This is a genomic window from Arenibacter sp. 6A1 (genome assembly GCF_012272855.1).
GTDB lineage: Bacteria > Bacteroidota > Bacteroidia > Flavobacteriales > Flavobacteriaceae > Arenibacter.
In genome coordinates this window covers 57,672-288,357 of sequence record NZ_JAAXCQ010000003.1, presented here as the reverse complement: position 1 = coordinate 288,357, position 230,686 = coordinate 57,672, and the positions used below count along the sequence as shown (strand labels likewise).

At 39.4% G+C, this 230,686-nt stretch carries 187 protein-coding genes, 7 tRNA genes and 2 riboswitches (2 of these 196 only partly in view); of the genes, 53 read left to right on the top strand and 141 right to left on the bottom strand.

Translation table 11 applies throughout. The annotated features are described in order from the left end of the window. The 4 genes in view from HCG49_RS04035 to HCG49_RS04020 are tightly spaced (at most 57 nt apart) and all read right to left on the bottom strand, a layout consistent with a single transcriptional unit that may run on beyond the window. Positions 1-1,842 carry the 5' portion of a GH92 family glycosyl hydrolase gene (locus HCG49_RS04035; protein WP_240938628.1) on the bottom strand. Its footprint begins 465 nt before the window's first position, so only the first 1,842 of its 2,307 coding nucleotides appear in the window; its start codon is at positions 1,840-1,842; the stop codon falls past the left edge of the window. A gap of 10 nt (positions 1,843-1,852) precedes the next feature. Then, complete coding sequence (locus HCG49_RS04030) at positions 1,853-2,920, bottom strand: carbohydrate-binding family 9-like protein (RefSeq protein WP_168468267.1); 1,068 nt, start codon at positions 2,918-2,920, stop codon at positions 1,853-1,855. A gap of 57 nt (positions 2,921-2,977) precedes the next feature. Then, positions 2,978-3,943: a glycoside hydrolase family 130 protein gene (locus tag HCG49_RS04025; RefSeq protein WP_168468266.1), complete on the bottom strand. Its 966-nt coding sequence runs from the start codon at positions 3,941-3,943 to the stop codon at positions 2,978-2,980. A gap of 49 nt (positions 3,944-3,992) precedes the next feature. Further along, complete coding sequence (locus HCG49_RS04020) at positions 3,993-5,870, bottom strand: sodium:solute symporter family protein (protein ID WP_168468265.1); 1,878 nt, start codon at positions 5,868-5,870, stop codon at positions 3,993-3,995. A 317-nt stretch (positions 5,871-6,187) separates the two neighbouring features. Between HCG49_RS04020 and HCG49_RS04015 the strand changes: the two genes are divergently transcribed. The 6 genes from HCG49_RS04015 (at position 6,188) to HCG49_RS03990 (ending at position 11,406) form a co-directional block, all read left to right on the top strand. After that, positions 6,188-7,264 carry a sensor histidine kinase gene (locus HCG49_RS04015; protein ID WP_317167447.1) on the top strand — a complete coding sequence of 359 codons (1,077 nt, stop codon included), beginning with the start codon at positions 6,188-6,190 and terminating at the stop codon, positions 7,262-7,264. After that, the gene (locus HCG49_RS04010) at positions 7,264-7,980 is read left to right on the top strand and encodes a LytR/AlgR family response regulator transcription factor (protein WP_168468263.1); all 717 of its coding nucleotides are present in this window, start codon (positions 7,264-7,266) and stop codon (positions 7,978-7,980) included. Before HCG49_RS04015 ends, HCG49_RS04010 begins: the two co-directional genes overlap by 1 nt. A gap of 130 nt (positions 7,981-8,110) precedes the next feature. After that, the gene (locus HCG49_RS04005; protein ID WP_168468262.1) at positions 8,111-9,145 is read left to right on the top strand and encodes a 6-bladed beta-propeller; all 1,035 of its coding nucleotides are present in this window, start codon (positions 8,111-8,113) and stop codon (positions 9,143-9,145) included. Between the two features lie 3 nt (positions 9,146-9,148). Further along, positions 9,149-9,952, top strand: a complete 804-nt coding sequence (locus HCG49_RS04000) for a chitobiase/beta-hexosaminidase C-terminal domain-containing protein (protein ID WP_168468261.1) — start codon at positions 9,149-9,151, stop codon at positions 9,950-9,952. 480 nt (positions 9,953-10,432) lie between these two features. Beyond that, positions 10,433-10,990 carry a YeeE/YedE family protein gene (locus HCG49_RS03995; RefSeq protein WP_168468260.1) on the top strand — a complete coding sequence of 186 codons (558 nt, stop codon included), beginning with the start codon at positions 10,433-10,435 and terminating at the stop codon, positions 10,988-10,990. Positions 10,991-10,992: 2 nt separating this feature from the next. Further along, positions 10,993-11,406, top strand: coding sequence for a DUF6691 family protein (locus tag HCG49_RS03990; RefSeq protein WP_168468259.1), 414 nt, complete (start codon positions 10,993-10,995; stop codon positions 11,404-11,406). A gap of 425 nt (positions 11,407-11,831) precedes the next feature. Here HCG49_RS03990 and HCG49_RS03985 read toward each other — a convergent pair whose 3' ends face one another. The 5 genes from HCG49_RS03985 to HCG49_RS03965 form a co-directional block, all read right to left on the bottom strand. Continuing rightward, positions 11,832-12,107, bottom strand: coding sequence for an ATP-dependent Clp protease adaptor ClpS (locus tag HCG49_RS03985; RefSeq protein ID WP_168468258.1), 276 nt, complete (start codon positions 12,105-12,107; stop codon positions 11,832-11,834). A 20-nt stretch (positions 12,108-12,127) separates the two neighbouring features. Next, entirely contained in the window at positions 12,128-12,964 is an 837-nt protein-coding gene (gene prmA / locus HCG49_RS03980; protein ID WP_168468257.1) for a 50S ribosomal protein L11 methyltransferase, read from the bottom strand. An 85-nt stretch (positions 12,965-13,049) separates the two neighbouring features. Further along, entirely contained in the window at positions 13,050-13,799 is a 750-nt protein-coding gene (gene tpiA, locus HCG49_RS03975) for a triose-phosphate isomerase (RefSeq protein ID WP_072765759.1), read from the bottom strand. 131 nt (positions 13,800-13,930) lie between these two features. Beyond that, on the bottom strand, positions 13,931-15,025 hold the full coding sequence (locus tag HCG49_RS03970) for a BT_3928 family protein (protein WP_168468256.1): 1,095 nt from the start codon (positions 15,023-15,025) through the stop codon (positions 13,931-13,933). A 96-nt stretch (positions 15,026-15,121) separates the two neighbouring features. Then, positions 15,122-15,664, bottom strand: coding sequence for a DUF1599 domain-containing protein (locus tag HCG49_RS03965; protein ID WP_168468255.1), 543 nt, complete (start codon positions 15,662-15,664; stop codon positions 15,122-15,124). 111 nt (positions 15,665-15,775) lie between these two features. Here HCG49_RS03965 and folP point away from each other — a divergent pair, with 111 nt between their 5' ends. Next, a complete protein-coding gene (gene folP / locus HCG49_RS03960; protein ID WP_168468254.1) occupies positions 15,776-16,609 on the top strand; it encodes a dihydropteroate synthase in 834 nt (277 codons plus the stop codon). 107 nt (positions 16,610-16,716) lie between these two features. After that, complete coding sequence (cdaA, locus tag HCG49_RS03955) at positions 16,717-17,502, top strand: diadenylate cyclase CdaA (RefSeq protein ID WP_168468253.1); 786 nt, start codon at positions 16,717-16,719, stop codon at positions 17,500-17,502. Positions 17,503-17,586: 84 nt separating this feature from the next. On the opposite strand, the gene HCG49_RS03950 is transcribed toward cdaA, so the two are convergent. Together HCG49_RS03950 and truA are read right to left on the bottom strand one after the other, a co-directional pair. Next, positions 17,587-19,353 carry an ABC transporter ATP-binding protein gene (locus tag HCG49_RS03950; RefSeq protein WP_168468252.1) on the bottom strand — a complete coding sequence of 589 codons (1,767 nt, stop codon included), beginning with the start codon at positions 19,351-19,353 and terminating at the stop codon, positions 17,587-17,589. Position 19,354: 1 nt separating this feature from the next. Continuing rightward, a complete protein-coding gene (gene truA / locus HCG49_RS03945; protein ID WP_168468251.1) occupies positions 19,355-20,098 on the bottom strand; it encodes a tRNA pseudouridine(38-40) synthase TruA in 744 nt (247 codons plus the stop codon). 263 nt (positions 20,099-20,361) lie between these two features. Here truA and HCG49_RS03940 point away from each other — a divergent pair, with 263 nt between their 5' ends. Continuing rightward, positions 20,362-20,862, top strand: coding sequence for a metallophosphoesterase family protein (locus HCG49_RS03940; protein WP_168468250.1), 501 nt, complete (start codon positions 20,362-20,364; stop codon positions 20,860-20,862). A 369-nt stretch (positions 20,863-21,231) separates the two neighbouring features. Here HCG49_RS03940 and HCG49_RS03935 read toward each other — a convergent pair whose 3' ends face one another. Next, a complete protein-coding gene (locus HCG49_RS03935; RefSeq protein WP_168468249.1) occupies positions 21,232-21,642 on the bottom strand; it encodes a DUF4293 domain-containing protein in 411 nt (136 codons plus the stop codon). 198 nt (positions 21,643-21,840) lie between these two features. Here HCG49_RS03935 and rho point away from each other — a divergent pair, with 198 nt between their 5' ends. Beyond that, positions 21,841-23,526, top strand: a complete 1,686-nt coding sequence (rho, locus tag HCG49_RS03930; protein WP_168468248.1) for a transcription termination factor Rho — start codon at positions 21,841-21,843, stop codon at positions 23,524-23,526. A 906-nt stretch (positions 23,527-24,432) separates the two neighbouring features. On the opposite strand, the gene HCG49_RS03925 is transcribed toward rho, so the two are convergent. The 16 genes from HCG49_RS03925 to mraZ all read right to left on the bottom strand — a co-directional run bounded on the left by HCG49_RS03925 (position 24,433) and on the right by mraZ (position 41,018). Beyond that, complete coding sequence (locus HCG49_RS03925; protein WP_168468247.1) at positions 24,433-24,747, bottom strand: hypothetical protein; 315 nt, start codon at positions 24,745-24,747, stop codon at positions 24,433-24,435. A 27-nt stretch (positions 24,748-24,774) separates the two neighbouring features. Then, positions 24,775-24,848 (bottom strand) — tRNA-Arg (locus HCG49_RS03920). Between the two features lie 44 nt (positions 24,849-24,892). Then, on the bottom strand, positions 24,893-25,342 hold the full coding sequence (locus tag HCG49_RS03915; RefSeq protein WP_168468246.1) for a GatB/YqeY domain-containing protein: 450 nt from the start codon (positions 25,340-25,342) through the stop codon (positions 24,893-24,895). Between the two features lie 97 nt (positions 25,343-25,439). After that, positions 25,440-27,371, bottom strand: a complete 1,932-nt coding sequence (gene ftsZ / locus HCG49_RS03910) for a cell division protein FtsZ (RefSeq protein WP_168468245.1) — start codon at positions 27,369-27,371, stop codon at positions 25,440-25,442. Positions 27,372-27,417: 46 nt separating this feature from the next. After that, on the bottom strand, positions 27,418-28,749 hold the full coding sequence (gene ftsA / locus HCG49_RS03905; RefSeq protein WP_168468244.1) for a cell division protein FtsA: 1,332 nt from the start codon (positions 28,747-28,749) through the stop codon (positions 27,418-27,420). Positions 28,750-28,752: 3 nt separating this feature from the next. Beyond that, positions 28,753-29,472, bottom strand: coding sequence for a cell division protein FtsQ/DivIB (locus HCG49_RS03900; RefSeq protein ID WP_168468243.1), 720 nt, complete (start codon positions 29,470-29,472; stop codon positions 28,753-28,755). Then, positions 29,469-30,812: a UDP-N-acetylmuramate--L-alanine ligase gene (gene murC, locus HCG49_RS03895; protein WP_168468242.1), complete on the bottom strand. Its 1,344-nt coding sequence runs from the start codon at positions 30,810-30,812 to the stop codon at positions 29,469-29,471. Before murC ends, HCG49_RS03900 begins: the two co-directional genes overlap by 4 nt. A gap of 137 nt (positions 30,813-30,949) precedes the next feature. Further along, on the bottom strand, positions 30,950-32,044 hold the full coding sequence (murG, locus tag HCG49_RS03890) for an undecaprenyldiphospho-muramoylpentapeptide beta-N-acetylglucosaminyltransferase (RefSeq protein ID WP_168468241.1): 1,095 nt from the start codon (positions 32,042-32,044) through the stop codon (positions 30,950-30,952). Continuing rightward, positions 32,031-33,224, bottom strand: a complete 1,194-nt coding sequence (locus HCG49_RS03885; protein ID WP_168468240.1) for an FtsW/RodA/SpoVE family cell cycle protein — start codon at positions 33,222-33,224, stop codon at positions 32,031-32,033. Before HCG49_RS03885 ends, murG begins: the two co-directional genes overlap by 14 nt. 3 nt (positions 33,225-33,227) lie before the next feature. Continuing rightward, positions 33,228-34,562: a UDP-N-acetylmuramoyl-L-alanine--D-glutamate ligase gene (gene murD / locus HCG49_RS03880; RefSeq protein WP_168468239.1), complete on the bottom strand. Its 1,335-nt coding sequence runs from the start codon at positions 34,560-34,562 to the stop codon at positions 33,228-33,230. Position 34,563: 1 nt separating this feature from the next. Continuing rightward, complete coding sequence (mraY, locus tag HCG49_RS03875; RefSeq protein WP_168468238.1) at positions 34,564-35,784, bottom strand: phospho-N-acetylmuramoyl-pentapeptide-transferase; 1,221 nt, start codon at positions 35,782-35,784, stop codon at positions 34,564-34,566. 34 nt (positions 35,785-35,818) lie between these two features. Then, positions 35,819-37,282, bottom strand: coding sequence for a UDP-N-acetylmuramoyl-L-alanyl-D-glutamate--2,6-diaminopimelate ligase (locus HCG49_RS03870; RefSeq protein WP_168468237.1), 1,464 nt, complete (start codon positions 37,280-37,282; stop codon positions 35,819-35,821). Beyond that, positions 37,279-39,285 (bottom strand): penicillin-binding protein, encoded by a 2,007-nt coding sequence (locus HCG49_RS03865; protein ID WP_168468236.1) that lies wholly within the window; start codon positions 39,283-39,285, stop codon positions 37,279-37,281. Before HCG49_RS03865 ends, HCG49_RS03870 begins: the two co-directional genes overlap by 4 nt. Continuing rightward, positions 39,285-39,608 carry an FtsL-like putative cell division protein gene (locus HCG49_RS03860; RefSeq protein ID WP_168468285.1) on the bottom strand — a complete coding sequence of 108 codons (324 nt, stop codon included), beginning with the start codon at positions 39,606-39,608 and terminating at the stop codon, positions 39,285-39,287. Before HCG49_RS03860 ends, HCG49_RS03865 begins: the two co-directional genes overlap by 1 nt. Before the next feature lie 62 nt (positions 39,609-39,670). Beyond that, positions 39,671-40,567, bottom strand: coding sequence for a 16S rRNA (cytosine(1402)-N(4))-methyltransferase RsmH (gene rsmH / locus HCG49_RS03855; RefSeq protein WP_168468235.1), 897 nt, complete (start codon positions 40,565-40,567; stop codon positions 39,671-39,673). Further along, positions 40,554-41,018, bottom strand: coding sequence for a division/cell wall cluster transcriptional repressor MraZ (gene mraZ, locus HCG49_RS03850; RefSeq protein WP_168468234.1), 465 nt, complete (start codon positions 41,016-41,018; stop codon positions 40,554-40,556). Before mraZ ends, rsmH begins: the two co-directional genes overlap by 14 nt. A gap of 263 nt (positions 41,019-41,281) precedes the next feature. Here mraZ and HCG49_RS03845 point away from each other — a divergent pair, with 263 nt between their 5' ends. Then, complete coding sequence (locus HCG49_RS03845; protein ID WP_168468233.1) at positions 41,282-42,046, top strand: alpha/beta fold hydrolase; 765 nt, start codon at positions 41,282-41,284, stop codon at positions 42,044-42,046. Between the two features lie 53 nt (positions 42,047-42,099). Continuing rightward, on the top strand, positions 42,100-42,714 hold the full coding sequence (gene yihA, locus HCG49_RS03840; protein ID WP_168468232.1) for a ribosome biogenesis GTP-binding protein YihA/YsxC: 615 nt from the start codon (positions 42,100-42,102) through the stop codon (positions 42,712-42,714). A 64-nt stretch (positions 42,715-42,778) separates the two neighbouring features. Here yihA and HCG49_RS03835 read toward each other — a convergent pair whose 3' ends face one another. The 3 genes from HCG49_RS03835 to gldB form a co-directional block, all read right to left on the bottom strand. Then, positions 42,779-43,171 carry a GTPase gene (locus tag HCG49_RS03835; RefSeq protein ID WP_168468231.1) on the bottom strand — a complete coding sequence of 131 codons (393 nt, stop codon included), beginning with the start codon at positions 43,169-43,171 and terminating at the stop codon, positions 42,779-42,781. Between the two features lie 90 nt (positions 43,172-43,261). Continuing rightward, positions 43,262-43,597 carry a gliding motility protein GldC gene (gene gldC, locus HCG49_RS03830; protein ID WP_168468230.1) on the bottom strand — a complete coding sequence of 112 codons (336 nt, stop codon included), beginning with the start codon at positions 43,595-43,597 and terminating at the stop codon, positions 43,262-43,264. 32 nt (positions 43,598-43,629) lie between these two features. Next, positions 43,630-44,619 (bottom strand): gliding motility lipoprotein GldB, encoded by a 990-nt coding sequence (gene gldB, locus HCG49_RS03825; RefSeq protein ID WP_240938623.1) that lies wholly within the window; start codon positions 44,617-44,619, stop codon positions 43,630-43,632. A gap of 65 nt (positions 44,620-44,684) precedes the next feature. Here gldB and nadE point away from each other — a divergent pair, with 65 nt between their 5' ends. Both nadE and HCG49_RS03815 read left to right on the top strand, forming a co-directional pair. Then, positions 44,685-45,482 carry an NAD(+) synthase gene (nadE, locus tag HCG49_RS03820; protein WP_168468229.1) on the top strand — a complete coding sequence of 266 codons (798 nt, stop codon included), beginning with the start codon at positions 44,685-44,687 and terminating at the stop codon, positions 45,480-45,482. A gap of 171 nt (positions 45,483-45,653) precedes the next feature. Then, positions 45,654-46,283 carry a response regulator transcription factor gene (locus HCG49_RS03815; RefSeq protein ID WP_168468228.1) on the top strand — a complete coding sequence of 210 codons (630 nt, stop codon included), beginning with the start codon at positions 45,654-45,656 and terminating at the stop codon, positions 46,281-46,283. Positions 46,284-46,366: 83 nt separating this feature from the next. On the opposite strand, the gene dnaG is transcribed toward HCG49_RS03815, so the two are convergent. Continuing rightward, positions 46,367-48,346: a DNA primase gene (gene dnaG, locus HCG49_RS03810; RefSeq protein ID WP_168468227.1), complete on the bottom strand. Its 1,980-nt coding sequence runs from the start codon at positions 48,344-48,346 to the stop codon at positions 46,367-46,369. A 117-nt stretch (positions 48,347-48,463) separates the two neighbouring features. Here dnaG and HCG49_RS03805 point away from each other — a divergent pair, with 117 nt between their 5' ends. Then, positions 48,464-48,724, top strand: a complete 261-nt coding sequence (locus tag HCG49_RS03805) for a zinc-ribbon domain-containing protein (RefSeq protein WP_168468226.1) — start codon at positions 48,464-48,466, stop codon at positions 48,722-48,724. 641 nt (positions 48,725-49,365) lie between these two features. Here HCG49_RS03805 and HCG49_RS03800 read toward each other — a convergent pair. The 12 genes from HCG49_RS03800 to HCG49_RS03745 all read right to left on the bottom strand — a co-directional run bounded on the left by HCG49_RS03800 (position 49,366) and on the right by HCG49_RS03745 (position 61,031). After that, positions 49,366-50,343 carry a polyprenyl synthetase family protein gene (locus HCG49_RS03800; RefSeq protein WP_168468225.1) on the bottom strand — a complete coding sequence of 326 codons (978 nt, stop codon included), beginning with the start codon at positions 50,341-50,343 and terminating at the stop codon, positions 49,366-49,368. Between the two features lie 97 nt (positions 50,344-50,440). Further along, the gene (gene rlmN, locus HCG49_RS03795) at positions 50,441-51,481 is read right to left on the bottom strand and encodes a 23S rRNA (adenine(2503)-C(2))-methyltransferase RlmN (protein ID WP_410488982.1); all 1,041 of its coding nucleotides are present in this window, start codon (positions 51,479-51,481) and stop codon (positions 50,441-50,443) included. A 94-nt stretch (positions 51,482-51,575) separates the two neighbouring features. Continuing rightward, on the bottom strand, positions 51,576-52,625 hold the full coding sequence (queA, locus tag HCG49_RS03790) for a tRNA preQ1(34) S-adenosylmethionine ribosyltransferase-isomerase QueA (protein ID WP_168468223.1): 1,050 nt from the start codon (positions 52,623-52,625) through the stop codon (positions 51,576-51,578). Positions 52,626-52,725: 100 nt separating this feature from the next. Then, a complete protein-coding gene (locus HCG49_RS03785) occupies positions 52,726-53,952 on the bottom strand; it encodes a 3-phosphoshikimate 1-carboxyvinyltransferase (protein WP_168468222.1) in 1,227 nt (408 codons plus the stop codon). A gap of 82 nt (positions 53,953-54,034) precedes the next feature. Beyond that, positions 54,035-54,361 (bottom strand): nucleotide pyrophosphohydrolase, encoded by a 327-nt coding sequence (locus HCG49_RS03780; RefSeq protein WP_168468221.1) that lies wholly within the window; start codon positions 54,359-54,361, stop codon positions 54,035-54,037. After that, positions 54,361-54,813 (bottom strand): D-aminoacyl-tRNA deacylase, encoded by a 453-nt coding sequence (dtd, locus tag HCG49_RS03775; protein WP_168468220.1) that lies wholly within the window; start codon positions 54,811-54,813, stop codon positions 54,361-54,363. Before dtd ends, HCG49_RS03780 begins: the two co-directional genes overlap by 1 nt. Next, a complete protein-coding gene (rsgA, locus tag HCG49_RS03770; protein ID WP_168468219.1) occupies positions 54,813-55,763 on the bottom strand; it encodes a ribosome small subunit-dependent GTPase A in 951 nt (316 codons plus the stop codon). The genes dtd and rsgA overlap by 1 nt, the downstream gene beginning before the upstream one ends. Positions 55,764-56,083: 320 nt before the next feature. Beyond that, positions 56,084-56,758 carry a head GIN domain-containing protein gene (locus HCG49_RS03765; protein ID WP_168468218.1) on the bottom strand — a complete coding sequence of 225 codons (675 nt, stop codon included), beginning with the start codon at positions 56,756-56,758 and terminating at the stop codon, positions 56,084-56,086. Between the two features lie 223 nt (positions 56,759-56,981). Continuing rightward, positions 56,982-58,064 (bottom strand): bifunctional 3-deoxy-7-phosphoheptulonate synthase/chorismate mutase type II, encoded by a 1,083-nt coding sequence (locus HCG49_RS03760; protein WP_168468217.1) that lies wholly within the window; start codon positions 58,062-58,064, stop codon positions 56,982-56,984. Positions 58,065-58,066: 2 nt separating this feature from the next. Further along, complete coding sequence (locus HCG49_RS03755) at positions 58,067-58,933, bottom strand: prephenate dehydrogenase (protein WP_168468216.1); 867 nt, start codon at positions 58,931-58,933, stop codon at positions 58,067-58,069. 128 nt (positions 58,934-59,061) lie between these two features. Next, positions 59,062-60,204, bottom strand: coding sequence for a pyridoxal phosphate-dependent aminotransferase (locus HCG49_RS03750; RefSeq protein ID WP_168468215.1), 1,143 nt, complete (start codon positions 60,202-60,204; stop codon positions 59,062-59,064). After that, a complete protein-coding gene (locus HCG49_RS03745; protein WP_168468214.1) occupies positions 60,201-61,031 on the bottom strand; it encodes a prephenate dehydratase in 831 nt (276 codons plus the stop codon). The genes HCG49_RS03750 and HCG49_RS03745 overlap by 4 nt, the downstream gene beginning before the upstream one ends. A gap of 445 nt (positions 61,032-61,476) precedes the next feature. Here HCG49_RS03745 and gldA point away from each other — a divergent pair, with 445 nt between their 5' ends. Further along, on the top strand, positions 61,477-62,382 hold the full coding sequence (gene gldA / locus HCG49_RS03740) for a gliding motility-associated ABC transporter ATP-binding subunit GldA (protein WP_168468213.1): 906 nt from the start codon (positions 61,477-61,479) through the stop codon (positions 62,380-62,382). A 31-nt stretch (positions 62,383-62,413) separates the two neighbouring features. Here gldA and HCG49_RS03735 read toward each other — a convergent pair whose 3' ends face one another. The 26 genes from HCG49_RS03735 to HCG49_RS03610 all read right to left on the bottom strand — a co-directional run bounded on the left by HCG49_RS03735 (position 62,414) and on the right by HCG49_RS03610 (position 95,363). Further along, the gene (locus HCG49_RS03735) at positions 62,414-63,286 is read right to left on the bottom strand and encodes an ABC transporter ATP-binding protein (RefSeq protein ID WP_168468212.1); all 873 of its coding nucleotides are present in this window, start codon (positions 63,284-63,286) and stop codon (positions 62,414-62,416) included. Further along, complete coding sequence (modB, locus tag HCG49_RS03730) at positions 63,283-63,954, bottom strand: molybdate ABC transporter permease subunit (RefSeq protein WP_168468211.1); 672 nt, start codon at positions 63,952-63,954, stop codon at positions 63,283-63,285. Before modB ends, HCG49_RS03735 begins: the two co-directional genes overlap by 4 nt. Further along, positions 63,954-64,352, bottom strand: coding sequence for a molybdopterin-binding protein (locus HCG49_RS03725; protein ID WP_168468210.1), 399 nt, complete (start codon positions 64,350-64,352; stop codon positions 63,954-63,956). The genes modB and HCG49_RS03725 overlap by 1 nt, the downstream gene beginning before the upstream one ends. Next, positions 64,345-65,106, bottom strand: coding sequence for a molybdate ABC transporter substrate-binding protein (modA, locus tag HCG49_RS03720; protein ID WP_168468209.1), 762 nt, complete (start codon positions 65,104-65,106; stop codon positions 64,345-64,347). The genes HCG49_RS03725 and modA overlap by 8 nt, the downstream gene beginning before the upstream one ends. Positions 65,107-65,463: 357 nt before the next feature. Further along, positions 65,464-67,323 carry a Xaa-Pro dipeptidyl-peptidase gene (locus HCG49_RS03715; protein WP_410488980.1) on the bottom strand — a complete coding sequence of 620 codons (1,860 nt, stop codon included), beginning with the start codon at positions 67,321-67,323 and terminating at the stop codon, positions 65,464-65,466. A gap of 375 nt (positions 67,324-67,698) precedes the next feature. Continuing rightward, positions 67,699-68,118 carry an OsmC family protein gene (locus tag HCG49_RS03710; RefSeq protein ID WP_168468208.1) on the bottom strand — a complete coding sequence of 140 codons (420 nt, stop codon included), beginning with the start codon at positions 68,116-68,118 and terminating at the stop codon, positions 67,699-67,701. 367 nt (positions 68,119-68,485) lie between these two features. Next, positions 68,486-69,487: a serine hydrolase domain-containing protein gene (locus tag HCG49_RS03705; RefSeq protein WP_168468207.1), complete on the bottom strand. Its 1,002-nt coding sequence runs from the start codon at positions 69,485-69,487 to the stop codon at positions 68,486-68,488. Between the two features lie 99 nt (positions 69,488-69,586). Continuing rightward, on the bottom strand, positions 69,587-70,384 hold the full coding sequence (locus HCG49_RS03700; protein ID WP_168468206.1) for a head GIN domain-containing protein: 798 nt from the start codon (positions 70,382-70,384) through the stop codon (positions 69,587-69,589). A 124-nt stretch (positions 70,385-70,508) separates the two neighbouring features. Then, positions 70,509-71,609 (bottom strand): acyloxyacyl hydrolase, encoded by a 1,101-nt coding sequence (locus HCG49_RS03695; RefSeq protein ID WP_168468205.1) that lies wholly within the window; start codon positions 71,607-71,609, stop codon positions 70,509-70,511. 214 nt (positions 71,610-71,823) lie between these two features. Further along, on the bottom strand, positions 71,824-72,777 hold the full coding sequence (metF, locus tag HCG49_RS03690; protein WP_168468204.1) for a methylenetetrahydrofolate reductase [NAD(P)H]: 954 nt from the start codon (positions 72,775-72,777) through the stop codon (positions 71,824-71,826). A gap of 196 nt (positions 72,778-72,973) precedes the next feature. After that, the gene (metH, locus tag HCG49_RS03685) at positions 72,974-75,688 is read right to left on the bottom strand and encodes a methionine synthase (protein WP_168468203.1); all 2,715 of its coding nucleotides are present in this window, start codon (positions 75,686-75,688) and stop codon (positions 72,974-72,976) included. A gap of 34 nt (positions 75,689-75,722) precedes the next feature. Further along, entirely contained in the window at positions 75,723-76,664 is a 942-nt protein-coding gene (locus HCG49_RS03680; RefSeq protein WP_168468202.1) for a pyridoxal-phosphate dependent enzyme, read from the bottom strand. Next, on the bottom strand, positions 76,661-77,674 hold the full coding sequence (locus tag HCG49_RS03675) for a homocysteine S-methyltransferase family protein (RefSeq protein WP_168468201.1): 1,014 nt from the start codon (positions 77,672-77,674) through the stop codon (positions 76,661-76,663). The genes HCG49_RS03680 and HCG49_RS03675 overlap by 4 nt, the downstream gene beginning before the upstream one ends. 167 nt (positions 77,675-77,841) lie before the next feature. Next, a riboswitch (SAM riboswitch) is annotated at positions 77,842-77,996 on the bottom strand. 180 nt (positions 77,997-78,176) lie between these two features. Beyond that, positions 78,177-79,241, bottom strand: coding sequence for an NAD(P)/FAD-dependent oxidoreductase (locus HCG49_RS03670; protein ID WP_168468200.1), 1,065 nt, complete (start codon positions 79,239-79,241; stop codon positions 78,177-78,179). Positions 79,242-79,281: 40 nt separating this feature from the next. Next, entirely contained in the window at positions 79,282-80,097 is an 816-nt protein-coding gene (cobA, locus tag HCG49_RS03665; protein ID WP_168468199.1) for a uroporphyrinogen-III C-methyltransferase, read from the bottom strand. 4 nt (positions 80,098-80,101) lie between these two features. Continuing rightward, positions 80,102-82,195, bottom strand: coding sequence for a HEPN domain-containing protein (locus tag HCG49_RS03660; RefSeq protein ID WP_168468198.1), 2,094 nt, complete (start codon positions 82,193-82,195; stop codon positions 80,102-80,104). Positions 82,196-82,305: 110 nt separating this feature from the next. After that, entirely contained in the window at positions 82,306-83,553 is a 1,248-nt protein-coding gene (locus tag HCG49_RS03655; RefSeq protein ID WP_168468197.1) for a sulfate adenylyltransferase subunit 1, read from the bottom strand. Between the two features lie 76 nt (positions 83,554-83,629). Then, a complete protein-coding gene (gene cysD, locus HCG49_RS03650) occupies positions 83,630-84,577 on the bottom strand; it encodes a sulfate adenylyltransferase subunit CysD (protein WP_168468196.1) in 948 nt (315 codons plus the stop codon). A gap of 51 nt (positions 84,578-84,628) precedes the next feature. Further along, the gene (locus HCG49_RS03645) at positions 84,629-85,252 is read right to left on the bottom strand and encodes a phosphoadenosine phosphosulfate reductase family protein (RefSeq protein WP_168468195.1); all 624 of its coding nucleotides are present in this window, start codon (positions 85,250-85,252) and stop codon (positions 84,629-84,631) included. A gap of 36 nt (positions 85,253-85,288) precedes the next feature. Beyond that, complete coding sequence (locus tag HCG49_RS03640) at positions 85,289-85,552, bottom strand: DUF2061 domain-containing protein (RefSeq protein ID WP_168468194.1); 264 nt, start codon at positions 85,550-85,552, stop codon at positions 85,289-85,291. Positions 85,553-85,777: 225 nt separating this feature from the next. After that, the gene (locus tag HCG49_RS03635) at positions 85,778-86,188 is read right to left on the bottom strand and encodes an RrF2 family transcriptional regulator (RefSeq protein WP_072764649.1); all 411 of its coding nucleotides are present in this window, start codon (positions 86,186-86,188) and stop codon (positions 85,778-85,780) included. A 142-nt stretch (positions 86,189-86,330) separates the two neighbouring features. Further along, positions 86,331-87,503, bottom strand: a complete 1,173-nt coding sequence (locus HCG49_RS03630) for a trans-sulfuration enzyme family protein (protein WP_168468193.1) — start codon at positions 87,501-87,503, stop codon at positions 86,331-86,333. Between the two features lie 81 nt (positions 87,504-87,584). After that, positions 87,585-90,971, bottom strand: a complete 3,387-nt coding sequence (gene thrA / locus HCG49_RS03625; protein ID WP_168468192.1) for a bifunctional aspartate kinase/homoserine dehydrogenase I — start codon at positions 90,969-90,971, stop codon at positions 87,585-87,587. Positions 90,972-91,118: 147 nt separating this feature from the next. Next, on the bottom strand, positions 91,119-92,414 hold the full coding sequence (locus tag HCG49_RS03620) for an O-acetylhomoserine aminocarboxypropyltransferase/cysteine synthase family protein (RefSeq protein WP_168468191.1): 1,296 nt from the start codon (positions 92,412-92,414) through the stop codon (positions 91,119-91,121). Positions 92,415-92,542: 128 nt separating this feature from the next. Further along, positions 92,543-92,684: riboswitch (SAM riboswitch) on the bottom strand. Positions 92,685-92,759: 75 nt separating this feature from the next. After that, positions 92,760-94,013, bottom strand: coding sequence for a methionine adenosyltransferase (metK, locus tag HCG49_RS03615; protein ID WP_168468190.1), 1,254 nt, complete (start codon positions 94,011-94,013; stop codon positions 92,760-92,762). Between the two features lie 519 nt (positions 94,014-94,532). After that, the gene (locus HCG49_RS03610; protein ID WP_168468189.1) at positions 94,533-95,363 is read right to left on the bottom strand and encodes a GLPGLI family protein; all 831 of its coding nucleotides are present in this window, start codon (positions 95,361-95,363) and stop codon (positions 94,533-94,535) included. 198 nt (positions 95,364-95,561) lie between these two features. Between HCG49_RS03610 and HCG49_RS03605 the strand changes: the two genes are divergently transcribed. Further along, positions 95,562-96,176 carry a deoxynucleoside kinase gene (locus HCG49_RS03605; RefSeq protein ID WP_072764594.1) on the top strand — a complete coding sequence of 205 codons (615 nt, stop codon included), beginning with the start codon at positions 95,562-95,564 and terminating at the stop codon, positions 96,174-96,176. 6 nt (positions 96,177-96,182) lie between these two features. Here HCG49_RS03605 and HCG49_RS03600 read toward each other — a convergent pair whose 3' ends face one another. The 6 genes from HCG49_RS03600 to HCG49_RS03575 form a co-directional block, all read right to left on the bottom strand. Further along, a complete protein-coding gene (locus HCG49_RS03600) occupies positions 96,183-97,190 on the bottom strand; it encodes an App1 family protein (protein WP_168468188.1) in 1,008 nt (335 codons plus the stop codon). Continuing rightward, positions 97,191-98,459, bottom strand: a complete 1,269-nt coding sequence (locus HCG49_RS03595; RefSeq protein ID WP_168468187.1) for an MgtC/SapB family protein — start codon at positions 98,457-98,459, stop codon at positions 97,191-97,193. A gap of 126 nt (positions 98,460-98,585) precedes the next feature. Continuing rightward, on the bottom strand, positions 98,586-101,003 hold the full coding sequence (locus tag HCG49_RS03590; RefSeq protein WP_168468186.1) for a sodium-translocating pyrophosphatase: 2,418 nt from the start codon (positions 101,001-101,003) through the stop codon (positions 98,586-98,588). A 111-nt stretch (positions 101,004-101,114) separates the two neighbouring features. Beyond that, positions 101,115-101,642, bottom strand: coding sequence for an inorganic diphosphatase (locus HCG49_RS03585; RefSeq protein WP_072764590.1), 528 nt, complete (start codon positions 101,640-101,642; stop codon positions 101,115-101,117). Positions 101,643-101,709: 67 nt separating this feature from the next. Further along, positions 101,710-104,205, bottom strand: coding sequence for a DUF5686 and carboxypeptidase-like regulatory domain-containing protein (locus HCG49_RS03580; RefSeq protein ID WP_168468185.1), 2,496 nt, complete (start codon positions 104,203-104,205; stop codon positions 101,710-101,712). A gap of 166 nt (positions 104,206-104,371) precedes the next feature. Further along, positions 104,372-105,352, bottom strand: a complete 981-nt coding sequence (locus HCG49_RS03575; protein ID WP_168468184.1) for a pyruvate dehydrogenase complex E1 component subunit beta — start codon at positions 105,350-105,352, stop codon at positions 104,372-104,374. Positions 105,353-105,535: 183 nt separating this feature from the next. On the opposite strand from HCG49_RS03575, the gene HCG49_RS03570 reads away from it, so the two are divergent. The 7 genes from HCG49_RS03570 (at position 105,536) to egtD (ending at position 112,838) form a co-directional block, all read left to right on the top strand. Then, positions 105,536-106,282, top strand: a complete 747-nt coding sequence (locus HCG49_RS03570; RefSeq protein WP_168468183.1) for an electron transfer flavoprotein subunit beta/FixA family protein — start codon at positions 105,536-105,538, stop codon at positions 106,280-106,282. Between the two features lie 116 nt (positions 106,283-106,398). Then, positions 106,399-107,367 carry an electron transfer flavoprotein subunit alpha/FixB family protein gene (locus HCG49_RS03565; RefSeq protein ID WP_168468182.1) on the top strand — a complete coding sequence of 323 codons (969 nt, stop codon included), beginning with the start codon at positions 106,399-106,401 and terminating at the stop codon, positions 107,365-107,367. An 84-nt stretch (positions 107,368-107,451) separates the two neighbouring features. Continuing rightward, a complete protein-coding gene (locus HCG49_RS03560; RefSeq protein WP_168468181.1) occupies positions 107,452-108,081 on the top strand; it encodes a bifunctional nuclease family protein in 630 nt (209 codons plus the stop codon). 24 nt (positions 108,082-108,105) lie between these two features. Then, a complete protein-coding gene (locus HCG49_RS03555; RefSeq protein WP_168468180.1) occupies positions 108,106-109,563 on the top strand; it encodes a NupC/NupG family nucleoside CNT transporter in 1,458 nt (485 codons plus the stop codon). Between the two features lie 173 nt (positions 109,564-109,736). Then, positions 109,737-110,561, top strand: a complete 825-nt coding sequence (locus HCG49_RS03550) for a thymidylate synthase (protein WP_168468179.1) — start codon at positions 109,737-109,739, stop codon at positions 110,559-110,561. Between the two features lie 128 nt (positions 110,562-110,689). After that, entirely contained in the window at positions 110,690-111,850 is a 1,161-nt protein-coding gene (gene egtB, locus HCG49_RS03545) for an ergothioneine biosynthesis protein EgtB (protein ID WP_168468178.1), read from the top strand. A 16-nt stretch (positions 111,851-111,866) separates the two neighbouring features. Then, complete coding sequence (gene egtD, locus HCG49_RS03540) at positions 111,867-112,838, top strand: L-histidine N(alpha)-methyltransferase (RefSeq protein WP_168468177.1); 972 nt, start codon at positions 111,867-111,869, stop codon at positions 112,836-112,838. A 92-nt stretch (positions 112,839-112,930) separates the two neighbouring features. Here egtD and HCG49_RS03535 read toward each other — a convergent pair whose 3' ends face one another. Both HCG49_RS03535 and HCG49_RS03530 read right to left on the bottom strand, forming a co-directional pair. Next, complete coding sequence (locus HCG49_RS03535) at positions 112,931-113,227, bottom strand: isoamylase early set domain-containing protein (protein WP_168468176.1); 297 nt, start codon at positions 113,225-113,227, stop codon at positions 112,931-112,933. 151 nt (positions 113,228-113,378) lie between these two features. Next, a complete protein-coding gene (locus tag HCG49_RS03530; protein ID WP_168468175.1) occupies positions 113,379-114,461 on the bottom strand; it encodes an aminotransferase class V-fold PLP-dependent enzyme in 1,083 nt (360 codons plus the stop codon). 59 nt (positions 114,462-114,520) lie between these two features. Between HCG49_RS03530 and HCG49_RS03525 the strand changes: the two genes are divergently transcribed. Both HCG49_RS03525 and HCG49_RS03520 read left to right on the top strand, forming a co-directional pair. Then, positions 114,521-114,907 (top strand): 2TM domain-containing protein, encoded by a 387-nt coding sequence (locus HCG49_RS03525; protein ID WP_168468174.1) that lies wholly within the window; start codon positions 114,521-114,523, stop codon positions 114,905-114,907. Between the two features lie 14 nt (positions 114,908-114,921). Beyond that, positions 114,922-115,401 (top strand): dihydrofolate reductase, encoded by a 480-nt coding sequence (locus HCG49_RS03520; RefSeq protein WP_168468282.1) that lies wholly within the window; start codon positions 114,922-114,924, stop codon positions 115,399-115,401. Between the two features lie 361 nt (positions 115,402-115,762). On the opposite strand, the gene murI is transcribed toward HCG49_RS03520, so the two are convergent. The 8 genes from murI to HCG49_RS03480 form a co-directional block, all read right to left on the bottom strand. Next, positions 115,763-116,554: a glutamate racemase gene (murI, locus tag HCG49_RS03515; protein ID WP_168468173.1), complete on the bottom strand. Its 792-nt coding sequence runs from the start codon at positions 116,552-116,554 to the stop codon at positions 115,763-115,765. A gap of 162 nt (positions 116,555-116,716) precedes the next feature. Next, positions 116,717-117,226 carry an OmpH family outer membrane protein gene (locus HCG49_RS03510; RefSeq protein WP_168468172.1) on the bottom strand — a complete coding sequence of 170 codons (510 nt, stop codon included), beginning with the start codon at positions 117,224-117,226 and terminating at the stop codon, positions 116,717-116,719. Between the two features lie 100 nt (positions 117,227-117,326). Further along, positions 117,327-118,130 (bottom strand): OmpH family outer membrane protein, encoded by an 804-nt coding sequence (locus tag HCG49_RS03505; RefSeq protein ID WP_168468281.1) that lies wholly within the window; start codon positions 118,128-118,130, stop codon positions 117,327-117,329. 101 nt (positions 118,131-118,231) lie between these two features. After that, positions 118,232-120,799, bottom strand: coding sequence for an outer membrane protein assembly factor (locus HCG49_RS03500; protein ID WP_240938622.1), 2,568 nt, complete (start codon positions 120,797-120,799; stop codon positions 118,232-118,234). A gap of 16 nt (positions 120,800-120,815) precedes the next feature. After that, the gene (locus tag HCG49_RS03495; protein ID WP_168468170.1) at positions 120,816-121,556 is read right to left on the bottom strand and encodes an isoprenyl transferase; all 741 of its coding nucleotides are present in this window, start codon (positions 121,554-121,556) and stop codon (positions 120,816-120,818) included. A 7-nt stretch (positions 121,557-121,563) separates the two neighbouring features. Continuing rightward, positions 121,564-122,250 carry a DUF6089 family protein gene (locus HCG49_RS03490; protein WP_168468169.1) on the bottom strand — a complete coding sequence of 229 codons (687 nt, stop codon included), beginning with the start codon at positions 122,248-122,250 and terminating at the stop codon, positions 121,564-121,566. Between the two features lie 115 nt (positions 122,251-122,365). Further along, complete coding sequence (locus HCG49_RS03485; protein WP_168468168.1) at positions 122,366-123,247, bottom strand: NAD kinase; 882 nt, start codon at positions 123,245-123,247, stop codon at positions 122,366-122,368. 5 nt (positions 123,248-123,252) lie between these two features. Further along, a complete protein-coding gene (locus HCG49_RS03480; protein WP_168468167.1) occupies positions 123,253-123,909 on the bottom strand; it encodes a CBS domain-containing protein in 657 nt (218 codons plus the stop codon). Positions 123,910-124,001: 92 nt separating this feature from the next. On the opposite strand from HCG49_RS03480, the gene HCG49_RS03475 reads away from it, so the two are divergent. The 6 genes from HCG49_RS03475 to clpX all read left to right on the top strand — a co-directional run bounded on the left by HCG49_RS03475 (position 124,002) and on the right by clpX (position 129,557). Next, positions 124,002-124,715, top strand: coding sequence for a pyridoxine 5'-phosphate synthase (locus tag HCG49_RS03475; RefSeq protein WP_168468166.1), 714 nt, complete (start codon positions 124,002-124,004; stop codon positions 124,713-124,715). Beyond that, positions 124,715-125,488, top strand: a complete 774-nt coding sequence (locus HCG49_RS03470; RefSeq protein WP_168468165.1) for an alpha/beta fold hydrolase — start codon at positions 124,715-124,717, stop codon at positions 125,486-125,488. The genes HCG49_RS03475 and HCG49_RS03470 overlap by 1 nt, the downstream gene beginning before the upstream one ends. A 197-nt stretch (positions 125,489-125,685) precedes the next feature. Continuing rightward, the gene (locus tag HCG49_RS03465) at positions 125,686-126,036 is read left to right on the top strand and encodes a phage holin family protein (RefSeq protein WP_072765794.1); all 351 of its coding nucleotides are present in this window, start codon (positions 125,686-125,688) and stop codon (positions 126,034-126,036) included. A 98-nt stretch (positions 126,037-126,134) separates the two neighbouring features. Then, positions 126,135-127,457: a trigger factor gene (tig, locus tag HCG49_RS03460; protein ID WP_168468164.1), complete on the top strand. Its 1,323-nt coding sequence runs from the start codon at positions 126,135-126,137 to the stop codon at positions 127,455-127,457. An 87-nt stretch (positions 127,458-127,544) separates the two neighbouring features. Continuing rightward, positions 127,545-128,225, top strand: a complete 681-nt coding sequence (gene clpP / locus HCG49_RS03455) for an ATP-dependent Clp endopeptidase proteolytic subunit ClpP (RefSeq protein ID WP_072765777.1) — start codon at positions 127,545-127,547, stop codon at positions 128,223-128,225. Between the two features lie 96 nt (positions 128,226-128,321). Then, a complete protein-coding gene (gene clpX, locus HCG49_RS03450; RefSeq protein ID WP_168468163.1) occupies positions 128,322-129,557 on the top strand; it encodes an ATP-dependent Clp protease ATP-binding subunit ClpX in 1,236 nt (411 codons plus the stop codon). A 99-nt stretch (positions 129,558-129,656) separates the two neighbouring features. Here clpX and HCG49_RS03445 read toward each other — a convergent pair whose 3' ends face one another. Both HCG49_RS03445 and HCG49_RS03440 read right to left on the bottom strand, forming a co-directional pair. Continuing rightward, positions 129,657-130,202, bottom strand: a complete 546-nt coding sequence (locus HCG49_RS03445; protein ID WP_168468162.1) for a hypothetical protein — start codon at positions 130,200-130,202, stop codon at positions 129,657-129,659. Positions 130,203-130,290: 88 nt separating this feature from the next. Then, a complete protein-coding gene (locus HCG49_RS03440) occupies positions 130,291-131,805 on the bottom strand; it encodes a GH3 auxin-responsive promoter family protein (RefSeq protein ID WP_168468161.1) in 1,515 nt (504 codons plus the stop codon). Between the two features lie 165 nt (positions 131,806-131,970). Here HCG49_RS03440 and HCG49_RS03435 point away from each other — a divergent pair, with 165 nt between their 5' ends. Beyond that, positions 131,971-132,765 carry a DUF2797 domain-containing protein gene (locus HCG49_RS03435; RefSeq protein WP_168468160.1) on the top strand — a complete coding sequence of 265 codons (795 nt, stop codon included), beginning with the start codon at positions 131,971-131,973 and terminating at the stop codon, positions 132,763-132,765. Here HCG49_RS03435 and HCG49_RS03430 read toward each other — a convergent pair. From HCG49_RS03430 to sppA, 3 genes are all read right to left on the bottom strand, one after another. After that, on the bottom strand, positions 132,758-135,532 hold the full coding sequence (locus HCG49_RS03430; protein ID WP_168468159.1) for an AsmA-like C-terminal region-containing protein: 2,775 nt from the start codon (positions 135,530-135,532) through the stop codon (positions 132,758-132,760). The genes HCG49_RS03435 and HCG49_RS03430 overlap by 8 nt on opposite strands. A gap of 74 nt (positions 135,533-135,606) precedes the next feature. Continuing rightward, on the bottom strand, positions 135,607-136,317 hold the full coding sequence (locus tag HCG49_RS03425; protein ID WP_168468158.1) for a queuosine precursor transporter: 711 nt from the start codon (positions 136,315-136,317) through the stop codon (positions 135,607-135,609). Positions 136,318-136,320: 3 nt separating this feature from the next. Then, positions 136,321-138,081, bottom strand: coding sequence for a signal peptide peptidase SppA (gene sppA / locus HCG49_RS03420; RefSeq protein WP_168468157.1), 1,761 nt, complete (start codon positions 138,079-138,081; stop codon positions 136,321-136,323). A 194-nt stretch (positions 138,082-138,275) separates the two neighbouring features. On the opposite strand from sppA, the gene folK reads away from it, so the two are divergent. Beyond that, on the top strand, positions 138,276-139,421 hold the full coding sequence (gene folK, locus HCG49_RS03415; RefSeq protein WP_168468156.1) for a 2-amino-4-hydroxy-6-hydroxymethyldihydropteridine diphosphokinase: 1,146 nt from the start codon (positions 138,276-138,278) through the stop codon (positions 139,419-139,421). A 171-nt stretch (positions 139,422-139,592) separates the two neighbouring features. On the opposite strand, the gene HCG49_RS03410 is transcribed toward folK, so the two are convergent. Continuing rightward, the gene (locus HCG49_RS03410) at positions 139,593-140,123 is read right to left on the bottom strand and encodes an RNA methyltransferase (protein WP_168468155.1); all 531 of its coding nucleotides are present in this window, start codon (positions 140,121-140,123) and stop codon (positions 139,593-139,595) included. Positions 140,124-140,434: 311 nt separating this feature from the next. On the opposite strand from HCG49_RS03410, the gene mutS reads away from it, so the two are divergent. The 11 genes from mutS to HCG49_RS03355 all read left to right on the top strand — a co-directional run bounded on the left by mutS (position 140,435) and on the right by HCG49_RS03355 (position 149,258). Then, on the top strand, positions 140,435-143,011 hold the full coding sequence (mutS, locus tag HCG49_RS03405; protein WP_168468154.1) for a DNA mismatch repair protein MutS: 2,577 nt from the start codon (positions 140,435-140,437) through the stop codon (positions 143,009-143,011). Positions 143,012-143,175: 164 nt separating this feature from the next. Further along, positions 143,176-143,251 (top strand) — tRNA-Gly (locus tag HCG49_RS03400). Positions 143,252-143,279: 28 nt separating this feature from the next. Further along, positions 143,280-143,363: transfer RNA gene (locus tag HCG49_RS03395), tRNA-Leu, on the top strand. A 269-nt stretch (positions 143,364-143,632) separates the two neighbouring features. After that, a tRNA-Gly gene (locus HCG49_RS03390) sits at positions 143,633-143,708 on the top strand. Between the two features lie 28 nt (positions 143,709-143,736). After that, positions 143,737-143,820, top strand: a tRNA-Leu gene (locus tag HCG49_RS03385). Between the two features lie 382 nt (positions 143,821-144,202). Next, positions 144,203-145,336, top strand: coding sequence for a sensor histidine kinase (locus HCG49_RS03380; protein ID WP_168468153.1), 1,134 nt, complete (start codon positions 144,203-144,205; stop codon positions 145,334-145,336). A gap of 12 nt (positions 145,337-145,348) precedes the next feature. Further along, positions 145,349-145,753 (top strand): response regulator, encoded by a 405-nt coding sequence (locus HCG49_RS03375; protein WP_168468152.1) that lies wholly within the window; start codon positions 145,349-145,351, stop codon positions 145,751-145,753. A gap of 493 nt (positions 145,754-146,246) precedes the next feature. Further along, the gene (locus HCG49_RS03370; protein ID WP_168468151.1) at positions 146,247-146,699 is read left to right on the top strand and encodes a hypothetical protein; all 453 of its coding nucleotides are present in this window, start codon (positions 146,247-146,249) and stop codon (positions 146,697-146,699) included. A 208-nt stretch (positions 146,700-146,907) separates the two neighbouring features. Beyond that, on the top strand, positions 146,908-147,543 hold the full coding sequence (locus HCG49_RS03365; protein ID WP_168468150.1) for a vancomycin high temperature exclusion protein: 636 nt from the start codon (positions 146,908-146,910) through the stop codon (positions 147,541-147,543). 115 nt (positions 147,544-147,658) lie between these two features. Then, on the top strand, positions 147,659-148,852 hold the full coding sequence (locus HCG49_RS03360) for an NRAMP family divalent metal transporter (protein WP_240938621.1): 1,194 nt from the start codon (positions 147,659-147,661) through the stop codon (positions 148,850-148,852). Positions 148,853-149,066: 214 nt separating this feature from the next. Beyond that, positions 149,067-149,258: a hypothetical protein gene (locus tag HCG49_RS03355; protein ID WP_072765796.1), complete on the top strand. Its 192-nt coding sequence runs from the start codon at positions 149,067-149,069 to the stop codon at positions 149,256-149,258. 90 nt (positions 149,259-149,348) lie between these two features. On the opposite strand, the gene HCG49_RS03350 is transcribed toward HCG49_RS03355, so the two are convergent. From HCG49_RS03350 to HCG49_RS03320, 7 genes are all read right to left on the bottom strand, one after another. Next, entirely contained in the window at positions 149,349-151,274 is a 1,926-nt protein-coding gene (locus HCG49_RS03350; protein ID WP_168468149.1) for an OmpA family protein, read from the bottom strand. A gap of 12 nt (positions 151,275-151,286) precedes the next feature. Continuing rightward, positions 151,287-152,273 (bottom strand): type IX secretion system membrane protein PorP/SprF, encoded by a 987-nt coding sequence (locus HCG49_RS03345; RefSeq protein ID WP_168468148.1) that lies wholly within the window; start codon positions 152,271-152,273, stop codon positions 151,287-151,289. A 13-nt stretch (positions 152,274-152,286) separates the two neighbouring features. Beyond that, positions 152,287-162,294 carry a Calx-beta domain-containing protein gene (locus tag HCG49_RS03340; RefSeq protein ID WP_168468147.1) on the bottom strand — a complete coding sequence of 3,336 codons (10,008 nt, stop codon included), beginning with the start codon at positions 162,292-162,294 and terminating at the stop codon, positions 152,287-152,289. A gap of 258 nt (positions 162,295-162,552) precedes the next feature. Further along, on the bottom strand, positions 162,553-166,179 hold the full coding sequence (locus HCG49_RS03335) for a gliding motility-associated C-terminal domain-containing protein (RefSeq protein WP_168468146.1): 3,627 nt from the start codon (positions 166,177-166,179) through the stop codon (positions 162,553-162,555). A 156-nt stretch (positions 166,180-166,335) separates the two neighbouring features. Further along, positions 166,336-167,220 (bottom strand): ACP S-malonyltransferase, encoded by an 885-nt coding sequence (gene fabD, locus HCG49_RS03330; RefSeq protein ID WP_168468145.1) that lies wholly within the window; start codon positions 167,218-167,220, stop codon positions 166,336-166,338. Positions 167,221-167,338: 118 nt separating this feature from the next. After that, positions 167,339-167,848, bottom strand: a complete 510-nt coding sequence (locus HCG49_RS03325) for a gamma carbonic anhydrase family protein (protein ID WP_072764402.1) — start codon at positions 167,846-167,848, stop codon at positions 167,339-167,341. A gap of 243 nt (positions 167,849-168,091) precedes the next feature. Further along, a complete protein-coding gene (locus HCG49_RS03320) occupies positions 168,092-169,084 on the bottom strand; it encodes a type IX secretion system membrane protein PorP/SprF (RefSeq protein WP_168468144.1) in 993 nt (330 codons plus the stop codon). A gap of 117 nt (positions 169,085-169,201) precedes the next feature. On the opposite strand from HCG49_RS03320, the gene HCG49_RS03315 reads away from it, so the two are divergent. From HCG49_RS03315 to HCG49_RS03305, 3 genes are all read left to right on the top strand, one after another. Next, positions 169,202-170,104, top strand: coding sequence for a NifU family protein (locus HCG49_RS03315; RefSeq protein ID WP_168468143.1), 903 nt, complete (start codon positions 169,202-169,204; stop codon positions 170,102-170,104). 69 nt (positions 170,105-170,173) lie between these two features. Further along, on the top strand, positions 170,174-170,374 hold the full coding sequence (locus HCG49_RS03310; protein ID WP_168468142.1) for a dodecin family protein: 201 nt from the start codon (positions 170,174-170,176) through the stop codon (positions 170,372-170,374). Between the two features lie 161 nt (positions 170,375-170,535). Beyond that, positions 170,536-171,369 (top strand): mechanosensitive ion channel family protein, encoded by an 834-nt coding sequence (locus HCG49_RS03305; RefSeq protein WP_168468141.1) that lies wholly within the window; start codon positions 170,536-170,538, stop codon positions 171,367-171,369. Here HCG49_RS03305 and tsaB read toward each other — a convergent pair. From tsaB to HCG49_RS03135, 34 genes are all read right to left on the bottom strand, one after another. Further along, a complete protein-coding gene (gene tsaB / locus HCG49_RS03300) occupies positions 171,366-172,037 on the bottom strand; it encodes a tRNA (adenosine(37)-N6)-threonylcarbamoyltransferase complex dimerization subunit type 1 TsaB (protein ID WP_168468140.1) in 672 nt (223 codons plus the stop codon). The two genes, HCG49_RS03305 and tsaB, sit on opposite strands and share 4 nt — an antisense overlap. Before the next feature lie 19 nt (positions 172,038-172,056). Next, positions 172,057-173,487, bottom strand: coding sequence for a TolC family protein (locus HCG49_RS03295; RefSeq protein WP_168468139.1), 1,431 nt, complete (start codon positions 173,485-173,487; stop codon positions 172,057-172,059). A 45-nt stretch (positions 173,488-173,532) separates the two neighbouring features. Continuing rightward, entirely contained in the window at positions 173,533-174,663 is a 1,131-nt protein-coding gene (locus tag HCG49_RS03290) for an efflux RND transporter periplasmic adaptor subunit (RefSeq protein ID WP_168468138.1), read from the bottom strand. 33 nt (positions 174,664-174,696) lie between these two features. Then, positions 174,697-175,959: an ABC transporter permease gene (locus HCG49_RS03285; protein WP_168468137.1), complete on the bottom strand. Its 1,263-nt coding sequence runs from the start codon at positions 175,957-175,959 to the stop codon at positions 174,697-174,699. Between the two features lies 1 nt (position 175,960). Further along, entirely contained in the window at positions 175,961-177,190 is a 1,230-nt protein-coding gene (locus HCG49_RS03280; RefSeq protein WP_168468136.1) for an ABC transporter permease, read from the bottom strand. Beyond that, on the bottom strand, positions 177,180-177,884 hold the full coding sequence (locus HCG49_RS03275) for an ABC transporter ATP-binding protein (RefSeq protein ID WP_168468135.1): 705 nt from the start codon (positions 177,882-177,884) through the stop codon (positions 177,180-177,182). Before HCG49_RS03275 ends, HCG49_RS03280 begins: the two co-directional genes overlap by 11 nt. A gap of 757 nt (positions 177,885-178,641) precedes the next feature. Continuing rightward, positions 178,642-178,854 carry a hypothetical protein gene (locus HCG49_RS03270; protein WP_168468134.1) on the bottom strand — a complete coding sequence of 71 codons (213 nt, stop codon included), beginning with the start codon at positions 178,852-178,854 and terminating at the stop codon, positions 178,642-178,644. Between the two features lie 33 nt (positions 178,855-178,887). Beyond that, the gene (locus tag HCG49_RS03265; protein ID WP_168468133.1) at positions 178,888-179,421 is read right to left on the bottom strand and encodes a DUF420 domain-containing protein; all 534 of its coding nucleotides are present in this window, start codon (positions 179,419-179,421) and stop codon (positions 178,888-178,890) included. A gap of 1 nt (position 179,422) precedes the next feature. Further along, positions 179,423-180,151: an SCO family protein gene (locus tag HCG49_RS03260; RefSeq protein WP_168468132.1), complete on the bottom strand. Its 729-nt coding sequence runs from the start codon at positions 180,149-180,151 to the stop codon at positions 179,423-179,425. Further along, on the bottom strand, positions 180,151-180,792 hold the full coding sequence (locus tag HCG49_RS03255; RefSeq protein WP_205764331.1) for a hypothetical protein: 642 nt from the start codon (positions 180,790-180,792) through the stop codon (positions 180,151-180,153). Before HCG49_RS03255 ends, HCG49_RS03260 begins: the two co-directional genes overlap by 1 nt. 120 nt (positions 180,793-180,912) lie before the next feature. Next, the gene (locus HCG49_RS03250) at positions 180,913-181,296 is read right to left on the bottom strand and encodes a cytochrome C oxidase subunit IV family protein (RefSeq protein ID WP_168468131.1); all 384 of its coding nucleotides are present in this window, start codon (positions 181,294-181,296) and stop codon (positions 180,913-180,915) included. 51 nt (positions 181,297-181,347) lie between these two features. Next, positions 181,348-182,322: a cytochrome c oxidase subunit 3 gene (locus HCG49_RS03245; protein WP_168468130.1), complete on the bottom strand. Its 975-nt coding sequence runs from the start codon at positions 182,320-182,322 to the stop codon at positions 181,348-181,350. Positions 182,323-182,468: 146 nt separating this feature from the next. Further along, entirely contained in the window at positions 182,469-183,050 is a 582-nt protein-coding gene (locus HCG49_RS03240; protein ID WP_168468129.1) for a heme-copper oxidase subunit III, read from the bottom strand. A 5-nt stretch (positions 183,051-183,055) separates the two neighbouring features. After that, a complete protein-coding gene (gene cyoE, locus HCG49_RS03235) occupies positions 183,056-183,955 on the bottom strand; it encodes a heme o synthase (protein WP_168468128.1) in 900 nt (299 codons plus the stop codon). Between the two features lie 188 nt (positions 183,956-184,143). Beyond that, positions 184,144-184,845, bottom strand: coding sequence for an energy transducer TonB (locus HCG49_RS03230; protein WP_168468127.1), 702 nt, complete (start codon positions 184,843-184,845; stop codon positions 184,144-184,146). Between the two features lie 268 nt (positions 184,846-185,113). Next, complete coding sequence (locus tag HCG49_RS03225) at positions 185,114-185,539, bottom strand: VanZ family protein (protein WP_168468126.1); 426 nt, start codon at positions 185,537-185,539, stop codon at positions 185,114-185,116. Next, a complete protein-coding gene (gene gcvH, locus HCG49_RS03220; protein ID WP_072764382.1) occupies positions 185,508-185,888 on the bottom strand; it encodes a glycine cleavage system protein GcvH in 381 nt (126 codons plus the stop codon). The genes HCG49_RS03225 and gcvH overlap by 32 nt, the downstream gene beginning before the upstream one ends. A gap of 226 nt (positions 185,889-186,114) precedes the next feature. Continuing rightward, complete coding sequence (gene sprA / locus HCG49_RS03215) at positions 186,115-193,281, bottom strand: cell surface protein SprA (protein WP_240938619.1); 7,167 nt, start codon at positions 193,279-193,281, stop codon at positions 186,115-186,117. A gap of 5 nt (positions 193,282-193,286) precedes the next feature. Further along, positions 193,287-193,868, bottom strand: coding sequence for a Holliday junction branch migration protein RuvA (gene ruvA, locus HCG49_RS03210; protein ID WP_168468125.1), 582 nt, complete (start codon positions 193,866-193,868; stop codon positions 193,287-193,289). 102 nt (positions 193,869-193,970) lie between these two features. Then, positions 193,971-196,268, bottom strand: a complete 2,298-nt coding sequence (locus tag HCG49_RS03205; protein WP_168468124.1) for an NADP-dependent malic enzyme — start codon at positions 196,266-196,268, stop codon at positions 193,971-193,973. A gap of 166 nt (positions 196,269-196,434) precedes the next feature. Further along, positions 196,435-197,355, bottom strand: coding sequence for a tRNA epoxyqueuosine(34) reductase QueG (queG, locus tag HCG49_RS03200; protein ID WP_168468123.1), 921 nt, complete (start codon positions 197,353-197,355; stop codon positions 196,435-196,437). A gap of 201 nt (positions 197,356-197,556) precedes the next feature. After that, entirely contained in the window at positions 197,557-198,063 is a 507-nt protein-coding gene (locus tag HCG49_RS03195; protein WP_168468122.1) for a hypothetical protein, read from the bottom strand. Between the two features lie 220 nt (positions 198,064-198,283). Beyond that, the gene (locus HCG49_RS03190; RefSeq protein WP_168468121.1) at positions 198,284-200,230 is read right to left on the bottom strand and encodes a helix-turn-helix domain-containing protein; all 1,947 of its coding nucleotides are present in this window, start codon (positions 200,228-200,230) and stop codon (positions 198,284-198,286) included. Between the two features lie 241 nt (positions 200,231-200,471). Beyond that, a complete protein-coding gene (locus tag HCG49_RS03185; RefSeq protein ID WP_168468120.1) occupies positions 200,472-201,578 on the bottom strand; it encodes a nickel-binding protein in 1,107 nt (368 codons plus the stop codon). A 668-nt stretch (positions 201,579-202,246) separates the two neighbouring features. Then, positions 202,247-203,269: a Holliday junction branch migration DNA helicase RuvB gene (ruvB, locus tag HCG49_RS03180; protein WP_168468119.1), complete on the bottom strand. Its 1,023-nt coding sequence runs from the start codon at positions 203,267-203,269 to the stop codon at positions 202,247-202,249. 111 nt (positions 203,270-203,380) lie between these two features. Beyond that, complete coding sequence (locus tag HCG49_RS03175) at positions 203,381-204,205, bottom strand: GIN domain-containing protein (protein WP_168468118.1); 825 nt, start codon at positions 204,203-204,205, stop codon at positions 203,381-203,383. 214 nt (positions 204,206-204,419) lie between these two features. After that, entirely contained in the window at positions 204,420-206,240 is a 1,821-nt protein-coding gene (locus HCG49_RS03170) for a cbb3-type cytochrome c oxidase subunit I (protein WP_168468117.1), read from the bottom strand. Between the two features lie 48 nt (positions 206,241-206,288). Then, positions 206,289-207,347 carry a cytochrome c oxidase subunit II gene (locus HCG49_RS03165; RefSeq protein WP_168468116.1) on the bottom strand — a complete coding sequence of 353 codons (1,059 nt, stop codon included), beginning with the start codon at positions 207,345-207,347 and terminating at the stop codon, positions 206,289-206,291. 31 nt (positions 207,348-207,378) lie between these two features. Then, positions 207,379-208,695: a quinol:cytochrome C oxidoreductase gene (locus HCG49_RS03160; protein ID WP_168468115.1), complete on the bottom strand. Its 1,317-nt coding sequence runs from the start codon at positions 208,693-208,695 to the stop codon at positions 207,379-207,381. An 18-nt stretch (positions 208,696-208,713) separates the two neighbouring features. Further along, complete coding sequence (locus HCG49_RS03155; RefSeq protein ID WP_168468114.1) at positions 208,714-209,274, bottom strand: c-type cytochrome; 561 nt, start codon at positions 209,272-209,274, stop codon at positions 208,714-208,716. Positions 209,275-209,285: 11 nt separating this feature from the next. Then, complete coding sequence (locus HCG49_RS03150) at positions 209,286-209,807, bottom strand: DUF3341 domain-containing protein (protein ID WP_168468113.1); 522 nt, start codon at positions 209,805-209,807, stop codon at positions 209,286-209,288. Between the two features lie 2 nt (positions 209,808-209,809). Further along, positions 209,810-211,537, bottom strand: a complete 1,728-nt coding sequence (nrfD, locus tag HCG49_RS03145) for an NrfD/PsrC family molybdoenzyme membrane anchor subunit (RefSeq protein ID WP_168468112.1) — start codon at positions 211,535-211,537, stop codon at positions 209,810-209,812. Positions 211,538-211,572: 35 nt separating this feature from the next. Further along, positions 211,573-214,662 (bottom strand): TAT-variant-translocated molybdopterin oxidoreductase, encoded by a 3,090-nt coding sequence (locus tag HCG49_RS03140; RefSeq protein WP_168468111.1) that lies wholly within the window; start codon positions 214,660-214,662, stop codon positions 211,573-211,575. A 35-nt stretch (positions 214,663-214,697) separates the two neighbouring features. Further along, on the bottom strand, positions 214,698-216,047 hold the full coding sequence (locus HCG49_RS03135; RefSeq protein ID WP_168468110.1) for a c-type cytochrome: 1,350 nt from the start codon (positions 216,045-216,047) through the stop codon (positions 214,698-214,700). 231 nt (positions 216,048-216,278) lie between these two features. Here HCG49_RS03135 and HCG49_RS03130 point away from each other — a divergent pair, with 231 nt between their 5' ends. Beyond that, positions 216,279-216,650, top strand: coding sequence for an SPOR domain-containing protein (locus HCG49_RS03130; protein ID WP_168468109.1), 372 nt, complete (start codon positions 216,279-216,281; stop codon positions 216,648-216,650). A gap of 43 nt (positions 216,651-216,693) precedes the next feature. Here HCG49_RS03130 and infB read toward each other — a convergent pair whose 3' ends face one another. Beyond that, positions 216,694-218,820, bottom strand: a complete 2,127-nt coding sequence (gene infB, locus HCG49_RS03125) for a translation initiation factor IF-2 (RefSeq protein ID WP_410488979.1) — start codon at positions 218,818-218,820, stop codon at positions 216,694-216,696. A 31-nt stretch (positions 218,821-218,851) separates the two neighbouring features. Between infB and HCG49_RS18800 the strand changes: the two genes are divergently transcribed. Next, positions 218,852-219,142: a pentapeptide repeat-containing protein gene (locus tag HCG49_RS18800; RefSeq protein WP_410488981.1), complete on the top strand. Its 291-nt coding sequence runs from the start codon at positions 218,852-218,854 to the stop codon at positions 219,140-219,142. 595 nt (positions 219,143-219,737) lie between these two features. Here the strand turns inward: HCG49_RS18800 and nusA are convergent. The 4 genes from nusA to HCG49_RS03105 all read right to left on the bottom strand — a co-directional run bounded on the left by nusA (position 219,738) and on the right by HCG49_RS03105 (position 222,122). Then, positions 219,738-220,970, bottom strand: a complete 1,233-nt coding sequence (nusA, locus tag HCG49_RS03120; protein WP_168468107.1) for a transcription termination factor NusA — start codon at positions 220,968-220,970, stop codon at positions 219,738-219,740. 13 nt (positions 220,971-220,983) lie between these two features. Next, positions 220,984-221,451, bottom strand: a complete 468-nt coding sequence (gene rimP, locus HCG49_RS03115; RefSeq protein WP_168468106.1) for a ribosome assembly cofactor RimP — start codon at positions 221,449-221,451, stop codon at positions 220,984-220,986. 393 nt (positions 221,452-221,844) lie between these two features. Further along, positions 221,845-221,916, bottom strand: a tRNA-Gln gene (locus HCG49_RS03110). Between the two features lie 134 nt (positions 221,917-222,050). Continuing rightward, positions 222,051-222,122 (bottom strand) — tRNA-Gln (locus HCG49_RS03105). A gap of 166 nt (positions 222,123-222,288) precedes the next feature. On the opposite strand from HCG49_RS03105, the gene HCG49_RS03100 reads away from it, so the two are divergent. Continuing rightward, positions 222,289-225,600: a DUF2723 domain-containing protein gene (locus tag HCG49_RS03100; protein WP_168468105.1), complete on the top strand. Its 3,312-nt coding sequence runs from the start codon at positions 222,289-222,291 to the stop codon at positions 225,598-225,600. Between the two features lie 667 nt (positions 225,601-226,267). Here HCG49_RS03100 and HCG49_RS03095 read toward each other — a convergent pair. The 3 genes from HCG49_RS03095 to HCG49_RS03085 all read right to left on the bottom strand — a co-directional run bounded on the left by HCG49_RS03095 (position 226,268) and on the right by HCG49_RS03085 (position 228,658). Next, on the bottom strand, positions 226,268-226,564 hold the full coding sequence (locus HCG49_RS03095; protein ID WP_168468104.1) for a thioredoxin family protein: 297 nt from the start codon (positions 226,562-226,564) through the stop codon (positions 226,268-226,270). 89 nt (positions 226,565-226,653) lie between these two features. Beyond that, on the bottom strand, positions 226,654-227,883 hold the full coding sequence (locus HCG49_RS03090) for a metallophosphoesterase (RefSeq protein ID WP_168468103.1): 1,230 nt from the start codon (positions 227,881-227,883) through the stop codon (positions 226,654-226,656). Positions 227,884-227,932: 49 nt separating this feature from the next. Then, complete coding sequence (locus HCG49_RS03085) at positions 227,933-228,658, bottom strand: copper homeostasis protein CutC (protein ID WP_168468102.1); 726 nt, start codon at positions 228,656-228,658, stop codon at positions 227,933-227,935. A 42-nt stretch (positions 228,659-228,700) separates the two neighbouring features. Here HCG49_RS03085 and HCG49_RS03080 point away from each other — a divergent pair, with 42 nt between their 5' ends. Together HCG49_RS03080 and polA are read left to right on the top strand one after the other, a co-directional pair. Further along, on the top strand, positions 228,701-229,693 hold the full coding sequence (locus tag HCG49_RS03080) for an isoaspartyl peptidase/L-asparaginase family protein (RefSeq protein WP_168468101.1): 993 nt from the start codon (positions 228,701-228,703) through the stop codon (positions 229,691-229,693). A gap of 51 nt (positions 229,694-229,744) precedes the next feature. Then, positions 229,745-230,686 carry the 5' end (the start) of a DNA polymerase I gene (polA, locus tag HCG49_RS03075; RefSeq protein ID WP_168468100.1) on the top strand. It continues 1,896 nt past the right edge of the window, so 942 of the gene's 2,838 nt are visible here — the first part of the coding sequence; it begins with the start codon at positions 229,745-229,747; the stop codon falls past the right edge of the window.

The window sequence follows — 230,686 nt, the reverse complement described above, 5'->3', positions numbered from 1 at the left end:
GATGGGCTGATTTCCATGCGCATAGTTCCCCATATTCATAATTTGCATTTCACGTATTTCATGAATGGTAAATCCGTAATAAGAAGCATCGAATTCTGGAGGCATACTAAATACCCCATCTAGCATCCCAACAAAGGCATCGTCTCCCCCCATAAGATCTATTAGTCCGTTTACATCATGAAATACAGACCAAGTATAATGAAGGCTGTTTCCTTCTGTAAAGGCATCTCCCCATTTTACGGGATTAAAAGGCGATTGAAAACTTCCATCCTTATTTTTTCCTCGCATTAATTTAGTGCTAGGATCAAATAGGTTTTTATAATTCATGGATTTCTTGTAATAGGTATCGGCAATATCGTTTTTACCCAAGGATTTTGCCATTTGAGCAATCGTAAAATCAGCATAGGCATATTCCAAGGTACGAGCGGCATTTTCGTGAATCCCTACATCATAAGGTACATACCCCAATTCGTTATAGTAATCCAATCCTGCACGCCCTACGCTATTTACCGGTCTTCCATCAGCCACGGTAGCATTTTTTAGTACCGCATTCAATAACAGTTCTGCATCTGGACCATCAACACCGTTCAAATGTGCATCTGCAATAATAGGAGCAGAATTAGAACCTATCATACAATCTCTATGACCAGGACTGGCCCACTCTGGCAACCATCCAGATTCTTTGTAAGTATTGGCAAGGCCTTCCATAATCTGTGTATTCAACTCGGGATACATCATATTAAAAAATGGAAATACCGCTCTAAAAGTATCCCAAAAACCATTATCGGTAAACATATAGCCTTTTTCGACCTTCCCGTTGTAGGGGCTATAGTGTACTATTTCATTATCCGCATTATACTCATAGAATTTCCTTGGAAACAACAACACTCTGTATAAACAAGAATAAAAAGTCTTTAACTGGTCGGTATTATCACTACTTACCTGAATACGCTGTAATTCTTTCTCCCAAGCTACTGTTGCAGCATTTTTGGTTTCTTCAAATGTTTTATCCCCTATTTCCCTATCTAAGTTTAATTGAGCCTGGGCAGGACTAATAAAAGAAGAAGCTACTTTAACATGTACCGCTTTTCCTTTGGAAGTCTTAAAACCAACAATAGCCCCAACATGCTCGCCTTCGTTTTCTTTGGTGTTTTCCAATAAGGTCCAATTATCGCCCCAAGTATGGGTCAACTCAAAATCGGTATCGAACTCGGCTACAAAATAGTTATGGAAATTATCGGGAACCCCGCCACTATTATTTCGGCAATACCCAATAATTTTCCGTTCTTCCGGAATAATTTTTACCATAGATCCTTGAAAAAAGGCATCTAATAAAATATAGGCCTGGTCTGTCTCCGGAAAGGTAAATTTAAAATGAGCTGCTCTTTCCGTTGGTGTTACCTCGGCAACCACATCATAATCGGCTAAATATACACTATAGTGATCGGGTCTAACAGTTTCGGCCTTGTGTGAAAACCAAGAGCCCCGTTCTTCTTCCTTATATTTTAATTCACCTGTTACCGGCATTAAGGAAAAAGCTGCATAATCGTTAATCCATGGACTAGGTTGATGGGTTTGCTTGATACCCCTTATTTTGGTGTCCCTGTATTTATAGGTCCAACCATCGCCCATTTTAGAGGTCATAGGTGTCCAAAAATTCATCCCCCAGGGGGTAGCAATGGCCGGATAGGTATTTCCGTTAGAAAGACTGAAATCTGAATCCGATCCCATCAAAGGGTTTACGTATTGTATAAGACTCCTTTCTGACGGTTTGATGTCGGCAGACGCTTCTTTTCCATTCTCACAAGAGATACCTATAATTGCTCCGAATGCGATGAGCATTCCTATTACCTTATTTTTTCTCAATACTTTCAAATTTACCATCCTCCTTAATAACTAATACATTTTCTGTAAAAGGGCTTTTAACCCATATATTCCACCCAAAACTGTGTTTTTCCAATGTTGGTTTTATAGTACTTCCTAAAATTTGTTTTGGTTTTGACACAGATTTCTCTGCCCCTTTCTTTCCGTGTAAAAGCCCTCGGTACAGTTCGTACATATACCATTTGATATGATCGTCTTTTGGAATTGTAAAATCGGCCTTACCTCCTGGGTTTTCGGAAGAAAAATACACATATCCCCAATGTTCTGGTTCGTGCATATTAATAACCCCTTGTGGAGACCATACCCAGTTGTACTCTGGCAAAAATTTGCCACTCTCATCTTTCTTTCTAGAATACCTTCCATCGGTAAGATCAAAATCCCAGTTTACCCGTGAAAAATTAAGGCGCCAAAAATCATTTTCTGGTACTTTGCTACTATTACTTGCTTCGGTAATCACGGCCCATGGTATGGCTATTTCTACCACCCATTCCTCGTCCAAATCTGACGAATCGTTTAAGGTTCCTTGAATACTTACAGCAGATTTCACCCCTTGAATATCCCAACTATCTATAACCTTGCCGTTGTTGCGGTATGGCTTGGTCAAAAACAAATCCCACAACGTATTATGGGCGTTCATTTCGTACTCGTAGTAATTATGGGTATCCCCGTCCGGATCTATAAAAATCTCAAAATCATTGTTATAAAAGATAACCGTATCGCGCTGTTTTAGCGTTGCCCAAACGTGTGGCTCTTCCATTTTGGCCATAAAATACAAGTACTCGTTATCCCACAACATTTTCATTCGTGTTTTATAGGTAGGCTCCTTTTTCCCTTCTATATCAATATAATCTTGTGACCATTCCGAATTTTTCCATGCTGCTTCGTCGGCCTTACCGTCTATAACCAATGGCTCAGTTGCTTTAAAGGCAACATAGCTTCTAGGTACTACTTGTGAGGTAGCTACGACGCAGCCAACATACATTAAAAGAACAATTAGAAGTGATAACTTCTTGTATTTCAAAGGGGGTAATTTCATGAGATTATATTTTTACTACTTAAATGATGAGTTATTTAAGGGGTGAAACAATACTTTTTATAAACTATTTTCCTTAATGAATTTTAATATTTCCGAGATACGACCAAATGCTACGCCAGTAACCGTATCTGCTGCGCCGTAATAAATGGCTACTTTATCTTCTTCTATAGAATGTAAGGCTGCACACGGGAAAACAACATTAGGAACGTCGCCCATACACTCGTAAGGCGTTTGAGGTGATAATAAATAAGGTTTACTTCTGTACAATACCTTGTCTGGACGGTCTTTATCTAAGATGGCCGCTCCCATAGAATATCTAAACCCGTTACAGGTATTGATAACACCATGATAGAATGTCAACCAACCTTCCTCGGTAAGAATTGGTATTGGTCCAGCCCCGATTTTTGTACATTGCCATGCACTTTCAGTAAACGGAGTCACTTTCATTACGCAACGGTGCTCTCCCCAATATTTCATATCTGGGCTATAGCTAATATAGATATCGCCAAAAGGAGTATGTCCGTTATCACTAGGGCGACTTAACATGGCGTATTTGCCATCAATCTTTTCCGGAAACAATACACCGTTCCTATTAAAAGGCAAGAAGGCGTTTTCACATTGAAAAAATTCTTTGAAATCAAAGGTATACCCTATTCCAATAGTAGGACCATTATACCCATTACACCAAGTTATCCAGTACCTATCTTCTATAAAGACAACCCTAGGGTCGTACTTATAATCAGATTCGATCATATCTGTATTACCTGCCTGAAAAGAAATAGGATCATGGTTGATTTCCCAATTGATTCCATCCTTACTAAAACCAGCAAATATATTCATCTGCACGGCCTTGTTGTCACATCTAAAAACACCGGCATACCCACCGTCAAATTCAACAACAGCACTATTAAAAATACTATTGGAAGATGGTATCGCATCTCTCTTTACTACCGGATTTGCATCATATCGCCAAATAACATCTGTGCTATCTGCCGGTCTCTCTTGCCATGGAATATTGCTCACTTTATACGATTTATTTAATTATTAACTATTTTAAAATATTTATATCAATCTAATTTGGAATTTTCCTCACCCTATCCAACCATGTAAATTTAAGGATGGCACATGTTACCAAAAAGACTACTAAACTAACGATAGCCTTTGGATAATCCCTTACCATGAAATATATAGGCATCACAATCATACTAGACTGCCAAATAATGCCCACCGCACAATTCATCATATCTAACCAAAACTCCTTGTTTTTTTCAAAGGTAGGATCTTCTTTCTTTATATCAAGGTATATTGGTTGCCACCAACCCCAAGGCTTCACATTTTTATAAAAGGAAACCAAAACCTCCCTGTCTGTTGGCGCACTTAAATAGGTACCCAAAATAGATCCTAAAAAGGATACCCCGAAAATTATAGGAAACAAATAAATGGCATGCATATGTGACAATTCATACAGAATACTCCCCTCGGAAAAATTACCTTTATTCTGATCCAAAATAAATTGCAAGGAAGCTATCACCAATCCCGCCAACATACCCCAAAAATATCCCCAACCATTAAAACGCCACCAGATCCACTTCAAAAAGTTAGCAGCCACGTATCCACCAAAAAGGGCACTGGTAATCCATAGTGTCAGGGAATTGATAGAATCGGCAAAGAATCCCATAAACACCCCTAGGGCCACGACCAAAAACGAGGCTATATGGCTCACTTTTATATAGTGTGTATCGGAGGCCGTTGGTTTATAATACTTCTTATAAATATCATTGACCAAATAAGCTGGACCTGCATTTACAAAAGCCGAGAAAGTAGACATAAAAGCCGCCAATAGCCCTGCCAATAACAATCCTTTTATCCCTACTGGAACATGAAAATTAATCACTTTAGGCAATAACACCTCCAATTCCGCACCCGAAAGTGATGGATTGGCAAGCATTTCCGGGGTTAGTACAACCAATGCGATCACCACGATCCCAGAAATAAGCAAGTACCTTGGAATAAATAACACCAAGTTTGTAAATCCGCTCATATAAGCGGCATCCTTAACAGATTTGGTAGACAAGATACGTTGTAAATCATAGCTAGGCGTAGGACCGGCTATACTGGCGAAAAAACCTTTAAAAAGCGTCATCCCAATAAGGGCCCCGAACATTTTATACCCCTCCGAATCGATTAAATTGTTAAAAGCCTGATATTCTTCATCCCAATGAGTTCCTAATTCCCAACCAAAAAATACATTACGCCACTCTTGGCCGATCACGGCATTTATTTCAACATCGGTAAATGCAAAAAAGGCATATCCCGCAACAAGTACCCCTGCAATTACCATTATAAGATACTGTAAAACTTCGGTTGCCACTACAGAGAACATCCCCCCTTTAATAGTATATATAGTGGTTAGGAAAATGATGATCATCGCATATGATTGTTCGGAAGTAAGCAATACCGTTTGTCCCATATGCAATGCCACGTCCCATGGTAAAATAATGGTCATAAATTTACCAACTCCCTCAAAAAAATAGGCTATAAACCCAACAGCGGCAACAATTGCAAAGACTGCCACAATACTATGTGATGCCCTACCGGCCCTATCATCACCAAAACGTGTCAATATCCATTCGGAACCAGTCATTATGTTAGACCTCCTGATCCAAACAGCCAAAAACATCATCACAAAAATCTGGTTCCATATGGGCCACAGCCACATGAACATAAAACTTTTTACACCGTATAAAAATAGTATCCCGACCATCCATGCCGTACCAGAGACATCGAACATTCCGGAACCGTTACTTAATCCTAAGTAATACCATTTAATATCATTTCCACCTAAAAAATAAGACTTCAATCCCTTAGAGGCCTTTTTCGAAACCCAAATCCCGACAAAAAGGGTCAATACCACATAGATTACAATTATGGCCAAATCAATTACATCCATTTCTTCTTCTTCTTTTTTAAATCAAACAACATTGTATTAATACACCTACAAGACACTAGTGTTAATTGTGTCAAAAACAACATTTAACAGCTTAATTTTTATAATTATCTCCTGCAGTCCTATTATTTTTTATAATTTCCCCGATTATTTGGCGGTTCATCGCCTTAAAACCTATTTAGATTTTCATAAAATGGGGCAACCCAATCTAAATATTTGGTATTTTTTTTTAAATCGCATAATTAAATTAGACCAACAACCATACAGTAAAGCTAAACGCCAACATTATAGACAATAGACTTCCCTAGCCCCCGATGCAAATGCCCGATCAGATAAATAATGTTTTCTCCCATCGTAAACTCGGAGACTATAATATTAACTATAAGCACCATATTGTTTTTTGGCTAGCTTATATGTCCTTCAATATTCTTCGTTGGGGAAGCCTGCATCATGATTTTCTATACTCTCTAAAAACAAATTTATTAGGGTTTCCCATCCATATGGCATTGGCCTATTTCAACATCTATTTTTTGATGCCTAAATTTGTGTATAAGCGAAAATATTTCACTTATACTATTTTAATATTGTCTTCCCTATTCATAATGCTTTTGGTTAAATTTAACCTCACCTATTATTTTATAGACACCAATGTAATGCCCGAAGCGGGCGAGGTACAAAACCTAACCCTAGATTATGCCATAGCCACCATGCTTGGAGAACTTTATGTGGTTTCCTTTGTTACCGCTATCAAAATCACCATTGATTGGCTTCAGGAAAAAAGTAAACTGCACGAATTGGAAAAAAGGCAGTTAACCACCGAACTAAAATTCCTTCGATCACAGGTGTCTCCCCATTTTTTCTTTAACACCTTAAACAATATATATTCCTTAACTTTAGAAAAATCGGATAAGGCTCCTCAAATTGTTCTTAAATTATCGGAATTAATGCGTTATTTAATTTACAATTCTGATGCACCACATCAGGATTTGACAAAGGAAATTGAATTTATAAGGAGCTATATAGAATTGGAACGGATCAGGTTTGATGAATCACTAAAAATTGATCTCCAATTTTCAGGAGATATGAAGGGCAAGACCATCCCTCCCATGTTACTTATACCGCTCGTTGAGAATTGCTTTAAACATGGAGCCAATAAAACTATAGGTCCTAAGGAAATAATTATCAAGATCAATGTAATTGACGATAACCTAAACGTTCAGGTTGTCAATAATATTCCCAAACAAACAGCACAATCTGCTTCTATGGAAACCCAAGGCGGGATTGGACTACTAAACGTAAAAAAACGCTTAGAATTGGGATACAAGAAGAATGATTACAATTTGTCTATCTATAAAAAAGAAAACATGTTCAATGTAAACCTTAAATTAAAAGTGTAATGAAGTTAAAGGTCATAATTGTAGATGATGAACCACTTGCTATCAATGTATTAAAAAATTATGTTGAACAAATTAAGGAATTAGAATTAGTCCAGACATTTTCGAACGCAATTGAAGCGTCTTCCTTTCTTAAAGAAAACGAAATAGACATCATCTTTTTGGACATTAATATGCCTATGTTCAACGGTTTAGATTTCTTAAGCGAACTCAGTGGAAACTCCATGGTTGTAATGACTACTGCCCATGAAGAATACGCCCTTAAAAGTTTTGAGTTGGAAGCCATTGATTACCTGGTGAAACCTATAGGTTTCCCTAGATTCTTAAAGGCAGTGAATCGTATTTCCAAACTTCGAAAAACATCTTTCTCTACGGAACCCGTTGAAAAAAATGACCCTCAAAGCATATTCGTAAAAGTAGATAAGAAAAAATTACAAAAGATTTTTTTAGACGACATTATCGTGGTTGAAAGTCTCAAAGATTACATAAGGATCAAAACAACCGCTAATAAATTTATCATTCATAAAACCCTAAGCAGTTTTACCGAAGAACTTCCCGCAGATAAATTTATACGCATTCATAGATCTTTTACCATTGCCATTGATAAAATTGACGCCATAGAAGGTAATAGTATTGAAGTTAAAGGCACGAGATATACCATAGGACGCAGTTACTTAAATGAAGTGAAAAGTAAAATTTTAAACGACAACAGCATATAACAACCCCCTGTCCCAATATCTATTTAATGGATCGGCCATAGAATTTTATCATAGAGCCAAAGAACAATCACTCATTGTAGGGCTAAATTTATATTGAGTTAATTTAGCGACCTATTTAAAAGCGAAAGCTATGAAACGCAGAAATTTTATTCAAAATACAAGTATAGCCACCATGGGCCTTATTACTGGGACTCCCGTTTTAAATGCCATGACTTCTTACAAGGATGCTATTATAGGCCATGGCACCCATAAGTATAAAATAGATCTCAACTGGGGCGCTTTAAATGCTAATTATTACCCGGTCAATGATTGCCATGAGATGGTACAGGACTCCAAGGGTAGAATACTCTTACTTACTAATAACACCAAGAATAATGTTATCATTTACGATAAGAAAGGAAACTTGATAGAAACCTGGGGAACCGATTACCCCGGTGCTCATGGCCTTACCCTGAAAAACGAAAATGGTACAGACATGCTATATATTGCCGACAATGTCAGGAACGAAGTCATTAAAACGACGATTGACGGCAAGGTCGCACAGATATTCTCCTATCCAAAGGAATCGGGAAAATACCCTTCCAAAAACCAATATATCCCCACAGAAACCGCCGTTGCCGACAATGGCGATGTCTATATAGCCGATGGCTACGGAGAACAATATATCATGCACTACAATGCCCAAGGAAAGCTACTTAACACCTTCGGAGGCAAGGGAGATGCAGACCACCAATTTTATAATGCCCATGGTATTTGTATTGACAACCGAGATGCGGCCAACCCCACCCTTTTAATAACCGCACGCCAACAAAATAAGCTAAAACGCTTTACTATGGATGGAAAATACATCAATAGTATAGACCTTCCTGGAGCCTTTATATGCAGACCCGTTATCGCAGGCAACCATATTTACTTAGCTACTATTTGGTCTGGAGATGGGGATGAAGGATCTGGGTTTGTTTCTATACTGGACGAAAACAACACCTTAATTTCCGCCCCTGGTGGATCGGCACCTAGTTATGAAAATGGAAAACTAAATAAAATGCATCAGGCCATAAAAATTTTTCACCATCCACATGATGTCTGTGTAGATGATGATGAAAACTTATATGTAGCCCAATGGAATTCGGGTAAAACCTACCCCATAAAACTCTCTCGTGTTTAAAATATGAAATTAATAGTTGCTTATTTATTCGTTTGTTTGCTCTTCGCCTGCCAAGATTCTCCAAAGACAAATAATTTTGCGAGTACCGAAACCTTTCAATTAGCCTCGCCCATTCTTGAAGTGGACTCTGCATTGTTTAAAAATTCTGCCACCGTAGCACTTCTTTTTAACGTTCCTAATACTGTCTTGCGCTATACCACAGATGGAAAGGAGGTATCCATGGATTCCGAAGTTTATAAAAAGCCAATAACCGTGAAAAAGTCCGCCCTCATAAAAGCAAAGGCCTTTCATATAGATTATTGGCCTAGTGATGAATCGGTTATCCAAATAGCCAAAATAAAAAACAATATTTCCCATGCCGCCATTAAGGTATCACCCTCACCTCATCCCAATTATAGCGGCATGGGACCCGAAAGCTTAATAGACATGCAAAAAGGAAGCATACAGTTTAGGAAAGGCGATAAATGGCTGGGGTTTCAATCCGATATCATTACCATCGACTTAAAATTGGACAAGGAAATACCTGCTTCCAAAGTATACATAAGCACACTGATAGATCAGATGTCATGGATATTTTCTCCTGATTACATCAGCATTTATGCCAACAATAAACAGATAGGAAGTAAATATCTGAAAGATTCAGAAACTCAAATAGGGCAAAAACTTCAATATATAGAGGTTCCCGTAACGGAAAGCAACTATAACCAGCTTAGGATATTAGTGCATAGCTTGGAAAAAATCCCTTCTTGGCATCAAGCCACCGGTATGCAGCCATGGATATTTATAGATGAAATTTTAATAGAATAAAATATTTTGCCCTTATTGTCATTGGTTAGCATTTGTACCCCAAAACCTTTCCGTACCCAACAATTTAAGTAAGCAAGCACCATATTCTCCGTATCGGCAAAAGTATATCATCCCCAGAGATTTAGACCCTTAACCTTAGTGCTTTAAAGTTTGGGTATCCGAGAATGAACGGCATTTTAAACGGCTACACACCACTAAACTCAACCCAAAAAACCACGTTGTGATACCAAGATTAAGTGTTTAGACCTAAGCATCCCCACTACCATAGCCAATTACGGCAAGGTAAATACCATAAACCAACGAAAGACCCCATCTTGGCATCTGAATCCTAGAGGGGCATGCCGTCTGTTTCTCGATGATATAGTTCTTAAACAAAGGTCTTTTTAATTTACTGCCACCCCCACCCCCTATTGGTAGTTTGTAACAATTATTACACACCACCTACAAGGAACCCCCTATATTTGCCTAAAAATATTTTATATGGAATCGATTTTGCAACCTTGGCCTTGGTATGTAGCTGGCCCCCTAATTGCAACGGTAATGTTGTTACTGATGTATTTTGGCAAGACCTTTGGAATGTCTTCGAACTTACGAACCCTTTGTACTATCGGTGGTGCCGGTAAATTTTCTGATTTTTTCAATTTCGATTGGAAAGCACAACGGTGGAATCTTGTAGTAGTATTAGGAGCCGTCATTGGTGGATTTATAGCCACCCAGTTTCTTTCGGACGGTTCTACAATGGCTTTGAGTACCGATACCATTGCAGATTTAAGCGCCTTAGGCTTTAACGATGCGGGCGAAACCCTATTGCCACCAGAGATTTATAGTTGGGAGAATGTCCTAACCCTTAAAGGAATGTCCATATTAATTATTGGTGGGTTCCTTGTAGGTTTTGGTACCCGTTACGCAGGCGGTTGTTCTTCTGGTCATGCCATTACAGGCCTAAGCAACCTTCAATTACCTTCCTTAATCGCCGTTATCGGATTTTTTATTGGAGGTCTTATCATGACACATTTTATTTTACCCTTAATATTCTAAAAATGAAATTTTTAAAATTCTTATTCGTCGGTATATTCTTCGGAATTATTTTAGTAAAATCTGAAGCCGTTTCTTGGTACCGTATTTTCGAAATGTTCAAGTTTCAGTCTTTCCATATGTATGGCATTATAGGTACAGCCGTTTTTCTTGGGGTCCTTTTTGTAGCTGCCCTTAAGCGCTTTAAAGTAAAAAGCATAGAAGGCGAAGAACTTAAATTTATACCCAAAGATAAAAGCGTTAGCAGATATATTTTGGGAGGTACCATCTTTGGATTAGGATGGGCTTTGGCCGGTGCTTGTCCTGGCCCCATGTATGTTTTAGTGGGAACGGGGGTATTCTCCATGTTCATTGTGATCGCCGCTGCACTTTTAGGAACTTTTGTCTATGGCCTTTTACGGAGTAAACTACCACATTAAGCCATGCCAATCACTATTAACCCTTTAGTTGTTTTAGGAAAAAAAGTTCAGGAAACAGCCTCGAAGTAGCTTATAGTCCTGTCAAAAATAACAGGGCGGCTTAAAAAGTGGCCGATTTTAATAAATACACCCAAACAGTCCTTCATTTTTATAGATAGAAGCATATTATTTTGGGCGTTCCCTCCTGCGTCGGGCGGGCACTTGGCTATATCCCTTGCTACGCTGCGGGGATGCCGCCGCGGTCCCTAACGCATAAAAGACTCGCCATGATGTGCTTTTCCGGATTGGAGAGAAATGAAATCCCTGTTGTAAACAACAATAAAAAAGGCGGCAACATTCTTGTTACCGCCTTTTTTACTTTAAACATCTGACCCTTCATCGAATAACGGTCAAACACCATCTAAACGATAGCGCCCTGCTATTGATTAAATTATCTCTGCGCTTAATCCCGCTTGTAAAAGCATACTACAACGCGATTTTAGGTCATTGTACTCACCAGTTTTAACGGTACACTTTCCATTGTAATGTACAATTAAAGAACACTGTTCTGCCTGTTCCGGAGTATGGTCACAGGCCATGATCAAAGTTTCAATAACAAAATCAAAGGTATTGACTTCATCATTAAACAATACAAGTTCGTTTTGTGCTGTAATCTTCTCCTCTAAAAGAATTTCTTCGAGGATTTTTTCCTTAGTACTCATGAATGTTATTTTATTCCTCTCTAAAATACGTATTTTACTGCAACCCAGTTGTTTTTTTCAAAATTATTTTCGAATCTCAACCCTACCGATTCACATTTTTCGCTAATCATAGCAATATCTTCCTTATAAAAACCGCTCAACAATAATACTCCATTAGGCGCAAGACATTTTACATAGGTTGGGATATCTTCCAAAAGAATATTTCTATTAATATTAGCAATGATGACATCGTATTTTTGATCGACCAGTAAACTGGCATCGCCTTCATAGACTTTAATATGTTCGCAGTTATTGCGCTCAATATTTTCCATAGCATTCAGATAACACCAGTTGTCAATGTCAATGGCATCTATTTCCGAAGCACCTTTCATAGCGGCTAGAATAGCCAACACCCCAGTACCACTTCCCATATCTAAAACGGATTTCCCTTTAAAATCGAGCTCTAGAATATGTTGCATCATCATATGGGTAGTTTCATGATGTCCGGTACCAAAACTCATTTTTGGTTCTATAACGATATCAAATTCTACCACTGGCTTATCGTGAAAAGGGGCACGCACCACACATTTATCACCTACCTGAATAGCATTAAAGTTTTTTTCCCAGGTAGCATTCCAGTTTTCTTGTTCAATTTCTACGAACTCATATTCAATTGCAAACAAAGAGTTCTCTAAAATTGGTAATCCTTCCAAAATATTCGGATTCCAATCTTCTTTTTTAATATAGGCCTGTACCCCATCCTCGGTTTCTACAAAACTTTCGAATTGAACTTCTCCTAATTCAGCGATCAATATATCTGATGCAGGTTGAACAGGACTAACCTTAAAATTATATTCTATGTAAATGCTATTTGCCATCTTCTGTCTTTATTGAACATCTAAGGGGCATTAAAAAAATGCCCCTTAGAATTCCCCTTGGGGATATTATTTTTCCGGATATAGATTAAATTGCTTTCACAATAGCCAAAAAGTCTTCGGCTACTAAAGAAGCACCTCCAATTAGTCCACCGTCAACATCTGGTTTAGAGAATATCTCCACTGCATTAGATGGTTTTACACTCCCTCCGTACAGTATAGAAACATTATCTGCTATGGTAGCGTCATATGCTTCAGTGATTGTTTTACGAATAAAAGCGTGCATTTCCTGAGCTTGTTCTGGAGAAGCAGTTTCTCCGGTCCCTATGGCCCATACAGGCTCATAAGCCAATACAATATTGCTCCAGTCTGCTGCTTTAAGAGTAAATAAGGCATTCTTTAATTGTGCTGCAACTACCGCAAAATGATTTCCAGATTTACGATCTTCCAATTCCTCGCCAAAACAAAACATAACTCTTAAATTCTTTGCCAAGGCCGCGCTTACCTTTTTAGCCAAGATTTCATCCGTTTCACCAAAATAGGCTCTTCTTTCAGAATGACCAATGATCACCGTTTTAATACCAACTCCTATTAACATATCGGCAGAAACCTCACCGGTAAAAGCACCATTTTCAGCAAAATGCATGTTCTGTGCAATTACTTCTATGGAAGAGGACTCTAAAGTACGAACCGCTCCAGCTAAATTTACGAAGGAAGGGGCTACCATAACCTCGGCCGAAGTATTTGGCAATTTCGAGGAAAGCTCAGTTACCAAGGCTTCTGTTTCAGCCAAATTTTTATTCAGTTTCCAATTCCCTGCAACTATTTTACTTCTCATTCCTTATCTTTTTTTGTTCTATTTATTAAATTCTATCTATTGTAATATCTTGTCTGCAAACCTTTTTCTATTCCTTTATCCGTAAATCCATAGCAATAATGGAAAGAAACAAGAATTCGTTTGCAAAGTTCTTAAAATTTTATATCTCCTAGGTCATTATAATGTACTTTTTGCACTATAGTACCTTTCTCTAACATTAATACCCCTGGATTTGATCGTACAATGGTTTTTAAAGTAGTTTCGTCGGTAAAATAAAAGTCGAATCCAAAACGAAATTCCTTCTTTTTTCTGGCGGTATATTCCGAATCTGAGGCCGACATTCCTATTACCTTATAACCATTCTTCATGGCCTTATCTGTTATTTCCTTGATCTCTTTAAAAGCCCCATAATTACTTTTTCTTAAATCATAGGCAATCACCATCATCAATTTAGGCTCTTCCAATAAAACACTGGCAAAATCTTCCCCATCCTGTTCTATAGTAAAATCGTGAATAGGAGGCTCATACCCTTTCACTACTTCCGTAGTTTCTACCCCTAACAATTCACCATCCACAGTTGGATAGTCTCCTTGGGTAACGATTACCTTCTCCTCCCCGTTAACCTCAAAGGTCCACGCATAGTCAAAAACGGCTTTCGGAGCATCTTCAGGAACACTCATTCCTTCGGTGATATTAGCCCCTACTTTATAAGGTCTAAAATCTATGGCTGGCAAATGGTGAAGCACGTAATAGGCAAAAATAACAGAGACCATTAAACTTATTCCAACCACTAACCTTTTGGCCCTATCCCCAAAAAGCGGATTTAGGTGCTTCATCCCTACAAACAAAACAATTATTAGCGCTAATAAAATTATATCCTTCGTAAAGGATTCCCAAGGGGTAAGTTTTATAGCGTCACCAAAACAACCACAATCCGTCACTTTATTAAAGTAAGCCGAATAAAAGGTTAGAAAGGTAAAAAACACAATCATCACAAGTAAACTCCATACCGTTAGTTTCACTTTAAACCCTAACAATAGCATAATCCCCAATAAGACCTCAAAAACAACCAAAATTAAGGCCAGTTCTAAGGCATAGGGTTCTAAAAAAGCGATATCCAATACCCCTGGACTAAAATATTCCTCTAATTTAAAGGAAAAACCCACCGGGTCATTCAGTTTTATAAATCCGCTAATAATAAATAATACCCCAACAATGAGTCTGCTAAACCCTACTAAGTATTTCATTAAAACTATTTTATTTTATGGTTAGTTACTATATTTCGAAAGTCAAGCCCCCCTTGGAGCTTGCATAATTTTTTAAACCTTTTCTAATCTGGCTACTTACTCACCGGCATTCAGATGAATCATGGCAAAAACAGCATAATTGATCATATCCTGATAATTGGCATCTATTCCTTCGCTGACCAAGGTTTTCCCTTTATTATCTTCTATTTGTTTTACCCTCAATAATTTCTGCAAAATCAGATCTGTCAAAGAACTCACGCGCATATCTCGCCATGCTTCGCCGTAATCGTGATTTTTATTTTCCATTAGGTTTTTTGTGATCCCTATATGCTTGTCGAATAAGCTTACTGCCTCTGCAGCCGAAAGATCGGGTTGGGTAACGACACCTTTTTCCAATTGTACCAATGCCATTACGGAATAATTTATAATTCCAATAAATTCGGATTCGGCATCTTCAGCTACTTTTTGCGCTACATTTTCTTGTAAACTTCTAATTCGCTGAGCCTTGATATAAATTTGATCGGTAAGTGAGGGAAGTCTTAAAATTCGCCATGCACTCCCATAATCTTGCATTTTTTTAAGGAATAAATCCCGACAAATTTTAATGATAGCATCGTACTGCTCGGATGTATTGTGCATGTAATCTTTCTATATTTGTGTAATTTTCAATTAAAATCTAAAACTAATCAAAATTCGAGGTTTAAACTTAATTTAGCAAAGTTTTATACCCATTTATCTTCTAAAATTAACATGACCATAAATTGCAAAGGAAATTTAATCGATTTAAGTACTCCCAAAGTCATGGGGATCTTAAATGTCACCCCCGATTCATTTTTTGATGGAGGAAAATACAAGGATGAATCGGCCATTTTAGAACAGGTTTCAACCATGCTACAAGAAGGCGCTACCTTTATAGATGTAGGCGCCTACAGTACCAGGCCCGGTGCCGAATATGTCAGTGAAGAAGAAGAATTGACCCGTATCGTTCCCATTGTTCAGCTATTGGTGAAAAATTTCCCCGACATTTTAATTTCTATAGATACCTTTAGGAGTAAGGTCGCTAATAGTTGCTTGTTTCACGGTGCGGCAATGATCAATGATATAGCGGCAGGGAATTTAGATGCCAGAATGTTCACTACCGTAGCAAAATACCGCGCTCCTTACATTATGATGCATATGAAAGGAACTCCCCAGACCATGCAAAAACTCACCGATTATGAGCACCTACTTAAGGACATCCTTTATTATTTTTCAGAAAAAGTAAGCCTTGCCAGAGCTGCTGGTGTACACGACATTATTATAGATCCAGGATTCGGGTTTTCAAAATCCCTGGAACAGAACTATGAGATTTTTAAAAAGTTTCAACTTTTGCACCATTTAAAGCTGCCTATATTGACCGGGGTAAGCAGAAAATCCATGATATATAAATTACTCAACACCCAGCCTTCAGAAGCATTAAACGGCACTACCGCCTTAAATATGATTGCCCTACAACAAGGAACACATATTTTAAGGGTACATGATGTAAAACAAGCCATGGAATGCGTTAAGATTTTTGAAGCCATAGGGAAAGGGACCGATTAAATTTAAGTTTTTCGTATGCCGATACCATAAACTTCCCGTCTGAACTTTTTGTTTGAATTTAAATTGTAGTGTGAGCCTTTTTTATATTTTTACACAAACACCCGAGCTTGGATTTTTTAAATTTTCTTGATTTTAGTATTACCGACATTATAGACATCATATTGGTGGCCATATTGCTGTATTATGTATATAAATTAGTACGTGGAACGGTCGCCATTAATATTTTTATAGGGATCGTAATCGTTTGGGCCATTTGGAAACTCACCGCCTTGCTCCAAATGCAGATGATCAGTGGTATTGTCGGTGGTTTTATGAACATAGGGCTAATTGCCCTGATCATTGTTTTTCAACAAGAAATACGGAAGTTCTTATTACTGATCGGTTCTACCAATTTCGCTTCCAAACGCAACTTCCTAAAACATTTTAAATTTCTTAAACAAGAAGGACTATCTATTGGCACCAATGTCGATGCCATAGTAACGGCATGCGAGCGAATGAGCAATACCAAAACCGGTGCACTTTTGGTGATTGAAAGAAGTAATTCCCTAGATTTTATAAAGTCTACCGGTGATAAGATGAATATTGAGATTTCCTCGCCCATCATTGAAAGTATCTTTTATAAAAACAGTCCTTTACATGACGGTGCAGCCATTATTCAAGATAACTATATTGTTGCTACCAGAACCATTCTTCCGGTTTCCAATGAACGCAGCATACCCTTGCGTTTTGGTCTAAGACATAGGGCTGCGGTTGGGATCACCGAAAAAACAGATGCCCTGGCGATTATTGTAAGTGAAGAAACAGGTCTTATTTCCTATATTAAAAATGGTGAGTTTGTATTATTCAACGATTTGACAGAATTGACCAGCCTTATTACGGAAGACCTTCTTTAAACAAACATCTATTAGAACAACGACACCAAGATCTTTGTAATCTACAGGCTACTCCGGCCAAATTCCTTTATAGCCGCCAACGTTCTATACCACTTCCTCGGACAAGAACTGTGCTTCGTACAATTTCTTGTAATACCCGTCCTTTTGTAGTAATTCCGAATGGCTACCCGACTCTACGATCTTACCGGCATCCATCACCAAAATTCTATCCGCTTTTTTTATGGTTGCCAATCTATGGGCTATGATAATGGAAGTTCTACCCTCGGTAATTTTTTCCGTGGCACGCTGAATCAATTGTTCCGAATAGGTATCTACAGAAGACGTCGCTTCGTCTAACACCAAGATACTAGGATTGCTTACATAAGCCCTTAAAAAAGCAATAAGCTGGCGCTGACCGCTAGAAAGCATACTTCCCCTTTCCTTAATATTATACTCATAACCACCGGGAAGACTTGCAATAAATTCGTGAACCCCTATTTGTTTGGCCGCCTGCTCCATGTGCTCTATGGTTATCTCTTGGTCTTTTAAGGAAATGTTGTTGGCTATCGTGTCCGCGAACAAGAAAACATCCTGTAATACCACCGCAATTTTAGATCTTAGGGAACTTAGTTTATAATCCTTAATATCTACCTGATCGACCTTAATGGAACCAGAGTTTATTTCGTAAAACCTGTTCAACAAATTTACAATGGTCGATTTTCCTGCCCCTGTGGCTCCAACAATAGCAATCGTGTCTCCGGCTTTTACCTTAAAGGATATTCCGTGAAGCACCTCCTCATTTTCTAGGTAACCAAATCGAACCTCTGAAAATTCGATATCCCCCCTGATACTTTCCTTTTCTACATTGCCCAAATCTTCAATATTGCTATTGGTATCTAAAATCTTGAACACCCTGTTGGCAGCGACCATTCCCATTTGCAAAGTGTTAAATTTATCTGCGATCTGACGTAAAGGCCTAAACAGCATACTAGACAACAATATGAACATAAAAATAGTTCCGTATTCTTCCTTGTTAATATCGGCTACATTTTGAAGCCCGCCATACCATACAATTAAACCAACGGTTATAGAAGATACTATCTCTGCAACAGGAAAAAAGATAGAGTTGTACCAGACAGTTTTTAGCCATGCATTTTGATGCTTTTCATTTATTTCCCTAAACTTTTCCTTTTCTATTTCTTCTCTGGTAAAGAGCTGTACTATCTTCATACCGGTAAGACGTTCTTGTACAAAAGAATTAAGATTGGACACCTGGGACCTAACTTCTATAAAAGCCACTTTCATGGCTTTTTGAAACAGCCTGGTAGCATATAAAATAATAGGCAACAAGGCAAATACGATCAGTGATAATTTCCAGTTAACAAAAATCATAACAGAGGCCACGACCAGCATTTTTAGCAAATCGGCCACAATAACAAAAAAACCTTCACTAAAAATCTCCCCGATCCTTTGCATATCGGTTACGGCACGGGTCACCAACAGCCCTATGGAAGAGTTATCGTAATATTTCATTTTAAACCCCATTAGGTGGTTAAAAAGTTTTATACGGATATCTTTGATCACGGATTCCCCCAACAGATTGGCGTAATAATTAAAAGAAAGCTGACTTAAGACTTCACCGATCAGCACCCCTAGCATGGCTAGGATAAGTACCAATAATTTATCGGCATCTTTATTGGTAATGGCATTATCTACAATTTCGCCCACCAAAACAGGGGTCAATACGGCAAATAATGATAATAACACCGCCACAAGGGCTACCCCATAAAAAGTAACCTTATAAGGCCTTACATGCCTTAACAAGCGTTTAAACAATCTAAAATCAAAAGCTTTTCCTGTCTCCTTATCCATTTTATCTTATGATATGATTGGGGTATTTTACTTCCGTTAAATATAATCCTTTCGCAGGTACCGATACCCCTGCCCTGCTTCGATCTTTACTCTCTAAAACCAACTTCACCTCGTCTAGGGACCATTTTCCCAAACCGACTTCCAACAAGGTTCCTACCACGGCCCTGACCATATTACGCAAAAAACGATCTGCCGTAATGGTGAAGACCAATAGCCCTTCTTTTTGTTGCCACGATGCCTTTTTAACATCGCATAAATAAGTTTTGACGTCCGTATTCGATTTTGAAAAACATTCAAAATCCGTATGCTCCAATAAAATTGTACCAGCTTCGTTCATAGCCTCCACATTTAAGGGATACTTTACGTAATGGGCAGCATCGGTCAAAAAAGGGTCTTTATTCTGTACGATCCAATATTCATAGGTACGCTCTATAGCATCGAACCTGGCATGAGCATCCTCAGGAACCTCGATAATATCTTTTACCGCTATATCTTTTGGCAAAAAAGCATTTAAGCGGTACCGCATTTCTTCCCTATTAAAAACCACCTCGGTATTAAAATGGGCGTACATTTCCCTGGCATGCACCCCGGCATCTGTTCTCCCGGCCGCAGTTAATTGCACCGTTTCCCTAAAAAGCAAGGACATAGCCTGTTCTAAAACCTCTTGTACTGTAATGGCATTAGGTTGAATCTGCCAACCGTGATATGCCTTCCCATAATATGAAAAAACTAAAAAATATCTCAAATGAATCCGCTCTTGTTGAAGTTTACAAAGATAAACCTATTCTTTTGGATATAAATATTTTGGATCTAAAATTGAAATCTCGGCCATAATTAATGCTAGCTTTCCTCACTAGCTATCTTTTAAACCAACACTCCCAACATCCTCTCCAACAATAAACTTCTCCTCCTACGACCTACTTTCTTATCACTGATTCTCCTAATTTAATACAAGCTTCCCTAAATTACATTAGTACCTTTGCCTTCTTACTTTTTAATTTATAAAAAATGACCCGAATATTACTGCTCTCCGATACTCACAGCCATATTGATGCCAAAATCTTAAAATACGTAAAAGATGCGGATGAAGTTTGGCATGCTGGAGATATTGGCAGTTTGACTGTTACGGATGAAATACAAAAATTTAAACCTTTGCGCGCCGTTCACGGTAATATCGACGACTACAAATGTCAATTAGAATTTCCGCTGGACCTTAAATTTACCTGTGAAGGGGTCGATGTTTGGATCACCCATATAGGAGGGTATCCTAATAAATACAATGTGCGTATCCGCGAAGAAATTAAAAAGAACCCTCCCAAGTTATTTATATCGGGACATTCGCATATTTTAAAGGTTATGTGGGACAAGAAACTAAACTTATTACATATGAACCCAGGAGCTTGCGGCACCCATGGCTTCCATCAAATTAGAACTATGCTCAGATTTGTGATCGATGGCGAAAACATTAAAGACCTAGAAATCATAGAACTCGGAAAAAGAGGGGGATAAACTCCATGTAACGCAAGTGGCAGTTTGGATCCTTTCAATAAACACTTCCATTAACACCAAACCCACATTACTCCATTACTCATGGAACCATAATGTCAATTGCACCTTTATTTGCGTTAGGGATCGCAGCGGCATCCCCGCAGCATAGCAAGGGATATAGCGGAGCGCCCGACCGACGAAGGAGGGAACGCCCAAAGCACTATCCTACAATATACCAGAAATTTAAACAGAGAGGATTTACCACGCAAATCGCACAACATTATCCTGCCTTCTGATAAATTCCTAGCGATAAACCCTTGACGTATGACCATAAAAAAACCCGGAAACAACCCCGGGTTTTAACGCACTAATACTACTAAGATGTTAGGCTTAACGCAAGCGATCAACAGATTTTACAAGATCTTCATCCTTTTTTATTGCCCTGTTGGCCAGGACTAAAAAAACGATAGAAAATACAGGAATCAGCATCCCAATACCCTTCTCAGAAATATTCATTTCTCCGGATAAGTTTAGTGATCGGTACACGAAAAATCCTAGTAAAAAAAGATTTAATATCATATTCAACCTGTTTAGCACAAATTGATTTTTTCTGTTTTTGTACCTCGTTATTGCTAAAAGGGCCAAAACGGCCGTCGCATAAAAAGAGATAGAAAATAGCACTTCGCTTTCCGCATATATCTCATTACCAGCAGCATCTGACCATAGATTCACAAAAAAAGGAACGACCGCCCCCATTAATATCACTACGAATAAATAAACTGTCTGTATTCTTTGGATCATACTTTTTTGAACTATTTATAAAGCAAAAATAAGCGCATTTTTAAAATTTATCGACTAAATATTGAAAATTATTTGTAATATTGCTTTGTTAATAAGTCAAATCACTTACCAACAGGGGATTTCGTTCCCAAATTATTACCCAATAATAATAGAATACACTTCATGTTTTCGAAATAAGTATAATTTATTCAAGACTTAATGTTTGAGATTTCAGAATTAAAATTAAAAAAGCTTCCTGAGCTTCAGGAAATAGCCAAGGAACTAAATGTAGCTAAGTTTAAAACTTTAAAAAAGCTCGATTTGGTCTACCAAATACTTGATGTACAGGCGTCAAACCCTAAGATCGTTCAAGAAAGCGTAGCTGCAGCCCCTTCAGAAGACTCCGCTCCGAAACTTAGGCGCTCTAGAATACAAAAAGAGACCTCCAATGAGGTAAGACCAAAAACGCCAGTTCACCAGAAAAGGGAAGAAAACATCGACAAACCAGATACTACGGTTGAAAAAACAGCTCCGGCAGCGACTCCTAAGACGACTGCCGAAATAAAAAAAGGATTAAATAAACCCGAAAGGAAATCTAGTCCAACTCCAAAACCTGTACAGGGAAGAAAGGAGCATCAAAAAAATACTCCGCCCCAGAACAGCCCTCAGCAAAACAAACCGCAACACAAGAAAACGCCCAACCATCCAAAAACTACCGTTGACAAAAACAACAGTAATTTTGATAAGGATTTGAAAAATAAATACAAAGAACCAGAATTTGAGTTCGACAGTATTATTGAGAGCGAAGGTGTTTTGGATATCATGCAAGACGGCTATGGTTTTTTAAGGTCCTCGGATTACAATTACCTTTCATCTCCCGATGATATTTACGTTTCTCAGTCACAAATTCGTTTGTTCGGATTAAAGACAGGAGATACGGTCCTAGGAAATGTTCGTCCACCAAAAGAAGGCGAAAAATATTTTCCACTTATCAAGGTAAACAAGATTAATGGTATCGATCCTCAGATCGTAAGAGACAGAGTTTCTTTTGAGCATTTAACACCATTATTCCCTCAAGAAAAATTTAATTTGGCCGAACGCCAAAGCCAAAGCACCATTTCTACCCGTATCATTGATTTGTTCTCTCCTATCGGAAAGGGACAAAGAGGGATGATCGTTGCCCAGCCAAAAACGGGTAAGACCATGCTTTTAAAGGATATTGCCAACGGAATAGCGGCCAACCATCCAGAAGTATACCAGATTATCTTGCTTATCGATGAACGTCCAGAGGAAGTTACCGATATGCAACGTAACGTACGAGGAGAAGTAGTTGCCTCTACCTTTGACAAAGAGGCCACCGAGCACGTAAGAGTAGCCAATATTGTTTTGGAAAAAGCAAAACGTTTGGTAGAATGCGGACACGATGTTGTTATTCTTTTAGATTCTATCACTAGACTTGCCCGTGCCTATAACACGGTTCAACCAGCTTCCGGTAAAGTATTGAGTGGTGGTGTAGATGCCAATGCCCTTCACAAACCTAAGCGTTTCTTTGGTGCTGCCCGTAACATTGAAAACGGAGGTTCGTTAACCATTATTGCTACGGCATTAACGGAAACCGGTTCTAAAATGGACGAGGTGATCTTTGAGGAATTCAAAGGTACAGGAAACATGGAATTGCAATTGGATCGAAAAATATCGAACCGAAGAATTTTCCCTGCCATCGACCTTACTTCGTCAAGCACAAGAAGAGACGACCTTTTATTGGACGAGAATACCATTCAACGTATGTGGATCATGCGAAAGTATTTGGCCGATATGAACCCGGTAGAAGCTATGGAATTCATAGAACAACGCTTTAAGCAAACAAAGAACAACGAAGAGTTTTTAATGACTATGAACCAATAAGTAGTTCAGATATATTCCCCTAAAGTTTAGGGAACACCTTTTTAATCCCATTTGATCTTAGATTGAATGGGATTCTTTTTTAGAGATCACATTACAATGCATATCATTTATGGGTCGAGTGTATTTTATATCCATGTAGATTTTCCCGGAATAATTTGGGCGTTCCCTCCTGCGTCGGTCGGGCGCTCCGCTATATCCCTTGCTATGCTGCGGGGATGCCGCTGCGATCCCTAACGCAAGTGTCGACACCTGAAATACGGTGATCACTTCAAGTTGGAATTATAAGCACGATAGTTATCCATCTCGGGTATACCCCTCAATTAAACCTATGGCCCAAGCGCCGTACCTACAATATTGTTTTTGGGCTTCCCTGATTAGTATTGACAACATACTGCACACTGAAACTTAATTACCGATCATTTCTTAACTACCAAAAACAAGACCTAAATACCATCTTTATTTACGGTTTCTTTATTTACGGAAAGGCCGTACATGAAATTTGACCCATTAAAATTCCCTGCTTGCATTTTTCATAGGCCTATTGTGGACAAGAACCAACCTAGAGCCATTAACCCCTAGTTACTAAACTATTTGCCGTCACAGAAGAAAACACCCCTAATATCCACTCAAAAACACCACTGCAGCGTATTGCAGATCCTTACCTTTAAATTTATAAACAGTAGCACAGCGACTAAAAGGAATCATTACTGCAATAAGTAAGTAATGGAATGAAACTAAAGAACAAGATTCCCTTGCGCCTTTCCCTGAGCGATCCCCTATGAATATACAAAGCCAGTATTGCAAGGGAATTTTGATAAAGTCATGACGCAGGGATTGGCAGCGCCTTTCCCTGAGCAATCCCCTTTGCAAATACAAAGCCAGTATTGCCAGGCAATTTTGATAAAATCATGACGCAGGGATTGGCTCCGCCTTTCCCTGAACGGCCCCCTTTGCAAATACAAGCCTGCATTGCAAGGCAATTTTAGTAAAATCATGAAGCGGGATTGGCTGCGCCTTTCCCTGAGCGATCCCCTTTGCAAATACAAAGCCGGTATTGCAAGGGAATTTTGATAAAATCATGATAAAGGGATTGGCTGCGCCTTTCCCTGAACGGCCCCCTTTGCAAATACAAAGCCGGTATTGCCAGGCAATATGCTTTGTTGTTTTTAAAAAATGCTGAAGCAGGGCTTCGTATTTTTTATAAAACAACAAAGCCTGCAACTTTCGTTGCAGGCTTTGTGCTTGTAGTGACCGCGAAGGGATTCAAACCCCCAACCCTCAGAGCCGAAATCTGATGCGCTATTCAGTTGCGCCACGCGGCCAATAATAAGTGGTGATCAGTCCGTAAGGACCGATCTATTTTTTGCTAAGATAATTTATTTTTAACAATATTAGAAATGGTTTTCCCGTCGGCTTTTCCTGCCAATTCCTTTGATACCAATCCCATTACTTTTCCCATATCCTTCATTCCAGAAGCCCCGGTACTTTCTATAGTTTGCAGAACTACTTTTTCTACCTCTTCCTCGCTCAATTGTTCTGGTAAAAACTTCTCAATAACTGCGGCCTGCGCAATTTCTGGTGCTGCCAAGTCCTCACGTCCTTGCTCTATATAAATAGCGGCACTGTCTTTTCTTTGCTTCACCAATTTTTGAACCAGTTTTACTTCCTCTTCTTCAGAAAGTTCTTCGCCAGATCCAGTTTCTGTTTTTGCCAATAATAAAGCTGATTTTATCGCTCGTAAAGATTCCAAGGCTACTGTATCCTTGGCCCTCATCGCAGCCTTCATATCTTCCATTATCCTTTGCTGTAAACTCATCTCTTTATATTTTTAGCGCTGCGAAGATAAAAAATAAACCCGAAAATAAACGTAATTTTCGGGTTTAAACTTTATAAAAAAGACAGCTATTTATTTCCTAGTCCACATTGTCGTGTAAAAATGAATTGTTAGACCTTAATCTAATCTCATCATTCCCATCTTCACCCAAAGTTGTTCTAGAAATCTTGTTCTCTCTTGGCGTTTCATTTAAATCTATTCCCTGCCTTTTATACGCAGGTTGCTTAGAGATCTCTTCCAAGTTATTAAGACTGTTCTGAAACTTATAATTGTAGTCTTTTAGTTTTCTTCTTCGTTCGTCTGCCCTTTCTTTTAGCAATAAATGAATTGGAGTATTCATTGGATCTTCCACCTCCTCGACAATTTCGGTAGGTTTTGTTTCCTGCTTTACCACGGTACGCTTTTCTATTCTAAGCTCCTCCTCTACAATGGTTGGCTTGGTCGTCTCTTTGGACTTAGATTGAGCACCATTTAGTTTGCTCTCCAAATCCATATAATCGTCCAGACTATATCGCTTTTCTCCTCCTTTATTATAATCTACCGATGGGGTTACCTCAATAGGATCTTTTACGTCCATATCCTTAACATCATCATCAAAATCCAAGGTGACAATTTGCTCCTCTTCCACCTCATCAGCTTCCGATTTTTTAGTTAAAGGCATATCGAAACTAATTTCGAATTGGTCTTCACCTGGCACCTCGTTCGTTATTTCCTGGGCATCTACGACTTCCATCTCTTTTACTTTGTTGGAAGTGTCAATAATAATGAAATCGTCTTGCGCACTTTTTGACGCTACTTCCTCATGAAAAACGGTAAGGTTTTTTATATATTCACTTGTAGGCACTAAATCTCCTTCCGAAGCCCTATCGTCTAATGTATGTTTAATAGGCGCCGTTTTAACTTCCTTTTTTTCCTCGACCAACTGATGAACCACATTTTTCGAAACCAATACTTGTTCCGCTTTTTGTTCATCTTCTAACGTATGAATGATTTTTTTTGTTTCGGTATTTACAATATCATCCTGTTGGTCTATATTAAAACCCGTGGCAATAACCGTAACTGCGATTGCTTCGCCCAGTCCCTCATCTTCTCCAACACCCATAATGATGTTTGCTCCAAATCCGGCCTCATTCTGGATATGGTCGTTAATCTCTCCTATTTCATCAATGGTAATCTCCTGAGATCCCGAAACAATAAGCAATAGTACATTCTTAGCACCCGTAATTTTATTATCGTTCAACAAGGGCGAGTCCAAAGCCTTCATAATAGCCTCATGGGCCCTGGCCGAACCTGAAGAAATAGAAGACCCCATAATGGCAGTACCACTATTGGAAAGCACCGTTTTGGCATCACGTAAATCTATGTTTTGTGTATAGTGATGCGTAATTACTTCTGCGATACCACGAGCAGCAGTAGCCAAGACTTCATCTGCTTTAGAGAATCCGGCTTTAAACCCAAGGTTGCCATACACTTCTCTTAGTTTATTATTGTTGATGACAATTAAAGAATCTACATTGGCACGAAGTTTTTCGATTCCCAACTGAGCTTGTTGGCAACGCATTTTACCTTCAAAAAGAAAAGGCATAGTAACGATCCCAACCGTAAGCACATCCATTTCCTTAGCCATCTTGGCAATAACAGGCGCAGCACCAGTTCCTGTTCCACCGCCCATTCCAGCCGTAATGAAGATCATTTTCGTAGTGGTATCCAACATGTTCTTAATTTCTTCCATGCTTTCAATCGCAGCTTGTTCCCCAACCTCTGGGTTGGCACCAGCCCCCAATCCTTCGGTCAATGAAACCCCTAACTGTATTTTATGGGGCACAGGGCTATTTTCTAAGGCCTGTGAATCGGTGTTGCAAATAATAAAATCTACCCCATTGATTCCGGCCTGGAACATGTGATTGATCGCGTTGCTACCTCCTCCACCGACACCGATGACTTTGATTACGTTACTTTGATTCTTGGGTAAATCAAAAGATATATTTTCGAATTCTGTGCTTTTGCTCATCTTTTCTTGTTTACTGGTTGCTTTCCTACGTTCTTTCTTAATTGTCTTACTCTGCGCTATCTAAAAAATTCTTAAATCTTTCAGTAAATCTTTCAAAAATAGATTTTTCAGCTTTTACTTTTTCTTTTTTAGCCTCTATTTTTGAATCTTCCGCCACGATTTCTTTTTCCGTGGTCTCCTCTAGAGGAATTTCCTCTTCTTCGGAAACACCTTTTGGCTTATTTTGAACGGCATTCATTAATAAACCAACCGCTGTAGCATACAAGGGGCTTGCTATTTCCTCATCGGAATCCCCGGCCAAATGCTCGTTAGGATACCCTATTCTCGTATCCATTCCCGTGATATATTCTACTAATTGCTTTAAATGCTTTAACTGGCTTCCGCCACCAGTTAGCACTATACCGGCAATCAATTTTTTCTTTTGCTCTTCATGCCCGTAGTTCTTTATCTCTACATATACCTGCTCTACAATTTCCACCACTCTGGCATGAATAATTTTGGAGAGATTCTTTAAGGTAATTTCCTTGGGCTCCCTTCCTCTTAATCCGGGGATGGAAACAATTTCATTATCCTTATTTTCTCCGGGCCAAGCCGACCCAAATTTTATTTTTAATAGCTCTGCCTGTTTTTCTATAATAGAACATCCCTCTTTGATATCTTCTGTAATTACATTTCCACCAAAAGGAATTACGGCCGTATGGCGAATTATCCCATCTTTAAATATGGCTAAGTCGGTAGTACCGCCACCGATATCTACCAAAGCCACACCAGCTTCTTTTTCTTCTTGACTAAGTACTGCATTTGCCGAAGCCAAAGGCTCCAAAGTAATATTTCCCAAGCCCAAGCCTGCACTTTTTATACAACGACCAACATTACGGATAGACGATACCTGCCCTACTACCACATGAAAATTGGCTTCGAGTCTACCTCCGTACATCCCCATAGGCTGCTTGATCTCTCCTTGCCCATCTATTTTAAATTCTTGAGGCAATACATGGATAATTTCTTCGCCAGGAAGCATAACCAATTTATAGACTTGATTACATAACTTTTCTACATCTTCCTCATTGATGACATCCTCAGAATTAGTCCTCGTTATATAATCACTATGCTGCAAACTTCTTATATGCTGCCCAGCAATACCAACCACCACATTTTCAATTTTCAAACCAGAATTTGCTTCTGCTTCCGCTACGGCTGTTTGTATAGATTTAATGGTCTGGGTAATGTTGTTGACCACGCCTCGGTGCACCCCAAGACTTTTAGACCTCCCAATACCCAAAACTTCAATTTTTCCGTACTCATTTTCCTTGCCAACAATAGCTACAATCTTGGTGGTACCAATGTCTAAACCAACTGAATATTTACCTTGTTCCATAACTTATATTTTGGTGCAAACTACCTGGTTATTAAATTCTAAACTAACTCTACTATATTGACTCAATGTTTTGTCTTTATGTGCCTTTAAATAAAAGGCCTTAAAATTGTTAAATTTCCTGGGCATCTCTTCTGTTCTCCCCAAATCGACCACAAAATTATCCATTCTAAACTTTAAAAGATAATTTAGATGTTCCGTTACGTGTATTCCTATCACGTTTTTCCTTAAAAAATCATCCTGGTTTACAAATGTTATAATATCATGTACATCACCAAGGCTTTGCTCTGTGACTTTTCCCGTAACCAAAGGAACTCGCGCCGAATGGTTATTAGATAAAGGCATGCGTTTTCCGTCTTCATCCACATAATATTTCGCAACCCCCTCTACTCGCCCAATAGGCTTGCGCTGTTCTATTTTAGCCCTTAACTCACCCTTTATCGTCAAATAAACATGAGCTTTTTTCACCATCTCATTAGATTCTATTAGTTTTTCTACAGCATTCAAAACTAATTTTTCTTTCGGCAAATTTTCTAGATTCCCTAATTTTTGCATCAATAATTTATGAACGGCCTCATGGCTAAGATAAAAATTTTGATCACCTGTAAAAGAAATGTTCACCTTTTCTATATGTCGTCGATTATTGCGATGGTTGGCAAATATATAAAGACCTATTACAGCAAATAACAGGACTCCCATCGCAAAGAAATTCCAATTTATTTTCATAATAATTCTTTTTTAATATTAGCTACCTCTAAACCTATATCGCCAGCCCCCATCATCACTAAAACTTCGGGCTTCTGTGTCTTTATTTCTGCTAAAAGCGTAGACTTTTCTACTAATTTTTTATTAGGATTACTAATTTTTTCCAATAACCATTGTGAACTTACCCCTTCAATAGGCATCTCCCTTGCCGGATATATATCTAACAATACTACACTGGTAAACTTAGCCAAACTTTCCGCAAAGTCATCTACAAAGTCCTTTGTTCTGGAGAATAAATGTGGCTGAAATACGGCCAACACTTTTTTTCCCGGATGCATTTGAGAAACCGCTTGGTACACCGCGTTAATTTCTGTTGGGTGATGCGCATAATCATCTATAAAAACAAATTCGTCCGTATTTATCTGATACGAGAATCTTCTTTGAACTCCCTTAAAAGTCGCCAATGCTTTTGCAAGGCGATGTGGCGGGGCACCAGCTTGTATCGCCATTGCAAAGGCAACTAAGCCATTAAGCAAATTATGCTCCCCAGGCTTATGGAACTTTACTCCGTTGAGGGTAGTCTCCGGAGTTACCAAATCAAATATGTAGGCTCCATTTTCTATTTTTATATTTCGGATACAAAAATCCGAGTCGTCTTCTATCCCGTAAGTTATCCCTTCTAATGGCAAGCCATTGCGTACAAAAAGTTTCCCGTTGGGCTTCAACCTTTTTGTAAACTCAACAAAGGAATCTTTTAGTCCCTCACTATTGCCATAAATATCCAAATGATCGGCATCCATGGAAGTTACACAAGCAATATCTGGAGAAAGCTGTAAAAATGAGCGGTCGAACTCATCTGCCTCCACCACTGAATATTTTGTGCCTTCCAATAAAAAGTTACTATTAAAATCTTCCGATATACCTCCTAAAAAGGCGGTCATAGCAACACCTGACTCTTTTAACAAATGAGCCAAAATACAAGTAGTGGTCGTTTTACCATGAGTACCAGCCACTGCCAGACAGTACGTATCCCTGGTGATCAGTCCCAATACTTCGGAACGTTTTTTTACCGCAAATCCTCGATCGATAAAATAACGGTATTCCGAATGGTCCTTAGGTACAGCCGGAGTGTACACAATCAATGTGTTTTCTCTATTTAAACATCCTTGCGGTACTAATGCTAAATTATCCTCGTAATGAATATCAATCCCCATACTTTCCAAATCCTTGGTCAGTGGAGATGCCGTCTTATCATAACCGGCTACCGTCTTTTTTATAAACTTAAAGTATCTGGCAAGAGCAGACATACCAATGCCTCCTATACCGATAAAGTAGACGTTATGTATATCTTTTATATTCATTTCTATGCTTTAATTCTTAAGGCTGTTATGCCGTACATTTAATTTTATTCTTTTTAGGGTCTACTATACCAAAATATCCCCTAATCTTTTCACTCCCATCAACAGGATCTCTGTTTCCTGCTTATATAACATGTAAACTACCCTTTGTTCAACATTTTTTCGATCTCATCTACAATCTTCTTAGTGGCATCGGGCAAGGCCATTTTTTTTATATTGATACTCAATTCTTGTTGTCTATTTTTTGTCAGCATTAAATCCATAAAGTCCTCTTCAAACTGAGTATCCAAATCCCTTTCAGTGATCATAACGGCAGCATTCTTTGCCACCAAAGCCTTTGCATTTTTGGTTTGGTGATCTTCCGCCACATTAGGCGAGGGTATAAAAATCACCGGCTTCCCCACAATACTCAATTCCGAAACCGCCCCTGCCCCAGCACGCGAAATAATCATATCTGCGGCCGTATAGGCAAAATCCATTCTGTTTACAAATGGGAAGACCTTTACCTCTTCGCTATCGTACTTTTTGTATTCTTCATAATACAGCTTACCACATTGCCAAATCAGTTGCAACCCAAATGTTTTAAAAAAAGATAGTTTATCCTCTATCAATTCATTGATGCGCCTAGCTCCTAAACTCCCTCCCAACACCAATAATGTTGGTTTATTCTTATCCAGGTTAAAGAACTGCATTGCCTGCTCCCTGTTTTCTGATAGGGAAATCAGATCTGACCGAACAGGATTTCCGGTCTTCACTATCTTTTCTTTCGGAAAAAACGTATCCATCCCTTCATAAGCCACACAAATCTTTTTAACCTTATCGGCTAATAACTTATTAGTAATTCCTGCATAAGAATTTTGTTCTTGGATCAGACATGGAATACCCTTTACCGAGGCTACCTTTAAAAGGGGGCCGCTAGCAAACCCTCCTGTACCAATTACGGCATGGGGTTTAAACTTTTTAAGGATGTTCGCCGATCTCACCAAACTACTTATTACTTTAAAGGGAAACATTAAATTTTTAGGGGTCAGTTTCCGTTGAACCCCACTTATCCACAAGCCCTCTATTTTGTAACCTGCCTGTGGTACTTTTTCCATTTCCATTCTGTCTTTTGCCCCTACGAACAAAATTTCAGCATCGGGAAACCTTTCCTTTAACTCATTTGCGATCGCAATGGCCGGATAAATATGTCCGCCTGTACCACCTCCCGAAAGTATAAACCTATAATTGTCCACTTAATACTTCTAAAGGGTTATTCTCATCTATTTCTTCCGATTCGGTCTGACTTTTTTTGTTACTGGCACTAAGAATAATCCCTATTGCCAAACAAGTCATCCAACTCGATGTTCCACCACTACTAATCAGAGGCAATGTTTGTCCGGTAACGGGAAACAACTCTACCGCCACGGCCATATTTATCAATGCCTGAAAGACTATCGGGAGTCCGACCCCCAATACCAATAACTTTCCAAATATTGTGGGATGGCTATTAGCAACCACCACAATTCTAAAAAGCAACAACAAATAAAAGAACATGAGTGTAAATCCACCGATCAAACCATATTCTTCCACAATGATGGCATATATAAAATCTGAAGAACTCTGTGGTAAAAAATTCTTCATAACACTTTTCCCTGCACCATTACCCATAATACCTCCTGTAGCAATAGCAATTTTAGCTTTTTCTATTTGGTAATTGCCTTCAGTATCTTCCGGATTAGAATAACTTTCTATTCTATTCATCCAGGTATCTACTCGGTTCGGAAATAAATCTGGAACCGCCTTGGCGGTAAGAATGAACATGGTAAGCGATAACACTCCAGCCCCTATAATCCCCAGTAAATAACGTATAGGGTAACCTCCTAAAAAACACAAAAGCAGCACCATGCTAAACATAATCCCGGCAGTAGAAAAATTTGCTGGCAATATGAGCATGATTACCAAAAATACCGGCGTCCATAAAGGCAAAATACTTTCTTTAAAAGTAACGGTGTTATCCTTTATTTTAGTCAAGTATCTGGCCACATATATCATGAGCACAACCGAGGCTAAACTAGACGTCTGAAAGGTAATTCCAACCACTGGTATCCGTATCCAACGGCTAGCATTTGCACCGTCAATTACGTCTCCTTGTGCCAAGGTATACGCCAACAATAGCAATACTACCGGCATAGCAATTAAAGATAAGCCCTTAAAGAAATGGGTCGGTATACGGTGAACCCCATAAATAATCCCAAAGCCTAGAAGTAAAAGGAAGGCATGCTTTACCAAGTAGCCGATAGAGGTTCCGCTACCGACCACATACACCAAGTTACTACTGGCACTGTACACTGGTAAAAATGAAAATAACGCCAAAAGGGCTACTACTGCCCAAATCGCCTTATCACCACTAATATTTTTAAATATCCCAGCCACCTATTATAATTTATGTATTGCTCTTTTAAACTGATTCCCTCTATCCTCATAGTTATCGAAAAGGTCAAAACTAGCACAAGCAGGAGACAATAAAACCGTATCGCCACGTTCGGCCAGTTTATAGGCCATTGCCACAGCTTCTTTCATAGTTGTCGTTTCCTGTATACTATCTATCACGTTTCCAAAGGCATCCTTAATTTTAGAATTATCAACTCCCAAACAAATAATCGCCTTTACCTTTTCCCTTACCAAGGGCATTAATTCTTTATACTCATTCCCCTTATCTACTCCACCAACAATCCAAATCGTTGGCGTTTTCATACTTTCCAATGCGTAATACGTTGCATTGACATTGGTAGCTTTGGAATCATTAATATATTGTACGTGATGAATCTTCAACACTTTCTCTAACCTGTGCTCTACCCCCTGAAAACTCTCCACACTACGACGGATGGAATCCTTTCCTATACTTACTAGCTTGGCCGCAGTTGTTGCTGCCATAGTATTCTTAAGGTTGTGTTTCCCTTCCAAGGCCAAATTATCAGTATTCATCTCCATGATATTATTTTTTATAATCAAAATAATTTTATCACCTTCTAAATACGCCCCTTCATTTAATTTTTTCTCTAATGAAAAAGGCAATAACTTCGATTTTACCGGGTTTTTTGATAACCACTCTACAATTACTTCATCGTCGGCATCGTAAATTAAATAGTCCTCATTGGTCTGATTTTTTGCAATCCTGAATTTTGAGGCTATATAATTCTCAAAATTATAGTTGTACCGATCCAGATGATCTGGTGTAATATTCGTTAAGATGGCAATATTTGGCCTAAAATCGACCACCCCGTCTAACTGAAAACTACTGATTTCCAAAACATAGTAATCTACATCGGTATTAGCCACCATTTTCGCGAAACTATCGCCAATATTCCCAGCCATTCCCACTTTTAAACCGCCTTCTTTTAAGAGATGGTTTACTAGGGCCGTAGTGGTTGTTTTCCCATTGCTCCCCGTAATCCCAATAATTGTTGCTTTGGTATAGTTAAAAGCAAATTCTATTTCGGAAACCACAGGAATATCCTTTTCCTTTAATAATTTAATTAACGGCACATTGTCTGGTATGCCAGGACTTTTCATCACCAAATCGGCATTTAGGATCTTAGCCTCTGTATGCTGATTTTCTTCCCATACAATTTTATGGTCCTTAAGAACCTTTTTATACGCTTCCTTTATAGCGCCTTTATCCGACACAAAAACATCGTAGCCTTTTTGCAATCCCAATATAGCGGTACCAACCCCACTTTCTCCTCCTCCTAAAACCACTAATCTTTTCATACTAACGAACCTTTAATGTAACAATGGTTATAACTGCCAAAAGAATCCCTACTACCCAAAATCGGGTAACAATCTTGCTCTCATGATACCCTTTTTTCTGATAATGATGATGTAAGGGTGCCATTAAAAAAATCCGTTTCCCCTCACCAAATTTCTTCTTCGTATATTTAAAATACCCCACTTGCAGCATTACAGAAATAGATTCCGCAAAGAATATTCCACATAAAATTGGGATCAACAATTCTTTTCTAATGATGATAGCGATCACCGCAATAATACCTCCGATGGTCAAACTTCCTGTATCTCCCATAAAAACTGTAGCAGGATAGGCATTGTACCATAAAAATCCTACCAAAGCCCCCACAAAGGCAGCTAAAAAGACAACTAATTCTCCAACCCTAGGTATGAACATTATATCTAAATAGTTAGAAAATATATAGTTCCCCGATATCCAGGTAAAGATCATCAAGGTCAATACTATAATGGCCGAGGTACCCGCGGCAAGCCCGTCAATTCCATCGGTGAGGTTCGCACCATTAGATACCGCCGTTACTATAATGATAATGATAGGGATAAAAATCAACCAAGCGTAGTCTGCTGCTCCTTCTCCCATCCAAGAAATAAAACTCGTATAATCCAACTCATTATTCTTAAAAAAAGGAACGGTCGTTTTGATCGATTTTATTTCTACACTGGCCTGTTGCGCTATTTCAGTACCTTGGGTCATTCCTTTATGGGTACTTTCCTTCATGGTAACCCCTGGATGAAAGTATAGCGTAGTTCCAACGATAAGTCCCAAAACAACTTGACCCAAAATTTTGAATCTTCCTTTTAATCCTTCTTTATCCTTTTTAAATATTTTAATATAATCGTCCAAAAACCCAATAGCCCCCATCCATAAAGTGGTAATAATCAAAAGAATCACATAAATATTGCTCAGTTTAGCAAACAATAGCACTGGAATAAGGGTTGCCATTATTATGATAAGTCCACCCATGGTAGGAGTACCAGCTTTTTGGCTTTGTCCTTGAAGACCAAGATCTCTTACTGTTTCTCCTATTTGTTTTTTCTGAAGGAATACTATAACCTTCTTACCGTAAACGGTAGCGATAAATAAGGACAACAACACCGCCAAAGAAGCACGAAATGTTAAGAACTCAAACAGTCCTGCGCCTGGCAATTGGTATTCTTTTTCCAAATATTCGAACAAATAGTATAGCATAAATTAATTTTCCTTGGCTTTTGTTAATTATATCTTATTTATTTAGACCGTTCAGCAGGTCTTTCACTATTTTAAAATCATCAAAATCTATCCTTGTCCCCATAGTCTCCTGATAGGTTTCGTGTCCTTTTCCGGCGATTAAAATAATATCATTGGGTGCCGCCATCATACAGGCCGTTTTAATTGCCTGTCCCCGATTCTCTATCGACACTATTTTTTGTACATTTTGAGGCTCCACACCTGCTTCCATTTCTGCCATGATAGCTGTTGGCGACTCCGATCTTGGATTATCGGATGTCAAAACCACCTTATTACTTAAGGACGATGCTATATGCCCCATTAAAGGACGTTTGCTTTTATCTCTATCGCCACCACAGCCTACCACTGTGATAACATTTTCATTTCCTGTCCTTAATGAGTTGATGGTCTCCAATACATTTTTCAAGGCATCGGGAGTATGCGCATAATCTACTATTGCCGTAACTTTTTGTTTGGAGATATAATACTGAAACCGTCCATCTACATTCTCCAACTCACTCAGAAGCCGTAAAATCTCTAATTTCTCGAGACCCAAAATATCTGCTGTAGCATAAATAGCCAGCATATTATAGGCATTAAAATCTCCAATCAGCCTAGACCAAACTTCGTTTTCTTCAATTTTAAGCAACTGCCCATGAAATTGATTTTCCAAAATTTGAGCCCTGTAATTGGCGTATGATTTTAAGGCGTAGGTATGTTTTTTAGCCTTGGTATTTTGCAACATGAACAGACCGTTCTTGTCGTCTATATTAGTAAGGGCAAAGGCCTTTTTTGGTAAATTATCGAACAGTTCTTTTTTAATATTTCTATACTCTGCAAAACTATGATGATAATCTAAATGATCATGTGATAAATTGGTAAAAATAGCCCCTTCAAAAACCAAACCATCGGTTCTTCTTTGATGAATACCGTGAGAACTTACCTCCATAAAACAATATTCTACCCCGGCATCGTTCATCAACTTTAAATAACTATTAATCGTCAAAGCATCTGGCGTAGTATGACTCGTAGGGTATACTTTATCATCTACCAATATTTTTATAGTAGACAACAGCCCTACCTTAAAGCCTGCTTTCTTAAACAACTGGTACAACAGACTACTTACAGTCGTTTTTCCGTTAGTACCGGTAACTCCGACCAGTTTTAAATTTTTTGATGGGTTGCCATAAAAGTTTGAAGCCATTATAGCCATGGCTTTATTTCCGCTATCTACTTGAACATAGGTAATTTCATTGATCATTTTTTCAGGCAGCTCTTCACACACAATAGCTTTTGCTCCAGCTGCTATAGCGATATCTATAAACTGATGTCCATCTGTCAGTGTTCCCTTAATGGCTACAAAAATATCGTCCATACCTATTTTACGCGAATCGAAACAAATATTGTTCACCATCACGGCAGTACTACCGCTTACCGCAGAAATACCAACCCCATACAATATATCTTTCAATGTCCTCATAATAACTCCAAAACAATTTTTGCATCCTTTCCTAAATCTGTCCCTTGGGAAATAGACTGCCTTTTAACCTTTCCATTTCCTTTAACCTCTACCTGCACCCCTAAGTTCTCCAAAATAGAAACAGCGTCCATTCCGCTCATTCCTTCTACATTTGGCATCTGATGATACTTCTTATTAGCGGTGTCATAATATTTTTGATAAGCTGCATCTAACTTAGCATCTGCCAACAGAGTTACGTCTACCTCATCTACCAAGGGAGAAGTAGCATATATTTTTTGCGCCACAGACTTAAAAACCGGACCCGATACATCGGCACCATAATACCCAACACTCTTGTCTGGCTCATGAATAACTACGATACAAGAATATTCCGGATCATCGGCTGGAAAATAACCTGCAAAAGTCGAAATATATTTTAACTTATCAGGGTCTTTAGACTCATAATGTTTCTGAGCAGTCCCAGTTTTTCCGGCCATGGAAAAATTCGGGGAATACAATTTATGTCCTGTCCCGTGTTTTTTCTCTACGGCATTTTTCAATAACTGCCTAACCTTTAGCACGGTCTCCATAGAACAAATAGAAGGGTTAATGACTTCCTTCTCAAATTTAAGAATCGTCTTATCCCATTCCTTTACTTCCTTAATAAGTCTAGGCTTTACCATTTCCCCATTATTGGCAATGGCATTATAAAAGGTAAGCGTCTGCAAAGGGGTCAATGACACTTCATAACCGTAAGACATCCAAGCCAACGAAATACCGGACCACCCTTTATCGCCAGGGTATCTAATGACAGGTTTCCCCTCTCCTTTTACCGGCAGACCCAATTCTTGATGAAGATTCATATTCATAAGACGGTTCACAAATTTCTCGGGCTTATCCTTATAATTATTGTGAATAATTTTGGCCATTGCGGTATTCGAGGAAACTTCAAAAGCACGTCCTGCGGAGATCTTTCCATACCCCCCATACTTAGAATCCCTAACCGTACGATCGTACACCTTAAACCGTCCGTTCTCTGTATCTATAACAGTACTGGTATCAATCACCTTATCTTCCAAGGCCACCACCATGGATACCAACTTAAAGGTAGAACCAGGCTCGTGAGATTCTCCTATCGCATAATTTAATCTTTCATAATAATGACCATCATTGGTACGCCCCAGGTTAGAAATAGCTTTAACCTCTCCTGTTTTTGTCTCCATCACTATTACTGTACCGTGATCTGCCTTATACTTTTCTAATTGACCTAATAAAGCATGATGCGCAATATCCTGTATATTGATATCAATAGTAGAAATTACATCATACCCGTCTTTTGGCTCTACCTCATTATCCCATCCTATAGGTTTCCACTGCCCCTTGGCTATTTTTTGCTTCAATCGCTTACCTTCCTGCCCTCTTAGGTAATCCCCAAAGGCGCCTTCTAACCCCACACGCGTATAGTACCCGTTCTCATCTACTCTTTCATAACCTACACTGCGTTCTGCAATTTTCCCCAAAGGATGCTCTCGAACCGTTTTTTGCTCAATAATCAGTCCGCCTTTATAGGGCCCTTTTTTAAACAAAGGCATTTTCTTTACCGCCATATACTCCGAATAGTCCAAATTCCTAGCGACTAAAGCATATCGGTTTTTATTGGCCCTTGCCTTTCTCAACAATTGTTGATAGTAAGAAGATGTTCTTCCAAACAATTTCCCCAAGGCGTCGGATAACGGTTTTATATTTTCTTCAAAATCTTTACTACTAACGGTTTCGGCATCGAATCTAATAGTGTACCTAGACACAGAGGTTGCCAACAAACTACCATCGTCCGAATATAGATTTCCCCTGTTGGGAGCTATAGTAAACAATTTGGAAGTGCTCTCCATGGCCAACTTCCTATATTTGTCCCCGTCTACCATCTGAATACTGACCAATTTGACCAAAACAGCAATTGCGAACAAGAATAGACATCCTGCCACAATATATAACCTAGTCAATATGCTCTTTTCTGTTATCGGCACTATTCTTTTGTTAGTCTTTTTACTTTTATTTTTTTAGGGGGAGTTTCGGAAGGAAACAAGCCTCGATTTTCTACCTTTTGCAATATGGACGACTCTAGTTTTAATTCCTGCACATCGGATCGCACATCTACAAATTCACTTCTAAGCTCTTTCACCTCCTCGTTCAAGGCTGCTATTTTATGAACCAATCCATCGGCCTTATGCGAACTCGCTATCATTATAGTTGCTAAAAACGAAACAAAAACAATAAACATCCAGTTTTTAGGAGCACCTCCGTCTACCAGAAACTTTCCTTTTAATATGCCTATGATTCCATCCTTCATATTCGACATGCAGCATAAGGTTTTAACTATTCCAAAAACACCATCAAGAATCTAAAGAAAAGTTATAGTTTTTCGGCTATTCTTAATTTTGCACTTCTGGCTCTATTATTTATTTTTATCTCTTCTCTAGTCGGCACAATTAACCCACCTACTTTCTTAAAAGGCACATTGATATTTCCGTAAAAATCTTTCTCTGGCTCTCCTTCAAACTGACCAGATCTTATATACCGTTTCACCAAACGATCTTCTAAAGAATGATAACTAATCATACTTAACCTTCCTCCCTTTTCCATTAACTCTGAAGACTGCTCCAAGAATTCTTTGATCACTTGAATCTCTTGATTCACTTCAATACGTATCGCCTGATAAATTTGAGCCAATATTTTATGCTCCCTAAACTTTGGCAAGTATTGCTGCAAGACTTCTTTTAATTGCTCGGTAGTTTTTATAGGTGTTGTTTCCCTGTAAGCTATAATTGTTTTAGCCATGGCATTGGCATTTCGCAAATCGCCATATTGAAACAAAACTCTTCTAAGCTCATCGTAATCGTACACATTTACCACCTCAAAGGCCGACACCGTATTTTTTTTGCTCATCCTCATGTCCAGGTCTGCATCAAAGCGAGTCGAAAACCCTCTTTCTGCCTTATCGAACTGATGGGAAGAAACCCCAAAATCGGCCAAGATACCATCTACCTTCCGCACCCCATAGAACTTCAAAAACTGCTTTATATATCTAAAATTTTCATTTATCAATTGAAAACGACTATCATCAATAGCATTTTCCAAAGCATCTTCATCCTGATCAAAGGCCAACAGCCTTCCATTTTCTCCCAATCGTTTTAATATTTCCCTAGAATGCCCACCTCCACCGAAGGTAACATCAACGTAAATACCGTCAGGCTTAATATTTAGTCCATCTACGGACTCCTTTAACAATACCGGATTATGATAATTCATCTGTGTCATCTCCCATTATTTCTTCTGCCTGACCTGCAAAGTCGTCAGTTGTTTCTTCCAATACCTTCTCATAACTATCCTTGTCCCAAATTTCTAATATTTTAATCGAAGAACTCAAAACTACCTCCTTCGTTATCCCAGCCACTTCGACTAAATTTTTAGGAATTAACAATCTCCCAGTAGCATCTATCTCGACAATTTTCACTCCTGCCGAAAACCTTCTTATAAAATCGTTATTCTTTTTTATAAATCTATTTTTCTTACTCAACTTCTGCATCAACAAATTCCATTCTGCCATCGGATACAACTCTAAACAAGGCGAAAAAACAGAGCGCTTTATCACAAAGCCCTCATTTAGAACAGGTGCCAATTGACTCTTCAAGGCCATAGGTAGCATCACCCTTCCTTTGGAGTCTGCTTTACAATCATATGTCCCTATGAAATTTATCACTTAAAATGGCTGGTTTTTAATTGATAACTCAAATATATAGAAATTATTACCACTATTTACCACTTAATACCACATTGTTGATAAATAATGTTTATTTTCGACAAATAGACAGATTTTTACGGCTTAAAAACAGATCAAAAAAGCTGGCAAAAATCTCGATTTTTACAAAAAAATATTCGAAAGTTACGGTTCACAAAAGTTAGCTGTGCTTGCATAATTAGGAAATGCCTATATTTGCGCATCAAGATTAGAAGCTGTCCTTAATGGAAGAAAAAATAATTAGCGAAGGAAAATACCGATACATAGAAATAGGAGATGGTACCCCCATTATAATTCTACACGGGCTTATGGGAGGACTAAGTAACTTCCATGGGGTCATGAGTCATTTCCCCGCCAAGGGATATAAGGTTTTAGTACCAGAACTACCAATATACAACATGCCTTTATTAAAAACCAATGTAAAAAGCTTTGCTAAGTTTTTAGATGGTTTTATAAAGCACAAAGGCCTTAAAGACGTCATATTGCTGGGAAATTCCTTAGGGGGACATATAGGATTATTATACACCAAATTGTACCCCGACACCACAAAAGCCCTTATCATTACCGGAAGCTCGGGACTTTATGAAAGTGCCATGGGCGACGGTTACCCAAAAAGAGGGGATTACGAATTTATTAAAAAGAAGGCTCAGGATGTTTTTTACGATCCTGCAGTTGCTACCAAGGAGATCGTAGATGAAGTTTTTGCTACGGTGAATGACCGGATTAAACTGGTAAAAACTTTAGCTATTGCCAAAAGCGCCATTCGCCACAACATGTCTAAAGACTTACCACACATGCACACTCCTACCTGCATTATTTGGGGCAAGAACGACGCGGTTACCCCTCCTAATGTAGCAGAAGAATTTCAATTATTACTACCGGATTCTGAATTATTTTGGATAGACAAATGTGGTCATGCCCCCATGATGGAGCACCCGTTAGAATTCAACTCAATTTTGGACCAGTGGTTAACCAAACGTAATTTTTAAGTAAATTACACACAAGGAGCCAATCCTTATAATATCATAATTAAAAAAAACAGATGAAAATAAAGTCGGCTGACTTTGTCATGAGCAACTCCAAGGTTGCCCATTGCCCAAAGGACCCTATACCCGAATATGCATTTATTGGTCGCTCTAACGTAGGTAAATCGTCCCTGATTAACATGCTAACGCAGCGAAAAAATCTAGCAAAAACTTCGGGAAGGCCTGGTAAGACCCAATTGATAAATCACTTTAAAATTAATGAAAATTGGTTTTTAGTAGATTTACCAGGGTACGGTTATGCCCGCGTTTCTAAGAAAGACAAGAAAACATTCCAAAAATACATTACCGATTATTTTCTAGAGCGCGAACAGTTAGTATGCGCCTTTGTACTGATCGATATTAGACACGAGCCCCAAAAGGTTGACATGGATTTTTTGGAATGGATGGGAGAAAACCAGATTCCGTTTTGCATCATATTTACCAAAGCCGATAAGTTAAAACCTAAAGCCATTGAGAACCATGTAAATTCTTATATCGAAAAATTACTGGAAGGTGTTTGGGAAGAGGCCCCTCAATATTTTATAACCTCCTCCTCTTCCGGTATAGGACAAGAAGAGGTTCTTAATTTTATTGAACCTATCAATGAACAATATTACAAAAAAGGCCTCTAGGCCTTTTTTTGTGCTTCAAGCCTAACAAAGAAGCTAATACCCCCGTCCAGGAAAGCTAAAATGCTTATCGCTTTTCTTCTTTTCCCAAAATCAACCTTATTAAATCCTCTGGACTTTCCAACGCATTGATTTCTATACTACTAAGATAAACGCGGAGATTATTCATAGGACCACATAAAATAACAGGAAAAGAAAAGTTATATCCGTATTTTTCTCCATAGTGTTCTTGGAATTCATCTCTATGAAGCACATTTAATTGAACAGCCGTTTTTTTCCTGAATTCTTTCCAAACTTTCCGCTCCACAAATACCCCATGTGTCAATTCACATAATTTACATTGATACGTATTTGGACTCCAAATTTTATGTACACTATCTAGGATGGCATTTCCAATACCAGAATCTGCCTTGTACACCAGCATAAGGGTTTTTACCGTCTGCAGTTCTTTGTCTTCCATAACTATCTATCCTTAACTTTACCGCAAAAAGCACCTGGTCATTAATAGAGCAACCAAAAAAAAGGGCGTTTTGACCGCCCTTTTAAACTCTTATTTCTTCAATTCAAGTTTTTCTGCAAAATAGTCGCAAAAATCCTTCATTGTTGCCGTCATTTTTTCGTCTTGGGTAGCCTTAAAAAAGGTATCGGACAAAGACACTAAAGTCTGATGAAAGAACACCTTCATCTCATCGACAGGCATATCTTTCGTCCATAAATCTATTTTCAATGATTCCTGGTTTTGACTATCCCAAACAGACAATAGCATTGCCTTTGCTTTTTCATTTTTTATACCGCCGTCTTCAGCAGACCAACTCAGCTCTTCCGGTACCCTATTTTCGTCCAATTCAACTTTTAAAGTAATTTCGGATGTATGCGTTTTTGCCATGTATTTTTATTTTATTAAAATTATAACCTCTTTTATTTTTTTGGTTTATAGCCCGATTTCTTGAACAACTCTTCTTCTGGCAGGGACAACATTTCATCCAATCCCACCTTGTTATTTTCCATAAAGGCTCTAACGATCTGCCAACCTACAAACCGACCAATTCTTCCTGGCGTTTCATTATCTAAGGTCAAACGGAATTTAGAAAACGGTGCTGGGTCTAAAAAACGTGCCCTTAAACCATAGTCTGTACTGTACAACAATTCTCGTTCTATAAAATATCGCCAAATATAATCTTCATTTTCTACCGCCCAATCTAATTGTTGCGGGGCATATCCTATTTTATTAAAATCGCTTTTAAACGGCATTATTTTATCCTTGAGATATAATTCCTTGCCGTAATAAATAAGCTGCGACAAAAAACTACGGTCTTTAGGAGCCGGAATCACTGTTTTTGCCCAAGCACTACAGACATCACTAACCAATAAACCCTTATCTAAACCAGCTGCGATATAGCTAGATATTCCTTGATAAAATTTATGGGAAGGCCCTAGGTAATTATCCAAGCCTAACAACAATAAGCTATCTGCAAAAATAACACGATTATGATAATCGACATCAGAAATTAAAGTGATTACTTTAGGAGCCTTTGCCTTAGGAAAATAATACTTTATATGTTTAAACAGCCTCTCCAGCTCCTCCTGTTCGGTATTAAAATCGGGAAAAACCTGCCCCACTTGTTCTAAAATCTCTACTTGTAGGCTATCATTCAATTTTTGGACCCAAACACTATCTGGGTATTGTTCAGGAAATAGATATGGATATTTTTGTTTTAGTACAGGAATGTCCTTGGCCTCGGCCTGAGCAAATTCCCGTTCGAACCTAGAAATATCAATTTCTACCTTAACCCTCGAAATTTCCTCGGCAATTTTATCGTCTTTCTTACAACCGACAAACATTAAAACTAAAATCCCAAAAAACAGTGTGAAGTAATTCATTATAAAGTAATTCTCTTTTAGTTTCATTAATTAAACCAGAGGTTTTATTTTTACCGACAAAGTTAAGTTTTTAAACCTAATTAAATGTTCTAATGCAAACTGAAAAAGTTATAGACCACATAGTAACCTGGCTACAAGAGTATGCCAACAAGGCCAATATGAAAGGTTTTGTCATTGGTATTTCCGGGGGAATAGACTCCGCCGTAACTTCTGCCTTATGTGCCAAAACCGGACTAAGCCTTCTATGTATAGAGATGCCTATACACCAGGCCAAAAACCAAGTAACCCGAGCCTCAAACCATATCGATTGGCTACAGGACAACTTTCCCAATGTAGACAGAAAACAAATAAACTTAACTCCAGTTTTCGACAGTTTAATAGCAGCGCTTCCCACCGTTGAAAATGAAGAAGAGCGATTTATGTCCCTTGCAAATACCAGGGCTCGACTACGAATGACTACCTTGTATTACTTTGCTGCCTTAGACAGGTTACTAGTTGCAGGAACAGGGAACAAGGTAGAGGATTTTGGGATCGGATTTTACACAAAATACGGAGATGGCGGAGTAGATTTAAGTCCGATTGCCGATTTATTAAAAAGCGAAGTCTACGAAATTGCCAAAGTATTGGGAATCCAAAACGACATTATCCAAGCTGCTCCTACAGATGGACTTTGGGGAGATGATAGAACGGACGAAGATCAGATCGGAGCTTCCTATCCAGAATTGGAATGGGCGATGGAAATGGTGGAAGACGGAAAAACCGAGGATGATTTTAAAGACAGGAAAAAGGAAGTTTTTAAAATCTATAAACGCCTTAACACTATTAACTTACACAAAATGAATCCAATTCCAATTTGTGAGATCCCTAGTACGTTAAAACTTACTCTTTAGCAGTAATTATACCACTTAAGTCGAAAAAAAGGCCAAATATTTCTTAATGTAAATAAAAAAAAGGAATTTTACCCTGAAATTAAGCCAAATTAACCTTACATTGCATATCATATTTTGAACGTTTTTATTGTTGCGGAATATTGATGGTGAAATAAAGAAAAATAATTCAAGATGATCAAAATTTTAGTTGCAGACAATCACCCTATCATTCGGATGGGTGTAAGACAAGTTTTAGAACCAGTTTCCGATATTGAAGTCATTGCTGATGCCTCAACAACAACAGAATTATTTCAACAACTTGAAACTTTAACTCCAGACATTGTTCTTTTGGAGATGGATATTCCTGAAATTAACGGAATTGCTACCCTTAGAAAACTAAAAAAAGAACACCCTTCTATTAAGGTTATTATATACAGCGGTCAATCGGAAGATGTATATGCTCTTAGTACTATTCGCGCAGGAGCTTTCGGATATCTTTCCAAAGCATCGGATGTAGATTATATCCTAAGCGCTATCAGAAAAGTAAGCGCAGGTAGTATGTTTATTACCAATGAATTGGCACAACGTTTAGCCTTTGATGAAAGCACCCAAAAACCTAGAAGATTTTTCAGAAAACTTTCTACTAGGGAAGTCGAGGTACTTAAGCTATTGGCCAGCGGAAAACGAAACAAGGAAGTAGCTTTAGGCCTAGATTTAAACGAAAAAACAGTCAGTACCTACAAGGCACGATTGATGCGTAAATTAAATGTAGACAATATCGTAGATTTACTACAACAAGCTAAAGCGCTGGAATTGTATTAAAAACACAAGAAACTCCTTAACAGCAACAAAGCTCCTTATTTTAAAAATAGGGAGCTTTTTTTATTGACAACCTTATTTCTTCTTTAGGAAATCACTCTATTTAATTTTTTGTTCAACAACATGTTGAGCTGAATATAGTTCATGATCTCTTCCAAAACCTCATTATGACTATCAAAGCTGTCTTGGGTATTCGTTTGCAGGCTACTAATCCGTTTTTTAATAAGGAAGCACCTCAGGGTTAAAATAGTCTCACTGACCAATTGGGCAATACCTTTCTCTTTTTCCTTTGGAAAAATATCTTTTCGCTCCCAATCGTGCAGTACATATTTCTCTTCTTCCATTAAAATGGAGGAGATTTCAGAAACCAATTGTTGGTCCAAATCTGCCAAGAATTTATTGACAGAGAAATTCTCGTCCTTATTTAATTCTTCGATCAGCTTATAATAGATATTTCTAAACTGCTCATTGGCCAGTTCAATTTCGTCATCCTGAAGATCTAAGAATATTTTTTCGTACACACGCGCATCCAATGACTCTGGCTCTAGCACAAGATCGCCGCTTTCATTTTCCTTTAACACCAAATCCTCGAACTCCTGACGCATCCCTCCGTATAACAACAGTACTTCTATAATTTTCCTTTCTAACTCGTACTGCACATCTACTTTTTGTTGGGCAGGTTCATTTTTAACAACCTGAAAAGCCTCCTGTTGCGCTTGGACATTTTTAGCACTTTCAGAAGTTTCCTTTTTCCCCAATTGAGCCAAGGTATTAAACAATACTGCCTCGGAAATATTCATTATTTTGGCACACTCCTGAATATATACTTCCTTTTGGATCTTATCGGGAATTTTAGAAATACTGTTCATAATATCCCTGACAGTATCGGCTCTTTTAATAGGGTCATTGGCAGCTTCCTTTACCAACAAAGAAGCTTTAAACTGTATAAAGTCCTTGGAGTTTTCTGCCAGATATTCCTTTACCGCTTCCAAGCTGTTGTTTTTAGCGAAACTATCTGGATCTTCTCCTTGTGGAAAAGTGCAAATCTTTACATTCATTCCTTGTTCTAGGATCAGATCTATCCCTCTTAAGGATGCCCTTAACCCCGCTGCATCCCCATCAAACAGAACAGTTATGTTTTTTGTCAGCCTATTGATCAATCTAATTTGATCTGGAGTCAATGCAGTTCCACTTGAGGCTACCACATTATGGATACCTCTTTGATACAATTGAATTACATCGGTATATCCTTCCACCAAATAACAATTGTCTTCCTTGGCTATAGCTTGTTTGGCATAATATATTCCGTATAAAACCTTGCTTTTATGATAGATATCGCTCTCGGGAGAATTTAAATATTTTGCCGCTTTTTTATCATTGGACAAAATACGTCCACCAAAACCTAACACCCTACCGCTCATACTATGAATAGGAAACATCACCCTACCCTTAAACCTATCAAAAGTCCGGCTATTAGTGGGATCTTTAGCATCTGACTTCACTATAGAAAGTCCGGTTTTCTCCAAATACTCTAACTGATAGCCTTTATTCAAGGCTGTTTTACTAAAGCTATCCCATTGATCTAAACAATACCCTAGTTCGAATTTTTTAATAGTATCATCGGTAAATCCTCGTTCTTTAAAATAACTCAACCCAATAGCCTTTCCCAGTTCTCGTTCCCACAGTACCTCCGAAAAATATTTTTGGGCATATCCAGACACCAGGTACATGCTTTCCCTTTCATCGGCCTGTTCTTTTTGCTCATTGCTCTGTTCTGTTTCCTCTACTTCAATATTGTATTTTTTAGCGAGGTATTTTATAGCTTCGGGATAGGTAAAATGCTCGTGTTCCATTAAGAAGGCAACCACGTTACCCCCTTTTCCACTACTAAAGTCTTTCCAAATCTGTTTTACCGGTGAGACCATAAAACTAGGGGAACGCTCGTCACTAAATGGACTAAGGCCTTTGAAATTGGAACCCGATTTTTTCAATTGTACAAAATCTCCGATCACCTCTTCTAAACGAGCGGTTTCGTATACTTTGTCGATAGTAGTTTTTGAAATCAAAATATTTGTTTTTACAACTTCAAAGGTACTATTTTTGTAAGCGTCAGAAAACCTAAGACTGCAGCATTTTTTAAAGGATTTAAGCTCCTAAATAAGTTTTAAAAGCACCCTACAACTATGATATTATTCCTTGGCACCAAACCCGGCAAAACATCGTCCCAAGTCCTAAGCGGAATACCTTGCCCCTACTGCCAAATAAACAATACCCTGACAGCTACTTCTCATTCCTCCTATTTTCATATATTTTGGATCTCCCTTTTTAAAATCAGCACCTCTACAGAAATACAGTGCTCTCACTGCAAGAAAGTATATTTCGAAAAAGAATTCACCCCAGCGATGCAGCAACATCTCGAGGACCAAAAAAAGCTTCCTAAATAGGCTTTACACTCAAACCACCCAGACACCTCGCAATTCTACCAACACTGCTTAAACAATCGCAAACCTGCTTTAGACCCTACCTCTTGTTTGCCTGCAATAACACCTTGCCCCGATTAGCACATAAATTTTAGTAAAGCGATGCTATTTTATCTGAAAAAGGAACCTATCTTAAACTATTGTAGCTTTCCCAAATTCCTTCCTTTGTGTCTTGTAACGGTGTTATATTTAAAATTCTTGCTCTATAGACTTCTTAAAAGGCACACCGCATACCGTATGGTCTCCCCTATTTATTCCTTACTCATTTTTTGCGTTAGGGATCGCAGCGGCATCCCCGCAGCAAAGCAAGGGATATAGCGTAGCGCCCGACCGACGAAGGAGGGAACGCCCAAATTATTTTAATAAAGATGAATGAATTTAGATATTGATTAGGCTTCTACACGCTTTTATCTGGAGCCTTTTACTTTCATCTTAAGCCGTGAAATTCTGAAAGACAAACAGAGCTTTAGCAAAATGAAGAAAAATTAAATTCTAGCCGTTAAGCTGCCCTACTTACCCCCTTTGGCATTCCCTAATAAAGTGCCAAGTAGTAAAACAGAGGTGATTAAATTGTCGTTCGTATAGATTTTTAAATGTAAAGGATTCTATTTTTTCCTATCTACAACATAATTCACCATAAGCTCTAGTGAATTTTTATAATCGGAATCAGGGTAGGCCGCCAATAAGTTTAAAGCCTCTTGCTTATACGCAAGCATCTTTTTTACCGCATACTCCAAACCGCCATTTTCTTTTACAAAACCGATGACTTCCTTCACCCGTTTTTTATCCTTGTTGTGGTTTTTAATAGAATTAATCAACCATTTTTTCTCACTTTTAGTACAATTGTTCAGAACATGTATTAAAGGCAAGGTCATTTTCTGTTCCTTGATATCTATCCCGGTCGGTTTTCCTATTTGCTCTTCCCCATAGTCGAACAAATCGTCTTTTATCTGAAAAGCCATTCCTATGAGCTCGCCAAATTTCCGAAAGGTCTCTACGTCTGTAGATCCCGGTTTTACCGAGCAAGCCCCCAAACTACAACAGGCCGCGATAAGGGTAGCAGTTTTTTGACGGATGATATCGTAATACACATCCTCGGTGATATCTAATCGTCTTGCTTTTTCAATTTGCAACAATTCTCCCTCACTCATTTCGCGAACGGCGACAGAAATTATTTTCAACAAATCAAAATCCTCATTATCTATGGACAACAACAGCCCTTTAGACAATAAGTAATCGCCTACCAGAACAGCGATCTTATTTTTCCACAGCGCATTTACCGAGAAAAACCCGCGACGTTTATTGCTATCGTCTACCACATCATCATGGACCAATGTAGCGGTATGGATTAACTCTATCACGGAAGCCCCCCTATAAGTTCTTTCGTTGACCTCGCCGTTATTTAGAAGTTTGGCGGCCAAAAAAACGAACATAGGACGCATTTGCTTCCCTTTTCTATTGACAATATAATAGGTGATTCTATTGAGCAAGGCCACCTTTGAAGACATGGATTCATAGAACTTTTTTTCAAATAGTTCCATTTCATGATTTACCGGTTCCTTTATTTGTGATACTATTTTCAAGCTAATAATACAGGTATTAGAGGTTGCCTTTTCGGAAGTTCAAAATTAGGAAAAATAAAATACTAATATCAGCCATAAGATCATTAAAATCCCTCTATTAAGACTTATTAGCCAATTGACCACAAGCGGCATCAATATCCTTACCCCTAGAACGCCTTACGGTAACCGTTATGCCGTTTCTTTCCAATGTAGCCACATATCTTTCTATAGCCTTATTGCTGGCTTGTTGAAATTCGCCATCGTCAATAGGGTTGTATTCGATCAAATTTACTTTGGAAGGTGCAAAGCGACAAAACTCTACCAAGGCATCCACATCTTTTTGAGAATCGTTGATACCATCCCAAACCACATATTCGTAAGTAATCCTACTTTTTGTTTTTTGATACCAATACTCTAGTGCCTCCCTTAAATCTTTTAATGTAAAAGTGGCATTAAAAGGCATTATGGAAGTCCTTATTTCATCGATAGCCGAATGTAGGGATACTGCGAGCTTAAATTTAACTTCTTCATCGGCCATTTTACGAATCATCTTAGGCACCCCCGAGGTAGAAACGGTAATTCGTTTTGGAGACATGCCCAAGCCCTCTGGAGAGGTAATCTTATCAATAGCTTTTAAGACATTGTTATAATTCATCAGAGGCTCTCCCATCCCCATAAAAACGATATTGCTCAACGGCCTATCAAAATACAACCTACTTTCGTTGTCTATAGCAACTACTTGGTCATAAATTTCATCTGGATTTAAATTCCGCATTCGTTTAAGCCGTGATGTTGCACAAAACTTACAATCCAAACTACAACCAACCTGACTAGAGACACAAGCAGTAGTTCTGGTTTTAGTAGGAATTAAAACAGACTCTACGATAAGATCATCGTGCAAGCGGACCGCATTTTTGATGGTACCGTCCGAACTGCGCTGCATTTGATCGACTTTAATGTGGTTGATCACAAAGTTATCATGGAGCATTTCCCTGGTTTTTTTAGAAAGATTGGTCATGTCTTCAAAGGTATGGGCAGACTTTTGCCACAACCATTCATAGACTTGATTCCCTCTAAAAGGTTGATCCCCGTTGGTCTCAAAGAACGTCCTAAGTTGTTCTTTGGTAAATGCCCTAATATCTCTTTTCTTTTTTGCGATTTCCACTTTATAAAGATAATTGTTTCTATAAAAAAATCCCGTCAATCCTGATTTAACTTATAGACTGACGGGATTTGATCTGAAATTTATAAGCTTATATGATTAACATAGCATCTCCGTAAGAATAAAACTTATATTCTTCCAAGATTGCTTCTTTGTACGCCTTCTTCATTAAATCGTGTCCCATAAAGGCCGAAACCATCATTAAAAGGGTCGATTTTGGTAAATGAAAGTTGGTTATCATCGCATTGGCGATGCTAAAATCGTACGGAGGGAACACAAATTTATTGGTCCATCCTTCGAAAGTATTTAATGTTTGTTTCGATGAAACAGCACTTTCCAAAGCTCGCATAGCGGTAGTACCTACAGCACAAACCCTACGTTTCTTAAGTTTTGCGTTGTTTACGATTTCCGTAGCCTTTTCCTCTATGATCAGTTCTTCACTGTCCATCTTATGCTTGGATAGATCCTCTACCTCTACCGGATTAAAAGTTCCCAATCCTACGTGTAGGGTTACCTCTGCGAAATCTACACCTTTAATTTCTAGCCTTTTTAATAAATGTTTAGAAAAATGCAAACCGGCCGTTGGTGCTGCTACCGCTCCTTCATGCTTGGCATAAATAGTCTGATAACGTTTTTCATCTTCTGGCTCAACATCTCTTTTAATATATTTCGGCAAAGGAGTTTCTCCTAACTCTTTCAATTTCCTTCTAAAATCGGTATAAGACCCATCGTATAAGAAACGTAAAGTTCTACCCCTAGAGGTGGTATTGTCTATTACCTCGGCAACCAAGGTATCATCATCTCCAAAATACAATTTGTTTCCTATTCGAATCTTACGTGCCGGATCTACCAATACATCCCAAAGACGTTGTTCTTCATTTAATTCTCTCAATAAAAAAACCTCGATTCTAGCGCCGGTCTTTTCCTTGTTTCCATATAATCTGGCAGGAAAAACTTTGGTATTATTAAGTACCATCACATCTCCCTCATCAAAATAGTTAATAAGATCTTTAAACATCTTATGTTCTATTTTCCCTGTTTCCCTATGAACGACCATTAATTTGGATTCGTCCCTGTTTTCTGAAGGGTATTCTGCTAATAAGCCGTCTGGAAGTTCAAAATTGAAGTGTGATAATTTCATTTATTAAATACCTTATTTTTAATTAATGTTTTTAGAGAATGCAAATATACGATGCTAATGGTAGCGTTGTCAAGTAAATACCGATTTAAATAAAATTGGCCTACTTTCCTACTTTAATTTTTAGCGCTTCCATATCATTCCAAAAGTCGGGATAGGACTTGGATACCACTTCCGCATCGTTGACAAACAAGCTTGTTTTTAATGCAAGGGGAGCAAAAGCCATGGCCATTCTATGGTCGTTATAGGTATCTATAGCAATTTCGCTGTTGATAGTTTCCGAAGCCGACAAGCTTAGGCATTTATCTGTAACGCTTATCGTTGCCCCAAGTTTTGTCAGTTCTGTTTTTAAGGCTTCTAGCCTATCTGTTTCCTTAATTTTAAGGGTATGCAATCCTGTAAGATGGCAACCAACGCCCAAACCAAAACAAGTAACTGCTATAGTCTGCGCTATATCCGGAGCATTGCTTAAATCGATCTCTATAGGTTCTGAAATTTCACTACGGACCTTTTTTAAAACAACTTGGTTCTCCTTAAATTCGCTTTCTACTCCAAAAGATTTATAAATTTCTGATAAAACACTATCTCCTTGCAAACTATCCTTTTTGTAAGCCGATAGTTCTATTTCACTACCTACCTCTGACAGTGCAGCGATACTATAAAAGTATGAAGCCGAACTCCAGTCCGATTCTACTACCAAAGTTTTAGGAGTTATGGCATCTTTTGGAAATACCCTAATAGTGTTCCCTTCAAAGGAGCTTTCTACTCCTATCTGAGACAATAATCCTAGGGTCATTTTTATATAGGGCACTGAAGTAATCTTACCTACCAACTCCAATTCCAATCCGTTTTCTAATCCAGGCGCTATCAATAACAAGGCAGAAATATATTGGCTACTGATATCAGCAGGCAAACTCACCTTGTGTTCCACTAATTTTTGACCTTTTATTTTAATAGGCGGATATCCATCATTTTTAACATAAGTAATATCGGCGCCCAATGCCTTTAAGGCCTCTACCAAAACTTTAATAGGCCTTTCTGTCATTCGTTGCGATCCTGTAAGGGTCACTTCCTTCCCTGGTTGGGAAGCGAAATAGGCCGTTAAAAAGCGCATGGCAGTACCTGCATGGTGAATATCGACAACACCGTTGCTTATTTGCAAGCCTTTTTGCATTACCTCGGCATCGTCGGAATTAGAAAGGTTTTTTATGGTTATACTTGGGAACAATGCCTGTAAAAGCAATAATCTATTAGATTCACTTTTAGAACCTGTTATTTTTATGTTCGATGTAAAAAGAGTGTTCGAAGGGGCAGATAAATGTAGTTTCAATGTATTTATGTATTTTAAAACTTTAGTATTGGCAATTTATATTTAGGTCTTGTGCTCAAAGAGCATAACAACAAATATACTACTATTTCAGCTTTTTATTGTTGTGATGCCTATCATGATCGCGACGTGTCTTTAGATCCAACTTTTTATCAAAGGCTCGCTGCAAGTCAACTCCTGTTTGATTGGCCAAACACAATACTACAAACACCACATCGGCAAGTTCTTCACCTAGGTCCTTATTTTTATCAGATTCTTTTTCACTTTGCTCACCATAACGTCTGGCAATAATACGGGCTACTTCCCCCACTTCTTCGGTGAGCTGTGCCATATTGGTTAGTTCATTAAAATAGCGAACCCCATGTTCTTTTATCCATTCATCTACAGCGAGCTGTGCATTTTCTATATTCATTATTCCTTATTTTTAGTATCTATCTGTATGGTTACCGGTCCGTCGTTTAGGAGGGCTACCTTCATATCGGCCCCAAAAACGCCTGTACCCACTTTTTTGTCTAGATCTAACTCCAATCGTTCTACAAATTTCTCATATACCGGAATAGCTATATCTGGCCTTGCTGCCTTGATATAACTAGGCCTATTGCCTTTTTTGGTTGCAGCATGAAGGGTAAACTGACTTACGACAATAGCATCGCCATTGACCTGTAATAGGGATTGGTTCATAACCCCTTCCTCATCATTAAAAACTCTTAGATTGGCAACTTTTTTAGACAACCAAATAATATCTTCTTCTGTGTCTTCACTTTCTATTCCTAAAAGCACCAAAAGACCGGAGCCGATTTCAGAAATAATTTCTTCATTAACGGTAACACTAGCTTGGGTTACCCTTTGAATAACTGCCCTCATTACTTTTCTCCGTAAATATCTACTCTATAATTTTCTTGCTCCCCATTAACCATCTGTACATAGCTTCTATACCTACTCCAAGCTATCTCATTCTCGTCTAAAGCTTTTTTTACTGCACAATGTGGCTCATCGATATGCAAGCAGTTGTTAAACTTACATTCGTTTTTTAATTTAAAGAATTCCGGAAAATACCCACCAATCTCTTCCTTTTCCATATCTACAATCCCGAACCCTTTAATCCCTGGCGTATCAATAATTTGCGCCCCAAACTCTAAGTCGAACATTTCTGCAAAGGTGGTAGTGTGCTTTCCTTGTAAATGTTGCTCAGAAATTTGCTTGGTTTTAAGATCTAAATTAGGTTCTATAGCGTTTACCAACGTAGATTTCCCAACACCAGAATGCCCCGAAAACATACTTGTTTTCCCCTTCATCAATTCCTTCACCTTATCGACATTCTTTCCACTTACCGCTGATATACCTAGGCATTTATACCCAATTTCTCGATACATCGCTGCCAAATACTTTACTTCGTCCAATTCTTCGTCCTTATAGCTATCTATTTTATTGAACAACAGAATAGCTGGAATCCCATAGGCTTCAGAAGTCACCAAAAACCGGTCTATAAAGCTAGTAGAGGTAGGCGGATTATTAAGTGTCACCAGCAAAAACACCTCATCTAAATTAGCTGCTATTATATGGGTCTGTTTAGAAAGGTTTACGGATTTCCTAATGATATAGTTTTTCCGTTCCTCTATATCCGTGATAACACCCCTTACCTCATCGCCCTGATCTTCTATATCAAAGGTTACCAGGTCTCCTACGGAAACTGGATTTGTACTTTTAATACCTTTAAGACGGAATTTACCCTTTATTCGGCATTCGTAAAATGTTCCGTCTTCGGCTTTTACGCTATACCAACTCCCGGTAGATTTATATACGGTTCCTTTCATTAAAAATTACTAACAGATTTTATACAAAGAAACAACTTTAGTTTTATACTACCTTTTAAAAAGGCAGCTTCCTAAAGCTATTTAAGGTAATCACTCTTATAAAACACTTAAAAACACACCGGCATTTTTAGGCAAAATCCCCGTCCCAATGCCTCTAATAATATTTTCTTCAAGAGCGGACTATTAACAGAAGGCGAATTCAAAGTAGTAAGGTATTGTACATACTTTGTAAATTGTAGTCGAAACGAAATTACGATGAGGCCTAAAAAACCAAAAGCCCAATGGAATCCATTGGGCTTTTAACATTGCAACAACAGGGCTTACTTGATAATTTTCACCCTACCTCCTGCAAAGGTATTTTGATTAATTTCTTTAGGATTCCCATAAACTTTTACATCTCCACCGATTCTAATATTAATATCTACTTTTTCAGAAGTATTGATATTGGCCTCCCCGGCTGCGGTAATTTTTATGTTCGCCATTTCACTTTTTAAATCCTTCCCTAAGAAAACACCTCCGGTATTGAGTACTACCTCCTCAAATTTGGTTTTTCCCGTCACTTCCACGATTCCACCCGTAACTGCACGTACCACAACATTTTCGACATCTAATTTTGCCGTAATCTTGGCGCCTTCCTGAGTTTTTAATTCTATTTTAGATTGTTCCAGGGTTTCTGCAAGGTTAATTTTTGCACCTTCATTCCCATCAATCAAATCGAGATCGGTAAAGTGTACTTCTACAAAAGTGTCTTCTCCACTAAATTTCTTATCTAACTGCATCCTTATTTTAAGCACGCCATTTTTATTGATAACCTGTAAATCATCGGCCTTATTACCTTTGACCACCACCCTGTTTTCATCAGATTTAATCAGCTTTACTTCGATTAGATCATAGACTTTTATTTCATTAAAATCACCTACTGCCTTATCTACAACACGTTGAGAAAAAGCATTAAAAGTCAAGAACAGTATCCCGATTGCTACAATATTTTTCATATAGTTTTTGTTTAATATACACTCTACATCGACATGCCCTTAATGACGCATGGCAGTGCGGAGCTTAGTGTTTTTCATTATTTAAGGTAAAGATGAAAAAAAAGTTAATTCGCTACATCTAATTAAGGAAACAATTAACTTTTTGCAACGCTCTAACACTAAAAAACCCGCTCTAAAAGCGGGTTTTTATATTTAAGAATCAAGAGAAACTTTGGTCAACTACTTAAGAGTTGATAATTTTCTCTTGGTGGTTGATCGATTCTTGGTGAATTGCTTTGAACATTTTAAGAATGAATTCTTCGCTCAATCCTTTAGATTCTCCTTCCAAGATCATATTGCCTAAAATAGCGTTCCATCTATTGCTTTGTAATACGGCAACGTTCTTTTGTTTTTTAAGAGCTCCAATACCATCAGCTATCTTCATTCTTTTCCCAAGAGTATCGATTAATTGATTGTCAATAACATCAATCTGTGCTCTTAGATTTGTTAGCTTGCTATTGTATTCCATTTCTTCGTTGGTCTCTTTTCTGATTTTCAAATCTTTCATGATTTGCACCAATTTCGCTGGAGTTACTTGTTGTGCAGCATCACTCCATGCATTATCAGGATCGAAATGCGTTTCGATCATTAATCCGTCGAAATTTAGATCCAATGCTGTTTGCGATACATCAAAGATCATATCTCTGTTACCAGTAATATGTGATGGGTCGTTAATGATTGGCAAATCAGGGAATTTTGTCTGTAACTCAATAGCCATTTGCCACTCTGGAATATTTCTGTATTTTGTTTTCTCATAAGTAGAGAATCCTCTATGAATAACCCCTAGGTTTTTGATATCGGCCGTATGCAAACGCTCCACAGCTCCTAACCACAAGGCTAAATCCGGGTTTACCGGGTTTTTCACCAAAACTATTTTATCGGTCCCTTTTAAGGCATCGGCAATTTCTTGAATTATAAACGGACTAACCGTAGAACGTGCACCAATCCAAAGCAGATCTACATCGTGCTCCAAAGCCAATTCTACATGGGCTTTGTTAGCAACTTCCGTAGCCGTTTTCATACCCGTTTCTTCCTTTACTTTTTGTAACCACTTTAAACCTAAAGATCCTACTCCTTCAAACATTCCTGGACGCGTTCTTGGTTTCCAAATACCAGCACGGAAATAATTGACGTCTGTATCTTTTAACTCGTGGGCAATCCTTAGTACTTGCTCCTCTGTTTCCGCACTACATGGTCCGGCAATTACTAATGGATGGTCCAATTTCATATCGTCCAACCATGTTCTCATTTGTTTTGAATTTTCCATTTCTATACTCTTTTTTTGTTAAGTGGTATTCCGTTTAATATTTCTTTAATCTTATTGGTACTGGTCATTTCTTTATAAATGCCTTCGTAATCATCTGCGATCAGCATTTTTTCGAAAGCTTGGAGGTTTTGGATATACTCCCCTAAGGTTTCTACCACGTTCTCCTTATTTTGTCGAAAAATAGGCGTCCACATGGCAGGGGAACTTTTTGCCAAGCGCACCGTGCTTTCAAATCCACTTCCCGCCATGTCAAAAATATCACGTTCATTCTTCTCTTTTTCAATAACCGTCTTTCCTAACATAAATGAACTAATGTGTGATAAATGAGAAACATAAGCAATATGCTTGTCATGTGCCTTAGGATTCATATAACGGATGCGCATTCCTAATTCCTGAAAGAGCTCCAATGCTCTTTCCTGTAGTTTAAAGGCCGTTTTTTCTACCTCACAAATAATATTTGTTTTTCCATAATACAAACCTTCAATCGCTGCCGAAGGACCAGAAAATTCTGTTCCCGAGATCGGGTGGCAGGCCAAAAAGTTTCTTCTTTTAGGATGATCTTCCAAAACACTGCAAATTAAGGCTTTGGTAGACCCCGCATCGATGACCACGGCATCGTCGTTTACCGCATCCAATATTTTGGGCAATTCCTGTACCATTACGTCTACAGGAATACTGACCATTACCATATCGGCCTTATGAAGCTCGCTATAATCCGACTTCTCATCGATCAGGGACAAAGACAAGGCCTCTTCCAGATGCGCTTCAATGGCATCTATTCCAAAAATTTTGGTATTGGGACGCAGACGTTTTACGTCTTTTGCCATAGACCCCCCAATGAGCCCAATTCCGATTACAAATAAATTCATATTTCTTTTAGCTTTTAGGGTAAAGACTGACCGACTCTGTTGGCCACTTTACTTTGCCTCTATATTCTATATTTCAGTTTTACAAAACAGCTATCTTATGTTGTCCTTATTATGGACACTAAGGCCGTTTAAAATCTACTTATCGCCTCTTTAATTTTCTCGGCTGTCACACACAGGGAGAACCTGATATATCCTTCTCCATTAGATCCAAAAATGGTCCCAGGAGTAATAAAGATATTTTTATCGTACAAGACCTCATCGATAAACTTCTCTGCCGATTGGATTCCTTCGGGCAATTTAGCCCAAACAAACATCCCTACCGAATTTTTATCGTACACACAGTTTAGCTTATCGGCCAGCAAATAGATTAAATCCCTTCTTTGGCCATAAATTTTATTTAATTCCTTAAACCAAGAATCGTCACTATTTAATGCTGCTATGGCGCCTTTTTGAATGCCGTAAAACATTCCCGAATCCATATTGCTCTTTACCTTTAAAACGGCATTAATATGGTCTGCATTCCCTAATATCATTCCAACACGCCATCCGGCCATATTGAAGGTCTTGCTTAGTGAGTTTAGCTCTATGGCTACCTCCTTGGCACCCTCTATATTTAATATACTTATAGGGTTGTCATTTAACACAAAACTATAAGGGTTGTCGTTCACTAATAAAATATCGTTCTTTTTAGCAAAAGCAACCAGCTTTTGTAATTGCTCCAAGCTAGCGGTGGCACCCGTTGGCATATGAGGGTAACAGGTCCACATAATTTTTACCTTAGAAAGATCTTGCTGCTGCAATTTTTCTAAATCCGGAAACCATTGCTGTTCACCTACCAAGTCATAATATTTCCCTACTGCCCCTACTAAATTGGTCACCGAAGTATAAGTTGGGTATCCAGGGTTCGGAATCAATACCTCATCGCCCGGATTTAGAAATGCCAAGCTTATATGCATAATACCTTCCTTAGATCCCATTAACGGCAAAACTTCGGTTGCAGGATCAATCACCACGTCAAATTTATTCTTATAAAAACTGGCAAAAGAGGCCCTTAATTCTGGCAAGCCCTGATAACTTTGATATTGGTGGGCCCCGTCATGGTTAAGGGCTTCCTTTACAACATTAAGCACTTCTATGGACGGATCCAGATCTGGACTTCCGATACCCATATTAATTATTGGCCTTCCTTCTGCCATTAATCCTCTTACCTCTCTAAGTTTTTTCGAGAAATAGTACTCTTCAACGGTATTTAGTCTGTCTGCGGCAATCATATTATTCTTGCATTTTTATATTCTCCTAAAACTTTAAATTCTTCTGACATAATCTGTAAAAGGGCTTTTGCCTTTTCAAAATTTTTGTACTTCTCAAAGGTAACATCCACAAAAAAGGAATATTTCCACGGCATTTCTATCACTGGTAGGGATTGTATTTTTGTTAGGTTTAAATTACAATCGCTCATCACATTTAATATAGCTGCCAAACTCCCTCGTTTATGATCTGTAATAAATCGTACAGATGCCTTATTGATGGCAGATTCGGGCAAAACTTTATTTTGAGTCTTTACCACAATAAATCTGGTAGAGTTGTCCTTTATGGTCTGAATGTTGGCCTCGATGATCTCTAAATCGTACAATTCTGCCGCAACCTTAGGCGCTATGGCCGCTATTCCCCTTAATTGCCCCTCTTGAATTCTCTTGGCGGTCTCTGCAGTATCTACATCCTCTACCAATTTAATATGTTTATAATTCCTAAAAAAGTCCTTGCATTGCAACAGTGCCATAGGATGCGAATGCACTTCTTTAATATCCTCTAAGGTCTGCCCCTTCAATACCATCAAATTATGATGGATATTTAAATAGTGTTCCCCTATAATATGAAGGTTTTTACTAAACACTAAGGCGTAATTAGGAATAATAGATCCGGCAATAGAATTTTCTATGGCCATAATTCCCTTATCTGCTGTTTTATTCAATAAATGTTCTACCAAAAGGTCAAATGACGAACATTCTACCAAATCTACTTCATCCCCAAAATAGTCCCTTGCAACCTGATGGTGATTTGAACCTTTTATTCCTTGTATCGCTATTTTCAATGCCATTTCTTTTTTTCCTAAAGGGAAACTTCAATCAATTTATTCCAAAAAAAAAGTCCCAGTTTTCACGGGACTTTTATCTATATATATACTTTAAAATATGCTAGAACAGTCCCATGCCTCTTTGAAAAAAGAAGTTAAAATAAAAACCGATCCAGAAATATTGTTTTGTCATTATTCGTAAATGTTCAGCTAAAGTAATCATTAAATTTAAAAAACTGCTTCGCTAAACATCTTTTTTTTACAATATTTATTTTCAGTGGAACATTTTTATGAATTCTTCCTATAAGTACCGCCTAAATTTACGAATATTGAACCCCTACATTTCCAAAATGGTCTTTTTGAAGGCTACAATGACTCCAGAAGAACTGTAAATCAGCTATTTTAAGAATAACTATCTTTCAAATCTCCCTTTCATTATTTTGCTTTATTTTTGATCAAAACACACGCTATGTCGATTACCGTAAAAAACATCAGTAAATCCTTTGGCAACACAAAAGCCCTGAATAACGTTAGCTTTACCATTAACAAAGGTGAGATTGTAGGCTTCTTAGGTCCTAATGGGGCAGGAAAATCTACCATGATGAAGGTATTAACGACCTATCACCAGGCCGATAGCGGTGAGGCCTATGTAAATTCATTCGATGTAGCCAAGGATAAAAAGAATGTCCAAAAGAGTATTGGTTACCTCGCGGAACACAACCCATTATACCTAGATATGTATGTAAAGGAATACTTAAATTTCAATGCCGAGGTATATAAGGTTAGTAAGGAGAATATTTCTACAGTAATTGAACAAACGGGGCTAGGACCGGAAGCCCATAAAAAAATAGGACAACTTTCTAAGGGGTATCGCCAAAGAGTAGGCCTGGCCGCTGCCCTTTTACACGATCCGAAAGTCTTAATCTTAGACGAACCCACTACAGGTCTGGATCCTAACCAGTTGCTTGAAATCAGAAAATTAATTCTGGAAATCGGGAAAGAAAAAACCATTCTACTATCGACACATATTATGAAAGAGGTAGAAGCTGTTTGCGATCGGGTGCTCATTATTGACAAAGGATGCCTAGTCGCCGATAAAAGGCTATCGGATCTTAGAAAGGACGAAGAACAAGTATTACTGGTTGAATTTGATTTTAGGGTTGAAGAAGCATTTCTTAAGAAACTACCCTACGCTACCAATGTTATCAATACCGGTGGGTTTATCTATGAGATAACTTTTGACACCACTAAGGATATGCGAGCCGTGGTTTTCGACTTTGCCCATGACAACGAATTAAAAACGCTACAATTGAGCAGAAAAAATAAAAACCTAGAAAGTTTGTTTACCGAACTCACCCAAGCTTCGCAATCATAAAGATCACAAAAGGCACTCCCTTATAGCCCGCCTATATTTTTTGGATTATAGGGTTAAATGCCTTGGATGCCACATAAACCTTATCCCCTATTGCCAATTGCCTTACCTCGGCCAGGTCGGCTATCACCTTAACGACCTCATTGCCGATCAAGACCCCTACCACATAAATAACATCTTCCTTTTGGATACTGATGATTTCTCCGGTAAACCTAAACTTGGCGCTAGCTTTGTTTAATCCAAAAAAGTCTGCCGTCGTAGCCGTTTTTATGACTTTCCCTTGTTTCAGTTCTATAACCCGATCGGACATTCTAACAATCTCGCCAATATCGTGACTCACCAAAATAGTGGTAAGCTTAAACTTTTTATGGATCCTTAAAATATAGGTCTGCAATTTTACCCTCATTGCATAATCTAAGGCCGATAATGGTTCGTCCAAAATTAAAATCTCGGGTTGTTGAACTAAGGCTCTCGCCAAGGCTACCCGTTGTTTTTGTCCACCCGACAAGGTCATGGGTTTACGGTCTTGCAGATCTGACAGCTCCATAAACTCCAACAATTCAACAACTATGGCCCCATCTTGCGCCTTAGTCAGGGCAAATTCTAAATTTTGACGAACCGTCATATGTGGAAAAAGAGCGTAATCCTGAAATACATACCCCAATTTCCTAGTTTGTGAGGGAAGGTTGATGTGTTTTTCCGCATCGAACCACACTCTTCCGTCAACGGTTATAGTGCCAACATCGGGAGTAAGCAATCCACTGAGCAACCTTAAGGCCGACGTTTTTCCCGCTCCAGACTCTCCGTAAAGCGTCACAAATTCTCCCTTTTTAATATCCAAGGAAAGTTGCAATTCTATGTTTTTTCCGCTCCCTTTTAGGGTTTTCCGTACATGGAGGCCTATCATTTTAAAAATCGTTTTAAATACCCGCCATTGGTGAGGTAAACTAATAAAAGTATACTAAAGGTGACAGCAAACAAAATAAGAGAATAGCTGTTTGCCGCAGCATAATTCAGCGCTTCCACCTCATCATATATGGCTATGGAGGCTACCTTTGTTTTTCCCGGCATATTCCCACCGATCATTAAGACTACCCCAAACTCTCCTACGGTATGGGCAAAAGTCAATACTATTCCCGTTAAAAGAGCGGGTTTTATATTGGGCAACAACACCTTAAACAAAGTGGTAAATTTAGATTTCCCCATCATATAAGCGGCCTCTTTTAAACTTGGGGACAAGGAAGCCAAACCAGCTTGTACCGGATGCACCATAAAGGGTAAGCTATATACAACGGACCCGACCACCAAACCACTAAAGGAAAAAAGTAACTTTATTCCCAACCATTCTAATAACCAACTGCCTATAACACTGGTTGGACTAAAGGCTACCAGCATATAAAACCCAATTACGGTTGGCGGTAAAACCAAAGGCATACTTACCAAGGTTTCAATAACCGGTTTTATCCTGGCTTTAGAGTAAGATAACCAATAGGCCAATGGAATTGCCAATAACAATAATATGACAGTCGTAACTAATGCCAATTTAAAAGTGAGTAGTAGTGGATTCCAATCCATTATGGCGCCAGTATTACTTCGTTTAACTTAATCATTGCAGTAGCTTCTTTCCCTACGGTTAGCGCCAACTTTCTTGCCGCATCGGTACTGATCACAGCTACAACTTCACCTGCCGAGGTAGACAAGCAAATACGGCTTAATAGCGCTCCATTTTCCATAGCCGTAATACGGCCATTAAGTTCGTTATCTATACTCAACGCCCCTACTTTTGTGGCTAAAACCACCTCCGTTTCTTTAAACATAAGGGTTACTTCCCGCCCTAAAACCAGATAAGCTGCCGTTTTAGGCGTGTCTATCAATACTGCCTTTATAGACACATTGCCTTTTATGGTTACGATAACCATAGTGAGGTTTCCGCTTGTTTGGATGTGGGTAATAGCCCCCTGAAAACTATTCATATAACAAATATCCAAATTCTTTTAAGATTTCTTTGGCCTCGGAAGAAAATAGATAGTTGTAAAATTCTTGTGCCTTTTTGGGATCCTTAGCCTGTTTGACCAACACAACTCCCTGATGAATTGGGGTGTATAATTCAGGAGCTATGGCTATCCAGGTCCCTTTGTTTCTTATGGTTGGGGACAATACGGCAGACAAGGATGTAAAGCCTATTTGTACCGCTTTTGAGGAAATAAATTGATTTGTTTGGGCAATACTTTCACCATAAACTAACTTGTCACTTAAGGCTTCTAAAAGCCCATAGTTTTGTAATACTTCGGCTGCAGCCACCCCATAAGGTGCTGTTTTAGGATTGGCCAAAGCAATATTGGTTATTTCCGGACTACTTAAGCTCGTTATATTCACCGCTATATTTGGCTCCATAGACCACAACACCAGTTTTCCACTAGCATAAACTTTTGGGGCATTTAAAGCCAGTCCACTATTATAAACGGCTTCTGGATATTTCATATTGGCCGCTAAAAAAATGTCATATGGGGCACCTCCAACAATTTGTGAAGTTAGTTTGCCCGATGAGCCGATAATAAGCTCGCAATCTATTCCGGTCTTTTGCGTATATTTTTCCGTAATAGCCTCCATAGCAAATTGCATATTGGCAGCCGTAGCTATTCTAAGCTTGTCGGATTCCTTTTGGGAACAGCCTAGAAAAAGAATCCAACAAAAGAGTATCCCACATACCCGTATCCCTAATCTCATATCGTATTGTTATATTCTAAGGTCTTATCAATGTTTATCCCAACCAGAATATGTGAATGTATTTAAAATTATTGAGTATTACAGTCCTGCCAGGCCTAATTTAGTCGAACGGGGAAACCACTTCATTCTATTCCATTTACCGTTCTTCCAAAATTCTTCACAACAGTTTAACTCATTTCCTTACCCTTGCTAATGCCCTTTTCTTTTTCCCTCTTATATTCTTTAAAAAAACCAACTGGAATACCAACTATGGAAACCACCAAGTTATTTTATAAAAATAGGGCAATAAATTTCAATAGAAATTCATTGCCCTATGGTATGTTGTTTCAGAACAGGAATGCTTTTCCGTTGTTTTATTTATGGTTGTACCATCGCCTTTTCAAAGCTTGCAGTACCTCCTACAATCGGCAGAGTAATACTAGTCCCGTCCAAATCGACCGTTAATTCTGTTCCCGGTTTTGGCAAAAGGGTAAATTCCCTATCACTAGAAAAAATCAGCAACCCTATTTGCTGTCCCTTGGGGATAATTTGATCGTCGGGCATCAAATCAAAATTCACTTCATAAAATTGTCCAGGGACTAAAGGCTCTCCTTTGGTGAGCGAACTATGGTTCTGGGGATCTGCCCATCCACGGGTGATGATGTTATCGGTGATTTTGGTATTTCTACCCTCGTTCCAAGGTAAGGACACCAACCAAACCGAAAGGTTTGCCGCTGGTTTGTTACTGGCCAGTTTAATAGTTACCCTAGGTACACCAGAAATATGCACATCTTCTGATAAGCTTGGAGTAACGTATAATAGCCTATGATCGGTATTTTCTGCCTGTGCCAGCACGGCACCAGAAAACGAATAATTATCGACCAAGGTTTCTTGTCCCTGAGCACCTTTCTTTTGTAAACTCAACCCTCCTTTTTCGGGTGCACCGGCACCAAGGTATAAGGATACAGGCAATGCTTCCGGATGAGGATAATCCTCATAAGCGGTAGGCTTGTCTTGTGGATCGTTCTCACGAACAATCCATGCTTTGGCATCCTTCTCAACCCCATTTTCTACACCGTGCAAATAACGGGTAAACCATCTGTTCATCATTTTCATCGGTGGCGGACCACCATGGCCATTTTGATGGTAATATATTTGTGAAGGAATACCCTTTTCTTTAGCGGCCTTATAAATTCTATAACTATGCTCTGGCATCACATTCCAATCGTTAAAACCATGAGACATTAATAAAGCAGCCTTCATAGGTTCCATATCATTTAAATAATCCCTTCCAGCCCAAAAATCATTGTAATCGCCACTTATCCTATCCATACCGTTCTTCAGTTCAGTATCTCTTACGGTAGCATTGTTATGAGCGCGTTTAGACTCGTCTCCACTATGGATAAAATCGTATAACACATCAATATCTTCTCCTAAATAACCCCCTGGAGAACGCACTAAGCCATTAGATCTATAGTAGTGGTAGTAGGAAGTATTAGGCGCAATTGGAATAATAGCTTCAAGTCCCTTAACACCAGTAGTAGCTGCCGCCAATGGCAGGGTTCCGTTAAACGAAGTCCCCGTCATTCCCACCTTTCCGGTAGACCAATATGCTTTTACCCTTTCCTTTCCATAAGGGGTCGTAAACCCTTTACCACGACCACACAACCAGTCTATGACAGCCTTTGGGGCCAAAGACTCGTTATCCCCACCAACGGTTGGCGATCCTTGCGACAATCCTGTCCCCGGAGAAGAAGAATGTACTACAATATACCCTCTTGGCACCCATTCCTTAATATGTGAATTAGAAATTATAGGTCTTTCCCCTGTTCGTACTACCTCTACATGGCTTCGAGGCTTTGGTGTTTCTCCCAATTCGTGTTTTACATCCCAAAATAACCCCTCGATATTTGATGCAACCCCTGCAAAATAAGGACTGGTAATATAGACTACTGGCAACTTTAATTTTTCGGTATCCGTTTGATAAGGCCTAGTAACCGCCACATGCATCCTATCTCGTTTCCCATCACCATCGGTATCAAATTCCGTTTCTACCCATAGGTCATGTCTAATCCATTTTTCTTCGTCCGTAAATCCCGGAACGACCTGTGCTTCCCCTTGTTCAAAAATCGGCCCTGTTAATTCGGCTTTTTGTGAGGTATACTGCTGAGCCGTGGCAGAGAATATAACCGCCAATAGCATGGCAGAGAAACATTGTAATCTAAAGTATTTGTTCATAAGTAGTAATAATGTGAATGATATTTTTTATTTCATCAGGAAGATCCTCTAAATAGTTTCTATAGCATTCAGCGTATAGCTTCTTTTTTTTGATAGTCGACTAAATTACATAAATTTTATGCTCGACCATACAACAAAGAGCATCTTATGGAGTATTACAAAAAATACCCTTCAGGAAAGTATCCTATATAAAAGAATTTTTGGTAAGGAAAAATGAATGTAGATATTGTCCTTAACGGTGGGCGTTAAGTCATATTTTTAGAACAATATCTTAAGAAAAGGAGATGCCCTTTGACAAACCTTACATCCGTAGGGCATCTTATAGATTTCAGTAAAAAAAATAATTTAGAATGACTTTTTTATCGTTGCCATTCCTTAGGATACTAGGGTAGCCGTTAAAGTAATACTAGCCTTCATAAGTTTGGAAATAGGACATACTTCCTTAGCCTTTTGGGCAACTTCCTTAAACTTTTTGTCGTCTATTCCCGGCACCTTGCCTTTTAGTTCCAAGTGGATGGTGGTTACACTACCATCTTCGAAGGTCACTTTGGCCTCGGTATCTAGGTTCGTGGGCGTAAATCCAGCTTCGCCCAATAAAAAGCTCAACTGCATTGTATAACAACCCGAAAGTGCTGCCCCTACCAGCTCCTCAGGATTGGTACCTACCCCGTCCTCAAATCGTGTATTGAAAGAATATTGAGTCTTGTTTAATACGGAACTTTCAGTACTTAGGGTTCCTTTTCCATCTTTTCCGCCACCTTTCCAATTGGCATTTGCATTTCTTGTAAATTTCATCTTGCTTAAATTTTAGTGATTCCTAATTAAACTTTGTTTGCCGAAGGCACCACCATAAACATGGGCTGCCCTTAAAATAAAATTCCAATGGACGCTCCATTTGGATCATTCCTTAAATTTAAAGAAAATTACGCTTATATTTTAATAAAGGCTACTGTATCCAATGCAATTCCTATTATAATGTGTCCTTTCCCAAACGTTTCCTAATGATTCTACAAAACGATGGAACAATTTTTTAGAAATGCGCCAATCAGGAGGTTTTATTTCGCCCATGACTTTGGGTAAATAATCTTACTCCTTACTTGCCCTTCATATTCATATTAATATTGCCGTCTTTGCTTTTTTCACCATAGAAGACTGGCCAGTACTACTCTAAGAATACATCTATAACAGCGTTCAATTCTTCTAAGATGCCTGGGTTTGTGCAGTTGGTCATGATAGAAAACACCATTTCCTGGGCTGGAAACACATAAAAAACGGCATAACCACCGATCCCATTCCCAATATGACCAAAGTACGGCCTACCTTTTTTATCGGTACTCACCTCCCAGCCTAGGCCGTAATAGGTAGGAATGCCTTCTATTAATTGCGACCTTAAAAACTGAGGCACTACAGCATTATTGGCCATTTCCCCATTTAAATAAGAATCTCCCAATAGGGCTATATCCGCAGTGGTAGACAAATATCCTCCACCTGCCAGTTTATAAAAATTATTTACAGGGATGGCTTTTCTAAAACCCGACTTCCTTTTAGAATAAAAAGTAGCGGCAAAAGGCATTACTTCCCCATGAATCTCGGCATAAGTATTTTTTAATCCCAAGGGATCCAACACTTTTTCCCTTACATAGTCCTTAAATTGCAAACCGCTAATCTCTTCCATGGCCAAGGATATCAGTACCCAGTCATAACTGCTGTAGTGGTAGTTGCTCCCAGGCCTAAACAATAAAGGATCGTCCTTAAAAACAGAAATCCCATCTTTTATAGAAAAAGGCTTGTCCAAGCCGTATTCCGTACCTCTATAACTACGAATGCCAGCGGTGTGGCTCGCCAATTGTCCAATTGTAAAATCATATTCTTTCCGTGGAAAATAAGGAACGTAATGGTAAAATGAAGTATCCAGCCTTATTTTCCCTTCGTTCACCATCACCGCCAAGGCACTAGCTGCAATAGGCTTGGAAACACTTGCGATCCTAAATATGGTTTTTTGGGGATCTATTGGTATTCCGGCTTCCAAGTTGGCGCAACCAAAGCCTTTCTCAAAGAAAACTGCATTCTTTTTACGGACGGTAATGGCCAGTCCGGGAATCCTATGCTCCTCAACCAACTGTTGCAGCATTCCTTCGGCAAGTTGTATTTCCTTAGACGTCATAAGTCAGCGTAATTTTAAATAGTCCTACAAAATAAGTGCCCCAAAAATTTTCAACGATTGTCATGACTTTTGTATTTATGCCCGATAACCTTTAGTACCCTAGGGCTTAAAAATCAAGGCTCCTTTATACAATTGTTCTACTTCTACTATGGGCGGAGCAGTAAAACAAACCAAATCGCCCGTTCCTCTTAGTATTCCTTTAAGGGATAGTTGCGGGCTTACTCGTATATCGTTAGAACCACGATGATTAAAGGTGATGTTATCGGCCAGTAAGGCTTCAGCTTCTAGACGAGAATCTCCAGCAGAAAATAAAATATTAAAATCTACGGTTTTTCCTTTGAGGTTAAAGTACGATATGCCATTTGAAATGATAGAAACCTCCTGAGCATCGATCTCCATTGTAAATTCTCCACTCGTATGCCCAGCCTCCGGCTCTACATAACTTTCAGAAATCAATTTTAGCTTAGGAAAAGCCAACACGCCATCACTCTTAACTGCTAGCCCCGTACCACTCCTTATTTCCGTGATATTGGGCGCTGTAACATATACCCGAGTGACCCCATACTTTCTAGTGAAATTGCAGGAATTGGAGTCCCGCAACAACAAACGCCCTTCTTTTACGGTTACACTGACCTCATCACGCAAATATCTCCCTGTTTCTACGGCTACTTTTAAGGTATCGCCCTGTTTCACTATCAATTGGACATTTTCATAGACCGTAATTTTTGTAAAATCGGCTACAGATACCACTTCCATTTCTATAGGTCCCGAATTTTGAAAACAATCAAAGGCATTTTCGCTATTGCAATTAAGCATTAGGACCCCTAACAAGAGTACCCCTACAGGGTTTAATCCCCTCCAAATTATCTTCCTTCCCAGGTTATTTACAATGCCCATGATATGTATGTTGTAATTTTACAGTATGGGATTCCCATAAAGTGTTTTTCTTATTAAAAAGAGAACAGTTCTCCTTGTTTGCTGCTGTGTTGAGCTTCTTTTAATACTGCCCTTTTTTGAGGCCTTACAATCGTATCCCCACACCAAATTCTACCGCCTCGGCCTTTGCACCGTGCGATTTAAGGCTAACCGCCCCATAAATCTTATCGTTAAAATAACGCTTTATCCCCATTCTATTGTACACCCTTCCTTCAAAGTCAAAGGGATAATACACATAATACCCCAATTGGGAAATTACCGACATTTTATTAATGAACAACTCATGGCCAACGAATACGCCCACCCGTCTATAATCGGTATCGGCCTTCACCCCGTAATCGGGAAAAGAAACCGCCTGGTAGCGTATAAGTTCCTTTAAAAAATTAGAAAAAAACAAATCCGTCCCCAATTGCAGCGCACTTATACGTCCCACCTGTTTATCGGCATAGGCCGAAAAAATATAAAAGGCATATTGCCCAGAGTCTACTACATCGCTCTCGTTAATGCCACTTCTAAAAGCCAAATTATAACGTATAGCTCCCTTGGTTTTTAGAGTATCCGCATGTCTTTTATACCCCATTGTATTTCCCCCGTCCAAATCATAGGTAAGCCCTATGTTCGCCGCCAAGGTATTGGTAGAAGTATTGGGTGCCTTTACGTTTGCATTAGAGTAGTGTATGACCGATAATCCGGCCTTAAAGCCCAGTCCTTCAAAAATATTTTCTCGCTGATAATTCAACATTAAGTAGGTAGAACTCAACAAATGGGAGCCATAGGCATTGTTTCTGAAATTTTCATTCTTATCAAAGGGATTGGTATTATACGCTAGGCCCTGCCCTAGCCTAAACTGAAGGTTCCGTCTTAGAAAATAAAAATTGTAATGTGCATACAGCCCAATATTTTTCCCCAAGGAATTGTTGTTCATATTTTGGTATACCAAGGAATAACCGGTATCGGGGTAATTAAATCGCTGCTGCCATACCTTATCCCCGTATGTTTTTTTATTATAACTTAATATCACTCCTCCTGGATGGTCGGTGATCAGATGCGAAATATCAGGATTGTGCAATAAAATGGAGCCGTAGAAATGGCTCATATCCAACACCTGCTTTTGGGATTCTTCCTGATCCTGGGAAAAACAACACCCCGCCCAGAAGCAGCAAACGAATAGTAACCTTAAGTTCATAGAAAACAAATGTAGGAAAAATTAAAAAGGGAACAGTAGCCTTTCAAACGGCCTTAGCTGCTAAATTACAGGAAACCAAATCACTTTTTTTTTATTGGCCATGGCTTTAGTGTAAGCCCTTTGTACCATAAAGCAATCGCAGCCCTAAAAGAAAAAAGCGCATAAAAAAACCCCAACACCAAAGGTGCCGGGGCAATTCTTCTACTATTGGGCCTTAAAAAAGCGCTTTGGCAATGGCGTGTATATTATCAGATTTCCCCATGGAATAGTAATGCAAAACAGGGACTCCGGCTGCCTTTAATTCTTTAGACTGCTGAATGGCCCATTCTATACCTACCTGTCTTACCGCGGCATTATTCTTACAAGCATCGACCGCTTGAATCAAATCTTCAGGTAAATCTATCCTAAAAACCTGAGGCAATAATTGCATATGCCTTTGCACGGCAATAGGTTTTATCCCTGGAATAATAGGAATGTCAATCCCCATATCCCTAGCTGCTGCAACAAATTCAAAAAAACGTTGGTTGTCAAAAAACATTTGTGTCACCACATAATCGGCTCCGGCATCAACCTTTTCCTTCAACCTTTTAAGATCGGTTTGCAAAGATGGTGCCTCTAAGTGCTTCTCTGGGTATCCAGCCACACCTATACAAAAATCAGCGCTATTCGCAGCGTCTATCGTATCGTGCAAATAATTCCCGCAGTTCAAATCTTTAATCTGTTTCACCAAATCCTTGGCATAAGAATGCCCGCCTTGGGTAGGATTAAAATATTTCTCTTCCTTTCTGGCATCGCCCCTCAAAGCCATAATATTGTCAATGCCCAAGTAATGGCAGTCTACCAGCACATACTCGGTTTCCTCCTTTGTAAAACCGCCGCATAATAAATGAGGCACCGTATCTACCTTGTATTTATGCTGAATAGAAGCACATATTCCCACGGTTCCCGGACGCATACGGGTCAGTTTTTTATCCAACAACCCATCCCTTTCAATGTAAACATACTCTTCCCTAGAAGTAGTAACATCGATAAAAGGCGGCTTAAACTCCATCAAAGGATCTATATTATTATAAAGTTCCTGAATCCCCTTTCCCTTTACCGGGGGTACAATTTCAAACGAAAACAAGGTCTTCCCCTGTGCATTCTTAATGTGATCCGTAATTTTCATTTCTACTAAACTAACCCGAAACCGCTGGGGTTTCTATTTAATAATTTCTTTTAAACTCTATTTTTTAGGGCGTTCGGGCGGGCGTTCGGTAGTCGCTTTTACATTTTATCCTTGCTGTTTTCGCAAGGATAAAATGTAAATAGCTTCAACAAAACCTCAATCCCTAACGCGGGCCTCCATCACCATCAACACCCCTTTAGTCATCCGCTATATTCGGAGCCAACCATCTTGTAGCGTCCTCCAACGGCATGTTCTTACGTTTGGCAAAATCTTCGACTTGGTCTTCTTTAATTTTCCCAACGCCAAAATACCTAGCCTCCGTACTACCAAAATAATAACCGCTGACACTAGCAGCAGGCCACATGGCCAAACTATCGGTCAGAGACACCCCTATTTTTTCTTTTACTTGCAACACTTCCCAAATGGTCAACTTTTCCAAATGGTCGGGACATGCCGGGTACCCTGGCGCAGGCCGTATACCGATATAGGATTCTTTGATCAATTCTTCGTTGCTCAATCCCTCCTCCGGAACATAGCCCCAATGTTCCTTTCGGACTTCCCTGTGTAGGTATTCGGCAAAAGCCTCGGCAAACCTATCGGCCAAAGCCTTAACCATAATGCTGTTATAGTCGTCCAAATTCTTTTGGTAGGTATCGGCAAGTTCGTCGGTACCAAATCCAGTAGAAACACAAAAACAACCTATATAATCCTGAAGACCACTATCCTTAGGCGCTATAAAATCGGAAAGGGCAAAATTAGGCTTACCCGCATACTTCTTGGTTTGCTGGCGTAGTGTTCTAAATATATACGGTTTCCCTTCATGCAACAGCTCAATATCGTCATCATTCACTGTATTGGCCGGAAACAGTCCAAAAATAGCCTTGGCCTTAAACAAATTTTTATCCAATATCATTTTCAACATCTGCTGGGCATCGGCAAAAAGCTCGGTCGCTTGGGTACCTACCACCTCATCTTCTAAGATAGCCGGGTATTTACCGTGCAATTCCCAACTTCTAAAAAATGGTGACCAATCAATGAATGGCAATAATTTATTAAAATCAAATTCTTCAATAATCTGAATCCCCAATTCTTTAGGCTTTATTATTTCGGCCTTGCTCCAATCTACCTGATATTTATTTTCCCTCGCCTGGGCGATATCCAAATACTCTTTATGCTTGCCCCTATTTAAGAATTTATTCCTAAAGTCTTCATAGTCTAACTTAATGCTTTCCTTATATTTTAGAGAAGTTTCTTTCTGCAACAAATCGCCCACTACGGTAACGGCGCGCGAGGCATCGTTTACGTGTACCACGGCACTTTGGTATTGAGGGTCTATTTTTACGGCCGTATGGGCCTTACTGGTGGTTGCCCCACCAATAAGTAGGGGTACCTTAAAGTTTTGGCGTTCCATTTCCTTGGCCAAAAAGACCATTTCATCTAAAGATGGGGTAATAAGACCACTTAGACCAATAACATCGACATTTTCGTCCTTGGCAGCTTGAATTATTTTTTCTGGGGGTACCATGACCCCTAAATCTACTATTTCGTAATTGTTACAGGCTAGGACCACACTCACAATATTTTTTCCGATATCGTGTACATCGCCTTTTACCGTGGCCATTAAAATTTTACCATTATGAGAATTCCCTGCCTGATGATCAGGGTTTAACAACTTCTCTTCTTCTATAAAAGGAAGCAAATACGCCACGGCCCTTTTCATTACCCTGGCCGATTTTACCACTTGGGGCAAGAACATCTTACCACTTTGGAACAAATCGCCAACCACGTTCATCCCTATCATCAAATGCCCCTCAATAACCTCTATGGTTTTAGAAGCACTCTGCCTTGCTTCCTCAACATCTTCTGTTATGTATTGGTCTATACCTTTTACCAATGCTCTTGTAATCCTATTTTGCAAAGGTTCTTCTCGCCAAGAAAGGTCAACTTTGTTCTCTTTGGCTTTTCCAACAACATTCTCGGCAAAATCTAACAAGCGTTCTGTAGCATCATCCCTACGGTTAAGGATAACGTCTTCTACATGTTCTAAGAGATCTTTGGGTATATCGTCATAAATCTCCAACATATTGGGGTTCACAATCCCCATATTCATTCCAGCCTTAATAGCATGATAAAGGAAAACAGAATGCATGGCTTCCCTTACCGGGTTGTTCCCCCTAAAACTAAAAGACACATTACTAACCCCACCACTAACGCTACAATAGGGCAAGTTTTCCTTTACCCATGCCGTAGCCTTAATAAAATCGATGGCATTTAATTTGTGTTCGTCCATTCCTGTTGCCACAGGAAATATATTTAAATCAAAAATGATGTCTTCAGCAGGAAACCCCACTTCATTCACCAAAATATCATAGGAACGTTTCGAAATCTCACAACGTCTTTCAAAATTATCGGCTTGTCCTACCTCATCAAAAGCCATCACGATCACGGCAGCACCATAGCGCCTGATCATTTTGGCATGCTGCACAAATTGCTCCTTGCCCTCTTTAAGGCTAATAGAGTTCACCACACATTTCCCCTGTACTACTTGGAGTCCTGCCTCAATAATTTCCCACTTAGAACTATCGATCATAATGGGTACCCTGGCTATATCCGGTTCGGCTACAATCAGATTTAAGAACTTTACCATGGCTTCAACCCCATCTAAAAGCCCATCATCCATATTCACGTCAAGTACCTGCGCACCACCTTCTACCTGGTCTCTGGCAATGTCCAAGGCCTCCTCATACTTCTCTTCCTTAATCAGCCTCAGGAATTTTTTGGAACCTGCCACATTAGTCCTTTCTCCTACATTTACAAAATTACTCTCTGGGGTAACCACTAAAGGCTCCAATCCTGAAAGCTTTAAATATCTATTTGTATCCGCTTGCCGGCTATTGTTTTCTGTACTCATTTTTTATGCTGTAAAGATTTTGGTAATACTTCCTTTAAAAAGGCAAATTAGGTAGGTCTACGTTACCTCCAGAGAGTATTATGCCTACTTTTTTATTTTTAAACCGTTCTTTTTCCTTTAATAGGGCGGCAAATGCCACTGCACTAGAAGGTTCTATAATTATTTTCATTCTTTCCCATATCAATCTCATCGCGGCTATAATTTCATCTTCTTCTACTCGTATGATATCGGCCACCAATGTTTTAATAATCGGGAAATTAATATCTCCTAAATTCGTTTTAAGTCCGTCTGCTATGGTATCTCCAGATTCATTGGTTTCTATTTTTCCACTTTTCAAAGACCTATAGGCATCGTCCATGGCCATAGGTTCCCCACCGACTACCCTGCTATTTTTTCCAAAATAATGAGCGGCAAGAGCTGTCCCTGCAAGGAGACCACCACCGCCGACAGGGGTTAGGATATAGTCTAAATCATCCATTTCTACAAGCAGTTCCATTGCGGCCGTGCCTTGCCCTAAAATCACTTCCAAATCATTGGAAGGGTGTAATAAGACAGCGCCCTTTTCCTGAACAATTTTATCGGCAGCTTTTTCCCTTCCTTCCATGCTCGATTCTGAAATCGTGACAAATCCACCATACCCACGTACCGCTTCCACTTTCACGGAAGGAGCACTTTGCGGCATTACAATATAGGCCGGTACTGCTAAACTTTTAGCGGCCAAGGCTAAAGCCTGACCAAAATTGCCCGAAGAATGCGTTACAACGCCTGCCTTTTTTTGTGTTTCACTTAATTGTTGAATGGCATTAATGGCACCGCGCATTTTAAAAGCGCCCATTTTTTGAAAATTCTCGCATTTAAAAAATAATTGGGCCCCAGATTTCTCATTTAAAATACGGGAGGTTAAAACTGGGGTTTTATGAACAAATGGAGCTACCCTTTTGCCCGCTTCCTCCAAGGATATTCTGGATGGTATCATACAATAGCTTTTTCTAAAATATTAACACCTCTAGGCTTATGATCCTTTACGATGGCCAACATAGCAGCGATATGCTCGGGAGTAGTCCCACAGCAACCTCCTACGATATTAACCAGTTGTTTTTCGGCATATTCCTTAATTTGCTCCGCCATTTGTTCCGGCGTCTCATCGTACTCTCCAAAAGCGTTGGGCAACCCTGCGTTGGGATGGGCAGAAATCGCATAATCGGATTTGGCAGACAACACCTCTAAATGTGGCACTAACTGACTCGCGCCCAAAGCACAATTCAAACCGACAGATAAAATAGGAATATGACTAATAGATATTAAAAATGCTTCGGCCGTCTGTCCAGACAGCGTTCTTCCCGAGGCATCGGTAATCGTTCCGCTTACCATGATGGGAACCTCTATTTTTCTTTCTTCCTTTACTTCTTCGATGGCGAATAAGGCAGCCTTGGCGTTAAGGGTATCAAAAACCGTCTCCACCAATAAAATGTCAGATCCTCCATCTAATAAAGCTTCTATTTGTTGCTTGTAGGCCTCGCGCAACTGATCGAAAGAAATAGCGCGGTATCCCGGATCGTTCACGTCGGGAGACATACTGGCAGTTTTGTTCGTAGGTCCTATACTCCCTGCTACAAAACGAGGCTTATGAGGCTCCTTGGCCGTAAATTCGTCGGCGACCTTCTTCGCGATACGCGCCGATTCATAATTTAACTCATAAACCAATTCCTCCATATGGTAATCGGCCATAGCAATAGTGGTCGACGAAAAGGTATTGGTTTCCACAATATCGGCTCCCGCTTCAAAATATTGTCGGTGAATATCGGCAATGGCTTCGGGTTGGGTTAGGGACAACAAATCGTTATTCCCCTGTAAAGGGTGAGCCCAATCTTTAAACCTTTCGCCCCGAAAATCTTCTTCGGTAAATTTATAGCGCTGTAACATGGTTCCCATGGCACCATCCAAGATTAAAATTCTCTCCTTTAAGATCTCCTGTATATTTTTCATTTTCCTTTTCTTATAAGTTTGGAACATTTCTCCCTAAAAACTTGTGGACGCTAGTAATTACTAGGTCCAAAACTGGTAACCGAATACTAAAGGGCACGCCAAGAGAAACGGTAGTTTAAAAATTAATAAATATCAAGTAAAGGAAAAGTGGTTGACCCTGGTTTCTTTTGTTATCTATTCCTGTGCCACGAAGACCCCTTATGGGCAACTTGACAGGATTAGAAAGTAGCACCTTCTTTATTCCTTCCGAGAGTTATTGGCTTGGAAAAAAGGGTTGCTAAGGCTTCATTGGGTCTAATCCCTCCGCCTTTCTTGATAACGTTTTACAATTTGGTAATGAACAAGCTACAAAGTAACGTAACAACAACGGCAAAAGCAAGCAAATTGAAGGGTTTTTAATGCTTTGAAGGGTGCATTGTAGCATCTTAGCTACTTTTAAAATTAAGGAAAGTAATATTAAAGAGAATACCTAAGGAGGACTTCCCCCTTAGGTATTTCTCATTTAGGCCAAAATACTTTGTACTACTTCTTTTTTAGCTTCTTTTTTTGTTCCATCAAAGCCTTCTACACCTCCTACGGTGGTATATTTCATCACATAACGCTTTCCTGGATTAATCTTTTGGTAGGCACTCTGACACATAACTGCCGCTTCGTGAAAACCAGAAAGTATTAATTTAAGTTTCCCTGGATAGGTATTTACATCGCCGATGGCATACACCCCTGGAATATTGGTCTGGTAATCATAGGAATTATCTACTTTGATAGCATTTTTTTCTATTTCCAATCCCCAATCGCCAATAGGCCCTAATTTAGGAGAAAGTCCAAACAAAGGAATAAAATTATCGGCGTCTACATAGGTTTCTCCCTTGGCAGCATCGTTGTGTTTTACAACCACAGCTTCTAATTGTTCGTCCCCAAAAATCTTTACTACTTCGGCTTCGGTAAACAATTTTATTTTCCCTTCCTTGGCCAATGCGGCAGCCTTTTCAACAGAATCCAAAGCGCCTCTAAATTCGTTTCTTCTATGTACCAAAGAAACTTCGGCAGCTACATCGGAAAGGAAAATCGCCCAGTCCAAAGCGGAGTCGCCTCCTCCAGAAATTACGACTTTCTTGTCGCGATATACTTCCGGATCTTTTATGATATATGCCACTCCCTTATCCTCAAAATTCTGAATGTTCGGAATCAAAGGTTTCCTAGGCTCAAAAGACCCCAATCCGCCAGCAATTACCACTACTGGGGCGTGGTGTTTTGTACCTTTGTTGGTGGTGACTATAAAAGAACCATCTTCTAAGGTATCTAAGGTTTCTGCTCTTTCTCCCAAGGTAAAACCAGGTTCGAAAGGCTGAATTTGTTGCATTAAATTTTTAACCAAATCCCCGGCGAGAATTTCTGGAAAGGCCGGAATATCATATATAGGTTTTTTTGGATAGATTTCAGAACATTGACCACCTGGTTGTGGCAAAGCATCGATTAAATGCGTTTTCAATTTTAATAAACCCGCTTCAAAAACGGTAAACAATCCGGTTGGCCCCGCGCCAATAATTAGTATATCTGTCTTTATCATGCTACTTTATTTTATTCTTTATGAATATTTAAAACCCCATTTAGACCAAGGATTCTTTGTTTAAGTTATGTTGTTGAATCGTGTTTGTATAATTCAATACGGTTTCGCGGTGTTTTACCACTTCCCCGATAATAATGATCGCTGGATTGCTCAATTGCTGTTGAGCAACTATTTCCGTGATATTGGCAATAGTCCCTATCCCTAATTTTTCGTCTTCACGTGTTCCATTTTGAATAATGGCTATAGGGGTATTGGCTTTTCCTTCCTTATTAAACAAGGCTACTATTTCCGAAAGCTTGCTCATCCCCATTAAAATCACTACTGTGGCATTAGACTTCGCTGCCAAGGCAACATCGGAAGAAAGTTGATGATCCTTTGTAGTACCGGTAATCACCCAAAAACTCTCTGCTGCTCCTCTTTTTGTTACCGGAATATTCTGTGATGCAGGTACCGCAACCGATGAAGATATTCCAGGAACTAAGGCCACTTCTAAACCATGGCTCGCCGCATATTCCATTTCTTCGGCTCCACGGCCAAAAACAAAGGGATCGCCCCCTTTTAACCGAACCACATGTCCGTGCGATTTCCCTCTACTGACAATCAGCTCGTTAATTTGTGTTTGTTGATAGGCATAACACCCCTTTCTTTTACCAACAAATATCTTTTCGGCCTGAGGTGCGTAGTTCAACAAGGCAACATCAACCAAAGCATCGTACAAGACAACATCTGCCGCCTCCAAAGCCTTAACAGCCTTTATCGTTATCAGTTCCACATCCCCAGGTCCGGCTCCTACTACAGTAAGCCGCGCCTTTGGCGATATAGGATTGTTTTGGGTATTGATACTGCTCTTCTTCATCTTTCTAAATTTCTGAAAGTTCTAATTTTCTATAGGTATGTGCTTTCGCTAAAAATGCTTCTGCCGTTTCCAAATACCCTTTCGCAAATTCTTCCGATGGTTTGTTCTTGTTTATTTGAAGTACTAATTCTTCAAAACTCGCTTCTAAGGCTATCTTTCCGGAAGCCACAAAAATGGTATCAAAATCCTTGATGATACTCGCATGGGTATTCACTTTTGTCTTTTCGGAGGTCAATAAGGCTTTTGCCGTATTAACCATAGAGGAATAGGCGTGATAGATACTGGCAGTCCACTTCTCCTCTTCTAGGTTTAATTTGGCTGTCTCTATTTTTTCCTCACTGTCAAACAAAAGGGTCGCTATCAAATCAATCACTACCCCGGCACATTCGCCCACTCCAATAGCTTGCTCATATTTCTCCGTGTTCCCCCAGTCGATGAAATCATCGGCCGTTAAATTATCTATTTCCGATAAAGGCTTTAGGAAATCATAAAAATATAACTGCCCCTTTTCTTCGTAATAAGCCTCAAAAGAAAGATTCTTCCCATGAGCCTCAAAATCATCAAGTATTAATCGCAATGCTTCTGGTCCTCTTTTGCTCGGTATTTTAATCACCTTATCGGCAAAACGAGCTTCTCCATTTCCAAAATTACCACCACCCAACAATACTTGTAAGGCAGGGGCCACTAATTTATCCTTGGTTCTTATAGACATCCCTTGGAAACCAATATGGGCCATATTGTGCTGCCCACAAGCATTCATACAGCCACTGATTTTAATAACCACATCTGGATTATTGATATAGTCAGGGTATTCTGCTTTAATAACCCGTTCTAGTTCTTCAGCTATTCCCGTACTACTGGCAATCCCTAAATTACAAGTATCCGTACCAGGACAAGCGGTAATATCCAAAGCCTTGTTGTATCCGGCTTCTGCAAATCCTAACTTTTCCAATTCTTGGTAAAAGAAAGGTACTAATTCTTCCTTAACATAAGGAATCAATATATTCTGACGAAGAGATAATCTAAACTCTCCCGCAGCATACGCTTCTACTAAATCTGCTAAGGCTCGCGCTTTTTCTATATAAAAATCGCCCAACAATACTTTAATCCCAATAGCGACATAGCCTTTTTGTTTTTGAGCTATCAAGTTAGTCGATTTCCACTGTTCAAAAGCTTTCTCGTCCTTGATCACAACAGAAGGGATCTCACTAGGCTCGGCAATCTTTACTTTTGGATACGCATCTACATCAATCGCATAGGTGGCAAAAGGTATGGCTAGTTGCTCTTCTTCCAATAATTCCTTAAATCCGTCTAAACCTATATCCTTCAACAAGAACTTCAACCTAGCTTTTGCTCTACTCTTACGTTCCCCATAGCGATCAAAAACCCGAACAACACCTTCCATTAAAGGAATTATTTTTTCGGCTTCTAAAAATGAATATAACACATCGGCATGTCTGGGCTGAGAACCTAATCCACCTCCCAATAATACTTTAAATCCGTGAACACCATTTTCTATCTTCGCTATAAAGCCTAAATCGTGCATATAGGAAAGTCCCGTATCTTTATCACTGGCAGAGAAAGAAACTTTAAATTTTCTTCCCATTTCCTGACTTACCGGATTTCTTAAAAAGTATTGAAACAAGGCATGGGCATATGGAGAAACATCAAAAGGTTCATCAACATCTATACCAGCCGTTTCACTTGCGGTTACATTTCGGACCGTATTACCACAAGCTTCACGAATGGTAATATCATCTTTATCAAGTTGTGCCCACAATTCCGGAGTACGGTCAATATCCACATAATGAATCTGAATATCTTGTCTAGTGGTAATATGCAGACGCCCAGTAGAATACTCCTCGGAGACATCAGTAATTCTTCTCAACTGATTGGAAGAAACCTTCCCATATGGTAATTTAATCCGAATCATTTGAACCCCTGGCTGTCTTTGGCCATAAATACCACGGGCCAATCGAAGACTACGGAATTTTTCCTCATCGAGTTTTCCCTCTTTAAACTCCCGGATTTTGGCTTCCAATGCAATGATGTCCTTTTCTACTATCGGGTTTTCTATTTCTGTTCTGAAACTCTGCATTTTACTTTATTTTAATTCTGTACGAGACTATTTTTAATATGCTTATCCTATAGACTTTATAGATTATCAATTCAAACGGATTCTGTTCCCCTATGGAAACAGCTCCGTTGTTAATCAATAAAACCTACTCCGGCCGTAGCATTTGTTTGGGGGTCGATCAGTATAAAGGAACCGTTTGCCTTATTGTCCTGATAGGAATCATAAAAAATAGGCTTACTAAGTTTTATACTAACGGATCCAATTTCATTCAAGGCTAATTTATTATTAGCATCCTGATGACTACCATATTGCGTAGAGATGACATGTTTTACACCATCTATTTTAGACAACACCTTATTCGTATTGTGCTGAATCAAATATTTTGCACCTGGTTGCAATTGTTTGTTGTCCATCCAACAAACTGTAGCCTCTATTTGTTTTTCTATTTTAGGAAGCTCATCCGATTTCACCAACATATCACCTCTGGTAATATTGATTTCATCTTCTAAGGTAATCACCACCGAACTACCTGCCGCGGCCTCCTGATACGTTTTGTCAAAGAAGTATATTTCCTTCACTTTAGATTGTGTCAGGGAAGGCAATACAGTAATTTTGTCACCGACCTTTAATTTTCCGCCTTTAATTTTTCCGGCAAATCCTCTAAAGTCGTGGTATTCTTCTGTTTTAGGACGAATAACGTTCTGAACGGCAAAACGAGTTTGCCCACCATCCTGTACATCGGATACTTCTAGTTGCTCTAAATGTCCTAAAATAGTATCGCCATCGTACCAAGGCATGGCATCTGTTTTTTCTACAATATTATCTCCTTTTAGAGCACTTACGGGAATATAGGTAAGCTGTTGCTCCGCATAGGTACTCACCGCATTCAAGGCTTCAAAATCGCTTTTGATATCGTTAAAGACCTCCTCGGAGTAATCTACTAAATCCATTTTGTTCACCGCCACAATGATATCTTTAACCCTTAGTAAGTTATTGATAAAAAAGTGACGGTAGGTTTGCTCTATCACACCCTTCCTTGCATCGATAAGGATAATAGCTACTTGTGAAGTCGAAGCCCCAGTAACCATGTTACGAGTATACTCTACATGCCCAGGAGTATCGGCTATGATATAACTTTTTTTAAGGGTAGAGAAATAAATGTGGGCTACATCAATAGTAATACCTTGTTCTCTTTCTGCTACCAATCCGTCCGTAGCAAAGGAGAAATCAAGATAATCATATCCTCTTTGTTCACTACTTTTTCGAATCGCTTCTACCTTATCGTCTGTCAAAGATTTTGTATCGTAAAGCAACCGCCCTATCAAGGTACTTTTACCATCGTCTACACTACCTGCTGTTGCTATTTTAAGTACTTCCATGTTTTTTTGTATTCTGTAATTTGTATTCCGTTTTTCGCTACCATTTTAATCCTAGGACCAAGGGTAACTGCAGCTTTTAAAAGTAACCTTGTTGTTTTCTTTTTTCCATTGCCGCTTCGGAACGTTTATCATCGATACGGGCTCCTCTTTCCGAAATTTTGGAATCCCTAATTTCACTAACAACTTTTTCTATGGTGTCTGCAGTAGACAATACCGCTGCTGTACAGCTCATATCACCTACGGTTCTAAATCGAACTGTTTTTTCTTCTACCAACTCGTCTTCTGCTCTAAATACCACCTCATCGTCGGCAGACCAAATAAGACCATCCCTAACAAATATGTTTCTCTGATGTGCAAAATAAATAGACGGAATTTCGATGCGTTCCTTTTCTATATAGCTCCATACATCCAACTCTGTCCAGTTACTTATAGGAAAGACCCTAACATTTTGTCCCAATTCTATTTCCCCATTCAGCAAATCGAATAATTCTGGGCGTTGATTTTTTTCGTCCCACTGACCAAAGTCGTCCCTTACCGAAAAGATTCGTTCCTTAGCCCTGGCCTTCTCTTCATCCCTACGGGCTCCACCGATACAAGCATCGAACTTAAATTCTTCAATAGCATCTAAGAGGGTAGTCGTTTGCAACATATTTCTACTGGCATATTTACCAGTCTCTTCTACAACCTTGCCTTCATTGATTGAATCCTGAACGTTTCGAACAATTAACTCTACTCCCAACTCTTTTACCAATTTATCCCTAAAAGCAATCGTTTCCGGGAAATTATGTCCGGTATCGATATGCATTAAAGGAAAAGGAATCTTAGCAGGGAAAAATGCCTTTTGGGCCAAACGAACCAAAGTGATGGAATCTTTACCACCTGAAAATAAAAGAACGGGATTTTCAAACTGTGCCACTACTTCTCTAAAGATATAAATGGCTTCGCTTTCTAGAGCATTAATTTCCAAAACCGATGTGTTGGATATTGTTGCTTTTGTCTGTGTTTCTTCTGTTACTGTTTCCAATATATTGTCTTTTTATGATACGATTTCCGAACCGGAAATGATTAGTTAATATTAGGTATGCAAGCCACATTCCCTATTTTCCAAAACTTTGGTAGGATCAAAATACTTATGCTCATTAGGTAAATTTCGATCCTTTAAATAGGCATCCAATTGGGTATCGCTATAATGATAAAACGGGCTTACTTTTAACACTCCGTCCTTGCTGAGGCTTAAAATATCCAAGGAATCCCTTAAAGCTGTCTGCCCCTGGCGAAGATTGGTAAACCAAACATCTGGTTTATGCTCTTCCATTGCCCTTTTAAAAGGCTCTAACTTCACCTGTTCCGTAAACACTTTATGACGTGGATCATCAATAGTAGGGATCCCCATAACAGCATCTCTATGAGCCGTAGTTTGCTTTGGAACGTATAATTTTATATTTAACTGCAAGCTCGAGATTAATTCCTCGGCATGTTTATAAGTATTTGGGGTATTGTAACCTGTATCGCACCACACCACCGGCACACTTACATCTACATGGGTAACAGCATATAAAATGGCTACCTCATACGGTCTAAAATTTGTCGTAACCACAGGTCTTTTGGCATTTTGAATCGCCCAAGAAATAATTTCCTCTGGCGGAATACCCTTAAAATGTATGTTTAATTTCTTAATTTGATCTTCTGTAAATCCCATTTGTTCCGATGCTTTAATGTTTTTAATTAATCCCTTCTACTTTCCCCAACTAATTCTGTCCCATATTCTTTCATGGAAAAAATAAAGAATCATTTTTGTAAACAACTCTACTGCCCCAATGGAAAATGCAACACTTAAGGTACCTGTTACGACCCAAGAGATAACAATGGTATCCAAAGTACCAATGAACCTCCAACTTATGGATTTTACAATACTCCTTTTTGGGTTTTCAGAATGCCTGTCAGCTTTATAGCTTTTTGTGGCAGTATTATTTTTGGTGATGAATTGTTCAGCAATCATTTAAAAAACGTTTTACTTATTACCCTATCGGTTTAATAGAGTAAGCAAAAGTAAATGTTTTTTTCAATCGACCACACTAAAAGCCAATTAATTTCCCGATTACCCTATAGTTTTAGTAGATTAATAAAAATTGACGCAAATATTTAATAAATCCTAAACAAGTTTTTAAGACTTTTATAAAGTTTCGGAAGCTAATTAGATGATATTATGAAGGATATAAACGGATTACGGCACTAAGTCGGCCAAGGTTGTATTCCTAAAAACCTCCAAAGTACTATCGCGTACCTGTAGCATCAATTTATGTACAGAACAACTTTCTTCACTAGGGCAATCGCTACATTTTTCATAAAAATTGAGACTGACACAGGGTACCATAGCGATGGGACCTTCCAAAACACGCATTACCGTAGTCATAGAAATATCGGCAGGGTCCTTTATAAGGTAGTAACCTCCTCCTTTTCCTTTCTTGGAACCCAAAACGCCCGATTTACGTAATGTTAATAGGATACTTTCCAAAAACTTTTGAGAAATATTCTCCTGTTTGGCAATTTCAGAAATCTGCACAGGCTGTTGATCCTTTTGTGTTGCCAAAAAGGTCAGTGCTTTTAATCCGTATTTAGTCTTTTTTGAAAGCATGGCACGAAGATAAGGAAATTCGGAAATTATCGCCATTTTAATTCGAATACCAAATTTACTGCGATAATTTCCGCTTCCTATTAGGCCTAAGCCTATACCTACTTTAAAATAAACAGGTCATTAACACTGTATCGGACTAGAACTAATGGGCCAACGCCTGTTCTACATCCTGTATAATGTCATTTATATGTTCCAAGCCTACAGAAACACGTACGGTACCGCCAGTAATACCAACGGCTAGCCTGTCTTCTTGAGACAGCTTGCTATGCGTGGTAGAGGCCGGATGCGTAACGATACTTCTAGAATCGCCTAAATTGGCCGACAATGAAAGTAGTTTTATAGCATTAAAGAATTTTTCTCCAGCTTCTATCCCTCCCTTAACTTCAAAAGCTAAGACACATCCACCTGCTTTCATTTGTTTTTTAGCCACCTCATATTGAGGGTGTGATTTTAAGAATGGGTATTTCACCCAATTTACCTTTGGATGAGATTCTAAGAATTCGGCTAATTTCAATGCATTAGCGCAATGTTTGTCAACACGAAGGGCAAGGGTCTCCAAACTTTTAGAGAGTATCCAAGCATTAAAAGGCGACAATGCCGGACCCGTAATTCTAGAAAACCGGTACACTTTATCGATCAATTCGGCACTCCCCACGGTAATTCCTGCCAAGACCCTGCCCTGACCATCCATAAGTTTGGTACCAGAATGGATGACCAAATCGGCGCCAAATTTTATAGGCTGTTGCAAGTAAGGTGAAGCAAAACAATTATCAATGATCAATAATAGGTTGTGCTTTTTGGCTATGGCTCCCAAGACTTCTAGATCTAGCACATCGACTCCAGGATTGGTAGGGGTTTCTGCATAAAGAACTTTAGTGTTCGGGCCAACCATGGCATCAATTTCGTCCAAGGCATCGATCTCAAAATAAGAGGTCGAAATATTCCATTTGGGCAAAAATTGAGTCAGTAACGTATGGGTAGATCCAAAAATACTACGCGCAGAAATTACATGATCCCCGCTATTCAATAATGCGGCAAAGGTCGAAAACACCGCCGCCATTCCCGAGGAAAATGCAAAACCTGCCTCGGCTCCTTCCATTTTACAGACCTTGTCTATAAATTCCGAAGAATTAGGGTTACTATATCTAGAGTATACATTACGATCTTTCTCTTCTGCAAATGAAGCGCGCATATCTTCCGCATCTTCAAACACAAAACTAGAAGTCATATATATTGGAGCCGAATGTTCTAAGAATTTGGTACGCTCTATTTGAGTACGTATTGCTTCTGTTTCGAACTCATATCTTTTTTTCATTTCACTCATTTTTGTCTATTTCTACTTATTAAAAATCCATGGTGCCCCAAGGAGCACCACTTCAATTAATTTAGCAGGTAATTAACCTTTCTCTGCGATCCTTAGAATATCTCCAAAAACACCTCTTGCCGTTACGGCAGCCCCGGCACCTGCCCCTTGTATTACCAAAGGATGCTCTCCGTATGACTCCGTATAAATTTCAATAATAGAATCGGATCCTTTTATTTGTCCTAGCGCACTCTCTTTTGGCACCGACACCAATTGTACGTCTAGGTTTCCTTTTTCCCTTTGTAGGTCCCCAGACAGGTCCCCTATATACCTAAGAACATGATCTGGTTTTTGCGCCTTCTTTATCGCACTGAACTTTTCGTCCAAGACATTCAAATGAGCTAAAAACTCTTTTACATCACCTCCCTGTAAAGCCTCGGGAATAAGGTTCTCAATATTGATATCGGAAAATTCATTTCGCAAATCGAGTTCCCTGGCTAAAATCAATAATTTTCTGCCCACATCATTCCCAGAAAGGTCCTCTCGAGGGTCTGGTTCTGTAAATCCTTTTTCCATCGCCTCCTTTAAGATTTCGGAAAACTGGGCTTCTTTTTCCGAAAAGGTATTAAATATATAGCTCAAAGATCCAGAGAACACTCCTTTTATCCTTGTAATATTCTCGCCAGATAAATGCAACAACTTAATAGTATCTATCAATGGTAGCCCTGCTCCCACATTGGTTTCGTACAAGTATTGTTTCTGGTTTTTAGCCAATACCTCTCTTAGGTCTTGGTAATAATCAAAGTCGAGTGTATTGGCAATTTTATTGGATGACACCAAGTCGAAACCGTTTTCTACAAATTCGATATAATGTGCTACAAAATCCTTATTGGCCGTATTATCAACAGCGATAAGGTTCTCTAAATGATTGGCTTTTGCATAGGCAAAAACATCCTTTAAAGTATAAGGAACAGCCTTTGTCTCTAAACCAGCCTTCCAATTTTCAGAAATACCATTCTTTTCCAACAACACCTTTTTAGAATTGGCAACGGCAAATACATTTAAATGAACTCCCTTGCGTTTTTCTATGGTTGCATTCGATTTCAAGATTTGGTCAATTAAGGTCCCCCCTACGGTCCCATGTCCAAATATGGCAATATTCACCTTTTTGCTGAAGCCAAAGATCTGCCCGTGCATTACGTTAAGGGCCTTGGTTAAATCCGTTTTCTTAAGTACCAAACTCACGTTCTTCCCCGAAATGGTATTATTGAACAAAAGAGGCACTATCTGGTTTTTTATCAAAGCATTATACGGCTTGTGAAAAGTACTCAGATCCTGTCCTACAATAGAAACCACGGATACCTGATCTACCACGGTGATATTATTGATATCCTGAAGTTGAAAATCGGTTTGGAATTCTTCTTCCAAGCACGATTTTGCCAAGGCCGCATTTTTGGCATCTACCACCAAACCGATTCCTCTCTCCGAAGATCCCTGTGAGATAATACTAACACTAATATTATTATTCCCCAAGGCTCTAAAAATACGGGCATCGACCCCTACTTTCCCCAATAAACCACGACCTTCCAAATTAATCAAGGCCATATTTTCAATCACAGAGAGCGATTTTATACCCTCCTTACTCGTTTTGGCACTGATTAATGTACCTTCATTGTCCCCGTTAAAAGTATTTAGGATCCTAAGTGGAATATTCTTTTCTATCAAAGGAATAATCGTTTTGGCATGTAAAATATTGGCGCCAAAATTGGCCAATTCATTGGCTTCGCTATAGGATAGTTCCGAAATTCTTTTTGCATCGGATACCAAATCAGGATTCGCCGTAAAAATACCGTCTACATGCGTATAGTTCTGCAACTCTTCGGCATTTAAGTAATTGGCTAACAAGGCGGCAGAATAATTACTACCGTTTCTACCCAAGGTAGTGGTTTCATTCGCTAGTGTAGATGAAATAAAACCGGTAGTCACTACCACATCATATGCTCCCAAGCTTGCAAATTCCCGAGTAACATTCTCTTTGGAAATAGCTTCCAACACCTTGGCATCTCCAAAATTGGCATCTGTTTTTATAAGCTCCCTAGAGTCTATAAACTTTGCCTTCACCCCTTTCGATACTAATAGAGCTGTTACTGTTTTTGCAGAAAGAAGCTCGCCATAGGCCAACACCTGATCTTTAATTTTTAAGCTGTAATCTCCTAGAAGGGCAACCCCTTCAAACAATCTTAACAAAGCATTAAATTCTTGCGAAAGATCTACGTTTTCAATATTGTATTGTTGATATTTTTTAAAATCCTCAAAGCCTTTGTGATAATCTTTTCCTTTAGCTGCTTTTTCTAATAGGGATTCCAATTCATCGGTAGCCTTGTTCCTTGCCGAAAGCACCATCGCCAAATGTCCTCCTTCGCTAATCTTATCACCAACAATTTGTAGCACAGTGTCCAATCCTTCGCCATTTGCCAAAGATTTTCCTCCAAATTTTAAAACTTTGATCTTTTTAGCTTTGCCATTGCGTTCAAATACCCCTTTAAGCAGCTCTTCCATTTGGTTAAACTCTAATAAAAAGGCATCGTGACCATGTAGAGAATTTATTTCCCCATAGGTAACATTGCTATTGGCTTGGGCTAATTTTTTAAAAGTATCCTTATTTTCTTGGGCTGTAAAGAACAAATCAGAATCTACCCCAATAATATGTATATTGGTTTTACTATTTTGAAGATTGATAAAAGCCTCTTCTCCATCCCGAGTAATGTCGATGGTTTTTAACAATTGATTCATTAATTTATAAGCCGATAACTGAAAACGTTGCTGAAGTTTTTCACCATGATGGGTAAGCCAGCTTTCTACGTTAAAAACCTTTAGCTCCTCATTGGTGCTTCTTTTAAAACGCTCCTTAAAAGATTCGGGCGTCCTGTAACACAACATAGCGTGCATACGGGCGTCGTGAACGGGCTTTTTAGAATTGACCAAAAACTGCTCTTGTATTTGACAATTCGCTATCAGCCAATCAGTAGACTTCCAATCGGAAGCCACAGGAATAAGATGTTGGGTAAGGGTTGGATCTATGGCGGCCATTTCCCAAGCTATTCCTCCTCCCAAAGAACCTCCAATAAGGCAGTATAGTTTGGTTACTTTTAAGGTCTCTAGCCCTAAAAGAAATATTTTCGCAATATCCTTAGCTACAAATTCCTTATATTCTTCTATAACAAATCCGTCATAACCGTTTCCGGGTATATTAAAACAAAGAATAGTATATTTATTGGTATCTATACATTTGCCTTCCCCTATTAAGGTAGTCCACCACCCCTTGTCTCCGGCAACGGTCGAATTCCCGGTCAGGGCATGATTAACCATTATAATTGGCGCCGAATGTAAGGGACGTCCGAAGACCTCATAAGACAAAGTAATATCTAACGAAAAGCCGCTAATAGTAACGTAATTGCTAAGGGTAAGTTGTTGTAGCATGGATTGTGTGTGCGTATAAATATTTGTAATTCTAAATATGGGTGTTTTGGTAAAAACAGGGAGTACCTTTTACAAGAACTGCTTCCAAAGGCACTCCCAAGTATTATTCACATTAGCCGGGTTGATTCCCAACCACGGGCCGAGTGATTATTTTGTTAAAACCGATTTGTCTATAGCTGTAAACGCCTGCTCTAAATCAGCTTTAATATCCTCTATATCCTCCAAACCAACACATAAACGAATTAAATCTGGACTCACACCAGTAGTTTTCTGTGCATTTTCATCCAATTGTTGGTGCGTAGTACTAGCTGGGTGAATTATTAATGACTTAGAATCCCCAATATTGGCCAATAAAGAGAATAGTTTAGTTTGATCTACAACTTTCTTTGCAGATTCAAATCCTCCTTTTACACCAAAAGTAACGATACCACTTTGCCCTTTTGGCAAATATTTTTTCGCCAACTCATTATATGGGCTCGAAGCTAGTCCGGGGTAATTAACCCATTCAACCTCTTCTCTGCTTTCTAACCATTGGGCAAGTGTCAAGGCGTTCTCACTGTGTTTTTTAATACGAAGCTCCAAAGTCTCTAAACCTTGTATGATCTGAAATGCATTAAAAGGGCTCAATGCCGCCCCAAGATCTCTAAGACCTTCTATTCTTACCTTAGCAATAAAGGCTGCTGCCCCCAAGGCATCGTGGTAAACTAAACCGTGGTATCCTGGTGAAGGTTCCGTAAATTCCGGGAATTTACCACTGCTCCAATCAAAAGTACCGGCATCGATAATAACGCCGCCCATAGCCGTTCCGTTACCATTTACATATTTTGTCAAGGAGTGTATTACAATGTTTGCTCCGTGCTCTATAGGCTTTACTAAAGCTGTAGTAGCTACAGTATTATCTACAATAAACGGCAATTTAGCTTTTTTAGCCTCCTCAGAAATAGCCTTAAGATCTAATACGTCCAATTTTGGATTCCCAAGAGATTCTACAAAAATAGCCCTAGTGTTTTCTTGGATAGCATCGGTAAAGTTAGCGGCATCTGACGGATCTACAAAAGTGGTCGTAATTCCAACTCTAGGTAGGGTAACCGCCAATAAATTATAGGTTCCTCCATACAAACTGCTAGAAGCTACAATATGATCACCTGCCTTTAACAATACCAATAAAGCGGTAGATATGGCCGCAGTACCAGAAGCAGTTACGACACTACCAATTCCACCTTCTAAAGCGGCTAAACGCTGTTCTAAAACATCGTTGGTAGGGTTGTTCAATCTAGTATAGATATAACCAGGTTGCGATAAATTGAAAAGCCCGGCAGCATGGTCGGTATCATTAAAAACATAAGCCGTATTTTGATAAATAGGCACTGCTCTTGTACCTCCGGTTAAATTAGTGTCGTGACCGGCATGTAAAGCGTTGGTTGCAAATTTTTGAGTACTCATGATTTTATTGTTTTTTTTAAATTATTAAAATATATAAGTTAAAAATTCAAAACAGACAATTGCGCACTGCGCACTATCATAAAATCAAAAAGCTAAAAAGAAAGTGAAAATTACGGAAAGTAATTTGATCGTTATCTATTCCGAAAAACATTTAGAGTTCACCAATGATGATCTCCTTTTCGAATAGAATTTAGCACCTTCATTGCATATTGTGGCAAAGGGTTGCTAAGGTTTCAAAGGGTCTATTCCCTCCACCTTTCTTGATAACAATTCAATAAGTGTTTGAACTTTGTGATTACAAATATAGGCACGGAAAATTTTAATCTCCTAACTTTTGCCTATAATTTATAAATTAAATGCTTTTTTCACCAAATCCAGGGCATCTAGTTTTTCCCAGGTAAACAATTCCACTTCCTTTTCTATTCTACCGTTATAGGGCGATTCAAAAACCTTAGTAACTGTTTTAGGCTCTTTCCCCATATGACCGTAAGCGGCAGATTCCAAATATATTGGATTTCTTAATTTTAAACGTTCTTCGATGGCAAAAGGACGCATATCGAACAATTGCGCGACTTTTTCCGCAATGGCACCATCGCTAAGAGCAACCTTAGAAGTACCATAAGTATCTACAAATATCGAAGTTGGCTCTACCACTCCAATAGCATAACTTACCTGCACCAATATTTCGTCGGCTACCCCTGCGGCTACCAAATTCTTGGCGGCATGTCTTGCAGCATAGGCCGCACTACGATCTACCTTGCTCGGATCCTTTCCACTGAAAGCACCACCACCATGGGCACCTTTACCCCCGTAGGTATCTACGATGATCTTTCTTCCGGTTAAACCGGTATCCCCATGAGGACCACCAATTACAAACTTCCCGGTAGGGTTGATATGATAGGTAATAGTATCGTTAAACAACAACTGAATGTTCGCTGGTAATTGTTCCTTTACCCTTGGTATAAGAATGGATAAAATATCCTCCTTAATTTTCGCCAACATCTCCTCATCTTCTCCAAACTCATCGTGTTGGGTAGACACTACAATAGTATCTATACGCTGTGGTATATTGTCGTCAGAATACTCTATGGTTACCTGGGCCTTGGCATCTGGTCGTAAATAGGATATTGCTTTCCCTTCACGTCTCAAATCTGCCAATACCTGTAATATTTTATGGGAAATATCCAATGCCAAGGGCATGTAGTTTTCGGTTTCCTTGGTAGCATAACCAAACATCATCCCCTGATCACCTGCGCCTTGCTCTTCCTTAGTACCACGATCTACACCTTGGTTGATTTCTTGTGATTGCTCGTGTATTAAAGAAATAACACCACAAGAGTCGCCACTAAATTTATAATCGCCATTGGTATATCCAATTCTGTTAATTACGTCTCTAGCTATTTGCTGCACATCTAAGTAGGTGTGACTTTTTACTTCCCCGGCCAAGACTACTTGTCCTGTGGTTACTAATGTTTCACAAGCTACTTTGCTATCAGGATCAAATGCCAAAAAGTTATCTAATAAGGCATCGCTAATTTGATCTGCTATTTTATCTGGGTGTCCCTCACTAACCGATTCTGAGGTAAATAAATATGCCATAATCTCTTTCTTACTTACTTTAGTTTTACGAATAAGAATTTGACCTGTACACTAAAGAAGAGTGGATGCTGAGATTCCGATGTAGAGACAACATAAACTGCTTTAGCATTTTTAGAATGCCGAACCTATTTCCGTTCCTATAATAGTCCCAAAAACAAATTCAGTATTTGAGGTTGCAATCAGTCAAATCCTTCCTCTTTAAATTCGCAGACAAAAGTACAAGAAATCTTGAGCTTTCAAAAAAGGTTTAACAACTATTTTTATTCCCCTAAAAAATACCCACAGCTATTAGATCAATCCTTTACAACCACGGCCTTCCTAATCACACACTGCTCGTTATTTCCAAACGATATGTTTTCACCATTTACTTTCTCCATTAATCCATCCTAAAAACCTTTGATGCTCGTCATTTAACAAACCTCACAAATCCTAAAGTCTTACACTAAAAACTTTAATCAGTACTTAATACAAGGTGTACTCCTCATATTTAAAAGGCAAATTAATCCTCAAGATTTTATATTAAGGCCTTCTCCCACCACCATTACCATTACGGCCACGAAAGTTTTGTCTCATTTCCTCCATTTTCTTTTGATAGATCTCCTCGTATTTATCCTTGCTCATTTTTTTTCCTTTGTGAGGCGCTACGATATCCTTTTTTTCACTCGGATTTAGGACAATTTTAATGCATTGCAGATTTGTAGTATCATCATTAATTTCCAAAATAAGTCCTGGAAGCCCCCAATACTCACCCGGTCCTTGGTTTATAGGAATTTCCAACGTATACCAGGCCTCTACCTCTATTTCTTTTTCTGTAAATAGCGGCTGTTCCGTTTCGGCATCTTTTTCACTATTCCGCCTAAATGCATTTCTATTAGGACGCTTCACGATTTTTTTTGCGGTTGCTTTGGAAACGGTATAATTGCCTATTTTTTTTGTTTCGTTGACAAGATTCCAATCCAATTTCTCTAAAGTATCTTCAACAATAAAAGCCTTCCCCATAAGATCTTGTTGCTGCAAATAGTTTTCAGTGACAAGATTTTTATAAAAATCCCCTCCAGAATTGCCTCGCATACCAACCCTCATTCTACCCCGTGTGTTTGCAGGCCTATTTGTAACTTCTTCTTTATAAATGGAAGCATTCCTATCGAAGGTCAACACATAGGAGCGCTCATTGGCTTCTTTGATACGTTGCATGATTTGCTTTTTGCGTTCTTCTGGCATCTCACGATCACTTAGATCCAAATCGACTGCAGTTCTACTAAAATAAGTCACTTCTCCCTGAAAATCTTGAGAATAACTCCTTATGGAACTTATCATTAAGGCTACTACTAAAAAAAGAAACCGAATCATATTTTTACATTTTATATTAATACTATGACTGTCATACGAACATATGGTTTAAACCTACAGCCTAAAAAAACTGGTTTTCTATTTGCTCGCTATTTTTTGTCCGATAAAGCGATAAAGATTTTAACTTAATCAATGATATCTTGTATATTGTACCACCCTATCAGTAGGGTATGGACATTAATTATAATTATATTATCTATGCATATTGCAGTAGCTGGAAATATCGGGGCCGGAAAAACAACACTAACCGCATTACTGGCCAAGCACTACCAATGGGAGGCTCATTTCGAAGATGTTGTAGACAACCCATATTTGGATGATTTTTACAATCAGATGGAAAGATGGAGTTTTAACCTTCAGATTTATTTTTTAAACAGTCGGTACAAGCAAATATTACAGATAAGGAAAAGCGGTAAAAACGTCATCCAGGATAGGACCATTTATGAGGATGCTCATATTTTTGCCCCCAATTTACACGCCATGGGATTAATGACCAATAGAGATTTTGAAAATTATTCGGGTCTTTTTGAACTGATGGAATCACTGGTACAGCCTCCCGATTTGTTGATTTACCTAAGAAGCTCCATCCCTAATCTTGTAGACCAAATACATAAGAGAGGCCGAGATTACGAGAATTCTATTTCTATAGACTACTTAAGTAGGCTAAATGAGCGGTATGAGGCCTGGATACAGAGCTATAACAAAGGGAACCTATTGGTGATTGATGTCGACAAACTTAATTTCGTTGATTCCCCGGAAGACCTGGGATTGGTGATCAATAAAATTGATGCAGAAATAAACGGTTTATTTTAAATTTTATCATTTTATAAAGCCATTTTTTCTGGCATGTTCAATGGCCTGATCGCTGTTCTCTACAAGTAAGACAGGGCAGGCCTTAAAGTCTTTGTACAGATTTCTTATACGATCCATTTTTTTCCTATGCTTTACACTATGCAGGTAAATCGCCAATATTCTCTTGGGGTATTTACGGGCTATTTCCCGGTAAATATCAGCATCGCTCTCCCCTGCATCCCCTATCAGTATAATAGATAGCTGAGGGAATGTTTTTAATATATTTTGAATTTCATGATATTTATGGGAAAGCTCCCAGGAGGCAGCTTTTTTAAACAAGGCCCTAAAACTTCGCAGCAATATAGGCCCCCGTGGAAAATTATTGTTCTTTAAAAAAAACTCCAAATAACGATATAAGTTCCAAGGACTGTTACTGACATAAAAAATAGGATTTGCATTATTGCCTCCACCTCCCCTATGCAACAAATGGTAAAAATCCGAAGCCCCTTTAAGAGGTATCCTATTTTCTGGAGTTTTTAAAAAGGTATTATAAATTACCCGCCATTTTAATAGAGAAACCACTCCGGTATGCAAGATAGTATCGTCAATATCACTGATAATCCCAAAATCGGCCTCGACCGCAGGTATCAACATTTCTCCAGGAAAACGATTTTCCTGAATTATTTTTCTTTTTACTGTGGTATCGGCAAAGGAGAGCTCATAAGGAAGCCACCCTTCTTTATTACACATCGCCCGCAAATTAGAACCGGTGAGATATAAATAAAAATACCCTTCTCGATTCGTTTTAAAGCTGTATTCCTTCCCGTCAGGAAGCTTAAGAATTAATTTACTATTCCCAATTACATCGGTCTCAAAACGTTTCCATGTATTCACCAATAATCCCAAAACACTTTTTTCCGACAGGTCTATATTTTCATCCTCCAAGGCCCTCCCTTTAATGTAGAGATGAGTATCCGTTCCGTAGGTTTGAAAACCGATTAGCTGTAAAGGATCTGCTTTTTTTAAAAACCACATCTAATTAAAATTCCAGGATTCTGGCCAAAAGCCAATTATACATAAACCTAATATTACAGCTATCCCAAAGGATAATGACACCCATTTTGTGAGCTCTTTAGGTCCTAAAACAGCCACTAAAACACCCTTAAAAACTAAATTAGACAAGGAAGCTAACAGTATCAACTTCCATCCAGTAGTCGGATCCAAGGTGTTGGTCTTTATAATTTGGGATAAAGAAAGGGTAATGGCATCTACATCTGTAAGGCCACTGATTATGGCTACCAAATACAGGGCTTCATTTCCAAATTCTTCTTTTGTAAATGCCACGGCCAATAAAATTACCCCGTAAAGCAAGCCAAAAATCAAGGCACTTTTCAATTGTGCAGGATTATCGGGCTCTGGCATTTCATCGTCCGATTCGTCCTTTTGAATCCTATAAAATAATCCAACACAAATAAAGGCCATTACAAAGAATTGGACCAATAACGGCAACAACACTTCTGATATCCTTTCGGGAATCACCACACCTACCTCAACCATCACTCTTGCCAAGGCTATGGTCGATGCCGTGGTGATTACAAAAGCCGACAGCTTACTTATAGAAACAGCATTGGACGTTCTTTGAGCATAACTGACCGTTGTCGCGGTACTACTTATCAATCCACCCAATATACCATTGGAAATGACCCCTAATTTTTTACCGACAATTTTGTAAATAAAATACCCCAATACACTTAACCCTACAATTAAGGTAACCATTAACCAAATATTCCTGGGGTTTAAAACTTCGTAGGGCCCAAAATTTCTATTGGGCAGTAACGGTAAAATGACCAAAGAAATCCCGGCAAAGGTCATTATAGCTTCTAGATCCTTTTCTTTCAAATTATCTATAAGGGCATGCAGGCGTTCTTTAACATATAAAAGCACTGCCATTGCACCGCCAATAATTATTCCCAATATCCTATCGCCCATTACCAAATAGGCCCCAATTGCAAACATCAATAAAGCAGCCACTTCTGTTGTCTGCCCCACGTCGGCCCGGGAAATTGCCTTTACCTTAATAATATTGGCAACCACCAAAAGAGCAGTAATGCCCAGTCCTAAAACTGGCAATATAAACGGATTATCGTAGTCCCGGGATAAGAAACCACCGAGCACCCCTAATATCGCTATCAAGGTAAAGGTACGTACCCCTGCCATTTCGCTATTAGATTTTTGTCGCTGCATTCCCACCAACAATCCAATACCGAAGGCTATACCCAATGTGGTTAAATCTTCATAATTCATCCTAAAAAACTAATCGATACAAAAATAAAACCCCGTTAAATTAAACGAGGTTTTTAAATATAATACCAAAAAACAGCAACTGCAACAATACCTGCTCAAACTGTTTAATTCCGGTTAAAAATAAATTTACTTGTTAATATCTATTTTTTCGATTACTATTTTTTGGTTTTTGTTCGCCGAATTCAAGGTGTTTTCCTCAAAGGCATCCAATTGCGCCTTTACTTCTGCCTTGGTGCCCTCAAAAACCTTTTCATGAGACTTTTTCACACCATCAACCACTATGGTATACGTAACTATTGCTTCGGCCTTTTCACTGTTCTGCACTTTCATTTCTACCTTAACCTCTTTTTTGTCCCCTTTCTGAGGAATGGCATGCCCACCTAAAATAGGCGCTATCACCAAGCCTATCAAACAAGTAAGTTTTATCAAAATATTCATCGAAGGTCCTGAGGTATCCTTAAAGGGGTCGCCCACAGTATCCCCAGTTATAGCAGCCTTATGCGCATCGGATCCTTTATAGGTCATTTCCCCATTAATTTCGACACCTGCCTCGAAAGATTTTTTAGCATTGTCCCAAGCTCCCCCGGCATTGTTTTGAAAAATTGCCCATAAGACCCCAGATACGGTCACTCCGGCCATATATCCGCCCAACATTTCGGCAATCAACTGATTGTCTTCATTGTATACCAATTTCCCTAACAAAACAATTGCAATAGGAAAACCAATGGTCAACACCCCAGGCAACATCATTTCGCGCAAGGCGGCTTTGGTAGAAATATCTACACATTTGGCGTAATCCGGTTTTGCAGTACCTTCCATAATGCCAGCAATTTCTTTAAACTGCCTACGTACTTCGTATACCATATCCATCGCAGCTTTCCCCACGGAATTCATAGCAAGGGCAGAGAACACCACTGGGACCATCCCTCCTACAAAAAGCATGGCCAATACAGGAGCTTTAAAGATGTTTATACCATCTATACCGGTAAAGGTTACATAGGCCGCAAACAAAGCCAAAGAGGTTAAGGCTGCCGAAGCAATTGCGAAGCCCTTGCCCGTAGCTGCAGTAGTATTCCCTACAGAGTCCAAAATATCGGTACGCTCTCGTACAATGGGATCTTGTTCACTCATTTCGGCAATCCCCCCGGCGTTATCAGCGATAGGACCAAAGGCGTCTATAGCGAGTTGCATGGCTGTAGTAGCCATCATTGCCGAGGCTGCTAAAGCCACACCATAAAAACCTGCCAAGGCATAAGAGGACCAAATAGCGGCAGCAAAAATTATAACTGTCGGAAAAGTAGAGATCATCCCTGTTGCCAAACCGGCAATCACATTAGTTCCTGCTCCGGTACTGGATTTTTGGACAATAGCCAATACAGGTTTAGTTCCCAAACCTGTATAATATTCCGTAACGGAAGAAATAACACCCCCCACTGTTAAGCCAATGACGGTGGCATAAAACACCCTCATCGAAGATATATCTTTTAATCCCTCCCCAAAAAATTCCATTTGCATGGTTTGTGGCAATAAATATTTTACCAGGACAAAGCAAGAAACCAGGGTAAGTCCAATAGACACCCAATTCCCAACGTTTAAAGCGGCTTGCACCTGCTTTTCTTTAGCATCATTACTTTTTATTTTCACCAACATGGTACCGATTATGGAAAATAAAATTCCAAAACCAGCAATAGCCATAGGCAATAAAATAGGACCTATCCCCCCAAAATTATCGTCAAGGGCACCCCCCATATCTTTAATCACATAATTCCCCAACACCATGGCGGCCAAAACAGTCGCCACATAAGACCCGAACAAATCGGCTCCCATTCCGGCTACATCCCCAACATTATCCCCAACATTATCGGCAATAGTAGCGGGGTTACGAGGATCGTCTTCCGGAATACCGGCCTCTACTTTCCCTACAAGGTCTGCTCCCACATCGGCAGCCTTCGTATAAATTCCGCCGCCTACCCTAGCAAAAAGCGCAATAGATTCTGCGCCTAGGGAAAAGCCGGCCAAGGTCTCTAAAACAATGGTCATGTCATCGGTAGAAGTCCATGTACCGTTCATAAAATACTGAAACAAGAGAATAAAAAAGGAAGTCAGACCCAAAACAGCCAAACCAGCTACGCCCAACCCCATTACAGTTCCTCCGCCGAAGGAAACTTTTAAGGCTTGAGGCAAGCTTGTACGTGCTGCCTGGGTAGTCCGTACATTGGTTTTAGTTGCAATTTTCATTCCCATATTTCCTGCAAGCGCAGAAAAAAACGCTCCAAAAATAAAGGCTACGACAATAAGGATATGCGTAGTAGGAACAATAAAAGACACTGCAGCCAAAGCTATGGAAGCAGCAATCACGAAGAAAGTCAATAATTTATATTCTGCTTTTAAGAAGGCCAAGGCACCTTCATAGATGTACTCCGAAATCTCTTTCATTTTTCCATCACCCGCATTTTGATTTAATACCCAAGACCGTTTTACGGCCATAAAAGCCAAGCCTATTAATGCCATAATAATAGGCACATACATAATTATTGAATCCATTGGTTTGATTATTTATTATTGGTTGTCCCTAAAAGTAAGAAAATATACGAGAATAAAAAAAGCAATACCATGGGGATGATATTGCTTTTTTTATATTGTATTTACGATGACTTATCTGATGGTAACGTCCTTTGTAGGCACATCGCTCTCTTCAAATCTCTGTATGCATTTTGCTACTATTTCCTTGGCTTCATCAATATTACCCCATCCACCAACATCAACTTTTTTCTTTTCCAAATCCTTATAAACTTTAAAGAAATGCTCGATTTCTTTGATTAAATGTGGATTTAACTCAGTTAGGTCATTGATCCTGTTCCAAACCGGATCGGAAACTGGCACACAGATTACTTTTTCATCTGGTCCTTTCTCATCGGTCATATGAAAAACACCGATAGGCTTCACTTCCATAACACATCCTGGGAATGTAGGCTCGGTAACCAATACCAAAACGTCTAATGGATCGCCGTCCAACGCTAAGGTTTCTGGTACAAACCCATAATCTGCAGGGTACATCATAGAGGAAAAAATCATCCTGTCGTAACGGATTCTTTTTAGCTCAAAATCATATTCATACTTGTTTCTGCTTCCTTTTGGAATTTCTATCAAAACGTCGAAAGACGTTATTTCTTGACTACTCATATTCTTATGTTTATTCTTTATATAATTCTTTACTCTACAAATATTGACTACACTATTCTTACACTTCTTAAAAATGAAATCCAAAGGATCCTGTCACCCCAAAAGGACGTGCATTTGGCAAATCCAGGTAATTCCCCCTAAAGTTAAAATCGATCCTTAGGAACTTAAATATATTGCCGACACCTACTGCATATTCCCAATAAACTTTATCCGTTGGCGCCAAAAGCGGCATACCGGCAGGCGCACTTAGTTGGATGTTTTCTTCAGATATATCGCCCCACACCCCTCTTAGGCCTATAATTTCCCTTAGGTTCCATTTACCGATAACCGGAATCCTAGAAAGGAGCCTTCCATTAAAATTGTGCTCCAAATGAACGGCGGCATAGGTATCTGTTACAAATTCATAAAAATCCAAATTCGAAAAGGTGTTATACATAGAGAACAAGGTTTGGTTGCCCGGTACCGGACTTAACAATGCCAAAGGAACCTCACCAAAAGTCTTTCCTGTTTCTACTGTACTTAACAACCTTCCATAACCACCAATTTGCCAAGGCTGCGTATAACTGAACTGAATTTTTTTGTAATCGAAATCACTGTTAAAAAATTGTTTCAACCCATTGGTATAAGATAACAATAAGGTACTATAATCTTCATTTATACTTCTCCGTTCCACCCCATTACCAATCGTTCTTTTTCCTGGCGTATATATTAAGGTAGTATTCAGATCAAATTGTGTGACTTCCGAAGAAACTCCTGTAGGGGAAGAAGCATCGATATAGTCTAAGCTAAAAGCATCTGGCAGCGCCGAACTAAGACTTCTTAAAGACCCTCCTATATTAATTCTTAAGTTCCTCCAAGGCTCCATCTCCAAATTAAAGGTACTTAAATTAATGTTGGTTAGCCTATCGTTGGCCCCTACGGTAAACACGGAAGATGAAGCAACGCTCCTCCCCAACACATCGTTGGTAGCCGTTAAGCTTATCCCTAGCTGTTCTATATCGCGCCTGCTACCTCCAGAAATAATAAATCTCGATTCTTTATCAATGAGCCATTTTCCAGAAATACCATATTTAAATTTATCATCTCCAAATCCATAGGCAACATATCCCTCTAGACGCCAAGGATCATTTTGGCCAAAAAAGGTTCTAGCCCCTAGCCTGGTCCGGATTCCTTCGGCCTCGTTATATCCAAACACACTATAAACGCTACCTACATCTATATTCCATTTGTCGATTTCTACATAACCTGATCCCAAAATACTAACAAAATTATAATAGGCCTTAAATTTTGGCACCGTCTTTAAGGTATCCAAAAGTTTGTAAATCCCCTTTTCATCGCTGTTTAACGACTCCAAACGATTCATCTCCCAAAACTCGTCTTCCCTATTTAAAACACTAGCATTAAAGGGGTCCGGTTTCGTTTTATAAAACGTTTTTGGTTTTACTTCGTTAAACTTATAGTCATTATATACGGTTGTTCTTTTACCATAGACGCCTCTAGAGTTCTCTTTTTTGTTAAAACTAAAGTCAGACAACATATAATCTCGGGTCAAAAGAAATACAGAATCGTTTACTACATCAAACTCTTGTTCTATATAGATTTCCTTTACCCAGTTGATATTAGCGCTTTTCGTTACCGCTAAATTTATATTCTTAACTGCATAGGTAGTGTCGTTTACCCAAAAATCGCCCTTAAAGGTCAATTCATTTTTTCTACGAGGGTAATACACAATGTTATAGCACCATTTATCACCAATAAAGGCGCTGTCTCGTAAGACATAATTGTAAGTATCTATACCTGTCTTGGATAAAGGACTGGTAAAACTTTTATCGAAAAATTTTAAGTAGTTATTATAAATGTCGTAGTCAGAATAAAGGTCTTCTATAAACGCTATTATAGCCTGGTTATTATTGAAGCCTGAATTTTTACTTCCTAGAACTTCTTCCTTTTCGGTCCCCAGTTCATTATCGCCATACACTTTGGAGAACGTTTCATTTAAAAATATTGGCAAATAGGTTTTTCCGGTAATCCTGGAAGTATCAAGGTCTTTAAATACAAATTCTAACCCCTTAAAGACCCTGCTTTTGATAAGTGCGCTATCTATGGTATTAAGGTCGAACTCTATTTTTTCGTATTTATCGTACCCGTATTGATTAAACATACGAGTACCATTACTACGTTTTTTGGCCCATATCTTTTTAAGGATATCAATGGCCGGATTATTTTTTTTGCTTGTTTTACCAAAGTAAAGTACCACCTCGTTTAATTGTTCACTAGCCTCGGGCAAGACAACTTTTAAATCATAGGTCACTTTGGAGACCAGGGTTATTTCTTGGGTTTCATAGCCAATAAAGGAAACTACAAGAGTGTTATAAGAATTATCAGATTCTATATAGAATCTTCCATTGTCGTTGGTAATGGTCCCTTGAGTAGAATTTTTAAATAAAATATTTGCAAAAGGCACAGGCTCGCCTTCTTCATCCAGAATAATACCCCCAACTTTGGTCTGCGACATCGCAAATTGGGCAATAACAAGAAATATGACGAATAATATTCTATTCATTTCGTGATCAAATAACGTTTCTGTGCTCTATAATCAATCGAAAACCAGTGAAATCAGGAGGCTTAATAAATTCTTTGAAACGCATTTTTACAACTACATATCAGGAACATAAAAGCTTCGCTAACCAAAGATTAACGAAGCTATTATAATGGCTTTAATAAAATAGCTATAATTTATACAATACTTTTTTAACAGCTTTAATTACATCTTCATGGTTTGGCAACCACTCTGCCAATAATACTGGAGAATAAGGAGCTGGTGTATCTGCAGTGTTTATTTTAACTATTGGTGCATCTAAAAAGTCGAAAGCATTTGCTTGAACATGATAGGTTAACTCAGTAGATACATTTCCAAAAGGCCATGCTTCTTCCAAAATCACCAATCTATTGGTTTTCTTAACAGATTTTAAGACCGCTTCATAATCTAAAGGTTTTACAGTACGCAAATCGATAATTTCAACACTGATATTTTCCTTGGCCAATTCTACTGCTGCCTTATCGGCTTCTTTTATAATCTTACCAAAAGAAACTATGGTTACATCTGAACCTTCTCTTCTGATATCTGCTACTCCTAATGGAATAGTATAATCTCCTTCTGGAACTTCACCTTTGTCACCATACATTTGTTCCGACTCCATAAAAATAACCGGATCGTTATCTCGGATAGCCGCTTTCAACAATCCTTTGGCATCTTTAGGGTTAGAAGGGACTACTACTTTAAGACCTGGACAGTTGGCATACCAACTTTCGAAAGCCTGTGAGTGAGTGGCTGCTAACTGACCGGCAGAACCTGTAGGGCCACGAAAAACAATTGGACAATTGAACTGACCACCAGACATTTGTCTGATCTTTGCAGCATTATTGATAATCTGATCTATCCCTACCAATGCAAAATTGAAGGTCATAAACTCTATAATAGGTCTGTTACCGGTCATTGCGGAACCAACACCTACCCCAGCAAAACCTAACTCGGATATAGGGGTATCAATAACTCTTTCAGGACCAAATTCGTCCAACATTCCCTTTGAAGCCTTATAAGCCCCATTATATTCGGCAACTTCCTCACCCATTAAATAAATGGACTCATCTCTGCGCATCTCCTCGGACATTGCCTCTTGTATAGCTTCCCTAAACTGTATTGTTTTCATTGTATATGGAATTCTTTTTATTAAAATTCTAAAAGCGAAGCAAAAATAGGAAATAATAAATCAAAACGAAGGAGGAAAGAATTAAAAAAAGAGCAAAAAAATACTATGCATGCATAATAAATTATAATTTTATTGATTATATTAGCGTCCTTTGTTTATAAATGGTATAAAAAAAATAATCATATGAAAATATTGGTGTGCATAAGTAATGTTCCAGATACTACTTCTAAAATTAATTTTACAGACGGTGACACTAGGTTTGATAACAATGGTGTCCAATATGTTATCAACCCAAATGACGAGTTTGGCCTTACTAGAGCCATGTGGTTTAAAGAAAAGCAAGGTGCCACTATTCACGTTATTACTGTCGGGGGAGCCACTACCGAACCAACGATCAGAAAGGCTCTGGCTATCGGTGCCGATGAAGCTATAAGAGTTAATGCCGAACCAACGGACGGATTTTTTGTTGCACAACAATTAGCGGCCGTGGTGAAAGCCGGTGATTACGATCTTATTATTGCCGGAAGGGAGTCTATAGACTACAACGGTGGGATGGTACCAGGAATATTGGCTACCTTATTAGATTTTAATTTTGTCAATAATTGTATCTCCTTAGAAGTTGATGGCAACACTGCTACCGCTATTAGGGAAATTGATGGTGGAAAGGAAAAATTAAATACGAGTTTACCTCTTGTTATCGGAAGTCAAAAAGGACTGGTTGCCGAAAGCGATTTAAAAATCCCTAATATGAGAGGTATTATGATGGCACGTCAGAAGAAATTGAATGTTGTTGAGCCTGTTTCAGCTACTGAAACCACTAAGGACGTTAAATTTGAAAAGCCAGCAGCCAAAGGTCAGGTAAAACTAATAGATGCGGACAATATTGACGAGCTAATAAATTTATTACACAACGAAGCAAAAGTTATATAAGCTGAACCCTAATTTTTATAATAGCGGCGGGTATAATTAGATATCCACCTCTTATTTCAGCAATTTCGCCAACCATTTTCCGAATGAAATTTCGGGAATAAAAAAAGAATATTAATATGTCAGTTTTAGTATATACAGAATCCGAAAACGGAAAGTTTAAAAAGAATGCACAAGAAGTAGCTTCTTACGCCTACGAAGTAGCCCAACAACTAGGTACTCATGCCACGGCAATTTCTATTAATGCCACCAACGCTGAAAGCCTAGGGAACAATGGTATTTCTAAGGTATTAAATATCACCGATGACAACTTAAAAACCTTTAACGCCAAGGCTTTTGCTATTGCTATTGCCCAAGCAGCAGAAAAGGAAGGTGCCAAAGTAATCATCCTTAGCTCTAGTGCGGACACTAAATTTTTAGCACCTATATTAACAGCCAAATTGCAAGCAGCCTATGTGCCCAATGTTGTTTCGGCACCAACAAGTACTGCTCCTTTTACCGTTAAAAGAACAGTATTTAGCAATAAAGGCTTTGCCGACACCCAATTAGTCTCTGACATAAAAATCATTGGTGTCTCCAACAATGCTTTCGGAAGTCACGAAAATAAAATCGAAAGCAGTGTAGAAAGCTTTGAACCCACTATTCCAGAGAATTCCTTTAGCACCAAATCTGCCGAAATAGACAAGGTTGTTGGAAAAGCTACCATAGCCGACGCAGACATAGTAGTTTCTGGAGGAAGAGGGCTTAAAGGTCCAGAGAACTGGGGACTGATAGAGGAATTAGCCGATGTTTTGGGAGCTGCCACTGCTTGTTCCAAACCTGTATCGGATTTGGGGTGGAGGCCACATGGAGAACATGTAGGACAAACCGGAAAACCCGTAGCCAGCAACCTTTATATAGCCATTGGGATCTCTGGTGCCATCCAACACTTAGCCGGGGTCAGTGCATCCAAGGTAAAAGTAGTCATCAATTCTGATCCTGAAGCCCCATTTTTTAAAGCGGCCGACTACGGTATTGTAGGGGATGCTTTTGAAGTGGTCCCCAAACTAATCGAAAAATTAAAGGAATTTAAGGCTCAAACCGCTTAATTTTTGTTAAATTGTGCCCCTAAGGGCTGTTCAAAACAACTTGGTCCTTCGAGTGCTTTGAACAGCCTTTTTTAGTTATTTACTATGAGTTTAGTTAGATTAAAAATAAAAGGGATATCCTATAGCCAAACGCAAAATGGCGCATATGCCCTTATATTGAATGAAGTTGATGGGGATCGTAAATTGCCTATCGTTATTGGTGCTTTCGAAGCACAATCGATTGCAATTGCCTTGGAAAAGGAAATCAAGCCCCCTCGACCCCTTACCCATGATCTTTTTAAAAATTTTGCCGAGCGATTCGACATTTCAGTCAAGCAGGTAATTATCCATAAATTAGTCGATGGTGTTTTTTACTCCAGTATTATTTGCGAACGGGATAAGATTGAGGAGATCATAGATGCCAGAACCAGCGATGCTATCGCTTTGGCCCTAAGATTTAATGCCCCTATATTTACGTATAGAACCATATTGGATAAAGCCGGAATATTTCTTAAATTCTCTTCAAAAGAAAAGGAAAAAGAAGATTCCGACGACAGTATTATGGTAAACGAAATATTGCAAGAAGGAGAAACTGTAGAAATTTCTTCTCAGAGCTCAGAAAGTTACCAAGAGCTGAGTTTAGATGAGCTTCATTCCGAATTGGATAAGGCTGTCGCTAGCGAAGACTACGAAAAAGCAGCTAAACTTAGAGACGAAATTTCTAAACGCAAATAACCCCTTCATTTTAAGATTTACTGGATGAGAAATAAGCTTTGGATCCTTTTAGTTTTATTTTTTATTGCATTCCCATCCGTAGCTCAAGACATTAGTGCTACCCCCCTCAGCGGTTCTTCCGAAATAATCCCCAATCAAGGGGTTTCTTTTTACAGTATTGGAAGAGGGATTCTAGGTATGGTAGCATTGTTATTTATCTCCTACCTCTTTAGTGCCAATAAAAAAGCAATTAATTGGAGAACTGTCGGTATTGGGGTTTTCATTCAGCTTCTCTTAGCCATATGCATATTAATTGGGAACCAAATTGGCTTTAACGCCTTTGGCTATCGGTTTGATTTGAGTTTTGTCTCTAAAATATTTGAATTTGGCGGCAAACTTTTTGTCAGCGTATTGGATTTCACCAGAGCAGGAAGTAAATTTTTATTCGAAGGATTGGTTGTTGACATGGATACTTTCGGTTTTATTTTTGCCTTTCAAGTTCTTCCTACCATCATATTCTTTTCGGCCTTAACCTCATTATTATTTTATCTGGGGATTATCCAAAAAGTAGTCAAAGCCCTAGCGTGGTTATTATCTAAATCGCTCGGTATTTCAGGGGCAGAAAGCTTAAGTGTTGCCGGGAATATTTTCTTAGGGCAAACAGAGGCTCCCCTGCTGATCAAAGCTTATTTAGAGAAAATGAGCAAATCAGAAATACTATTGGTCATGATCGGGGGAATGGCGACGGTTGCGGGTGCTGTTCTAGCGGCCTATATTGGATTCTTAGGTGGAGACGATGAAGTATTGCGCCTACAATTTGCCAAGCACCTTTTGGCTGCTTCGGTAATGGCGGCTCCTGGCGCTATTGTAATATCAAAAATCCTTTATCCCCAGACCGAAAAAATAAATACTGATGTCCAGGTTTCTACCGAGAAAATAGGAGCTAATATATTGGATGCGATTTCTAACGGAACTACTGAAGGATTAAAACTTGCCGTAAACGTGGGGGCCATGCTTTTGGTTTTCGTGGCTTTTATTGCCATGCTCAACGGCATATTGAATTGGACCGGCGATATTACCTCTTTAAATCCTTGGATCGCCACCAACACCCCTTATGACTCCTTTTCTTTAGAAGCCATCCTAGGCACTCTATTTGCTCCCTTAATGTGGCTTATTGGAGTCGATTCCGTTGACGTCATGCTGATGGGGCAACTTTTGGGAATTAAATTGGCCGCCAGTGAGTTTATAGGCTATATTCAATTAGCAGAATTAAAAAACATGGCCAGCGCCACCCATTTCACCTATAACAAATCGGTCATCATGGCCACTTATATGCTTTGCGGCTTTGCCAATTTTGCCTCTATTGGCATCCAAATTGGCGGAATAGGTTCTTTGGCCCCCGGACAACGCAAGACCTTGTCTGAATTTGGAATGAAGGCTGTTCTCGGCGGTACGATAGCCTCGCTTCTCTCGGCTGCCATAGCTGGAATGATCCTAGGATAAGCCCTTAGAGTCGCACAAGCTTTCCTTTTACACCTATCGTTAAATTTTATGGAATTTTAACCATAAACCCACCTTAAGTAAAAAGAGCTTTTTATCTTTGCCTTTATTTTGAGCCTCTAAATTGAAGCCGTATATTACCTTTATTTTGTAGCAATCCTTAGTAGTAGAAAACCATGAAGCAATACCACGATTTATTAAAGCACGTATTAGAAAACGGAGTTCAGAAGGGCGATAGAACTGGTACGGGTACCAAAAGTGTTTTTGGCTACCAAATGCGATTTAATCTAGCAGATGGGTTTCCCATGGTTACTACCAAAAAACTACATTTAAAATCTATTGTTCACGAATTGCTTTGGTTTTTAAAAGGAGACACCAATATTGGTTATCTACAAGAAAACGGCGTTCGTATTTGGAACGAATGGGCCGATGAACAAGGCGATTTAGGCCCGGTATATGGTCATCAATGGCGCAACTGGAACAATGATGAAGTAGACCAAATAAAAGAAGTGATAGAAACCCTTAAAACGAATCCTAACAGTAGACGGATGTTGGTTTCTGCATGGAATCCGAGCGTATTGCCCGATACCTCTCTTTCTTTTTCAGAAAATGTAGCCAACGGCAAGGCGGCCTTACCCCCATGCCATGCCTTTTTTCAGTTTTATGTAGCCGACGGCAAGTTGTCTTGTCAGCTATATCAGCGCAGTGCCGATATTTTCCTTGGAGTTCCTTTTAATATTGCCTCCTATGCCCTATTTACATTAATGATAGCACAGGTTTGCGGATACGAACCAGGAGAGTTTATTCATACCTTTGGTGATGCCCATATCTACAACAACCATTTTGACCAAGTAGCACTGCAACTGAGTAGAACTCCAAAAGCAATGCCTAAAATGATCCTAAACCCCGAGGTTAAAGATATATTCGACTTTAAGTTCGAAGATTTCACCCTGGAAGACTACGAACCATACCCACATATAAAAGCAGCAGTAGCTATATAATAGATCTTTGACCTATTTTATTGATAGTCATATACTTATTAAATTCCTTCAAGCACCCAATACTTGGCGTATGGGATTCTAAAAGTGTGCATTATATTTTTTATCTTGTATAGCATAAAGAATATAGTATGGTTGTTGTCGCTGAAATATTGGATTTCTTCCTGGATACCAGAAAACACACCGAAAACCTTTGCCTTCCTTTGGAGGCAGAGGATTATGTGGTACAACCAATTAGTGACGTTTCTCCGCCAAAATGGCATTTAGGCCATACTACATGGTTTTTTGAGGAGTTTATCCTCGCCAAATATTTACCCGATTATCAGGTTTTTGATCCTAATTTTTCATATGTTTTTAATAGTTATTACGAAACAGTAGGAAAAAGAGTGCTCCGAACAGATCGAGGAAACCTCTCTAGACCTACCGTAAAAAAAGTAATCGAATACAGGACTTACGTCACCGAGCAAATGACCTCTCTTTTAGAAAAATCTTCTTCAAAAGAATTATACGATTTGGTAGAAATAGGAATCCACCACGAAAAGCAGCATCAAGAATTATTGCTAACAGATATAAAGTTTATTCTAGGCAACAATCCGTTACTCCCGGTTTATTCGGAGACTCATTCCGAAAACAGCCCGTGCCAAATTAGCCATCAATGGCTTTCTGTATCAGAAGGTATTTATACTATTGGCCATCAATCGGACACCTTCTGTTATGATAACGAACTCGGAAAACACAAGGTATATCTCAACCCCTATCAAATATCCAATCTTTTAGTAACCAACGAAGACTATTTACAGTTTATGAATGCTGGCGGATACCAGGATTTTCAATTTTGGCATGCCGATGGGTGGGATTGGCTGACCCAAAACCAGTTACAAGCACCGCTTTACTGGCATTATATAGATCATAAATGGTATCAATACACTTTAAACGGCTTACAGCCATTAGCTTCTAAAGCCTACGTGACCCATATTTCCTATTATGAAGCCTACGCCTACGCCCAATGGAAAGGATGCCGTTTACCTACTGAATTTGAATGGGAAATTGCCGAAAAACAATTTGAATGGGGCCAGCGATGGGAATGGACCGAAAGTGCCTATTTACCGTACCCTCATTACAAAAAAGCCAGTGGTGCCCTAGGGGAATACAATGGTAAGTTTATGGTCAACCAAAAAGTTTTAAGAGGAAGCTCTATCGCAACTCCTCCAAAACATGCAAGAACCACTTACCGGAATTTTTTTGGCCCTACGGCGAGATGGCAATTCACCGGTATACGCTTGGCTAAATAAACCTTACTTTATTCTTATGGAAAACAGCATAAACCCTCCTTTGGACACTCCTTTTAAACAAGATGTTTATAATGGTCTTACCGCTTTTCCAAAACACCTCTCTTCCAAATACTTTTACGATGCCAATGGGGACAAGATTTTTCAGGCAATAATGAACCTTCCAGAATATTATTTAACCAATTCAGAATTCAGCATTGTACAGGAAAACAAGGAAAAAATCTGCGTTCTTTTTGCAGAGAACACCCCTTCTTTTAACCTAATAGAGCTTGGGGCGGGCGATGGCAAGAAAACCAAGATACTACTAGCCCATTTAAACAACATTAAAGCCAACTTTAATTACCTACCCATAGATCTGAGCGAAAATGCACTAAAACAACTAGAATCGTCCTTGGCCGAGGAATTTCCTAATATCCATGTTGCCCCAAAATGCGGAAGTTATATTGAAGCGCTTGAAACGGTAGCCTTCAACAAAAACAATAAAAATATCATTCTTTTTTTAGGATCAAATATCGGCAACATGTTGTTTCCCCAAGCCATTCGCTTTTTAAAAAGAATAAATAGTTTAATGCATAAAAACGATATTCTATTCCTTGGTTGCGATCTAAAAAAAAATCCACAACTTATTTTAGATGCGTATAATGACAAAAGCGGGATTACTGCGTCCTTTAATATGAATATCTTACAACGCATCAACACTGAATTACAAGGCAATTTTAATATAGAAAATTTTAAGCACTGGGAAGTATATGATCCCGAGACAGGAACCGCAAAGAGTTATTTGGTTTCCCTAAAGCCACAGCAAGTAACCATAGCAGCGATAAACTTACAGGTTCATTTTAAGGCATGGGAAACCATACATACAGAAATCTCCCAAAAATACGACCATGAGATGATCCAACGGCTTTTGGAAGAAGCCGGATTAAAAATAGTATCCAAATTTGGAGACAAGCAAGGTTACTTTGAAAATTATGTACTTATAAAAAAATAAGCCCACACCTTGCCCTCTTTTTTGCTTTAAGAAGCAAAAAAAAATATTTGCTGTTATTGTTTTTTTATTTCAATAACAGCAAATTAGGCTTCTTATAATTCCAACACGGAATTTTCCGTACCGGCATAATCGTTCCACTGTAAACGGTCGGCCTCTGTTTCATTGACAAAATCACCATCTACTAAATATTTAAATTCATATGTTTTTTCCTTTGGCAAATTAAAGGTGCCCTTAAAAGTTCCGTTTTTCAATTTTTTCAAGGCACTTCCTGTAGCACTCCAATTATTGAAATCACCAACTACAGCAACCTCTTTGACTCCCTCTCCCGGAACAGTAAAGGTTACCTTACAAATTGGTTTGCTCTTTAAATATTGTTTTGTAATCGCCATAATCCATAGTTTTTATAGACACTAAAAATACAAATTTAAACCCCTCATTGCCAATGAATCATATGACTTTTGTGAAAATCATAATAATTAACACATAATTAACTGATAATGTCATTTAAATACCTCTATATTTCGATGTAGGCAAAATTCTCTATTTAGATTTTATAATTCTTACAACCTTTTCGATCTCCTTTTCGGTGTTATAAAAATGAAAACTCAACCTAATCCCATCGCCGCGTTGCGAACAAACCACTTCATTATTATTCAATTTGTCCCATAATTTACCTGTATCCTTGATTTTAAAAATACTGCTATGCTCCTTTCTTTTTATAACCGCCTCCTCTAGCAAGCCTGCTTCGGCAAACTCTTCCTTTGCCTTTTGTGTAAGTTTTTCTATTTGCCCATACACCTTATCTAGCCCTATCTCAGTAAGAAACTTTAGGGAATAATTTAAACTTCCAAAATTAAAGGTATCCAAATGTCCCGGTTCAAATTGTTTGACAAAGCTAATTTGCTCCTTGCGCTCAAAGCCATGGTTTGCCGAATAAAACCCGGTAGATTTACATGAGAATTTAGCGCTAACCCCTTCTTTAAACATCATAAATCCATTGCCATAGCCTCCCAACAGCCATTTATAACCACTAGCTCCTAGGACATCGATCCCCGATGTATCGAAATTAAACTGTTGGGTACCACAGAACTGAGTCCCATCGGCGATAATCAACAGCTCAGGAAAATCATTTTTTAGAGATTTTAAAAAATCTAAATCAACCTTCACCCCGTTTAACCATTGTACTAAACTAAGGGCCAACACGTTAATATGATCGGATTTTATTTTTGCAAGAATCCGTTCTTCGAGGTCTTCATTAATTTTTACAAAAGAAACATTGTCCATTCTACTTTCAAATGGCCAATTAAGCGAAGGGTAATCATCTTCCAACAACAATACATTCACCGTTTTAGGCATGCCCTCTAACAGCAAATTTAGGCCCATAGAAAAATTGGGCACCAAGGCTACATTTTCCGCCTTACATCCAAAAAAGGTACCGAGGGTATCTTTGGTCTGGGAAAGCAACTCATAGGATGTCTTTCTCATTTTACTACCCCCGATTAAAAAATCGAAGTCGTGTTCTTGCCTCCAATCCAATAGTCCATCATAGAGCAATCCAGAAGCGGCGGTATCGGCATAAATATTTTGGCCTAAGACCGGAAATTGTTTTATAATCTTTTGCATATCCTTAGTGATAAGAATTTTGATTTTATGATATCTTTGCCATAAAGATACATATAAGGATGTTCCTCAAAAACAAAAAAAATTCGAAAATAGCTATTGAGCAGCATGAGCAATTGGAATATGCCCAAGCTAGGATGTTGCAGAAAAAACGCCTGTACAATCACTTTGTTATGTATTTGATCGGCAGCGTCTTTTTTGTCATAATCAACAAAATACTAAAGTACGGTATTCAGTACGATTGGTATATCTGGGCCATTACCTTATGGACTTTTATCATTGCCTTACATGTCTTTAATGTGTTTGTGACCCATAAATTTATGGACCAACACTGGGAACGTCGCCAACGCGAAAAATTAGTTTTAAAACAGCAACAACGAATTGCAGCAATGCAAAAGGAAATAGAAACCGAGTTTCCAGATTCCATGATCAATAAAAAAAAAGAATAGTGCAGACCTTAACCATGATTGCAGCAGCTGCTGAGAACAACGCTTTAGGATTAAACAATGATCTTCTTTGGCATCTACCGGACGATTTTAAACGCTTTAAAAAAATCACTTCAGGCCACAAGATCATTATGGGCCGAAAAACCTTTGAAAGCTTCCCTAGACCATTGCCCAATAGGCACCATATCATTATCACCAGGGATAAAAACTACCAGGTTCCTTACGACGATTGCACAGTAGTACATTCTTTGGAAGAAGGTTTGAAATTGGTAAAAGAAGAAGCTTTGGCGTTTATTATCGGTGGAGGCGAAATTTATAAACTAGCCTTAGAGCACGCTACAAAATTAGAACTTACTAGGGTACATGCATCCTTTGAAGCGGACGCCTATTTTCCTGAAATCAATACTTCTGAGTGGAAACTCCTAGCAGAGGAGTATCATCCAAAGGACGACCGACATCAATACGATTTTAGCTATTTAACCTACGAAAGAGCCTAAACTCCATTAATCATTTAGTTTTTAAGAGGTAAAGACAGTACTTTGACTTGTTAATATGACAGTTCTTACTGCCTCCTAATTCTTTATTTAGTAGTACTTGTAGCCATCCATAGCCTGATTTTTTTTTTGCGTTAGGGACCGCGGCGGCATCCCCGCAGCAACGCAAGGGATATAGCCAAGGGCCCGCCCGACGTAGGAGGGAACGCCCTAATTATAAGACCACTAACTATAAGAATTTGGACATAATACGAATTAAATAGGATGTCCGTAAACTTGTGAGACAGGGCCCATATAAGAATACATAAGCATACTTTGGTACAAAAGCACGTTGCAGTGCGCCGCTTATGGTACCCGTATTATTTTAAAAGTCTAAATAATCTACCCTATGACACACATTTACATCGCTTAGAAAGGCCTTGAGCACTTCTGGATTTATATTGGTATAGAATTGATGTTCTACCGTTGTTTTGGAAGCATCGACCTTTAGTTGATGTTGCTCTAGAACGGCCACGGTTCTACGCGCGACCCCATCTCCGGAATCGATAATTTCCACTTCATCCGGCAAGATATCCTTTAATAGGGGAATTAGATACGGGTAGTGTGTACAGCCCAGCACCAACTGATCTATACCTTCTTTAAGCATCGGTTGCAAATACCGTTGCAGCAATTCCCTGGTCTGCTCCGAATACAACTTTCCCTCCTCGATAAGGGCCACCAAGCCCGTACCTTCTTGCTCCAAGACTTTTATACCGTTGGCATGCAATTCTGAGGTGCTGTTAAACAAAGCGCTGGAAAGAGTCCCTTTGGTGGCCAAAACCCCTACCGTTTTGCTCTTAGTGTGCAATGCCGCTGGTTTAATGGCCGGCTCAATCCCAATAATGGGTATGCTATAGGTTGCCCTAATTTCTTTTATAGCGTTTGTCGTTGCCGTATTACAGGCCACCACAATAAGTTTACACCCCTTATTAATTAGGAACTCGACATTCTTAATACTCAGTTCCAATATTTGGGCCTGGGTCTTTTCGCCGTAAGGAGCATTCTTGCTATCGGCCAAATAAATGGTAGACTCCTTAGGCAAGAGCCTGTTAATTTCCCTCCAAATAGAAGTTCCTCCAATACCCGAATCAAAAATACCAATGGGACTATTACGCATGCTAAAATTATCTAAAGTAGGATTTAAAGTTAGCTAAAAAATAGTAGTTAACCCTAGTAAAAAAAAACACTTTTAAGCACGCCGATGTATCGGTTTTCCAAAATACAAGACATAAAAAAAGCCATACAAATGTATGGCTTTTCTTATTTTTTTTCGATTAGATTAGAAACCTAATTGTTTTTTTACAGCTGGTAAGATATCCTTACCCTTTGCTACGATAAGACCACTACCTTGAGTAGCATCCATTACGTAATCAATTCCTTGAGCAGCGGCAACATCCTCGATAGCTTTTTTAGCTTTCTCTGTGATAGGCCCCATTAATTCTGCTTGTTTTTGTTGCAGATCCATTTGAGCTTTTTGTTGTGCCTCACCAATGTTTTTTTCAAAGCCTTGTAATTCCAATGCTCTTTTTTCGTTTTCTTCCTTAGATTTTGCAGAAGACTCGTTAGAGTATTGTGTGTACTTATTTCTAAGCTCGGTCATAGACCCTTCGATGTCTGCTCTGTACGTTTCCTGCAATTTTTTCAATTCTGCTTCGGCAGCCTTCATCTCGGGCATTTCGGACAATAATTTTTGTACGTCTATGTGTGCTATTTTGGCTTGAGCATTTACAAAACTACTAGCTGCTACGAACAAAACTAGGGCTACTGCTATCTTCTTAATTTGTTTCATGATTTTAATAAATTAATTAATTTTTGCGTGTTGATTTTAATGATTTAGTTATTTGATTTGAAAAATGGTTATCCTTGTTCTATACTCTTATTATACTTTTTTAGTCTTCCTCTCCGTCTTTCTTGGTGCGTTTTTTTTCCGCTTCTTTTCTTTTAGCTTCCCGCTCTTCTAGCAACTTCTTTCTTCTTTCCTCGTAGGCCTTTTTACGGTCTTCTCGGAGTTTCAATTGTTCTTCGCGCCTCGCTTCTGCCGCTTTTGCTCTTGCGTCTTCTGCTTGTTGTGCCTTTTCTTGTCTTTCTTGAAGCGCCTCGTTAGCGTCTTCCTCCTCGAACCGATCTAGCCTACTTTTAGGAACCTCCTTTTTATTTGGGGCGCTAATTTTCCTTGTTCTAGCAATCCCTCTTAACACCAGATCGCTTAAATCGTGCCTTTGTTCGGAATACAACATTACAACATCTGCCGATTTATCAAAAATAAAATCATAATTTTTATTGGCACCTAACTGCTGTACTTCATTAAAGACCTGATCTTGAATTGGCTGTATCAACCTTCTTTTTTGCAATACCAAATCGCCTTCAGGCCCAAACCTAGCTTGTTGGTACTCCAACATTTCTCTTTCTAAGATCTGAATCTCTTCTTCCCTTTCGGTTATCAGCTCCTCAGTCAATAGCACTTTCTCTGCCACTAACTCTTTCTTCATCTGGTCTATGACCGCCTTTTCCTGCTCTATTTCGAGTTTCCATCTTTGCACTTTATTTGCCAATTGCACATTGGCCTCCCTGTATTCCTCTACATTCTCTAGTATGTATTCCATATCTACATAACCTATCCTTACCCCTCTCTGCGCGAAAGCGGAGGTTGCATACATAGTTACGACTAGGAGAACAAGTACTTGTGCTTTTATTTTCATTTTATTTTCTTTTTATACTATAGAAAATATCGTGCCAAAATAACCAATTATTATAGAATCAACAGTAAAAGCTTAATTTGCCTGGACATTAAGGCTTAAAACTGTTGCCCTATGATAAAATGCGTTTGCCAACCACTAGGTCCTGCAGAATTTGGATTGTAATCTTGATCGAATCCATATCCAAAATCAATTCCCAATAATCCAAATGCAGGCATAAATATACGCAGTCCAACTCCGGCCGATCTTTTTATCTCAAACGGATTAAAATCGTGAAAATTGTTAAAGGCATTACCACCCTCCAAGAACGCAAGTCCGTAAATAGAGGCAGAAGGCTTAAGGGTTAATGGATATCTTAATTCTAGCGAGAACTTATTGTACACTACACCACCGTCCTGCGACTGTCCGCCTGTCATTCGGTCTACACTATAAGGTGTCAATGACTGGTTCTCATATCCTCTCAACTGAACAACATCTCTACCGTCCATAGTATAGGTTCCTAAACCATCACCACCTACATAAAAACGCTCAAAAGGAACTTTCCCTACCTCTTGGTCATAGCTTCCCAAGAATCCAAATTCTGCATTGGTTCTCAACACTAACTTATCGATCAAGGTTGTATACCAATCTCCTTTGAAATTTACTTTATAGAATTCTAACCATTTAAAACGTTCTTGATCTATACGCTCTACTTCTTTAGCATCACGATCTTCAATTGCCTGATCAAATTCGGCATTTAATTTTTTATAATCCTTTCCGTTAAACAACGAATAAGGAGGAGTGAATTTTGCTGTCAGTTCAAAGTTAGACCCACTTCTTGGGAAGATACGTCCACCTCCTGTAGCATTTCTAGATAGTCCAAAGGTATAGGCAAGGGAATTGGATTTCCCGTTCCCAAAATTAAATAAGCCGATGTTATAATCTTGGAAATCGTACAACTGATACCCTAGCGAATGTGATACGGTAAAGAAATCATCGGGCCATTGAACTCTTTTTGCCAATCCTACCGAAAGACCAGTAATAGAAAACTGCTTGCTTTTGTCTGGCTTACGGCTTACATATGGGTTATAGTAAAACTGTTGGGTTCTAGACAATGACATATTAAACCTTACCGGTTTTTTACCGCCCAACCATGGTTCCGAAAAGTTAAGGCTATATACTCTATAAGTTCTACTAGCTTGTAAACGCAAGGCAAAAGTTTGCCCATCGCCCATAGGCACCGGTTTATAAGCCTCTCCATTGAACAAGTTTTTAATTGAGAAATTGCTAAATGAAAGTCCAAGCGTTCCTATGAAACCTCCTCCGCCATAACCTCCTTGAAGTTCTATTTGGCTAGAGCCAGATTCTACAAGGCTATACCCGATATCTACAGTACCTGCGTTGGCATCTGGATTTTCAATTTTAGGAACGATCTGTTCCGCATCAAAAAATCCTAACTGTCCCAATTCCCTTATACTTCTAATAATATCAGATTTATTATAACGCTGACCTGGTCTTGTTCTTAACTCTCTAAAAATTACGTGGTCGTTGGTTTTATCGTTCCCCGTTACCGTGATATGGTCTAAAAAGGTTTCCTTACCTTCTATGATCCTTACTTCAAAATTTATAGTATCGTTTTCTGCAGAAATTTCTACCGGATTGATACTAGAAAACATATACCCGTTGTTTTGGTATAGGTTGGTTAAATCTTCCCCATCGGGCTTGCTATCGTCTGCAATACGCTTACGCAATAGTACGCCATTATAGGTATCTCCTTTTTTAACACCTAAGACCTGCCCCAACTGACGATCTGTATATACAGTATTCCCAACAAAATCTATATCCCCGAAATAATATTTATTTCCTTCCTCGACCTTTATCTTCAAATCGATAAGATCGTCTCCTACCTTGACAAAGGTATCAGAAATAACACGGGCATCCCTAAATCCTTTTTCGGCATATCTATCGACCAAGGACACCAAATCTTCCTTATAGTCCTCTTCGATGTATTTAGATTTTTTCCAGAAACGGTAAAACTTCTTTTTCTTGGTCTTTTTCAGGGCTTTTGCCAAGGTCTTGTCCGACAACTTATCATTCCCTTCAAAAATAATATCGTTAATTTTTACCTTTTCCCCTTTTTTAATATTAACCACCATACTTTGGGTATTGTCTCCTACAGTATCTTTGGCGGTAGCAATATTAACCTTAACATTTAAGTACCCCTTCTTTTTGTATTTGTTTTGAAGGTAATTTTTAGAATTAGCGATTAAACTCTCGGTAATCTTCTTTCCTTTTTTAAGGTCGGTATCTTTAAGGATTTCATTGATTTTATTTTTCTTTTCCCCGTATACGGTTACGTTAGAAAGTGTAGGTCTTTCTATGATATTTAGTTCAAGAAAAATATTATCGCCTTCTATTTTGGTCACATAAAAGGTGATGTCTGTAAAAAGCTCTAGACCCCATAATTTATTAATTACGGCACTGATTTGATCGCTTGGAATCGTGATAGGTTGTCCTACTCGGAGTTCTGTATACGTTTTTACCGTTTGTTCGTTATAACTTTGTAGTCCGGTTACCTCCAGGCCTCCTAGGATATACTTTTTACCGTCCTCATACGAGGTTTCCTGTGCGGTGACACCGGCGGTAAATAAAAAGAATAAAAATGCTGTTAGAAGGTGAAGTGACATGAATCTTTTCATATCTCTAGGTGAGTTGTTCGCTTGTTTTTCCAAATCTTCGTTCTCTGTTCTGGTAGTTCTTAATGGCTAGTATTAAATGTTGCTCGGTAAAGTCGGGCCAAAATACATCAATAAAATATAATTCGGCATACGCAATCTGCCAAAGTAAAAAATTACTTATTCTGTGCTCCCCACTGGTACGAATAAGTAGGTCCACATCGGGCAAATCATGCGTGTAAAGATGGTTATTTATAATGGTTTCGTCAATATTCTCGGGAGAAATTATATTATTTTTAACTTTGAGACTGATCTGCTTCACAGCGTTTTTAAGCTCTTCCCTAGCGCCATAACTTAGTGCCAAAGTTAAAGTCATTCCCGTATTTTGGCTAGTTTTAGCCATGACATCCAACAATTCTTTATGGGCTCTTTTAGGTAAAGAGGCAATATCGCCAATGGTATTTAAACGAATATTGTTTTTGTTTAGGGTAATGAGTTCCTTTTTAAGGGAGGACACCAATATGCGCATTAAAGTTTCTACTTCAAGCTTGGGGCGGTTCCAATTTTCGGTAGAAAAGGTGTATAAAGTGAGGTACTTAATACCGATTTTCGCAGAACTTTCCACGGTGCTTCGCACTGTTTTTACGCCTTGTTCATGCCCAAAAACCCTTAGCTTTCCTTTTTGTTTAGCCCATCGTCCATTACCATCCATTATTATAGCAATGTGCTCTGGCAATTTTTCAATGTTAAGTTCTTCTATAGTATTCATATATGTATTACTGGAAGCAATCTTGACAAGGTTTTCTTCCGAAGGTATACGTTAAAGTAAGCCCCGAGAAAACATACCAATCATCACTAAAAATATTTCCAAATTTAAACTCTTCATAATTAGACCCTTCAGGGTTACTCCCGTCCAGGTTATCGGTAAAGGTATATCGGGCTCCAATTTCGGCTCCTAGGACCAAAAACTGGTTAAGACGCAACTTAGCCCCTAGGGTCATAGGAATCGCAAATGCCCCTTCTTTCTGCCCATCATCCTGCAATACATTATTGTTAAAACGCATGTATCCATACCTAAAATAAGTAACTCCCGTATAAAGATAAGGGGTAAATGCGGGTCCAAACTTATGCAGGTTATAGTCTACAAAATTAAATTCGAGTCCCGCCGATGCTTCTAGGATATCATTTTTTATCACAAAACCTCTTGATTGACGAGCCGTATTATTGGATTTGTTATCATCGGCGGTAAATTCACCGTAGATAACACTGGCCCGCCACGCATAGCGCTTACTTTTATTCCATTTAAAAAGTCCCCCGAAGGCAGGACCAGAAGGCATGATATAAGTAGACCTGCCCACATCGCCAATATTATTGGCGCCGCCGGCAAATATCCCCACCTCATATGTCTGCCCATTGACTTCCCCTAAAAAGAACACAAAAATGGCCGCAAAAAATAATCTCATTTGTTCCAAAAGTTTGCAAATATAAGAAATTCAGTACTTAGACTACTATTTAATTATATCCTTGTTATGAACAGATAACCCTATTTTCCCTTTTTTTATTGTTTGGCAGGAAAAATCAATTCCGCCTATCTTCTCCCCACAATAATTTATTCCGAAGGGTTTTCAGGAAACTCTCCGAAGTATACTCAATCAATTTAATGGTAAAAGGCGCCTTTCTAACAACAATCTCTTTTCCGTTTTTAACAGTTGCAATCCTAGAATCCAAGGATACTAAATGATACTCTTCCCTTCCGGATACCGTTAACCGTATGACGGTTTCGTCCGATATCACCAAGGGTCGGGCATTTAGATTGTGTGGCGCTATAGGTGTTAATATCAAGGATTTTGCCATGGGTGCAACTACGGGTCCCCCACAACTCAGGGAATAGCCTGTAGACCCCGTTGGAGTGGATACAATAAGACCGTCTGCCCAATAAGAAGTTAAGTACTCATTATTCAAATAGGTTTCTACGGTAATCATAGAGGTGGTATCCTTTCTGCTAACGGTAATTTCGTTCAGAGCAAAATTTAAGGTTTTAAATTCGGGAATATCAGATTCCTGACTCACCTCTACCAGACTTCTTTCTACAATGTGATAATCTCCAGAAACAAACTCCGTAACCACCTTACGAACATCTTCTTTCTTAAAGGTCGACAAAAAACCCAACCTTCCGGTATTTACCCCTACGATAGGAATCCCTAAATCCCGTACATAGGTAGTAGCCCTTAAAATTGTTCCATCGCCCCCAAAACTGACAAACATGTCAAAACTGGCATCCAAACCTTCTTTTTCAGTAAAGGTCTTAAAACCGTTTACTTTTCTTTTAGTACTTATAAGCTTATAAAAATCTTCTTCAAAATAGACTTCTGCATTTTCTTTGGACAGCTCTTCTAGGAGCTCTATTACATATTCCAATGCATTATCTTGGTAAGTTAGTCCAAAAATGGCAACTTTCATATAAATTAAACGTTTAGGTATTTATCCAAATAATCTGACCTTTGTTTTAATTCTTCCATAAACTGATCATCGTCATTTCCGAAAATAATGGTGTAATTATATCGTCTAAAAGACTGGATAATTTCATTAAGATTAGTAGTTCCTATTTTTATGGTTATCTCTATGACATCGTTGCGAATATCTGAGATAAACCCTCCTATAAGTTTGGCATTATTGCTTTCGGCAATCTGGGCAATTTCGCTAAATGAATAATCATGAACTCCTTTCGCCAAGACCAGTATACCACCGGGCTCGGTAAAGAAAGGGGTATCCATAAACCGATCAACAACATCTTTCAAATCATAATAACCGATGACCACACTTTTCTGATCTAAAATAGGCATTAGATTGGCATCATTTTTAGAAAATACCTCCAATACATCTAACCATGAGGAGTCCCTTAAGACAAAAAACTTTTCCAAATGATATCGGATATCCTCAATTTTTTTAGAAACATCAAAACTCTCCAAATCGTTTTCTGCCAAGACACCTAAAAACACCCCGTTTTCGACAACTGCAATATGGGAATAGTCGCCCTTCTTAAAGAAGTCGGCTACTTCCTTTAAAGCATCCCCTACTTTAAACACGGGTATAGTGGTTAATATGTTGTTTTGAATGTCCATCTCCTTATATATAACGCAAATTACTAATTAAAAATATCAAAAGGCATGCCTAATTCGTATTTTTGCTTTTTAAACATCCAATTAAAGCACCTATGACAAAGCTTAGCGTTAATGTAAATAAGATTGCAACATTAAGAAATTCCCGTGGAGGAAACGTTCCTAACCTTATAAATGTTGCCAAAGACATTGAAGAATTTGGCGCCGAAGGAATCACTATTCACCCTAGACCCGATGAGAGGCATATTACATATCAGGATACCAGGGACTTAAAAAACATAGTCACCACCGAATTCAATATTGAAGGGAACCCCATTCAGAAATTCATGGATTTGGTCCTTGAAGTGAAGCCTACCCAAGTAACCTTAGTCCCCGATGCCGTAGACGCCATTACTTCCAATGCCGGCTGGGACACCATTAAACACAGGGATTTTTTAAAAGAGGTCATCGCCACATTTAAAGACAACGGCATTAGAACCTCTATTTTTGTAGATGCCGATATTAAAATGGTTGAAGGGGCCGCCCTTACCGGAACCGACAGAATTGAACTTTACACAGAAAGTTTTGCCCTAGGATATTCTAAAGGAGACAAGAACAGCATCAACCCATTTATTGAGGCGGCAAAAATTGGCCATACCCTTGGATTAGGCATCAATGCCGGTCACGACCTTAGCTTGGACAATATTAAATATTTTAAAGAAAACATCCCTCATTTGTTAGAAGTATCTATAGGACACGCTCTAATTTGCGAATCGTTGTACCTAGGACTAGAAAACGTAGTAAACATGTATTTAAACCGATTAAAATAATGCCATTATTACATTCCAACATTTTAGGAGCGGGCGAACCCATCCTTGTTTTGCATGGTTTTTTAGGCATGTCGGACAATTGGAAGAGCATCGGAAGCAAGTATGCCGAGGAAGGCTTCGAAACCCATTTGATTGACCAACGGAACCATGGAAAAAGTTTTCATTCCCCAGATTTCAACTATGACATATTGGCCGATGACATTGCCAATTACATGGCTCACCACCAATTGTCCCAAGCCATTGTTCTTGGCCATTCTATGGGAGGAAAAACCGCTATGCAGTTAGCATGTAGCCAACCAACACTTGTTTCTAAACTGATCATTGCCGATATAGCCCCTAAGTTTTACCCTCCCCACCATCATCAAATTATCGATGGATTAAACGCTATTGACATAAAGAAGGTCAGCTCTAGAAGCGAGGCAGACAAGCAATTATCTCACTACATAAACAATATAGGGATCCGCCAATTCTTATTAAAAAACCTGTATTGGGAAGAAAAGGGCGTTTTAGGATTCCGATTCAATTTAGAGGTCCTGAGCGAGAAAATGGAAGAAATCGGGGAAAACATCAGCACTACCGCCATTTACCAAGGGCCCTCGCTGTTTTTAAGAGGTGAAAAATCCGAATATGTTTCCCCTACCGACCTTTCGGATATAAAAAGACATTTTCCTTTAGCTTCTATAGAAACAATTGAGAAGGCCGGACATTGGCTACATGCCGAAAATCCGATACAGTTTTTAGACAAATCATTACACTTTTTAAAATCGTCTTAAAAAAGAACTCCTAGTCCTAGCGCTAAAAAGCAGGTTACTAATCCTTATTGCTACGACCTTGGTCAAAACAATTTTATTTAAAATAGCGCCATTAGATTACAGTACAACTAAGGCCACTCAAAAATAAATGTTTACTTTTATAAAGTACCGGAATATTTTTCGGTACTTTTTTTGTTTAACCATAAAAAATACTAGCCATGAATTTAATTTTAAGAATACTACTGAGCGCATTAGCCGTTGTAATTTTATGCTATCTATTACCAGGGGCACATGTTGACACCTTTATGACCGCCATCATTGTAGCCATTGTATTAGGCCTTCTTAATTTTATAGTAAAGCCAATATTAGTTATCCTTACATTACCAGTGACCATTTTAACCCTGGGACTTTTTCTGCTGATTATTAACGCTATTATTATTTTATTAGCCGATAAACTTATTGACGGTTTTGGGGTAGATTCTATTTGGTGGGCGCTACTTTTCAGCCTTTTACTCTCTTTTCTTCAATCTATATTGTATTCTTTCCTTAATGGTGATAATAAAAATTAAGATACCTTTTTGACATTCAGTTATTTAAAAACTTGTAGTGCATTGGAAAATATAGTATTTTTGCATCCCATTTTATTTTAGCAAAATTAGATACACAAATGAATATCACGAAAGAGCAGATTGACGAATTAAATGCAGTAGTTAAAGTCGCGGTAACCAAAGAGGATTACCAAGACAAGGTAGAAACCATTTTAAAAGACTACAGAAAGCAAGCTAATATCCCTGGATTTAGAAAGGGACAAGTTCCTATGGGCTTAATTAAAAAGCAATACGGAAAAGCTGTTTTGGTTGATGAAGTAAATAAACTTTTACAAGATAACCTTAACAAATATCTAACGGAAGAAAAGTTGGATGTTTTAGGAAATCCATTACCAAAACAACAAGATAATTTTAACTGGGACGCCGAGGATTTTGCCTTTGAATTTGAATTGGGTCTTGCTCCTAGTTTCTCTATTGATCTAAAATCAAAGGACGCTATCACGCACTACAAAATTGTAGCTGATGCCAAAATGATTGACGAGCAAGTAGAACGTCTTCAAAAACAATACGGAAAACTAATCAGTAAGGAAGTAGTTAGCAAAACTGATGAAATCACCGGTACTTTTGTCAATGAAGGTGAGGAAATAGACCACAAAACGACTCTTGAGCTAGATAAAATAAAAGACGAGAACGCCTTAAACAGCCTTATCGGCAAAAAAGCTGGGGACGTTGTTACGTTGAATACCAAAGATCTTTTCACGGAAGATTATTTATTGGGAAGCTCTTTAGGAATTAGTGCTGCCAAAGCAGACAACTTAGAAATAGAGGTTACCTTCACTATCGAAGAAATTAACGAAAGAGAATTGGCTCCATTAGACCAAGAGTTTTTCGATAAATTGTTCGGAAAGGATGTTATTACTTCTGAAGAAGGGTTAAAAGAAAGAATTAAGACTGATTCTGAAAAGCAATTTGAACAACAGTCCGATCAGAAGCTTTTAAATGATGTTACAGAGCATTTTATCGATACTACTAAGTTTGACCTTCCAGAAGAATTTTTGACCAAATGGATCAAGACTACTGGCGAAAAGCAATTGACTGATGACGAGGCAAACGAAGAATTCAAAAAGTCCGAAAAAGGATTGCGTTACCAATTAATTGAAGGCAAAATAATTCAAGAAAACGGAATTCAAATCCAGTTCGAAGAATTGAAAGATTTCGCCAAAGGTTTCATCAAGGAACAAATGGCACAATTTGGCCAGTTAGATCCTAAGGATGAAGAATTGGACGGTATTGCTGCCAGAGTACTTTCTAACCAAGATGAGGTGAAGCGTTTATCGGAGCAATTAATGAGCCAAAAATTATTAAACCTTTATAAGGAAAAGGCAAATTTAACGCCAAAAGAAGTTACTTATGAAGATTTCGTAAAAGAAGTTTACGGGTAATTTACAAAATAAAATAAGTATATTTACAGTGTCGAAGAATTCATTTTCGGCACTTTTTTTTTATCTTATAAAATACCGAAAATAAATATGGATTACGGGAAAGAATTCAAGAATTACGCCACTAAACATCAAGGAATCAATAGCATGTACTATGATTCCATTGTTAGTAGTATGTATCCAACCAACCTTACACCCAACATTATTGAAGAAAGACAGTTAAATGCCGTAGCAATGGACGTTTTTTCGAGGTTGATGATGGATAGGATTATATTTTTAGGTACGGGAATCAACGACCAAGTAGCGAATATTGTTCAAGCTCAGTTACTTTTCTTAGAAAGTACAGATGCTTCTAAAGACATACAGATATATATCAATTCTCCAGGAGGTAGCGTGTACGCAGGTTTGGGTATTTACGATACCATGCAATTTATTAAGCCAGACGTAGCGACTATCTGTACAGGAATTGCCGCTTCTATGGGCGCAGTGCTATTGTGTGCTGGAGCCAAAGGAAAGCGATCTGGACTTACCCATTCTAGAGTGATGATTCATCAACCTCTGGGAGGCGCTCAAGGACAGGCCAGTGATATCGAAATTACGGCAAGGGAAATCCTTAAACTGAAGGATGAATTGTACCAAATAATCGCCAAACATTCTGAGCAAACTTTTGACAAAGTTAGTGATGACAGCGACAGGGATTATTGGATGAGAGCAGATGAGGCCAAGGCTTATGGCATGATTGATGAAATTTTGGTAAGGGATAGATCTTAATTTCGACTAAAGCACACGGAAAGCCCTTTTCCCTATTATGAATCTTGAAATTCAAGGGAGGTTTTCCGTTATTATTATTGAAAGTGATAAAATGATATGGCAAAAGAAAATTTAGAGTGCTCTTTTTGTGGCAGAAAAAAACCAGAGACTAATTTATTAATTGCTGGTTTAGATGCGCATATATGCGATCGATGTATAGAGCAAGCTCACGGAATTGTTACCGAAGAATCCAAACAATCTACTACTAACGATCTTTCTTCGGAATTGACGTTAAAAAAACCTTTGGAGATAAAGGAGTTCTTAGACACCTTTATCATTGGACAAGACCGCACCAAAAAAGTAATGTCTGTAGCAGTATACAACCACTACAAACGATTGCTTCAACCTAAGAGCAAGGAAGACGATATAGAAATACAGAAGAGTAATATTGTTATGGTGGGCCAAACCGGGACAGGAAAGACCCTTATGGCCAAAACCATTGCTAAGATGCTGAATGTACCTTTGGCGATTGTTGATGCTACTGTACTCACAGAAGCCGGTTATGTTGGGGAAGATGTAGAAAGCATCCTTACCCGATTACTACAAGCTGCCGATTACAATTTAGAAAAGGCCGAACGCGGCATCGTTTTTATTGACGAGATCGATAAAATTGCTCGAAAAAGCGACAATCCTTCCATAACCAGGGATGTATCTGGGGAAGGGGTACAACAAGGATTGCTTAAATTATTGGAAGGTACGGTTGTGAACGTTCCACCAAAAGGAGGCCGTAAACACCCAGATCAGAAATTTATAGAAGTAAATACCGAAAATATATTGTTTATTGCCGGTGGAGCTTTTGACGGAATTGAACGTATTATCACCAAAAGGCTTAATATGCAAGCGGTAGGATATAGCGCTTCTAAGGCAGAAGATAAGGTCGATGAAAGCAACATCCTTCAATATATCATCCCAAGGGATTTGAAAGATTTTGGTTTGATCCCGGAAATCATTGGTAGACTTCCCGTTTTAACTCATATGAACCCCTTAGACAAGGAGACTCTAAGAGCTATTTTAACGCAGCCTAAAAATGCTATTATTAAACAGTACGAGAAGTTGTTTAAAATGGACGATATAACCTTCTCTATAACTGATCAGGCCTTGGACTATATTGTTGACAAGGCTATAGAATACAAATTAGGTGCCAGAGGCCTTCGTTCCTTATGCGAGGCCATCTTTACCGATGCTATGTTTGAATTCCCTAGTTCTTCTGAAACAGAATTTAAGGTAACTCAGGAATACGCTGAAGAGAAATTATCCTTTGAAACTATTAAAAAATTAAAAGCAGTTTCTTAAGGAATGCTTTTATACACTTTTCCCCCTTCCTTTCAAGGGGTCCTTGTTATTTATAAAACAAGAGAATTAAGTAGTGTAGATCTTTAAAAAAACAGCCTCTTATACAAGGGGCTGTTTTACTACAAGTTGCGCCAATAAATCCTGGCATACTTTTCCTATTACTTTTTCATCAGAATAGAGTTCATGGCCAAAATTAGGCACCACTTCCAAATTCACCCCTAATTGTTTTGCCCATTCCTGAGAGGGTGTATATTGGTCTTTTTCACCATATACCAACTTTACAGTAGTTTTTGGCAGCGCTGTTTCCTGCCGCATTCTATTGGATGATATTATAAAAAGAGACTCCATGGGCAGGCCTTGTAATTGCGCTTTCCACGCTATGGTCCCACCTATTCCAAAAGCCAAAAAATGGCTCGGTTCATTTTCTTTTTTAAGCAAATGGGCCACCGCGGTATCAATACCGCCATTCTCAAATTCATTGCTTATATTTTCTGCAGTTTCAATGGTTAATTTAAGATTTGCCAACTGCTGGCTGTTATAATAGGTGATATTATAATATTGCTGTAAATAACCCAAGTAAGAAGTAATCCAAAGCCCTTTTTTAGCACCCCACATGTCCGATAATACTACTAGTTTGTTTCCCATAATGCTTTTGTTATTAATGGTTAGTAATAAAAGATAAGGGGCAACTTTTCTTACTCTAATTTGGCTTTTTTTAGAGAGAAACCAGCATTTATTTGTTCATCTGAAGTAATTCTTCGATATAGTCCCTTTTATTGGACAATCGTGGAATCTTATGCTGTCCACCAAGCTTTCCTTTAGACTTTAGCCAATCGTAAAACAGGTTTTCCCTAGCGATATGTACCTTCGGTAACTTCAGGGTCAGGTTATTGTAACGTTTTGCTTCGTAGTCAGAATTTAAGGTCTTTAAAGCACTGTCCAAGGACTCCGTAAAATAATCCATTTCTTCGGGCATCTTTCTAAATTCTATGATCCATTCGTGGGCACCCTTCTCCCTCCCGTTCATAAATACAGGAGCAACAGTATAGTCCTTTATTTCGGATCCTGTTTTTTCACAAATTCTTTTTAAAGCCTCCTCTGCATTTTCTATAATTAACTCTTCTCCAAAAACATTAATGTGATGTTTAGTTCTGCCCGTGACTTTTATTCTATAAGGATTAATAGATGTAAAGCGCACCGTATCACCTATCTTATAACGCCATAACCCGGCATTGGTAGTTATCACTACCGCGTAGTTCTTTCCTACCTCCACGTTCCAAAGAGGGACGGTTATTTGATCTTCGGAATCATAAGTATCCATCGGAATAAATTCGTAAAAAATCCCATAGTCCAACATCAACAACAAATCATCGGCATTGTTTCTATCCTGAATAGCAAAAAAACCTTCTGACGCGTTATATATTTCGTAATAGTTAAAACTTTTTTTCGGCAACAATTTTGAAAATTGTTCTTTATAAGGGTTAAAGCTTACCCCACCATGGAAATACACCTCCAAGTTTTCCCAAACCTGAAACAGATGTTCTTTTCCTGTTTCTTCCATCACATCGTTTAAAAGCACTAGCATCCACGAAGGAACTCCGGCCAAACTGGTCACATTTTCCTGAACACTTTCTTTTATAATAGCTTGCAGTTTAGACTCCCACTCCCCCATTAGGGACACCTTATTACTGGGGGTACTACTAAGTTCTGCCCAAAAGGGCATATTATCTATTAAAATAGCCGAAAGATCCCCAAAAACAGTCCCCTTATCCCTATACAATTCCTTACTTCCTCCTAGCCGTAGGCTCTTGCCTGTAAACAGTTGGGAGTTTTCATTATTGTTAAGATACAGGCATAGTAAATCCTTACTCGATTTATAGTGACAATCTTCCAAAGCCTCCGAACTTACCGGAATAAATTTACTTTTAGCATTGGTAGTACCACTACTCTTTGCAAACCACTTGATGGTCGTTGGCCAAAAGATATTTTGTTCCCCTAAACGGGAACGCTCTATCATGGGCTCTACCTCTTCATAAGAGACAATAGGCAGTCTTGAAACAAAAGTTTCGTAATTCGATATAGATTCAAAACCATATTTTTTACCTATTTCGGTATCGGCAGCAATAGACAACAGCTGTCTTAACACCTCTTCCTGAACTTCTTCCGGGTATTTTAAAAAAAGCTCAATTTGATGGTATCGCTTTTTCAACAACCAAGAGGCAATTGAATTAAATAATGGTATTGGCATTTTTAGGTATCTTTATCCCGTTTTTTAGCTCGGGCTTAGGTTTAGGGATTCTTGACAGGGCGTACTACTTATTATATATACCCCAACAATCACTTCTTTTAACAAGCTAAAAATAGCTTTAAAACTTTTCATATTCAAATAGAATTTAAGTAAACAAATAAATTTATGCAGTACCAAGGTGTCTTACGAAAAATGGAAACAGAAATAGGGGATCCAATTCAATATTATTTACTTTTTGAGGGGGATTTTTTAAATATGAATCAGGTACTGAATAAGGAGCTTACTATTAAGTTCGAAAAATACCAATGTTTAAATTGCAGCGAAGACCGCCCCATTTATCGACAGGGATTTTGCCGATCTTGTTTTTTTGAAGTCCCAACTGCTGGGGATTGGATTATGCGCCCAGAACTCAGCACCGCCCATTTAGATAAGGAAGACCGAGATTTGGAATACGAAAAAAAGGTTCAATTACAACCTCACATTGTGTATTTGGCAAATTCTAGCAATATTAAGGTTGGGGTAACCAGAAAAACCCAAGTACCTACCAGATGGATAGACCAAGGTGCACACGAAGCTATAGAAATCGTTGAAGTCCCCAACCGTTATTTGGCCGGTATTACCGAGGTGGCCCTAAAAGATCATATTGGCGATAAGACCAATTGGCGAAAAATGTTGACCAACAACACAGACGACGAAGATTTAGTTGCCTACAGAAACAAACTAAAGCAATACATCCCCGAGGAAGCTGTACCCTATTTCCTAGAAAACAAACAGGAAACCCATTTAGAGTTTCCTGTATTGCAGTATCCTACAAAAGTTAAGAGTCTAAACCTAGAAAAGACCCCCATTTTCCAAGGGGTGTTAAAAGGCATAAAAGGACAATACCTTATCTTCGAAGACAATACCGTATTTAATGTCCGGGGAAGCGAAGGTTATGTCATTTCCCTGACTGTTAATTAACAGAATCCTTCTCTGTCTTTGCCGGTGCTTCTTTCTTTTTACCAAAAATTCCGCCCAATATTTTTTTTGCGGCATCAACCTGTTGTTGTTTTTTGGCATTTTTAGTAGTATCGGAAGTCACCGAGTCCGTTTTTTGGGTCGGTTTACCCAGTAAACCGCCCAAAATTTCCTTTGTTTTATCCTGATTGTCCTTTTTAGTAGAATCTGTAGCCTTTTGATTTTTTGCTATGATATCTCCTATAATATCCTTGGCCTTATCTTTTCCTTTATTCACCAACTTTTGTTTTTCTATCTCTACCAGTTGGGCGGTCAAATTTTTAATCCCCGATGTGAGATCAGTGCTTACCATAGGGCTCGTATACTTCCCTGCAAAATTAGCGGTTACCGGAATGGTTAACCCCTCTAGGGAAGATTCGTTGATCTTGGCGATCATAGCATTGATATCCTTCCCTAAGTATTTTGCAGGAACTTCAATGGTTGCCGCATAGTTCAATTCTTGATCAAAGGTGTGACTACCCGATAAGTTGATCACAAAGTCCTTGTAATTAAGAGTAAAAGGTGTCACTTGCACCACTCCATCTTCAAAGGACAATGCTGTTTTTAAATCCTTAAAATTTAGCTTTTCTAGGTCTAGAAATTTCATTTTATCGTCCAAAGCGGTAAGCAAAGGGGCTTTTTTTGCATCGATTTCAGTGGTCAACAACTCTGCCAGAATATCACCGGAAATAGTAGACAGATTAGGCGTAAAATCATCCTTTAACTTCCCGGAAATTTGAATATCAGAATTTAGAGTTCCCTTTAAAATAGCTGCTATTGGCGCTAGTACCTTAAACATATCCAAGGCCTTGAATGTTTCTGCTATTTTAAAGCTGCCCATTCCCAATCTCATATCAAAATCGGGCACATCGCCCTTGGTAGAAACACTACCATTAAGGACCAAGTTTCCGTCAAATAAATTAGAAGACATATTAGAAAGTGTAGCCTTCTCGTCCTTTATTCGGAGATCTCCTTTCACATTTTTCAAAGTAAGATTGTCATAAATAACCGTATTGGCCGTAGCGCTAATAGAACAATCCAAAAAAGAAGGGATTTTTATTTTTGCGTCGGAAGTTTCCTTTGACGTTTTCGCCCCCCCTGTTGATACAGGCGATGAACTTTTAGCTTTCTCGCTCTTTGTTACAGGAGCATCTGCCACCATAAAATCGTCAATTGCAAAAACATTCGATTTTAGGTTAAAACGACCTTCTACCTTTTCGTCATTAAACATAAACCCCAAAAGGTTGTCTATTGTCCCAGTAGCATTAAAATCTGTTTTTCCCGTTACCCCATTCAATTCATTTAAGGTCACTGTTTTGGGATTAAAGGTTACAGCAGCCGTATTTATCTTTACCAGGTTTGGTATTTCATCAGTTTTATATTCAAATCCTTTTACACTCAGAGATCCTTTGGTGTTCGTATTTTCATACTGCTTTTTCTCTATAGAGGCCATATCGAAGGCCGTCACGATATCGGCATTCAGGATTCCTTTTAGATTTAAATCTGCAGGCACCGGATAGGCTTGAGACAGGTGTGCCAAATTCATCCTTCCATCAATTTGTGCACTCACCTTAGGATTGCCCATAAGATCAGAAATCTTAGCCACCATATTAAACTTGTCCTCATCAATCATAAAGGACAACTTTCGGATATCTACATAGGTATCCTCACTAATTCCACTGGAATTCGCAATTTCAGTATCGATGTGAACATTTCTAACAGCCTTTGGCAAATCGGGATACTTAAAAGAAGCATTGTCCGAATTGATATTTATAGCAAATTTTGGAATATGCACCTCATCGACCACGCCTTTAAAGTACCCGGATACCGTAAAATTACCTGTAGTTGCCACATTTTCTATATTCTTAGAATATGTTTCCGGAATCACCGCCAAGAAATTTTTAAAATCAGATGATGGCGTTTTAAAGCTGATGTCCACTTCCATATCAGCATCATTCAATTTCACAAAACCATCAAACACCAGAGGCAATTGATTTACCAAGGCTTCATTCTTAAGGAAGGAATACTTGTTCTCTTTTAAATCAATCCCGATCAAAGCACTTAACTTTACAGGGTTTCTATTTAAATATTGGGTACTATCCATCACAAAAGACACTAGGGCATTGGTCTGGGTATCCAATTCCGAAGCCTCCAAGGACAAGTCACCGGTGCCTTGGTGGTTCATTTTCTCTATAACCATCGACATACCACTACTAGCATCATCATAGGTGATTACCGAGTTTTTAATTTCATAGGATTGTAAGAATAGGCTAGAATTGCTCTTTTTTACCGAACTCGATGTTTGTGTTTTTACAGTGCCCTCTTGCTTTACGGTGATGTCGTAATTGGCATTTTCATCGGCATCTACCTTAATATGCACCTTACCTTCCTCCAGTATTAAATTAGTAATCCCAATTGGCTCGTTCGCCTCTTTGAACAATTCTTTTACAGACATTTTCAATGTTGCTTTTTTGGACGCAAAAAGAGTGTCTCCTTCAAAAGGAGCCTTATTGATTAAGCTAATATCCGTAAGCGTAACGGTAGCATTGGGAAAGCTTCGGAACAAGCTTAGATCGGCCTCGGCAAAATCGAAGGAAGCATTTATGCTGCTGTTCACCTTTTTCTTAATCAATTCGGTAATCTTGCCCTTAAGAAAAAATGGAGCAGCTGCCAACAACAATACTATGCACGCCACTAATACCCCGACAATCTTTAAAATTTTCTTCTTCATATTTTTATGTTTTACAACTAATACGTCACTGTTAAATACTTAATTTAATAAAAAGTGGTTCTAAACAAGAATCACTAAACGTCCAGATCAATTTCTTGATTCACTTCTAACTTAAAACGTTTTCTGAACATATGTACGAAAAAATAGAGAAAAGGAGTATCTATAAATGCTATAATTATCTTAAAAACAAAACCACTGACCACAAGGCCAAAGAACATATCCCAAGGCAATACCTTAAAGACACAGAGCAAGCCTACAACGGTAAAAGTATCTACAAATTGCGAAAGAAAAGTAGAGAAATTATTCCGCAGCCATAGGTGCTTTCCTTTGGTTAGTTTTTTCCAAAAATGATAAATGGCTATATCTATATATTGTGCAAACAAATAGGCCAACATAGAGGCAAAAACAGCTACTGGAGATAGCGCGAACACCTTGTTAAACAGTCCGTCATTTATTGGCGAAGCCTCTATGGCAGGGACATAATTGGCCAACAAAACGATCCCCATGGAAAAAAACGAAGCAAAAATACCTGCGGTCACTACCTGATTAGCTTTTTTTCTACCATAAATTTCAGAAATGAGATCGGTTATTAAAAAGGTAATCGGATATGGCAGTATCCCCACAGAAACTTCAAAGAGGGAGGCTCCAAAAACTGTCACATCACCAAAGGGTTTCCAATAAAAGAATTTTTGAAAAATTAAATTGGAAACCACTAGGGAAGTGATAAACATAGCCCCTATATAGAGGTAGATTTTAAAGGCAAGCTTTTTATCTTTAGCAGTCATAAATTACTTTATATCCAAAACAAAAGGCATTCTTGCCTGCACTCCTTTCTGTTCCGTGGCCATTTTTAATTGCTGCAATATGCTGTAGGCTTGCGGTCCTATTTCTTGCTGTATAATAGATTCCTTGCTCTTGGCACTGGCGCCAGAAAGGTCTTCCATTAACTTTTCGAAGCCCGACTTGTATATGGGGAACTTTTTTATGCCATAGGTCTCTATTCCGACCATTTTTGCAGCTTCGGAAATAGCATCGTTCAATCCGCCTAATTCATCTACAAGCCCCAAACGTTTCGCATCGGTACCACTCCAAACACGGCCTTGTGCCAAGCTGTCGGCCTGTACCTTGGTTATGCCTCTACCAGCGGCCACTCTATCTAAAAAAACACTGTAGGTTTCTTCTATCCCTTCCTGAACGGTCGTTCTAAAGGAATCCTTCATAGGTTCAAAAATAGAATAATCGACCGAATTACGGTTGGTTCCCACCTGCTCTGCATTAATCCCTATATCACTTGCCAATTGGCTCATATTTGGCACAGTTCCAAACACCCCTATAGAACCCGTAATAGTGGTAGGTTCTGCAAATATCTTATCTGCCCCGGCCGCAATATAATAGCCTCCCGAAGCGGCCACATCGCCCATAGAAACGACCACCGGCTTTATTTCCTTGGTAATCTCTATTTCACGCCAGATAATATCCGAGGTCAACGCACTACCACCAGGTGAATTTACCCGTAATACTATGGCTTTTACACTCTTGTCTTCCCTAGCCTTTTTTAGAGCCTCATTAATTATTCCTTGTCCCATAATATTGGGGCCTCCCTCGCCGTACATAATTTCTCCCTGGGCATAGACTACTGCAATTTTATCGCTCCCACTTTTAATTTTCTTTCTACCTGCTTCCTTAGCATAATCGGTGATGCTCACATAATTAATATCTTCATCGTCCTGTAAACCGATTTCGTTCTTAATAAAGGACTCATATTCATCAAGATAAGCCACTCCGTCTATCAATCCGGATAAGACAGCGTACTTCGATGTTCTTGTTCCCAAGGTATCGGCTATGACATTAAGATCTTCTAAGGATATATTTCTACTGTCCCCAATATCGGCAAGCATGGAAGTCCATAGGCCTTCTAATAGTTCCTTTAACTGGGTTCTATTGGCGTCGCTCATTTCGTTGGCCAAAAAAGGCTCTACCGCACTCTTGTATTTACCATGACGGATAACCTCTATTTTAACCCCCGACTTTTCCTGTAAATCCTTAAAAAACAAGACTTCTGTAGAAAGCCCCTTAAAATCCATCATCCCTACCGGATTAAGGTACACCTCTTGGGCAACACTGGCCAAATAATAATCTTTTTGGGTATAAAAATCGGCGTAGGCATACACAAACTTACCACTCTCGCGAAAGTCTTTTAAAGCCTTCCTTATCGCTTGGGTTTGAGAAAGTCCGGCCATCAAAATACTGCTTCGAATACTGATCCCCTTTATTTTATCGTCGTTCTTAGCGACCTCTAAGGCATGTAAAATATCATCTAAACCTTTGGTATCGTTAAACAAACCGGCAAAAGGATTAGAGTCGTCCTTCCCTACGAAATCCTTGATCGGACTTTGCAGTTGCACTTCCAATACCGAATTGTTCTTGATCAAAACCGAATCTTCGGAGTTCCCTATGAGGGCTGCAAAAACTAGGAACATTACAAACAAGATTCCAAAAGCGATAAGGCAGCCGATAATTGCTGCTAATAAATTTCTTAAAAATTTCATGTAGTTCTTAAATTACAAATACTGACCAAAGATAACCATTGTTATATTTAGGCCTTTATATTTATTCAGTTAAATCCCCCTTAATAATGATCAACGAAAACGCATTCTTTTAATATTATGGATGAAATACATCGCTCTTTTTATCGATTATTACAATGAAGTAGTTTTCTTTTTATTTACTTTGCCTCACTATTATGCAAAGCACAACTACAGCCCATCTATCTATAGGCAGCAATCTTGGCGACAAATTAAATCAGCTTCAAGATGCTGTATTTTTAATCCATTCCCGTATCGGTAGGGTTTCCAAGGTATCCCCTATTTACGAAACACCGGCCTGGGGTTTTGATGGAGATAATTTTTACAACGCCTGTTTAAGTGTAGAAACGTCACTTTCTCCAGAGCTATTATTAAAAAACTTACTGGATATTGAAGCCTTATTGGGCAGAAAACGTCATGACAGCACTGGTTATGCTTCTAGGACTATGGACCTAGATATATTATATTACGGTACTGAAATCCTCGCCGATGACTCGCTGACCATTCCTCATCCAAGTTTGCAGTTGAGACGATTTGTTTTAAGGCCTTTGGCCGATATAGCCCCGCAGTTTTATCATCCTATCTTAAAAAAGGACAGTAGGAACCTGCTACAGGAATGCCGTGACAAAAGTACCCTAGAACGAACCCCTCATAAACTATACACCACTAGGGAAGAACTTTTTTCCCAGTTTCATTTTATTGCCATAGAAGGAAATATTGGAGCAGGAAAAACCACTCTGGCCAATAAGATGGCTGCCGATTTCAATGCCAAATTAGTATTGGAGCGTTTTGCGGAAAACCCATTTTTGCCCAAGTTTTACGAAGACCAGAACAGGTTTGCTTTTCCATTGGAAATGTCATTTTTAGCAGATCGTTACCAGCAATTTTTGGAAGACACTTCTCAGCTCGATTTGTTTAAAAACTTTATGGTAAGCGATTACGACATCAACAAATCCCTGATTTTTGCCAAAATAACCCTGCAGGAAGAAGAATTTAGGTTGTACAGAAAACTCTTTAACCTAATGAACAAGGATGTGCAAAAACCTAAAATATATGTCTACCTACATCAAACCACCGAACGTTTGCTGCAAAATATAAAACGCAGAGGCCGTACTTATGAACAAACCATAGCCCCTGACTATTTAGAGAAAATAAACCGTGGCTACCTAGAATATATCAAGACCCACCCTGCCCAGAACAATCTTATAATCAATGTTAGCCAAATGGACTTTGTAGAGAACCCAAAAGACTATGCACGCATTATAGATCAAATTCAGAAGTTTGCCGTAAATCTTACACTTTAAGATAAATTTCACAAAATTCTTGCAAATAACAAATCAATTTGTTTACTTGCAAGGGCAATTAAGGGCCTTTTCGCAAAGCGACCATAAAGCGAAATAACCAACCAACACTTCGAGTTTTAAACTAACGAACTCAAACCAAAAAATTGAAACCCAACCTCGGTTGGGTTTTTTTTATACCTTCAATTTTGCCCACACGTCCCAAACGACAATCCCTACACTTACCGAAATATTTAAGGAATGCTTGGTTCCGTATTGCGGAATTTCGAGCACTCCATCGCTTTTAGAAACCACCTCTTGGGAAACGCCCTTCACCTCATTCCCAAAAACCAGGGCATATTTTTGATCCTTTGCTACCTTAAAATCATTTAACATCACCGCATTCTCCGCCTGCTCTACAGAATAGGTTGCATAACCGCTCTGTTGTAGTTCCTGCACAAGTGCCAAGGCAGATTCCCGGTATTCCCACGTAACGCTTTCTGTGGCCCCCAAAGCAGTCTTATGGATATCCTTATGGGGAGGAGTGGCCGTTATACCACATAAATATATCTTCTCTATTAAAAAGGCATCGGCTGTTCTAAAGACCGACCCTATATTATTTAGACTTCTCACGTTGTCTAAAATAATACATACAGGAGTCTTTTCTACCTGCTTAAACTCTTCAACATTCAATCGATCTAGCTCGCTATTTTCTAATTTTCGCATCTATGTTATTGTGACTTATTTAATTTCCTTAATATTTTTAACTCTTTATATCTTTCAGCAAAGCGATGTAAACGGAAAGTGAAAGCTCCCTTCAAATTCGTTTAGTACAAAAAAGGATACTATCTTTATAAGAGTCTCCCTTTAATAATACCGAACCGCTATTTTTCCAAAGAAAATTTTATTTAAAATATCAACAATAGTTTACATTCCATTGGATAAATATTACTTTCGTTCTTTTAGAAGGATACAAAAATAAGTTAATAAAATCGCTTTTGGCCGACACAGGAAAAACAAAAAAGGTAACACCGTTAATGAAGCAGTACAACGCCATCAAGATAAAATATCCTGATGCCTTGTTGCTTTTTAGAATTGGTGATTTTTACGAAACTTTTGGAGAAGATGCAGTTAAAGCCTCCAAAATACTAGGCATTATACTCACTCATAGGAACAATGGTGGCGACCGCACCGAACTGGCAGGTTTCCCCCATCATTCCCTAAACACCTATTTGCCAAAATTGGTCAAAGCAGGGCAACGCGTGGCCATCTGCGATCAGTTAGAAGACCCTAAACTCACCAAAACCATCGTAAAAAGAGGGGTTACGGAATTGGTTACCCCAGGGGTAGCCATGAACGATGACATCTTATCGGCAAAGACCAATAACTTTTTATGTGCGGTACATTTTGGTCGAAAACGCTTAGGAATTTCCTTTGTCGATATATCTACGGGCGAATTTCTTGTTTCGGAAGGCAATGAAGAGCAAATAGACAAACTCTTACAAAATTTTGCTCCCAACGAAGTACTGGTTTCTAAAGCCAATAAGAAGGAGTTCAAGGAAGTTTTCGGTACTCAGCTCCATACTTTTTTTACCGAAGATTGGGTTTTTCAGGAAGACTACGCCATGGAAACCCTTACCAATCATTTTAAAACAAAAACCCTAAAAGGTTTTGGAGTAGACCATTTAAACCACGGCATCGTCGCTGCCGGGGTGGTCATGCATTACCTCTCCGAAACTCAACATCGGAAATTGCATCACATCGCCAGCTTACAACGTATTGCAGAAGAAGAATACGTATGGATGGACCGATTTACCATTAAAAATTTAGAATTATACCATTCCTTTAACCAAAATGCGGTAACCCTTTTAGAGGTCATAGACAAGACCATCTCTCCTATGGGGGGCAGAATGCTTAAAAGATGGTTGGCCCTACCTTTAAAAAATATTGAGAAAATACGTAGAAGGCATCAAGTGGTTAGCTATTTGTCCGAAAACGAGCTTGTTTTTAGCAAACTTCAGAATGCCATAAAACTCATGGGCGATCTGGAACGGTTAATTTCCAAGGTAGCCACGGGCAAAATAAACCCGAAAGAGGTTATTCAGCTTAAAAACTCTTTGGAAGCTACGGTCCCTATCAAACAACTTACAACTAAGAGCAGCAATGAAGCGCTTAACCTTATTGGCGACCAATTGCATAACTGTGACATGCTTCGGAGCAAGATAAAAGAGATGATCAGTGAAGAGGCTCCGGTAAACATGTTAAAAGGAAGTACCATTGCCAAAGGATATTCGACAGAATTGGACGAACTGCGCGATCTGGCCTTTTCCGGAAAAGATTATCTGGACAAGATGCTCGAAAGAGAAACAGAACGTACCGGAATAACCTCTTTAAAAATTGCCTCTAACAATGTATTTGGCTATTATATAGAGGTTCGTAATGCCCACAAGGATAAAGTTCCCCAGGAATGGATCAGAAAACAGACCTTGGTAAATGCAGAACGCTACATTACCGAAGAGCTTAAAGAATACGAAGCTAAGATCCTAGGTGCCGAAGAACGCATTTTAAGCTTAGAGCAACAACTCTTCGCCCAACTGGTCACTTGGATGCAAGAATACATAGCCCCAGTACAGAACAATGCGCACCAAATAGCTCAATTGGACTGTCTTTGCGGCTTTACCCAATTAGCGAAGGAAAATAATTATACAAGTCCCGAAATGAACGATTCTACGGAATTATCGATCAGCAACGGGCGACACCCGGTAATTGAAAAGCAATTGCCTATAGGAGAAGAGTATATTGCCAATGATGTATTGTTGAATCGCGAAGACCAACAGATCATTATGATTACCGGACCCAACATGAGTGGTAAGTCGGCTATCCTTAGGCAAACGGCCCTTATTGTTCTCTTGGCACAAATGGGCAGTTTTGTTCCTGCTACCGCCGCAAAAATAGGTTGTGTCGATAAAATCTTTACCCGTGTAGGGGCTAGTGACAATATTTCTATGGGCGAATCTACCTTTATGGTAGAAATGAACGAAACCGCCTCTATCCTTAACAACCTTTCTGATCGCAGTTTAGTACTGTTAGATGAAATAGGAAGAGGAACCAGTACCTATGACGGAATCTCGATTGCCTGGGCAATTTCGGAATATCTCCATGAACATCCTGCTAAGGCCAAGACTTTATTTGCCACGCATTACCATGAGTTAAACGAAATGACCACAACCTTTGAACGGATCAAAAATTATAATGTATCGGTCAAAGAACTAAAAGACAATGTGCTCTTTTTACGAAAACTTACTCCTGGAGGAAGCGAGCATAGTTTTGGGATCCACGTGGCAAAAATGGCCGGAATGCCACAACAGGTCATCAGTAAAGCGAACAAAATCCTTAAAAAACTCGAAAAAACACACTCCAGTGAAGAATTGACCGATAAATTACAGTCGGCACAGAACGAAATGCAATTAAGCTTTTTTAACTTGGACGACCCCTTGTTACAACAGATTAAAGAAGAGATAACCCACCTAGATATCAATACCTTAACACCTGTAGAAGCATTAATGAAGCTCAATGAAATTAAACGTTTGCTAACCAAAACCAAAAATGCCTAAGTGGTGGTGATAAAATAACTTATTTTTTATCCTTCTATAACCCCCTCATTTTATGGGGGTTATTTTTTTTTGGTTTTTTTTCTGCAAAAGTGCTTTGGTATTTACATAATTGTCTTAAATTTGCTCCCGCATCCAAACAGGATGCCACGTTCATAAAATAGCACGCGAAAATAGCTCAGTTGGTAGAGCGCCACCTTGCCAAGGTGGAGGTCGCGGGTTCGAATCCCGTTTTTCGCTCCATCAAATAGATGTACTGCAACGCAGTTAGGCTCGAGTGGTGGAATTGGTAGACACGTTGGACTTAAAATCCAATGGACATTAGTCCGTGCGGGTTCAAGTCCCGCCTCGAGTACTCAAACCCTTGTTAATCGTAAGATTTTCAAGGGTTTTTTGTTTTTAGTCTTTTACCCAATAAGACACCCCCTATATGAAATTTAAAACGAAGCATAACACGCATTTAAATTTCTATGCATAAATTACTGGTTTACAACACCCCCAATCCTTTTTCCAATATTTTTTCGACCATAAGGTTTAAAAAACATAAAAAGTGCTTTGGTATTTACATAATTGTATTAAATTTGCGCCCTCATCCGAATAGGATGTCACGTTCATAAACAGCATGCGAAAATAGCTCAGTTGGTAGAGCGCCACCTTGCCAAGGTGGAGGTCGCGGGTTCGAATCCCGTTTTTCGCTCCATCAAATAGATTCACTGCAATGCAGTTAGGCTCGAGTGGTGGAATTGGTAGACACGTTGGACTTAAAATCCAATGGACATTAGTCCGTGCGGGTTCAAGTCCCGCCTCGAGTACTCAAACCCTTGTTGATCTATAGATTTTCAAGGGTTTTTTGTTTTATAAGCTTTTTGTATTGCCATACATATGCCCCTGGAGAACTAACACGGACCGATGGCTACTTTGGAATAATTAATTTCCCATGTACCATTTCCTTGTAGAATTCAGATGTAGTCTATGTAAAAAACAACTCGAAAATTCAGTATATTGTAAAAAACATCTGTTTAATCTATAAGCTAACAAAAGCGCTATCTATAACAAGTAAGACCCCATTTATAAATAGGATATTTCCTAACTTTGAACATTTTTATCCCTAAAATTGAATATAAACGTACAGCTTCAAATCAAGTTTTACCTATAAGTATAGTTCAATACTAGGCAGCCTTTAGCAATCAAGAAATGAATCTAGCCAAAACAATAAGGTCCCAGGACTATGTTTCTAAGGAAGAAAATAGGCTCACCAAAAAACTAGACGATTACAAATACGCCCTAGACGAATCTGCCGTTGTCGCCATCACCGATGCCAACGGCATTATTATTCATGCGAACGATAATTTTTGCAGAAACTCAAAGTACAACCGCGAAGAATTAATTGGGAATACCCACAATCTCATATGTTCTGGTTACCATAGTAAAGAGTTTTTCAAGGAATTATGGGCTACTATCTCCAAGGGAAAAATTTGGAAAGGAGAGATAAAAAACAAAGCCAAAGACGGAAGTTTTTATTGGACAGACACCACCATTGTTCCGTTCCTGAACGAGTCGGGCATACCGTATAAGTATGTTTCCATCCGTTCGGACATAACCGCAAGAAAACAACAGGAGGAAAAACTGCAACAATATTCCACGATCCTGGAATATCAAAATACCCAATTAACGGACTTCTGCAATATAGTGTCCCATAATTTAAGGGGACCTATGATCAATATCGCTATGTTGGTCGATTATATCGAAGAAAGCGAAGATATTGCAATACAGAAAGAAGCGCAGTCCAAAATAAAGCCGGTCGTAAACCATTTGTTAGAACTGATAGACGAATTAGTGACCTCGGTTCAAATAAAGCACGATACCAAAATAAAAGCGGCCCCCATAAAGCTAAGGGACTGTTTAAACGAAGTTCTATTAGAATACGAAACTCAGTTAACCACCTACAACATCGACCTTATCACAAATATAAAGGAAGACGATATTGTCATTTTCCCCCATAAATACATGATCAGCGTGCTTTGTAATTTACTCAGCAATGCTATTAAATACAGATCCAAGGAGCGCCAAGCAATCATCGAAATAAGCTTTACTAAAACAAAGGACAAATCCATAATCGCAGTAAGGGACAATGGTATGGGAATAGATCTGAACCGATATAACGACAAGATATTTAAAATAAGTAAAACTTTCCATAAAAATCCGGATGGCAAAGGATTTGGTCTTTATATGATAAAAAACCAAATAGAAGCTATGGAAGGAAAAATATGGGTAGAAAGCGAAGTAGATAAAGGATCTTCCTTCTTTGTAGAACTTTCTAACCAATAAAAATAATAGCAAATGAACTTTTCCATTATAGATGATGATGAGCTGTATATCTTCCTTATAAAAAAGACCCTTACGAAAGTAGCTCCTATCCAATTCACCAACGTTTTTGGAAACGGATTGGACGCTATTAACTTTATAAAGGAGAACAGGGAAAACCAAGATTTGTTGCCCGATGTATTATTGCTAGACCTTAATATGCCTATTATGGATGGTTGGGAATTTTTAGAGGCCTATACCAAACTTAAACCCACTATTTGCAAACCTATCGCCATTTATATTTGTTCTTCCTCCATTTCTCCAGACGATGTTATTGCCGCCGAGAACCATATAGAAGTAACCGATTATATTGTTAAACCACTGTCCAAAGAAAAAATAAACCAACTCTTAAAAGGTTTCAATCTCCCTGATCTTCTATAAAATAGGTGGCACTAAAAAGATATTGTTTCTCCAGCGCAATGCATGATAGGGCCTTTTCTATCGGTTAGGTGCCCATCAATCCATTCCAATCACTTTTTTAAATTCAAGCATATTCTTTTGGGCGTTCCCTCCTACGTCGGTCGGGGCCTTCGCTATATCCCTTGCTCCGCTACGGGGATGCCGCTGCGGTCCCTAACGCAAAATACCCCCATAATACCATGTGCCAACTCAAATAACCCTACAAACTCTGGCTGTCCCTACAAGAAAGAAAAAGATCATATTTTCTTACCGTAGCTAAAATGAACCAACAGTTCATCCTGCCTATAAGGACCCTGAACTTTTTCTTTCATTTATTTTTAGTTTTTGATGTTTCATTGGGAAAACAAGGTTTTTTGGATTTTCTTACACTATGTCGATTATATAAACAGATGGCAGTATTAGTATGTGGAGCCACAGATAATTACCGAAATTCATACTACTAAAACCATTAAATATGAAAAAATATACTTTATTATTTTTAGCATCCATGCTCGTATTTATTTCTGGTTGCAGCAAAGATGAGTTCCCACCCCTTGACCCTGCTAAATCTAGGGTATACACCTTAAGTCCGGTGGCTAATTCAAAAATTTCTGGAACTGTAACCTTGACCAAAAACGACGATGGATTTACGACGGTATTTATAGAATTAAGCGGTTCCTCAACAGACGTCCATCCAGTTATCATTCATATTGAAAAAACGGACACCAATGAAGCAATGACCATAACCCTTGAGCCTATAGATTGTGATTGTGAAAGCGGAACCTCCATAGTCGTAGCAACGGACGACGGTAAACCCATCACTTTTGATGAACTGGTAAAATTATATGGCTATATCACCATCCATCAAAACAAAGATCATATGGAAGTTATTATTTTACAAGGAAACATTGGAAAGAAGGCCAATTAAAACAAATTCAGTTCCAAAAAAACTACAAACCTCGACCCATAAAGTCGGGGTTTTTATATTTAGTACTAGACAGCTTTTCGATTGCCTGACTATTTCTATGAATCCCAACTTGTAAAACCGAATAGGTTTATCTACTCCTAAAATCTTACCCTCCTCTACCAAATATCATCATCTATTTTACTATCTTTCTGAGTTGATCTAAGGACTTATGAAAAAAAGTATTGCCTATACCGTTCTTATCTTGCTAACCGGAATCGGTTTGGTTTTAACTATTTGTCATTACCAGGTAGAAATTTCCACAGTAGACAAAACCTATTGGAACATTCACGAAATACCAAATAACAACGTGGGTTTAGTTTTGGGCACCTCCCACAAATTGATAGGCGGAAAATCTAATCCTTATTACACCAATAGAATTCAAGCTACCATAAATTTATTCAAAGCCGGAAAAATCGATTTTATATTGGTCAGCGGGGATAATAGTAGTCGCTATTACAACGAACCAATCATCTTTAAAAGAGACCTGATAAAGGGTGGTATTCCAGCAAATAAGATCTTTTTGGATTATGCCGGTTTTAGAACCTTAGATTCCATCGTTCGGGCCAAAGCTATTTTTGGATTAGACCAATTAACCGTAATATCACAAGAGTTCCATAACGAACGGGCCATTTACCTAGCCAAAAAGAAAGGGATCGATGTTATTGGATTCAATGCTAGGGATATTGCCGGAAAATCAGGTCAAAAAGTCCGTTTACGCGAGTATTTTGCCAGGGTCAAGCTGTTTGTAGACTTGGCCCTAAATACACAGCCTAAATTTTTTGGAGAAAAAATCGATATTAAATAACCTCTTCGGTTAAAATAATCCCAATAAATAGTATTTTAGATTTTCTAAACCTATCAAGCTGTCGACTCTTAGGAATCTAATTAAAAATTTGGGGCCAGGCCTTCTTTTTGCAAGCATGGCCATAGGAACATCTCATTTGGTATTGTCTACCAAAGCGGGCGCCCAATATGGGTGGGTCATGATTTTCCCTATTCTTTTGGCCAATATTTTTAAATATCCGTTTTTTGAATTCGGCATTCGGTATACCAATATTACCGATAAGACCCTAATAGAAGGCTACCTAAATCGCGGAAAGTCCTATTTAATATTTTATGCCCTTATCACCTTGGTAAATACTTTTACCATACTTGCAGCCCTATATGTTGTTACCGCCGGATTATTTATCAACCTTATACAACTACCAGAGCTATCCTTCGATATGGTAGCAATTGGACTCTTTGTTTTTATTAGTTTATTACTAATTGTAGGGCGTTATAGCTTTCTAGAAATTTCATTAAAATACGTTGTCAGTATATTGTTCGTAGCCTTATTGGTCACTACAGTTTTGGTTATAGCTAATGGGAAGGTTAGCGAGGTGCCCAATTTTAAGGCACCTAAGATTTTTGATGAAGTGGGGATCCTCTTTTTAATAGGATTAATGGGATGGATGCCCACCACGGTAGAGGCTTCGAGCTGGATAAGTCTATGGAGTGTAGAAAAGTTTAACAGTACAAAGACAAAACCCTCGTTTAAGGAGGCGCTCCATGAATTTAAATTCGGATATTATACAACAGCCCTACTTGCCGTATTCTTCTTAATTATTGGATGGCTTACCCTCTATGGTACCCAGACCGAATTAAGTGGAAATGCCGTGATTTTTGCAGACCAAATAGTACAGATATTTACAGCCAATATAGGTCTTTGGTCCTACTTCCTTATTGCCATCGCTGCCTTTGCTACCATGTTCAGTACCTGTATGACCGCCCATGATGCCATTGCTAGGGTCAGCATTGACACCCTTAAACTGTTGTTTCCTAAAAGTATTAAACCAACAAAAAACCTTTTTTCTTTTGCTATATTGCTATTAGCCATTATTAATTTCTCGGTCATCCACTATTTCGCGGCCAATATGGGACAACTGATTGCCTTAGCTACTTTTGTTTCCTTTGTTATGGCACCCATTATTGGATATATGAATCTTAAAAATGTTATGAGTGATGAAATACCAGAAATTTATCGCCCTAACAAAAGCCTACAAATATTAAGTTATTTAGGAATCATATTTCTAAGTATTTTTTCTGTTTACTATTGTTGGATGGTTCTATGGTAGTGCTGTCTGACATCCCATTCTTAGTGATACGACCAAAATATCCGATACATCAAATTTTAAACAAGATTCATGCAATTATTCCATTAAAACTGCGTTATTCTTTATGTATTAAATAGAAAACCACCTAACGGTTTAACTTTTTTTTAACGCTCCATATTTGCATTTGGCTCATATAACCACAACCTTTGTATTTATGGATGATAAAGGATTTAGAATGAAATTGATCAATATTAGTAGAAAAACGAGAAATGAGAAGCGATTTAACCCCAAAATGGGTATTTTAAATGCAAAAGTAACCTACATTAAAAAAGTCATTCTCGGTATCCCTATCAAAACCCTTCACCGTTATCGAGAAACATATTACGGAGAAATAAAAGATTGCAAAAATTGTGTTTTAAGCAGATAAGCAAAGACATTTCTTACATAAGACACCATTAACATAAAAAAAATCCCAGCTTTAACCAAGCTGGGATTTTTTGTTTCTTTTAGTTTTTTACTAGTTCTGATAATTAAGTACCACAATCAACGACCTTTCGTTTTTATTGTGTAGTATATCGAGACAGAAAACACCATTTTTACAATTATTGGTCAGCCTTTCCTCTCCATATCCTATAACCTCCATAATATTAGATTGAGAAACCCCATTTTGTATCAGGTATTTCTTAATGGCATTCGATCTTTTTTGAGAAAGTGTAAGGTTGGCACTGTCTCCCCCTCTACTATCTGTATGCGATTCTATTCTTAGTTGAAGATGTGGAAATCTGCTGATAGCATCGACAACCTTATCCAATTCTTGGGCTATCTCGGGGGTTACATAGCTGTCGCCTTTGGCAAAATAAAACTTGTTCAATTTTATCACCGGTTGTCCTTCTTTTTGTTCCACCAAATCGTCCAAAAACTTAATCCCCATATTCAAGGACTTCTTCTGGATTTCCTCTAATTCCGGAGCCTCGTAGGTAACCGAAAAAATAGAATGTCTGTCCTTTGTAGCCTCAATAGTGACAGTATCTTCAAAAGGCACTTCTACCCTATAACGACCTTCCGAATCTGTGGTCAACTCCTTAATAACATTTCCCTGTTTATTCAGTAACCGTAACTGCGCGTTTTCAATTCCTCTATTAGAGGCTAAATTGACTACCATTCCTCTGAGTGATAAAGTTTTTAACCCTAAGTTTTCTTGGACTTTAAACCCATAAATATCATCATTGCCCTTACCTCCTTCCCTATTAGAAGAAAAATACCCCATCAATCCATTATTGTCCGACCTTTTAATAATAAATCCAAAGTCGTCTTTTGGCGAATTTATTCCCTCTCCCAAATTTATGGGAAGACTAAAACTATTGTCTTCCTGTAGGTTGGATTTGTAAATATCCATTCCCCCTAACCCATAAAATATATCTGAAGAGAAGTATAACGTATTTTCAAAGATATAGGGCGCAATTTCATTCCCAGGGGTATTGATCCTTGGCCCTAAATTAATGGGACCCGACATTATTAGGCCGTCATTGGTATATACATAGTAAATATCGGTACCGCCTAAACTGTCCTCAAAATTCGCGGCAAAAAACAGTCTACCTGTTTTAGCCTCGAAATAAGGATAATAAAAAGATGTGTTTAAATCGCGAAGTACATATTTAAAAGATCCCCTTCCATTTCCCATGCCTATAGATAAGGCATTTTTACCATTCTCACTAAATTGTAAATAATCGTCCTCTGAATTAGACAAAATATAGAATATATAATCTAATTCTTTGGAGTAATAAGGGGTGGCCTGGTGAAATTTTGATTCAGCAATCCCTTTAAATGCCTCTGGGTTTACAATATCGCCTTGGCTGTTTAAAGCAGCTTCATAAATATCCAAATACGCTTCCCCCGAGGGTTCATAAATATTTTTTCCTTTTTGAGGTCTATCACTGGAAAACAATATTTTATCTTTATAAAAGGTCGGAGAAAAATCGGCCTGGGCACTATTGCTACTTACATTAAATATTTCATAATCCGATACGTCCTTTGTGTCGGATGTAATTAATGATTCATTAAAGCCAGTATTCTCCAACAATTCTCCAGATAGGGCTGGTTTTTTCGCTTCAAAATACTTTTTCACACCTTCCAAATCCGAAGTATAAGAAAGGGATTGTAACATTCTATTAAAGTGATACTTGGACATGCTCGTATCTTTTTGGAACATATTCACATAAATCTCGGCAGACTTTTTATAATCGGAAGTTTTAAAATAGGCGTCGGCCAGGTTTAAATATTGCTTATTGGAAAGCGCTCCTTCCCGTAATTCTTTCTGATATTCCTTTATGGCATCGTTATAGGAATACTCAAAGAACAATACGTCTCCTTTCGATTGTTTCACCTGGGCAATAGTGATCGAAGTAAGCATCGTAAAAATTAAGACTATGTATTGTATCCTCATGTCATATCTGTTTTAGAAAAATCTTGGACTATCGATCTGCTTTGGTTTCCCCTTCTGGTCTTGCCTTTTCTCTTTAGTTGCAGCATTTCCTCTTCCAAAATAAAATTTTAGTATTACTTCATGTGAACCTTGACTGTACTCTGCTAAACCATTCGTGTTATAATCATAGGAATACCCTAAAAATGTCCCCTTAGATATCTGTATCCCGGCCAGACCACTAACAGCGTTGTCCCATCTATACGAAGCCCCTAGAGTTAAGAGGTCACTAATTAAAAAATTAGCCGATAGATTCGTATTCAATGGCGAACCGTTTAAATAATTCAACAAAAAAGCCGGTTTAAACTTTAGATTCTCCGACAGTTCAAACACATAGCCTCCAATAAAATTAAATTGCATTTTGTCTTCTACTATGGTTGCTACCTCATCTGCATAAATGCCATTGGTTAAAAAATTAGGCACCGATAGACCCAAATACCAATCTTCCTCATAAAGGAAAACCCCGGCTCCCAAGGTGGGATAAAATTTATTGAACTTGTCTGAGGTCACCAAGGGTTCATTAGGGTTCTCAAAGTCCCCTTTGGTATAATCGACATTTAAGAGTGATCCCCCGGCATCGATTCCGAAGGACAACTTGGTTTCTTGGGACAACATCACTTGAAAAGAATAGGCGAAATCTACATATGTTTGGGAGGTGGGTCCCAATTCATCGCTAATGATATTAAATCCTAATCCGTGTTTTTCATTGGCCAAAGGAATGTTGAGGCCAAACCTCATTGTCCTTGGTGCCCCCGGAATTCCAGACCACTGCTCTCTGTACAATCCGCTGATATCTGTCGTTTCTACCGTCCCCACATATGCGGGATTAAAACTCCCAATATTGTACATATATTGGGTGTATTGAGGCTCTTTTTGCCCCATTACCGCCAATGTCGCACTACAAAATATAATGCAAAAAATGAAAAATCTTCTATACGGTATACCCTTTGTTCTATTCCCCATAGTTTATCTTATCTTATCTTATAATTTGGAGCCAACCTTTCTTTACCTGAGTTCCCTCGCCAAGGTGTAAAATGTAAAAATATGTTCCTTTGGGCAGGTCCCCGTTTTTACCGGTTCCAGACCAAGTATTATCATATTTTTTGGTGGCAAAAACCTGGTTGCCATACCTATCGTAAATTTCTAAAGATGTGTTAGGATACGCCTGTATATCGTTAATCTTTAACACATCGTTTATACCATCATTATTTGGAGATATCTGATTAAAAACAAATCCACTTTCGTCATTAGAACGTGCTCCAACGATTATATCAACAAAAGCAATATTATTATCCTCATTGTTGTCATTTGGAAAAGTATCTACAATCCTAACCGTATTTCTAAAGGATCCTTCAATGGGAACGCTCACCCTAATTTCCAAGGTATTCATCTCATTGCCCAAAATTTCCGGTAGTTCCCATACCCCAACTATTTCATCATAGGTCCCCTTGGTGGCGGTGTGGGATACATATTCAAATCCTAAAGAGGAATCTATTAATTCGTTAATCCTTACCGCTGAAACCCTCCCTGGACTATTGTTGGTCAGGAGTATCGTAAATACTATTTCATCGCCTACTAAAGGGTTTTCCTTATCAACACTTTTTACTAGCCCCAAGTCTATATCGTCTGGTGGATTAACCATTATATCTATCGAGGATGTATTGTTGGCCGCGTTGCTATCCGCTGGCTGAGATTGGCTTATACTAGCTGTATTGGTATAATTCCCTTCAGCGATCGTTAATAAGGTTATTTCTAAACGTACCGTTTCTCCCATCTCTATGCTATCAATTTCCCATAAGCCGCTAAGCTCATTAAAGCTGCCTATAGAAGTAGAATGCGAAATATATTCCAAGCCAGCGATATCACTAATGACATCATTGATTTCAATGGTATTGATAGCAGTTTGACTTAAATTGCTTACTGCAATGGTGTATACCACTTGGTCTCCTAACCTTGGAGATTGGTTGTTGACTGTTTTTACAATCCCTAAGTCTATTATACAAGCCGAAGATATATTTGGAATACAGGGATTATCATTGGCAGGATCTAATTGATCCACAATTCCGTCATTATCAGAATCCAAAATATTGGAGTCCAGGGCATCTATGATACCATCCCCGTCTGTATCTATTGGGTTATTTACATCATCCCCAACTTCCTGGCCATCATCGATACCGTCACCATCTGAATCTGGATTGTTAGGATCTGTTCCAAGTACTATCTCAACGTCATCTATAATACCATCATTGTCTGTATCGATGGTACAATCCGAAACACTTATCGTTATGGAAACCGAAGAATTGGTACAGGGTGCCTGAGCACCATTGGTGGTATATGTAAATACGTACTCGCCATTGGCCAAGCCTTCAAAATCGACTATATTACCGGTGCCTATTTCCACTGTCGTAACAGGCCCTGAGCTAAATACCCACTCCCCGCTATCGGCATCCGATAATTGGTTATCCAAAGCCACGGTTGTAGGGCCATCGTCACTAACAATACTACATGCCGTGGTGTTAGAAGGTACCCCTGGGGAAACCTCTGGAAAAACAGCTGCTACGACCGGTATACGGGTAGAATTACAACCATCTTCGGAAGAGGCCACATAATAGGTGGTAGTTGCCGTAAGAATAGGAGTTGTAAAACTGGTGCCTGTGCCTAAAATTGGACCTCCAATAGCTGCAGCATACCAATTTAAAACACCCTCATCTACTATTGCCTCTAAAACCACTGTCCCTTCTCCACAACGTTCAGCCCCGGTAGTACTGGTTATTATTGGAGAATTATTAAAATCGAGGGTTATTTCCAAAGCTGGACTAGCGCAGCCATTAACCGCGTCATAGAAAAAACCGTAATAGGTCCCAGGAAATTCCGAATCAACAATAGAAGATCCCAAATGATTGGCTTCTTCGGTCAGATCAATAATATCGGTACTCCATGTCAGTACCGTCCCGGCTGGAGGAACGCTATTGGTATAGGCATTTAGATCTTGATTAGGAACATCACAGAAAACAGTCGCTACCTCCGTATTTAATACTGGTGCTATTGGTCCGGCAGGGCACGTTTCATCGTCCAGGATAGTACCTAAGCCTTCTCCGTCTCCTATACTCACCAAAACATTTGTCGTACTCGATAAGTTTAAGGTAAAACTTTCATCCTCTAGTTCTACGATATTATCATTGATAATGGGCACCGAAACAGTTTGGGTTTCGCCATCGTTACCGCTAAAGGTAACAGCCCCTGTTACTGATGTATAATCTTCCCCCGCAATGGCCGTACCGTCTGCAGTGTTATAGTTGACATCAAAACTACCTATAGAAGACCCTGTGAGGGTAAGGGTAAAGACTGCCTCGCTCTGATTCTCTCCTACAATAACATCATCAATGGTTATGTTGGCCGAATCATTGTCCGTAATACTAACCGTCGCAGAAGCATTTCCTATAGTTATATTTCCAATTCCCTGTACATTACTAACATTGACAAAAAATGTCTCACTAGGCTCTACAAATAGGTCATCATTAATATCAACAACTATATTTTGGCTTTCCCCATTATTGCCAACAAAACTGAGCTCTCCATTAACAGCCATATAATCAAATAATGCACCAGCTGTGGCAGTATTGTTCTGAGTCGCATAATCGACCGTAAAGCTATTGGCCACATTCCCAAAAAGTGTCACCGTTAGCACAGCAGTACCTACCCCTTCGTTCACAGTTACGGTTGTGGTATTGATGGCTATAGTGGCCTGGTCTATATCGAGGTTTAATACATCAACATCGGCTACATCCGCCCCGGAGATAGTGTTATAGTTAGCATCTGCCGAAGTAACATTTCCCGTTATTATAGTATAATTTTGGTTGCCATCAACAGTATTATCAGCGACTCCTGTCACAGTCACCGGAACTCCCATTTGCCAATCTGCAATAGGAATAACTACATTGGCGGCTACTGCTCCTTCTGCCGTGTTACTGCTACTCAAGGCTATGGTCACCGGAGCTGTGGGCTCACTAGAAAGCGTCACTAAAAAATTGGCCGTGGTTCCTGCCTCCGAGGTATTACCACTTATTGGACCTATATTTATACCTACACTATCATTATCGGTATTGGTCACTACTACATTTTGATCTGCCAAACTATCAAAACTATCATCACTATTGTCATCGTCTATACGGAGCCTTACATTATAGGTTTGGTCTCCATCGACTATATCGTCGTTCACAGGGGTTACCGTAACCGTCCTAGGAACATTCCAATTGACAGGAGAAAAAGTCAGACTTGCCGGACTCACTACCCCTTCAGTAGTATCCAAAGAAGTTGCCAATACTACAACATTAGAAGTTGGAGCCGAATTAAGGACTAGACTAAAGGTTTGAGATGCGCCACCTTCTGTCGTAGTTAAAATTAATGGTGTAATATTGATTCCAACATTATCATCATCAGCATTGGTGACCGTGACCGTCTTATCGGCAAGGGCATCAAAACTATTGTCGCTATTGGCATCGTCGACACTAATAGTAATATCATAAACCTGAGAACCGTCCGCAACGGCATCGTCCACCGCAGTAACGTTGACTGTTTGGGCGGTATCCCAGTTAGCAGTGGTAAAAGTTAAACTAGATGGGCCTACTGTTCCTTCACTAGGATCGCCCGAAACAATATCGAAGACTACATTACTCGTCGGTTGGGACGTCAACACCACCGTAAAACTACCATCGGTGCCGGCCTCGCTAGTATTAAGCGTAGTAGGCGTTACCGTAAAATCGGCACTATCGTTATCAGCATTGGTGACCGTGACCGTCTTATCGGCCAGGGCATCAAAACTATTGTCGCTATTGGCATCGTCAACGCTAATAGTAATATCATAAACCTGAGAACCGTCCGCAACGGCATCGTCCACCGCAGTAACGTTGACTGTTTGGGCAGAATTCCAGTTAGCAGTGGTAAAAGTTAAACTAGATGGACCTACTGTTCCTTCACTAGGATCGCCCGAAACAATATCGAAGACTACATTACTGGTCGGCTGAGACGTCAACACCACCGTAAAACTACCATCGGTGCCGGCCTCGCTGGTATTGAGCGTCGTAGGCGTTACCGTAAAATCGGCACTATCGTTATCAGCATTGGTAACCGTGACCGTCTTATCGGCCAGGGCATCAAAACTATTGTCGCTATTGGCATCGTCAACGCTAATGGTAATATCGTAAACTTGAGAGCCATCGGCAACGGCATCGTCCACCGCAGTAACGTTGACTGTTTGGGCAGAATTCCAGTTAGCAGTTGTAAAAGTTAAACTAGATGGACCTACTGTTCCTTCACTAGGATCGCCCGAAACAATATCGAAGACTACATTACTAGTCGGCTGGGACGTCAACACCACCGTAAAACTACCATCGGTTCCGGCCTCGCTAGTATTGAGCGTAGTGGGTGTTACCGTAAAATCGGCACTATCGTTATCAGCATTGGTAACCGTGACCGTCTTATCGGCCAGGGCATCAAAACTATTGTCGCTATTGGCATCGTCAACGCTAATGGTAATATCGTAAACTTGAGAGCCATCGGCAACGGCATCGTCCACTGCGGTAACGGTGACCGTTTGGGCGGTATTCCAGTTAGCAGTTGTAAAAGTTAAACTAGATGGACCTACTGTTCCTTCACTAGGATCGCCCGAAACAATATCGAAGACTACATTACTAGTCGGCTGGGACGTCAACACCACCGTAAAACTACCATCGGTTCCGGCCTCGCTAGTATTGAGCGTAGTGGGTGTTACCGTAAAATCGGCACTATCGTTATCAGCATTGGTGACCGTCACCGTCTTATCGGCCAGGGCATCAAAGCTATTGTCGCTATTGGCATCGTCAACGCTAATGGTAATATCATAAACTTGAGAACCGTCCGCAACGGCATCGTCCACCGCAGTAACGTTCACTGTTTGGGCGGTATTCCAGTTATCCGGTGTAAAAGTTAAACTAGATGGACTTACTGTTCCTTCACTAGGATCGCCCGAAACAATATCGAAGACTACATTACTCGTCGGCTGGGACGTCAACACCACCGTAAAACTACCATCGGTTCCGGCCTCGCTAGTATTGAGCGTAGTAGGCGTTACCGTAAAATCGGCACTATCGTTATCAGCATTGGTGACCGTGACCGTCTTATCGGCAAGGGCATCAAAACTATTGTCGCTATTGGCATCGTCGACACTAATAGTAATATCATAAACTTGAGTGCCATCGGCTATCGCATCGTCCACTGCGGTAACGCTGACCGTTTGGGCGGTATCCCAGTTAGCAGTTGTAAAAGTTAAACTAGATGGGCCTACTGTTCCTTCACTAGGATCGCCCGAAACAATATCGAAGACTACATTACTAGTCGGCTGAGACGTCAACACTACTGTAAAACTACCATCGGTGCCGGCCTCGCTAGTATTGAGCGTAGTAGGCGTTACCGTAAAATCGGCACTATCGTTATCAGTATTGGTAACCGTGACCGTCTTATCGGCAAGGGCATCAAAGCTATTGTCGCTAAGGGCATCATCAACGCTGATAGTAATATCATAAACTTGAGAACCGTCCGCAACGGCATCGTCCACCGCAGTAACGTTCACTGTTTGAGCGGTATCCCAGTTAGCAGTTGTAAAAGTTAAATTAGATGGACCTACAGTTCCTTCACTAGGATCGCCCGAAACAATATCGAAGACTACATTACTGGTCGGCTGGGACGTCAACACCACCGAAAAACTACCATCGGTTCCGGCCTCGCTAGTATTGAGCGTAGTAGGCGTTACCGTAAAATCAGCACTATCGTTATCAGCATTGGTGACCGTGACCGTCTTATCGGCAAGGGCATCAAAACTATTGTCGCTATTGGCATCGTCGACACTAATAGTAATATCATAAACCTGAGAACCGTCCGCAACGGCATCGTCCACCGCAGTAACGTTCACTGTTTGGGCAGAATTCCAGTTAGCAGTTGTAAAAGTTAAACTAGATGGGCCTACTGTTCCTTCACTAGGATCGCCCGAAACAATATCGAAGACTACATTACTAGTCGGCTGGGACGTCAACACTACTGTAAAACTACCATCGGTGCCGGCCTCGCTAGTATTGAGCGTAGTAGGCGTTACCGTAAAATCGGCACTATCGTTATCAGCATTGGTGACCGTGACCGTCTTATCGGCAAGGGCATCAAAACTATTGTCGCTATTGGCATCGTCAACGCTAATAGTAATATCATAAACTTGAGAACCGTCCGCAACGGCATCGTCCACCGCAGTAACGTTCACTGTTTGGGCAGAATTCCAGTTAGCAGTTGTAAAAGTTAAATTAGACGGGCCTACTGTTCCTTCACTAAGATCGCCCGAAACAATATCGAAGACTACATTACTAGTCGGCTGGGACGTCAACACTACTGTAAAACTACCATCGGTTCCGGCCTCGCTAGTATTGAGCGCAGAAGGTGTTACCGTAAAATCGGCACTATCGTTATCAGTATTGGTAACCGTGACCGTCTTATCGGCTAGGGCATCAAAGCTATTGTCGCTATTGGCATCGTCAACGCTAATGGTAATATCATAAACTTGAGCGCCATCGGCTATCGCATCATCCACTGCGGTAACGTTCACTGTTTGGGCAGAATTCCAGTTAGCAGTTGTAAAAGTTAAACTAGATGGGCCTACTGTTCCTTCACTAGGATCGCCCGAAACAATATCGAAGACTACATTACTCGTCGGCTGAGACGTCAACACTACTGTAAAACTACCATCGGTGCCGGCCTCGCTAGTATTGAGCGTAGTAGGCGTTACCGTAAAATCGGCACTATCGTTATCAGCATTGGTGACCGTGACCGTCTTATCGGCAAGGGCATCAAAACTATTGTCGCTATTGGCATCGTCAACGCTAATAGTAATATCATAAACTTGAGAACCGTCCGCAACGGCATCTTCCACCGCAGTAACGTTCACTGTTTGGGCAGAATTCCAGTTAGCAGTTGTAAAAGTTAAACTAGATGGACCTACTGTTCCTTCACTAGGATCGCCCGAAACAATATCGAAGACTACATTACTCGTCGGCTGGGACGTCAACACCACCGTAAAACTACCATCGGTGCCGGCCTCGCTGGTATTAAGCGTAGTAGGCGTTACCGTAAAATCGGCACTATCGTTATCAGCATTGGTAACCGTGACCGTCTTATCGGCAAGGGCATCAAAGCTATCGTCGCTATTGGCATCGTCAACGCTAATGATAATATCGTACACTTGATCGCCATCGGCTATCGCATCATCCACTGCGGTAACGTTGACCGTTTGGGCGGTATCCCAGTCAGCAGTTGTAAAAGTAAGGCTTGTCTGGTCTACTGTTCCTTCCCCCGTGTTCCCCGAAGTAATATTAAATACCACATCGCTTGTTGGCTGAGACGTCAACACCACCGTAAAACTACCATCGGTTCCGGCCTCGCTGGTATTGAGCGTAGTAGGCGTTACCGTAAAATCGGCACTATCGTTATCAGTATTGGTAACCGTGACCGTCTTATCGGCCAGGGCATCAAAGCTATCGTCGCTAAGGGCATCATCAACGCTGACGGTAACATCGTAAACTTGATCGCCATCGGCTATCGCATCGTCCACTGCGGTAACGCTGACCGTTTGGGCGGTATCCCAGTTAGCAGTTGTAAAAGTTAAACTAGATGGACCTACTGTTCCTTCACCCGTATTCCCCGAAGTAATATTAAATACCACATCGCTTGTTGGCTGAGACGTCAACACCACCGTAAAACTACCATCGGTGCCCGCCTCGCTAGTATTGAGCGCAGTGGGTGTTACCGTAAAATCGGCACTATCGTTATCAGTATTGGTAACCGTAACGGTCTTATCGGCTAGGGCATCAAAGCTATCGTCGCTAAGGGCATCATCAACGCTGACGGTAATATCGTAAACTTGATCGCCATCGGCAACGGCATCGTCCACTGCGGTAACGTTGACCGTTTGGGCGGTATCCCAGTCAGCAATTGTAAAAGTAAGGCTTGCCTGGTCTACTGTTCCTTCCCCCGTGTTCCCCGAAGTAATATTAAAGACCACATTACTAGTGGGCTGAGACGTCAACACCACCGTAAAACTACCATCGGTTCCGGCTTCGCTAGTATTGAGCGCAGTAGGCGTTACCGTAAAATCGGCACTATCGTTATCAGCATTGGTGACCGTGACCGTCTTATCGGCAAGGGCATCAAAGCTATCGTCGCTATTGGCATCGTCAACGCTAATGGTAATATCGTACACTTGATCGCCATCGGCTACTGCATCGTCCACCGCGGTAACGGTGACTGTTTGGGCGATATCCCAGTCAGCAATTGTAAAAGTAAGGCTTGTCTGGTCTACTGTTCCTTCCCCCGTGTTCCCCGAAGTTATAGTAAAGACTACATCGCTTGTTGGCTGGGCCGTTAGGACTACCGTAAAACTACCATCGGTGCCAGCTTCGCTTGTATTGAGCGTAGTAGGTGTTACCGTAAAATCGGCACTATCGTTATCAGCATTGGTAACCGTGACCGTCTTATCGGCAAGGGCATCGAAGCTATCGTCGCTATTGGCATCGTCAACGCTAATGGTAATATCGTACACTTGATCGCCATCGGCTACTGCATCGTCCACCGCGGTAACGGTGACTGTTTGGGCGGTATCCCAGTCAGCAATTGTAAAAGTAAGGCTTGCCTGGTCTACTGTTCCTTCCCCCGTGTTCCCTGAAGTAATATTAAAGACCACATCGCTTGTTGGCTGGGCCGTCAACACCACCGTAAAACTACCATCGGTTCCGGCCTCGCTAGTATTGAGCGCAGTAGGCGTTACCGTAAATTCGGCCGTATCGTTATCAGTATTGGTGACCGTGACCGTCTTATCGGCAAGGGCATCAAAGCTATCGTCGCTATTGGCATCGTCAACGCTAATGGTAACATCGTAAACTTGATCACCATCGGCTATCGCATCGTCCACCGCAGTAATGTTGACCGTTTGGGCGGTATCCCAATCCAATGTTGTAAAAGTAAGGCTTGCCTGGTCTACAGTTCCTTCACTAGGATCGCCCGAAACAATATCGAAGACTACATTACTAGTAGGCTGGGCCGTCAACACCACCGTAAAACTACCATCGGTGCCAGCTTCGCTAGTATTGAGCGCAGTAGGCGTTACCGTAAATTCGGCCGTATCGTTATCAGTATTGGTGACCGTGACCGTCTTATCGGCAAGGGCATCAAAGCTATCGTCGCTATTGGCATCGTCAACGCTAATGGTAATATCGTACACTTGATCGCCATCGGCTATCGCATCGTCCACCGCAGTAACGTTTACCGTTTGGGCGGTATCCCAGTCAGCAGTTGTAAAAGTAAGGTTTGCCTGGTCTACTGTTCCTTCACCCGTATTCCCCGAAGTAATATTAAAGACTACATCGCTTGTTGGTTGGGCCGTCAACACTACCGTAAAACTATTATTGGTGCCTGCTTCACTAGTAGCAAGCGAGGTGGGCGTTACCGTAAAATCGGCCGTATCATCATTGGTAATTGTCCCTATTCCCTGCCCATCAGTGATGGTAGCATTGACAGGTAGAGAAAGATTAACGAAAAAATCTTCGTTTGGTTCAACAGAAAAATCACCATTCACTTGGACAGTAACCGTAGTATTAGGACTACCCAATGGAATAGTACCAATGCCCATGGATGATTGATAGTCTCCGTTAGCTAGAGTAGCCGTATTGTCGGCGGTAGCATAGTTGAAGGTAATTTCATTGGTAGCATTCCCGCCACCATCGACGCTTACGGTAAACATAAAGGCAGTAGTACCAGAATTACCTTCTGCGAGAGTTAGGTCGTTAATACTAATTTGATCTTGTCCATATCCAGAAATAGTAATGAGCATTAGCACAAATAGGAATGCCAATCTTTTTAAGACAATGGGTATCGTTAGGTTGGTGAAAATAATATTGGGGGATCTTAATTTCATATCTAGTCGTTTCAAGCTAATAAAATTCAAACCACGGCAAGGCCATAATAATCAAGGAAGTAGGGAACATCAATAATAGCAAAAAAACAAGGATTCCTCTAAAAAATCGGGTTAACAAGGGGTTTTAACGCTAAACTGCATAGTTGTATATAAAGCTTCATATACCTCATCTATATTGCAGTAATTTCTTGAATATTCCTTTTCTAGGCTTTAGCCAATAACCCCTTACCAAGGTTTAATTTTGGAAGTAGAAGCGCTTTATCTGATGAGTTGAATCCAACCTTTTTGCGGCTGGGAACCGTCTCCAAGATTTAAGACATAGAAATAAGTCCCTTTAGGTAAGTTGCCATTAGGGCCTTTGCCATCCCAGTTATTGGTATAATTCTTTGCTAGAAAAACACTATAGCCATATCTATTAAAAATCTCCAAGGTATTGTTTGGAAAGTCTTCTATACAATTTATGCTCAGCACATCGTTAATTCCATCACTGTTTGGTGATATCTGGTTATATATAAATCCACATTCACCAATGGACCGTCTTTGCACATCGACAACGACCGAGGCCCGGTTATTATCGTCATTACTATCGGAAGGAAAAGAATCCATAATGGCAGCAATATTTTCAAAAGTCCCCACTTCTGGCACTCTCGCGGTAATCATCAATACAACCACCTCAGCCCCTATAATTTCGGGAATATTCCATACCCCTCTTCCTACATCATAAATTCCTTTAGTGGCGGTATGGGATAGGTATTGAAATCCGATCGATGGTCCGATAAATTCATTTACTATCACATTGGCAAGTGCCCCCTGCCCTAGGTTGCTTAGGGTAATAGTAAAAACAATCTCGCTTCCCACGATAGGTTTCTCAATATCGACCTGTTTCTCAATAGCAAGATCATATTGGTTTGCCAACGAACAATCCACGACGGTAATCGTTAAACTTGTCGACTCTTCCGTACAGGGATCCTCTGCCGAACTGGTCGTATAGGTAAATATAAAGTCCCCTTCTGGCATCCCTTCAAAATCTACTATATTCCCTTCGCCTATAATTAACCTTCCTGCAGACGGGTCCGACGTTATGGTCCAGTTTCCGGGGTCTGCCCCTGTAAGTTGCTCATTTAGGGCAACCATGGTAGTCCCTGAACTACCTAAAAGATTACAAACTTCTAAATTGCTGGCCGTTCCTGCTGATGGCGGTACTACTATATAAGCTAGTACTGGGGATCTTTCCGAACTACAATCATCGTCGGTAACCTCAACATAAAATGTGGTTGTAGCATTTATTGAAGGTGTCGTAAAATTGTTTCCCATGCCTATGACTACTCCCCCAACAGCCTGTGAATACCAGCGAAGGGTACCTTCGTTAGCGGTAGCTCCTAAAACAAGGCTCCCCTCGCCACATCTTTGGGCCGAACTCGTACTATTTATTATCGGGGAAGTAAGAAAATCTAAAGTAACCACGAGAGCCGGACTGGCACAATTGGCTTCGGCATCATAGAAAAAACCGTAATAGGAACCCGGAAAATCGGAACTCACCGTGGAATTTGCCAAATGCGAATTGGTATCGGTAAGATCTAGATCATCGGTGCTCCAGGTTAACACTGTCCCTGAGGGGGGAATACTATTGGTAAATTCATTTAGGTTTACAGAAGTAATATTGCAAAGTGACGGCAGCGTCGAATTCTGGAGTGGCGCACTTTCCCCTGCCCTACAAGGAACGGCACAATCCGAAACAGTGATTGTTACCAATGAGGTTTCATTGGTACAAGGAGCCAATGCCCCAGTAGTGGTAAAGCTAAACCTATAGTTTCCCATAGGTTGCCCCGAAAAATCAACATTATTCCCATTGCCAATAGTCACATTGCCACCATTGGGCATAGCACTGATGGACCACTCACCCTGATCGGCATCTACCAATTGATTATCTAAATCTATTACAGAAACTCCATTAGCAGGGATATTACAGGCCAAGGTATTCCTAGGCGTTCCTGCCGAGGGCGGGCTATTGACCGTAGCGGTTACTGCAACCCGATTGGAGGAAGGACAGTCGTTTTCGGCCGCTTCCACATAATAGGTGGTCGTTGTAGTTATCGCAGGGGTTACAAAGCTGCTTCCATTTCCAATACTATTAGCTGCTGTTGGTGTATCAAACCATGATATAGTAGCCGTTGCCGAGTTGGCAGTCGCGCCTAGTGTTACTGATCCGGGGCCACAGCTTTGGCCCGACACGGTTTCGATGATCACCGGAGTATTATTTATAGTTGCTTCAACGGCTATTCTCGTTGGGGAGCTACAGTTATTTTCGGTCGCATCTACGTAATAAGTCGTGCTATTTGTTAAGGTAGGGGTAATAAAATTAATGCCAGTTCCAAGGCTAGGTCCGCCATTAGGGTTGGCATACCAATTTATGGTTGCCGAGGGGGAGTTTGATCTTGCCCCAAGGGTAAGACTTCCCGTATCGCATCGAAAGGCGGGCGCCGTTTCACTGATCGATGGTACTGGAGTTATAATAGCCTCTACCGAGGTTCGAATAGAAGAAGTACAAACATTCTCTGTAGCCTCTACGTAATAGGTAGTGGTCACATTAATTATGGGCGTTACAAAACTGTTTCCAGACCCCAACATATTACCACCACTGCTAGCGTCGTACCATATTAGGGTTGCAGTATCCGAATCGGCAGTTGCTCCCAGGGTAAGTTCTCCTGAACCACACCGCTCGTTGGGGCTGGTAGCGATAATGGTTGGGGGTGTATTTATGGACGCTGTTACGGGAATGCGGTCGGAAGCACATCCATTTTGTACGGCCGCCACATAATACGTAGTCGTCATTGTTAAAATAGGGGTATCAAAAGTTGTTCCTGTAGCCAAACTACTTCCTCCTATTTCCATATCGAACCATTGCAGCTCGGCTGTTTCGCTACTCGCCGAGGTCTGTATGCGCACCGACCCTGGGTCACAGCGTCCTCCCGGTGTGGTCGTACTGACCGTGGGCACTTCCAATATCTGGGCCACCACTGCGGTCCTGTTCTCGGAAATACAATTGTTTTCTATAGCTTCGACATAAAAGGTAGTAGTAGCGTTTAATTCTGATGTCACAAAGTTGTCTCCGGTTCCCATAAGCGTACCTCCGATATCTGAGTTGTACCAATTAAGTGTCGCTGTTGCCGAACTAGCGGTAGCCTGGAGACTAAGACTTCCTGGACCACATCGGCTATCATCGGTAAAACTGCTAATAGATGGGATATTGTTTATGGTTGCTACGACTGCCTCTCTTTCCGAGGTACAACCATTTTGGGAGGCTTCTACATAATAAACCGTAGTGTTGGTTATTTCTGGAGTTTCAAAGCTTGTACCTGTACCCAAGAGAGTACCTCCAACACTGAGGTCATACCAATTCAAAGTAGCTACCCCTGGATTGCTCGTTGCCGACAAGTTAACAGTACCTGGACCACATCTTTCACCAGAGCTTGTCGATACGACAGAAGGTGTATTGGCAAAACTCACTCTAATGGTAGTTCCTGCCGTAGCGGCTATGGGATTATAACAATCCAAGCCCGCTGACGACCCATAATAATAGGCATAATAGGTACCACCAGGACTAGTTACTACAGAACTTGAGAGCACATTCACGCCTGCTATCGGACTTGTACTCCATATTAAAGTTTCGTTATTAGGGGGGGAGTTGGTAACGTAGGTATCTAGATCTACACTAGGGTTATCGCAGACCACAGCATCGTTGGTACTAAGACTGGGCGGCACCAAGCAATCAATTTGGGCATACATCTTTAGGCTTGCTAAAAAATATATCACCAAAGTAATTAAAACCTTTACTAAAATCCCCTTTAATGGAAAGAAAGCAATATTATGGTCTTTAGAGTTCATAGCTTGAATTTTGAATTTATTGAAATCCAATACCAATTATTGCAAGCAGAAATGAAAAAAGAACTAAATAATATTACTAAAAAAATGTCATTCGCACTAATAAAAAAGGCTAAACCTTTATTTATCAGACGAATGACACAGTAAGTTGTCTTCTAATTAAGAAAGATCTGCAGACATGGTCTCTGCTGAAGAATGAATTTTTTTAACTAAGCCTTGTAACACCTTCCCTGGTCCTACTTCGGTAAATAGCGTTGCGCCATCCTTTACCATATTTTGAACACTTTGTGTCCATTTTACCGGGGCAGTCAACTGAGCTATTAAGTTTGCTTTAATAGCTTCGGCATCTTTTACCCCTATGGTAGGTACATTTTGATAAATCAGACAGCTTGGCGTTTTAAAAGTTGTATTTTCTATGGCTGCTGCCAATTCTTCTCTTGCCGGCTCCATCAATGGAGAGTGAAAAGCCCCTCCTACTGGTAACACCAATGCTCTACGTGCTCCGGCTTCTTTTAATTTTTCACAGGCAAGGTTAATAGCCTCTATTTCTCCTGAAATCACCAACTGGCCAGGGCAATTATAATTAGCAGGAACAACAACTCCTGGAATTTCACTACAAATTTGTTCTACCAGGTCGTCCTCTAGCCCTAAAACAGCGGCCATAGTACTTGGTTGCAACTCGCAAGCCTTCTGCATGGCCAAGGCTCTTTTAGAAACCAATTTTAATCCATCCTCAAAATTTAGGGCATTACTAGCTACCAAAGCTGAAAATTCTCCTAAGGAATGTCCCGCTACCATATCTGGTTTAAAGCGATCTCCCAATACCTTACTCATAATTACTGAATGCAAAAATATGGCTGGCTGGGTAACTTTTGTCTGTTTTAAATCTTCTACAGTCCCTTCGAACATCAAGTCCGTTATATGAAACCCTAAAATATCATTTGCCCTTTCGAACAATTGTTGGGCCAAAGGATACTTTTCATAAAGGTCTAACCCCATTCCTACAAACTGAGCTCCTTGACCTGGAAATATATATGCGTTCATTTTTTATATTTTTTGATGCGACAAACTTAATAAATAATACGATAAATTAGATAGCCCATTGTAAAAGCCTTCAAATACTGTGGTGATTTTCAGCATTTATACGTTTAAAAAAAATTAATTACTCTTTAAACCAGCTAGAATATTTAACATAGTTATCTGCGATTCTATCGACCTCCCCTGCGCTTAAATCGGTACTGATATCCTTTATTTTTTTTGCTGGCATACCTGCAAAAACAGTACCCGAGGGCACTCTTGTTCCTTTGGTAACCACCGCTCCTGCCGCGATAATACTATTGCTTTCGATAATACAATCGTCCATCACAATACTCCCCATCCCTATAAGTACGTTATCGTGAATGGTACATCCATGAACTATGGCATTATGGCCTATAGAAACATTGTTTCCGATGGTAGTGGGCGACTTTAAATAGGTACAATGAATAACCGCTCCATCCTGAACGTTCACTTTATTCCCCATTTTTATAAAATGTACATCGCCGCGCAACACTGCATTAAACCATATACTGCATTGGCTTCCCATACTTACCTCGCCTACAATAGTGGCATTTTCGGCGATATAACAATCCTCTCCTATTTGAGGTGTTTTTCCATTAATAGTCTTAATCATTTTTGAAATTTTTATCGTTTAGGCCAGCTTATATTTCCTTGTCGTTCCTATTAAAATATTACCAACCCTAACATTACAAAAATACGACAAGAAATACTTCCTATTTAAAAGCCAGCAATCAAAAATACCCTATGCATTTACGCCAACTTTAAAGTGTTGGATTTATTTCTTCGGTTTTAGCTGTAGGGCTTTTTATGTTCTAAATATAAAAATAAGAAGGGGAGTTCTAATGGGCACTGTTGATTAGTAATTGACTGCAGGACAATTACAATCGTATCTTTTTTTCTCCTGTCCAAAATTATAACCTAGGGTCAATTGATGGAATCCCCCGTCATCGATCCTCATATCTCCCATTTGGTAGGAATAGTTATAGGACACCATAATTTTTTTATAATTGGCCCCAATTAAAGGAGTAATTAATTGTAGCCGCTGTTCTCCCATTGTATCGGCGGTTTGGATTTCGGTACCTTCAAAGCTTCTTCTATAAGAAATTCCGCCCCACAGGGTTCCAAAATTCATTTCTTTATAGATTTTTGTATTAATATCGATGGTTTTTTCTTGATTAAATTCGGTCAATTGAAACAAGATAGAGGGTTCTATTTGCCATTCACTTTTACCAAAAACATAGCCTACAGACCCCACATACCGCCTTAGGTCGTTAGACTCGGTGGCAGCATAAAGGTCCCTACCCCTCCCTAAAACATTAAGAACGGTGGCATGCGCATAAAGTTCTAAGTAATTATAGGAAATACCAATATCTGTATTAAAATAGCTTTTGCTATTTTTTGTGCCGCTAATTGTCGGATCGGGTTCTACGGAAACAAATTCGGATTCATCCAATGAGCTTTGTTGCCCCCCCACTCCTATTCCGAACGACAATTGGTGTAAGACCCTAAAATCTGACCCAAATCGCAAATGGTGGGCATAACCAAGTTTTAATCCTGTTTGAGAATGGTACCCATTGGCATCATTGAAAACAATAACCCCAAAACCAGTGTTTTTCCCCAATCTGGAATGAGCATTTAGTGTTTGTAAATTTGGAGCTTCGTTTACATTAAACCATTGTTGTCTTACGGTTGCCCTAATTTTGGTCCCTTCCCCTATTCCGGCCATGGAAGGATGTAACAGGAAATAGTTATCCGATTGATAATCGAAATAAACAGGCACACCTTCTTGGGCAAAAGACATAAAGCCTATAGTAAAGGTGAAAAAAAACATGAAAGTACAGTGTTTCATTTAAAGATTGGGGAAATTTATGACTACTATCATATATAACTAATAACGAAGGAACAACTACATTATTATATGCGGGTTTAGTTAGAAATCCTTCGTACTTTTGTGAAAAATTATCATATGAAGGAGTTTATAATTTCTGTTGTTCCTACAAACAACCCGGCGATACTAAAATTTGAAACTAACCATTTCATCACAAAGAATAACAATTACGAATTTAAAAATATAGACGATGCCAAAAACTCACCTTTGGCACAACAATTATTTTACCTGCCTTTTATCAAGACCGTTTATATCTCTGGTAATTTTATAGGGCTAGAGCGTTATAATATTGTGGAATGGGATGATGTTAAGGATAGTGTAGCCCAGCAATTGGTAGATTATCTCAATGCTGGGGAACCAGTGGTTATTGAGGAGGAAAGCACCAAAAAAGTTGCAGTTACCGTATATGCTGAAGTAACCCCTAACCCTTCGGTGATGAAGTTTGTAGCGAACAAAAAAATTGTCCCTACCACCTTCGAATTTAAAAACATCGATGATGCCAAAGATTCGGAATTGGCAAAACAACTGTTTATGCTACCCTTTGTAAAGGAAGTGTTTTTTGATGAAAACTACGTTTCTATCAATAAATATGACGTCGCGGAATGGGAAGAAATCACTTTTGAATTACGGGAAAAAATAAGGGATTTCTTGGCTGACGGGAAGGAAGTTGTTTCTGCTGGCAGTATTCAAAAACAAAATACCGAAGCACCAAAAGCAAAATTACAGGATGAGAATTTGGACGATACCTCCAAGCAAATCATAGATATTTTGGAAGAATATGTGAAACCGGCCGTAGCAAGTGACGGAGGAAACATTCTTTTTAAATCTTATGAGGAAGACACTAAAACCGTAAACGTTATTTTACAAGGTGCTTGTAGTGGTTGTCCTTCATCGACCTTTACCCTAAAAAACGGTATTGAAACGATGCTAAAAAATATGATGGGAGATAAGGTAAACGAGGTCGTTGCTATAAATGGCTGATTTTCAACAATTATTATAGTAATTTTCTTTTTTATTTGCTAACTTTAAGAAAATCTAAAACACTACGTTATGGCAGTTCTAAAGGTTATTGAAATATTAGCGAATTCTGATAAAAGTTGGGAGGACGCCGCAGCGAAAGCTGTTGCGCACGCCTCTAAATCCGTCAAAAACATTAAATCCGTTTATATGCACGAACAAAGTGCTACCGTTAAAGATGGAAAATTAGACCAATATAGAGTGAATGTAAAAATCACTTTCGAAGTAAATTAACGGTCCATAACCGTACTCAAAAAAACGCCTTGAAAGGCGTTTTTTTTTGCTTTTTTCTAAAGTGACATTTTCTAAATACTATTAACATTTGTTTAATAATTTATATTTGTCATAAAATCATTAATTATTATATTATTGACCGTTAACAAAATAAAACATATATGAGTTTAATTTCAGATTACGAAGAAAACATTAAGCAATTAGAAACTTGGTTATGGGAAAACCTCCCAGGAGCGGTGACCACCTTAGTAACCGCCATCATAATATTTGTATTAGGGTTATGGGTCATTAAATTTATTAACCGAATGGTTAAAAAGTTCTTCCAAAAGACCGATTACGACCCTTCTTTGGAGTCCTTTTTGCAAAGCTTTATCAATATTGGTTTAAAGCTAATGTTATTTGTAGTTGTCATTCAACAACTCGGTGTCCAATCTACCTCTCTTGTTGCGGTTATAGGTGCTGCGGGTCTGGCCGTTGGTTTGGCCTTACAGGGATCCTTGGCCAATTTTGCAGGAGGAGTATTGATTTTAGTTTTTAAGCCTTTTAAGGTAGGTGATTGGATATCTGCACAAGGTGTGGACGGAACTGTGAAGGAAATCACCATATTCACTACCAAACTGACTACTGCTGGTAATCAAATTGCCACTGTCCCCAACGGGCAATTATCTAACAACAATATTATCAACTTCAGTGCACAAAGCACAAGAAGGGATAATATTACTGTTGGTATCGGGTACAACTCTAACATTAAACAAGCTAGAGAAATCCTCTTGCAAATATGTGCCGAGAACGAGGACATCCTAAAAGATCCTGCTCCACAAGTATTTGTCGCAGAACTAGGGGATAGTTCTGTTAACCTATCGTTGCGATTTTGGGCAGAAACGCCAGTTTTTTGGGCTGCACATTTCCATGTAATGGAAGAATTAAAACTTAGATTTGACGAGGCCGGTATAGATATCCCATTCCCACAACGTGTTATTCACCAAGGGTCTTAGGACTTTTTGGTCTGCAAAATAAAATCTTTTAAATAGTAAGGTTCAAAGTAGGCGACATCTTCAAAGTCGTTTGCTTTGAACTTTTTATTTGATAACCTACTCATTTCCGAAGCCGATGGAGAAGCGGAAAGAAACGAAAAATTGGAATGCTTCAATATTTCCCTGCACTTTTCTGCGCCATCTCCGATAAGTAATACCTTTCCTTTGGCACTATATTCCGAGAAGGATTCTTCACCGATAATTTCGGCTTTTGTAGCTCTAATTTCAGTTCCTTTATTATCGAATACAGCCGAATATACTTCCATTCGCCTAGCATCTAAAAGCGGAATGATATACTCATTTTCGGTACTATCTGCTTGGCAAGCCAAACTTTCTAAGGTAGGCACCGATATTAAAGGCAGCTCCAGGGCATAACAAAGTCCCTTTGCTGCGGACACTCCTATACGCAAACCGGTATAAGAACCAGGGCCTTTACTAACCGCAATGGCATTGATATCCTTAAAAGTTAAGGAAGCCTCTTCCAAGGCTTCCTCTATAAAAATGTGCAATTGTTCTGCATGCGAATACCCAGGAGTATTATCTTCCTTTAACACTATTAGTTCGCCATCTTTGGCGATACTTACCGAACAATTGGTCGTTGCTGTTTCTAAATTTAAAATGATAGCCATAATTGGCTACAAATATAAGTTAGTTTATTGAAATTGGCAGACCAAAATAGAACTCCAATACTTTTAGCCTAAAAATATAATCATATTTTGTACGGATCAATTCTGCGGCGGCATTGTCTACTCTAGATTGTGCCTGGCTAAAATTAAAGGAATTCATTAGGCCGACATTAAAGCGTTCCTTAGCATACTTTAAAGCCTCGCTACGGGCCTCTAGGGTCTTCTCGGAAGCCTCATAAGCCTTATAAGTAGCTATGGCATCGTTCCAGGCCTGATTAATGGTATTTTCCAAATTTAGTTTATCCTGCTGTAATTGAAGCTTCGATCGCTCTAAATTTACCTTGCTTCGCAGGACGTTATTTCTAGTGGCAAAGCCGTTAAAAACAGGGATTGCGAGTTGCACCCCAAACCCATGTCCGCCATTGTCTCCAAACTGCTCGAAGATATTATTGGGGCCAGAAATAATGGATCTAAAATTGGGCGTTACGACCGACTGCCCTGTTTCTTGGACCACACCTATTTGCCTGTTGGGATTGTCGGGGTCTTGTTCTGCTCCGGAAACGACATCTTGGTATGAGGCTCGGGTATTATAACCATAAAAAGCAGATAGTCTAGGATACAGGCTTCCCTTGCTTATTTTTATATCTGTTTCTGCCAGGGCCACATTGGCTTCAGAAAGTTTAATATCATTTCTAACCGTCAAGGCCTTCTCATAAATTGTTTTAGGAGTATAGTCCAAAATCACGGTAGAGGGAATCATAAAGTCTTCATCGACCACATCGAAGCTTTCATAATCTTGGATCAATAATAATTGGGCCAATGATATTTTAGCCAATCGAAGGGCATTTTCTGCATTTACCTTTTGTTGTTCTTGGGTGGCTGCCGTGGCTTCAATTTCCAACAAATCGCCTTTAGGCACGACACCAGAACTCACCAATTCTTTGGTTCTTTTTAGGTCCTGTTCGGTAACCGATAATTGTGCTTTGGAAATGTTCAGGAATTCCCTATTGAACAAAATCTGCAAATAGGCATTGGCTACGGCCAGGGAAATATCGTCCTTCATATTATCTAATCGGTACTGATTTGCCAGAATAGACAGGTTAGCTCTTCGCAATCGGTTTACATTTTGCAAGCCGTTATAAATATCGACCCCTACATTAACTCCTGCCGAGGTATATTGGGTCGTTATATTTTCGAATAGCCCTGTAGTGATATTTTGGTTCAATCCAATATTCCACGAATGGGAAGCATTGGCGTTTACGGTCGGTAAAAAGTTTCCTTTGGCATCGGCCTTGGCCAAATCGGCATTTTGCAGATCCAACTCCGATTGCTTTATGGAAATATTATGTTCCAAGGCGTACTCTACACAGTCGCGCAAGGTCCATTTTTTTTCTTGAGCCATCATTATTCCAACACAGAATATGGATAATGTTGCTGTTAATTTTAGCTTCATTTATCTAGGTATTAGTTATCTCTAAGATTAATGTTTTGTTTCTACTTATTTACTTTCTTCCTCCTTATCGTCTCCAATTTTAATCGGTTCTGTCTTGTTCCATACTTTCACCTTATCACTTTTTGTCAGTCCCGAAACAATTTCGACATTCACCCCATCGGAAATACCTATTTCAATATCCTTGCGTTCAAATTTCTGATCTCCTATTTCTATTTCAACATAGGGGTCGTCGGTCTTTTTATCGAATTGCAGAAGGGCTTCGGGGATCACTAATACATCGTCTTTCTTTTCTAGTACCAAGGAGGCGTTAGCACTATACCCGGCACGAATCAAAAAATCGTCTTCTACGGTCACATCCCCTTCGATTTTAAATTGTACCGCACCGGCTTCTTCTATACCTTTTGGGGCAATAAAGCGCAAGTTTGCATCAAAGGACTTGTCCTGAATGGCTCCTAGACTTATTTTCAGAGGCATCCCTATCGCCAATTTCCCTACTTCCCCTTCATCGACCTTTCCTTCAAAAATCATTTTACTCAAATCGGCGATGGTAGCAATGGTAGTACCATCGTTAAAATTATTACTTTGAATAACCTGATCTCCTTCTTTCACGGGAATTTCCAATACTGTCCCTGCCACGGTAGCCCTAATATTGGTATTTGCCGTTGAGGAGCCATCTGCCGATCCCAAGCGAATAATCTGATAATCGGACTGGGCATTTTGGAGTTCTAGTTTGGCCTGATCATATCTTAAGTTCTGGGTATTAAAATCTTGGCTCGAGATTACCCCTTTATCGAAAAGCTGTTTGTTTCTATCGAATTCAACCTTAGTATTATTCAAGGTAATCTCGGCATTTTTCACCCTTCCCCTGGCCTGATTCAAGGATTGCTCGTTGGGCACCACCTTAATTTTAGCGATCAGGTCACCGGCATTTACCACGGCGCCTTCTTTCAGGTATATTTTTTCAATAATCCCGGAAATCTGAGGTTTAATTTCTACCTCGTCTTCTGGAATTACTTTACCTGTAGCGACGGTTTTCTTTTCTATACTTGCGGTAAAGGGATTTGTAGTGTCATAGGTAATAGCCGACTTACTATTTGATTTCACAAAAAAGGCCGCGGCCCATAATGCTCCCAGCACCAAGATAGCGATCCCTACATATTTTAAGATTTTGTTCATTTTAGATTGAATTAGTATTTATAATGGTTTAGTTTATTCTTCTCGCAATGCGTCTATTGGTTTTATGCTTACCGCACGTTGTGCGGGTATTAATCCTATCAGGGTGCCCAGCACTACCATAATTACCAGAGCCCCCAAGACATACGGTATGGGCACTGTGGGGTTGGTATATGGGAAGTCCAGGTCCTCTGTACCCATATTGATACCGTATAAGGTTATCGCTCCTAAAATAATCCCCATAATTCCGGCGATCATGGTTAAAAAGACCGATTCTAGAATAATCTGAGCTTTCACCTCTCTTGGGGTTGCTCCCAAGGCCCTACGGACGCCCAATTCTTTGGTTCGTTCCTTTACCGAGATGAGCAGAATATTCCCTATGCCAATAACTCCGGCCAAGATGGTTGCTATCCCCACCACCAGGGACATAAAGGTAAGTCCATTCGCAAAGCCACTTATCCGGGTAAACACCTCTCCTAAATTAAAGGATCCAAAGGCACGTTCGTCCCTAGGGTCTACCCTATGGATGCTTTTCAGAATTGCTTTTACATCTTTTTCTACCTGTACCACATCGGCATCATCATAGGCGGCTATTGTAAGCCATCCGACATCGTCTCCGGTATTGTAGAGTTTTCTATAGGTTGTAAAGGGAATATAGATATCGCTATCGCTTTCGAAACCTCCTCCTGGGGTAAATTTATGTACCCCTACCACTTGGAAATAAATATTATCTATCCGAAGAAATGTTCCTATAGGATTTTCTTCTTTCTCATACAGTTCTTTTTGTGTTCGCTCACCAATGACACAGACTTTTCTAGTAAGTTCGATATCTTTATCATTGATAAACCTACCGCCATCGTATATTTTTTTGGTTGCAATTTTGGTATACACCGGATAATCGCCATATACATTATAACTCCCCGATTTGGTCCCTTTTACAATGAGTCCAGGCGATCCTCCAAAGACACCTTTTACGTTTCTGGGAGCGATGTATTGGATTTCGGGGATTCTATTTTCCAAGACGGTAACATCGCTGAGTTTTAATTGCAGCGGCCTACCGGTTTTAAACCCTTCATAGGGCATACTTGTGGTTTGTGCCCAAGTAAACAAACTGTTCATGGCAACATTTTCGAACTGTTCTTCAAAGCCGTTGTCCAGTCCTTTTGCCGCACCCGAGAGGGCTATGTAGATAAATATCCCCCATAAAACACCAATAATGGTAATGATGGTTCGGGTTCTATTTTTTCCAATAGAACCAAAAATCTCTTGCCAGGTATTACTATCAAATATAAATCGCATATTATTCGTCCCTTAGTGCTACTATTGGTTTAATATTTGCTGCTCTTTTTGCTGGGATATAACCGGCAATTGCCCCAAAAAGTATTAAAATGAAGGTGGCAAAGATGGCTGTACCCAGATCGATAAAAGGATTGGTGATAAAGAAATCCTCTAATTTTTCACCCATGGAGCTCAGGAGTCCGATTCCGGCCAGCATCCCCGTAAAGCCCGAAAAAGTGGTAATAAAAACAGATTCTAACAAAATGGTACTGATGACGGACCTTGGCGTTGCTCCCAAAGCTTTCCGTATTCCCAATTCCTTGGTTCGCTCCTTCACCACAAAAACCATGATATTACTAATCCCTATTATTCCAGCTATAATAGTTCCAAAGGCGACAAAGGCTACAATAATCTGGAGCACTCTAGCAAATTGTTGATTTTGCTTTAATTGGTCTGCCACATTTCTAATAAAAATACCACTTTGGTCTTCTGGACTTATATTTTTCTTGTCCCTAATAAACCTATCGAGGCTTTTATCGAATGCCATGGCCCCTACATACCCTATTTCTGGTCTAAAGCCCACTATGATCTGATCTATTTTATCGGTGTTTTTTTCTATCAACTGTCTGGTAGTATATGGGATATAGATATACCGCTCTTCATTATCACCACCCTCATCTTGAAAAACCCCAATAACCATATATGCGCTACCTCCGATGTCTATATATTCTCCAATAGGATTCTTGTTTCCAAAAAGGTCTTTTTCTACTAGCCTGCCAATGACGGCATATTTGGTCTTGTTCTTAATATCTTCTTGGTTTAAGAAACGACCTTTCATAACGATGGTCTTTTCGGCAAACTGATGGGCAGGCGCAACGGCCCTTGTGGTATAGTTGTTAGATTCATTGTTGTATTTCACCAATGCCCCCCTAGTGATCCTAGGTGTTGTATACTCTAAGAACATGGTAAAATTCTTTTCTATATCGGCCAGGTCACTGTTATCAAATTCTATTTGCCGGTTAGATTTATATCCTTTATAGGGTTTGGTGGTTTTTCCCGGGAAGACAAAAAACACATTGGTAGCATCGTCCCCAAAAAAATCGTCGAAGGTATTGATTAGGCCATTTCCAAAACCGAAAAGCACCACGAAAATAAAGATACCCAAGGCTACGGTAAACCCGGAGAGAAAGGTCCTTAGTTTATTCTTTTTTATGGTATCAAAAATTTCTTTCCAATTATCTCTACTTAACATATTGTGACGCTCTTACTTGGGTTATTTTTTTATCTTCAACGATGACCCCATCTTTTAAATGCACCACGCGTTTACACATATTGGCAATATCTGGTTCGTGCGTTACTATTAGAATAGTATTCCCCGAATCGTTTATTTTCTGGATTAGATCCATTACCTCATAAGAGGTCTTACTATCTAGGGCTCCTGTGGGCTCATCGGCCAATAATACTTTTGGTTCGGCCGCCATTGCCCTCGCTATTGCCACTCTTTGTTTTTGTCCTCCCGACAGTTCGCTGGGAAGGTGGCTTGCCCACTCCTTGAGCCCAACTTGTTCTAAATACCGCAAAGCCTTTACATTACGCTCCTTTCTTCCTACTCTTTGATAATAAAGTGGTAAGGCTACATTTTCTAGGGCAGTTTTATAATTGATTAGATTAAAGGACTGAAATACAAATCCCAAAAATTTATTTCGATATTGAGCAGCCTTGGTTTCATTTAAATTCTTAATGGGCACGTTATCCAAGGAATAAGAACCTTCATCCAATACGTCGAGCATTCCTAAAATATTCAACAGGGTAGATTTCCCTGAACCCGAGGATCCCATAATGGCTACCAGCTCTCCTTCTTGGACCGAAAAATTGATGCCTTTGAGTACGTGTAAGGAATTTTTCCCCATTATATAGGACTTATGGAGATCTTTTATTTCAATCATATTATAAGGATTAGCCGTTGAAGATTACAAATAGTTGGTAATAAGACTAATTTACGAAAATGTTGTTACACTTATAACTCTAAAAATTATGTTAAAGTAAAAATAATCATAATCCTTCACCCAGCTTTTAGGCAAGAAAACGCTTCACTATCGGTTCTCTTAGGGACGAAACCACTTAAAGGCCCTTTTTATAGGATTGCTGTAGGGGTCTAGTTTTTCGACATATAACCCGAATCTTGGATGTAGAGGAATAGGAAGGAAATTTTATTTGATGGCGGCCAGGGCAGAGTCGTTTTTAAGGAAGACGGGGCATTTATACACTACGGTTTTATGCTAATTTTTAGGCAAACCCATAATCCTTGGCTCTACCCAAATTTGTAAACCCCTCTGAGGAGTCGACCAAAGTTAAGGCCTTAGTACCCGCTTTACCTATGTATATGGTACTATTTCCTTCTTGGGCTATGATGTTGGAAAGCCCATTTATAGATTTTCCAGACAGTGTTCGTTTTCAGCTACACTTGGGATTGAAAACCAAGTTTGGACATTACATAGTTAAAGATTTAGTTTCCTTTCTATGGCAGATAGTTTTGACCGAGGTTATTTTTGCGTTAGGGATGGCGGCGGCATCCCCGTAGCGGAGCGAGGGATATAGCCAAGAGCCCGACCGACGAAGGAGGGAACGCCCAAAGCATTATGAGGCAAGCTGTAAAATTATTTATTAACTAGCAACAGCTGCTGTTTCCCCTAAATAAAGCGATTAGGTCCTCATTTTTCGATAGATGAAGAAAAACAGGCCACCTACCAATAAGTATGGAATTGCCATTAAATACACAATTCCATTGTTTATTCCCTTAGCGGCATCACCAGCCTCTTCGGTTTCTAGTACGGCCCTACACATGGCGCATTGGGCTTCGGAGAACTGAGGCACCAAAAGAAATAAAACCACTAAGACCACTACAACTTTTCTCATAATAGGATACAAATGCTCTTTGGCAGAGACAAATTAATAATTATAATACGGGGCTATCATTATATAGACCACTACCCCAGTAACTGCTACATATAACCAGATTGGGAAGGTAATTTTAGCCAATTTTCGGTGTGCTTCAAATTGTTTTAAATACCCTTTGGCAAAGGTACGCAGCACCAAAGGAATTATGACAATAGATAAAATAATATGGCTTATTAATATAACATAGTACACGTATTTTATCCATCCTTCACCGCCGAAAGTGGTAGAATCGGATGTCATATGGTAGGCCACATACATCAGCAAAAATAATAGGGACAGTCCTATACAGGCAGTCATTAATTTTTGATGCAGTACCAATTTTCCGTTCTTAACGGCTACCACGGCCACCACCAATAGTACAGCCGTAAGCCCGTTAACCGAGGCATAAATGGGCGGTAAAAAGCTCAAGGGCTCTACATTTGGCAATTTTACCCCAAACAATATCGCTACCACCAGTGGTATCACCACAGAAACAATATTAATCCAAATATTGAATTTCTTTTCTTTTAAGGCGATTGTATCCATATTACTCTTCCAATAGTTTTTTAATATCTTCTTTTAGGATAGATATCTGTTCTGTTTCCCCATGATCGTTTTTACCTTCTTCTTGTGTTATAGCTCCTCTATAGTACACAATTGGATTTCCAAACTGATCTTTCCGGGAGCGAATATATCCATTTTTATCGACCAAAGCGAATAAACCGGAATGTTCGAAGCCACCGGCCGCTTCTGGTACCTGTGCGGCAAAAATACTAAAGCCGGTATTGGCCAACTCATAAATTTCGGTAAGGTCGCCAGTCATTAAATGCCAGTCCATATGGGTGATTCCGTAATCCTCGGCATAGGCTTTTAACACCCCTGGGGTATCGTGCTCGGGATTAATGGTAAAAGAGGCCACTCCAAAATCTTCAAAATCTTTAAATTGATCTTGTAGTTGCACTAAGTTTTTACTCATGATAGGGCATATGGTCGGACAGGTGGTAAAAAAGAAATCGACCACGTACACCTTTCCTGCATAATCCTGATTGGTAATCATTATGCTATCTTGATTTATAAAGGCAAAGGGCGGCACTTTACGTTTTTCCCCGTTGATTTCTATAAAGGCCAATTTTTCATTGGGCTCTTCGACGTTTAAGCGTCCCGTTTGCACTACTTTTCCACTTTTGACCCTTTCGATTATTCTAGGAACAAAGATGATTCCAAAAACCAACAAGATAAAGGATACCCATACGTAGGTATAATTGTTCTTCTTCATTATTTAATACGTTCTGCGTTATTACTTTTTAGAGCCATTCGATATTCGGCCAGAAGGATCTTGACATCATCGACCATCTTATTGTTCAATTCTGCCACTGAGGTACAATCGTATCCATATTTTAGCCCCTCATCTTCGTCTTCATCCCTTCCTCTAAGGTTTTTATTCTTATCTATGATAAATACATTTGAGGATCCAAGATCATCTCCTAGGGCAAGATTGGATTGAAGGCCGTTGAACAAGGTCTGGATCTCATTTTCATTGGCAAAAACAAAGTGCCATTTACTGATATCCTCCAATTGGGCCAAATCTTTCTTCAGTTCCTCTACTTTGTCTTCGAAACCATATGGCACCATCATGACAAATTGAAAGTCGTTAAACTTATAAAAACGTTTGTAAATTTTTTGATTTAAGTTAAAGGCAACAACCTGTCTTTCGTTGTTGACAGCGCCTAAAAACCCTAGAATGGTTATTTTATCTTTTAGGAAGACGTCACTAGAAGGGGTAGATATTTCTGGTACGTTTTCTGTCATAAGGGACAGTTTTCCGAACTTGGTTACTCCTGAAGCAAAAAACAAGTAAATTAAGACCGGTAATACAAACAAGGTTATTAATACCAGGGGTTTCTTTATCTGTGCCATATGCATGCTATTACCAATTTAGAAACTATTGAAAAGACTATAAAAACACGCTTCAATAGCAGTTGTACAAAAATAAAAAAGACGGTAGTGATACCGTCTTTTTAAGTTGTTAATTATTCGTTAGAAATTCCATTTTATGAAACCTTCATGGTACACATTATAGATATAATCTGCTTCGAATAACATTATAAATATTAAGTAAGAAACCAAGAAAACAGGCGTCCAAACTATTGTTCTACGCAGAGAGCTTTTTTCGTCTCTTAAGTGCATAAAATCCCATGCAATATAATAAGCTTTTACAATGGTCAGAATAATAAATATCCAGTTTAACAATTTCATTCCTAAGAAATAGTTATGGGTAAATATTACTGGTTTAGCAATCCCCAATCCTACTTCAACTGCAGTGATAAAAGTTAGGAATGCCAATACACCCCAAATCTTTTGGGTATTGGATTTAAATTTCCAAAGACCTCTAAATATTTCTAGTTTATGTCCGTGTGCCATTTTAGTTATTTTTTAATGTCCGATTAGCGGATAAATATTACGTTAATTTTATTATACCAAGTAGAAGAAAGTAAATACAAATACCCAAACTAAATCTACAAAGTGCCAGTATAACCCAACTTTTTCTACCATTTCGTAATGTCCTCTTTTCTCGTAGGTACCTAATAGCACGTTAAAGAAAATAATAAGGTTTATCAGTACTCCGGTAACAACGTGGAATCCGTGAAATCCTGTAATAAAGAAAAAGAAATCACCAAACAACCTACTACCGTATTCATTGCGTATCAGGTTGGCTCCTTCTACCACTAATTTGGCATCGTTTAATTTTTCTATAGTTTCTTCTCTTGTCAACAAGGTTTTGTGACCTTCTTCGTTAATCACCTCTGTACGGATCAAAACATTAGAATTTGCTTTTACACCTTCCACAACCTCATTTAGGGAATAGCTTGGCAATGCTGTTTCTCCATAATACCATACTCCTTTATTTCTTTCGTGGTTTACCCTTTCAGAAGGAATTGTTTTAGAGAAATCTCTTAATGCCAAACGTTCTCCGGAATTAGCATCTACAAACTGAAGTATTCTACCACCTTTTGTTTCCAGGGCACCAAAATCTCCTTTTATAAAAGTTTTCCATTCCCAGGCTTGTGAGCCAACGAATATAATACCTCCAATAACTGTAAAGAACATGTACCAAGTTACCTTGTTCCTTTGCATTTTATGTCCGGCATCCACGGCCAAAACCATTGTCACCGAAGACATAATTAAGATAAATGTCATAAAAGCCACATAATACATAGGATAATTCCCATGAAAGAATGGCACGTGTGTAAATACTTCATCGGCTATTGGCCAAGTATCTGCAAACTTAAATCTTGAAAAACCATACGCAGCAAGAAAGCCCGAAAATGTTAAAGCATCCGAAACAATAAAAAACCACATCATTAATTTTCCATAACTAACACCTAGTGGTTGGTTTCCCCCTCCCCAAACGTTTTCCTCTGTACCCGTAGTAACCGTAGAATCCATATTAAAATAATCGCGTTAATAAAATTTTCACAAATTTACATTTTTTTCGGCTATAGAAAATTTTTGCCTTTTAAAAATGGCAAAAAAAATACATTCTAAATAAGCCTTCACTAAAAAGGAATCAAAGATTCGTTTTTTTCCGTTAATTAGTTAACGAAATACATAAAAAGAATTAAATATACCCAAAGTATATCTAAAAAATGCCAAAAAGTAGCCCCCATTTCTACACCGAGGGTTTCTTCTGCGGAATATTTATTTTTATAAGTATTCCACAGTACCACCAATAAACTGATCATACCGGCTACCACATGCACAATATGCACGGCTGCAATAAGGAATACATAGGACATTTTTATGCTACTAGTAGGCCCCGTAAAATAATACCCCTCACTTATCAACTGAGAAAAGCCGTTAAACTGCAACGCTATAAAGGCTATTCCCAAGCCTAAAGTAACCAATAGCCAAGTCGTTGTTTTTTTAACATCGCCTTGTTTTATGGTTTTTTTAGCAAGGATATAAGTAATACTACTTATAATAATAACTATAGTACTGGCAAAAAATGAAGCAGGAAGTGCCACATCACTAGCCCAATCTTCTCTGGCGCTACTTACAATATAAGCACTGGTCCAACCAGCGAAGCCCATCAGCAAGCTTACGATCCCGAACCAAAGCATCATTTTCTGTGCTCTATCTCTTTTTTCTTTGGAGGTTCCTTGAGTTAAGTCCATTGTATTTAAATAAATTTATCGATTACAAAAACCACCTGCATTAAGGTGATATAGCTGACACTTGCCAACATTAATTTTTTAGCTGAGACATTATCTCTCTTTTCGTACAGACGGAACGCAAAGAACAACATAAACAATCCCATTATAAATATCACCACTGCGGCAACTACTGACAGCTCCAATCTCCCTGTAAAGCCAAAGGCCGGAACAATAGAGATGATAATCATCCAAACGGTATACATTATTATTTGCAGGGCAGTACCTTTATCTTTTTTTCCAGTCGGCAACATCTTAAAGCCTCCTTTTTTATAATCGTCATCCAACATCCAGGCCAAGGCCCAAAAGTGTGGAAACTGCCAAAAGAACTGAATCATAAACAGGGCGCCTGGCTCTACCCCGAATTCATTTGTTGCAGCCACCCATCCCAACATAAAAGGAATGGCTCCTGGAAAAGCCCCTACGAATACGGCCAAAGGCGTCTTTGTTTTTAAGGGCGTATACACGCTAGTATATAGGAAAATTGAAATAGCCCCAAACATAGCAGTTTTGGGATTTAAAAAATATAAGGAAACCAATCCAAGTACGGTTAACAAAACAGCTATGAACATAGCGGTATTTACCGACATTCTTCCGGAGGGGATAGGTCTATTTTTAGTACGGTCCATTAGAACATCGAGATCTTTCTCGATGATTTGGTTATAGGCATTAGAAGCCCCAACCATACAATATCCTCCAAAAGCCAATAACAAAAGGGAGAAATAATTGATTTCAACGGCTCCAAGTAAGTAGCCTGCTATAGACGAAAAAACTACACTAACCGCCAGTCTCGCCTTCGTAATCTCCTTAAAATCAGCAAATACAAGTGCCAATCTGGAACTATTCGCTGAACTAACCGCCGTTTTCATGCACATTTTTTAATAAGACCGCAAAGATACATCGGATTCGAATTTTTTGCAACCAAATACCGATCTTTATTAAACTCCTATAAATTGGGCAAAAAACATCTTTGACACCCTATAAAATATAAGCACTTGGGTAAAACAAAAAATCCCGAGCGAAAGCTCGGGATTTTTTGTTTTATAATTAGGAGTACTTATTGCAACTTAAAAGTAATTGGAATACTGAATGGAACTCGTACCGCTCTTCCTCTTTGCTTTCCTGGAGTCATTTTAGGCAATTTACCGATAATCCTCGCTGCTTCTGCTTCCAAGTTTTTATCTGGTCCACGCATTCTAATATTTCCGATACTACCGTCTTTCTGAATAACGAACATAACGCTCACCCTACCTTGAACTCCCATTTCCTGAGCAATTTCTGGGTAACGGAAGTTTTTAGCAATATGTTTTTGTATCATACTGTTAAAACATGCTCTTTTATCCTTTTCGTTTTCACATCCTGGAAAAACAGGTACATCTTCAATAACAGCAAAAGGGATATCTAGATCTTCCTCTACCTCTTCTACTACCACATCTGCAACCTCAATAACTTTTTCTTCACTAGATTCTGTAGATTCTATCACAGTTTCCTCTACCTCTACCTCATCTTCAACTACCTCGATAATCTCAGGTGCTGCTGGTGGCGGTGGTGGCGGTGGTGTTTTTATTTGCTCCGTCATGGGCACTTCTTCATCCAAAACGTCTTCTACATTCATGGTATAGTTAAAATCATTCTGCTCATCATAGGTCTTCCATTCAAAGGCTACGTACGTCAATAACATCACCAAGAATAGACCGATAACAAAATATAGTCCACTATTTCTGGTCAAGTCTGCTTTTGGATTCTTTTTAAGTTCCATAATTATTAATTTAAAGGTTCGCTAATTTATATATTTATTTTATGTGTTTAAAATTTTTCAGAAAAAATGATGTAAAAATTTTACATTCTACTGTATTGTTCTATCAATTACACCCTTTTCACCCCTCCTTAATTTTCCTTATTCAAGGTCAAAGTACGCTTATAATCAACTCAATACTGCCTACAACTACCGTATACAGCATTTCTCTCACAGTTCAAATTTATCTTAAATAAATCTTAATTGGGGTCTAAAGTACCTAAAAAAAGTACTAATCATTCCACTTAAAAGCGGTTTTTCCCGAAAAAATTACATTTATCAAAAACAGCCCTAACAATACGCCCACACTATTGGCCAACGCATCTAAAAAATCGGCCTCTCTAGTTTGGGTGAGCGCTCCTTGCAATACCTCAATAACTATACCATAAATAACTGCAAACAAGCCCATTATCGTCATCCCCTTTTTTTTAGAGATTTTTCCCTGAGAAATTTCTCTAATAAAAAGGCATCCCAGAACAACCACTCCGAAATAAAAAGCAGCGTGCACTAATTTATCAACATTAGGAATACTCACCCTTGGCAAGCTCGCTTCACTAAACGAAAATAAGCTGAGCAGTGTAATAAACACCGTCCAGCTTATAAACGTTAACGTAAAAAAGTATTTCTTAAGCACCAACCAATTCTTTGTAGTCTGCATCGCTAAGCAACCCATCTACCTCTGAGGTATCGCTGATCTTTATTTTTATAATCCAACCATCCCCATAAGGATCTGTATTGACTTTTTCTGGCTCATCCTCTAAGGCTTCGTTAAAGGCTACAATTTCTCCACTCAACGGAAGAAAAAGATCCGAAACAGTTTTTACCGCTTCTACAGTCCCAAAAACCTCATCCTTATCTAAGGTTTCATCCAAGGTCTCTACCTCTACATAAACGATATCGCCAAGTTCGCCCTGTGCGAAATCTGTAATCCCAATGGTTGCGGTATCACCGTCAATCTTAACCCATTCGTGGTCTTTGGTGTATTTTAAATCAGAAGGTATATTCATTATATCTATTTATTAAAAGAAACAAATGTATAAGATTATCACTAGCTAATCAAAAAAAAACGAGAGCAATTCCCGCAATCTTATTATTTAATATTAAAAGAAGACTATCAAGGACTTCCTTTCCTATACTGGCGAAGCCATCGATATAGGTTCCTAGCACCTTAAAAAAATAGTTTATTGGGGTTTTGCTTAAAAAGCCCCCAGGAATCTACTGCTGCCCTGTCTATTAATTCCCAAAATTATATCTCAAGGTAAACCCAGTATTGACAGAAGTTTGAGGAAAGGCCGTGGAAACGGCAAACTTAGAAAAGGAATGATCGTAAAAGAAAAGGGCATTTAGATTCTTTGTCAAGGCATAATCTGCTACAAATTTCATCGATAACAGGTTTTGACCAGAAGTAATCTGATTGTTATCGATATCTAAATTTCTTATAATCGTAATATTATCTCTTAGGGTCACATCGGTTTTTAGATTTAAATCGCCCTTTAACCGCTGTTGATCGCCTCCAAAGTTGGTAACCAGTTTTACATCCTTAAATCGATACCCCAAACCAACGGTATATTCTTTTCCGTTCATTTCTGTCATTAAATTATTATCAAAACTCAATGACAAGGTCCTATCCGTTCTTATTTCGGCCATGACACTTAGGGAATTTCTCATTTCAAAATCTACTTTCACCAGAGGATTGAACTGATCTGTAAGGACCAAGTTATTGATAATGTTTTCTGGCAAAAAGTCTTTAGTTTCCGGATCTATTGGCTGTAAACCTTCGTTGATGAGCTGAGTGCGCGCCAAATTGGTTTGAAAGGAATTCATACTATAGGCCGCCCTATAGCCATGACTAAGCGAGAACCGTTTAAATTTCTTCTTAAACCATGGATTCCGCATCAATCCGGTATACTTTATATTCCAGTTGGGAATGGGTATATTTCTAAAGGCACCTAAGCTAACCTTTTCGGCCTCCTGACCAGTATAGGCGGCAAAAAATGCAGGCAACAAAACGTCTTGACTTGTTTTGCCATACCGTTCTGGGAAGCCATCTTCATCGACGACCCCGGTATCATGATTTCTTTCCGAAACTATTCTGTTGGCCACGGTAATCCGATTTTCTTTAAAGGTTTCAAAGTTTTCCGAATTAAACTCGTCACTCTTTTTAAAGGCGGTCCCTATCATTAGGGTAGAAATACTGAAACGCCCGTAAGTATTACCTAAAAGATTTACATAGTCGAACACCCCATTACCACTATCGGCAACATTAAAACTCTCCTGATAACTTTGAGAGAATTCCCTATCGGCGACCAAATCAATGGTCACATCGGGCATAGGTTGTGCCGTTGCGGTAATATTAAGGCGCTTATTAGTATTCTCCATAAATTGCTGGTTAAACTCTGGAAAACTAGTCAACCATCCATTTTTTGCCGCTTCATAGCGCACATCTGCCTGGCTACCAAAAACGAAACCTATGGTAGGCTTGGCGGTACCGATAAAACCAACCGACCTTGTATAGCCCGGCAATACTTTTCCGCTATTTTCGGTATAAGAAACATTGACTCTTCTTACCATGGTCAGGACATCTACCAAGGCACTCCATCCGTTCTCACTTTTATCCTTCCCTGCAGCAGCATCTGCATTCGCAGGATTACCGGCCTTATCTAATTTGGCACTCCTTATCTGCCCCCTATTTCTGCTTCTCTTAGAAACCCCAAGGAGCTCATAGAACTTTTGCATGTTAAAAGCACCAGTTAAATTATGGGTATTGGCATTTTGTACGGTATTGATATCTTCCCCTGCAACTTCTCTTATTGCGTCGCCACCCCGTTGCCAATCAAAATTACTGGTATAACTATATTGTGCAGTAATAAAGTTAAGCCCAGGAATTTTATCCAATGGCAGTTCATAATTCAACTGCATTTCTTGGGAATGCCTATTGGGTTCCCCCAGATCGAAAAACCCATCCCAAAGACCTAGGTCCTGATTGATGGCCGACTCCGGGTTGCCTTCGTCCGAAAAATAGTTTCGTACAATATTATTGTTCGATGCCGTTAAGTTTAACCTCAGCGATTTTGTTAGACTATACACAAAATTATACTGCCAATTAAAGAGGTAGTTCCGCTGTTGTAAAAAAGGCAAGGACAATTTCTCTACTCCGGGTTCAAAAACATCCCTAAACTGTTGCTGATTAAAAGAGCGGTTGATATTGGATTGCACAGCCATACTAGTTGGCAACAGGTTAAAATTCAAATCTTTTAGCCATTTTAAATAACTAGCCGTAAAGAGGGAATCTTTTTTTACAAAAGGCGCCACCGGCACAGGCTTAAAATTATGATTGTACACAAAGCCAGTCACCACATTTTGATCCTTTAAATTGGCTATTTCAAAATCTCTGTGGTTTAATTCGTTGTACGAATAATTAAAGGTAAAATTTTCTATATCGTAAAAATTAGCATCCCCTTCTTCGCTTCTATTTTTACGTACCCCTATTAGGTTTACACTGGTTCTTTTGGTATAATCTTCTCCTTGTTGTGCCACTGTTTTGGCATCTTCTGGTGTTTCTGCGGCATCAATACGGGCCTTTAGCTTAAGATCGTCATAAACCGGATCAAATTCGGGAGTTATCAATTGCTCAGAAACCCCATAATTAACGGGTAATTGCAAGCCCCAATTTTTAGGAAACAACTGCCCCATATTTAAGTTGGTCACCACATCATAGGATAAAGCATCTTCTCTTGCCCGCTCATTGGGCATTTGATCTATAGCCCCAAAACCGGAGGTGCTTTTACTCCCTGTTGCCGAAAGACTGGCAAAATCGGCCATATTCATATCTATGGCAGCTACCGCGGCCCAGCCTCCATTGTTATCCAATCCGGAGAGGCGCAGCTCATTAAACCACACTTCTCCCCTAGCTGGCAGGTTATCGTTGTTTTTTATCCCAACCATCATACTTCGAATGCTTCCCAAAGAAGGGTTACCACGAATACCGATCCTTATCTTCCCGAGGGTTCTTGGATCTGACTCGTTTACCTGAACCACTTCGCCATTATTAAGTTCGTAGTAATTTATAGTATTCAGAGTTTGGGAGGCGATCCCCGAGGATTTCACCTTTGATAAGTCTTCTAGGGAAATGTCCAATTCGTTTACTTCTGGCCATATTTCAGAAGCCGAAGTTGCCCCAAAGGGAGTGAATTGCAAAGGCAGCTCTATCTGATAGAAATTTTGAGAAAAATCTGCCCCTATTCGGATAAACCCAACCAAAGGCGTATCGTCATCGGTATAGTCAGCATTGATTAACTTTTCGGCATGCATAAACATTTTTAACCGCTTGTACTGCCGTATATCAATATTGAGGTTTTTAAAAACACCCCTAGCGTCTTGCGGCTCTAAATTTTCGACAACAAATGACAATGACTGTTCATTTTGCCTGATAATAGTGTTATTGTTATTTAACCGTTCCCTAGCTACACCCGGTGGCAATACATAAGGAATAGGGCTACGATTTGAATTCTCTTCTATGTTTACGGCATTGACATCGACCAAGGTACCATCATCGGCCGGATTGGGGTCTACCTCTGGCTGCAAGGATTTATTATAGGAACGCCAATCGCCACGCACCAGGTCCAAGGTAGAGAATCGCATTACCACATTGCTGCTAAACCCTGTGAGGTACATTCTCATAAAACTAATAGACCTAAAATCGTTGATACCACCAATAGCATTGCTAAAATCGCTCAATGGAATTTTATATTGGATCCATCGCTCATTTAATGTTTTTCCATTAGGCAAGGATCTGGTTACCCCTTCTTTAATATCGGTAACATATTTATCGTTTATATTGGTATTGGGTTTTATCCTGATACGGTATTCATAATAACTATTTACCGTATTCATTGTCCCGTCCCTATCAATATCTTCTACATCTGGCAAGGTAGTAGACCCTCTATTGGTATTGCTTAATTGTACAGGGGAGTTGCCTTGAGGGTTGTTGAAATTTAAATATCGCTCTAGGATACTACCTTCCCTATTTAGGAAATACTCGTAATTATCCAGGGCAGGATCTTCTGCCGGGCCGTTATAACTAATTCCGCCTTCAAAGGTATAGGTAGCCTCTTCCTCATCGCTTAAGCCATCGAAACCTAGATCTAGTTTTTCCCTGTTCTTTGGGTCGGCATCGAAAGCATATACAAGCGATTGTGTAGCGGGTACTTTTCCCCAGGCTGTTTTATAAGTAAGATCATTTGAATCTGCATTCAAGGGCAGTCCGTTTTCATATTGCTTCCGACCATCGGGCAAAATATCTTCTGATATATTCCCAAGGTTCAACACCAAGTCCCCAGGGCTGGTAGCAATACCATCTACATAAGGATCCATTACCCAAAACTGTACGTATTCTACGTTAGATTGTTCAAAGTCCGTACTACTAAGAGACCTCATTATCCCGGCCCATTTGTCTTGGGGCTGTTCTGAGGTAAAATTTGGATTGGCATTATAAGGCCCTTTTAAATTGGGGTAATAGGCTAAATCCAAGGTATTTTGTGCCAAGGTTTGTCCTTGTGCCACATCTTGGTCGAAAACGTCCTGAATATAGATTCGTCTTGTGGCATTGGTAGAGATATCATCATCGTTCAGAGCCGAAGGACGCTGATTAGAATAAAACACCGGATCTATGGTATACCAAGCTATTTTTGCTCTTCCAAATCCTGATTTCAGGCTATTATCAGGATTTAGGAATTCTACCGGCGGACTCGCCATGGTCCACCCCATAAAAGAACGAATATCGATGAGTGATTGCGCCCCTTCAAAATCGTCCAAATAGGTAGTGGTCTCCCCTTCAAAACTAGCATGCTTGGGAGCACTAGGTTTTAAAAAGGCTACCTCTCCCCTTACCGATAAGTTAGAAGGGACATCGGTATCTATATTGGGTAATTTATTGGCCAACCTAGTTAAAAAAGGAATTTCCGTAGAAAAATTACTGTTCAGGCCAAAAACGGTATTGTTTACCGGTTCAATACCATAGTTTGATTTTTGGGTCAATGGTCGTTCGTTTAAATTTAATAAGGTAGCCCCAAGCACAAAGTTCTTATTAAATTGATGTTCTACATTGACACCTGTAAAACGCCTTGTTTGCTGTCCAAAAACGGCATTGTTTTCTACTGAAATATTGATAGGGGTATTGGAAGCCTCTAAGCTAGGATCTAATATCTGCACCGTTCCGGCCTGATAATTTACGGTATAATCTATGCCTTCGCGCAGTTGCCTTCCTCCGGCGGTCACCCTTACCGAGCCTCTAGGAACATTAAAAGCTCCGATTGGAATACCGTTCATCCCTTGGGATTTGTAGGATCCTTTTAAAATAAATTTATTTTTCTCCGCATCTTGTTGTGCCGCTGCCGTAGGTAGGGCATACATATTTCTAAATACGTACTTCTTTTGGTTTTCATTATACCCCTGATCATTGGCAACATCATAGGTACCGCCGCCCAAAAGATTAAATAGGTATTCGCCGAAAGGCTCAACCTTGGTAAAGATAATGCTTCCCGATTTTGGATCTATCGTAATCCCGGGCACATAATCGAAAAAACCATCGCCCCCAGACTGAATGTCGTTATAGGAATTTAGGCGGTCTAGATTAAAAACATCTAACAAAATCCGTTCTTCCAAAGGTTTCGGTGAGGTTGGCCACCCAGAGCCAATACCGGAAGCCACGGGAGTTATATAATTCCTAGGAGTCGTTTCTGCGTATAATATATTGAGCTTAAAATCTTCGGGACTCAGCTGGTAGGCTCCAGTCGCATAAATATTTTTCATCATTAAATCCCAAATAGGATCGACAACATTGGTAATATTACTCTTTAAAAGTTTTAATATTAAGGTATTGTTGTTCACCGGAATTTCGGTTCCTGGAGAAACGGTAGTAGCATCTAAACCACCATTGGCAAATTCTCCCACCTGATACACTTCGCCGTTATAGGTATATTCAAAAGCGACCCCTAACACCTCATCATTACTAAGACGTTGATTTAAAGAAATATACCCTAACTGAGAATTGAAGGTAAAATCTCGGCCTTGTTCCAGTTTTCTGGCATTTTCCAAGATGGCATAATCAAACCCTTGGTTTACGGTATACCCCGGAATATTAAATCCGCTTTGTACGGTAGCTATATCGCGAATGTTTTTGTTCAGCGCTCCTCCCGAGCCTATTTGCAATGGGTTATAATCGTTGGCACTGTTTCTAGGCAAGTTCCCTGCGGAAGAGGAATTGAAAAAACCTGCCGGATCTCCGTTATTTCTACCTATCCTTGTTTTTTCTGCCTCTGCCTCGCCTAAATCTTGCAAAGCCACTATATTTCGTACATTTAAGGTTTGCTGACTTCTATTGGTAATCCAAACCTCCAATCTGGTTATTTGTACCTGACTTCTTATAAAGGGATAATTCTCTAAGGCCTTGTCATAGGAATCCCTAAAGTAATGGGCCAAAAAGTAGTGCTTATCTTGGTCGTAATCCTGAGCTCTTAACTCAAATTTATTAAGTGTCCCTCCTCCTTGGGCCACTACCGTATTGCTTTGCGACCGTTGTTCTGAAAATACGGCGGTAACCTTTGTTTTTCCAAATTGCAATTGCGTCTTGACCCCAAATAAACTTTGAGCCCCCGTTATCAGGGAACTGTTAAGTGGCATGCTCACATTACCCACTTCAATTTTCTGAAGAATATCATCCTCCGTAGGGGTATAGTCTAACTTCACTAAATTCTGGAAATCGAAGGTTGCTTCGGTATCGTAATTAGCATTCACCTTTAGCCGTTCCCCAATTTTCCCCAACATACTAAGGCTTATTCGCTGATCGAAATCGAAAGAAAGATTGGTCCTATTTCGGGGAGAAAGAGATGGGTTGTCATTTTTTTGCCATATCACCCCTAGGTCCATGGCTACGGAACCTTGTGGAATAACTTCTATAGAATTCCCTCCAAAAATAGTTTCAAAAAAGTCATTGTTGAGATAAAAATTGGGCAACAAGTTTTTTCGGGCGGCTTCACTGCCTTCCTTTTTTCCTGTTACGGCATCGGCCTTGTCTTTAAAATAGTTTTTAATACCTTCTTTCTGAACAAGGTCTAAGTATTGTGCGGGAGTAAGAATAATGGGATAATTGATATCGTAATCGCCCAGGCTAACCGTATAAATATACCGGTCCATATTAGGATCATAGGTGTATTTGGAGACGATACTCTCTGGATTTTCCATGACCAATTTCCCTAAAGCCACACCCGTTTTTACGGTATCTACTTCCTGCTCCTTTCCAGTTTCTTGGGCCATCGACAGCTGCGATGCGCCAAAGAAAATAAAGAGTAGTACAAAAAACCTAGCTACCGTTATATGATAATACTTATCTGCCTTTCTCAAATTCACTATAAATTTTTAAGCGCAATTTTTATAATATCTTCTACGCTTAGTGCAGGGTCTTGGCTTACTACCTTTTCCACAACTTTTTCCGCCTGCTTTCTAACAAATCCAAGGACCTCTAATGCTGATAACGCTTCTTCTTTATTTGTATTGTTCGTCGGCACAGAAAGTTCATCAATACCATAAATTTTCAATACCTTGTCTTTTAAATCCAAGATAACCCTTTGGGCTGTTTTAGCGCCAATCCCCTTTATACTTTGAATAGTAGGCACATCTCCAGCGGCTATAGCATCTCTTATCTGACTTGGTGTTAAGGAAGACAACATGGTTCTTGCCGTACTAGAACCTATCCCAGAAACGGACAATAAGAGTCTAAATATTTCGCGTTCCGATTTTTCCATAAACCCGTATAAGGTATGGGAATCTTCTTTTACCTGAAGATGGGTATACACCTGGACATTTTCGGAATCTCCGATTTTAGAAAAAGTATGCAAAGAAATATTTACAAAATACCCTATCCCAGCACATTCGACCACAAGATAGGTGGGGTTCTTTTCGACAAGTTTTCCTTTTAAATGCGTAATCATATTATTTACTAAAAAAAATAGGGTTATAAAAGTAAGGTTTCTACTATTAAACACACAAGTTTATTTAACAGTAGAAACCATCTAATTTTAAAAAATCAGTTCTTATTTTTCGCTTGCCTTGGCCTCTTTTCTTTTTTCTCTTTCTTGGGCATCACAAACTACTACGGCGGTCATATTGACCATTTCGGCCACACTTGCCCCCAATTGAAGGATGTGTACTGGCCTTCTTAAGCCTACCATAATTGGTCCGATAGAATCGGACTTATTCAATTCTTTTAGAAGTTTATAGGTAATGTTGGCCGATTCCAAGTTTGGAAAAATAAGGGTATTCACATTTTTTCCTGCTATTTTAGAGAAAGGGAATTTACTCTGATGCAGTTCCTTATTCAAGGCAAAATCTATCTGGATTTCTCCATCGACCACCAATTCTGGATTCTCATGGTGCAACATTTTCACCGCGTCCTTAACTTTGGTCGCATCGGCATGTGAAGAAGACCCAAAATTAGCATAGGACAACATTGCCATTACCGGATTAAAGCCAAAAGTAGCGACCACTCTAGAGGTCATTTTTGCAATTTCGGCAAGTTCCTCGGCATTTGGATCTATATTGATAGAGGTATCGGCAAGGAACAAAGGTCCTCTTTCGGTAATCATAATATTTACCGTAGACACCTTTTTAACTTTGGAAGACCTCCCTATAACTTCGAACACTGGTTTTACTACCGTAGGATAGGCTCTAGAGTAACCAGAAATCATCCCGTCGGCATCGCCTTCCAACACCATCATGGAACCAAAATAATTGCGTTCCCTCATTTTTATTTTTGCCCCGTATAAACTAACCCCTTTACGCTGTCTGTTTTGGAAAAACTTTTCGGCATAGTGGTTTCGTTTCGCTAGCGTTTCTTCGCCATGTGGATCTATGATTTGAATATCGGCATCAAATTCCAGTTCATTTTTCAATTCGGTAATAATTTCCTTATTACCCAATAAAATTGGCTCTGCAATACCTTCTTCGTATACTATTTGCGCTGCTTTAAGAACATCCAATTGATCGGCTTCTGCAAAAACTACTCTCTTAGGATTTGTTTTAGCCCTATCGTGTAGCAATCGCACCACTTTATTATCGTTTCCTGAACGCTGTAAAAGTTCTTCCCTATATTTTTCCCAATCGGTTATGGGCATTTTAGCCACGCCACTTTCTATAGCGGCCTTTGCTACTGCTGGGGGGACTTCGGTAATAAGTCTAGGGTCAAAAGGCTTGGGGATTATATAATCCTTACCAAAAGCCAGTCTTGTTTGCCCGTAGGCGATATTCACTTGTTCGGGCACCAATTCTTTTGCTAAGTCCGCCAAAGCTGTTACCGCCGCCATTTTCATGGCTTCGTTTATTTTTGTTGCCCTAACATCCAAAGCTCCTCTAAAAATAAAAGGAAAACCTAAAACATTATTTACTTGGTTAGGATGGTCCGATCTTCCGGTAGCCATAATAATATCCTTCCTGGTTTGAATGGCCAAATTATAGTCGATTTCCGGGTTTGGATTGGCCATCGCAAACACAATAGGGTTATCGGCCATGGACAATAACATTTCTGGCGTAACAATATCTTGAACAGAAAGCCCAATAAACACATCGGCATCGACCATAGCTTCCTCCAAAGTGTCTATTTTCCTATCCGAGGCAAATTCTTGTTTTTCCACAGATAAGGACTCTCTATCAGAACGGATAACGCCCTTACTGTCGAGCATGACAATATTTTTACCCAAGGCACCAAAGGCCTTGTACAATCTGGTACAGGAAACGGCTGCCGCCCCAGCGCCACTGATCACAATGCGGACCTCTTCGATCTTTTTCTCGGAAAGTTCCAAGGCATTTAAAAGTGCCGCGGCAGAAATAATGGCAGTTCCGTGCTGGTCATCGTGCATCACAGGAATATCCAATTCTTCTTTTAAACGTCTTTCGATCTCAAAGGCTTCGGGCGCCTTAATATCTTCTAGGTTAATACCACCAAAAGTAGGTGCTATTGCTTTTACGGTTTCTACAAATTTATCAACATCTGTAGTGTCCAATTCTATATCTATACCATCTATATCGGCAAAAATCTTGAACAAAAGACATTTCCCTTCCATGACCGGCTTGGATGCTTCGGGGCCAATATTTCCAAGTCCCAATACGGCAGTACCATTAGAAATAACGGCAACAATATTTCCTTTGGCCGTATATTTATATACATTATCCTTGTCCTTGGCTATTTCTAAGCAAGGCTCAGCTACCCCAGGGGAATAAGCAAGCCCTAAATCTCTTTGAGTAGCGTATGGTTTTGTCGGAACAATTTTAATTTTACCCGGTTGAGGCTTGGCATGATATACCAATGCTTCCCGTCTGGTCTTTTCCTTACTCATATAGTTGTGGTTTTGTATAGCAAATTTAAACGTATTCTTCGCATTTCATAAGAATATCGAAGTTAATGCAAATTGGGTCCAAAAAGAAGCCCTATAAATTAATTATTCCTAAAATAGAACCATAGTATCCCTATGGCTATAGTAGGACCATGAAATATAAAAAATTTTATTTCAGGAATTTAATATTTCGCTCTAGGCCAGAAAACTTAGTTCTTTTTACGGGAGATTTTTGAAAAACCTTTCTAAAAACGTCCTCGGTAATTTCTTCCCAGTCTTTTTTTGTCATGGACAGCAGTTCGGGATTTGGTTGAAATAGGGGCTCGCTGTGGGGCTTGGAAAAACGGTTCCATGGGCACACATCTTGGCACACATCACAGCCAAACATCCAATCGTCAAATTTTCCTTGAAAACCAGATGGGATCTCATTTTTTAATTCGATGGTAAAATAGGAAATACATTTACTGCCGTCTACCACATAGGGCGCTACAATGGCTTGGGTAGGACAGGCATCCAAACATGCGGTACAAGAACCACAATGATCGGTTACCGGAGCATCGTATTCCAATTCTAAATCCAGGATCAGCTCTGCAATAAAATAGAAAGAACCTACCTTTTGGGTGAGCAGGTTACTGTGTTTTCCTATCCACCCCAGGCCACTTTTGGCTGCCCATGCCTTATCCAATACCGGGGCAGAGTCTACAAAAGCCCTACCTTCTACCGCACCTATTTCCTCGGAAATAAATTCTTGCAACTGTCGCAATTTCGTTTTTATGACATGATGGTAATCTTGGCCATAAGCATATTTGGAAATTTTATAAGTGCCATCGACCTGTTTTTCCTCAGGATAATAATTGAGCAACAACGAGATGACGGATTTTGATCCCTCTACCAATTTAGTAGGATCTAATCGCTTGTCAAAATGGTTCTCCATATACTGCATTTCGCCGTTCATGTTATTGTTGAGCCATTTTTCTAAACGCGGGGCCTCTTCTTCCAAAAATTCGGCTTTCGAAATACCGCAAGACAAAAAACCGAGGCGTTTAGCTTCGGTTTTTATAAGTTCTGTATTCTTTTGATGGGCTGTCATGAGTCCTATCGCTTTAACTTCTTTACATCCTTTCTGCACTATGGCGTATAAGGGAGGCAATCTATTTCATGGCTAAGGTACAAATCTCTTTTGGTAATTTAGAACTGCCACCCCTGATCTCTCCATCCGGTAAATATTTCCGTTTGTGAATCTGGCTACTAATCGTTGCCGCAATAACCACTTCTTGGTCCGCACCGGTCTTTATGGGAATAATTTCAACCTCTTACGGGTATCGTTTTTGGCCAACACAAGTTTGTAAACCTTTTTTACGTCCTTATTATTTCCGTAGCTCACTAGATATTTAGATTTTTCGGCAGTCCAACCGGGATATTGTTTATAAACACCATCTATTAAATTTCTAGGAACCCTAACATCTAAATGATATTCAAAGGCGTTTACAATATTTCCGTCGTCATCGAAGGTAGCCACAATTTTACCGTTGTCTTGGACAAATATTATGACAAATTGATCATAATCCCTATCGTATAAATAAGAATCCTTAATATCGTATTTAGCAACCTCATTTTCAAACATTTTTACTCGTAAGGGAGTATAATCGTCCTGAACCTTATCGATGTATTCGCTATTTATAATAGGAGATACGGTAACCTCTGACAGAGCCACTTCTTCAATCCCATTTTTAATTTCTTGGGAGAACCCTAGGCTGGCAAGACCTAATAACAACATGCCAACAACTAACTTTTTCATGATGATATAATTTTGTGGGTTAATAATACCAAAGGTGGTTGAAAATAGCGGGCAGTACATAGCAGCTATGTTGTAAAAACTTCCGAAGGTGTTTTAAAGCCTTTAAAACATAATCTAAAGCCATAAAAACGATTATAGCCACCAAGAAAGCAATGATATTGGGAGGTGGGTAAAAAATAGGGTAAGTCTAAAATTTAGGAATAATATTCTTTAGAGGGTCTTATGCTCTATTATAAGATCCTAAATTCATTTTTTTAAGAAGCGCTAAAAACCTTGGTTCGGCATGGAGGTTTTTAAAATATATATTGTGTTTTATTCGCACCATAGCTGGAGTTTTCATCTCCAGACATTTTTCTAACAAATCGAGCGCTTTTTCCCTTTCCCCTATAAAGGCATGTTTTTGGGCCATATAAAATAATATATGTAAATCATTTCGGCTTAAATCATAGGCAATAAGCCATTCAAAAACGGCTTTAATTCCGTTATCCTTGTATAAAGCTTCAATCTCTGGCACATATTTCTTAGTACTGGGATCCATACCCATAATAAAAAGTAGTTCTTTAACTGCCATCTCGTAATACCCTTGCCCTATATACAAATCAAAATTTATCCAATAGGTAGTTATGTGGTCTTTGTTAATTTCCAAGGCTTTTTTATTGTCTACCGCTGCCTTGCCAAAATTACCGCCCTGTATATTATAAATAGCACTTTTGGTATAAACAAAATAAGACAATGGATCAAGTAGTTGCGCCTGATGAATTTGTTCCCAAGCTTCTTCAAAACGTTCGGCAACAAATAAAATCCGTGCATATTCCATACGCGCCATGGAGTTTTTAGGGTCCAGGGAAATAGCGAGCAAAAATTTTTCTTCCGCTGCCTCCCAATTCCACTCAAAAACCCCTTCTATGGTTCCAAGAATACTATGGGGCTCTGCCAATGTATCGTCCAAGGCGATAGCCATCATTGCCAGTTCTTTGATCTTTACAATTTCTTCTTCAATAGATATATCAGGATTTCCTTCATCCAATCTAGCTAAGAAAATTCCGGCCAATCCAGCGTATGCCAAGGCATATTCTGGATCTGCCTCAATCACCTGCTCAAAAGATTTGATACTCTTATTTAAATTTTCCGATCCACCATGATTTTTAAAATACATCCCTTTTAGGTACAGGCTATAAATTTCTAATTCTTCGGAAGACACAATTTCTTTATATTCCGTAGTTTTTAAAGAAAGGTTGGCATTCAATGCTGTCGCTATATTGTTTGCAATTTCCGTTTGCATGTCAAAAATTTCTTTTAAATCCCTATCATAGGTCGCCGACCATAATTGGTGATCCTTTTTAGCCTCTATAAGTTTCGCTATTATCCGTATTTTATTTTCATTTTGCTGAATACTTGCTTCCACTAAATACGACACCTCAAGTTCTTTGGCAATTTCCGGCGCCGTTTTTAGGCTTCCACGATATTGCTCCATACTGGTACTCGATATTACTTTTACTCCAGATAGTTTATTAAGGCTACCTTGGATAGAAGCCATAATTCCATCGGCCAAATACTGGTTCCCTACATCTTCACTTAGGTTTTTAAAGGGAAGAATAGCTAAAGACATTTCTTGATTTTTCGGGGTACTCCCCCATATGTTTTCACCCATTAAATTTTGGCTATAGAATAAGAACATCACAATCATTAGCGCCAACCCGATAAAGGTGATCACTGCAACTTTAATAGGGGTCAAATATTTCCGTGTACTTCTTTCTGGCCAATGGGTAAAACCAAACTGAAAATCATTTAAGCCCTCTTCGTTCTCTCTTTCGTCTAGTATAGCGTTCCTAATTTTGGCTTCTCCTGGCGGATAGCCATAATAGTCATGAAAACATGTATTAAAGTAGGTAGGACTTCCAAAACCTACCATATACCCTATCTCGGCAACGGTTGCCACATTGTGCTGCAAAAGCTCCAAGGCCTTTTGTAGCCTATACTCACGAATAAACTGACTGCTCGACTTCCCCAGCAGTACATTAAGTTTCCGATGTAATTGTGAACGACTCAATCCGGCCAATTCGGCAAATTCCTGTACCCCAAACCGTTCATTTTCCAAATTAACCGAAAGAATGTCGTTTAAATTTTTAATGAATTTATCATTCATGGTATGTAATACAGCAGTCATTTCCTGAAATTTACGGCAGCTATAACGGGCGGTACACTTGCCTTGCTTGCCTTTTAGAAGATCTGCAATACAGAGAAAGTCCTATGTAGGTTAGTTTTAAGACCAGGATTCTGTGCCCTTTCTTCATGCAAGCAGCCTTAGACAAACTCCACACCGTTTACAACTAATCAACTGAAATATACAAAGATACCAGCAAGACCCTAGTCATAAATCGTTCAAAAACTGGTAAAAAGAGATCCCTTTAAATATTGGGTTTAAGATATGAAGTAGGCTGTAGACCGAACCGTTTATGGAAGCATTTAGAAAAATAAGAGGGACTATTAAACCCAGAATCGTAGGCGATCTGAGAGATATTTTTAACGGGAGAAAAGAGCATTTGTCTAGCTTTTTTTAATCGAAATTCCAATAATAGGGCTTTGGCAGAACTACCGGTAGCTTCTACCGATTTTCTATACAATTGCGATGTACTAACCCCCATAAACTTGCAACATTCCAGAATTTTAAAATCTGAATTTTGCCAATGTTCGCTGAACACCGCCCCCAAATTGGTCAAAAATTCCTCGTTGGCAGCCGATAGGCAATGTACCTCCGCGAAATTGATCCCAGCATTCCTATCAGCCTTGTCTAATAACTGTTTTACTGTCGCAGAGATTACAATAGAACCGTTTTTAGAAGTCCCATTTAAAATCCCTGCAAGCCTTAAGGTGTTCCCAAAAAGTTCCTGATTATTATCTACCGGAATACCGCCATGGATACTAATACGTAGTTTTATCCTATCGGATTGGTCCTTTAAAACATTCTTAATTTCCGAGGCGCACAAGACCGCCTGCATGGCCGTTTGAAAAGAGGCTATCAATGCTTCGCCCTTGTGATCGGCTACCACTCCCTGATATTTTGCAATACAACCATGCATAATTTCATTACAATTATGAAGACAGGACCCACTAAAAGCACCTCCTTCCTGATGGGAAAGCTGAATGACATCATTGGTTTCAAGGTGTAGGATTACGCGAAAAGCCGGCCCTGTAAATACCTTTATTTTTTGGTCTATTACATAATCAATAATTTCTGGGTCTTGTAAACGCCCCAAAAATGCCTTAACCACCCTTGTATCAACCTCGATAATTTCCGCAGGCAGTTGTTTATGGGCATTGTAATGTAGTTTAGCAACAGCCTCCTTATTTGGCGCCTCTATTAGGCAATAAGCATTTCCCCGCTCTTCGTCTACCCAGTAAGTGAGACATTTGCAGTTATATTTTTCTTGTGCGGCCAAATCTTTCTGATGAGCGATAGCCACTTGTTCGGCCGTAACCCCTTGTCCAACATGAAGATCCATAAAAACAGGCATAGTATAGGCTTAAATTAATGCGTTTTAAAAATCTTATTTTGATGTAGAGGGAATATCAAAATTTCAATATCACCGGCTAAATGGATGGAAAGTAGTACTTACATTATATCTAAAGATACAAAAATATTACGAAGACAAGGATGCATAGCCCATCGTTATTCCTTAAGCTACCTAATACTCCTTAAGCCTAAAAAGCACTACTGGGAATATAGTCTGCCCATAAATAGGCCAAACCTGTTTAAAACATCGCTAACCACGGATTTAGCCAGGAAGCTTTGGCAGCTTTTTAGTAGGAAGAAGTTGCTATTCCTGAATTTTATAATTTTGAGCAAAATAATTTGGGCGTTCCCTCCTGCGTCGGTCGGGCACTTGGCTATATCCCTTGCCCTGCTGCGGGGATGCCGCCGCGGTCCCTAACGCGAAAATCAAGTAACAATAGTCAATAAGCCATATAAAATTTGGCATTGTGCTATTGTGAAAAATTAGAAATGGGGCAATAGATGGATTTTCAAATTGCTCGGCAGCACCACAGTTTTCGGGGGTATACTATTCCTTAATGACATCTAAAAGGGGGCTGCATATCCAGAATTTTATAAGACCATATAGCCATTCTTTTGTTTAAAAACATTGCCTGACTTTTAATAGGAAACCACTATCACTTAGTACTATTAGAACAATCCAGCTTGAGTGCCCCCTTTAATTCTTCCCAAATGTTTGTATGCCAAATCAGTGACCTCCCTACCTCTTGGGGTACGCATAATAAAACCCTCTTGGATTAAAAAAGGTTCGTACACCTCTTCCAGAGTTTCGGCACTTTCGGAGACTGCTGTTGCCAAAGTAGTAATCCCGACAGGACCTCCTTTAAACTTATCGATAATAGTACTTAAAATCTTATTATCCATTTCATCAAGGCCATGGGCATCAACATTTAATGCCTTCAAACTATATTTGGCCATTTCAATATCGATCTTTCCATTGCCCTTTATCTGGGCAAAATCTCGTACCCTTCTCAATAGGGCGTTACAAATCCTTGGTGTTCCCCGGCTCCTACCAGCAATTTCTATAGCTGCGTCTATGGTAATAGGTACTTTTAATATCTCTGCACTACGTTCAACGATAGTCGCCAATAGTTCTGTAGAGTAATATTGTAACCTACTTTGAATTCCAAAACGGGCCCGCATCGGAGAGGTCAACAAGCCAGAACGGGTGGTTGCCCCTATTAGCGTAAAGGGGTTCAGGTTTATCTGTACCGACCGAGCATTGGGTCCAGACTCGATCATAATATCAATCTTATAGTCTTCCATTGCCGAATACAAGTATTCTTCGACAATAGGGCTCAAGCGATGAATCTCATCTATGAACAATACGTCCCTCTCCTGCAAGTTAGTCAAGAGTCCGGCTAAATCCCCTGGTTTATCCAATACAGGTCCAGAAGTAATTTTAATACCTACCCCCAACTCATTGGCCAATATATTCGCCAAGGTGGTTTTTCCGAGCCCTGGAGGCCCATGAAACAAGGTGTGGTCCAAGGCTTCGTTCCTTAAGTTCGCCGCTTCTACAAATACCTTTAAATTTTCCAATACCTGTTCCTGACCTGTAAAGTCATCAAAGGATACAGGTCTCAAAGCTCTATCTATGTCCAGCTCTTCCGCTGAATAATTTCCCGTAGTAGGATCTAGGTTCTCGTTCATACAAAAACAAAGATAATTTAATTTAAGGATAATTTTAAGCCGAATCTTGGAATGCAAGCCATATGGAATGTAGAAGCGGCATAAAAAAGCTAAGAAGGCTCTTAATACGCCTTAATTGTTACGTTTGTAGAGTTCTGAAGTGCCTAAAAAATCTTTGAGGGTAATAGTAGCATCCCCGTATATATAGGTTTTTGCATCATCCCTGGAAGAAAGGTGTATGGTCGTAGATACATTTATCTTCGCTGTAGTAGTTCCCGATACATTTGCTACTACGGTAGTAGCCTGTGATTCCGATGCTTTTAAACTAGCGCTTTCAGTTAACTGAAGATGACAACTGTCTACCGTCCCACCTATATCCGCCTTGGAATTATTTTTTAACGTAAGAAACTGGCTCTTGTTGGAAGTGTATAACTTTAGTTCACTTTTATCATCCATAAAGAGATATAAGGAATCGCTAACAATATTATAATTGCCCCAACTGCGATCCTTCATGTTGATATCTACTTGCTGCGTACTAGCATTGAATTCCAATTTAGAATTCCCATAGGTATTCACCATTAATTGATCTGTAGTAAAGTGATCCTTTATTTCTAGTTTTCCATCGTAAAGGGTTATAGCGTTTAAGTCCATAAAATCGATTACAATATTCAGTTTTTTACTAGATGTAATCTTATAAAAAGAACTAATGGCCAAGGTATCCTCGATAACTTCTAGCTTTAGAACACCAATTAAATTCTCATCGGCAGTAATATTATAGCCTGTACTGGATCCTTTTTGAAGAACAATATCCAAATCGTCTTCTAACCGTACTGCAGAGAAGGATGGCAAGGATTCCACGACTTCTGTAACCGCTCTGTTCCCTTTTATTTTAGGTTTTCTTTGGGCATAGGACACACAGTAAAAGAAAAGAAGGCAAAGTAGCGCGAAGTTTTTCATAATAGTATGATTTTAATGAGCATTAGAACCTTAGTAGTGCCTAAAGCACAAAAAGCTTTGGCCATTGTTAAAGGAGCAATAGCCCTTTAACGTTCACACTATCCTATTTAATCACTTGCTTTTTTCTCACTCCTATAGCAGAATAGCTACTTTGAAGATACAAAAAAAGTCCATCTTTTGGATGGACTTTTTTTTCTATATAGTATAAGGTTGCTTAATGTTGCAATTCCTCTTCATCTTTTTGTAAAGGTACCGTTTGCGGAACATAATCTTGTCCTGGTATTATATACTCCCCATTTTCATGAGTTTTACTGTAATCATACGCCCAACGGTGAACTTCAGGAATAGCACCAGGCCAGTTTCCGTGAAGGTGTTCTACTGGTGTAGTCCACTCCAAGCTAGTTGCTTGCCATGGGTTTTGCTCTGCTTTCTTACCAAAGAAGATACTCTTTATAAAGTTGTAACAGAAAACCAATTGTACCAAGGCTGCAATGATAGCAAATACAGTCATTAATATTTGAACATCGGCTAAATCGTCGAACATTGGGAATGCTGTGTTTTCGTAGTATCTACGTGGCACACCGGCCATTCCAACAAAGTGCATCGGGAAAAATACCCCGTAAGAACAAATAGCAGTGATCCAGAAATGAACATACCCTAAATTCTTATTCATCATTTTACCATACATCTTAGGGAACCAGTGATACACACCAGCAAAGAATCCGTAGATAGCAGATATACCCATTACCAAGTGGAAGTGAGCTACAACAAAATAGGTATCGTGAACATTAATATCCAATGTACTATCTCCTAAAATAATCCCTGTTAAACCACCAGAAATAAAGGTAGAAACCATTCCGATAGAGAATAACATTGCAGGGTTCAACTGAAGGTTACCTTTCCATAAGGTAGTAATCCAGTTAAAGGCTTTTACTGCCGATGGAATAGCAATCAACAAAGTAGTAAAGGTAAATACCGATCCTAGGAATGGGTTCATTCCAGAGATAAACATATGGTGTCCCCAAACGATTGTAGATAAGAATGCGATAGCCAATATAGAAGCGATCATCGCTCTATAACCAAAGATTGGTTTACGCGCGTTTACTGCCATAATTTCAGATACGATACCCATCGCTGGTAAAATAACGATATATACTTCTGGGTGTCCAAGGAACCAGAAAAGGTGTTCGTACAATACAGGCGATCCTCCTTGATAATGCAATACTTCACCTTGGATAAAGATATCCGATAAGAAGAACGAAGTACCGAAACTTCTATCCATGATCAGCAATAAGGCTGCAGCGAACAATACTGGGAAAGAAATAACTCCAATAATAGCAGTAACAAACAATGCCCATATTGTCAAAGGTAATCTAGTCATAGACATCCCTTTGGTTCTTAAATTGATAACAGTTACGATATAGTTTAGAGATCCCAACAAAGAGGATGCAATAAAAATCGCCATCGCCACCAACCATAAAGTCATACCCAATCCAGATCCTGGCTGTGCCTGTGGTAAGGCACTTAACGGAGGATACACTGTCCATCCTGCTGCGGCAGGCCCTGATTCAACGAAAAGGGAAATTACAATGATCACACTAGCTAAAAAGAATAACCAGTAAGACACCATGTTCATAAACCCGGAGGCCATATCCCTAGCGCCAATTTGCAATGGAATTAATAGGTTACTAAAGGTACCACTTAATCCGGCTGTCAGTACAAAGAATACCATTATGGTACCGTGAATCGTTACCAAAGCAAGATAAACATCGGCGTCCATTACTCCACCTGGAGCCCATTTACCCATTACTGCCTCGAACAAAGGAAACGCTTCCCCTGGCCAAGCCAATTGCATTCTAAATAATATAGACATCGCAATCCCTATGAAGCCCATGATCAATCCAGTAACTAAATACTGCTTAGAAATCATTTTGTGATCTTCACTAAAAATATACTTGGTCACAAAGGTTTCTTTGTGATGATGTCCGTGATCATCAGAATGGTCCTCTACGTGTGCGTGTGCTGTTACAGACATAGTTGTATTTTTATTGTTTTAAATTATTGTTCTTAGTTAAAGCGTAATTTATTGTACAGAAGCCATGCTTTCTCCAAAGCTTTTCTGCTCAGCCATCCATTTATTGTACTCCTCTTCGGTTTCTACAATAATTTTCATCTGCATGTTATAGTGCGATTTTCCACAGATCTTGTTACATAACAATACATAGTCAAATTCCCATGGATCTGTGTTCTCTTCACCCTTCGCTGCTCTTTCAGCTCTTTGTTTATTGATCCCTTTTACCTTTTCAACAACATCCGGCTTTTGTCTCATCTCGGCAGTTGTAATGGTTGGGGTAAAGGAGAACTGGGTTATCATCCCAGGAACACAGTTCATCTGTGCTCTAAAGTGAGGCATATACGCAGAGTGCAGCACATCTTGAGATCGCATTTTAAAATTCACTTTACGCCCTACTGGTAAATGTATCTCTCTAACGATAACATCATCGGCAGCATTAGGATCGGCCATGTCTATTCCTAGAATATTGGCATTATCTATATCGATCATCCTTACGTTGGCATCTCCTAAAACGTTATCATCTCCTGCATACCTTGCTGTCCAGCTAAATTGCTGTGCATACAATTCAATAGTAATAGGATCGTCCTCATCATTAATGTCCATTATGTTAGTCCATGCATACAATCCCCAAAGAATCAAACCAGACAATACAATTACAGGAATAATAGTCCAGATAAACTCTAAACGATCATTATCTGCAAAGAACAAGGCTTTTTTACCTTTTTCTCCTCGGTATTTAAATGCGAAGTAGTGCAACAATCCCTGTGTTAAGGTCTGCACCAAGAAAATAATAATAAAAGAAACCAACATTAATGAATCGTACTCCTCTCCGTGCTCTGAAGCGGCCTCAGGCAAAAGTACCTTTGTATATTTCCAGAAGCTGAAAATAGTCAAAGCATAAATGAAGATTAAGAAAGCGAACATTAAATACCCATTGTATTTATTATCCGTATCGTTTGCTATTTGCGAATTGTCGGTTTTAATCTGTGACAATTCGAATATCTTGGTCATCTGCCAGATAGCGATTGCTACTAAAATTAAAACAATTATGGTCAATAATGGAGTCATCGTATGATATGAAATTATACTTTAATATTTACTAATAGTGAAAATGCTTACTCTCTTCTATAAACGGATTACGTTTTGGTTGTAATGGCGCTTTAGACAAGGCTCTGAAGACGAAAAATATAAACATCCCCAAAAAGAACAATACAGAACTAATTTCTGGTATCCCGATAGACCATTGGTCTCCAACGGTTCCAGGCATAATAGCGGTATAAATATCCAAGTAATGGCCAAATAAAATAACCACACCCGTCATAACTACAAACCAGTTTACCCTTTTAAACTCACTGTTCATTAACAGCAACAATGGGAACAAAAAGTTTAAGGCTACCATACCAAAGAACGGTAATTTATAATCGGCAATTCTCGATACAAAATACGTTACCTCTTCAGGAATATTAGAATACCAAATCAACATAAATTGTGAGAACCATAAATAGGTCCAGAAAATACTTATCCCGAACATAAATTTAGCCAAATCGTGAATGTGACTATCATTTACATCTGGTAAATACCCTTTAGATTTTAGGTAAATGGTTACCAAGGCTATCACTGTAATACCTGATACGAACATTGAAGCAAAGATATACCATCCAAACAACGTACTAAACCAGTGCGGGTCTACACTCATGATCCAGTCCCATGACATGATCGATTCTGTGATCAAATAAAATACTAAAAATGCCGCTGATATTCTAAAGTTCAATTTAAAATTAGAATCGTCATTGGATTCATCCTGTGCCAATGATAACTTTCTAGAATACTCTCTATACAATATCCATCCTCCTAAGAAAATAGCTGCTCTTATTAAGAAGAAGGGACCGTTTAGGTAACCTGCTTTTCCTAATAACAACTTATCGTTCGCTACTACATCGGCATCCATCCATACGAACAAGTGGTTCATATGAGCTACCGATAAGGCCAATATTATAAATACAGCTATACCACCAGGAACCAAATAGGCCGTGATTCCTTCCATAACCCTAAACAATAAGGGCGACCAACCTGCTTGTGCAGCGCGTTGGATGGCATAAAAGGCCAGCACTCCCAATGATATCATCATAAAAAAGAAGGCTGCTACATACAGGGCCGACCATGGTTTATTTTGCAATTGATGCAATAAATGTTGGTCGTGAGATGCATCATGCGCTTCGCCATGTTGAGCATCGGCACCATGAGCTTCCGCTTCCACAGCGTGGGCATCACCATGACCACCACCCTGAGCGGCTACTATTGCCTTTGCCTCTTCTACAGTACTTGGCGCAGCCATAAAACCGATACCCATTCCTAAAACGCCAACAGCCATTAGAATGAAGGAGGCAATTTTTAATCTATTTGAAAAAGTATACATATTGCTAATATCTAGGTCTTATTTTGTTAAATCTTGTTTCAATTTCATCACGTATTCAGCAACCTGCCAACGTTCTTCGATATCCAATTGACCGGCATAAGAACCCATTGAGTTCAATCCGTAGTAAATGGCGTGATAGGTAGATCCTACAGTGATATTTCTAGCAGGATCTGCATAGGAAGGAATCCCTAAAATCTTCTCTCTTTTTACCAAGTCTCCTTGTCCATCTCCTTTATCTCCGTGGCAAATACCACAGTAGATATCGTACATTTCCTTACCCACTTTTAAATTCTCTTCTTGTTTTGAAGCATCTAATGGACTTGGGTTTTCCCTTGCTATTTCCTTACCTTCAATCGTATTCTCTATCCCATAAGGCATCCACCCTCTCGCGATGGTGTGTTCTGCAGGAAGCCCTGCTTCCATCCCATTAGGTAAAAAGTCTACTTTCTGATAGGCTTCGTAACCTACAGATTCGTACATGTCTGGCATGAATTGGTAGTTTCTGTTATTTTTATCGGAACAAGAAACAACGAATAATACCGAACATAAAACGATTCCTATTTTGCTTAAACTGCTCATAATATCTTTGACTACTTTTCTGTAATATTAATTTCTACCGCTCCAGTATCCATCAACAAGTCTTTTAATTCTTGTTCGTTATTATGGATTTCTATTTCCATTAGGAAATGGTCATCGGTTGTACGTACGTCTGGGTTCTCAGCGTCTTTAAAAGGCCATAACCTACTTCTTAAAAAGAAGGTAATTACCATTAAGTGAGCTGCAAAGAAAACCGTCAACTCAAACATAATAGGCACAAAAGACGGCATATTCTCCAAGTAGCTAAAACTTGGCTTTCCACCAATATCCTGTGGCCAGTCCTCGATCATTATATAATTCATCATGACTACCGCTACCGTAAGTCCAACACATCCGTATAAAAATGATGTAATTGCCAATCTTGTCGGAGCCAATCCCATTGCCTTGTCTAAACCATGAACTGGAAAAGGACAATAAACTTCCTCTATATGATGTTTAGCTGCTTTTACTTTTTTAACCGCAAGCATTAACACATCGTCATCATCGTAAAATGCATGTATAACTTTAGACGCCATAATTATTTCTTATTGTTTAAAATCGTTGCTTGACCTGCCCAATCATCTCTTAGTGCCCTTCCAGGGAAAGACTCTGTAATAGAATCCAATAAATCATATTCCTTTTGGGTCATTTTACTTAGCTGAGCAAAAGTAAACACTCCCATCTGATTTAAAGCTTTCTCCATTAATGGACCAATACCTTTCACCTCTTGTAAATTGTCCGGTGCTCCTGTTGACGGGTCGTATTTTCCAATCGCCTCTAAAAGTACCGCTAATTTCTCCTGATTTTTCTCGGTAGACAAAGCAGTTTCGCTAACGATTCCTTCCTTTACCACAGTTGTTTTAGTGATCGTATAAGTAGGCTTCCCAGCATCTCTTAACTTTTTATACTTCTCTCCTGAAGATTTCAAGATAGATTTTACCTCGGCCTGTGCAATCACAGGGAAGGTTCTAGCATATAATAAGAACAGTACAAAGAAGAATCCAATGGTTCCGATAAATATTCCGATATCTACAAAGGTCGGAGAGAACATTGTCCATGAAGATGGCAAGTAATCTCTGTGCAAAGAAGTTACGATAATAACGAAACGTTCAAACCACATTCCAATGTTTACCACAATAGAGATAAAGAAAGAGAACATGATACTTGTTCTAAGTCTTTTAAACCACATAAACTGTGGAGAGAACACGTTACAGGTCATCATGGCCCAATAAGCCCACCAGTAAGGTCCGGTTGCTCTGTTTAAGAAAGCATACTGTTCGTATTCAACACCAGAATACCATGCCACGAACAATTCCGTAATGTAGGCACAACCTACAATAGAACCTGTTAACATGATTACGATATTCATCAATTCAATATGCTGAACAGTAATATAAGACTCTAGGTGACATACCTTTCTCATGATGATCAACAAGGTGTTCACCATTGCAAATCCAGAGAAAATAGCTCCAGCAACGAAGTATGGAGGGAAAATAGTGGTGTGCCATCCTGGGATTACCGAAGTAGCAAAGTCAAAAGATACAATGGTATGTACCGAAAGTACCAATGGTGTTGCCAATCCTGCCAGTACCAAGGAAACTTCCTCAAAACGTTGCCAATCCTTAGCACGTCCTGTCCAACCAAAACTAATTAAACTATATATTTTCTTTTGGAACGGCTTTACTGCCCTATCACGGATCATTGCGAAATCTGGTAACAAACCAGTCCACCAGAACACTAAGGATACTGAAAGGTAGGTCGAGATCGCAAATACATCCCAAAGCAAGGGAGAGTTAAAGTTTACCCATAGGGAACCAAATTGGTTCGGTATAGGCAATACCCAATATGCCAACCATGGACGACCCATGTGCACAATCGGGAACAATCCTGCCTGCACCACCGAGAAGATGGTCATTGCTTCGGCAGAACGGTTAATAGCCATTCTCCATTTTTGTCTAAATAACAATAGTACGGCAGAAATCAAGGTTCCTGCGTGGCCGATACCTACCCACCAAACGAAGTTGGTAATATCCCAGGCCCAGCCTACTGTTTTATTTAATCCCCATGTACCGATACCCGTAGATACCGTATAGATTATACAACCAACACCCCAAAGGAATGCCGCTAATGCGATGGAAAATACAATCCACCAATGCTTATTGGCTTTCCCTTCTACTGGAGCTGCGATATCCACAGTTACATCGTGGTATCCTTTGTCTCCAAGAACTAGGGGTTTTCGTATAGGTGCTTCGTAATGCGACGCCATAATTTAATTAATAGTTACGTTCCTGTATAAATTGATTAAGCTTCGTTTGTATTTCTCACTTTTACGTGATAGAAAACATTTGGTTTAGTTCCTACATGCTCCAATAAGTGGTACATACGGTCACTTTCCTTTAATTCTGCTATTTTACTTTCCTTGTCGTTAATATCCCCAAACGTCATTGCGCCGTTGCTACATGCTGCGGAACATGCTGTTTGGAACTCACCATCCTCGACCAAACGACCATCGCGCTTAGCATCTAAAATAGTTTTCTGAGTTTTCTGGATACACATAGAACATTTTTCCATTACCCCTCTAGAACGAACAGTAACATCTGGGTTGATAACCATCTTCCCTAGGTCATTGTTCATATGGTAATCGAACTCGTCATTGTTGCTGTACAAGAACCAGTTAAAACGTCTTACTTTATAAGGACAGTTGTTTGCACAGTATCTTGTACCCACACATCTGTTGTAAGCCATGTGGTTTTGTCCTTGACGTCCGTGTGATGTAGCAGCAACAGGACAAACAGTCTCACAAGGAGCATGGTTACAGTGCTGACACATTACTGGCTGGAAAGCTACCTGAGGATTGGCAGAAGGATCTTCCATATGACCAAATCCGCCCAAGGAACCTTTATCCCCGAACAAGCCATCGAATTCTTCTTTCTTAGTGTTATCCCCTTCGAAAGTTTCTTCAGAAGAGTAGTATCTGTCAATACGCAACCAGTGCATATCCCTAGACTTTCTAACCTCTTCCTTACCAACTACCGGTACATTGTTTTCTGCGTGACATGCTATAACACATGCCCCACAACCTGTACATGCATTTAGATCTATAGACAGGTTAAAATGATGCCCTATAGAGCGATCAAAACTACCCCATAAATCAACAGAACTAGCATCTACCGTTTGGTGATCTAAAGAAACCACAGGAATAACATTCCATTCGCGCGAATCCTTAGTATTAAATATCTCTAGAGTAGTTTCTTTTATAATATCTCCCCTACCCATTAAAGTCTTATGCAACTGCACACAGGCAAACTCATGCATTCCTTGAGTTTTCTCGATACTTACAGATTGTACGTTAGAGAAATCTTTGTACAAAGTATAAGCATTCACCCCTGTTTGCATTTCTGCCTGCATTCCTGCTTTCTTACCATATCCAAATGATAAACCAACAGAACCGTTAGCCTGACCTGGCTGAATGATAACAGGAACATTATTTAAGGCAACACCGTCTACCGCAAGGTTTACATAGCTACCGTTTAAACCGCCATCAGCTACATTCTCATTAACCAAACCTAAACGCTCGGCATCGGCTTTAGAAACAGTAAGGTAGTTATCCCAAGACACTCTTGTAATAGGATCTGGGAATTCTTGCAACCATGGGTTATTGGCTTGTTGTCCATCACCCATACCAACTTTAGAATAAAGAATCAATTCCATTCCTTCATTAGCTGATGCAGACAGACTCTTTAAAGCAGCGGATAAATTAACCGGAGCTTCACCTTCTTCACTTGCTACTACAGCAGCTGCAGCAGTTGTAGTGAATACACCATCGTGCAAAGCTTGGTTCCAGTCACTTTCTCCAAGTATTCCTGTAGACCAAGTCTCTTTAATATAACTGTAATACGTTTTATCACTTCCTAACCAGTTCAACAGAGATGTTTGAAACTGCCTAGAATCGAACAATTCTTTAATAGTAGGCTGTGCCAAACTATAGAATCCTTTTTTCAACTGAGCATCACCCCAAGATTCAAGGTAATGATTCGCAGCACCTACATACTGAACCGCTTCTGTTGTCTCTGTACGGGTTGTAGAAAAAGCTACCGAAAGAGCTACTTTTTCCAATCCTGCTACAAAATCCCCAGCGTTTGCCAAAGAGTACACCGGATTCACACCATCTATCAACAAGGCTCCAACTTTACCAGCTTTCATATCAGCTATTAAAGCATTAACAGCCTTAACACTTCCTTGTCTTACATACTTAGGAGCAGCAGCATCAAAAGCCTTACTACCTAAATATTCATTTATCGCCAAGACTATTGTCTGAGCGTTTATATCGTCAATACCAGTAACAACTACCGTATTCGATTTATTTTTCAATACCTGAGCAACCACAGCATCGATAGCAGCTTTCACATTATCGGAAAGACTAACAGAAACTGAAGTTCCACTTAACTTACCATAGAAATAAGCCAAAGCAAGCTTCTGCTCAGAAGGTTTCAAAGGCACACGCTTATCAGCGTTCGCGCCAGTCAAAGACATATTTGCCTCGAACTGTACGTGTCTCGACATTTTACCGTTCTTTGGAACACGTCCTCTTGAATAACCACTATCATATCCTCCACCTTGCCAATCTCCCAAGAAATCAGCACCGAAAGAAACAATCAATTCTGCTTTTTCGAAATCATAATCAGCCAAAGCTCTTTCGCCGTACTTTGCTTCAAAAGCAGAAAGCGCAGCATCTTCAGAAATAGCATCATATGTTACATGATCCACATTTCCGTAAGCTTCTTTAAACTCAGCAATCAACCTAGAAGTAGAAGGACTCGCATAAGTCTGCGTTAAAACAGCAATCTTCTGAGACCCTCCTTTAAGAGACCCTAATTTTGCTTTTACAGCCGAATCCATTTCTTCCCAAGAAACTGCCTCTCCATTAAACAAAGGCCCTTGCAAGCGATTGCTATCATACAATGACAATACCGAAGCCTGAACACGTGCATTAGCACCGCCAGCAACCTTGGCATCTGTATTGTTTTCTATTTTAATCGGTCTTCCTTCTCTAGTCTTTACCAAAATACTAGCAAAGTCAAAACCATTGGCTATGGTAGTAGCATAAAAGTTTGCTACCCCAGGCACAATATTATCCGGTTTAACTACATAAGGAATAGATTTAGTAACCGGGCCTTCACAAGCAGCTAAGGAAGCTGCAGCCGTACTAAACCCAACATACTTAAGAAAATCCCTTCTATTAGTAGAGCTAGCCGCCAACGTTTGCTTATCCTCCAAGAATTCACCTGTTGGAATCTCCTGAATAAACTCATTCTGTTTTAGCGTCTCAACAATGGAATCGTTAGGATTTAACTCCGCCTCGCTTTTCCAATACTTTTTGTTTGATGACATATGATATATCTAAAATTATCTTCTAGTTAATTTGATTAATAGTGACATTTACCACATTCCAATCCACCCATTTGAGCAGCTGTAAGTTTCTCTACACCGTATTTCTTAGAAAGCTCTTCATGAATTTTTTCATAATAAGCATTCCCCTCTACTTTCACATCTGTTTCACGGTGACAGTTAATACACCATCCCATAGTTAAAGGAGCATATTGATACATCACTTCCATTTCCTCTACAGGACCGTGACAAGTCTGACACTCTATACCTGCTACAGAAACATGCTGAGAGTGGTTAAAGTAAGCAAAATCAGGAAGATTATGCACTCTTACCCATTCCACCGGCTTCGTCTCACCCGTATATCTTTGATTTTCTTTATCCCAACCAACAGCATCATACAACTTCTGAATTTCTTTCGTATAGAATTCATTTGTATACCCATTAGCCAAATCTTCAGCACTCGGTCCTTCCGGATTCCCCTTATACTCATCAATAGACTTATGACAGTTCATACAAACATTCAAAGATGGAATTCCAGAGGTCTTAGAAACCCTGGCAGAAGAGTGACAATATTTACACTCAATATTATTATCCCCGGCATGGATCTTATGCGAATAGTGTATTGGCTGAATAGGAGCGTACCCCTGATCTACCCCTACTTGCATCATATACCCGTAAGCAAAGTAAGCACCGTTCAACAACAAGAAGATTACAAAGACAATTACTAAAAACTGATTCTTAGCAAAAGCTTTCCAAATTGGAGTTCCTTTTTTAGCAGCTTCTTTTTCCAACAACACCCCATTAGCCTCAGCGATACGTCTTAGTGTAGTATTCACCAAAAACAACATCACTACCAACAAGCCAAACACCAACACCAAGGCACCAAGAATCAATTCATTGGAGATCCCAGATGATTGCACCTGACCCGCACCAGCACCAGCTTCCGCACCAGCAACAGGCTTAGGAGTAACCGGAGGCGCATCGGTATACGCTAAAATATCTTCCAACTCCTGATCAGACAAGGTTGGAAAAGCAGTCATCGCCGCCTGATTGTATTCATTGTAAATCTTTACAGCTGCAGCATCACCAGCCTTAATCATGGCTGAACTATTCTTAATCCACGCATACAACCATTCTTTATCATGCTTCTCGGTAATCCCAGCTAAGGGCGGACCGGTCATTTTCTTTGTTAGAGAGTGACACGCAGCACAATTCTGATTAAATAATTGCTTCCCCTTTACAGGATCGCCCTCCCCGGACGACACAGCAGACGACTCCTGAAGAACAGCAGTTTCTTTTGCATGAAGCGAATTGGAAAGCAGTAGTACAACTACCAAACTGACACCTAAAATTCTAGAAATTAGATTGCGGTATGGAACCTTTTTCATATTAAAAATATTTCTGTCGGACTTTTGGCATGATTTTTTCGTATGTAAATAATACACCCTTTCTAAACCACGCCCAAATTGATGGCAAAAATACACAATACACTTTATTTGGGAAATGTTAAGGGATCTATAATGCATAATTTATAACTGTTCTAAATAACATTAAAATATATTGATTGATTCTTAATATTTTACATTTGCAACAAGCTAAAACAGAAAGACTATCACGCTATGAAAACTGCTTCTTTACTCACTTTTTTACTTGCTTCTGCAACTTTTTGCACAGCACAACAAGCCAAAGTCAATATTCAACAAGATCAAAAGATTAACAGCTTGTTAGCGCACTACAAAAGCGTTAACGAAACCAGCAGCCATTACCGCATACAAGTAGGTTTTGGAACCGACCAACAAGCACAAGCACTTAAAACGAATATAGACAAGGACTATCCTACCCTACCAGCTACAATAGATTTCGAATACCCCAGCTATCGAGTTCGGCTAGGAAAATTTAAAACAAAACTAGAAGGAGAACGCACCCTTATGGATGTGCGAAAAAAATATCCCGAAGCGATGTTGCTAAAACCAAAAAAAACGACCAAATAGGTCGTTTTTTTTTGTCTTAATTCCATTTTCAGGAAGAAGTCATTTATTTCAATTTCTTCTTCACTTCAACTTCTTGGAATGCCTCTACGATATCCAATTCTCTAATATCGTTATAGTTTTTCACCTGCAGTCCACAATCGTATCCTTTAGCTACTTCTTTAACATCATCTTTAAATCTCTTAAGCGATGATAGCTCTCCGGTAAAGATTACCACTCCATCCCTAATCAATCTAATGTTAGAATTTCTATAGATCTTTCCAGTAGTTACCATACAACCGGCAATTGTTCCGACTTTAGAAATCTTAAAGGTCTCACGAATTTCCGCAGTACCTGTAATCTCTTCTTTCATCTCTGGAGACAACATACCTTCCATAGCATCCTTAAGATCGTTGATAGCATCGTAGATAATAGAATACATTCTGATATCTATCTCTTCTTTATCTGCCAACATTCTTGCATTCCCCATAGGTCTTACGTTAAACCCTATAATAACCGCATCTGAAGCCGAAGCTAAAAGAACATCGGACTCTGTAATAGGACCTACTGCTTTATGAATAATGTTTACTTGAATTTCTGCCGTAGACAATTTCTGGAAAGAATCGGTCAATGCTTCTACAGAACCATCCACATCCCCTTTCAAGATGATGTTCAACTCTTTAAAGTCGCCCAATGCAATACGTCTTCCGATCTCGTCCAAGGTTATATGACGCTGTGTTCTTACAGATTGCTCACGCAATAACTGAGAACGCTTGGTTGCGATTTGTTTCGCTTCTCTCTCATCCAAGAGCACGTTAAACTTATCACCCGCTTGTGGCGCTCCGTCCAAACCTAATATAGATACTGGTCTAGATGGACCTGCCTCTTTAACGATTTTCCCACGTTCATCGTGCATAGCTTTCACTTTACCACTACAAGTACCCGCCAAGACATAGTCTCCAACTTTAAGAGTACCTGCCTGAACAAGAATAGTGGAAACATACCCTCTACCTTTATCCAAGAACGCTTCTACTACAGTACCCGAAGCCAATTTCTCTGGATTAGCCTTCAATTCTAGAATCTCTGCTTCTAGAAGTACTTTTTCCAACAATTCTTTCACCCCAGTACCCATTTTGGCCGAAATATCGTGAGATTGAATTTTACCACCCCAATCTTCTACCAAAAGGTTCATCTGTGCTAATCCTTCTTTAATCTTATCTGGGTTAGCGTGCGGCTTATCTATTTTGTTTATTGCAAAAATGATCGGTACACCTGCTGCTTGAGCGTGACTAATAGCTTCTTTTGTCTGTGGCATAATAGCATCATCCGCCGCCACTACAATAATAGCAATATCGGTTACTTGAGCCCCACGAGCACGCATCGCCGTAAAGGCTTCGTGACCGGGAGTATCCAAGAAGGATATTTTCTGTCCACCCTCTAAAGTTACCCCATAAGCTCCGATATGCTGGGTTATCCCACCACTCTCGCCTGCAATAACATTTTCTTTTCTAATATAATCCAGCAAAGAAGTCTTACCGTGATCTACGTGTCCCATCACCGTAACAATAGGAGCTCTAGCCACCAAATCCTCTTCTGCATCCGGTTCTTCTACAATACTTTCTTCTAGGTCTGCAGTAACAAATTCTACTTCATACCCAAATTCATCGGCTACAATAGATAAGGTTTCAGCATCCAATCGCTGGTTCATGGTTACCATGATACCTAAGGACATACAGGCCGAAATAATCTTCGTTGTTGGCACATCCATCATAGTCGCCACTTCGCTTGCCGTAACAAACTCGGTAACTTTCAGGATCTTGCTTTCCAATTCTTGTTTTTCAAGATCTTTTTCAGTCTGCTGACGGTGCTGATCTCTCTTATCCCTTCTATACTTGGCGCCTTTACCTTTCTTAGATTTCCCCTGAAGTTTCTCCAAGGTTTCCCTTACCTGCTTTTGAACATCTTCTTCAGTAGGCTCTACCTTTGCGGTCGGAGTAAATCGCTGTCCTGGGGCACGTCTTACTACCGGCCCTCTAGGTCTTGCTCCTGCCGGTTTATTGGCATCGCCTCCCGCTCCTGGCTTGGTAACAATTCGTTTCCTTCTTTTCTTTTTATCGGCAGCATCACCTGCCTTGGCTACTTCCTTCTTTTTCTTAGGTTTCTCAAATTGTGTAAGGTCAATTTTGGCCCCCATAATTTTCGGCCCAGAAAGTTTCTGGTATTTTGTGGTAATCACTTCGGTCTCTATAGCGCGTCCGTCTTCACCAACAATAGCTTCTTTTTTGTCTGTCTCCACCTTCTCGGCTTCTTTTTTCTCTGTTTCTTCCTTCACTGGCGCCTGCTTAACCTCGTCGGTCTTCTTCTCAGTCTCCTTTACTACAGGAACTTCTTTCACTTCCTCTTTTTTTACGGGCGCTGCCTTTTTCGGCTCAGTCTTCACTGGCGCCGCTTTTACAGGTTCCTCTTTCACCGGCTCCTCTTTTACAGGAGCTGGTTTTACTGGCTCTGCCTTTTGAGATTCAGGAGCTGCAGCCTCCACTTTGGGCGCCACTTCTTCTTTTTCTACCGGAGCATCCACTTTGTCCACGGTCTTTTCGACTACAGGTTCAGAAGCTTTCTCAACAGTTGGTTCCGGAGCTGTTTCCGGCTCCTTTACTGTTTTTTCTTCTTCCTTGGGAGCGGCCGGAGTTGCTGCCTTCTTAGGTTGGTCTAGATCTATTTTCCCGACCGTTTTAGGTCCGGCAAGCTCTACTCTTGCTTTCACAATCCCTTCCTTAGCACGCTTCTCTCTTGCGAGTTTTTTCTCTTCTTGCTCTTGCTCCAACTGCAATCTTATAGCCTCCTTCTCTTTCCTCTTCTCTTCACCAACTTCTTTGGACGCAACTTTCTTGCTCATGTCCGTTTGGAACCCGTCCAAAAGAACTTGGTATACCTCATTGGATATTTTAGTAGTAGGCCTTGCTTCTATGTCATGCCCCTTGGACCCGAGATAGTCTACCGCCCGGTCCAATGAAATATTCAGTTCTCTTAGGACTTTATTAAGCCTTATCGTTGCATTATCTGCCATAAATAAATAATTCCTATTCTTGTAATTTACTGCTAATATATAGCTTAATCTTCTAATTCTTCCTTAAGAATTCGAACAACCTCTAAGATTGTCTCCTCTTCCAAATCGGTTCTTTTCACCAAATCCTCCACATCTTGCTCCAAGACGCTTCTAGCGGTATCCATTCCGATCTTCTTAAATTCCTCTATGATCCATGCTTCAATTTCATCAGAGAATTCTGTAAGCTCTACATCCTCCTCGACTCCTTCACGGAACACATCTATCTCATAACCGGTCAACTGTCCTGCCAACCTAATATTATGACCACCTCTACCAATTGCCTTGGATACCTCCTCTGGCCTTAGGTAAACTTGTGCCGTCATTTTTTCCTCGTTTAGTTTCACTGAAGAAACCTTGGCCGGACTCAAAGCCCGGGTCACCAACAACTGAGGATTACTGGTCCAATTAATAACATCTATGTTCTCATTGCCCAATTCACGTACAATACCATGAATCCTTGATCCTTTCATACCCACACAAGCACCAACAGGATCAATACGATCATCATAAGAATCTACAGCCACTTTTGCCTTTTCCCCAGGGATACGCACCGCTTTCTTTATAGTAATCAAACCATCGAAAACTTCTGGTATTTCCTGAAAAAACAGTTGCTCCAAAAACAATGGAGAACACCTAGACATGATAATTGTCGGCTTATTTCCTTTCAACTCAACGCTTTCAATTATCCCGCGAACATTATCGCCTTTTCTAAAGAAATCGGACGGGATTTGCTTATCCTTAGGAAGGATAATTTCATTTCCTTCGTCATCCAAAAGAATAATGGCCTTGTGCCTAATATGATGCACTTCTGCCGTATAGATTTCTCCTTCTAGATCCTTAAAATGCTTATAGATCGTAGTATTATCGTGTTCGTGAATCTTAGAAATAAGATTTTGCCTTAAGGCCAAAATAGCTCTTCTTCCAAGATCAATCAATTTCACTTCTTCAGAAACATCTTCACCTACTTCAAAATCAGGCTCTATCTTTCTGGCCGCGCTAAGAGAAATCTCTTCATTAGGATCTTCTACCTCCCCATCTTCTACAACAACCCTATTCCTCCATATTTCCAAATCGCCCTTATCAGGGTTTATGATAATATCGAAATTGTCATCCGAACCAAATTTCTTCTTTAACGCATTCCTAAAAACATCCTCCAAAATCGCCATTAGCGTTACTCTGTCAATGAATTTATCATCTTTAAATTCCGAGAAAGATTCGATTAGCGCAATATTTTCCATTTTCGTACTACAATTAAAATTTTAATACAACTTTAGCTTCTTTTATCTCAGAAATTGCAATTTGTTGCTTTTTCTGCACCGTAACTTTACCTTTTCCAACAGGTTTTGGCTCTCTGGCCTTCCACTCTAAGGTAATATCGTCTTCCGTTGCTTCGGTCAACTGTCCTTCGAGCTCTTCCTCTTGCCCCTGAAGCTTAACTTCTATGGTTCTTCCTAGATTTTTACGGTATTGTCTTGGCAATTTCAAGGGAGATGCTGCTCCAGCAGAAGCAACTTCCAATGCAAAATCCTCTTCGTCCCTATCTATATTATTCTCAATAGCCCGACTAACGGTCATACAATCCTGAACCGTCACACCGTGATCACCATCGATAACAATTTTTATCTTATGATCTGGAGTCATCGAAAAATCAATCAAAAAAAGTGACTCATTCTCCTCTAACACTCCCTCTAAAAGTTCAATAACCTTATCTTTCAACATAAATTTCAATTTTTCACCACGCCTGGTTTTAAAACCATTAAAACCAGGCGCCATAACTATTCTACAAAAATACGCAGAACCACTATTTCAGACTCCTTAGAGCCGTCTTTATTTACCACTTCCAGATAAAATATTGTGAACAAAAGAGGGGACAAATTGTCCCCTCCCGAATACTTTATATTCTTTCAGCAGCGCAAATATACAATTTTTTTAGTTCATTCAACAATCTAAATCACTTAATCTAAAAAGATTACCCTTCCCAAACCCTTTCCGATCGCCAACACCAAACATCTAAACCAATTACCAAGAGCACTTTTAACCCCTTAAACCAAGCTGATTTTAAGGCAAAAAAAAATCCCGAAACTTTACAGTTCCGGGATTCCCAACTTTAAGTTGGCCTACTAGGACTCGAACCTAGAACGACTGGACCAAAACCAGCTGTGTTGCCAATTACACCATAGGCCACTGTGCTATTTGAGCGTGCAAATATAAAATATACTTTTGAAATAAAATAATATATTTTACTTAAAAAATACACACGGTGTTCATAAATACAAAACCCTCTAAACTTTAACATTTAAAGGGTCTTTTTGTACTTGTTGGCCTACTAGGACTCGAACCTAGAACGACTGGACCAAAACCAGCTGTGTTGCCAATTACACCATAGGCCACCGTGCTATTTGAGCGTGCAAAGATAGAACTTACTTTCGATTGCACAAACATTTTTTCAAAAAAATAAAAAAAATAATTCCACCCCTTGTTAAAGCTTTATAAAAATAATGTCAACATCTCTATTATAATTATTAAATTCGCCTTTTTGCATAAACCACAAAGCGCATGTTTTCAAAGAATTTCAAGCAATGGGACACCATCATAGGATGGTCTGTTTTTTCAATAGCCCTTATTACTTACGGATTAACCGTAGAACCCACTAGCAGTTTCTGGGATGCAGGAGAATATATAGCTACCTCCGCAAAACTACAGGTAGGCCACCCTCCAGGAGCACCACTACTGCAAATGATAGGCGCATTTTTTGCAATGTTTGCCCTAGAGGCCGACCAGATCGCAAGAATGGTCAACTATGTATCTGGGGTTTCTAGCGCCTTTACCATTCTTTTTATGTTCTGGACCATTACCAATCTGACCAGAAAATTACTCGTCAAAAACGAAGCCCTTACCAATAGTAAGGCCATAGCCATATTAGGAAGCGGCATTGTGGGCTCCCTAGCCTTTACCTTTACCGACAGCTTTTGGTTTAACGCCGTAGAAACAGAGGTATATGCCATGGCTAGTTTAATTATGGCGCTACTATTGTGGCTCGGCCTAAAATGGGTCGATGATCTAGAAAACCCGAGAGGCAATAAATGGGTCGTCCTTATTTTCTTTGTAATCGGACTCACCTTTGGGGTTCAGTTCATGGGCTTTTTGGCCATTCCATCCGTAGGTTTACTGTATTACTTTAAAACTTACAAGACCACTACTGTCAAGAATTTTCTACTTGCCAATATCGCCGTAGTGGCCATATTGATGTTAGTATACAAATTTTCCCTGACCTATGTTCTAAAAGCCTTTGGTTGGAGCGAGGTGTTCTTTATAAATACGATCGGACTCCCCTTTAATTCGGGAACCATTATAATGGGCCTAATTTTTATAGCAGCCTTTTATTTTGGCTTGAAATATACCCGCGAGAACAATTATTTTACGGCAAACACCATAGTACTGTGTTTAATGTTCCTTTTCCTAGGATTTTCAACATGGGTTATGCTCCCTATTAGGGCCAATGCCAATGTAGTGATCAACGAAAACGACCCTTCAGACGCCCGTTCCTTATTAGCCTATTACAACAGAGAACAATATCCTGGCGTAGAAAGCCCTTTTTACGGGTCCTATTACTCTAACTCCTTTGCCGCTGCCGGCGAAGAAATGGACGAGAAACCTAAATATGAGCAGGACGAAAAAACAGGCAAGTATATCATCGTCAACCACTATAAAAATGCCTTACAAGGCCCTAACCCAAACCACGTAGGCTTATTGCCAAGGTTGTGGAGCGAACAGAATGCCGAAAATTACATGAAGTATTTTGATCCCTTGACCTTTAAAATAAAATCGTCCTACCTAGGAAATCAAGAACTAAGAGATGCCGTGAACCAATTTAAAGACGGCTATGCCAAAGGAGAAATAGATACCGCCCAATATGTGCGTTTTTTAAGGGAATTTAGCGAATATATAGACGTTACCCCCCCTACCCTCGCCCAAAATATCCGCTATATGTTCGAGTTTCAGTTCGGATATATGTACTGGCGCTATTTTATGTGGAATTATGTTGGTAAGCAAGACGATATCCAAGGCCGATACGATAACCACGGTAACTGGCTAAGCGGAATTAACTTTATAGACAGTGCCCGCCTTGGGAGCCAAGAAAACCTACCTAGCGACATTAAGAACAATAAAGGAAGAAATACCTATTTCTTTTTACCCCTTATCTTGGGCATCATTGGTATATTTTTCCAGATCAGTAAAAACCCAAAACAGTTTTGGGTCCTTTTTGTCTTTTTTATATTTACCGGCATCGCCATACAATTTTATACCAACCCTGCCATTTTTCAACCTAGGGAACGCGATTATTCCCTGGTAGGCTCTTTTTATATTTTCGCCATTTGGATAGGATTGGGCGTGTATGCCCTTTTTGAGGAATTCAGAAAATTAATCAACCCAAAAATATTGGCCCCGGCAATTACCGTCCTTTGTCTTTTTGCCGTTCCAGGAGTCTTGGCCTTTCAAAACTGGGACGACCACGACAGGTCTAATAGGTATACCGCCACTTCTACGGCACATTCTTATTTAGGGTCCACCCAAGAAAACGCGGGCGCCATATTGTTCACCATAGGCGACAATGACACCTTTCCGCTATGGTATGCCCAAGAAATAGAAGGCTACCGCACCGATGTAAGGGTTATCAATACCAGCCTTTTTGCTACGGATTGGTATATAGACCAGATGAAAATGCAAGCTTATGAAAGCGAGCCTATTCCATCGCAACTGACCCATGAAAAATACCGATTTGGATCTAGGGACGTTATTTATTACAACGGACTTACCGAAAACCGATGGGATATTAAAGACTTTATGAACTGGGTAGACAGCGATAAGGAGCAAACAAAATTCAGGTCTATCCTTCAAAAGCAAGGTGCCGATCTTAGTCAGTACTCCGAAAGCAATTTAGATGTAGTGTATTACCCCACCAACAAGATAAGGGTTCCGGTGAACAAGAAAAACGTTCTTGAAAGTGGTTTGGTAAAAGCAAAAGACTCGGCCCTGATCGTAGATTATATCGATATTGACCTCCCTAAATCTGCCTTGCCAAAAAACAGGATCTTAATGTTAGATATTTTGGCCAACAACGATTGGAAACGCCCTATCTATTTCTCTGGCGGAAGTTTTGACAACGCCGAATATATCTATATGAAGGACTACCTTCAGTTAGATGGCCTGGTATATAAACTGGTTCCTATAAAAACCAAAAATCAGAGCGCCTATGAAATGGGACGTATCGACAGCGATTTAATGTACGATATTGTTAAAAAATGGGATTGGGGCAATTCAGGCAGCCCAGATATTTACCACGATGCACAGATCAGGATTCAAGGATTGTCTTTCCGCGGCAATTTAGCGCGTCTCACTGAGACCTTGATCAATGAAAACAAGATCGAAAAGGCAAAGGATATCATTAATATTACCATGGAAAACATGCCGGTTGAGCATTATGGCTACTATACTTTTGTAGAGCCTTTTGTAGACGGCTATTACAAAGTTGGTGAAACGGAAAAGGCTAGAGCCCTTTTCAATAAACTTAAAACCATTTACCAAGAAAGGTTAAATTATTATGCCGGTTTGCCCTTCGATGAACAACAGCTTAATTTAACCGAAATTATCCCAGATTTAGAGGCGTATAGTAGAAATATAGACATACTGATCAGAAATAGGGATAAGGAACTTGCAGAAAAAGAAACGCTTATTTTTAACGAGTACGTCAATAAATTTGAACGTTTTTATGGCAGCAGCCCTTTAGACGACATAGATCCTGAAGCCGCTAATCCCGATCTTTCAGATTCCATGGAAATAGAGTCTATTCCCGAGTTGCAAGAGTAGCTCACATAGCGATATTAAAGCAAGTAAAACAACAATTCCCGGGTCTATGGCTCGGGAATTTTTTATGGCCATTCTTCTTATTATTTGGGCGTTCCCTCCTTCGTCGGGCGGGCCCTTGTCTATATCCCTTGCTCCGCTGCGGGGATGCCGCCGCGGTCCCTAACGCAAAAATATTACAACAAAAACACCACTTAGAACCAATGATCTATGGTAGCCATCAAACAAGAGCTAATGCATTACAAAGCAAGAACATATAGCCACATTTGAACGTACACTCTACGGAAGAAGTACCTTGAAAATATAAAACAGAAATAGTCCTAGTTGTTCAGAATCAGCCTTTAAAAAAAGGGTCCAAAAACTAGGCCTCCATATATACATTAGATATTAAGAAGATTTCAGAGGAATACAGAATTAAGATTCGCCCCTAATCTATAAAACCTATATTTTCCACTAGGTTCTCAATAAGGGGTACATTATAGTAAGTACTGTATATGGTCTTCTTTACAAAGTATCAATTAAAAAAAACGATACGATAATAAAGTCCCGACTTTAGCCTGCTTCAGCTAGCAAGAAAATCAATTAGGATAGCCGCAATGACAACAGTTAGGTTTTACCCTAGAGAAAAACCAATTATACTACCGCTATACAAGCCAAGGGAATCCCGCTTTTAGATATATTCATTTAAGATCCCAATAAGGGTATTGGCATCCTGCTCCCCACTTTGGCGCCAAACCATTTCCCCTTTTCTGTAGATCATCAGCGTAGGCAATCCGCTTACCCTTAATGCCTGAGAAAGCTCTCTGTTTTTATCCACATCAATTTTTATAACCTTGCCCTTGTCGCCCAAAGCAGCTGCCACATCCTTTAAAACCGGATGCATTGAAGTGGAGGGTTCGTTCCATTCCGCATAAAAATTTAATAGGACCGGAACATTAACATCTATTAATTCGCCAAATTTAGACATATACCATGTGTTTGGTTATATTCAAAAGTAAGAAAAAATGCGAAAAGGTTTACCCCACGCAGTCTTTTGCCTCTAAAGCTACATTAAAATCAGCTTAACGACTTCTTTTTTAAGGTAATCACCGTTACCTCTGGCCAAATGCCTACCCTACCAGGATAGCCCAAAAACCCAAAACCACGGTTTACATTTATCAACTGCCCCATTTCCTCATATACTCCCGCCCAGTATTTATAGCGCCACTTCGCCGGACTCCATTTAACCCAACCAGGGATCTCAATACCAAATTGCATCCCATGGGTATGGCCGCTTAAGGTAAGATGGTAATGAAGTTTGTCATGAAGTACCACATCTTCCCAATGCGAGGGATCGTGACTCATTAGAATTTTAAAATCATTATTACCTATTTCGGCCGTAGCTTTCCCTAGGTCTCCTGCTTTTTTAAATCCGCCTCTTCCCCAATTCTCCACTCCGATAAGGGCTATTTTATCGTCGCCCTTTTGCAAATACCTACTTTCGTTCAGCAACAAGTTAAACCCCATATCTTTCTGCAATGCCTTAAGGGCTTCAAGGTTTTCTTTTTTCGCAGCATCGGTCTCCCAATTTACATAGTCGCCATAATCGTGGTTCCCCAAGACCGAATACTTGCCATCTTTAGCCTCCAGACTAGCAAAAAGATCTTTCCATGGAAACATTTCTTCGGCCTTGTTATTAACCATATCGCCAGTAAAAACAAGCAGATCGCTTTTTTGTTCGTTAATAAGGTCTATGGCATAGGCAATTTTCTCCCTATCATCGAAACTACCACTATGTATGTCCGAGATTTGTGTAATTTGATAGCCATTAAAAGCGGGTGGCAAATCATCAAACTCCAATTCGTACTTCAACACCTTAAAATTATATTTACCCTTATACATCCCGTACAACAAGGCCGAGAACGGCAAAGCAGCAATCCCCATCGCTATAAGGCTTAAAATTCGGCGACGTTCGGGAAAGCTAAACTCCTTAGACTTTCCGAAAATTTTATGGTAAGTGGCAGTAAGGAACCTAAACATATCCTCGGAAAACAAGAATACCATCGTTATTATCTTAAAGGTAAGCATGGCCAATAATAACCCAAAGGCATAACTTTTAGCGATACTGAGTACCCGCCCTTCGTTATCGCCCCATGTAAATTGGTACATAAAATTACCCAACACCAAAAACGATAGCAACATATACATATAATATACCCACGGAAATCGAGAAGCGGTCCGCAAGGCCTGTAATGTATATATACCAAGTACTATGTAAATGACAACAAAAACTATCCAACGCAACATAAGCCTATTTTAATATGTATAAAGGTATTTCATTTTATGACAGCAACGCCTATTCTTTTACAATCCGCACTACCTCTTTCAAAGTATCTATATTACTAATAAGAATTTCGTCGTCTTTTAAAAAGCCCGGACTACTCATAGGTATTGCAGGAACTACTTCCAAGTTTTTTTGGAATTGCACCCCAGACAAATGAATTGCTTTAAAGCCCTGTGATTTAAAATTGTTCACATTATTAGGACGCACACCTCCACCCGGCATAATAGTACATTTTTTAGCTTGTTCCTTTAACTTTATCAAGGTGTCTATACCTTTTACGCTAGAGGGCTGCTGTCCGGAACTCAAAATTGTATGGACCCCCATAGATTCTAATTGAGCCAAGGTCTCGAAAGGATCCCTCACCCAATCAAAAGCCCGGTGAAAGGTAAATTCCAAAGGTTTCGCCAACGCAACCAATTCCTTTGTACGGACTACATCCAAAGTGCAGTCGCGCTGTAATACTCCGGTAACAATCCCATTAAACCCCATATCGACACAACGTTCAATATCGTTTTTCATAATCTGGAATTCATAGTCCGAATAACTAAAATCGCCACTTCTTGGCCTAATCAGGACATTGACAGGGATACTGATATGTTCCTTTATCAATTTCAGAAACCCTAGGGAGGGGGTAAGCCCTCCTACCGCTAGTTCTGCACAAAGTTCAATTCTATCAGCACCAGCACTTTGGGCATTTATGGCAGATTCTACGGAATTGGCACACACTTCTACAATCATATTTCTTATATTTAATGCCTTAAATTTAAGTATCACAAAGCAATGAAAAGAAGAAACTTCCTTAAAAATTCGACCCTTAGCACCGCAGGTCTAATTACAGCCCCTATTTTAGCCTCTTGCCAAGAAGATAAAAAAGCAGCTACCCTACCCGGCGGAGAGGGAAAAGCGATTATCCCTATTGCCATTTGCACTTGGAATTTTATGAATGCCACGGCAAAAGCCTGGGAAGTTTTGGACAAAGGTGGTTCTGCCCTAGACGCCGTAGAACAAGGTGTTATGGTTGAAGAGGCCGACCTAAGCAACGAAACCGTAGGGAACGGAGGAAGACCCGATAGAGATGGGAATGTAACCCTTGATGCCTGTATTATGGACAAGGACGGCAACTGCGGGGCAGTGTTGTGCATGGAAAATATAGAACACCCTGTTTCTGTGGCCCGTAAGGTGATGGAAGACACCCCTCATGTAATGCTCGCAGGAAAAGGAGCCGAACAATTCGCATACGAAAAAGGGTTTCCTAAAGTAAACCTTCTGACCGAAAAGGCTAAGAAAGATTGGTTGGCATGGAAAGAGACCTCTAAATACGAAACCATCATCAACATAGAGAACCACGACACTATAGGTATGCTGGCCATCGATAAAAATGGCGATATTGCCGGTGCTTGTACCACTAGTGGTATGGGATACAAAATGGCCGGAAGGGTTGGCGACTCCCCTATTATTGGAGCAGGGCTATTTGTAGACAACGAGGTAGGTGCTGCTACAGCCACAGGAGTAGGCGAAGAAGTGGTCAGAACCGTAGGTAGTTTTTTGATCGTAGAATTAATGCGCCAGGGAAAATCGCCTCAAGAAGCCTGTGAAGAAGGAGTAAAACGTATCATGGCCAAAAATAAAGGCCGTAAGGATTTCCAGATCGGATTTATTGCCATTAACAAAAAAGGCGAAACCGGAGGCTATTGCGTACACCCAGGATTTAGCTATCGTTCTTATTCCGAAGAAGGACATTTTGACAAAAAACCAGCATCATTCTACCAATAATACTATTCATATTATAAAGCATACAATTTAATAGATCCTAGACATCCCAAAATGGCAGAACAAAAAAAACTTTTCCTACTCGATGCTTTCGCATTAATTTTCCGTGGGTACTATGCACTCATAAAAAACCCTAGAATCAATTCCAAAGGCATGGACACCTCTGCCATCATGGGATTTATGAATTCGTTATTGGATGTTATCCGGCGCGAGAAACCAGACCATCTTGCGGTTTGTTTTGATAAGGGCGGCAGTGTAGACCGTACCGAAATGTTTGCCGATTACAAGGCCAACAGAGATGCTACTCCCGATGCCATTAAAATTGCTGTACCTTATATACAAGAGATTTTAAAGGCCATGCATATTCCAGTAGTGGAACTAGAGGGCTGGGAAGCCGATGATATTATAGGAACCCTGGCCAAGCAAGCAGAGAAAGAAGACTACAAGGTATTTATGGTTACCCCGGACAAGGACTTTGGACAATTGGTCTCCGAAAATATTTTTATGTACCGCCCAGCACGTATGGGCAACGGGATAGAAATTTGGGGTATTCCAGAGATCCAAGAACGTTTTGGCGTAGAACGCCCAGAACAGGTTATTGACTATTTAGGGATGATGGGCGATGCCAGTGACAATATTCCTGGCTTACCAGGTGTTGGGGACAAAACCGCTAAAAAGTTTATTGAACAATTTGGCTCTATGGAAGGTCTTTTAGCCAATACCGATAAACTAAAGGGCAAAATGAAGGAGAAAATTATCGAAAATGCCGAATTAGGTATCCTATCCAAAAAACTAGCCACTATTTATACCGATTGCGATGTTACCTTTAACGCTAAGGATTATGAGCTCAGCATGCCCGATGGGGACAAGGTACAAGAGCTATTTGAAGAATTGGAGTTTAGAAGGTTAAAAGATCAATTCTTAAGATTGTTCACCAGGGATGCCGAAGCCACGCAAGAAGCTTCGGAAGACAAGCCGTCCGAACAGAAGCCAACA

Excerpts from the sequence above, each read along its gene's own strand:
- HCG49_RS04030 (WP_168468267.1), bottom strand. The coding sequence starts at position 2,920 with ATGAAATTACCCCCTTTGAAATACAAGAAGTTATCACTTCTAATTGTT.
- HCG49_RS04020 (WP_168468265.1), bottom strand. The coding sequence starts at position 5,870 with ATGGATGTAATTGATTTGGCCATAATTGTAATCTATGTGGTATTGACC.
- HCG49_RS04015 (WP_317167447.1), top strand. The coding sequence starts at position 6,188 with ATGCCCGATCAGATAAATAATGTTTTCTCCCATCGTAAACTCGGAGAC.
- HCG49_RS04010 (WP_168468263.1), top strand. The coding sequence starts at position 7,264 with ATGAAGTTAAAGGTCATAATTGTAGATGATGAACCACTTGCTATCAAT.
- HCG49_RS04005 (WP_168468262.1), top strand. The coding sequence starts at position 8,111 with ATGAAACGCAGAAATTTTATTCAAAATACAAGTATAGCCACCATGGGC.
- HCG49_RS04000 (WP_168468261.1), top strand. The coding sequence starts at position 9,149 with ATGAAATTAATAGTTGCTTATTTATTCGTTTGTTTGCTCTTCGCCTGC.
- HCG49_RS03995 (WP_168468260.1), top strand. The coding sequence starts at position 10,433 with ATGGAATCGATTTTGCAACCTTGGCCTTGGTATGTAGCTGGCCCCCTA.
- HCG49_RS03990 (WP_168468259.1), top strand. The coding sequence starts at position 10,993 with ATGAAATTTTTAAAATTCTTATTCGTCGGTATATTCTTCGGAATTATT.
- HCG49_RS03985 (WP_168468258.1), bottom strand. The coding sequence starts at position 12,107 with ATGAGTACTAAGGAAAAAATCCTCGAAGAAATTCTTTTAGAGGAGAAG.
- prmA (WP_168468257.1), bottom strand. The coding sequence starts at position 12,964 with ATGGCAAATAGCATTTACATAGAATATAATTTTAAGGTTAGTCCTGTT.
- tpiA (WP_072765759.1), bottom strand. The coding sequence starts at position 13,799 with ATGAGAAGTAAAATAGTTGCAGGGAATTGGAAACTGAATAAAAATTTG.
- HCG49_RS03970 (WP_168468256.1), bottom strand. The coding sequence starts at position 15,025 with ATGAAATACTTAGTAGGGTTTAGCAGACTCATTGTTGGGGTATTATTT.
- HCG49_RS03965 (WP_168468255.1), bottom strand. The coding sequence starts at position 15,664 with ATGCACAATACATCCGAGCAGTACGATGCTATCATTAAAATTTGTCGG.
- folP (WP_168468254.1), top strand. The coding sequence starts at position 15,776 with ATGACCATAAATTGCAAAGGAAATTTAATCGATTTAAGTACTCCCAAA.
- HCG49_RS03950 (WP_168468252.1), bottom strand. The coding sequence starts at position 19,353 with ATGGATAAGGAGACAGGAAAAGCTTTTGATTTTAGATTGTTTAAACGC.
- HCG49_RS03940 (WP_168468250.1), top strand. The coding sequence starts at position 20,362 with ATGACCCGAATATTACTGCTCTCCGATACTCACAGCCATATTGATGCC.
- HCG49_RS03935 (WP_168468249.1), bottom strand. The coding sequence starts at position 21,642 with ATGATCCAAAGAATACAGACAGTTTATTTATTCGTAGTGATATTAATG.
- rho (WP_168468248.1), top strand. The coding sequence starts at position 21,841 with ATGTTTGAGATTTCAGAATTAAAATTAAAAAAGCTTCCTGAGCTTCAG.
- HCG49_RS03915 (WP_168468246.1), bottom strand. The coding sequence starts at position 25,342 with ATGAGTTTACAGCAAAGGATAATGGAAGATATGAAGGCTGCGATGAGG.
- ftsZ (WP_168468245.1), bottom strand. The coding sequence starts at position 27,371 with ATGAGCAAAAGCACAGAATTCGAAAATATATCTTTTGATTTACCCAAG.
- ftsA (WP_168468244.1), bottom strand. The coding sequence starts at position 28,749 with ATGGAACAAGGTAAATATTCAGTTGGTTTAGACATTGGTACCACCAAG.
- HCG49_RS03900 (WP_168468243.1), bottom strand. The coding sequence starts at position 29,472 with ATGAAAATAAATTGGAATTTCTTTGCGATGGGAGTCCTGTTATTTGCT.
- murC (WP_168468242.1), bottom strand. The coding sequence starts at position 30,812 with ATGAATATAAAAGATATACATAACGTCTACTTTATCGGTATAGGAGGC.
- murD (WP_168468239.1), bottom strand. The coding sequence starts at position 34,562 with ATGAAAAGATTAGTGGTTTTAGGAGGAGGAGAAAGTGGGGTTGGTACC.
- mraY (WP_168468238.1), bottom strand. The coding sequence starts at position 35,784 with ATGCTATACTATTTGTTCGAATATTTGGAAAAAGAATACCAATTGCCA.
- HCG49_RS03870 (WP_168468237.1), bottom strand. The coding sequence starts at position 37,282 with ATGAGGACATTGAAAGATATATTGTATGGGGTTGGTATTTCTGCGGTA.
- HCG49_RS03860 (WP_168468285.1), bottom strand. The coding sequence starts at position 39,608 with ATGAAGGATGGAATCATAGGCATATTAAAAGGAAAGTTTCTGGTAGAC.
- rsmH (WP_168468235.1), bottom strand. The coding sequence starts at position 40,567 with ATGAATTATCATAATCCGGTATTGTTAAAGGAGTCCGTAGATGGACTA.
- HCG49_RS03845 (WP_168468233.1), top strand. The coding sequence starts at position 41,282 with ATGGAAGAAAAAATAATTAGCGAAGGAAAATACCGATACATAGAAATA.
- yihA (WP_168468232.1), top strand. The coding sequence starts at position 42,100 with ATGAAAATAAAGTCGGCTGACTTTGTCATGAGCAACTCCAAGGTTGCC.
- HCG49_RS03835 (WP_168468231.1), bottom strand. The coding sequence starts at position 43,171 with ATGGAAGACAAAGAACTGCAGACGGTAAAAACCCTTATGCTGGTGTAC.
- gldC (WP_168468230.1), bottom strand. The coding sequence starts at position 43,597 with ATGGCAAAAACGCATACATCCGAAATTACTTTAAAAGTTGAATTGGAC.
- gldB (WP_240938623.1), bottom strand. The coding sequence starts at position 44,619 with ATGAAACTAAAAGAGAATTACTTTATAATGAATTACTTCACACTGTTT.
- nadE (WP_168468229.1), top strand. The coding sequence starts at position 44,685 with ATGCAAACTGAAAAAGTTATAGACCACATAGTAACCTGGCTACAAGAG.
- HCG49_RS03815 (WP_168468228.1), top strand. The coding sequence starts at position 45,654 with ATGATCAAAATTTTAGTTGCAGACAATCACCCTATCATTCGGATGGGT.
- HCG49_RS03805 (WP_168468226.1), top strand. The coding sequence starts at position 48,464 with ATGATATTATTCCTTGGCACCAAACCCGGCAAAACATCGTCCCAAGTC.
- queA (WP_168468223.1), bottom strand. The coding sequence starts at position 52,625 with ATGAAATTATCACACTTCAATTTTGAACTTCCAGACGGCTTATTAGCA.
- HCG49_RS03780 (WP_168468221.1), bottom strand. The coding sequence starts at position 54,361 with ATGAATATAGAAAATGCACAGCTCGCTGTAGATGAATGGATAAAAGAA.
- dtd (WP_168468220.1), bottom strand. The coding sequence starts at position 54,813 with ATGAGGGCAGTTATTCAAAGGGTAACCCAAGCTAGTGTTACCGTTAAT.
- rsgA (WP_168468219.1), bottom strand. The coding sequence starts at position 55,763 with ATGAAAGGAACCGTATATAAATCTACCGGGAGTTGGTATAGCGTAAAA.
- HCG49_RS03765 (WP_168468218.1), bottom strand. The coding sequence starts at position 56,758 with ATGAAAAATATTGTAGCAATCGGGATACTGTTCTTGACTTTTAATGCT.
- HCG49_RS03760 (WP_168468217.1), bottom strand. The coding sequence starts at position 58,064 with ATGGAAAATTCAAAACAAATGAGAACATGGTTGGACGATATGAAATTG.
- HCG49_RS03755 (WP_168468216.1), bottom strand. The coding sequence starts at position 58,933 with ATGAATTTATTTGTAATCGGAATTGGGCTCATTGGGGGGTCTATGGCA.
- HCG49_RS03750 (WP_168468215.1), bottom strand. The coding sequence starts at position 60,204 with ATGATTGCCGCAGACAGACTAAATACCGTTGAAGAGTACTATTTCTCG.
- HCG49_RS03745 (WP_168468214.1), bottom strand. The coding sequence starts at position 61,031 with ATGGCATTGAAAATAGCGATACAAGGAATAAAAGGTTCAAATCACCAT.
- gldA (WP_168468213.1), top strand. The coding sequence starts at position 61,477 with ATGTCGATTACCGTAAAAAACATCAGTAAATCCTTTGGCAACACAAAA.
- HCG49_RS03735 (WP_168468212.1), bottom strand. The coding sequence starts at position 63,286 with ATGATAGGCCTCCATGTACGGAAAACCCTAAAAGGGAGCGGAAAAAAC.
- modB (WP_168468211.1), bottom strand. The coding sequence starts at position 63,954 with ATGGATTGGAATCCACTACTACTCACTTTTAAATTGGCATTAGTTACG.
- HCG49_RS03725 (WP_168468210.1), bottom strand. The coding sequence starts at position 64,352 with ATGAATAGTTTTCAGGGGGCTATTACCCACATCCAAACAAGCGGAAAC.
- modA (WP_168468209.1), bottom strand. The coding sequence starts at position 65,106 with ATGAGATTAGGGATACGGGTATGTGGGATACTCTTTTGTTGGATTCTT.
- HCG49_RS03715 (WP_410488980.1), bottom strand. The coding sequence starts at position 67,323 with ATGAACAAATACTTTAGATTACAATGTTTCTCTGCCATGCTATTGGCG.
- HCG49_RS03710 (WP_168468208.1), bottom strand. The coding sequence starts at position 68,118 with ATGAAATTTACAAGAAATGCAAATGCCAATTGGAAAGGTGGCGGAAAA.
- HCG49_RS03705 (WP_168468207.1), bottom strand. The coding sequence starts at position 69,487 with ATGACGTCTAAGGAAATACAACTTGCCGAAGGAATGCTGCAACAGTTG.
- HCG49_RS03700 (WP_168468206.1), bottom strand. The coding sequence starts at position 70,384 with ATGGGCATTGTAAATAACCTGGGAAGGAAGATAATTTGGAGGGGATTA.
- HCG49_RS03695 (WP_168468205.1), bottom strand. The coding sequence starts at position 71,609 with ATGAACTTAAGGTTACTATTCGTTTGCTGCTTCTGGGCGGGGTGTTGT.
- metF (WP_168468204.1), bottom strand. The coding sequence starts at position 72,777 with ATGAAAATTACGGATCACATTAAGAATGCACAGGGGAAGACCTTGTTT.
- metH (WP_168468203.1), bottom strand. The coding sequence starts at position 75,688 with ATGAGTACAGAAAACAATAGCCGGCAAGCGGATACAAATAGATATTTA.
- HCG49_RS03680 (WP_168468202.1), bottom strand. The coding sequence starts at position 76,664 with ATGATACCATCCAGAATATCCTTGGAGGAAGCGGGCAAAAGGGTAGCT.
- HCG49_RS03675 (WP_168468201.1), bottom strand. The coding sequence starts at position 77,674 with ATGAAAAATATACAGGAGATCTTAAAGGAGAGAATTTTAATCTTGGAT.
- HCG49_RS03670 (WP_168468200.1), bottom strand. The coding sequence starts at position 79,241 with ATGATAAAGACAGATATACTAATTATTGGCGCGGGGCCAACCGGATTG.
- cobA (WP_168468199.1), bottom strand. The coding sequence starts at position 80,097 with ATGAAGAAGAGCAGTATCAATACCCAAAACAATCCTATATCGCCAAAG.
- HCG49_RS03660 (WP_168468198.1), bottom strand. The coding sequence starts at position 82,195 with ATGCAGAGTTTCAGAACAGAAATAGAAAACCCGATAGTAGAAAAGGAC.
- HCG49_RS03655 (WP_168468197.1), bottom strand. The coding sequence starts at position 83,553 with ATGGAAGTACTTAAAATAGCAACAGCAGGTAGTGTAGACGATGGTAAA.
- HCG49_RS03645 (WP_168468195.1), bottom strand. The coding sequence starts at position 85,252 with ATGGGATTTACAGAAGATCAAATTAAGAAATTAAACATACATTTTAAG.
- HCG49_RS03640 (WP_168468194.1), bottom strand. The coding sequence starts at position 85,552 with ATGATTGCTGAACAATTCATCACCAAAAATAATACTGCCACAAAAAGC.
- HCG49_RS03635 (WP_072764649.1), bottom strand. The coding sequence starts at position 86,188 with ATGCTTTCAAAAAAGACTAAATACGGATTAAAAGCACTGACCTTTTTG.
- HCG49_RS03630 (WP_168468193.1), bottom strand. The coding sequence starts at position 87,503 with ATGAAAAAAAGATATGAGTTCGAAACAGAAGCAATACGTACTCAAATA.
- thrA (WP_168468192.1), bottom strand. The coding sequence starts at position 90,971 with ATGCTACAACAACTTACCCTTAGCAATTACGTTACTATTAGCGGCTTT.
- HCG49_RS03620 (WP_168468191.1), bottom strand. The coding sequence starts at position 92,414 with ATGAGTACTCAAAAATTTGCAACCAACGCTTTACATGCCGGTCACGAC.
- metK (WP_168468190.1), bottom strand. The coding sequence starts at position 94,013 with ATGGCATATTTATTTACCTCAGAATCGGTTAGTGAGGGACACCCAGAT.
- HCG49_RS03610 (WP_168468189.1), bottom strand. The coding sequence starts at position 95,363 with ATGATTCGGTTTCTTTTTTTAGTAGTAGCCTTAATGATAAGTTCCATA.
- HCG49_RS03605 (WP_072764594.1), top strand. The coding sequence starts at position 95,562 with ATGCATATTGCAGTAGCTGGAAATATCGGGGCCGGAAAAACAACACTA.
- HCG49_RS03600 (WP_168468188.1), bottom strand. The coding sequence starts at position 97,190 with ATGTGGTTTTTAAAAAAAGCAGATCCTTTACAGCTAATCGGTTTTCAA.
- HCG49_RS03595 (WP_168468187.1), bottom strand. The coding sequence starts at position 98,459 with ATGAATTATGAAGATTTAACCACATTGGGTATAGCCTTCGGTATTGGA.
- HCG49_RS03590 (WP_168468186.1), bottom strand. The coding sequence starts at position 101,003 with ATGGATTCAATAATTATGTATGTGCCTATTATTATGGCATTAATAGGC.
- HCG49_RS03585 (WP_072764590.1), bottom strand. The coding sequence starts at position 101,642 with ATGAGTAGTCAAGAAATAACGTCTTTCGACGTTTTGATAGAAATTCCA.
- HCG49_RS03580 (WP_168468185.1), bottom strand. The coding sequence starts at position 104,205 with ATGAATAGAATATTATTCGTCATATTTCTTGTTATTGCCCAATTTGCG.
- HCG49_RS03575 (WP_168468184.1), bottom strand. The coding sequence starts at position 105,352 with ATGAAAACAATACAGTTTAGGGAAGCTATACAAGAGGCAATGTCCGAG.
- HCG49_RS03570 (WP_168468183.1), top strand. The coding sequence starts at position 105,536 with ATGAAAATATTGGTGTGCATAAGTAATGTTCCAGATACTACTTCTAAA.
- HCG49_RS03565 (WP_168468182.1), top strand. The coding sequence starts at position 106,399 with ATGTCAGTTTTAGTATATACAGAATCCGAAAACGGAAAGTTTAAAAAG.
- HCG49_RS03560 (WP_168468181.1), top strand. The coding sequence starts at position 107,452 with ATGAGTTTAGTTAGATTAAAAATAAAAGGGATATCCTATAGCCAAACG.
- HCG49_RS03555 (WP_168468180.1), top strand. The coding sequence starts at position 108,106 with ATGAGAAATAAGCTTTGGATCCTTTTAGTTTTATTTTTTATTGCATTC.
- HCG49_RS03550 (WP_168468179.1), top strand. The coding sequence starts at position 109,737 with ATGAAGCAATACCACGATTTATTAAAGCACGTATTAGAAAACGGAGTT.
- egtB (WP_168468178.1), top strand. The coding sequence starts at position 110,690 with ATGGTTGTTGTCGCTGAAATATTGGATTTCTTCCTGGATACCAGAAAA.
- egtD (WP_168468177.1), top strand. The coding sequence starts at position 111,867 with ATGGAAAACAGCATAAACCCTCCTTTGGACACTCCTTTTAAACAAGAT.
- HCG49_RS03535 (WP_168468176.1), bottom strand. The coding sequence starts at position 113,227 with ATGGCGATTACAAAACAATATTTAAAGAGCAAACCAATTTGTAAGGTA.
- HCG49_RS03530 (WP_168468175.1), bottom strand. The coding sequence starts at position 114,461 with ATGCAAAAGATTATAAAACAATTTCCGGTCTTAGGCCAAAATATTTAT.
- HCG49_RS03525 (WP_168468174.1), top strand. The coding sequence starts at position 114,521 with ATGTTCCTCAAAAACAAAAAAAATTCGAAAATAGCTATTGAGCAGCAT.
- HCG49_RS03520 (WP_168468282.1), top strand. The coding sequence starts at position 114,922 with ATGATTGCAGCAGCTGCTGAGAACAACGCTTTAGGATTAAACAATGAT.
- murI (WP_168468173.1), bottom strand. The coding sequence starts at position 116,554 with ATGCGTAATAGTCCCATTGGTATTTTTGATTCGGGTATTGGAGGAACT.
- HCG49_RS03510 (WP_168468172.1), bottom strand. The coding sequence starts at position 117,226 with ATGAAACAAATTAAGAAGATAGCAGTAGCCCTAGTTTTGTTCGTAGCA.
- HCG49_RS03500 (WP_240938622.1), bottom strand. The coding sequence starts at position 120,799 with ATGTCACTTCACCTTCTAACAGCATTTTTATTCTTTTTATTTACCGCC.
- HCG49_RS03495 (WP_168468170.1), bottom strand. The coding sequence starts at position 121,556 with ATGAATACTATAGAAGAACTTAACATTGAAAAATTGCCAGAGCACATT.
- HCG49_RS03490 (WP_168468169.1), bottom strand. The coding sequence starts at position 122,250 with ATGAGATTATTTTTTGCGGCCATTTTTGTGTTCTTTTTAGGGGAAGTC.
- HCG49_RS03485 (WP_168468168.1), bottom strand. The coding sequence starts at position 123,247 with ATGAAAGTTGCCATTTTTGGACTAACTTACCAAGATAATGCATTGGAA.
- HCG49_RS03480 (WP_168468167.1), bottom strand. The coding sequence starts at position 123,909 with ATGGACATTCAAAACAACATATTAACCACTATACCCGTGTTTAAAGTA.
- HCG49_RS03475 (WP_168468166.1), top strand. The coding sequence starts at position 124,002 with ATGACAAAGCTTAGCGTTAATGTAAATAAGATTGCAACATTAAGAAAT.
- HCG49_RS03470 (WP_168468165.1), top strand. The coding sequence starts at position 124,715 with ATGCCATTATTACATTCCAACATTTTAGGAGCGGGCGAACCCATCCTT.
- HCG49_RS03465 (WP_072765794.1), top strand. The coding sequence starts at position 125,686 with ATGAATTTAATTTTAAGAATACTACTGAGCGCATTAGCCGTTGTAATT.
- tig (WP_168468164.1), top strand. The coding sequence starts at position 126,135 with ATGAATATCACGAAAGAGCAGATTGACGAATTAAATGCAGTAGTTAAA.
- clpP (WP_072765777.1), top strand. The coding sequence starts at position 127,545 with ATGGATTACGGGAAAGAATTCAAGAATTACGCCACTAAACATCAAGGA.
- clpX (WP_168468163.1), top strand. The coding sequence starts at position 128,322 with ATGGCAAAAGAAAATTTAGAGTGCTCTTTTTGTGGCAGAAAAAAACCA.
- HCG49_RS03445 (WP_168468162.1), bottom strand. The coding sequence starts at position 130,202 with ATGGGAAACAAACTAGTAGTATTATCGGACATGTGGGGTGCTAAAAAA.
- HCG49_RS03440 (WP_168468161.1), bottom strand. The coding sequence starts at position 131,805 with ATGCCAATACCATTATTTAATTCAATTGCCTCTTGGTTGTTGAAAAAG.
- HCG49_RS03435 (WP_168468160.1), top strand. The coding sequence starts at position 131,971 with ATGCAGTACCAAGGTGTCTTACGAAAAATGGAAACAGAAATAGGGGAT.
- HCG49_RS03430 (WP_168468159.1), bottom strand. The coding sequence starts at position 135,532 with ATGAAGAAGAAAATTTTAAAGATTGTCGGGGTATTAGTGGCGTGCATA.
- HCG49_RS03425 (WP_168468158.1), bottom strand. The coding sequence starts at position 136,317 with ATGACTGCTAAAGATAAAAAGCTTGCCTTTAAAATCTACCTCTATATA.
- sppA (WP_168468157.1), bottom strand. The coding sequence starts at position 138,081 with ATGAAATTTTTAAGAAATTTATTAGCAGCAATTATCGGCTGCCTTATC.
- folK (WP_168468156.1), top strand. The coding sequence starts at position 138,276 with ATGCAAAGCACAACTACAGCCCATCTATCTATAGGCAGCAATCTTGGC.
- HCG49_RS03410 (WP_168468155.1), bottom strand. The coding sequence starts at position 140,123 with ATGCGAAAATTAGAAAATAGCGAGCTAGATCGATTGAATGTTGAAGAG.
- mutS (WP_168468154.1), top strand. The coding sequence starts at position 140,435 with ATGAAGCAGTACAACGCCATCAAGATAAAATATCCTGATGCCTTGTTG.
- HCG49_RS03380 (WP_168468153.1), top strand. The coding sequence starts at position 144,203 with ATGAATCTAGCCAAAACAATAAGGTCCCAGGACTATGTTTCTAAGGAA.
- HCG49_RS03375 (WP_168468152.1), top strand. The coding sequence starts at position 145,349 with ATGAACTTTTCCATTATAGATGATGATGAGCTGTATATCTTCCTTATA.
- HCG49_RS03370 (WP_168468151.1), top strand. The coding sequence starts at position 146,247 with ATGAAAAAATATACTTTATTATTTTTAGCATCCATGCTCGTATTTATT.
- HCG49_RS03365 (WP_168468150.1), top strand. The coding sequence starts at position 146,908 with ATGAAAAAAAGTATTGCCTATACCGTTCTTATCTTGCTAACCGGAATC.
- HCG49_RS03360 (WP_240938621.1), top strand. The coding sequence starts at position 147,659 with ATGGCCATAGGAACATCTCATTTGGTATTGTCTACCAAAGCGGGCGCC.
- HCG49_RS03355 (WP_072765796.1), top strand. The coding sequence starts at position 149,067 with ATGAAATTGATCAATATTAGTAGAAAAACGAGAAATGAGAAGCGATTT.
- HCG49_RS03350 (WP_168468149.1), bottom strand. The coding sequence starts at position 151,274 with ATGAGGATACAATACATAGTCTTAATTTTTACGATGCTTACTTCGATC.
- HCG49_RS03345 (WP_168468148.1), bottom strand. The coding sequence starts at position 152,273 with ATGGGGAATAGAACAAAGGGTATACCGTATAGAAGATTTTTCATTTTT.
- HCG49_RS03340 (WP_168468147.1), bottom strand. The coding sequence starts at position 162,294 with ATGAAATTAAGATCCCCCAATATTATTTTCACCAACCTAACGATACCC.
- HCG49_RS03335 (WP_168468146.1), bottom strand. The coding sequence starts at position 166,179 with ATGAACTCTAAAGACCATAATATTGCTTTCTTTCCATTAAAGGGGATT.
- fabD (WP_168468145.1), bottom strand. The coding sequence starts at position 167,220 with ATGAACGCATATATATTTCCAGGTCAAGGAGCTCAGTTTGTAGGAATG.
- HCG49_RS03325 (WP_072764402.1), bottom strand. The coding sequence starts at position 167,848 with ATGATTAAGACTATTAATGGAAAAACACCTCAAATAGGAGAGGATTGT.
- HCG49_RS03320 (WP_168468144.1), bottom strand. The coding sequence starts at position 169,084 with ATGAAACACTGTACTTTCATGTTTTTTTTCACCTTTACTATAGGCTTT.
- HCG49_RS03315 (WP_168468143.1), top strand. The coding sequence starts at position 169,202 with ATGAAGGAGTTTATAATTTCTGTTGTTCCTACAAACAACCCGGCGATA.
- HCG49_RS03310 (WP_168468142.1), top strand. The coding sequence starts at position 170,174 with ATGGCAGTTCTAAAGGTTATTGAAATATTAGCGAATTCTGATAAAAGT.
- HCG49_RS03305 (WP_168468141.1), top strand. The coding sequence starts at position 170,536 with ATGAGTTTAATTTCAGATTACGAAGAAAACATTAAGCAATTAGAAACT.
- tsaB (WP_168468140.1), bottom strand. The coding sequence starts at position 172,037 with ATGGCTATCATTTTAAATTTAGAAACAGCAACGACCAATTGTTCGGTA.
- HCG49_RS03295 (WP_168468139.1), bottom strand. The coding sequence starts at position 173,487 with ATGAAGCTAAAATTAACAGCAACATTATCCATATTCTGTGTTGGAATA.
- HCG49_RS03290 (WP_168468138.1), bottom strand. The coding sequence starts at position 174,663 with ATGAACAAAATCTTAAAATATGTAGGGATCGCTATCTTGGTGCTGGGA.
- HCG49_RS03285 (WP_168468137.1), bottom strand. The coding sequence starts at position 175,959 with ATGCGATTTATATTTGATAGTAATACCTGGCAAGAGATTTTTGGTTCT.
- HCG49_RS03280 (WP_168468136.1), bottom strand. The coding sequence starts at position 177,190 with ATGTTAAGTAGAGATAATTGGAAAGAAATTTTTGATACCATAAAAAAG.
- HCG49_RS03275 (WP_168468135.1), bottom strand. The coding sequence starts at position 177,884 with ATGATTGAAATAAAAGATCTCCATAAGTCCTATATAATGGGGAAAAAT.
- HCG49_RS03270 (WP_168468134.1), bottom strand. The coding sequence starts at position 178,854 with ATGAGAAAAGTTGTAGTGGTCTTAGTGGTTTTATTTCTTTTGGTGCCT.
- HCG49_RS03265 (WP_168468133.1), bottom strand. The coding sequence starts at position 179,421 with ATGGATACAATCGCCTTAAAAGAAAAGAAATTCAATATTTGGATTAAT.
- HCG49_RS03260 (WP_168468132.1), bottom strand. The coding sequence starts at position 180,151 with ATGAAGAAGAACAATTATACCTACGTATGGGTATCCTTTATCTTGTTG.
- HCG49_RS03255 (WP_205764331.1), bottom strand. The coding sequence starts at position 180,792 with ATGGCACAGATAAAGAAACCCCTGGTATTAATAACCTTGTTTGTATTA.
- HCG49_RS03250 (WP_168468131.1), bottom strand. The coding sequence starts at position 181,296 with ATGGCACACGGACATAAACTAGAAATATTTAGAGGTCTTTGGAAATTT.
- HCG49_RS03245 (WP_168468130.1), bottom strand. The coding sequence starts at position 182,322 with ATGGATTCTACGGTTACTACGGGTACAGAGGAAAACGTTTGGGGAGGG.
- HCG49_RS03240 (WP_168468129.1), bottom strand. The coding sequence starts at position 183,050 with ATGGACTTAACTCAAGGAACCTCCAAAGAAAAAAGAGATAGAGCACAG.
- cyoE (WP_168468128.1), bottom strand. The coding sequence starts at position 183,955 with ATGAAAACGGCGGTTAGTTCAGCGAATAGTTCCAGATTGGCACTTGTA.
- HCG49_RS03230 (WP_168468127.1), bottom strand. The coding sequence starts at position 184,845 with ATGGAACTTAAAAAGAATCCAAAAGCAGACTTGACCAGAAATAGTGGA.
- HCG49_RS03225 (WP_168468126.1), bottom strand. The coding sequence starts at position 185,539 with ATGCAGACTACAAAGAATTGGTTGGTGCTTAAGAAATACTTTTTTACG.
- gcvH (WP_072764382.1), bottom strand. The coding sequence starts at position 185,888 with ATGAATATACCTTCTGATTTAAAATACACCAAAGACCACGAATGGGTT.
- ruvA (WP_168468125.1), bottom strand. The coding sequence starts at position 193,868 with ATGATTACGCATTTAAAAGGAAAACTTGTCGAAAAGAACCCCACCTAT.
- HCG49_RS03205 (WP_168468124.1), bottom strand. The coding sequence starts at position 196,268 with ATGAGTAAGGAAAAGACCAGACGGGAAGCATTGGTATATCATGCCAAG.
- queG (WP_168468123.1), bottom strand. The coding sequence starts at position 197,355 with ATGACAGCCCATCAAAAGAATACAGAACTTATAAAAACCGAAGCTAAA.
- HCG49_RS03195 (WP_168468122.1), bottom strand. The coding sequence starts at position 198,063 with ATGAAAAAGTTAGTTGTTGGCATGTTGTTATTAGGTCTTGCCAGCCTA.
- HCG49_RS03190 (WP_168468121.1), bottom strand. The coding sequence starts at position 200,230 with ATGACTGCTGTATTACATACCATGAATGATAAATTCATTAAAAATTTA.
- HCG49_RS03185 (WP_168468120.1), bottom strand. The coding sequence starts at position 201,578 with ATGCCTGTTTTTATGGATCTTCATGTTGGACAAGGGGTTACGGCCGAA.
- ruvB (WP_168468119.1), bottom strand. The coding sequence starts at position 203,269 with ATGAACGAGAACCTAGATCCTACTACGGGAAATTATTCAGCGGAAGAG.
- HCG49_RS03175 (WP_168468118.1), bottom strand. The coding sequence starts at position 204,205 with ATGAAAAACTTCGCGCTACTTTGCCTTCTTTTCTTTTACTGTGTGTCC.
- HCG49_RS03170 (WP_168468117.1), bottom strand. The coding sequence starts at position 206,240 with ATGTCTGTAACAGCACACGCACACGTAGAGGACCATTCTGATGATCAC.
- HCG49_RS03165 (WP_168468116.1), bottom strand. The coding sequence starts at position 207,347 with ATGACTCCATTATTGACCATAATTGTTTTAATTTTAGTAGCAATCGCT.
- HCG49_RS03160 (WP_168468115.1), bottom strand. The coding sequence starts at position 208,695 with ATGTATACTTTTTCAAATAGATTAAAAATTGCCTCCTTCATTCTAATG.
- HCG49_RS03155 (WP_168468114.1), bottom strand. The coding sequence starts at position 209,274 with ATGAGCAGTTTAAGCAAAATAGGAATCGTTTTATGTTCGGTATTATTC.
- HCG49_RS03150 (WP_168468113.1), bottom strand. The coding sequence starts at position 209,807 with ATGGCGTCTAAAGTTATACATGCATTTTACGATGATGACGATGTGTTA.
- nrfD (WP_168468112.1), bottom strand. The coding sequence starts at position 211,537 with ATGGCGTCGCATTACGAAGCACCTATACGAAAACCCCTAGTTCTTGGA.
- HCG49_RS03140 (WP_168468111.1), bottom strand. The coding sequence starts at position 214,662 with ATGTCATCAAACAAAAAGTATTGGAAAAGCGAGGCGGAGTTAAATCCT.
- HCG49_RS03135 (WP_168468110.1), bottom strand. The coding sequence starts at position 216,047 with ATGAAAAAGGTTCCATACCGCAATCTAATTTCTAGAATTTTAGGTGTC.
- HCG49_RS03130 (WP_168468109.1), top strand. The coding sequence starts at position 216,279 with ATGAAAACTGCTTCTTTACTCACTTTTTTACTTGCTTCTGCAACTTTT.
- infB (WP_410488979.1), bottom strand. The coding sequence starts at position 218,820 with ATGGGGGCCAAAATTGACCTTACACAATTTGAGAAACCTAAGAAAAAG.
- nusA (WP_168468107.1), bottom strand. The coding sequence starts at position 220,970 with ATGGAAAATATTGCGCTAATCGAATCTTTCTCGGAATTTAAAGATGAT.
- rimP (WP_168468106.1), bottom strand. The coding sequence starts at position 221,451 with ATGTTGAAAGATAAGGTTATTGAACTTTTAGAGGGAGTGTTAGAGGAG.
- HCG49_RS03100 (WP_168468105.1), top strand. The coding sequence starts at position 222,289 with ATGTTTTCAAAGAATTTCAAGCAATGGGACACCATCATAGGATGGTCT.
- HCG49_RS03095 (WP_168468104.1), bottom strand. The coding sequence starts at position 226,564 with ATGTCTAAATTTGGCGAATTAATAGATGTTAATGTTCCGGTCCTATTA.
- HCG49_RS03090 (WP_168468103.1), bottom strand. The coding sequence starts at position 227,883 with ATGTTGCGTTGGATAGTTTTTGTTGTCATTTACATAGTACTTGGTATA.
- HCG49_RS03085 (WP_168468102.1), bottom strand. The coding sequence starts at position 228,658 with ATGATTGTAGAAGTGTGTGCCAATTCCGTAGAATCTGCCATAAATGCC.
- HCG49_RS03080 (WP_168468101.1), top strand. The coding sequence starts at position 228,701 with ATGAAAAGAAGAAACTTCCTTAAAAATTCGACCCTTAGCACCGCAGGT.